Annotated in this window: 214 protein-coding genes, 8 tRNA genes and 1 pseudogene (1 of these 223 running past the window's edge); 124 read left to right on the top strand and 99 right to left on the bottom strand. The window is 57.1% G+C overall.

The window, feature by feature from the left end; all coding sequences use genetic code 11:
- Positions 1–182 precede the first annotated feature (182 nt).
- Positions 183–1,397 carry an MFS transporter gene (locus tag N7220_RS13990; RefSeq protein ID WP_283148144.1) on the top strand — a complete coding sequence of 405 codons (1,215 nt, stop codon included), beginning with the start codon at positions 183–185 and terminating at the stop codon, positions 1,395–1,397.
- A gap of 221 nt (positions 1,398–1,618) precedes the next feature.
- On the opposite strand, the gene N7220_RS13995 is transcribed toward N7220_RS13990, so the two are convergent.
- Together N7220_RS13995 and N7220_RS14000 are read right to left on the bottom strand one after the other, a co-directional pair.
- Positions 1,619–2,758 (bottom strand): D-alanyl-D-alanine carboxypeptidase family protein, encoded by a 1,140-nt coding sequence (locus N7220_RS13995; RefSeq protein ID WP_283148145.1) that lies wholly within the window; start codon positions 2,756–2,758, stop codon positions 1,619–1,621.
- Positions 2,759–2,953: 195 nt separating this feature from the next.
- Positions 2,954–3,814, bottom strand: coding sequence for a PhzF family phenazine biosynthesis protein (locus N7220_RS14000; protein WP_283148146.1), 861 nt, complete (start codon positions 3,812–3,814; stop codon positions 2,954–2,956).
- A gap of 376 nt (positions 3,815–4,190) precedes the next feature.
- On the opposite strand from N7220_RS14000, the gene pcnB reads away from it, so the two are divergent.
- The 5 genes from pcnB (at position 4,191) to panC (ending at position 8,448) form a co-directional block, all read left to right on the top strand.
- On the top strand, positions 4,191–5,555 hold the full coding sequence (pcnB, locus tag N7220_RS14005) for a polynucleotide adenylyltransferase PcnB (RefSeq protein ID WP_283151447.1): 1,365 nt from the start codon (positions 4,191–4,193) through the stop codon (positions 5,553–5,555).
- Positions 5,552–6,040, top strand: coding sequence for a 2-amino-4-hydroxy-6-hydroxymethyldihydropteridine diphosphokinase (gene folK / locus N7220_RS14010; RefSeq protein ID WP_283148147.1), 489 nt, complete (start codon positions 5,552–5,554; stop codon positions 6,038–6,040). The genes pcnB and folK overlap by 4 nt, the downstream gene beginning before the upstream one ends.
- Before the next feature lie 85 nt (positions 6,041–6,125).
- The gene (gene panB, locus N7220_RS14015) at positions 6,126–6,917 is read left to right on the top strand and encodes a 3-methyl-2-oxobutanoate hydroxymethyltransferase (protein WP_283148148.1); all 792 of its coding nucleotides are present in this window, start codon (positions 6,126–6,128) and stop codon (positions 6,915–6,917) included.
- Positions 6,917–7,525, top strand: coding sequence for an HD domain-containing protein (locus N7220_RS14020; protein ID WP_283148149.1), 609 nt, complete (start codon positions 6,917–6,919; stop codon positions 7,523–7,525). The genes panB and N7220_RS14020 overlap by 1 nt, the downstream gene beginning before the upstream one ends.
- Before the next feature lie 83 nt (positions 7,526–7,608).
- The gene (gene panC / locus N7220_RS14025; RefSeq protein WP_283148150.1) at positions 7,609–8,448 is read left to right on the top strand and encodes a pantoate--beta-alanine ligase; all 840 of its coding nucleotides are present in this window, start codon (positions 7,609–7,611) and stop codon (positions 8,446–8,448) included.
- Between the two features lie 66 nt (positions 8,449–8,514).
- Here panC and N7220_RS14030 read toward each other — a convergent pair whose 3' ends face one another.
- Both N7220_RS14030 and argA read right to left on the bottom strand, forming a co-directional pair.
- Positions 8,515–9,129 (bottom strand): LysE family translocator, encoded by a 615-nt coding sequence (locus N7220_RS14030; protein WP_283148151.1) that lies wholly within the window; start codon positions 9,127–9,129, stop codon positions 8,515–8,517.
- A 140-nt stretch (positions 9,130–9,269) separates the two neighbouring features.
- Entirely contained in the window at positions 9,270–10,583 is a 1,314-nt protein-coding gene (gene argA, locus N7220_RS14035) for an amino-acid N-acetyltransferase (RefSeq protein WP_283148152.1), read from the bottom strand.
- 297 nt (positions 10,584–10,880) lie between these two features.
- Between argA and N7220_RS14040 the strand changes: the two genes are divergently transcribed.
- The gene (locus tag N7220_RS14040) at positions 10,881–11,423 is read left to right on the top strand and encodes an acyloxyacyl hydrolase (RefSeq protein WP_283148153.1); all 543 of its coding nucleotides are present in this window, start codon (positions 10,881–10,883) and stop codon (positions 11,421–11,423) included.
- 76 nt (positions 11,424–11,499) lie between these two features.
- On the opposite strand, the gene nagA is transcribed toward N7220_RS14040, so the two are convergent.
- The 8 genes from nagA to N7220_RS14080 form a co-directional block, all read right to left on the bottom strand.
- Positions 11,500–12,606, bottom strand: coding sequence for an N-acetylglucosamine-6-phosphate deacetylase (nagA, locus tag N7220_RS14045; RefSeq protein ID WP_283148154.1), 1,107 nt, complete (start codon positions 12,604–12,606; stop codon positions 11,500–11,502).
- A gap of 133 nt (positions 12,607–12,739) precedes the next feature.
- Entirely contained in the window at positions 12,740–13,117 is a 378-nt protein-coding gene (locus N7220_RS14050; RefSeq protein ID WP_283148155.1) for a DUF2237 family protein, read from the bottom strand.
- Position 13,118: 1 nt separating this feature from the next.
- On the bottom strand, positions 13,119–13,898 hold the full coding sequence (locus N7220_RS14055; RefSeq protein WP_283148156.1) for an MBL fold metallo-hydrolase: 780 nt from the start codon (positions 13,896–13,898) through the stop codon (positions 13,119–13,121).
- Positions 13,895–14,671: a TatD family hydrolase gene (locus N7220_RS14060; RefSeq protein ID WP_283148157.1), complete on the bottom strand. Its 777-nt coding sequence runs from the start codon at positions 14,669–14,671 to the stop codon at positions 13,895–13,897. Before N7220_RS14060 ends, N7220_RS14055 begins: the two co-directional genes overlap by 4 nt.
- A 113-nt stretch (positions 14,672–14,784) precedes the next feature.
- The gene (locus N7220_RS14065; protein ID WP_283148158.1) at positions 14,785–15,150 is read right to left on the bottom strand and encodes a PilZ domain-containing protein; all 366 of its coding nucleotides are present in this window, start codon (positions 15,148–15,150) and stop codon (positions 14,785–14,787) included.
- A gap of 6 nt (positions 15,151–15,156) precedes the next feature.
- On the bottom strand, positions 15,157–16,173 hold the full coding sequence (holB, locus tag N7220_RS14070; protein ID WP_283148159.1) for a DNA polymerase III subunit delta': 1,017 nt from the start codon (positions 16,171–16,173) through the stop codon (positions 15,157–15,159).
- A complete protein-coding gene (gene tmk, locus N7220_RS14075) occupies positions 16,170–16,823 on the bottom strand; it encodes a dTMP kinase (protein ID WP_283148160.1) in 654 nt (217 codons plus the stop codon). Before tmk ends, holB begins: the two co-directional genes overlap by 4 nt.
- 125 nt (positions 16,824–16,948) lie before the next feature.
- Positions 16,949–17,386: a PilZ domain-containing protein gene (locus tag N7220_RS14080; protein WP_283148161.1), complete on the bottom strand. Its 438-nt coding sequence runs from the start codon at positions 17,384–17,386 to the stop codon at positions 16,949–16,951.
- Between the two features lie 209 nt (positions 17,387–17,595).
- On the opposite strand from N7220_RS14080, the gene N7220_RS14085 reads away from it, so the two are divergent.
- Positions 17,596–18,390 (top strand): DODA-type extradiol aromatic ring-opening family dioxygenase, encoded by a 795-nt coding sequence (locus N7220_RS14085; RefSeq protein ID WP_283148162.1) that lies wholly within the window; start codon positions 17,596–17,598, stop codon positions 18,388–18,390.
- An 80-nt stretch (positions 18,391–18,470) separates the two neighbouring features.
- On the opposite strand, the gene N7220_RS14090 is transcribed toward N7220_RS14085, so the two are convergent.
- From N7220_RS14090 to N7220_RS14105, 4 genes are all read right to left on the bottom strand, one after another.
- Positions 18,471–19,244, bottom strand: a complete 774-nt coding sequence (locus tag N7220_RS14090) for a MetQ/NlpA family ABC transporter substrate-binding protein (RefSeq protein WP_283148163.1) — start codon at positions 19,242–19,244, stop codon at positions 18,471–18,473.
- A 108-nt stretch (positions 19,245–19,352) separates the two neighbouring features.
- Positions 19,353–19,532, bottom strand: a complete 180-nt coding sequence (locus N7220_RS14095) for an HU family DNA-binding protein (protein ID WP_283148164.1) — start codon at positions 19,530–19,532, stop codon at positions 19,353–19,355.
- 61 nt (positions 19,533–19,593) lie between these two features.
- Positions 19,594–20,259 carry a methionine ABC transporter permease gene (locus N7220_RS14100; RefSeq protein ID WP_283148165.1) on the bottom strand — a complete coding sequence of 222 codons (666 nt, stop codon included), beginning with the start codon at positions 20,257–20,259 and terminating at the stop codon, positions 19,594–19,596.
- A complete protein-coding gene (locus N7220_RS14105; RefSeq protein ID WP_283148166.1) occupies positions 20,256–21,266 on the bottom strand; it encodes a methionine ABC transporter ATP-binding protein in 1,011 nt (336 codons plus the stop codon). Before N7220_RS14105 ends, N7220_RS14100 begins: the two co-directional genes overlap by 4 nt.
- 517 nt (positions 21,267–21,783) lie before the next feature.
- Here N7220_RS14105 and N7220_RS14110 point away from each other — a divergent pair.
- Positions 21,784–22,596 (top strand): DUF4397 domain-containing protein, encoded by an 813-nt coding sequence (locus tag N7220_RS14110; RefSeq protein WP_283148167.1) that lies wholly within the window; start codon positions 21,784–21,786, stop codon positions 22,594–22,596.
- 104 nt (positions 22,597–22,700) lie between these two features.
- Here the strand turns inward: N7220_RS14110 and N7220_RS14115 are convergent, their stop codons facing one another.
- From N7220_RS14115 to N7220_RS14130, 4 genes are all read right to left on the bottom strand, one after another.
- Positions 22,701–23,891, bottom strand: a complete 1,191-nt coding sequence (locus tag N7220_RS14115) for a DUF2252 family protein (protein WP_283148168.1) — start codon at positions 23,889–23,891, stop codon at positions 22,701–22,703.
- 71 nt (positions 23,892–23,962) lie between these two features.
- Entirely contained in the window at positions 23,963–24,208 is a 246-nt protein-coding gene (locus N7220_RS14120; protein WP_283148169.1) for a hypothetical protein, read from the bottom strand.
- A 10-nt stretch (positions 24,209–24,218) separates the two neighbouring features.
- The gene (locus N7220_RS14125) at positions 24,219–25,100 is read right to left on the bottom strand and encodes a DNA/RNA non-specific endonuclease (protein ID WP_283148170.1); all 882 of its coding nucleotides are present in this window, start codon (positions 25,098–25,100) and stop codon (positions 24,219–24,221) included.
- Positions 25,101–25,231: 131 nt separating this feature from the next.
- Positions 25,232–26,146 (bottom strand): aspartyl/asparaginyl beta-hydroxylase domain-containing protein, encoded by a 915-nt coding sequence (locus N7220_RS14130; protein WP_283148171.1) that lies wholly within the window; start codon positions 26,144–26,146, stop codon positions 25,232–25,234.
- A gap of 598 nt (positions 26,147–26,744) precedes the next feature.
- Between N7220_RS14130 and N7220_RS14135 the strand changes: the two genes are divergently transcribed.
- The gene (locus N7220_RS14135; protein WP_283148172.1) at positions 26,745–28,670 is read left to right on the top strand and encodes a carbohydrate-binding module family 20 domain-containing protein; all 1,926 of its coding nucleotides are present in this window, start codon (positions 26,745–26,747) and stop codon (positions 28,668–28,670) included.
- A gap of 366 nt (positions 28,671–29,036) precedes the next feature.
- Here N7220_RS14135 and nth read toward each other — a convergent pair whose 3' ends face one another.
- Positions 29,037–29,687 (bottom strand): endonuclease III, encoded by a 651-nt coding sequence (gene nth / locus N7220_RS14140; RefSeq protein WP_283148173.1) that lies wholly within the window; start codon positions 29,685–29,687, stop codon positions 29,037–29,039.
- Positions 29,688–29,694: 7 nt separating this feature from the next.
- Positions 29,695–30,513: a glutamate racemase gene (gene murI, locus N7220_RS14145; protein ID WP_283148174.1), complete on the bottom strand. Its 819-nt coding sequence runs from the start codon at positions 30,511–30,513 to the stop codon at positions 29,695–29,697.
- A 276-nt stretch (positions 30,514–30,789) separates the two neighbouring features.
- Between murI and gltB (N7220_RS14150) the strand changes: the two genes are divergently transcribed.
- Both gltB (N7220_RS14150) and N7220_RS14155 read left to right on the top strand, forming a co-directional pair.
- Positions 30,790–35,241: a glutamate synthase large subunit gene (gltB, locus tag N7220_RS14150; RefSeq protein ID WP_283148175.1), complete on the top strand. Its 4,452-nt coding sequence runs from the start codon at positions 30,790–30,792 to the stop codon at positions 35,239–35,241.
- A gap of 178 nt (positions 35,242–35,419) precedes the next feature.
- Complete coding sequence (locus tag N7220_RS14155) at positions 35,420–36,832, top strand: FAD-dependent oxidoreductase (protein WP_283148176.1); 1,413 nt, start codon at positions 35,420–35,422, stop codon at positions 36,830–36,832.
- A 68-nt stretch (positions 36,833–36,900) separates the two neighbouring features.
- On the opposite strand, the gene N7220_RS14160 is transcribed toward N7220_RS14155, so the two are convergent.
- The 4 genes from N7220_RS14160 to N7220_RS14175 all read right to left on the bottom strand — a co-directional run bounded on the left by N7220_RS14160 (position 36,901) and on the right by N7220_RS14175 (position 39,508).
- Entirely contained in the window at positions 36,901–37,299 is a 399-nt protein-coding gene (locus N7220_RS14160) for a VOC family protein (protein ID WP_283148177.1), read from the bottom strand.
- Between the two features lie 99 nt (positions 37,300–37,398).
- On the bottom strand, positions 37,399–37,950 hold the full coding sequence (locus N7220_RS14165; protein WP_283148178.1) for a chromate transporter: 552 nt from the start codon (positions 37,948–37,950) through the stop codon (positions 37,399–37,401).
- Positions 37,920–38,504, bottom strand: coding sequence for a chromate transporter (locus N7220_RS14170; protein WP_283148179.1), 585 nt, complete (start codon positions 38,502–38,504; stop codon positions 37,920–37,922). The genes N7220_RS14165 and N7220_RS14170 overlap by 31 nt, the downstream gene beginning before the upstream one ends.
- Before the next feature lie 143 nt (positions 38,505–38,647).
- Positions 38,648–39,508, bottom strand: a complete 861-nt coding sequence (locus N7220_RS14175) for an FTR1 family iron permease (protein ID WP_283148180.1) — start codon at positions 39,506–39,508, stop codon at positions 38,648–38,650.
- Positions 39,509–39,674: 166 nt separating this feature from the next.
- Here N7220_RS14175 and N7220_RS14180 point away from each other — a divergent pair, with 166 nt between their 5' ends.
- The 5 genes from N7220_RS14180 to corA all read left to right on the top strand — a co-directional run bounded on the left by N7220_RS14180 (position 39,675) and on the right by corA (position 44,645).
- Entirely contained in the window at positions 39,675–40,277 is a 603-nt protein-coding gene (locus N7220_RS14180) for a MarC family protein (protein ID WP_283148181.1), read from the top strand.
- A 119-nt stretch (positions 40,278–40,396) separates the two neighbouring features.
- Entirely contained in the window at positions 40,397–41,053 is a 657-nt protein-coding gene (gene rpiA / locus N7220_RS14185; RefSeq protein WP_283148182.1) for a ribose-5-phosphate isomerase RpiA, read from the top strand.
- Between the two features lie 144 nt (positions 41,054–41,197).
- Complete coding sequence (gene phoU / locus N7220_RS14190; protein ID WP_283148183.1) at positions 41,198–41,914, top strand: phosphate signaling complex protein PhoU; 717 nt, start codon at positions 41,198–41,200, stop codon at positions 41,912–41,914.
- 197 nt (positions 41,915–42,111) lie between these two features.
- On the top strand, positions 42,112–43,587 hold the full coding sequence (gene ppx / locus N7220_RS14195; RefSeq protein WP_283148184.1) for an exopolyphosphatase: 1,476 nt from the start codon (positions 42,112–42,114) through the stop codon (positions 43,585–43,587).
- Complete coding sequence (gene corA, locus N7220_RS14200; protein ID WP_283148185.1) at positions 43,539–44,645, top strand: magnesium/cobalt transporter CorA; 1,107 nt, start codon at positions 43,539–43,541, stop codon at positions 44,643–44,645. Before ppx ends, corA begins: the two co-directional genes overlap by 49 nt.
- Before the next feature lie 41 nt (positions 44,646–44,686).
- Here corA and N7220_RS14205 read toward each other — a convergent pair whose 3' ends face one another.
- Together N7220_RS14205 and lgt are read right to left on the bottom strand one after the other, a co-directional pair.
- Positions 44,687–45,196, bottom strand: coding sequence for a DUF456 domain-containing protein (locus N7220_RS14205; RefSeq protein ID WP_283148186.1), 510 nt, complete (start codon positions 45,194–45,196; stop codon positions 44,687–44,689).
- Positions 45,197–45,336: 140 nt separating this feature from the next.
- Positions 45,337–46,197: a prolipoprotein diacylglyceryl transferase gene (lgt, locus tag N7220_RS14210; protein ID WP_283148187.1), complete on the bottom strand. Its 861-nt coding sequence runs from the start codon at positions 46,195–46,197 to the stop codon at positions 45,337–45,339.
- 218 nt (positions 46,198–46,415) lie between these two features.
- Here lgt and ilvD point away from each other — a divergent pair, with 218 nt between their 5' ends.
- Both ilvD and N7220_RS14220 read left to right on the top strand, forming a co-directional pair.
- Positions 46,416–48,272: a dihydroxy-acid dehydratase gene (gene ilvD / locus N7220_RS14215; protein WP_283148188.1), complete on the top strand. Its 1,857-nt coding sequence runs from the start codon at positions 46,416–46,418 to the stop codon at positions 48,270–48,272.
- Positions 48,273–48,363: 91 nt separating this feature from the next.
- Entirely contained in the window at positions 48,364–48,738 is a 375-nt protein-coding gene (locus N7220_RS14220; RefSeq protein WP_283148189.1) for an MGMT family protein, read from the top strand.
- Between the two features lie 45 nt (positions 48,739–48,783).
- On the opposite strand, the gene N7220_RS14225 is transcribed toward N7220_RS14220, so the two are convergent.
- The 3 genes from N7220_RS14225 to N7220_RS14235 all read right to left on the bottom strand — a co-directional run bounded on the left by N7220_RS14225 (position 48,784) and on the right by N7220_RS14235 (position 51,474).
- Positions 48,784–50,781 (bottom strand): beta strand repeat-containing protein, encoded by a 1,998-nt coding sequence (locus N7220_RS14225; RefSeq protein WP_283148190.1) that lies wholly within the window; start codon positions 50,779–50,781, stop codon positions 48,784–48,786.
- Positions 50,782–51,109: 328 nt separating this feature from the next.
- Positions 51,110–51,185, bottom strand: a tRNA-Phe gene (locus N7220_RS14230).
- Between the two features lie 91 nt (positions 51,186–51,276).
- Positions 51,277–51,474, bottom strand: coding sequence for a hypothetical protein (locus N7220_RS14235; RefSeq protein ID WP_283148191.1), 198 nt, complete (start codon positions 51,472–51,474; stop codon positions 51,277–51,279).
- A gap of 17 nt (positions 51,475–51,491) precedes the next feature.
- Here N7220_RS14235 and N7220_RS14240 point away from each other — a divergent pair.
- From N7220_RS14240 to rplQ, 45 genes are all read left to right on the top strand, one after another.
- Positions 51,492–51,576 (top strand) — tRNA-Tyr (locus tag N7220_RS14240).
- Positions 51,577–51,668: 92 nt separating this feature from the next.
- A tRNA-Gly gene (locus tag N7220_RS14245) sits at positions 51,669–51,742 on the top strand.
- 6 nt (positions 51,743–51,748) lie between these two features.
- A tRNA-Thr gene (locus N7220_RS14250) sits at positions 51,749–51,823 on the top strand.
- A 45-nt stretch (positions 51,824–51,868) separates the two neighbouring features.
- A complete protein-coding gene (tuf, locus tag N7220_RS14255) occupies positions 51,869–53,059 on the top strand; it encodes an elongation factor Tu (RefSeq protein WP_283148192.1) in 1,191 nt (396 codons plus the stop codon).
- 51 nt (positions 53,060–53,110) lie between these two features.
- Positions 53,111–53,186: transfer RNA gene (locus N7220_RS14260), tRNA-Trp, on the top strand.
- A 59-nt stretch (positions 53,187–53,245) separates the two neighbouring features.
- Positions 53,246–53,611: a preprotein translocase subunit SecE gene (gene secE / locus N7220_RS14265; protein ID WP_283151448.1), complete on the top strand. Its 366-nt coding sequence runs from the start codon at positions 53,246–53,248 to the stop codon at positions 53,609–53,611.
- Between the two features lie 19 nt (positions 53,612–53,630).
- On the top strand, positions 53,631–54,164 hold the full coding sequence (nusG, locus tag N7220_RS14270) for a transcription termination/antitermination protein NusG (RefSeq protein ID WP_283148193.1): 534 nt from the start codon (positions 53,631–53,633) through the stop codon (positions 54,162–54,164).
- An 88-nt stretch (positions 54,165–54,252) separates the two neighbouring features.
- Entirely contained in the window at positions 54,253–54,684 is a 432-nt protein-coding gene (gene rplK / locus N7220_RS14275) for a 50S ribosomal protein L11 (protein WP_283148194.1), read from the top strand.
- Positions 54,685–55,380, top strand: coding sequence for a 50S ribosomal protein L1 (gene rplA, locus N7220_RS14280; protein WP_283148195.1), 696 nt, complete (start codon positions 54,685–54,687; stop codon positions 55,378–55,380).
- A 231-nt stretch (positions 55,381–55,611) separates the two neighbouring features.
- Entirely contained in the window at positions 55,612–56,142 is a 531-nt protein-coding gene (gene rplJ, locus N7220_RS14285; RefSeq protein ID WP_283148196.1) for a 50S ribosomal protein L10, read from the top strand.
- A gap of 42 nt (positions 56,143–56,184) precedes the next feature.
- Entirely contained in the window at positions 56,185–56,559 is a 375-nt protein-coding gene (rplL, locus tag N7220_RS14290; RefSeq protein ID WP_283148197.1) for a 50S ribosomal protein L7/L12, read from the top strand.
- A 204-nt stretch (positions 56,560–56,763) separates the two neighbouring features.
- On the top strand, positions 56,764–60,936 hold the full coding sequence (rpoB, locus tag N7220_RS14295) for a DNA-directed RNA polymerase subunit beta (protein WP_283148198.1): 4,173 nt from the start codon (positions 56,764–56,766) through the stop codon (positions 60,934–60,936).
- Between the two features lie 88 nt (positions 60,937–61,024).
- A complete protein-coding gene (rpoC, locus tag N7220_RS14300) occupies positions 61,025–65,230 on the top strand; it encodes a DNA-directed RNA polymerase subunit beta' (protein ID WP_283148199.1) in 4,206 nt (1,401 codons plus the stop codon).
- 179 nt (positions 65,231–65,409) lie between these two features.
- On the top strand, positions 65,410–65,784 hold the full coding sequence (gene rpsL / locus N7220_RS14305; RefSeq protein WP_053938749.1) for a 30S ribosomal protein S12: 375 nt from the start codon (positions 65,410–65,412) through the stop codon (positions 65,782–65,784).
- Between the two features lie 114 nt (positions 65,785–65,898).
- A complete protein-coding gene (rpsG, locus tag N7220_RS14310) occupies positions 65,899–66,369 on the top strand; it encodes a 30S ribosomal protein S7 (RefSeq protein ID WP_283148200.1) in 471 nt (156 codons plus the stop codon).
- 24 nt (positions 66,370–66,393) lie between these two features.
- Entirely contained in the window at positions 66,394–68,493 is a 2,100-nt protein-coding gene (gene fusA / locus N7220_RS14315; RefSeq protein WP_283148201.1) for an elongation factor G, read from the top strand.
- A 68-nt stretch (positions 68,494–68,561) separates the two neighbouring features.
- Entirely contained in the window at positions 68,562–69,752 is a 1,191-nt protein-coding gene (tuf, locus tag N7220_RS14320; RefSeq protein WP_283148192.1) for an elongation factor Tu, read from the top strand.
- A gap of 9 nt (positions 69,753–69,761) precedes the next feature.
- A complete protein-coding gene (gene rpsJ / locus N7220_RS14325; RefSeq protein WP_053939980.1) occupies positions 69,762–70,073 on the top strand; it encodes a 30S ribosomal protein S10 in 312 nt (103 codons plus the stop codon).
- Positions 70,074–70,295: 222 nt separating this feature from the next.
- Positions 70,296–70,940 carry a 50S ribosomal protein L3 gene (gene rplC / locus N7220_RS14330; protein ID WP_283148202.1) on the top strand — a complete coding sequence of 215 codons (645 nt, stop codon included), beginning with the start codon at positions 70,296–70,298 and terminating at the stop codon, positions 70,938–70,940.
- On the top strand, positions 70,940–71,560 hold the full coding sequence (rplD, locus tag N7220_RS14335) for a 50S ribosomal protein L4 (protein ID WP_283148203.1): 621 nt from the start codon (positions 70,940–70,942) through the stop codon (positions 71,558–71,560). Before rplC ends, rplD begins: the two co-directional genes overlap by 1 nt.
- On the top strand, positions 71,557–71,862 hold the full coding sequence (gene rplW / locus N7220_RS14340; protein ID WP_283148204.1) for a 50S ribosomal protein L23: 306 nt from the start codon (positions 71,557–71,559) through the stop codon (positions 71,860–71,862). Before rplD ends, rplW begins: the two co-directional genes overlap by 4 nt.
- 13 nt (positions 71,863–71,875) lie before the next feature.
- On the top strand, positions 71,876–72,709 hold the full coding sequence (gene rplB, locus N7220_RS14345) for a 50S ribosomal protein L2 (protein ID WP_283148205.1): 834 nt from the start codon (positions 71,876–71,878) through the stop codon (positions 72,707–72,709).
- A 6-nt stretch (positions 72,710–72,715) separates the two neighbouring features.
- The gene (gene rpsS, locus N7220_RS14350; protein ID WP_084088501.1) at positions 72,716–72,991 is read left to right on the top strand and encodes a 30S ribosomal protein S19; all 276 of its coding nucleotides are present in this window, start codon (positions 72,716–72,718) and stop codon (positions 72,989–72,991) included.
- 9 nt (positions 72,992–73,000) lie between these two features.
- Positions 73,001–73,330, top strand: coding sequence for a 50S ribosomal protein L22 (gene rplV / locus N7220_RS14355; protein WP_283148206.1), 330 nt, complete (start codon positions 73,001–73,003; stop codon positions 73,328–73,330).
- A 9-nt stretch (positions 73,331–73,339) separates the two neighbouring features.
- Positions 73,340–74,044, top strand: coding sequence for a 30S ribosomal protein S3 (rpsC, locus tag N7220_RS14360; RefSeq protein ID WP_283148207.1), 705 nt, complete (start codon positions 73,340–73,342; stop codon positions 74,042–74,044).
- Positions 74,028–74,444 carry a 50S ribosomal protein L16 gene (gene rplP, locus N7220_RS14365; RefSeq protein WP_184100438.1) on the top strand — a complete coding sequence of 139 codons (417 nt, stop codon included), beginning with the start codon at positions 74,028–74,030 and terminating at the stop codon, positions 74,442–74,444. Before rpsC ends, rplP begins: the two co-directional genes overlap by 17 nt.
- Positions 74,444–74,632, top strand: a complete 189-nt coding sequence (gene rpmC / locus N7220_RS14370; RefSeq protein ID WP_283151449.1) for a 50S ribosomal protein L29 — start codon at positions 74,444–74,446, stop codon at positions 74,630–74,632. Before rplP ends, rpmC begins: the two co-directional genes overlap by 1 nt.
- A gap of 1 nt (position 74,633) precedes the next feature.
- A complete protein-coding gene (rpsQ, locus tag N7220_RS14375) occupies positions 74,634–74,897 on the top strand; it encodes a 30S ribosomal protein S17 (protein ID WP_283148208.1) in 264 nt (87 codons plus the stop codon).
- A gap of 236 nt (positions 74,898–75,133) precedes the next feature.
- Positions 75,134–75,502, top strand: a complete 369-nt coding sequence (rplN, locus tag N7220_RS14380; RefSeq protein ID WP_283148209.1) for a 50S ribosomal protein L14 — start codon at positions 75,134–75,136, stop codon at positions 75,500–75,502.
- Between the two features lie 11 nt (positions 75,503–75,513).
- A complete protein-coding gene (gene rplX / locus N7220_RS14385; protein ID WP_283148210.1) occupies positions 75,514–75,834 on the top strand; it encodes a 50S ribosomal protein L24 in 321 nt (106 codons plus the stop codon).
- An 11-nt stretch (positions 75,835–75,845) separates the two neighbouring features.
- Positions 75,846–76,385, top strand: a complete 540-nt coding sequence (gene rplE / locus N7220_RS14390; RefSeq protein ID WP_283148211.1) for a 50S ribosomal protein L5 — start codon at positions 75,846–75,848, stop codon at positions 76,383–76,385.
- Between the two features lie 10 nt (positions 76,386–76,395).
- Entirely contained in the window at positions 76,396–76,701 is a 306-nt protein-coding gene (gene rpsN, locus N7220_RS14395) for a 30S ribosomal protein S14 (RefSeq protein WP_283148212.1), read from the top strand.
- Positions 76,702–76,720: 19 nt separating this feature from the next.
- A complete protein-coding gene (gene rpsH, locus N7220_RS14400) occupies positions 76,721–77,113 on the top strand; it encodes a 30S ribosomal protein S8 (RefSeq protein WP_283148213.1) in 393 nt (130 codons plus the stop codon).
- Between the two features lie 12 nt (positions 77,114–77,125).
- Positions 77,126–77,659, top strand: coding sequence for a 50S ribosomal protein L6 (rplF, locus tag N7220_RS14405; RefSeq protein ID WP_283148214.1), 534 nt, complete (start codon positions 77,126–77,128; stop codon positions 77,657–77,659).
- 13 nt (positions 77,660–77,672) lie between these two features.
- Complete coding sequence (gene rplR / locus N7220_RS14410) at positions 77,673–78,026, top strand: 50S ribosomal protein L18 (protein WP_283148215.1); 354 nt, start codon at positions 77,673–77,675, stop codon at positions 78,024–78,026.
- A 19-nt stretch (positions 78,027–78,045) separates the two neighbouring features.
- On the top strand, positions 78,046–78,561 hold the full coding sequence (gene rpsE / locus N7220_RS14415) for a 30S ribosomal protein S5 (RefSeq protein WP_283148216.1): 516 nt from the start codon (positions 78,046–78,048) through the stop codon (positions 78,559–78,561).
- Entirely contained in the window at positions 78,558–78,743 is a 186-nt protein-coding gene (rpmD, locus tag N7220_RS14420) for a 50S ribosomal protein L30 (protein WP_283148217.1), read from the top strand. The genes rpsE and rpmD overlap by 4 nt, the downstream gene beginning before the upstream one ends.
- Positions 78,744–79,178: a 50S ribosomal protein L15 gene (gene rplO / locus N7220_RS14425; RefSeq protein WP_283148218.1), complete on the top strand. Its 435-nt coding sequence runs from the start codon at positions 78,744–78,746 to the stop codon at positions 79,176–79,178.
- Between the two features lie 18 nt (positions 79,179–79,196).
- Positions 79,197–80,507 carry a preprotein translocase subunit SecY gene (secY, locus tag N7220_RS14430; protein ID WP_283148219.1) on the top strand — a complete coding sequence of 437 codons (1,311 nt, stop codon included), beginning with the start codon at positions 79,197–79,199 and terminating at the stop codon, positions 80,505–80,507.
- A gap of 269 nt (positions 80,508–80,776) precedes the next feature.
- Entirely contained in the window at positions 80,777–80,890 is a 114-nt protein-coding gene (rpmJ, locus tag N7220_RS14435; protein WP_018748524.1) for a 50S ribosomal protein L36, read from the top strand.
- Positions 80,891–80,948: 58 nt separating this feature from the next.
- Entirely contained in the window at positions 80,949–81,311 is a 363-nt protein-coding gene (rpsM, locus tag N7220_RS14440; RefSeq protein ID WP_283148220.1) for a 30S ribosomal protein S13, read from the top strand.
- 29 nt (positions 81,312–81,340) lie between these two features.
- On the top strand, positions 81,341–81,733 hold the full coding sequence (gene rpsK / locus N7220_RS14445; protein ID WP_053939957.1) for a 30S ribosomal protein S11: 393 nt from the start codon (positions 81,341–81,343) through the stop codon (positions 81,731–81,733).
- 14 nt (positions 81,734–81,747) lie between these two features.
- Positions 81,748–82,368, top strand: coding sequence for a 30S ribosomal protein S4 (gene rpsD, locus N7220_RS14450; protein WP_283148221.1), 621 nt, complete (start codon positions 81,748–81,750; stop codon positions 82,366–82,368).
- A 36-nt stretch (positions 82,369–82,404) separates the two neighbouring features.
- A complete protein-coding gene (locus N7220_RS14455) occupies positions 82,405–83,388 on the top strand; it encodes a DNA-directed RNA polymerase subunit alpha (protein ID WP_283148222.1) in 984 nt (327 codons plus the stop codon).
- 25 nt (positions 83,389–83,413) lie between these two features.
- Positions 83,414–83,803, top strand: coding sequence for a 50S ribosomal protein L17 (rplQ, locus tag N7220_RS14460; RefSeq protein WP_283148223.1), 390 nt, complete (start codon positions 83,414–83,416; stop codon positions 83,801–83,803).
- A 337-nt stretch (positions 83,804–84,140) separates the two neighbouring features.
- On the opposite strand, the gene N7220_RS14465 is transcribed toward rplQ, so the two are convergent.
- Positions 84,141–84,216, bottom strand: a tRNA-Asn gene (locus N7220_RS14465).
- 95 nt (positions 84,217–84,311) lie between these two features.
- On the opposite strand from N7220_RS14465, the gene N7220_RS14470 reads away from it, so the two are divergent.
- From N7220_RS14470 to N7220_RS14485, 4 genes are all read left to right on the top strand, one after another.
- The gene (locus N7220_RS14470; RefSeq protein ID WP_283148224.1) at positions 84,312–85,595 is read left to right on the top strand and encodes an AsmA family protein; all 1,284 of its coding nucleotides are present in this window, start codon (positions 84,312–84,314) and stop codon (positions 85,593–85,595) included.
- A gap of 81 nt (positions 85,596–85,676) precedes the next feature.
- Positions 85,677–86,690: a CAF17-like 4Fe-4S cluster assembly/insertion protein YgfZ gene (gene ygfZ, locus N7220_RS14475; RefSeq protein ID WP_283148225.1), complete on the top strand. Its 1,014-nt coding sequence runs from the start codon at positions 85,677–85,679 to the stop codon at positions 86,688–86,690.
- A 99-nt stretch (positions 86,691–86,789) separates the two neighbouring features.
- Positions 86,790–87,572, top strand: a complete 783-nt coding sequence (gene fabI / locus N7220_RS14480; protein WP_283148226.1) for an enoyl-ACP reductase FabI — start codon at positions 86,790–86,792, stop codon at positions 87,570–87,572.
- 213 nt (positions 87,573–87,785) lie between these two features.
- Positions 87,786–88,586, top strand: a complete 801-nt coding sequence (locus N7220_RS14485; protein WP_283148227.1) for a class II glutamine amidotransferase — start codon at positions 87,786–87,788, stop codon at positions 88,584–88,586.
- Between the two features lie 83 nt (positions 88,587–88,669).
- On the opposite strand, the gene prmB is transcribed toward N7220_RS14485, so the two are convergent.
- Positions 88,670–89,578 (bottom strand): 50S ribosomal protein L3 N(5)-glutamine methyltransferase, encoded by a 909-nt coding sequence (gene prmB / locus N7220_RS14490; RefSeq protein WP_283148228.1) that lies wholly within the window; start codon positions 89,576–89,578, stop codon positions 88,670–88,672.
- A gap of 153 nt (positions 89,579–89,731) precedes the next feature.
- Here prmB and N7220_RS14495 point away from each other — a divergent pair, with 153 nt between their 5' ends.
- A complete protein-coding gene (locus tag N7220_RS14495) occupies positions 89,732–90,514 on the top strand; it encodes an alpha/beta hydrolase (protein WP_283148229.1) in 783 nt (260 codons plus the stop codon).
- A gap of 55 nt (positions 90,515–90,569) precedes the next feature.
- On the opposite strand, the gene N7220_RS14500 is transcribed toward N7220_RS14495, so the two are convergent.
- The 4 genes from N7220_RS14500 to N7220_RS14515 all read right to left on the bottom strand — a co-directional run bounded on the left by N7220_RS14500 (position 90,570) and on the right by N7220_RS14515 (position 94,637).
- Entirely contained in the window at positions 90,570–91,307 is a 738-nt protein-coding gene (locus tag N7220_RS14500) for a proteasome-type protease (RefSeq protein ID WP_283148230.1), read from the bottom strand.
- Between the two features lie 130 nt (positions 91,308–91,437).
- Positions 91,438–92,238: a transglutaminase family protein gene (locus tag N7220_RS14505; RefSeq protein WP_283148231.1), complete on the bottom strand. Its 801-nt coding sequence runs from the start codon at positions 92,236–92,238 to the stop codon at positions 91,438–91,440.
- 11 nt (positions 92,239–92,249) lie between these two features.
- Positions 92,250–93,179, bottom strand: a complete 930-nt coding sequence (locus tag N7220_RS14510; protein WP_283148232.1) for an alpha-E domain-containing protein — start codon at positions 93,177–93,179, stop codon at positions 92,250–92,252.
- Positions 93,180–93,209: 30 nt separating this feature from the next.
- Complete coding sequence (locus N7220_RS14515) at positions 93,210–94,637, bottom strand: circularly permuted type 2 ATP-grasp protein (RefSeq protein ID WP_283148233.1); 1,428 nt, start codon at positions 94,635–94,637, stop codon at positions 93,210–93,212.
- Between the two features lie 414 nt (positions 94,638–95,051).
- On the opposite strand from N7220_RS14515, the gene N7220_RS14520 reads away from it, so the two are divergent.
- Positions 95,052–96,299 (top strand): 6-phosphofructokinase, encoded by a 1,248-nt coding sequence (locus tag N7220_RS14520; protein WP_283148234.1) that lies wholly within the window; start codon positions 95,052–95,054, stop codon positions 96,297–96,299.
- 261 nt (positions 96,300–96,560) lie between these two features.
- Here N7220_RS14520 and miaA read toward each other — a convergent pair whose 3' ends face one another.
- The 3 genes and pseudogenes from miaA to mutL form a co-directional block, all read right to left on the bottom strand.
- On the bottom strand, positions 96,561–97,520 hold the full coding sequence (miaA, locus tag N7220_RS14525) for a tRNA (adenosine(37)-N6)-dimethylallyltransferase MiaA (protein WP_283148235.1): 960 nt from the start codon (positions 97,518–97,520) through the stop codon (positions 96,561–96,563).
- 396 nt (positions 97,521–97,916) lie between these two features.
- A pseudogene (locus N7220_RS20780) lies at positions 97,917–98,246 on the bottom strand (endonuclease domain-containing protein); the annotation flags it as partial.
- A gap of 3 nt (positions 98,247–98,249) precedes the next feature.
- Entirely contained in the window at positions 98,250–100,145 is a 1,896-nt protein-coding gene (mutL, locus tag N7220_RS14530; RefSeq protein WP_283148236.1) for a DNA mismatch repair endonuclease MutL, read from the bottom strand.
- 197 nt (positions 100,146–100,342) lie between these two features.
- Between mutL and N7220_RS14535 the strand changes: the two genes are divergently transcribed.
- Positions 100,343–101,617, top strand: a complete 1,275-nt coding sequence (locus N7220_RS14535; protein ID WP_283148237.1) for an O-acetylhomoserine aminocarboxypropyltransferase/cysteine synthase family protein — start codon at positions 100,343–100,345, stop codon at positions 101,615–101,617.
- 126 nt (positions 101,618–101,743) lie between these two features.
- Here N7220_RS14535 and N7220_RS14540 read toward each other — a convergent pair whose 3' ends face one another.
- On the bottom strand, positions 101,744–103,528 hold the full coding sequence (locus tag N7220_RS14540) for a GGDEF domain-containing protein (RefSeq protein ID WP_283148238.1): 1,785 nt from the start codon (positions 103,526–103,528) through the stop codon (positions 101,744–101,746).
- Positions 103,529–103,767: 239 nt separating this feature from the next.
- Between N7220_RS14540 and N7220_RS14545 the strand changes: the two genes are divergently transcribed.
- On the top strand, positions 103,768–104,259 hold the full coding sequence (locus N7220_RS14545) for a MarR family winged helix-turn-helix transcriptional regulator (protein WP_283148239.1): 492 nt from the start codon (positions 103,768–103,770) through the stop codon (positions 104,257–104,259).
- Positions 104,256–105,794, top strand: a complete 1,539-nt coding sequence (locus N7220_RS14550) for an MFS transporter (RefSeq protein ID WP_283148240.1) — start codon at positions 104,256–104,258, stop codon at positions 105,792–105,794. The genes N7220_RS14545 and N7220_RS14550 overlap by 4 nt, the downstream gene beginning before the upstream one ends.
- A 672-nt stretch (positions 105,795–106,466) precedes the next feature.
- Here the strand turns inward: N7220_RS14550 and N7220_RS14555 are convergent.
- The 7 genes from N7220_RS14555 to N7220_RS14585 all read right to left on the bottom strand — a co-directional run bounded on the left by N7220_RS14555 (position 106,467) and on the right by N7220_RS14585 (position 113,793).
- A complete protein-coding gene (locus tag N7220_RS14555) occupies positions 106,467–107,117 on the bottom strand; it encodes a LysE family translocator (RefSeq protein WP_283148241.1) in 651 nt (216 codons plus the stop codon).
- An 86-nt stretch (positions 107,118–107,203) separates the two neighbouring features.
- Positions 107,204–107,734, bottom strand: coding sequence for an RBBP9/YdeN family alpha/beta hydrolase (locus N7220_RS14560; RefSeq protein ID WP_283148242.1), 531 nt, complete (start codon positions 107,732–107,734; stop codon positions 107,204–107,206).
- Positions 107,735–107,822: 88 nt separating this feature from the next.
- Positions 107,823–109,421, bottom strand: a complete 1,599-nt coding sequence (locus N7220_RS14565) for an NAD+ synthase (protein ID WP_283148243.1) — start codon at positions 109,419–109,421, stop codon at positions 107,823–107,825.
- A gap of 77 nt (positions 109,422–109,498) precedes the next feature.
- Positions 109,499–110,491, bottom strand: a complete 993-nt coding sequence (locus N7220_RS14570) for an EF-hand domain-containing protein (RefSeq protein ID WP_283148244.1) — start codon at positions 110,489–110,491, stop codon at positions 109,499–109,501.
- Between the two features lie 30 nt (positions 110,492–110,521).
- Complete coding sequence (locus tag N7220_RS14575; protein WP_283148245.1) at positions 110,522–111,091, bottom strand: LemA family protein; 570 nt, start codon at positions 111,089–111,091, stop codon at positions 110,522–110,524.
- 192 nt (positions 111,092–111,283) lie between these two features.
- Entirely contained in the window at positions 111,284–112,345 is a 1,062-nt protein-coding gene (gene hisC / locus N7220_RS14580; protein WP_283148246.1) for a histidinol-phosphate transaminase, read from the bottom strand.
- Between the two features lie 248 nt (positions 112,346–112,593).
- Entirely contained in the window at positions 112,594–113,793 is a 1,200-nt protein-coding gene (locus tag N7220_RS14585) for a hypothetical protein (protein ID WP_283148247.1), read from the bottom strand.
- Between the two features lie 342 nt (positions 113,794–114,135).
- Between N7220_RS14585 and dusB the strand changes: the two genes are divergently transcribed.
- The 5 genes from dusB (at position 114,136) to purD (ending at position 119,297) form a co-directional block, all read left to right on the top strand.
- Positions 114,136–115,173 carry a tRNA dihydrouridine synthase DusB gene (dusB, locus tag N7220_RS14590; RefSeq protein ID WP_283148248.1) on the top strand — a complete coding sequence of 346 codons (1,038 nt, stop codon included), beginning with the start codon at positions 114,136–114,138 and terminating at the stop codon, positions 115,171–115,173.
- Positions 115,174–115,316: 143 nt separating this feature from the next.
- A complete protein-coding gene (fis, locus tag N7220_RS14595) occupies positions 115,317–115,580 on the top strand; it encodes a DNA-binding transcriptional regulator Fis (protein WP_283148249.1) in 264 nt (87 codons plus the stop codon).
- A gap of 81 nt (positions 115,581–115,661) precedes the next feature.
- The gene (gene purH, locus N7220_RS14600) at positions 115,662–117,224 is read left to right on the top strand and encodes a bifunctional phosphoribosylaminoimidazolecarboxamide formyltransferase/IMP cyclohydrolase (protein WP_283148250.1); all 1,563 of its coding nucleotides are present in this window, start codon (positions 115,662–115,664) and stop codon (positions 117,222–117,224) included.
- A gap of 295 nt (positions 117,225–117,519) precedes the next feature.
- On the top strand, positions 117,520–118,008 hold the full coding sequence (locus N7220_RS14605; RefSeq protein WP_283148251.1) for a phospholipid:lipid A palmitoyltransferase: 489 nt from the start codon (positions 117,520–117,522) through the stop codon (positions 118,006–118,008).
- 14 nt (positions 118,009–118,022) lie between these two features.
- Positions 118,023–119,297 carry a phosphoribosylamine--glycine ligase gene (gene purD, locus N7220_RS14610; protein WP_283148252.1) on the top strand — a complete coding sequence of 425 codons (1,275 nt, stop codon included), beginning with the start codon at positions 118,023–118,025 and terminating at the stop codon, positions 119,295–119,297.
- 228 nt (positions 119,298–119,525) lie between these two features.
- On the opposite strand, the gene hemF is transcribed toward purD, so the two are convergent.
- From hemF to N7220_RS14650, 8 genes are all read right to left on the bottom strand, one after another.
- Positions 119,526–120,443 carry an oxygen-dependent coproporphyrinogen oxidase gene (hemF, locus tag N7220_RS14615; protein WP_283148253.1) on the bottom strand — a complete coding sequence of 306 codons (918 nt, stop codon included), beginning with the start codon at positions 120,441–120,443 and terminating at the stop codon, positions 119,526–119,528.
- 144 nt (positions 120,444–120,587) lie between these two features.
- On the bottom strand, positions 120,588–120,968 hold the full coding sequence (panD, locus tag N7220_RS14620) for an aspartate 1-decarboxylase (RefSeq protein ID WP_283148254.1): 381 nt from the start codon (positions 120,966–120,968) through the stop codon (positions 120,588–120,590).
- Positions 120,969–121,056: 88 nt separating this feature from the next.
- Positions 121,057–121,608, bottom strand: coding sequence for a hypothetical protein (locus N7220_RS14625; RefSeq protein WP_283148255.1), 552 nt, complete (start codon positions 121,606–121,608; stop codon positions 121,057–121,059).
- A 19-nt stretch (positions 121,609–121,627) separates the two neighbouring features.
- On the bottom strand, positions 121,628–123,487 hold the full coding sequence (locus tag N7220_RS14630; protein ID WP_283148256.1) for a ribonuclease catalytic domain-containing protein: 1,860 nt from the start codon (positions 123,485–123,487) through the stop codon (positions 121,628–121,630).
- A 157-nt stretch (positions 123,488–123,644) separates the two neighbouring features.
- Positions 123,645–124,721: a peptide chain release factor 1 gene (gene prfA / locus N7220_RS14635; protein WP_283148257.1), complete on the bottom strand. Its 1,077-nt coding sequence runs from the start codon at positions 124,719–124,721 to the stop codon at positions 123,645–123,647.
- Positions 124,718–125,179 (bottom strand): GNAT family N-acetyltransferase, encoded by a 462-nt coding sequence (locus N7220_RS14640; protein ID WP_283148258.1) that lies wholly within the window; start codon positions 125,177–125,179, stop codon positions 124,718–124,720. Before N7220_RS14640 ends, prfA begins: the two co-directional genes overlap by 4 nt.
- A 5-nt stretch (positions 125,180–125,184) precedes the next feature.
- Positions 125,185–126,438, bottom strand: a complete 1,254-nt coding sequence (gene hemA / locus N7220_RS14645) for a glutamyl-tRNA reductase (RefSeq protein WP_283148259.1) — start codon at positions 126,436–126,438, stop codon at positions 125,185–125,187.
- A gap of 199 nt (positions 126,439–126,637) precedes the next feature.
- On the bottom strand, positions 126,638–127,888 hold the full coding sequence (locus N7220_RS14650; protein WP_283148260.1) for an ABC transporter substrate-binding protein: 1,251 nt from the start codon (positions 127,886–127,888) through the stop codon (positions 126,638–126,640).
- 291 nt (positions 127,889–128,179) lie between these two features.
- Here N7220_RS14650 and gntR point away from each other — a divergent pair, with 291 nt between their 5' ends.
- Together gntR and N7220_RS14660 are read left to right on the top strand one after the other, a co-directional pair.
- Positions 128,180–129,205 carry an HTH-type transcriptional regulator GntR gene (gene gntR / locus N7220_RS14655; RefSeq protein WP_283148261.1) on the top strand — a complete coding sequence of 342 codons (1,026 nt, stop codon included), beginning with the start codon at positions 128,180–128,182 and terminating at the stop codon, positions 129,203–129,205.
- Between the two features lie 78 nt (positions 129,206–129,283).
- The gene (locus N7220_RS14660; protein ID WP_283148262.1) at positions 129,284–129,700 is read left to right on the top strand and encodes a hypothetical protein; all 417 of its coding nucleotides are present in this window, start codon (positions 129,284–129,286) and stop codon (positions 129,698–129,700) included.
- Between the two features lie 68 nt (positions 129,701–129,768).
- On the opposite strand, the gene feoB is transcribed toward N7220_RS14660, so the two are convergent.
- Both feoB and N7220_RS14670 read right to left on the bottom strand, forming a co-directional pair.
- Positions 129,769–131,541 (bottom strand): ferrous iron transport protein B, encoded by a 1,773-nt coding sequence (gene feoB / locus N7220_RS14665; RefSeq protein ID WP_283148263.1) that lies wholly within the window; start codon positions 131,539–131,541, stop codon positions 129,769–129,771.
- A 2-nt stretch (positions 131,542–131,543) separates the two neighbouring features.
- Positions 131,544–131,798 (bottom strand): FeoA family protein, encoded by a 255-nt coding sequence (locus tag N7220_RS14670; RefSeq protein ID WP_283148264.1) that lies wholly within the window; start codon positions 131,796–131,798, stop codon positions 131,544–131,546.
- A gap of 532 nt (positions 131,799–132,330) precedes the next feature.
- Between N7220_RS14670 and gltB (N7220_RS14675) the strand changes: the two genes are divergently transcribed.
- Both gltB (N7220_RS14675) and N7220_RS14680 read left to right on the top strand, forming a co-directional pair.
- Complete coding sequence (gene gltB, locus N7220_RS14675; RefSeq protein WP_283148265.1) at positions 132,331–136,962, top strand: glutamate synthase large subunit; 4,632 nt, start codon at positions 132,331–132,333, stop codon at positions 136,960–136,962.
- A complete protein-coding gene (locus N7220_RS14680; RefSeq protein WP_283148266.1) occupies positions 136,963–138,429 on the top strand; it encodes a glutamate synthase subunit beta in 1,467 nt (488 codons plus the stop codon). It abuts the gene before it with no gap.
- 78 nt (positions 138,430–138,507) lie between these two features.
- Here N7220_RS14680 and N7220_RS14685 read toward each other — a convergent pair whose 3' ends face one another.
- The 3 genes from N7220_RS14685 to N7220_RS14695 form a co-directional block, all read right to left on the bottom strand.
- Positions 138,508–139,998 carry a pectate lyase family protein gene (locus N7220_RS14685; protein WP_283148267.1) on the bottom strand — a complete coding sequence of 497 codons (1,491 nt, stop codon included), beginning with the start codon at positions 139,996–139,998 and terminating at the stop codon, positions 138,508–138,510.
- Positions 139,999–140,719: 721 nt separating this feature from the next.
- A complete protein-coding gene (locus N7220_RS14690; protein WP_283148268.1) occupies positions 140,720–141,139 on the bottom strand; it encodes a hypothetical protein in 420 nt (139 codons plus the stop codon).
- Between the two features lie 189 nt (positions 141,140–141,328).
- Positions 141,329–142,453 (bottom strand): ABC transporter substrate-binding protein, encoded by a 1,125-nt coding sequence (locus N7220_RS14695; protein WP_283148269.1) that lies wholly within the window; start codon positions 142,451–142,453, stop codon positions 141,329–141,331.
- A 116-nt stretch (positions 142,454–142,569) separates the two neighbouring features.
- On the opposite strand from N7220_RS14695, the gene coaD reads away from it, so the two are divergent.
- The 3 genes from coaD (at position 142,570) to N7220_RS14710 (ending at position 144,871) form a co-directional block, all read left to right on the top strand.
- Positions 142,570–143,070: a pantetheine-phosphate adenylyltransferase gene (gene coaD, locus N7220_RS14700; RefSeq protein WP_283148270.1), complete on the top strand. Its 501-nt coding sequence runs from the start codon at positions 142,570–142,572 to the stop codon at positions 143,068–143,070.
- Between the two features lie 144 nt (positions 143,071–143,214).
- Positions 143,215–144,153, top strand: coding sequence for a class I SAM-dependent methyltransferase (locus tag N7220_RS14705; protein WP_283148271.1), 939 nt, complete (start codon positions 143,215–143,217; stop codon positions 144,151–144,153).
- A gap of 100 nt (positions 144,154–144,253) precedes the next feature.
- Positions 144,254–144,871, top strand: coding sequence for a lytic transglycosylase domain-containing protein (locus tag N7220_RS14710; RefSeq protein WP_283148272.1), 618 nt, complete (start codon positions 144,254–144,256; stop codon positions 144,869–144,871).
- Between the two features lie 74 nt (positions 144,872–144,945).
- Here N7220_RS14710 and N7220_RS14715 read toward each other — a convergent pair whose 3' ends face one another.
- The 5 genes from N7220_RS14715 to N7220_RS14735 all read right to left on the bottom strand — a co-directional run bounded on the left by N7220_RS14715 (position 144,946) and on the right by N7220_RS14735 (position 148,524).
- On the bottom strand, positions 144,946–145,707 hold the full coding sequence (locus N7220_RS14715) for a Crp/Fnr family transcriptional regulator (RefSeq protein WP_283148273.1): 762 nt from the start codon (positions 145,705–145,707) through the stop codon (positions 144,946–144,948).
- A gap of 57 nt (positions 145,708–145,764) precedes the next feature.
- Positions 145,765–146,535 (bottom strand): exodeoxyribonuclease III, encoded by a 771-nt coding sequence (gene xth, locus N7220_RS14720; protein ID WP_283148274.1) that lies wholly within the window; start codon positions 146,533–146,535, stop codon positions 145,765–145,767.
- Between the two features lie 71 nt (positions 146,536–146,606).
- Positions 146,607–147,089: a glutaredoxin family protein gene (locus N7220_RS14725; RefSeq protein ID WP_283148275.1), complete on the bottom strand. Its 483-nt coding sequence runs from the start codon at positions 147,087–147,089 to the stop codon at positions 146,607–146,609.
- A gap of 53 nt (positions 147,090–147,142) precedes the next feature.
- A complete protein-coding gene (locus N7220_RS14730; RefSeq protein WP_283148276.1) occupies positions 147,143–147,583 on the bottom strand; it encodes a hypothetical protein in 441 nt (146 codons plus the stop codon).
- On the bottom strand, positions 147,574–148,524 hold the full coding sequence (locus N7220_RS14735; RefSeq protein ID WP_283148277.1) for a Nudix family hydrolase: 951 nt from the start codon (positions 148,522–148,524) through the stop codon (positions 147,574–147,576). Before N7220_RS14735 ends, N7220_RS14730 begins: the two co-directional genes overlap by 10 nt.
- Positions 148,525–148,634: 110 nt before the next feature.
- Here N7220_RS14735 and N7220_RS14740 point away from each other — a divergent pair, with 110 nt between their 5' ends.
- Positions 148,635–149,087 carry a hypothetical protein gene (locus N7220_RS14740; protein ID WP_283148278.1) on the top strand — a complete coding sequence of 151 codons (453 nt, stop codon included), beginning with the start codon at positions 148,635–148,637 and terminating at the stop codon, positions 149,085–149,087.
- A 22-nt stretch (positions 149,088–149,109) separates the two neighbouring features.
- Here N7220_RS14740 and N7220_RS14745 read toward each other — a convergent pair whose 3' ends face one another.
- Positions 149,110–149,976, bottom strand: coding sequence for an ATP-binding protein (locus tag N7220_RS14745; RefSeq protein ID WP_283148279.1), 867 nt, complete (start codon positions 149,974–149,976; stop codon positions 149,110–149,112).
- A gap of 523 nt (positions 149,977–150,499) precedes the next feature.
- On the opposite strand from N7220_RS14745, the gene dapA reads away from it, so the two are divergent.
- On the top strand, positions 150,500–151,429 hold the full coding sequence (gene dapA / locus N7220_RS14750) for a 4-hydroxy-tetrahydrodipicolinate synthase (protein ID WP_283148280.1): 930 nt from the start codon (positions 150,500–150,502) through the stop codon (positions 151,427–151,429).
- A 100-nt stretch (positions 151,430–151,529) separates the two neighbouring features.
- Here the strand turns inward: dapA and argJ are convergent, their stop codons facing one another.
- From argJ to N7220_RS14770, 4 genes are all read right to left on the bottom strand, one after another.
- Positions 151,530–152,759: a bifunctional glutamate N-acetyltransferase/amino-acid acetyltransferase ArgJ gene (gene argJ, locus N7220_RS14755; RefSeq protein ID WP_283148281.1), complete on the bottom strand. Its 1,230-nt coding sequence runs from the start codon at positions 152,757–152,759 to the stop codon at positions 151,530–151,532.
- Between the two features lie 181 nt (positions 152,760–152,940).
- Positions 152,941–153,597 (bottom strand): FAD-dependent oxidoreductase, encoded by a 657-nt coding sequence (locus tag N7220_RS14760; RefSeq protein ID WP_283148282.1) that lies wholly within the window; start codon positions 153,595–153,597, stop codon positions 152,941–152,943.
- A gap of 186 nt (positions 153,598–153,783) precedes the next feature.
- Entirely contained in the window at positions 153,784–154,821 is a 1,038-nt protein-coding gene (mutY, locus tag N7220_RS14765; protein ID WP_283148283.1) for an A/G-specific adenine glycosylase, read from the bottom strand.
- Positions 154,822–154,826: 5 nt separating this feature from the next.
- A complete protein-coding gene (locus N7220_RS14770) occupies positions 154,827–157,100 on the bottom strand; it encodes an AsmA family protein (RefSeq protein WP_283148284.1) in 2,274 nt (757 codons plus the stop codon).
- A 151-nt stretch (positions 157,101–157,251) separates the two neighbouring features.
- Here N7220_RS14770 and N7220_RS14775 point away from each other — a divergent pair, with 151 nt between their 5' ends.
- The 3 genes from N7220_RS14775 (at position 157,252) to rlmD (ending at position 159,591) form a co-directional block, all read left to right on the top strand.
- Positions 157,252–157,662, top strand: coding sequence for an acyl-CoA thioesterase (locus N7220_RS14775; protein WP_283148285.1), 411 nt, complete (start codon positions 157,252–157,254; stop codon positions 157,660–157,662).
- 2 nt (positions 157,663–157,664) lie between these two features.
- A complete protein-coding gene (locus tag N7220_RS14780) occupies positions 157,665–158,135 on the top strand; it encodes an LEA/WHy family protein (protein ID WP_283148286.1) in 471 nt (156 codons plus the stop codon).
- A 154-nt stretch (positions 158,136–158,289) separates the two neighbouring features.
- The gene (gene rlmD, locus N7220_RS14785) at positions 158,290–159,591 is read left to right on the top strand and encodes a 23S rRNA (uracil(1939)-C(5))-methyltransferase RlmD (RefSeq protein ID WP_283148287.1); all 1,302 of its coding nucleotides are present in this window, start codon (positions 158,290–158,292) and stop codon (positions 159,589–159,591) included.
- Positions 159,592–159,714: 123 nt separating this feature from the next.
- Here the strand turns inward: rlmD and N7220_RS14790 are convergent, their stop codons facing one another.
- Entirely contained in the window at positions 159,715–159,921 is a 207-nt protein-coding gene (locus N7220_RS14790) for a hypothetical protein (RefSeq protein ID WP_283148288.1), read from the bottom strand.
- A 230-nt stretch (positions 159,922–160,151) separates the two neighbouring features.
- On the opposite strand from N7220_RS14790, the gene pnuC reads away from it, so the two are divergent.
- Together pnuC and N7220_RS14800 are read left to right on the top strand one after the other, a co-directional pair.
- Entirely contained in the window at positions 160,152–160,724 is a 573-nt protein-coding gene (pnuC, locus tag N7220_RS14795; RefSeq protein WP_283148289.1) for a nicotinamide riboside transporter PnuC, read from the top strand.
- On the top strand, positions 160,721–161,230 hold the full coding sequence (locus N7220_RS14800; protein ID WP_283148290.1) for an AAA family ATPase: 510 nt from the start codon (positions 160,721–160,723) through the stop codon (positions 161,228–161,230). Before pnuC ends, N7220_RS14800 begins: the two co-directional genes overlap by 4 nt.
- A gap of 41 nt (positions 161,231–161,271) precedes the next feature.
- On the opposite strand, the gene N7220_RS14805 is transcribed toward N7220_RS14800, so the two are convergent.
- From N7220_RS14805 to xseA, 3 genes are all read right to left on the bottom strand, one after another.
- Positions 161,272–163,272, bottom strand: coding sequence for a UvrD-helicase domain-containing protein (locus tag N7220_RS14805; protein ID WP_283148291.1), 2,001 nt, complete (start codon positions 163,270–163,272; stop codon positions 161,272–161,274).
- A gap of 114 nt (positions 163,273–163,386) precedes the next feature.
- Positions 163,387–164,517 carry a PLP-dependent cysteine synthase family protein gene (locus N7220_RS14810; protein ID WP_283148292.1) on the bottom strand — a complete coding sequence of 377 codons (1,131 nt, stop codon included), beginning with the start codon at positions 164,515–164,517 and terminating at the stop codon, positions 163,387–163,389.
- A 104-nt stretch (positions 164,518–164,621) separates the two neighbouring features.
- On the bottom strand, positions 164,622–165,938 hold the full coding sequence (xseA, locus tag N7220_RS14815) for an exodeoxyribonuclease VII large subunit (protein WP_283148293.1): 1,317 nt from the start codon (positions 165,936–165,938) through the stop codon (positions 164,622–164,624).
- A 594-nt stretch (positions 165,939–166,532) separates the two neighbouring features.
- Between xseA and N7220_RS14820 the strand changes: the two genes are divergently transcribed.
- From N7220_RS14820 to adk, 6 genes are all read left to right on the top strand, one after another.
- Positions 166,533–167,159 carry a MotA/TolQ/ExbB proton channel family protein gene (locus tag N7220_RS14820; RefSeq protein ID WP_283148294.1) on the top strand — a complete coding sequence of 209 codons (627 nt, stop codon included), beginning with the start codon at positions 166,533–166,535 and terminating at the stop codon, positions 167,157–167,159.
- Positions 167,160–167,174: 15 nt separating this feature from the next.
- Positions 167,175–167,597: an ExbD/TolR family protein gene (locus tag N7220_RS14825; RefSeq protein WP_283148295.1), complete on the top strand. Its 423-nt coding sequence runs from the start codon at positions 167,175–167,177 to the stop codon at positions 167,595–167,597.
- Entirely contained in the window at positions 167,597–168,652 is a 1,056-nt protein-coding gene (gene lpxK / locus N7220_RS14830; RefSeq protein ID WP_283148296.1) for a tetraacyldisaccharide 4'-kinase, read from the top strand. The genes N7220_RS14825 and lpxK overlap by 1 nt, the downstream gene beginning before the upstream one ends.
- Complete coding sequence (locus tag N7220_RS14835; protein WP_283148297.1) at positions 168,633–168,818, top strand: Trm112 family protein; 186 nt, start codon at positions 168,633–168,635, stop codon at positions 168,816–168,818. The genes lpxK and N7220_RS14835 overlap by 20 nt, the downstream gene beginning before the upstream one ends.
- Positions 168,815–169,579, top strand: a complete 765-nt coding sequence (kdsB, locus tag N7220_RS14840) for a 3-deoxy-manno-octulosonate cytidylyltransferase (protein WP_283148298.1) — start codon at positions 168,815–168,817, stop codon at positions 169,577–169,579. The genes N7220_RS14835 and kdsB overlap by 4 nt, the downstream gene beginning before the upstream one ends.
- A gap of 73 nt (positions 169,580–169,652) precedes the next feature.
- Positions 169,653–170,309, top strand: coding sequence for an adenylate kinase (gene adk / locus N7220_RS14845; protein ID WP_283148299.1), 657 nt, complete (start codon positions 169,653–169,655; stop codon positions 170,307–170,309).
- A gap of 73 nt (positions 170,310–170,382) precedes the next feature.
- Here adk and N7220_RS14850 read toward each other — a convergent pair whose 3' ends face one another.
- The 5 genes from N7220_RS14850 to aceB form a co-directional block, all read right to left on the bottom strand.
- Positions 170,383–171,018, bottom strand: a complete 636-nt coding sequence (locus N7220_RS14850; RefSeq protein WP_283148300.1) for a histidine phosphatase family protein — start codon at positions 171,016–171,018, stop codon at positions 170,383–170,385.
- A 122-nt stretch (positions 171,019–171,140) separates the two neighbouring features.
- A complete protein-coding gene (locus tag N7220_RS14855; RefSeq protein WP_283148301.1) occupies positions 171,141–171,638 on the bottom strand; it encodes a glycine zipper 2TM domain-containing protein in 498 nt (165 codons plus the stop codon).
- Positions 171,639–171,791: 153 nt separating this feature from the next.
- A complete protein-coding gene (locus N7220_RS14860; protein ID WP_283148302.1) occupies positions 171,792–172,409 on the bottom strand; it encodes a glutathione S-transferase N-terminal domain-containing protein in 618 nt (205 codons plus the stop codon).
- 167 nt (positions 172,410–172,576) lie between these two features.
- Entirely contained in the window at positions 172,577–173,890 is a 1,314-nt protein-coding gene (locus tag N7220_RS14865) for a DUF3422 family protein (RefSeq protein ID WP_283148303.1), read from the bottom strand.
- A gap of 823 nt (positions 173,891–174,713) precedes the next feature.
- Positions 174,714–176,309, bottom strand: coding sequence for a malate synthase A (aceB, locus tag N7220_RS14870; RefSeq protein ID WP_283148304.1), 1,596 nt, complete (start codon positions 176,307–176,309; stop codon positions 174,714–174,716).
- Positions 176,310–176,524: 215 nt separating this feature from the next.
- Here aceB and N7220_RS14875 point away from each other — a divergent pair, with 215 nt between their 5' ends.
- From N7220_RS14875 to N7220_RS14885, 3 genes are all read left to right on the top strand, one after another.
- The gene (locus N7220_RS14875) at positions 176,525–177,421 is read left to right on the top strand and encodes a LysR family transcriptional regulator (protein WP_283148305.1); all 897 of its coding nucleotides are present in this window, start codon (positions 176,525–176,527) and stop codon (positions 177,419–177,421) included.
- 199 nt (positions 177,422–177,620) lie between these two features.
- Positions 177,621–178,076 (top strand): hypothetical protein, encoded by a 456-nt coding sequence (locus tag N7220_RS14880; RefSeq protein ID WP_283148306.1) that lies wholly within the window; start codon positions 177,621–177,623, stop codon positions 178,074–178,076.
- 304 nt (positions 178,077–178,380) lie between these two features.
- Positions 178,381–179,025 (top strand): glutathione S-transferase family protein, encoded by a 645-nt coding sequence (locus N7220_RS14885; protein WP_283148307.1) that lies wholly within the window; start codon positions 178,381–178,383, stop codon positions 179,023–179,025.
- Positions 179,026–179,666: 641 nt separating this feature from the next.
- Here the strand turns inward: N7220_RS14885 and aceA are convergent.
- Positions 179,667–180,947 (bottom strand): isocitrate lyase, encoded by a 1,281-nt coding sequence (gene aceA, locus N7220_RS14890; protein ID WP_283148308.1) that lies wholly within the window; start codon positions 180,945–180,947, stop codon positions 179,667–179,669.
- Between the two features lie 579 nt (positions 180,948–181,526).
- On the opposite strand from aceA, the gene grpE reads away from it, so the two are divergent.
- The 4 genes from grpE (at position 181,527) to N7220_RS14910 (ending at position 186,644) form a co-directional block, all read left to right on the top strand.
- The gene (grpE, locus tag N7220_RS14895; protein ID WP_283148309.1) at positions 181,527–182,069 is read left to right on the top strand and encodes a nucleotide exchange factor GrpE; all 543 of its coding nucleotides are present in this window, start codon (positions 181,527–181,529) and stop codon (positions 182,067–182,069) included.
- A gap of 171 nt (positions 182,070–182,240) precedes the next feature.
- Positions 182,241–184,175: a molecular chaperone DnaK gene (gene dnaK, locus N7220_RS14900; RefSeq protein WP_283148310.1), complete on the top strand. Its 1,935-nt coding sequence runs from the start codon at positions 182,241–182,243 to the stop codon at positions 184,173–184,175.
- Between the two features lie 81 nt (positions 184,176–184,256).
- Entirely contained in the window at positions 184,257–185,396 is a 1,140-nt protein-coding gene (gene dnaJ / locus N7220_RS14905) for a molecular chaperone DnaJ (protein WP_283148311.1), read from the top strand.
- A gap of 174 nt (positions 185,397–185,570) precedes the next feature.
- On the top strand, positions 185,571–186,644 hold the full coding sequence (locus N7220_RS14910; RefSeq protein ID WP_283148312.1) for a Gfo/Idh/MocA family oxidoreductase: 1,074 nt from the start codon (positions 185,571–185,573) through the stop codon (positions 186,642–186,644).
- Between the two features lie 84 nt (positions 186,645–186,728).
- Here the strand turns inward: N7220_RS14910 and N7220_RS14915 are convergent, their stop codons facing one another.
- Both N7220_RS14915 and N7220_RS14920 read right to left on the bottom strand, forming a co-directional pair.
- Positions 186,729–187,088 (bottom strand): 5-carboxymethyl-2-hydroxymuconate Delta-isomerase, encoded by a 360-nt coding sequence (locus N7220_RS14915; protein ID WP_283148313.1) that lies wholly within the window; start codon positions 187,086–187,088, stop codon positions 186,729–186,731.
- Between the two features lie 132 nt (positions 187,089–187,220).
- Positions 187,221–189,737 (bottom strand): family 20 glycosylhydrolase, encoded by a 2,517-nt coding sequence (locus N7220_RS14920; RefSeq protein WP_283148314.1) that lies wholly within the window; start codon positions 189,735–189,737, stop codon positions 187,221–187,223.
- A gap of 585 nt (positions 189,738–190,322) precedes the next feature.
- Here N7220_RS14920 and purL point away from each other — a divergent pair.
- Together purL and N7220_RS14930 are read left to right on the top strand one after the other, a co-directional pair.
- Positions 190,323–194,270 carry a phosphoribosylformylglycinamidine synthase gene (gene purL / locus N7220_RS14925; RefSeq protein ID WP_283148315.1) on the top strand — a complete coding sequence of 1,316 codons (3,948 nt, stop codon included), beginning with the start codon at positions 190,323–190,325 and terminating at the stop codon, positions 194,268–194,270.
- Between the two features lie 171 nt (positions 194,271–194,441).
- A complete protein-coding gene (locus N7220_RS14930; RefSeq protein ID WP_283148316.1) occupies positions 194,442–194,747 on the top strand; it encodes an Mpo1-like protein in 306 nt (101 codons plus the stop codon).
- A 33-nt stretch (positions 194,748–194,780) separates the two neighbouring features.
- Here the strand turns inward: N7220_RS14930 and N7220_RS14935 are convergent, their stop codons facing one another.
- Complete coding sequence (locus N7220_RS14935) at positions 194,781–195,710, bottom strand: ankyrin repeat domain-containing protein (protein WP_283148317.1); 930 nt, start codon at positions 195,708–195,710, stop codon at positions 194,781–194,783.
- Positions 195,711–195,870: 160 nt separating this feature from the next.
- Here N7220_RS14935 and N7220_RS14940 point away from each other — a divergent pair.
- Positions 195,871–195,955, top strand: a tRNA-Leu gene (locus N7220_RS14940).
- Between the two features lie 61 nt (positions 195,956–196,016).
- On the opposite strand, the gene N7220_RS14945 is transcribed toward N7220_RS14940, so the two are convergent.
- Entirely contained in the window at positions 196,017–196,730 is a 714-nt protein-coding gene (locus N7220_RS14945; protein ID WP_283148318.1) for an SAM-dependent methyltransferase, read from the bottom strand.
- Entirely contained in the window at positions 196,727–197,326 is a 600-nt protein-coding gene (locus N7220_RS14950) for a Maf family nucleotide pyrophosphatase (RefSeq protein ID WP_283148319.1), read from the bottom strand. The genes N7220_RS14945 and N7220_RS14950 overlap by 4 nt, the downstream gene beginning before the upstream one ends.
- A gap of 60 nt (positions 197,327–197,386) precedes the next feature.
- On the opposite strand from N7220_RS14950, the gene N7220_RS14955 reads away from it, so the two are divergent.
- From N7220_RS14955 to N7220_RS15005, 11 genes are all read left to right on the top strand, one after another.
- Entirely contained in the window at positions 197,387–197,911 is a 525-nt protein-coding gene (locus N7220_RS14955) for a YceD family protein (RefSeq protein WP_283148320.1), read from the top strand.
- Positions 197,912–197,995: 84 nt separating this feature from the next.
- Entirely contained in the window at positions 197,996–198,175 is a 180-nt protein-coding gene (gene rpmF / locus N7220_RS14960) for a 50S ribosomal protein L32 (RefSeq protein WP_283148321.1), read from the top strand.
- 107 nt (positions 198,176–198,282) lie between these two features.
- On the top strand, positions 198,283–199,347 hold the full coding sequence (gene plsX, locus N7220_RS14965) for a phosphate acyltransferase PlsX (RefSeq protein ID WP_283148322.1): 1,065 nt from the start codon (positions 198,283–198,285) through the stop codon (positions 199,345–199,347).
- 42 nt (positions 199,348–199,389) lie between these two features.
- Positions 199,390–200,346 (top strand): beta-ketoacyl-ACP synthase III, encoded by a 957-nt coding sequence (locus N7220_RS14970; RefSeq protein WP_483409569.1) that lies wholly within the window; start codon positions 199,390–199,392, stop codon positions 200,344–200,346.
- A gap of 100 nt (positions 200,347–200,446) precedes the next feature.
- Positions 200,447–201,373, top strand: a complete 927-nt coding sequence (gene fabD, locus N7220_RS14975; protein ID WP_283148324.1) for an ACP S-malonyltransferase — start codon at positions 200,447–200,449, stop codon at positions 201,371–201,373.
- A 43-nt stretch (positions 201,374–201,416) separates the two neighbouring features.
- Entirely contained in the window at positions 201,417–202,160 is a 744-nt protein-coding gene (fabG, locus tag N7220_RS14980; RefSeq protein ID WP_283148325.1) for a 3-oxoacyl-ACP reductase FabG, read from the top strand.
- A 170-nt stretch (positions 202,161–202,330) separates the two neighbouring features.
- The gene (gene acpP, locus N7220_RS14985; RefSeq protein WP_184099651.1) at positions 202,331–202,570 is read left to right on the top strand and encodes an acyl carrier protein; all 240 of its coding nucleotides are present in this window, start codon (positions 202,331–202,333) and stop codon (positions 202,568–202,570) included.
- Between the two features lie 201 nt (positions 202,571–202,771).
- A complete protein-coding gene (gene fabF / locus N7220_RS14990) occupies positions 202,772–204,013 on the top strand; it encodes a beta-ketoacyl-ACP synthase II (RefSeq protein ID WP_283148326.1) in 1,242 nt (413 codons plus the stop codon).
- A gap of 132 nt (positions 204,014–204,145) precedes the next feature.
- Entirely contained in the window at positions 204,146–205,447 is a 1,302-nt protein-coding gene (locus tag N7220_RS14995) for an aminodeoxychorismate synthase component I (protein ID WP_283148327.1), read from the top strand.
- Between the two features lie 69 nt (positions 205,448–205,516).
- Positions 205,517–206,344 (top strand): aminodeoxychorismate lyase, encoded by an 828-nt coding sequence (gene pabC, locus N7220_RS15000; protein WP_283148328.1) that lies wholly within the window; start codon positions 205,517–205,519, stop codon positions 206,342–206,344.
- A 228-nt stretch (positions 206,345–206,572) separates the two neighbouring features.
- Entirely contained in the window at positions 206,573–207,922 is a 1,350-nt protein-coding gene (locus N7220_RS15005) for a sigma 54-interacting transcriptional regulator (protein ID WP_283148329.1), read from the top strand.
- On the opposite strand, the gene N7220_RS15010 is transcribed toward N7220_RS15005, so the two are convergent.
- The 6 genes from N7220_RS15010 to N7220_RS15035 are packed head-to-tail and all read right to left on the bottom strand — an operon-like array spanning position 207,904 to position 215,123.
- Positions 207,904–208,695 (bottom strand): amidohydrolase family protein, encoded by a 792-nt coding sequence (locus N7220_RS15010; protein ID WP_283148330.1) that lies wholly within the window; start codon positions 208,693–208,695, stop codon positions 207,904–207,906. The two genes, N7220_RS15005 and N7220_RS15010, sit on opposite strands and share 19 nt — an antisense overlap.
- Positions 208,692–209,462, bottom strand: coding sequence for a GIY-YIG nuclease family protein (locus N7220_RS15015; RefSeq protein WP_283148331.1), 771 nt, complete (start codon positions 209,460–209,462; stop codon positions 208,692–208,694). Before N7220_RS15015 ends, N7220_RS15010 begins: the two co-directional genes overlap by 4 nt.
- The gene (locus tag N7220_RS15020; protein ID WP_283148332.1) at positions 209,455–210,585 is read right to left on the bottom strand and encodes an aminotransferase class I/II-fold pyridoxal phosphate-dependent enzyme; all 1,131 of its coding nucleotides are present in this window, start codon (positions 210,583–210,585) and stop codon (positions 209,455–209,457) included. Before N7220_RS15020 ends, N7220_RS15015 begins: the two co-directional genes overlap by 8 nt.
- 10 nt (positions 210,586–210,595) lie before the next feature.
- Entirely contained in the window at positions 210,596–212,650 is a 2,055-nt protein-coding gene (locus tag N7220_RS15025) for a hypothetical protein (protein ID WP_283148333.1), read from the bottom strand.
- A gap of 20 nt (positions 212,651–212,670) precedes the next feature.
- Positions 212,671–214,008, bottom strand: coding sequence for a hypothetical protein (locus N7220_RS15030; RefSeq protein ID WP_283148334.1), 1,338 nt, complete (start codon positions 214,006–214,008; stop codon positions 212,671–212,673).
- Between the two features lie 20 nt (positions 214,009–214,028).
- Complete coding sequence (locus tag N7220_RS15035; protein WP_283148335.1) at positions 214,029–215,123, bottom strand: hypothetical protein; 1,095 nt, start codon at positions 215,121–215,123, stop codon at positions 214,029–214,031.
- 359 nt (positions 215,124–215,482) lie between these two features.
- On the opposite strand from N7220_RS15035, the gene N7220_RS15040 reads away from it, so the two are divergent.
- Entirely contained in the window at positions 215,483–215,752 is a 270-nt protein-coding gene (locus N7220_RS15040; protein ID WP_283148336.1) for a hypothetical protein, read from the top strand.
- Positions 215,753–215,939: 187 nt separating this feature from the next.
- On the opposite strand, the gene N7220_RS15045 is transcribed toward N7220_RS15040, so the two are convergent.
- Positions 215,940–216,029: transfer RNA gene (locus N7220_RS15045), tRNA-Ser, on the bottom strand.
- A 109-nt stretch (positions 216,030–216,138) separates the two neighbouring features.
- Between N7220_RS15045 and mltF the strand changes: the two genes are divergently transcribed.
- From mltF to N7220_RS15065, 4 genes are all read left to right on the top strand, one after another.
- Positions 216,139–217,644, top strand: a complete 1,506-nt coding sequence (gene mltF / locus N7220_RS15050) for a membrane-bound lytic murein transglycosylase MltF (RefSeq protein ID WP_283148337.1) — start codon at positions 216,139–216,141, stop codon at positions 217,642–217,644.
- A 147-nt stretch (positions 217,645–217,791) separates the two neighbouring features.
- Positions 217,792–219,180 carry a glutamate--tRNA ligase gene (gltX, locus tag N7220_RS15055; RefSeq protein WP_283148338.1) on the top strand — a complete coding sequence of 463 codons (1,389 nt, stop codon included), beginning with the start codon at positions 217,792–217,794 and terminating at the stop codon, positions 219,178–219,180.
- A gap of 83 nt (positions 219,181–219,263) precedes the next feature.
- Entirely contained in the window at positions 219,264–220,799 is a 1,536-nt protein-coding gene (gene nagZ, locus N7220_RS15060; RefSeq protein WP_283148339.1) for a beta-N-acetylhexosaminidase, read from the top strand.
- A gap of 216 nt (positions 220,800–221,015) precedes the next feature.
- The gene (locus tag N7220_RS15065; RefSeq protein ID WP_283148340.1) at positions 221,016–221,483 is read left to right on the top strand and encodes a hypothetical protein; all 468 of its coding nucleotides are present in this window, start codon (positions 221,016–221,018) and stop codon (positions 221,481–221,483) included.
- An 88-nt stretch (positions 221,484–221,571) separates the two neighbouring features.
- Here N7220_RS15065 and N7220_RS15070 read toward each other — a convergent pair whose 3' ends face one another.
- From N7220_RS15070 to glgX, 6 genes are all read right to left on the bottom strand, one after another.
- On the bottom strand, positions 221,572–222,120 hold the full coding sequence (locus N7220_RS15070; protein WP_283148341.1) for an NUDIX domain-containing protein: 549 nt from the start codon (positions 222,118–222,120) through the stop codon (positions 221,572–221,574).
- Positions 222,121–222,282: 162 nt separating this feature from the next.
- Entirely contained in the window at positions 222,283–224,730 is a 2,448-nt protein-coding gene (gene glgP, locus N7220_RS15075; protein ID WP_283148342.1) for a glycogen/starch/alpha-glucan family phosphorylase, read from the bottom strand.
- A 21-nt stretch (positions 224,731–224,751) separates the two neighbouring features.
- On the bottom strand, positions 224,752–226,188 hold the full coding sequence (glgA, locus tag N7220_RS15080; protein ID WP_283148343.1) for a glycogen synthase GlgA: 1,437 nt from the start codon (positions 226,186–226,188) through the stop codon (positions 224,752–224,754).
- Positions 226,189–226,299: 111 nt separating this feature from the next.
- Entirely contained in the window at positions 226,300–227,574 is a 1,275-nt protein-coding gene (gene glgC, locus N7220_RS15085) for a glucose-1-phosphate adenylyltransferase (protein ID WP_283148344.1), read from the bottom strand.
- 162 nt (positions 227,575–227,736) lie between these two features.
- Entirely contained in the window at positions 227,737–229,368 is a 1,632-nt protein-coding gene (locus tag N7220_RS15090) for an alpha-D-glucose phosphate-specific phosphoglucomutase (RefSeq protein ID WP_283148345.1), read from the bottom strand.
- Between the two features lie 6 nt (positions 229,369–229,374).
- Positions 229,375–230,686, bottom strand: partial view of a glycogen debranching protein GlgX gene (glgX, locus tag N7220_RS15095; RefSeq protein WP_283148346.1) — the 3' portion only. The gene runs 779 nt beyond the window's last position; 1,312 of the gene's 2,091 nt are visible here — the last part of the coding sequence; the start codon falls outside the window, past its right edge — the gene reads right to left on this strand; its stop codon occupies positions 229,375–229,377.

Below are 230,686 nucleotides of genomic sequence, written 5' to 3' on the forward strand. Positions count from 1 at the left end.
TGGTGTTCGGGCCGGGTAGAATCAGGTTTTCGCAGAATGCGCAGGTTGTTTGTTTCCGGTTTGCTGCCTTAACGTTGGCACACGGGCAGGCAATTCTGTGTTTTTTTAATTCTGCTTTATTGAACGGGTGTTTTCGTCCTTTCGCGTAAGCAAACAGTTTAACACATCACCATTTCCCCCTAATGACCCAAGCTGCGTCGCTATTTCGTAATCGTAATTTTTTACTGGTCTGGTGCTCGAGCATTCTGGGCAACCTGGCGCTGGCCGTCGCCACTCTGTCCGAAACCTGGTTCGTAGTGAAAACCCTCGGCGCCAAGGAACAACTGGGGCTGGTGATGATCGCCGGTTCTGTGCCTCGCATTGTGCTGATGGCCTTTGGCGGGGTGCTGGCCGATCGCATGAAGCGCAGCCGCATCATCCAGATATCGCTCTCCACCCGCGTGCTGCTGATGCTGGCTCTGGTGGGGCTGCTGTTTATGAATGGCCTCAATATCTGGACCATGACCGGCTTCGCGTTTTTGTATGGCGCGCTGGACGCCTTCTTCTGGCCCGCCCGTGACGCGCTGTTGCCCAGCATCGTGCCCGACGCCGACTTGCCACGTGCCAACTCGATCATGCTGACCACCAACCAGATCGGCCTGGTGTTCGGCCCGGTGCTGGGCGGTGCCTTGCTGGCGCTGCTGAACTACGAATGGGTATTCACATTCACGGCGATCATGCTGGCGGCCGGGACTGCCTGTATCGCCCAGATCAAAGAACCGCCGCTGGTGCGGCACACCGAGCGCAGGCATGTATTGCATGAGCTAAAAGAAGGCATCCAGTATTCGCTGTCATCGCCGGTACTGCGTTCGTTGATGATCATCTACGCCATTGCCAACTTGCTGTTTATGGGACCGTTGGGGCTGGGCGTGCCGATTGTGGTGACCGATATCCTGCATGGCAATGCGGCGGTGCTGTCGTTCCTGCAAAGTGCATTTGCTGCCGGCATGGTCACTGGTGGCTTCCTGCTGACGATCTTCCCTCCCCGTAAAAAACGGCTGCTGATGATTGCCTTGGTGATCGCGGTCGAGGGCGTGTTGATCGGCTCGCTGCCGCATGTCTCCTGGTTGCCGCTGGCGCTCTGCATCCAGTTCTGCACCGGTATGGGCGTGGTCAGCAACAATGTGCCGATGATGTCGTTGATCCAGCAATATGCTGATCGCAGCAAGATCGGCCGGGTGATGAGCCTGAACACCATGGCGTCGATGGGACTGTCGCCGCTGTCTTATGCGATGGTGACTGGCTTGCTGTCTTTGCAGATTGGCGTGGGCTGGATCATGCCGGTGTTTGGCCTGACCATGAGCGTGCTGATGCTGGTGATGGTCTGGCAGATCAAAACAGTGCGGACCGTGGATTGAACTGGGGGAGTTGAGAGGTCCGCATTGTGCTGCCTGCATAATCCCCATTTGCTGACCTGAACCTTCCCCATACGTCGTTTCGTAGCCCGGATGAAGGCCGATTCTCGGCATAAACTCCGCGGGAATCCGGCGTGGCAATGCATCAATTCGCCCCAGGCCGTGAGTTTGACCAACAAAAAAGCCACCCGAAGGTGGCTTTTTTGCTGGATGTCAGTTCTAGCTTAGCGCTTGAACCACAGCTTGATCGTGTCGATCAGGCGAGTAAAGAAACCGCCTTCTTCAACATTTTCCAGCGCCACCAGCGGGTATTCGGCAACTGGCTTGCCCTGGCTCAGCACTTTCACCGTACCCAGTTGCTGTCCTTGCTTGATCGGGGCGATCAGTGGGGATTGCAGGTTTACCTGGGTGGTCAGTTTGCTGCCTTCACCCTTGGGGACAGACACAAACTGGTCGGCCAGGAAGCCGACATTGATTTTGTCGGTCGCGCCTTTGTAAACCTGCGAACTGGTCACAGTCTGGCGGGCGGTGAACACTTTAGGTGTATCAAAGAACTGCACGCCCCAATTCAACAGCTTGGCCGATTCATTGGCGCGCACTTCGTCGCCGGTTGTACCGACCACGACCGAGATCAGGCGGCGGCCGTCACGATGTGTGCTGGCTACCAGATTGAAACCGGCCGAGTTGGTATGGCCGGTTTTCATGCCGTCCACGTTCGGGTCGCGATACAACAACAGATTGCGGTTCGGCTGGCGAATCTTGTTGTACGTGAATTCTTTCATCGAATAGATCGGATAGAACTCGGGGTAATCGCGGATGATCGCGGCAGCAATCTTGGCCAGATCGCCCACGGTCATGTAGTGATTCGGGTCAGGCAGGCCGGTCGAATTCATGAAGTGCGTGCCAGTCATGCCCAGACGCTGCGCCTCATGGTTCATCAACTGGGCGAACACATCTTCGCTACCGGCAATGGCTTCAGCCAGGGTCACGCATGCGTCGTTACCCGACTGCACGATCATGCCCTTGATCAACTGGTCAACCGTGGCCGGCTGTTTCGGGTCCAGAAACATCCGCGAGCCTTCGGTTTTCCAGCCGCGCTGGGAAACTGTCAGTTGCTGGTCCAGTTTGATCTTGCCTTCCTTGACTGCTTTGAACACCACGTAGGCGGTCATCAGCTTGGTCAACGATGCAGGTTCAACCCGCATGTCCGGATCACGCGCGGCCAGTTGGGTGCCACTCTGGAAATCGGTCAGGTAATAAGCTTTGGCAGCAATTTCCGGAACCGGCGGGGTAAATGCCTGAGCCGTGGCGGCAAACAGAACAGAGCAGGCAATCAGGGTACGGGTAAAGCGAGAGGAGATCATGGCGGGCATTTCGATAGCTGAAAACTACGGGTGGCGAAGGGTAACACCGGGGTTACGGCGCTGGCTCGGTATTATGTCCGCGTTTCGACCGCTTGGGGGCTTTGCGGTTCACCTTGCCGACAAAAAGAAGGTGATCGGCGCGCAGAGAAGGTACGGGGCCAGCGTAAACGCCAACTACGCCAGCCCGCATCGCTCTCAAGCCAGTGCGCTGGCGCTGCGCTCAGGCCACGAAAACTCGCCGCGACCCACTTCGGCCACGCGGCCACCCACCTGAATTTGCTTGTCTTCGTCGATCTGCAGCGTCAGATGAGCCAACCGGTTGATGCCGTGACCCTGGATCATGGTGGTTTCAAAGGGCAAGGCCACGTTTTCTGCCAGAAACCAGCCGCCCAGATTGGCGCAAGCCGAGCCGGTGCCAAAATCTTCGCCGATGCTGCCGCCTTGAATCCAGAAAAAGCGCGCGACGATTGCTTCACCATCGTGCGCCCAGACTAGCGCGGAGGTGCGTCCCAACGCATTGGTGGCAACTTGCTTGAACAAATCCAGGGGCGGATTGCAGCCATGAACGCTGGCGGCATCCTTGAGGGGAATAACCAATTGCTCCGCGCCGGTATCCACGAAGCGTGCAGTGCCGGCGATGGCGGCGGTTTCCAGTCCGAGTGCGGCGGCGAGCAAGGGCGCCGGTACAGCGTCGCGATAGGTAGGCGCGTTGGCGTTAAGCCGCATGCGCGGGCCATCGGCGCTCACCGGGATAATCCCCGCGTTCGTCGCCAGCGTTACCTCGGTCTTGCCGGTCGTCTGTGCCAATACCCAGCCGGTACCCAGTGTCGGGTGACCAGCAAACGGCAACTCATATCCGGGCGTGAAGATACGCACACGGGCATCGGCTTGGTCTGACGGGAATACAAAGGTGGTTTCGGAGAGATTGAGCTGTTGCGCCAGCAATTGCATATCAGCGTCTTCCAGCCCGCGTGCATCTTCAAACACGGCCAGCGGGTTGCCTGACCAGGCAGTTTCGGCGAAAACGTTAACGATGCGGTAGGTATATCCAGCCATTACAGAGTCTCCACGTAGCGCGATTTTTGCGAATTTGAAAACCAGCATGCCGCAAAAACCGTGCGCCAGGCTAGCAACAGTCTGTCTGGCAGCGCGGGATCACAGTTCAATTGCCAGAGCGCTCGGCTGTTGCACTGCGCAAAAGTGCCCGATTTGTTCGCGACTCTTGCCGCAGTAGGGCTTTGCTGACTGTATAATAAGCGCCTTTGTTTTTAGGGCCGCTAACAAAACTGCTTTGGCTGGAGCGAACAACGCGTTTCTCTGCGCCGGAATGGTTTGGTTAGCGGCTTTTATGGCCTGCAACGGGCCGCTCGCTGGAATGAAAAATGGTGGCTTTAAGGCTAACCTGCATATGCCAGCTTCTTTTGGTCAAATGATGATTCGCAAACTGATCGGCAAGGTGCTACGGCGCCCGGGCAAACGTGTTTTGCACGCCAAACATTATGGAGTTCGCCGCGAGGATATTCACTCCGGCGCACTCAAGGTCTGTGATCGCCTGCAAGACGCTGGCTATGAAGCCTATGTGGTCGGCGGCGCGGTACGCGACCTGATGCTGGGCAAATCGCCCAAAGACTTTGACGTGGCTACCAGTGCCACGCCGGAGCAAGTTCGCCACGTGTTCAATCGCTCCCGCATTATCGGGCGGCGTTTTCGCATCGTGCATGTGCCGTTTTATGAACGCGGCGGCGAAGAAATTATCGAAGTCACCACCTTTCGCGGCGCGGGCGAAGCACCGACTGACGAAGCGGGCCGCATCCTGCGCGACAACGTTTACGGCTCACTGGAAGACGATGCACTGCGCCGCGACTTCACCGTTAATGCGCTGTATTACGACCCGAATCGCGAAGAAATCCTCGATTTCCATCACGGCGTGGATGACCTCGAAGCCAAACGTCTGGTGATGATTGGCGACCCTGGCATTCGTTACCGCGAAGACCCGGTGCGTATGCTGCGGGCGATCCGCCTGTCGGCCAAGCTGGGGCTGGAAATTGCACCACCGACCAGGAAGCCGATTGCCGAATGTGCCGGCTTGCTGCAGAACATTCCGTCGGCCCGTTTGTTCGATGAAATGATGAAGCTGCTGTTGTCAGGCCGCGCTTGGGATTGCCTGATGGCGCTCAAGGCCGACGGCCTGCACCGCTATCTGTTCCCGGTGCTGGATCAGCTGCTGCAAAAGCCGGAAACCCTGCAGTTCTTGCAAAAGGCTTTGGCCAACACCGATCAACGCCTGGCCGAAGACAAGCCCGTTTCGGCTGGTTTCCTGTTTGCCGCGTTGCTGTGGCATGAAGTCGAAGCCAACTGGCAAAAGCGCCAGGCCGCCGGTGAATACCCGGTGCCGGCGCTGGTGGCGGCCATGAACGAAGTGGAAGCCACTGTCGAAAAACGGCTGGCGATTCCGAACCGTTACGGCGCAGCCATGAAAGAAATCTGGTTGCTGCAACCGCGCTTTGAACAACGCGTCGGTAGCCGTCCGTTCCGCTTGCTGGAGCAACAGCGTTTTCGTGCCGCGTATGACTTCCTGGCGTTGCGCGGCGAGTGTGGCCTGATCGACAAAGAACTGGTCGAGTGGTGGACCCAGTTCCAGTACTGCGATGAAGAAACCCGTTCCGCCATGATCGCGCGCGTGACTGGCCCGCAAAAAGGCCCGGATCGCAAACGACGTCGGCGCAAACCGACCGGTAAAGGCGGTGCCAAGCCGGAAGGCTCCAAATCCGGTGGCGATAGCGGTAACGCGGCATGAGCGTGATGCACCGCGCCTTTGTCGCTTTGGGCGCCAATATGGATGATCCGGCAGCCCAGTTGCAGGCTGCCGTCAAACAGCTGGACGAGCTAGCCGGAACCCGGCTCGTGACATGCTCGCGCTTTTACGCGTCGGCTCCGGTGGGTTATGCCGACCAGCCGGATTTTATAAACGCCGTGGCCGAGTTGCAGACAGAGCTAGCGCCTGCCGCCTTGCTGCAGGCGCTGCTGGATATCGAAGCCGCGCAAGGCCGCGAGCGCACTTTTCGCAATGCCCCGCGCACGCTTGATCTGGACGTCCTGTTGTATGACGACCTCAGCCTGCAGCAAGAACACCTGACCATTCCGCACCCGCGCATGCATGAGCGCGCGTTTGTGCTGGTGCCTCTGACCGAGATCGCACCAGACGTCATCATTCCCGGACTTGGCCCTGCAACAGCCTTCCTGGGGAAAGTCGCCAGCCAGCAATTGCATCCCTTGGGCTAAACTGGCATTGCGCGCTGCACCATGATCTGGCGCAGCGCCTACCTTCTGTAATTCGCAACAGACCGTACTGACAGGATTTACCACCATGAAAGTCACCATCAACACGCTGAACAAAATGAAGCAGGATGGCCAGAAGATCGCCATGCTGACCTGTTACGACGCCAGTTTTGCCACGCTGCTGGATGAATCCGGCGTGGATATCCTGTTGATTGGTGATTCGCTGGGCAATGTGGTGCAAGGGCAGACTTCAACCTTGCCGGTGACGCTGGATCACATGATCTATCACACCGCCTGCGTTGCCAAAGGCACCAAAGATGCACTGGTGCTGGCCGACCTGCCGTTTGGCAGCTACCAGGGCAGCCCGCAGCAAGCGTTTGATAGCGCAGTGCGGTTGATGCAGGCCGGTGCCGAAATGGTCAAGCTCGAAGGCGGCATGGTGATGACCGAAACCGTAGATTTCCTGGTGAATCGTGGTATCCCGGTCTGTATGCACATTGGCCTGCAGCCACAGTCCGTCAATCTGTACGGCGGTTACAAGGTGCAGGGCAAAACCGAGTTTGAAGCCGAAACGCTCAAGCGCGACGCCTTGGCGCTGCAAGCCGCGGGTGCCAGTTTGATCCTGATGGAAATGGTACCCGCCGCCGTGGCCAAAGCCGTGACCGAGTCGCTCAGCATTCCCAATATCGGCATTGGTGCGGGCGTGGATTGCGATGGCCAGGTGCTGGTATTGCATGACATGCTCGGTGTGTATCCGGGCAAGAAAGCGCGCTTCGTGAAGAACTTCATGACCGGTGCTAGCAGCATTCAGGGCGCGGTCGAGAACTATGTGAAAGCGGTGAAGGGTTCGACCTTCCCGGCAGACGAGCATTCGTTCTGATGACCGCGCCGCTCAGTACCGATTTCGCTGCAGTTACCTCATTCATGCTGGAGCTGGAAAAGCTCAAAGGCGTGCTGCGCAAGAATCGTCCACTCGGGCAGACTCGTTACGAAAACACCGCTGAACACAGCTGGCAGATTTGCCTGCTGGCCATGTCGGTGGTGCCGTTTGCCGCCGAGGCTGTCGATATCTCCCGCGTTACCCAGTTGTTGCTGGTACACGATATTCCCGAGATCGATGCTGGCGACGTAAACGTGTATGACGCAGCCGGTCGGGCTGCAGCCGAAGCCAAAGAAATGGCCGGGGCCGAACGCATTTTTGGCTTGTTGCCTGCTGAAACTGGCGAATGGCTGTTTAGCCTGTGGCGCGAATTCACCACCGGTGATTCGCCCGAAGCGCGTTATGCCCGCGCGATTGATCGCATGATGCCCATGCTGCAAAACCTGAATAGTGGCGGCCAGAGCTGGCGCGAAAACGGCATCCGCATTGATCAGGTCGTGGGCATGAATCGACCCAAGGTATCTGGCGTGTTCCCGTCGATCTGGGTGCAGATCGAACAGCAGTTGCATGAGGCCGTGACTCGCGGCGATCTGGGCGCGGCGCAGTAAAGATTTATTGGTAGCAAGCATTACCAGAACGACTCTGCGCAATTCACATCAAACTATCAAATAATCAGACATTCAGGTCCGATATGAAAATCATCCATAGCATCGCTGAACTGCGCGCATGGCGCGCCAACGCTGGCAAGGTGGCTTTTGTCCCCACCATGGGCAACCTGCATCAGGGGCACATGGCACTGATTCGCGAAGCACAAAAACACGCCGATCATGTGGTGGTAAGCATTTTTGTGAACCGGCTGCAATTTGGTCAGGGCGAAGATTTCGACCGTTACCCACGCACCCTGCAGGCCGATGCTGATTTGATCGGCGCGGTGGCCAGCAATGCTGTGGTGTTCGCGCCGGATGAAAAAGAACTTTATCCGCACGTGGTGCAGCATTACAAAGTCGATCCCCCGGCGATCCAGGATGAACTCTGTGGCGCGTTCCGCCCCGGACATTTTGGCGGCGTGGCCACGGTGGTGACCAAGTTGTTCAATATCGTGCAGCCCACGGTGGCGTGCTTTGGCAAGAAAGACTACCAGCAACTGTTCATCATCCAGAGCATGGTTGAGGAGTTGAACCAGCCGGTGCAGATTATCCCGGTCGATACTGGCCGCGCAGCCAATGGTCTGGCGCTGTCATCGCGCAATGGTTATCTCACGCCGGAAGAACTGGCCGAAGCACCGCGTATTTTTCATCACCTGTCACGCATGAAAACCGCCATTGAGGCGGGTGAACGTGATTACGAAAAACTGGCCAACGAAACCATCGCCGACCTCACGGCGCGCGGTTGGGGGCAGATTGATTATGTTGAGGCGCGCAATGCGCTGACCCTCAAACCGGCCACGCATACCGACCACCATATCGTGCTGCTGATCGCCGCACGCATCGGCAAAACGCGTCTGATCGACAATATGGAAATCGATTTGTGAGGCGTGGGCTACGACCCTGGAACAAAAAAAGGAGCCAACTGGCTCCTTTTTTTGCGTGCAAGACGCTTAACGCCGGGCAAACGCCAGCAAACCACCGACCGCAAAGAATGCCCCGCCGCAGCCGCGATTGAACATCTTCACTCGCGAAGGGCTGGCCAACCATGCCGCCAGTTTGGCGCCGCCAGCGGCGTAGGCCACTTGCCAGCTGGATTCGATCACAAAGAAAGTGGCCAGCAGGACAATCCATTGCTGCTGTTGCGGAAGATGCGGGTCTACAAACTGCGGCAAGAAGGCACCGGCAAACAGGATGGCCTTGGGGTTGGATAACGCAACAGTCAGCCCCAGCCGGTAACGTGAGCTCGCCGTATCGCTATTGGCTTTGGGCAAGGCCAGTTCCGAACCGGCCTTCCAGCTTTGCCAACCCAGATAAACCAGATACGCCGCGCCGACCAGTTTCAGGACGAAAAACAAAGTGGCCGATGCCGCCAGAATCGCCGCCAGTCCAAACGCCGATGCAGTGAACAGAATGCCAAGCCCGGTAAAGGCGCCTGCCATCGTAGAGGTGGTGGCCTTCCAGCCGTAACGCGTGCCGTGAGACAGCATTAGCAACATGTTCGGGCCAGGCGTGGCGGAAATAAGCAGGGTGGTGGCGATAAATGCCAGCCAGAGATCAAAGCGCATGATGAATCCTTTACTGCCCAAAGCTTTACAACAAAGCGGCCGTTCAATATACCGCTTGCATAGGCTTTGCAGGAGGTACAACACCGGCGCAACCTGGCCGATACAGTGATTGCGCGGGGTGGTCGATGAACTTCGGGACCTTAACGCAGCTGTTTGATAAACACTTTGGAGCGGCGCTGATAGTTGTACAGGCTCTTTTTCTCCATCGGCAATTCGTCGACAGTGGCTTGGGCGAAGCCGCGCTCGACAAACCAATGTGAAGTCCGCGTGGTCAGCGCAAACAGTGCGGTCATGCCCTGGCTGCGCGCTTGCTGTTCCACATGACGCAACAACACGGCGCCACGGTCTTCATCACGGTAATCGGGGTGAACAACCAGGCAGGCCATTTCGGCCATCTGGCTATCAGCAAACGGGTGCACTGCCACGCAGCCGATGATCTTGCCATCGTGTTCCAGCACCGAATACCGGTTGATTTCGCGCTCCAGCAATTCGCGGCCGCGTTTAACCAGCACGCCTTGATCTTCCAGTGGTTCAATCAGCTGCAACATACCGCCAACATCATCAATGACTGCGTGGCGCATGGTCTCCAGCGTTTCGCGTGAGACCATGGTGCCGACGCCTTCGTGGCTGAACAACTCCATCAGCATGGCGCCGTCGACGTTGTGGCTAACCAGATGCGCCCGCGCCACGCCACGGCGCACCGCTTTGATCGCGCAGGGCAGATACAGCCGTACGTCTTCGTTGACGTTGGGGTTGGCCGCCAGAAACTGCTCGGCTTCCAGTGCAGTCATTTCGGTTTGCAGTTCACCGCTGGCATCGACCACGCCTTCCTGACCAAACAGGAACAGCAGTTTGTGAGCGCGCAGGGCAATCGCGGCGCTGGTGGCGACGTCTTCCAGTGTCAGGTTGAAAATCTCGCCGGTCGGCGAATAGCCCAAGGTGGACAACAGCACCATTTCGCCGTCATCCAGCCGGTAATTCACGGCGGTGGTATCCACTTTGCGCACTTCGCCGGTGTACATCAGATCCAGCCCGTCGCGCACGCCCATCGGTTGCGCGGTAACGAAATTACCTGCGGAAACGCGGATATGTGCGTTGGCCATGGGCGAATTGGCCAGACCCATCGACAGCAGCGATTCGATTTCCACCCGCACCTGACCGACTGCCTGAATCACGCATTCGAGCGTTTCGGCGTCGGTTACGCGCACACCCTTGTGGTAATGCACGCTCAGCCCGCGTTCGGTCAGCCGGGTTTCAATTTGTGGGCGGGCACCATGCACCACCACCAGTCGCACCCCCAGACTCGTCAGTAGGTTGATATCGTGGGTCAGCGTAAAAAAGCGGCCATCGCGCACCACTTCGCCACCCAAAGCGATCACAAAAGTGCGACCACGAAAGGCGTGAATATAAGGGGCGGCTTGGCGAAACCATTGCACGAAATCACTGGACTGCATACGGGCTCCATATTTGCCGCTCTTGTGAAGCGGCAGGGGGCAAAAAACGGCGCGGGCCGGGATGCTTGATTGTAAGGCAAACGCCGCCAGATATTGCTCTCTTCCAGGTACAACTTTTCTGGTCCAGGCGCGTTATACCTTCGCATCAATATAAAACCATATCGCGAACGGGATCAGTAGATCACCTACAGGCGGGCGGCATAGCGCGGTGATAATGTATGCGGCGCAGATTGTCTGGAGTGCTGGAAGCTGTTTTTCAAGTAGCCACAATTACAACGAGAGTAACATTACCGCGCCATGAAAAAGATACTACTCACCCTTGCACTGGCTTCGGCCGTATGTGGTGCCCAGGCGGCACCGATTGATTCATTCTCGGCTGCGCTCGGAGAATCCACTCGCCCCCACGGAGAAAACACGCCCGACGTCTTGCGTTTATCCGTGACCAAAGACTGGGACACCCGCTGGTTTGAAACGTCCACCGGTTACCTTACCGGGTACTGGGAGTTCGCCATGGGCGCATTCAAGCCGCAAGACACCACCGCATTCGATGTCGATGTGGTGCCGATGTTTCGCTACCAGTTCAACGTGGGCGCCAACTGGTGCAAACCGTTTGTTGAGCTCGGCGTCGGTGTTGCGTACCTGAGCGAGCACAAAGTAACGGATGACCATGACCTGACTTCGCATGCCCAATTCAGTGATCGTATTGGCGCTGGTTGCGGTTTCGATGCCGGTCGCCAGGAAGTGGGGATTAACTTCCATCACTTCTCCAACGGTGGTCTGGACAGGCCCAATCCGGGTATCGACTTTTTGCTGATGCGCTACGCGTATCATTTCGAATGACCGGCAGTGTTGCTGTCACCGCAAAAAAGCCCACGCTGACGTGGGCTTTTTTTGTGTCAGCGAGATGCTGATGGCCTCAACCAACCGCGTGTACCTGTTCGCCTTCGACATAAACCGCAGTGACATTCAAGTCCCGATCCAGTACTACCCAGTCGGCCCATGCGCCCACGCCAATGCGACCGCGATCTGCCAGCCCCAGATAATCCGCCGGATTGCGCGAGAGGCGGCTGGATGCGTCTTCCAGCGTCAGGCCAAGAGAGACCAGGTTGCGCAAGGCTTGATCCATGGTCAGCACACTGCCAGCCAGCGTGCCATCGGGCAGACGCACACCGCCCATGCACTTGGTGATGGTGCGGCCTTCGTCCTTGGTGTATTCGCCGTCGGGCAAGCCGGTGGCGACCGACGCATCCGTCACGCAATAGAGCTTGGGAATGGCGCGCAGGGCGACATTCATGGCACCCGGATGCACGTGGATCAGATCCGGAATCAGTTCGCTATATTCGGCATGTGCCAGCGCTGCGCCGACCATGCCGGGTGCGCGGTGGCCGAGCGGCGACATGGCGTTGTAAAGATGGGTAAAGCCACTGGCACCATGTTCCAGCGCGGCCACGCCTTCTTCGTACGTGCCTAGCGAGTGGCCGATCTGCACGCGCACGCCACGCGCCGCCAGAATCTGGATGATCTCGCCGTGCCCGGCAATCTCCGGCGAGAGGGTAATGATCTTGACCGGCACCGTGGCCAGATATTGTTCCAGCTCGGCCATGACGGCGGTGCGGGCGTGGTCAGGCAGCCCACCCAGGCGGCCAGGATTCACGTACGGGCCTTCCAGATGTACGCCCAGAAACCGCGCGCCGCCAGCAGGACGATGGGCGATGGGGTCTGCCAGCGCTTGCAGCAGCGCAAACAAACGCTCGTGCGGTGCATTTACCGTCGTGGCCAGCAGGGCGGTGGTGCCGTGGCTGGCGTGCATGCGCGAAATAACGGCAGCGGCTTCGGCGCCATCCATGATGTTGGCGCCATTGGCACCATGTACATGCAAGTCGATAAAGCCGGGCAGGACGTAACCGTCGGTGTTGTTGGCCGGATCAGCCGAGATGGCGTCAATGGCGCTGACGCGGCCTGCCGCGCTATGAACGGTGCCGCGGCGCCAGCCAGCTAAAGTCAGAATGTTGCCCGATACCATGAATGCCCCTGAGTCCGTCTCAATTTGTCTGGGCATTCATTATGCGAGTGCAACGCCTCGCGTGGTAAGGCCTGAATTGGCCAGGTTTGCTTGATATCGGCAATTATTGTTTGCCAGGGCGTGCCAACCAGATTCAGTGGCGCGAGTAATCCAGCGAGAAATTGACCAATGTTTCCAGCGAAACATGTTCGAGGATAGATTCATGCGTGGCGGCCATGATGACCTTGGGTGCCTTGCCTGCGGTGAGTGCCTCTGTCCAGCGGGCCTCGCACAGGCACCAGCGGTCGCCGGGTTTGAGGCCATCAAAACCCCATTCCGGCCGTGGCGTGGAAAGGTCGTTACCCTGTGCTTTGGAAAACGCCAGAAACTCGGCCGTCATTTGCACGCAGACCGTGTGCTTGCCGGCGTCGTCTTCATGCTCGCCACAACACCCATTGCGGGTGAAGCCGGTGAGCGGATCAAGGCTGCAAGCCACCAGCGGTAAACCAAGGACGTTCAGGTCTTGTGTCATGTCAGCGCTCCGCAATCACGTGCAATCCATCGTAACCCACTTCAATGCCGTCAGGCAGGCGAGCGGACAATGCATGAAATTCCAGTTCGTGGGTCATGTGGATCAGTACCGTGCGGCGCGCTTTGATGCGTTGCGCCGCTTCCAGTGCCTGATCTACACCGAAATGAGTCGGATGTGGAATAGGGCGCAGACAATCCAGGAACAGCACGTCCAGATTTGCCAGTCGCTCGTAACTCTCTTCGGGAATAAGCGATACATCGGTCAGATACGCCACGTTGCCGATGCGATAGCCCAGAATCGGCCACTTGCCATGCATTAGCGGGATCGGCGTAATGGTGACGTCCTTGATCTTGAACGGCTGGTCGTCAATTTCGGTCAGCGTCAGTACCGGTTTGTCCCAGTACTCGCCCGGTGCCAGCAACGTATAGCTGAAGCGGCTTTTGATGTGCTCGGCCATCAAGGTATTGCCATAGACCGGAATTGCCGCACGATTGAGCCAGCAAAAGGCACGCAAGTCATCAATGCCATGCAGGTGGTCGGCATGCGGGTGCGTATAGAGCACGGCGTCGATATGCAGCAGGCCTTCGCGCAGGACTTGCTGGCGTAAATCCGGACCGGTATCAATCAAAAACGTCAGGCCACCGGCCTTGATTATGGCGCTGGCGCGGGTGCGGCGATTTTTGGGGTCGGTTGAAGTGCAGGTGGCGCATTGGCAGCCGAGCGCCGGTGAGCCGCCACTGGAGCCAACGCCCAGCAAGGTCGCTTCAACCACCGCGCTCATTGCACTGCCCTCGCCTGGGCAAACAGTTTGAAGAAGTTGGCGGTGGTGGCGTTGGCGATGGTGGCCAGCGTTTCGCCACGCAATTCGGCGATATGTTCCGCCACGTGACGCACCCAGCCCGGCTGATTCATCTTGCCGCGAAACGGTACTGGCGCCAGATAGGGCGAGTCGGTCTCGATCAGCATGCGATCCAGCGGCACCAGCTTGGCCACTTCTTTCAGTTCCTCGGCCTTTTTGAAGGTGACGATGCCGGAGAACGAGATATAAAAATTGAGGTCAATCGCCGCTTTGGCCACATCCCAGGATTCGGTAAAGCAATGCATCACGCCGCCGAACTCATCGGCGCCCTCTTCTTTCATGATGCGAATGGTGTCTTCTGCCGCCGAGCGGGTATGGATGATCAGCGGCAAACCCGTTGCCCGTGATGCGCGGATGTGGGTGCGAAAGCGCTCGCGTTGCCATTCCAGATCACCTTCCAGCCGAAAGTAATCCAGCCCGGTTTCTCCGATAGCGACCACTTTGGGCTGCCGTGCCAGTTCCACCAGTTGTTCAACTGTCGGCTCAATGGTGTCTTCGTAATCCGGATGCACGCCTACCGAAGCAAACAGGTTGGGTTGCGACTGCGCCAGACTCAGCACGCTGGGCAGATCGGGCAAGTTCACGGCCACGACCAGTGCGTGCGTGACTTTGTTGTCCGCCATGGTGGCCAGATGCTGATCCAGGTTGCTGACCAGGTCGGGGAAATTGAGATGGCAATGCGAGTCGACAAACATACAGGGCTAATCCGGAAAGCAGAAATCGGGAAAACAAACAGGCCGCGTAGTGGCGGCCTGTTCATTGTAAATCAACAGCTTGCTGTCAGGGGCACGGTGTGCCGCTGAGGTGCTTACATCGTGTGCGTGGTGCGGGCCGATTGCAGATAGCCGCCCAGCAACGCCTCGATCTTGTTACGTGCTTGCGTGCCGGCTTCGTTACCGGAAAAACGCACGCCTATGCCTTGCTGGTGATTGTTGTGCGCGCCGGTCGGGGTCAGCCAGATTACGTGGCCAGACACGGCAATCTTGGCCGGATCGTCCAGCAACGACAACAACATAAACACTTCGTCACCCAGCCGGTAAGGCTTGTTGGTGGGAATGAAAATGCCGCCACCTTTCACAAAAGGCATATACGACGCATACAGTGCCGCTTTTTCCTTGATGTTCAGCGAGAGCACACCAGGGCGGGTTGTCCCGGTGCGGACGGGTTCATTCATGTCGGTTTATCCTGTCAGCTTGCCGCGTAATGCAGCCAGATAATCGAACAACAGCGATTCAAATACCAATCGGGCGTTCAGTGGGTGATGCGCCAGCCGTTGAGCCTGCTGCAACCGGTCCACGTATTTGAGCATACGCGGCGCGCGCGGTGCTAACTTTGTAAGCGCAGGCTCTCGATCTGGATAATAGCGAATCCGCCCGGACATGCCTAAAGCAATCAGATCGTGGGTCCATTTCTGCAGCCATTCGATCACTTTCGCCGGCTCAACCTTGGCTTTTTCGATCTCGGCGGCCAGCCCCAGCACATTAAGCGACCCCGGCGCGCTGATCTGGTTAAGCACGCTGGTGCACAAAGGCTGCCATTCGGCGTCAGCTTCTTCCAGCGCGGCCAGCGGTGAACCGCCAGTGTGGGCCAGATGCAACTCGGCATCGGCCACGCCTTGTTCATTCAGCCAGACTGTTGCTGAGGCGCGATCCGGCGTGGTGAGCGGCAACACACGACAACGACTGCGGATGGTGGGCAACAAGCGCCGGGCCTGATGTGCCACCAGAATGAACTGGGCGCCTGCGGGAGGCTCTTCCAGCGTTTTTAGAAAGGCGTTGGCCGCGGCGGTATTCATGGCTTCTGCCGGATAAACCAGCGTAACCCGCGCGCCATTGCGGTGGGCCGAGAGATTGACGAAGTCGGCCAGCTCGCGGATTTCATCCACGCCAATAATCGGCTGCTTGCGCTTGGCTTTGGTGTCTTCCAGTTCTTCATCCACCGGATCAGCCGGAGCCAGAATGCGAAAGTCCGGGTGATTGCCCGCGGCTTGCCAGCGACAACCCTCGCACACACCACAAGGCGCCAGCGCACGATCTTTGTTCTCGCACAGATACCAGGCGGCAAGGCGTTCGGCAAAGCGGCGTTTGCCGATACCTGGTTCGCCAGTCAACAACAATGCATGCGGCAGTCGTGCCGGATCATGCATGAACTGCTGCCATTGGGCCGTCTGCCAAGGGTAAAGCTCGTATTGCGTCATGCCAGGTGCTCGTGCGACCAGCCGCTCAGAAACTTCTGCAAATCGGCCTGAATGGTTTCGATCGGGCGGGCAGCGTTAATCACCTTGAAGCGTTGCGGTGCCGCCTTGGCGCGTTCCAGATAGGCCGCGCGGACACGCTCATGAAACTGGGCTGCCTCGCGCTCAAAGCGATCGAGTTCACGGCTTTGGGCGATACGCGCCTGGCTGACTTCGGGCGGAACATCAAACAGCAGGGTCAGATCTGGCTGCAACATCTGTGCCGGGCCACCTTGCACCCACTGTTCCAGCGCTTCGAATTTGTCCCGTGCCAGGCCGCGACCGCCACCTTGATAAGCGTAAGTGGCATCGCTGAAACGGTCACACAACACCCATTCGCCTCGCGCCAGTGCCGGTTCAATAACCCCGGCGATATGTTCGCGGCGAGAGGCAAACATCAGCAGCGCCTCGGTTTCCAGGTGCATGGGTTCGTTTAGCAACAACGCCCGCAATTTTTCACCCAGCGGCGTGCCGCCAGGTTCACGGGTCACCACGTGGGCGATGCGCTCGCTGGTGAGCCAGCGGTCGATCCAGTTCAGTTGAGTGCTTTTTCCCGCGCCATCCACGCCTTCTACGGTGATGAAACGACCTCGGGTTGCCAGCTGGTTATGCATGGTGGGAATCGCCAGAAAATATCCCGGCGATTGTCGCATAGATGTGAGTTGAACGGGCCGCCGCCCGGACTGGCAAGCGTGCGGTACGGCGTTTGCGGGTCAAATGGCTACCGCTTAACAACAGCTCAGTCGGGGCGCACCGCAAAGGGCGCGGGCACACGTGCCGCCAGGGTTTGCCTCAGAAGGGCTTTGCCGTCGCGCTTGAATTCAACAAATTGCACGCCGGTGCGAAACACGTTGAATTCACCGGAAAGCACGGTGTACACCACGCGGCTTTTGACTTCGACGATTTTGGGGCGTTGGCCTGCGTTGGTGGCGGGAATGCTGATCAATACCGTGACGCGATCCGACGTCGGCAGGCTGAAATCTGAATGCAGGCTCAGGCCGTTGGACGAAATATCAAAAGCGCGTCCGCGAAATGACAGCCGCTCTTCACTATCCGGATACACAATGGCCACCCGCCAGTTCACCAGATAACGTGTGTCTTTACGCGAGTCCTGGATGGTGTTTCCCGGAAAATGTTCCTGGAAATAATCATCTTCGGCGTGAGGTGCATCCTGCATGGTATGGGAGTAAATGTCGTAATGAGTCGATCTGCATTATAAGAACAGCGCGCACCTCACGGCCATTTGTTTCCGGCCCGGTGGCATCGGGTGTGGCGAGATTGTCCCTACTGCAGCAATAAATCATCCTTGCTGGCGATCTTTATGTCGGCGGGCTCAAGTTGCAAACTGACGGTCAGTGATTACCCATACCTATTCAGGAGTACACCATGACCCGTTTGCCAACTCTGTTTGTCTCGCACGGCTCGCCCATGCTGGCGCTGGATGCCGGAAAAACGGGTGAGGCCTGGGCACGAGTGGCGGCCAGCCTGCCGCGGCCTCGTGCCATTTTGATGGTTTCAGCCCATTGGCATCACGAAAACAGCGGCGTTACCACTGCCGCAGAACTGGATACCATCCATGACTTTTACGGTTTTCCGGCGCCGCTGTATGACCAGCAATATCCGGTGCCTGGCGTACCTGAACTGGCCAAAGAAATTGCCGATGAATTTGGCGCGCTGGGTCTGCAGGTTATGCTGGACCCGCAACGCGGGCTGGATCATGGCGCGTGGGTGCCGCTGAAATCGATGTACCCGCAAGGCGATATTCCGGTGGTGCAGATGGCGCTGGATTTACGCCGCGACACCGACTGGCATTACGCCGTGGGCCGCGCGTTGAACAAGCTGCGTGACGAGGGCATTCTGATTATTGGCTCCGGCAGCATCACCCATAATCTGCGCGACATCATTCCCGGCGTGAGCGAAGGCCCGCAGATTCCGGCTTATGTGCCCGCATTTATGGACTGGATGCATCAACATATCGTCGCCAAAGATGTCACGGCACTGCTCGACTATCGCCAGCAATCTCCGGGTGGCGTGCGCGCACATCCGTCGCAAGATCACATCTTGCCGTTGTACGTGGCGATGGGCGCGGCTGATGGCGAAACTGCGGTGCGTGAATACACGGCGGTGACTGAAGGTGTATTGGGGATGGATATCTACCGCTTTGGTGAGATTCCCGCGTAATAGTGAGCGGACCGCGCTGCCAACAAAAAACCCGACCATTCTGGCCGGGTTTTTTCATCAGGTACTTTCAAACAGGCAAATCAGAACGCCGGAACAACCGCGCCTTGATACTTGTCCTGGATGAATTTCTTCGTTTCCGGGCTGGTCAGAGCGGCGGCCAGTTTTTTCATGGCGTCGCTGTCTTTGTTGTCGGGGCGAGCAACCAGTACGTTCACGTATGGCGATTGCGCGCCTTCGATGGCCAGTGCATCTTTGGTCGGGTTCAGCTTGGCTTGCAGCGCGTAGTTGGTGTTGATCAGGGCCAGATCAACCTGGTTCAGCACGCGTGGCAGCGTAGCAGCTTCCAGTTCCTTGAACTTCAGGTGCTTCGGATTCTGTGCGATGTCTTTCGGGGTGGCCAGAATGTTGTTGGCATCTTTCAGCTTGATCACGCCTTCTTTATCCAGCAGCAACAAGGCGCGACCGCCGTTGGTGGCGTCGTTCGGAATCGCGATGGTGGCACCGTCTTTCAGATCAGCCAGTTTCTTGATTTTGCTGGAATACGCACCAAACGGCTCAACGTGTACGCCGACCACGGGGACCAGGTTGGTGCCTTTGCCTTTGTTGAACTCGGCCAGATACGGCTTGTGCTGGAAGAAGTTGGCATCCAGGCGTTTTTCGGCCACTTGCACGTTGGGTTGCACGTAGTCGCTGAATACTTTGATATCCAGATCCACGCCTTCTTTGGCCAGGATCGGCTTCACGAACTCGAGGATTTCAGCGTGTGGCACGGCAGTGGCGGCAACCGAAATCTTTTCGGCGGCGTGGGCATTGAAGGCCAGCGCGGCAGCCAGCAGAGTCAGCAGTTTTTTCATTGTTGCGGTTTCCTTGTTAGAAACAGTGATTCGATGCCCCGCGACGATCGCCGCGGCGCATCAGTAAGTGAAACAGTCAGGTCTGACTCAACAGGTAGTCATGCGTGCTCAAGGCGTCCTGGTGTAGCCAAACAGGCCAAACAGCCGGTCGGTGACCTTGCCGATGGTGGGCGACGCAGATAACTCGTCGTCCAGTATTTTTTCAAATGCTTCCAGCACCTTTTCGCAATCGGCGGCGTTAATGCCCGATCTGGCGCTGACGGCGAGAATGACTTCGGCTTTGTTCATGGTGCTTTCCCCTGGGTTGCGGTCAATGAAAAACTGCGGGGAAAGCGTAAAGCCCACGGGTTTACTTGCGCGAAAAATGCACCACCAGTTTGTCGCCGATCATTTGCAGAATTTGCACCAGCACGATCAGGATCAGCACGGTGACGACCATCACGTCAGTCTGAAAGCGCTGGTAGCCGTAACGAATGGCTAGATCGCCCAAGCCGCCGCCGCCAATGACGCCAGCCATGGCGGTGTAAGACACCAGAGTAATGGCGGTGACGGTAGCTCCCGCCAGAATGCCGGGGCGAGCTTCCGGCAACAGTGCGCCGGTAATGATCTGGCGAGTGGTGGCGCCCATGGCCTGAGTGGCTTCGATAATGCCGCGATCCACTTCGCGCAACGCGGTTTCCACCAGTCGGGCAAAGAACGGTGTAGCGCCGACGACCAGCGGCGGAATCGCCCCGGCCACACCCAGCGACGTGCCGGTGAGCAATACCGTGAACGGGATCATCACGATCAGCAGAATCACAAATGGCACCGAGCGCAGCACGTTCACCACGAATGACAACACGCCATACACCGCAGGTTGTTCCAGTAATTGCTTGCGGCCGGTCAGAAACAGCAGCACGCCCAAGGGCAGGCCCAGCACCAGCGTGAACAGCGACGAACCCGCCAGCATCAACAAAGTATCTTGCGTGGCTTGCCAGATATCGGACCAGTCCACGTTCGCAAAAAGATCGTTCATCCGCGCAAAATCTCCACGGTCAGGCCAGCGTCGCTAAAGCGCTGCAGGGCAATTTCTGGTTGGCCACCGGTAATCGACAGAATCAGCTGGCCATAAGGCGTGTCTTTGATACGGTCGATCCGGCCAGACAAAATACTGAAGTCCACGCCAGTCTCGCGCGCCACCTGGCCCAGCACCGGTTCATAAGTCTGCTCGCCGCGAAAAGTCAGCCGCACAATGCGGCCCGGCACGTGAGCGTAGGCATCGGTTTCTTCGGCTTCGTCGACGTTTTCCGCTTCTTGTACAAAACGCTGGGTGGTGACGTGTTGCGGATGCAAAAACACGTCGGCCACGTTACCCACTTCCACCACGCGCCCGGCGTCCAGCACGGCCACGCGGTCACCAATGCGGCGGATCACATCCATTTCATGCGTGATGACCACGATGGTCAGATTGAATTCGCGGTTGATCTCGGCCAGCAATTGCAGCACCGATTGCGTGGTCTGCGGGTCCAGCGCGCTGGTGGCTTCATCACACAGCAGCACTTTGGGGTTGGTCGCCAAAGCGCGGGCGATGCCGACGCGTTGTTTCTGGCCGCCGGACAACTGCGCCGGATATTTGTTGGCGTGGTCGGCCAGACCCACGCGGGCCAGCAACTGCGCGACGCGATCCTTGATCTGTACCGATGAATACGTGCCTGCCAGCTTGAGCGGAAAAGCCACGTTGTCGGCCACGGTCTTGCTGGATAACAGATTGAAATGCTGAAAGATCATGCCAATGCCGCGGCGCTGCTCGCGCAACTGCGCTGAATCGGAGGCGGTGATTTCCACGCCATCAATCAGTACGCGCCCGGAAGTGGGTTTTTCCAGCAGGTTGATCAAGCGCACCAGCGTGGATTTACCCGCGCCGGAGTGACCAATAATGCCGAAAATCTCGCCAGCCTCAATTTTCAGATCGATGCCGTTGAGCGCCGGTATGGCCCGGCCGTCCACATTGAAAGACTTGTGGACATCAATAAATTCAATCACGAAGCAACCTTGTGGGTTACGCAAAATTATGGAAATTATCGGGTGAGATGACCCAAGGCGCCATGTTAATGAGTTGCTTTATAACTGCAAAATCTTTGTGGTGATATGAATATCACAAAATCGCATTATGAAGCATTGGCGGGGCTTGTAGCCGGATCGCGTCTGACCCGTGATGAAGGGGCAAGATTATATATGCTGATGTGCTGATCAGCCCTGCCGATGGTCCGGTGATAGTGCACAAGAGGTCGCCCTATAAGCCAAAACCCGGCAATTGCGCGCTACGGTTTTGCTGTGCGGTTAATCTGCGCTGATCAATCACAGTCGCGCTTTTTCTGTCCTGAGATTGAATCCGTCTTATGTGTAATCCAGATTTAGTCTGTCAGTGGTTGTAGGTCTATTCCTGGCAAATACTACGCGCTCGTCCGGTATTTTCTCCAAAAAATACGGCCTATCTTTCGTTTCAGGTTTGGCATCTGCAATGCAAATTACCTCGCCAATAAACGAAGGAGATTTAACAATGAAGCGCGCAAATCAGGATAACAAACACACCTTTATTCGCTGGGCCAAAGCCATTGCCTTGATTGCCGGATTAGGCTCGGTATTGCTGCTCAGTGCTTGCGGCGGCGATGATGGCCCGGATGATCGACTGGGCCTTAGCAAGCCGGCATTGCGGGTGATTCATGCTTTCCCTAACGGCCCGCAAATTGATGCGCTGACCAATGGCAACGTCTCCGCTAGCGGCCTGAGCTATCTGGCAACCAAAGCGTATTTTGATATCGATGACACCCAGACGACCGTCAGCGCCAATCTGGCCGGGACATCTACCCAGGTTTCCACTGCTTCTTTCAAGGCGGCAACCGGGCATAAATACACCTATGCCTTCGTCGCTGGCACCAGCGCCACCAACGACGCGGTGCTGATTGATGATCCGTATGAAAAGGGTTTGCTGTCAGACAAGGCGCGCGTACGCACGCTGAATGCGGCGTTCAATACCGGGAACGTGGATATCTACGTGCTTAAATCGACCGATACCCTGGCTGGCGCCACGCCGATGGCTAGTGCGATTGGCTTCAAGACTGCTTACCCGGCTTCTGGTGCAGATTCAATTGATCTGGACGGCGGTCAGGTGACGGTGGTGGTGACTGACGCCGGCTCCAAAACGCCAATTTTCACGTCGACGCAGACCTCGCTGGATAACAACGCCGATTGGCTGATTACCGTGGTGCCACAACAAGGCGTTGCCGCTGTCACCCCGGATCAGATCAAAGTGCTGGTGGTAAAAACCAATGATCCAAACAATGCAGGTTTTGAATTGACTCCAGCTTCCTGATTGCCCGCCAAATCGTTTATCTCGCGTACCAGCAATAAAGGCCGCCATTCCGGGGCCTTTATTGTTGCTCATTCATGGAAGTGGCATTGGGCAGGCCAACACTATTAACTGCTCATTTGCAGTGCATATTTGCGGCAATGTTCCAGATATCCTTGCTCATGACTCCCCACCAATTGCACTACGCTATTCCATAACCAGGAGGGCGCATCCAGCGTTTTGCTGCGATTGCGCCGCAATTCGGCCTTCCAGCTGCGGCGGGTATCGGCGTCCATTTGCCGGGCATGGGCAACACCCACAACCTGAGCCAGGTAGTACGCCACATGCATGGCCTCGTCGGTATCGAGGGTTTCGATTTCCAGCTTCAAATCTTGTGGCAATAACTCACGCACGAATACGGCGTGATCCATAAAGCGGGTGGCGACCAGACGTTCGCCCAGCGCGGGAGACAGATGCTTTGCGCCTTCCCGAACGCGCTGACCGTTATCGCGAGGCATGTGAGCATGCGCATGGCGCGGAGCTGCCGCGCGGATCGCCTCTTTCACATCCATCAAACAATAATCGCGGTCCTCACCTTCACCTATTCCCAGCAACAATGCATAACGCAGTAAACCCAGTGAGCTACAGCCTTTGACCCAATAGGCCGCATCCAGCAGTTCGACTGGCGAATCATCAGCGCGGGACTTCAAACGGGTGGCCAGATGCTGCAGGTCGGGCTGGCGGAACAAGTCTTTAAGCGCGGATTTTTCGTCCCTGGAGAGCGGCCAGAAATGCTTGCCACGCGGAATGGTCGGCTTGGGGTCGTCAATCCGCTCCCGTGCGAGTTCTTTCCAGGAGCGCGTCACCGCCTCGCGCACCACCAGTTGCACTGCATCTGGCCGGTTTTTGGGTGGGCGCGGTTTGCCGGAGAATGATTGTTCGTAGCCCAGCATCATGTGCTCCAGCATGCGGGCGGTGACCACGCCGGGCAAGCGGCTGCCGCGGGCTGCAGTCGCGAGCGACAAAGCCAGGCGCACCAGATCATGCGCTGGGTTGCCGATGACGGTCTGGTCCAGATCGCGGATCTGCACGTCGATATCACCGTCGACATAACCCAGCGGGCCGAGGTTGCCGATATGGCAATCGCCGCAAATCCATACTGCCGGGCCATGCGGTAAGGCGTGACCATGCTGGCTGTGCAGCCATTCATAAAACTGGACGGTATTGCCCCGCACATAAGCGTGAGGCGAGCGTGCCATTTTTTCGTTGCGCCGCGCCAGCAATAGCGGGCGGCGTTCATCCGGCGATGGCAGCTTCATGGAACTCCAGACTCAAACAAGGGAAGATTTCATGCTAGCTGCCAATGTGGGATGGCGCTGTCAGCGAATGGCTAAAAAGGATTGGCGCCTTCGCTGATAGGCGCGACGCTGATGTGTTCGGGCAAGGCATCAGTTTGCAAGGTGTGTACAACCGCATTGAGCGCCGCTTGCAATGCCAGCGCCGCCGCCAGCCCAGCTTGATCTTTGGTGATATCCAGCGAGCCAAATACGGCAATGCGATCCAGCCGGTTTTCCAGTGTCAATTCGCCAATTTGCAAGGTGTCTGCTTCGTTGGCATAAGGGCTGAAATGATCCATGCGGTGTTCCTTAGAGTGACCGAACCAGTTGTTTGAGCATGCGATAGAACTCGTGTTCCAGCCAGCGCCAGATGGCGTTGTCACTGCTTGATTCACGGGTGGCGCGGCTATGTGTGGCGCGAGGCCCACTGCTGGCCGGTTTGGGCGGTGGCAGGCGCATGGCTTGCTGTCTGGCGGCTTCGGGCAAGGTCGGAAAGGGGTTGATGCCGATTCTTTTTTCCAGCTCGGCAATCGACACCACCTGGTAATCGTCGCCCGGCGCGTTGGGTGTGACGTACGCCGCCGCTTGTTGCTTGCTCGGGTTATAGACCGCTTTGTATAGATACGTCGGCACCAACACCCGGTTGTTGAGGCGCTTGATGGCGCTGCCTTCAAACAGCGGGCCGGTGACCACGTATACCTCGCCATCGCGCACAGCCATGTCTCGCACGGACGCCTCAAGCCCCGCCCACAGGCCGCGATTGTTTTCCGGTGACTGGGGGATCATGTTGGCCAGACTGAAGCTCTGAAACTGGGCATCTTTATCTGGCATATCGCCATTCGGGCTCATGTGGCCACGATCAAAGCCGCTGCGGGCGTAATCGGCCAGTTCCGGGTGCGGCATGTTCTGTAGCTGCGGTTCTTCGTGAAAGGTGTCGGTACGCACCATTTCGCGCGCTTGTTGCACGCGCTGGCGGGTGATGTGCTCGGCCGACCACAAAGGGGTGAGTGATACGCCGGAATACAACACGGCAAAGGCATCAAAACACAATGGTTTGGTATCGCGTGCCAGCTTGGGGTTGTGTACATCCGGCGCGCGACCGGAGAAAAACTGGGCAGGGCAGTTGCTGGCGCTGGCCAGTGCCAGCGGCGCCGCAGCGAGCAGGATTGCCGCGAACAAAAGACTTTTCATTGTTGTTATGGAAGAGGGCGATGGAACGGAGGCAGAGCGTACAAAGTGTGGGGCTGCCTGTCCATGCCGTTCTGCGGCGAATAGTGGCTGCCGCGTGCTTTAGCTCACAAATGGCACTGTCGCAGCCGAAGTCAGATAAGCAAAAACAAGGCAATGACCGAGCCAATCAGCCCGACGCGAGTAAGACGGTAAACGCGCGGATTCCAGCGTTTGAAGCGCTTGCGGTGTTCCCCGACCCAACCGGCGTAACGAAACAGGCGACTGAGTGCCCCGCAATGATCACCATCGCGATTGGGTGAACTGGCGGCGGCGACAATATTTTGGCCCACCCAATTATTCAAAGTGCTTGCCCACGAGTAGCGCATCGGTCGTTCGATATCGCAAAACAGGATTAACCGACCCTGACCACTGTGGTTCTCGGCGCGGTGGATAAACGTCTCGTCAAACACCACGCCTTCGCCATCGCGCCAGCTATAGCGCTGGCCATCCACTTCGATATAGCAACGGTCGTCATTGGGCGTGATCAAGCCCAGGTGATAACGCAGTGAACCGGCGTACGGGTCTCGATGCGGATTCAGTTTGCCGCCATCGGGCAACCAGGCAAACATCGCCGCTTTGACGCTGGGCAACGTACGCAGCAACGCCGTGGTGCGGGGGCACAGGACCTCGGCAGAGGGGTGCGCTTCGCCGTACCACTTCAGATAAAACCGCTTCCAGCCATATTTGAAAAACGAATTGAAACCGGCGTCGTCATTGTGTTGTGCCGCGCGGATATGCTGGGCGTCGAGCAAGCGCTGGCCTTCCTCGCGGATTTCCAGCCAGTGAGATTGCAGGATTTTCAGATCAGGAAAAGCGCTGACGCAAACAAACGGCGTATCCGGCACGGATGAGCAGGCATACATCAGGACATTGACCGGCGCGGCTACGGATGAATGATCAAAGACTTGATGGCGCCATGAATGACGCACGCGGCCGCGTAAATGCACCCGCAAAATGGCGGCACCAATCAGTAATACCAGGGCGACCTTTAGTAGCAAGCCTGCCATGAAAGTCTCCTTCCCGGATTGGCACCGGTGACTGCGGCGCATAACCCGGTATTGCGTGCGGTTGTTTTTATGGTTTTTTCGATGGGTGCGAGCACCAGCATCGGATTGGCGGATGTATTCATCTCGCCGATATGACAAGAGACTGCCCGAGCGCGACAGGGTCGCAACGCAGCAATGTTCTGCTTTAGTTGTAGTCACTACGCAAAATTACGTGTAGTCAAAATCATGACGATGCGCTGGGTTGCCAAGGAAAATATCAGTTTTTAACTGCTTCACACCGGTTTTAATTCATAAAATCGATGCAAAACCGGTCAAATTGGCTGCCGCTTGTCGGAGAAAAGCGGGCGTGTTTTTTATGTGCGCGATGTTGCAAACCCAGCTTTTGGCTATGCAGATGGCGTAAATGCTGTGACCTGCAGTGCAACCAGGTGGTTGTGTAGTGAGTTTCAATTGAAATGCGTAGTTGAATACGAAAAACCCTGTGGCTTAGGCTTCCCTCTGAATTCAAACCGGTTTGACTGGAGGTATGAGTTCAGGCGGCAAATTGAGGAGTCTTTGCCTGGAAAGAGCGGTAAGAAGATCAAAAAAGGACCGAAAAATGAGATTTACACTCACAGTAACGACGGCTGCATTGTGTTCAGTATTGATTGCCTGCGGCGGTGGCGGCGGCGCCTCCGCAGCAGATGGCAGTAGCAATTCCACCTCGACCAAGGCCAGTGGCGTAGTCTCGGCCAGTTACAACCCTTCTTATACATCGGTGCAGTTGTTCCACTGGAAGTGGAGCGATGTCGCCAAGGAATGTACGGATTTTCTCGGCCCGCAAGGTTACGGCGCAGTGCAGATATCGCCGCCGCAAGCGTCCAAGGTGACCGGCAACTGGTGGGATATGTACCAGCCGGTGAATTTCGGCAGCCTCACCAGCCGCATGGGTAACGAATCTGATCTGCAAAACATGATCAACACATGCCATGCCGCGCATGTGCGGGTGTACGCCGACGTCGTGGTGAACCAGATGGCTGCAGACTCCAGCAGCAGCTACAGCGCCACCGATGGCTCAACCTGGAACGCCAGCACGCTGACGTATCCGCAGTTTTCCAGTAATGATTTCCACTCCAATTGCACCATTCAATCCAGCGATTACGGCTCCCCCGGCAATCGCAGCAACGTGATGTTGTGTCGCCTGGACGGCATGCCGGATCTGGCGACCGAAAGCAGTTATGTGCAGGGCGTGATCTCCTCTTACCTGAAGAAGCTGCTCTCGCTTGGGGTGGATGGTTTCCGGCTGGATGCAGCCAAACACCAGCAACCGACGGCATTGAACAGCATCCTCAACACGGTGAAAGCCACCTATCCGACCACGCTGGCGGGCGAGAACATCTGGGTGACGCAAGAGGTGATCCCCGACGGCAACGTGGTGCGTTCGGATTACTTCCAGAACGGCACCATCAACGAGTTCCAGTTCACCTATGCCATTCGCGATGCCTTCCGCAACAACAACGGCAACAATCTGGCCAGCCTGCCGACCATGATGGGCACGCCGGGTAACTGGGGCGGCAGTTGGGGCTTTGTACAGCCGCAATATGCCACCGTGTTTGTGAATAACTGGGACACCGAACGCAGTGGGACGGATTCGCTCAATGCCAGCAACTACGCCGGTGCAACCAACGATTCCCAAGGCACCAAGCGCTACGATCTGGCCAATATCTTCATGCTGGCCTGGCCGTATGGCGAGGCCCAGGTGCAGTCCGGGTTCCGTTTCAGCAACGTGGATCAGGATGCGCCCACCGCCAGCCCGTACGACGCCAGCGGCAACGCCCAGATCAATGTGAACTGGGACTTCATCCATCGCTGGTCGGACATCTCCAACATGGTGGCGTTCCGTACCGCCACCAACGGCCAGGGCGTGAGCAACTGGACCACCGGTACGGGCAACCAGATTGCCTTTAGCCGTGGCGCTGTGGGCTTTGTGGCCATCAATAACGACACTAGCGCCTGGAGCAAAACCTTCCAGACTGGCTTGCCTGCGGGCACCTATTGCAACGTGGTACATGGCTTGGTTAGCGGCACGAGTTGCGCCAGCGATAGTGTTACGGTGGATGCCAGCGGTAATGCCACCATTACCCTGCCTGCCAATGGCGGAAGTACGGTGCCAGCGGTGGCGATCTACACCGGGCAGAAGCTGGGTGGATCAGGCTCGGGTGGCGCCACTACTTGCCCGGTGACATTTACCATCGCCAATGCCAACACCAGCTTTGGGCAGAATCTGTACGTGGTCGGCAACCAGACCGTCCTTGGTAACTGGACTCCGGCCAGCGGGTTTGCTCTGACCATCGTCGGCAACGGCGCAAACGCTACGTGGTCTGGCACCATTTCGCTCCCGGCGAGTACCGCCATCCAGTACAAATATGTGAAATGGGACGGCACCACCGCGACGTGGGAGAGCAATCAATCCACCAGCAGTGCTAATCGCGAAGCGACGACTTGCTCAAGCGGCGCGCAGGCGCTTAATGATGGAAGTTTTTGATTGATTGGTGAAACAAAAGGGCCGCGAATGCGGCCCTTTTTCTTGTGAGGTACTAACCCGGATTGCCATTAACGACTGACCCAAATCATCCTGCAGCATCGTTTGCTTTTGGTTTGATTTTAGATACTGGCAAACAATGATCGCCAATCACGCCGACCGACCGAGGGAACGCAGGATGCGTGCAAGCAATCTTGGCAAACAGATGGTTTGCTTCGGCTTTTGACTTCGGGCCCCCTTGCGGTAGCGGGGTCGCCTTTCTTTTGGTTTCTTTTCTTTGGCGACCCAAAGAAAAGAAACGTGCTCCCGGTCACCACCGGGTATCTAACGTTTTTCACGCTCGTGCCAAAGGCACTAACAACCCGGTTATTAGCGCCCCTTCGGCGGCACCAATTCCTTCGGTTTGAAATCACACAAATCATTCACCACACACCGCCAGCACTCCGGCCTGCGTGCCTTGCACACATAACGCCCATGCAAAATCAGCCAGTGATGGGCGTTGAGCTGAAACTCAGCCGGCGTCACCTTCATCAACTTGTCTTCCACCGCGCGTACATCTTTACCTTTGGCGAGCCCGGTGCGGTTGGAGACCCGAAAGATATGCGTATCCACGGCGATGGTCGGATGGCCGAATGCGGTATTCATCACCACGTTGGCGGTCTTGCGGCCCACACCCGGCAGCGCTTCCAGTGCCTCACGATCTTGTGGGACTTCACCACCGTGCTTTTCCAGCAAGATGCGACAGGTTTCCAGCAAGTGTTTGGCCTTGCTGCGATACAAGCCAATGGTCGCGATATAGCCTTCCAGCCCTTCTTGCCCCAGCGCGAGGATGGCCGCGGGCGTGTTGGCGACCGGAAACATCCGTCGCGTGGCTTTGTTTACGCCGACATCGGTAGCTTGTGCAGACAACAACACCGCTGCCAGCAACTCAAATGGCGTGGTGTATTCCAGCTCGGTAGTGGGCGCCGGGTCCAGTTCGGCCAGGCGTTTGTAGAATTCGTAGCGGGTTTCTTTGTTCATCGGGCCATCACAACCGGTCGATATTGACTTGTTCAATCGCGCCCAGATTGCGCCCGAGGAAGCGTTCACCCACGCTGCGGAACTTCAACGGCACGTCGGTGACGAAATAACGATAGTCCGGCATGCCGCGTTGCGGATTGGCCAGACCCTGTTCTTGCAGCAATGCGGCGGTTTCATCAGCAATGGCAATGGCTGAATCGACCAACTTGAGGCGGCTGCCGGCCACTTCAGACAACAATGGCTTGAGCAGCGGGTAATGGGTGCAACCAAGCACCAGTGTGTCGATCTGCTCCACAAACACCGGCTTGAGATATTCCTGCGCGGTCATGCGCGTGACCGGATGCTCCAGCCAGCCTTCTTCAACCAGCGGCACAAACAGCGGGCACGCCTGGGAGTAAACGCGGTAGTTGGGGTCCAACTGATGAATCGCGCGGGCATAGGCGTTGGAGTTGATGGTGGTCGGCGTGCCGATCACCCCAATGCCGCCACTTTGCGTGGTTTCCACAGCGCAGCGTGCGCCAGCGGCAATTACATCCAGCACGGGCAGCGGTGAAATCTCCCGCACTTTTTCGGCGGCGACGGCGGCCATGGTATTACAGGCAATGATCAGCATTTTGACTTGCTGTTTTTGCAGGAAGTCGACGATCTGCATGGTGAAGTGTTCGATGGTCGAAACGGACTTCACGCCGTAAGGCACACGGGCGGTGTCGCCAAAGTACACAATGTTTTCAAACGGCAGCCGATCCATCAACGCACGGACTACGGTTAACCCGCCCACACCGGAATCGAATACGCCGATTGGGTGGGATGCTTGTGGTTGTGACATGGCGGCTCCCCAAAAGCCGCAATTCTAGCCGTCTGGGCGAGGCTTTTGGCGATTTTTAGCGGCGCGAATTACGCACATGCAGCAATGGCTTTTCAGCTTTGCTATCTCTAATAGGTCAGGCAGCAAATCGAGTCAGGCGCGCGCATGCCGATTTGACTGGTCAGGGCAGGGCGCATTCCCGACACCTCAGGGCATCCGCATTGTGGAAAACCCTGATACGTTGGTAAAATTAACGCCTTTTCGCTTGCAATATGCTGCTTCTTCAAGGGTAGTGCCATGGACAGACAAAGCGGGTTGCAGAACACCCTTTACCGGCCTGAGTTCGAACAGGACAGTTGCGGTTTTGGCTTGATCGCGCAAATGGACGACCAACCCAGCCACTGGCTGGTGAAGACCGCCATTTCGTCGCTGGCCGCTTTGACCCACCGTGGCGCGGTGGCCGCCGATGGCAAATCGGGCGACGGCTGTGGTTTGCTGTTCCGTAAACCCGATGCCTTCTTGCGTGCCGTGGCCGCCGAAGCCGGTTTTACACTCACTGACTTGTACGCCGCCGGTCTGGTATTCCGCTCGACGGACGCGACCCAGGGTGCAACCTCGCTGACCAATCTGCAAAACGCCATTGAAGCGCAAGGGTTGACGCTGGCCGGTGTGCGCGCCGTGCCGATCAATACCGAAGCTTGTGGCGAGTACGCCATGCGCACATTGCCCGCCATCGGCCAGGCTTTTGTGAATGCCCCGGCGGGTATGGAACAAGCGGAGTTTGAACGTCGCCTGTATCAAGCGCGCCGCGTGGCGGAAAAATCCAACAAAGCCAGCGACCCCGGGTTTTATATCCCGACACTGAATTCGCAAACGCTGTCCTACAAAGGTCTGGTCACGCCGGAAAACCTGCCGGTGTTTTATCTGGACCTGAACGACGAGCGCTTTGCCTCGTCGCTGGCCGTGTATCACCAGCGCTTCTCCACCAATACCTGGCCGCAGTGGAAACTGGCGCAGCCGTTTCGCTTCCTGGCGCATAACGGTGAGATCAACACGCTGTCAGGCAACCGGCTGTGGGCCAAGGCGCGTGAAGCGATCATGGATTCGCCGCTGCTGGACATGAACACCGTGCGCCCGATCGTGCAAACCGACGGGTCGGATTCGATGAGCCTGGACAACATGCTCGAAGGCCTGATGATGGGCGGCATGGATGTGTTCCGGGCGTTTCGCATGCTGGTGCCACCGGCTTGGCAGAACGTGGATAGTAACGATCGCGATCTGCGCGCTTTCTATGAATACAACTCCATGCATATGGAAGCGTGGGACGGCCCGGCTGGCATCGTCTGGACCACCGGTCGCTACGCCGGTTGCATGCTGGACCGCAACGGCCTGCGTCCGGCGCGTTATGTGATTACCAAAGACCGCCATCTGACCATCGCCTCGGAAATCGGCGTGTGGAACTACAAGCCAGAAGACGTGGTGAAAAAAGGCCGCGTCAAGCCAGGGCAGATCGTGGCTGTCGATCTGGAAACCGGTGATTTTCTCGATACCGAAACCATCGATAACCGGCTGAAAGCGACACATCCGTATCGCAAGTGGATCAAGAACAACGCCATTCAGCTGGAGTTGAGTGAAGACAACAGCCCGCTGCCGGAGATGTCCCGCCCCGAGTTGTTGATCTTCCAGAAGCAATTTGCGCTGACCTATGAAGAGCGCGACCAGATCCTGCGCGTGCTGGCGGCAGACGGCCAGGAAGCCGTAGGCTCAATGGGTGACGACACGCCGATGGCGGTGTTGTCGGAAAAAGTGCGCTCGCCGTTTGATTATCTGCGCCAGCAGTTTGCCCAGGTCACCAACCCGCCGATCGACCCGATTCGCGAAGCTATCGTGATGTCGTTGAATACCTGTTTCGGCCCGGAACGTAATGTGTTCTCAGTGACCGAAGACAACGCCAAGCGGCTGGAAGTGCGCTCGCCGGTGTTGTCCAGCGACAAGTTCGATGCGCTCACATCCTTGCCGGGTGACGATTACAAGCCGGCGTTTTTTGATGCCACTTACGATCCGGCCAAAGTCTCGCTCAAAGAGGCGATCGAGCAACTGCAAGCGCAGGTGCTGGCCAGCGTGCGCAATGAACACACGGTAGTGGTGGTACTGAGCGACAAACAGATCGCCCAGGGCCGTTTGCCGATCCACATGTTGTTTGCCACGGGTGCCGTGCACCACGCGCTGGTCGATGCCGGTTTGCGCTGCAAGATCAACCTGGTGGTCGAGACGGCCACCGCACGCGATCCGCACCACTTTGCTTGTCTGATTGCCTTCGGCGCCACCGCCGTGTTCCCGTATCTGGCCTACCAGACGATTCTGGAACTGGTTGGTAGCGGGCAGATCAGCTTGCCGCTGTTGGCCGCCACCAACAACTTCCGCAAGGCCATCAACAAAGGCTTGCTGAAGATCATGTCCAAAATGGGCATCTCCACCGTGGCGTCTTATCGCGGCTCACAGCTGTTTGAAGGCGTGGGTATTGGCGAAGAAGTCATCAAACTGTGCATGGAAGGCACGGTGTCGCGCATTGGCGGCGCCAACTTTGCCGACTTTGAAGCCGACACGCTCAAGCTGAACCGTCTGGCGTTCAACAGCATGCGGCCGATTGCCCAGGGTGGCTTGCTCAAGTACGTGTTTGGCGAGGAATACCACGCCTACAACCCGGACGTGGTCATGCAACTGCAAAAGGCGGTGCAGGGCGGCGAGTACAAGGATTACCTCAAATACGCTGATCTGGTAAATCAACGCCCGGTAGCCATGCTGCGTGACTTGATGGCGCTGCAAATTGATCCGGCCAAAGCCATCCCGCTGGAAGAAGTGGAATCGGTCGAAGCGATTCTGGCGCGGTTTGATTCCGCCGGGATGTCGCTGGGCGCGCTCAGCCCGGAAGCGCATGAAGCGCTGGCCGAAGGCATGAACCGCTTGGGTGGTCGTTCCAATTCCGGCGAAGGCGGTGAAGACCCAGCGCGCTACGGCACCATGAAGATGTCCAAGATCAAGCAAGTCGCCTCGGGCCGCTTTGGTGTGACGCCGCATTATCTAGTCAACGCCGAGGTGCTGCAGATCAAGGTGGCGCAGGGTGCCAAACCCGGTGAAGGTGGCCAGTTGCCGGGTGACAAAGTCAGCCCGTTGATTGCGCGGTTGCGTTGCTCCAAGCCTGGCATCAGCCTGATCAGTCCGCCGCCGCATCACGATATCTACTCGATTGAAGATTTGGCCCAGCTGATTTTCGACTTGAAACAAGTGAACCCGAGGGCGCTGGTGTCGGTGAAGCTGGTGGCTGAACCTGGCGTGGGCACCATTGCTGCGGGTGTGGCCAAGGCTTATGCCGATCTGATTACGATATCCGGCTACGACGGTGGCACCGGTGCCTCGCCGCTCACCAGCGTGAAATACGCCGGTACGCCGTTTGAACTGGGCCTGACCGAAGCACAACAAGTATTGCGCGCCAACGGCCTGCGTGGCCGCGTGCGGGTGCAAACCGACGGTGGTCTGAAGACCGGGCTGGATGTGGTCAAGGCCGCGATCATGGGCGCGGAAAGCTTCGGTTTCGGCACTGGCCCGATGGTGGCGCTGGGCTGCAAATATCTGCGCATTTGCCATCTGAATAACTGCGCCACCGGTGTGGCGACGCAAGAAATCAAACTGCGCAGCAAGTACTTCACCGGCTTGCCGGACATGGTGGTCAATTACTTTACCTTTATCGCCCGCGAAACCCGTGAATGGATGGCCAAGCTGGGTGTGCGCTCGATGGAAGAACTGATCGGCCGTTCCGAACTGCTGGGCTTGATTGAAGGCGCGACCGAACGGCAAAAACGCTTGCGGCTGGATGTGTTGCTTAGCCAAGGCACGATTCCGGATAGCGAACCGCGTTTCTGCGTGGCAGATCGCAACCCGTCTTTCGACAAGGGTGAACTGGCCGAGCAAATGGTGGCTGACGCGTTGGCCGGCATCAAGGCCAAAACGCCGCAGCGCTTTGAATACAAAGTGCGCAACGTGAATCGGTCGATTGGTGCGCGTTTGTCCGGCGAAATCGCCATGGCCCACGGTGCCGACGGCCTGCCGGCAGATTGTTTGCATATCAAGCTCAACGGCTCGGCCGGGCAATCGTTTGGCGTGTGGAACGCCAAGGGGCTAACGCTGGAGCTGGAAGGCGATGCCAACGATTACGTGGGCAAGGGCATGTCTGGTGGCCGAGTGGTGATTTATCCGCCCAAGGTCAGCGAATTCCGCGCGGACGATGCGGTGATTGTTGGTAACACCTGCCTGTATGGTGCAACTGGCGGCGAGCTGTATGCCGCTGGCCGCGCGGGCGAACGCTTCGCAGTGCGTAACTCCGGCGCGCTGGCCATTGTGGAAGGCGTGGGCGATCACGGTTGTGAATACATGACTGGCGGCACGGTGATTGTGCTGGGCGAAACCGGCTACAACTTCGGCGCGGGTATGACCGGCGGTTTTGCGCTGGTGTATGACACTCAGCAACGCTTCGCCTATCGCTACAACAACGAACTCGTGGATATCAACCTGATCAATGGTGAGTCCTACGGTGCAGTTCGGGCCTTCCTCAAGGAAAAGCTCAAGGACTACCTGAAGCAGACCGGTTCGGTGCGCGCCCAAGAGTTGCTGCACGACTTTGACGAAGCCGTGGATTACTTCTGGCTGGTCAAACCCAAGGCCGCCAAGCTGGATGATCTGTTGAAGGATTGATCGACGGTTGGAACGGTGCGCATGAATGCGCACCCTACAGCCCCTCAACCCGTAGGGTGCGCATTTATGCGCACCATTGCGGATTACAAATTTGATTGGGGTGGGTCAGCGGGTTTTATCCCTCAAGCCTTTTATCCCGCGTTATCGGGACACCCCTGACTCCTCACCGGAGCAGCCAATGGATGTATTTCAGTTCATGAACGTAGCGCGTAACCCGGGCGAGAAAGTCCCGGCGAACGAGCGTATCTATCTGTTCAAGGAAATTTATCAGCCGCTGGTCGCGGGCGAAGCGGCCGAGCAAGCTGGTCGGTGTCTATCTTGCGGCAATCCGTATTGCGAATGGGAATGCCCCGTTCACAACTACATTCCCAACTGGCTGGAACTGGTGCAGCAAGGCAAGTTGTTCGAGGCCGCTGAACTGAGCCACAAGACCAACAGCCTGCCGGAAATTTGTGGCCGGGTATGCCCGCAAGACCGTCTGTGCGAAGGCGCCTGTACGCTCAATCAAGGCGGCTTTGGCGCGGTGTCGATTGGCTCGGTAGAGAAATACATTACCGATACTGCCTACGAGCAAGGCTGGCGGCCGGATATGTCCAAGGTGGTGTGGACAGACAAAAAAGTCGCCATCATCGGCGCGGGCCCGGCTGGCTTGGGCTGCGCGGATGTGCTGGTGCGCAACGGCATCAAACCGGTGGTGTTTGATCGCTATGAAGAAATTGGTGGTCTGCTGACCTTCGGTATCCCCGAATTCAAGCTGGAAAAAGAAATCGTCGCCCGCCGCCGCGAAATCATGGAAGGCATGGGCGTTGAGTTTCGTCTGAATACCGAGATCGGTACCGATATCACCATTGATCAGTTGTTGAGCGACTACGACGCGGTGTTTATGGGCATGGGCGCGTACAAGTACATGAAGGGCGGCTTTGAGGGCGAGGATTTGCCCGGTGTGATGGAAGCGTTGCCATTCCTGATCAACAACGTGCGCCAGAAAATGCAGACCTTGCCCGCTGGCGAAGCGCCGCAATCGATGCAAGGCAAGCGCGTGGTGGTGCTGGGCGGTGGTGACACGGCCATGGACTGCAACCGCACCTCAATTCGCCAGGGCGCCAAGAGCGTCATCTGCGCCTATCGTCGCGATGAAGCCAATATGCCTGGCTCCAAACGCGAAGTGGCCAATGCCAAAGAAGAAGGCGTGCAGTTCTGGTGGAACCGTCAGCCCATCAACATTAAACAGAACGCCGATGGCAGCCTGGCACTGACGCTGGTGACTACTCGCTTGGGCGAACCCGATGAAAAAGGCCGTCGCCGCGCTGAAAACGTGCCGGGCTCGGAAGAAATCATTGAATGCGATCACGTGATTATCGCGTTCGGCTTCCAGGTGGAAGCGGCCAGCTGGTTTGATGCGCAAGGCATCAATAGTGATGAATGGGGCCGCACTGTGGCGCCGTTTAAACAAACCTTCAAGCATCAAACTTCCAACCCGAAAATCTTCGCCGGTGGCGATCAAGTGCGCGGTGCGGATCTGGTGGTGCGTGCGGTTTATGAAGGTCGCCAGGCTGCAGAAGGGATTCTGGAATACGTTGGCGTTTGGTAAGTGCGGATTGTTTGCAAACTAAAAAACGGGACATTGAGTCCCGTTTTTTATTTGAGTACCGAAACAGCCTACGCCTTGGATTCATCCCAAAACATCGCTTCAATCTTGTTGCCATCCAGATCGCGCACAAACGCGCCGTAATATTGCGCGCCGTAATCCTCACGCGGGCCGGGCGCGCCGTCGTCTTTGCCGCCATGAGCCAGCGCGGCGGCATGGAAAGCGTCAACCTGCGCCTTGCTGATTGCGGTAAAGCCGACATGAGTGCCATTGCCCACTGAGGCCGGTTTGCCATCATGCGGATGCTGGACCCAGAACTCCGGATATTCGGCGCCGTAGCCAATGGCACCCGGGTAATCGAGGATGCGTTTGCAGCCTAACGTGGCCATAACCGCGTCGTAGAAAACCGCCACTTTATCAAACTGGTTGGTGCCAACCGAAGCGTGGGACAACAAAGGTGCTTGAGACATTGCAGACATCCTTGGGCAGAAACAGACGATCAGTCCGGGGGCTTTCAGGATGGTTGGCGATGGGCAATCTTTCAAGGTTCCGGCGCAAGAAAGTCCGGGTTAAATCCAGCCGAGCGCGCCCAGCAATGCCCCAAGCCCAATCAGCCACAGCGGATTGTATTTGGTGCGCAACGTCACCCAGACTGCCACTACCGCGAGCAGCACGGGGCCAGCTGAGAAGCCGACACCCTGCATCACGATTAACGCGGTGGCCATGACCAGTCCGACCGTAATGGGCGCCAGCGCACGGCGGAACATATAGTGCCAGCGATGTTCCGGGTAGCGCGAAGCGTAGTGTTCGAACAGCAAGGCCAGAATCGCCGCCGGTATGCACATGGCAAACAGCGTGCAGATCGCTCCGGGCAACCCGGCAACTTGCCAGCCAAACAGCGCCACAAACAAGACATTGGGGCCGGGGGCGGCTTGCGAGATGGCGTAGAGCGAGGAGAACGTTTGATCGTCGATCCAGTGGTGTTGTACGACCAGAAAACGATGCATCTCGGGCAAGGTGGCGCTGGCACCACCAAAAGCCAGGAAAGAGATCAGCAGGAACTGCAGCGAGAGTTGAATCAGCACGCCCATTAGCCAGTCACCTTGCGCGATGCCAGCCATTCCAGCGCCAAGGCCAGCGGAATCAACACACTCAGCACCCACAGCAACGGCCAGTGCAGCAGGCCCACGGCAACCAGCGAAGCTAAGCCCAGCGCAGCCACTCGCCACGTGCGTGGCTGCGTTTGTGCCATTTTGATCCCTGTGGCGATCACCAGCCCGACCGCAACCGAACTCATGCCCCGCACGGCTCCCGCAACTGCCGGATGCGCTTGCACATGTTCATAGAACACACCAATCGCCAATACCACCAGCGCTGATGGCCCCAACAGGCCAAGCAACGCCGCCGCCGCGCCACGTAAACCACACCAGCGATAACCCAGAATGCTGGCCAGATTGCAGATGTTGGGGCCAGGCAGAATTTGCGACAGGCTGAACAGTTCGGTGAATTCGCGGTTATCCACCCAGCCGCGTTGTTCCACCAGTATCCGCCGCGCCCACGGCATTACGCCGCCGAAGCCTTGCAGGCCCATTGCAGCGAAGGTGAGAAATAGCGACCAGGGAGTGATCGGCGGGGAAACAACGGCAGGCAGAATAGGGGCAGATTGATCAGCCACGGCGCGCACTTTCAAGAGGGTTGAAAGAGTCTAACGGCTGCGTTGGCGCGCGGGCATACAAGCGGTGGGATTTTTGTTGGTCCGGATTCATGTTCCTGCTGGGCATGAATCCGGACTCTTGGTCGCGAGCCGGAGGTTAAGACTTAACGGCCCGACTGGGCTACCGCATCGGTTACGGCGGCAGCGGGTTTGGCCGGAGCCAGCTTGGGTTTGACCCGTTTGAGTGCGTAAATAACCGCCACCCAGAATGCTACGTAAACCAGGACCATGGTCAGTGCCGGTTGGGCGCGATAGCCCGTCAGTGCCCCAACCACGCCACCAAAGCGGGTGCTGTCATCCAGTAGTGCGGAAGTGTTCCAGAGCGGATCAACCAGGCCTGGAATCCAGTCCAGCCCGATCATGCGTTCCACGCCGTTAATCAGCATGGACGCGGCCAGCAGCAACAGCATGATTTCGGTAACCCGAAAGAACAGCTTCCACGAGAAAATCTTGCCGCCTTGCTGCAACAACCAGAAGGTGAGGAAAGCCAGCGCCAGCCCCAGTCCTGCAGCCAGTGCGGTCTGACCCGCGTTGCCCGTGCCCAGACCCAGACCGTACAAGAACACCACGGCTTCTGAGCCTTCACGGGCGACGGCCAGCATGACCACCACCAACAAGCCCCACCAGTTGGCTTTTTCCGCCGCTTCAGACATCTCGCCTTCCAGCTCTTTTTTGAGCGTGCGGCCATGCATGCGCATCCAGAACACCATCTGTACGATCAGCCCGCTGGCGATCAACACCATGGCCAACTGGAAGTACTCAATCGAGCCCTCCGGCAACACGCTTTCCAGTGCCATCATGGCGCCAGCCAGGGCTGCGGCCAATGCCAGACCCGCCGCCACGCCGCCCCACAGATACTTCATGCCCTCATGCAGGCCGGAGGTGCGCAACCAGGCATAAAGAATGCCGATGACCAGCAAGGCCTCGACACTTTCACGCCAGACGACAAACAGAATATTGGCCATTATTTTCCTTTGTCACGCCCGTTTCAGCGGGCATGGTCTTTGCATATTTGATATTAATGCGATCTATTCTCATTATTATTCTGGATTGTAACGTGCAGGGCAAGCACAAGTGTTGGGGCGAGTTATGTCAAACGAGAACGCCTGCCCCTGTGCGAGAATCGTGGTTATGACACATACATTTCTTTCGGCCCTTGTGCTGTTGTTGCTGGTAACCGATCCACTGGGTGGTTTGCCGCTATTCGTCTCGCTGCTCAAGACCGTGCCGCGTGAGCGTCGCGTCAAAGTGATCGTGCGGGAGACGCTGATCGCGTTCCTGATCCTGCTGGCATTCATGGTGTTCGGGCAGGCGTTTTTGCGGGTCATGCATTTGTCCGAAACCTCGCTGGGTATTGCCGGAGGCATCATTCTGTTTCTGATCGCGCTGCGCATGGTTTTCCCCAAGCCGGAAGGGGTTTTCGGCGATAACGATCTGAACGGCGAGCCCTTTATCGTGCCGCTGGCGGTGCCGTTGCTGGCTGGCCCATCGGCCTTGGCCACCGTGCTGCTGCTGGTTTCACACGACCCGGACCGTATCTGGGAATGGGCAGGCGCGCTGGCGCTGACCATGCTGGTGTGCGGGCTGACCTTGTTGTTTTCCGAGCGCATCAGCTACTGGCTGGGCGAGCGCCTGACGCAGGCGTTTGAACGGTTGATGGGGCTGATCCTCACCGCCATTGCGGTCGAAATGCTGCTGGCCGGCATTCGCACCTGGTTATCCACCCTGCACTGACCCGGCGTCGCATGCGGGCGGCCTGCTACAATTACGGCTTGGGCGTGCTCACCGCGCCCGCATCCTGTTTCTGATCTCATATTCCAGATATTCGATTTTGATACACAGAGGAACACACCATGACGCAAAACGAACTGAAAGAAGCCGTAGGGCGCGCCGCGCTGCAATACATTCCGGACGATTGCATTGTGGGTGTGGGTACCGGCTCGACAGCCAATTACTTTATTGACGCACTGGGCAGCATCAAGGGCCGTATCAAGGGCGCGGTGTCTTCGTCCGAAGCCAGCGTGCAACGGCTCAAGGGCTTGGGCATTGAAGTGTTTGATCTGAACAGCATCGACAAACTGCCGGTGTATGTAGATGGCGCAGACGAGATCAACCATCAACTGCAGATGATCAAAGGCGGTGGTGCAGCGCTAACCCGCGAGAAGATTGTTTCGGCGGTGGCGGAGAAATTCATCTGTATCGCCGACGAAAGCAAATATGTCACCGTTTTGGGCAAGTTCCCGCTGCCGGTGGAGGTGATCCCGATGGCGCGTTCTTACGTGGCACGAGAGATCGTCAAGCTGGGCGGGCATCCGTCTTATCGCGAAGGCGTGGTCACCGACAATGGCAACATCATTCTGGATGTACATGGCTGGCAGATTGGCGAGCCAACCAAACTGGAAACCCAGCTGAACCAGATCGTCGGCGTGGTCACCAACGGCCTGTTTGCAGTACGTCGTGCCGATGTACTGTTGCTGGGCACGGCTACGGGTGTGCAGACCTATAAATAACCGTGCGAGCGATGGCGGCCTGCGGCGCTTACTGGCACTCGCAACCGCCATTGTTTCTTGTGCGGGTGACTTGCAACATATTGGTAACAAAGGCGTGTTATGTTACCGGGCTTAATAAACCGCACGCTGTCGGAGATGGGCTAAATGGCCGAACACATTTCAAAGCAATTCGATACTGAACTGGAAGCAATCCGCTCCAACGTACTGGGCATGGCTGGCCTGGTGGAAGAGCAGGTTCGTCTTGCAATGGAAGCACTGGCCACGGGTGATCTGGTCATCGTAAACAAGGTGCTCGAGCAAGAAGAGCGCGTTAACGCCATGCACGTGCAACTGGACGACATGTGTATCCACATGATCGCCCGTCGCCAACCGGCTGCCGGTGACCTGCGCATGGTCATGACCGTGATCAAGTCGGTAGAAGATCTGGAGCGCATTGGCGACAAAGCCTCACGCATTTGCCAGCGCGCCAAAAACATCTACGACAGTGGTCGTCTGCAAGTACCACGTTTCAACGAACTGAACCACATTGCTGAAGACGCGCTGGATATGTTGTCCAAGGCGCTGGATGCCTTCGCTCGCCTGGACGCCATCCAAGCCACGCAGGTCATTCGCGATGACAACCGCCTGGATGAAGAATACCGCGGCCTGCAACGTCAGCTGATTACGCTGATGATGGAAGACCCGCGCACCATTTCGCTGACCCTGGATATCCTGTGGATTGCCAAGGCGATTGAGCGCATTGGCGATCTGGCGGTGAACGTGGCCGAGCAAGTGGTGTTCCTGGTCAAAGGCCAGGATATCCGCCACAAATCGCAAGAAGAAGTCGAGCGTCTGGTATTGGCACCTCGCGACGGCGAATAATCTCTGGCCGGCCCTTCGGGTTGGTGAGACAGAAAAAGCGGCTTTCGGGCCGCTTTTTTCTTGCCTGCCAGATATCCCTGACTATCCATTGTGCATTTCGGCGATTGCCAGCGCCCGGCGGGTTCGCTATGTTGCTTACGCATCTGGCCGATACCCCACTATTCTGAGTACGCAGCCTTTCCGGAGTTGGAAAACACATGTTTGACGATGATCTGATCGCCGCAGTTGATCTGGGCTCCAACAGTTTTCGCTTGCAGGTGGCGCGCTCGCTGGAAAACACGGTAGTGCCGCTGGATACCTTCAAGGAAACCGTGCGCCTTGGCGCCGGGCTGGATGCGCGCAATTACCTGACGCCCCAAGCCCAGCAACAAGCGCTGGCGGCGTTGGCGCGGTTTGGTGAGCGTCTGCGTGGCATGCGCCCGGAACAAGTGCGGGCGGTGGCGACCAATACTTTCCGGGTTGCCAAGAACGGCCAGGAGTTTTTGCCGCTGGCCGAAGCAGCGCTGGGTTTTCCCATCGAAATCATCGGGGGCCGCGAAGAAGCACGGTTGATTTATCTGGGTGCATCACACAGCCTGCCGTCCTCGCGAGAAAAACGCCTGGTGGTGGATATCGGCGGTGGCTCCACCGAGTTCATCGTTGGCCGCCAGCATGCGCCGCTGATTACCGAAAGTACGCTGATGGGCTGTGTGTCCTGGAGCTTGCGGTTTTTTCCGGATGGCGTCATCACGCCAGACCGCCTTGCTGCCGCCGAGATTGCGGCGGGTGAGGTCATCCAGCCACTGGAGCAAGAGTTCCACTCGCGCCACTGGGATATGGCGATCGGTACCTCTGGCACTGCGCGTTCGCTGGCCGACGTGATGGAACTGAACGATATCGCCAGCGGTGGCATTACCCGTGGCGGGCTGAGCAAAATTCGCCACATTCTGCTTGAGGCCGGGCACGTAGATAAGGTCAAACTGAATGGCTTGCGCGATGATCGCCGTCCGGTGCTGGCAGGCGGTTTTGCCATCATGGCTGCGGTATTCGATTTGCTGGCCATTGAGCGCATGCAGATTACCCAAGGCGCGCTGCGCGATGGCGTGCTGTATGACCTGCTGGGTCGCCACGGCCAGCATGACGTGCGTTCGCAAACAGTGACCGGATTTTTACGACGTTATCACACCGATGCAGCGCAGGCGCAGCGAGTGGCCGCATTGGCGCAAAGTCTGGCCGCAGATTTGCCGCAGGTGAACGAAGCGCTGGCACTGGATGTATATTACGCAGCCATGTTGCACGAAGTGGGCCGGGCGATTTCGCATACCAGTTATCACAAGCATTCCGCCTACATCCTGCAGCATTCCGATATGCCAGGATTCTCGCGGCGTGAACAAGCGCAACTGGCGTCGCTGGCGCTGGCCCAGCGCGGCAAACTGGAAAAAGCCGGCAAGCCATCGGGCGAAGCGCTCTGGCAAGCCGTGCTGGCGCTGCGGCTGGCGTGTATCGTGCACCGCGCCCGCAACGATGATGTGGGCCCGGATTGCCGCTTAAGCACCAATGGCAAGCGCTATACCCTGAGTTTTGAGTCGGGCTGGCTGGCCGCACGGCCGCTCACCCGGCACGCATTGATCGAGGAAACACACGCATGGCAAACCGTAGGGCACGAGCTGGCAATCGTCGAACACAACGTATAAGACAACATCCCCGCGCCGATAAAGCTGGTTTGCAGCCAGGTACGCTGCTGTACGTGGGCAAGGAACTGACTCAGCCGACGCTGGCGACGCTGACCGAGTTCGGCCCGGAGCCGGACGATCTGCACGAATCCGCGCTTGTTGACGTGCAATGCCATCTGCCCGCGCCGCGTGAAGGCCACACCATCTGGATCAACGTGCATGGTCTGGCCAATACTGAGTTCGTCAAAACAATTGGTCGCCATTTCGGCTTGCACCCGCTGGTGCAGGAAGACATCCTGAACACCGAGCAGCGTGCCAAGGTCGAGGTTTACCAGGGTTATTTGTTCATCACTGCTCGGCTGGTGCATGCCGATGAAACGGCCAATATCGAGAGCGAGCAAATCTCGATCGTCTTGGGCCCGCATTACGTGCTGACTTTCCAGGAGAGGCCAACCGGCTCGTTCAAAGGCATACGGGAAGCACTGCAGAACGAGCAATCGCAACTGCGACGGTTGGGCGCAGATTATCTGGTGTACTCGTTGCTGGACAAACTGGTTGACCGGTATTTCACCGTGCTCGAAGCAGTGGGTGAGCGCATCGAAGCTGTTGAAGACAGTTTTGAAGATGGTCCCGGACCAGATCATCTTGGGGAAATCCAGAGCCTGCGGCGGTCTTTGCTGGCGGTAAAACGTGGACTGTGGCCATTGCGGGAGATGATCAACACGCTGCAGCGCGACGAGCCGGATTTTTTCCGCAATGAAACCCAGCTCTATCTGCGTGATGTGTACGACCACACCGTGCAATTGATCGAAAGCGTTGAAGCGCTGCGCGATCTGGTCGGCAGCTTGCAAGATACCTATCTGTCTTTGCAGTCGCATCGCATGAATCTGCAAATGCGGGTGCTGACGGTGATCACCACCATCTTCATGCCGTTGTCTTTGCTGGCCGGGATCTACGGCATGAATTTCGAGAATATGCCGGAACTGCATACGCACAATGGCTACTTTGTGCTGATTGGCGTGATGCTCGCCATTGCGCTGGCGCTGACTGGATTCTTTAAATATCGGCGCTGGTTCTAACCGGTATTGCGGGCTCGGCCCGGCGCCAGCTGCGCGCCGGGTTAGCGGTTAAACAACCAGACCGAAGCGAAGATGCCGATCATCATCAGCGCAATGCCCACCTTGGCAATTGCTCCCAGCAATAATCCCAGCCAGGTAGCAACACCGGCTTTGCCCGCCTGTACCAGATCACGCCGCGCATAGAGTTCACCTAACGCCGCACCAATAAACGGGCCAAGAATCAATCCCGGAATGCCGGCGAACATCCCCGCCAGCGAGCCCAATATGGCGCCCGATACCGCCAGTTTGCTTGCTCCGGCTTTTTTCGCTCCCAAAGCCCCGGCCATCCAGTCCAGCGCCGCCGAAAGCAATACCAGCGCAAACAGTATTCCCAGCGTGATATAGCCGACGCGAGTAAATGCGGTGATCCATGCGGCAATCAGCATGCCGAAAAACAGGAACGGTGTGCCCGGCAAGAGCGGGAACACCGTGCCAATCAGGCCGGTAATCATCAAACCAAAGGCGAGCAACCACCACCAGATATTGCCGTCTGCGATCATTGTTTCGGTCATTGTTGGTCTCGCCTGTGGATCAATCGGTTAGCACTGACGTTAGCACAGCACCCGAAAATGCGAAGTGTTAGGGGTAATAAAAAAACGGCACTGAATGGAGTCAGTGCCGTTTTTTTTCTGTTAGCGATGTTTGCCAAAACTTAGTGCTGCTTGCTTTGCCCGCGGGAGGACCACCAGAACAGATGCAGGCCAAGCAAGATCATCGGAATAGACAACCACTGGCCCATCGACAAGTGCATGGCCAGCAAGCCGAGGAAGTCATCTGGCTCGCGCGTATATTCGACACAGAAGCGGCACAGACCATAACCAAACATGAACAGCCCGGAAATCTGTCCTACCTTGCGTGGTTTTGACGAGTAGCCATACAGCACCACAAACAGCAGCAGACCTTCGGTCAGCATTTCATACAGTTGGGACGGATGACGCGGCAACATACCGTATTGGACCAGCCATTGCTGCAGCTGGGGATCGCGCAACGCAGCGGCGTTATCGGCGCTGGCGGCACTGGGAAAACCCATCGCCCAAGGCAGCGTTGGTGCGGTAACGCGGCCCCACAGCTCGCCATTGATAAAGTTACCCATCCGGCCGAAGAACAAACCGAGCGGGACCAGCGGCGCAATAAAGTCGGTCACGGCAAAGAAACGTCGTCCGGTTTTGTGCGCAAAGAACCAGACTGCCACCAGAACACCGATAAAGCCGCCATGAAAGGACATGCCGCCTTCCCAGACTTTGACGATATCGAACGGATGGCTGAAATAAAAATCCGGCTTGTAGAACAATACGTACCCGAGACGCCCGCCCAGAATCACCCCGAGTACGCCATAGAACAGCAGGTCGTCCAGTTCGCTCAATTGCCAGCCGGCGGGGCGTCCCAGCTTGATACGGCGGCGCCCGAGCAACAAAAACAGCAAGAAGCCGAGCAGGTACATCAACCCGTACCAGTGGATCGCAATCGGTCCTGCTTGCAGGGCGATCGGGTTGAAATGCGGGTGAATTAGCATGTGGGGCAGGCTTTTGGATAAAATCGGGCATTATACAGCAACGCCTTTTTGCCCAAATGCGCCACGAGCCTGTTTGAGCATGTTTAATTTATCGAGCTGCAGCTACCTGACCGGGGTCCCGTTGTTGCTCGTCGCATTGATCGATCACTCGTTTAAACTACGGCTTCAGCTGCATATTTGATGCAGTCGATGCCAATCCGGTTTCAAGGACCCGTCTTATGCCAGCCTATCGTTCCCGCACTTCCACCCACGGTCGCAACATGGCCGGAGCCCGCGCGCTGTGGCGCGCCACCGGTATGAAGGACGACGATTTCGGCAAGCCGATCATCGCCATCGCCAACTCGTTCACCCAGTTTGTTCCAGGCCACGTGCATTTGCATAACCTCGGCCAACTGGTTGCCCGCGAGATTGAAAAAGCCGGTGGGATTGCCAAAGAATTCAACACCATCGCCGTGGATGACGGTATCGCCATGGGCCACGGCGGCATGCTGTACAGCCTGCCCAGCCGCGATCTGATCGCCGACTCGGTGGAATATATGGTGAACGCCCACTGCGCCGACGCGCTGGTGTGCATCTCCAACTGCGACAAAATCACCCCGGGTATGTTGATGGCCGCATTGCGGCTCAATATTCCGGTGGTCTTCATCTCCGGCGGCCCGATGGAAGCCGGCAAGGTAGATTGGCGCGGTGAAGAGCGCCATGTGGATTTGATCGACGCCATGATCGAAGCTGCCAACCCGAATGTGACGGATGCAGAAGTTGCCGCAATGGAGCGCTCTGCCTGCCCAACCTGTGGCTCTTGCTCCGGCATGTTCACCGCCAACTCCATGAACTGCCTGACTGAAGCGCTGGGTTTGTCGCTGCCGGGCAATGGCTCGCTGCTGGCTACCCACGCGGACCGTAAGCAACTGTTCTTGCAGGCTGGCCGTACCGTGGTTGAACTGGCTCGTCGCTACTACGAGCAAGATGATGAGTCTGTGCTGCCGCGCAATATCGCCACCGTGGCTGCCTTTGAAAATGCCATGAGCCTGGATGTCGCCATGGGCGGCTCCACCAATACCGTGCTGCATTTGCTGGCTGCGGCCAACGAAGCCGGCATTGATTTCAAAATGGCACAAATCGACCAGATCAGCCGCCGTGTACCGTGCCTGGCCAAGGTGGCTCCGGCCTCGCAGAAGTACCACATGGAAGACGTGCATCGTGCTGGCGGCGTGATGGCCATTCTGGCCGAGCTTGATCGCGCGGGCCTGATCAACCGCGACATCCCGACCGTGCACTCGGCTACGATGGCCGAAGCCATGGCCAAGTGGGACATCGTCGGTGCTGCTGCGGATAGCGTGGCACATCATTTCTACCGTGCGGCACCGGGTGGCATCCCGACGACCATCGCGTTCTCGCAATCCATGCGCTACCCAAGCCTGGATGATGACCGCGCCGGTGGCTGTATCCGCAGCAAAGAAAACGCCTACAGCCAGGATGGCGGCCTTGCTGTGTTGTACGGCAATATCGCCGAGCGTGGTTGCATCGTTAAAACCGCGGGTGTGGATGACTCCATCCTCAAGTTCTCAGGGCGTGCGCGCGTGTTCCTGAGCCAGGACGAAGCGGTTGAAGCCATCCTCGCAGATCAGGTTGTGGCGGGCGACGTGGTTGTCATCACCTACGAAGGCCCCAAGGGCGGCCCGGGCATGCAGGAAATGCTCTACCCAACCTCGTATCTCAAATCCAAGGGTCTGGGCAAAGCCTGCGCCTTGCTGACTGACGGCCGCTTCTCTGGCGGTACCTCGGGCCTGTCAATCGGTCACTGCTCACCAGAAGCGGCAGAAGGCGGCGCGATTGGTCTGGTACTGGAAGGCGATACCATCGACATCGATATCCCCAACCGTACCATCCAGCTGCGTGTCAGCGACGAAGAACTGGCCCATCGCCGCGCCAAAATGGAAGCGAAGGGCAAGGATGCGTGGAAGCCAGTCGGACGAGAACGTTTTGTCAGCGCGGCACTGCGAGCCTATGCGGCGATGACCACCAGTGCCGATACCGGCGCGGTGCGCGATGTATCGCAGGTTGAACGCAAGTAAGCGGATTAGGACCTGAAGGCAGGGTTCAGCCTGAAATAGAAGACGGGATCGGGCAACCATCCCGTTTTCTTTTGCCTTAACTTAGTCTTTGATGGGGCTTATTGAATTGAGTGCGCCAACCAAACGTGGTCCCAAAAAGCCAGTTTCAGCTGCGCCCGACTCAATTATGCAGGCCGTACTGGCAGTTGTTGCCCAGATTCCATATGGACGAGTCGCCACGTACGGGCAGATTGCGAAACTTGCTGGCTATCCGCGTCATTCCCGCATGGTCGGTCGCGCGCTTTCGCAGACCATTCTGGAAGTGCCGTGGCATCGTGTGTTAAACCACAAAGGCGAAATCAGCTCCCGCGGGCTGGACGGGCATGATGACCTGCAGCGAGTGCTGCTGGAGGAAGAGGGGGTGGTTTTCAATCTACCAGGAAGGGTGGATTTGCGAAAATTTGGATGGTGGGCTGGCCGGGAATAAAAAATGCCGCATTTCTGCGGCATTTTTTATTCACTAATTATGCTTTTACTGAAAAGTAATATAAGAGTTGTACGGGGATGCCGGCAGCACGCAAGTCGTGACATCTGTATTCAGTACCGGCAGGCGGAACGTGGACTGAGCCGTGGTTTGCGAGCCTTGTACTGTGGTGCTGGCGCGCAGCCGTGAAACAATCCAAATTGCATTGGACTTCAGGTATGTGTACGTGAAGGATGCACGACCATTCGCGTCGGTGGTTACAGTTGCCGGGATGGTGCCTGCTGCCGAGTTTGGTGGAATTAATGTTGAGCGTGCAGGTGTAAACACCGTCGAAGTCACGCTGGTCGGCGTCGAGCCACTGGCAAACTTGGTCAGCAAGCCTTCTTGCGAAAAGGTTGTATCATTCAGGCGAAGCAGATTGCCGATTTCACCTGCGTCGGCTACGAGATTTTCGTTGGCATCTTCGTTTGCGAATGTGGCCTCAAGCGTGCAAGGCTCACCAATCGAATATGCGACTGGCCAGACAGACAACGAAACTACAGTATTCGCCATCGGATTGCCGTTCGAATCGGCAACAATGACCGACATCGGCAGTTGATACGCAGTGTTGTCAGTTGTTGATGCGATAACACTCGACTGACCAATTGCTACAGATGCCGAGGTCCCCCCGATTACAATATTCGCTGGCGTAATAGAAGCAATGGTGGACCCATTTGGCAGGAGTGCCGTTGCCGTGACGTGAATTGGCGAACCTTGGGTTGTTGGTAATGTACCAGAGGTGAACGTAGCAGTTGCGACACCCATTGGGGAGGAGCCAGTCACAACAACTTGCGGCGACACGGCTTCACCGCCGCCGGGCATGCCGGTCATGGAGAATGAAACCGGGACGCCTGCAACGCCATTACCACCGCTGTCAGTTACTTTTACTGTCAAAGTCGAAGTATTAACAGTACCGCCAACAGTGGATGGAGCAAGTACAGCCGGCAGCGCTTGTATGGAAATCGCGGTGGCTGAGTTTGCAGCAGAACTAACGGCAATGGTGATGTTGCTGCTAGTTGTCGGATTGGCAGTGTCGTAGGCTGAAATGCTGGCGATGCCTGCGGTGCTAGATTGGAATGTAGTTGTTGCTACCCCTCCGCTGACCGCGACAAGGAGGTGGTTCTGACCGCTGGATCCCAATGTGCCGTTGGACGATACAAATTGGACCTGTGACGCTGACGGTGCGCTCACGGTCAGCGTCACAGAGGCATTGGTCTGAGTCGCACTGGGGTTGGTCGAGGGGCTGGTAAATTGAAAGCCGGAACCTGAATTCAATGTTAGCGAGGCTGTGCTGCCTAGTGCGACTGCATTAAAGGTCACACCACCAGCAGATTTCGAAGAAACATTCACGGATGCAATACCGTTTGTGTTTGTGGTTGCGCTGGGGGCAGAGAAGGCCAGAGAGCCGGAGCCGGATGATGAAAACGTGACCACGGTATTGGGTACTACAGCCCCTGTTCCGTCGGTAACCAAGACATCAACTTCTTGTGGAGTGGCGGAAATCGAGGTGTTGGACGTGGTGGCAGTAAGTTTGGTGCCAACAACCTGGACTGCAGAGGACGAACTGACTGTACCCGAAGTGAAAGAGATAACCTGGGTGCGATTTGTGCGGTCCTGCCCAGGCGAGAAACTGATAGTGGCCGTGCCGTTGGAGCCAGTGGTTACCGTACTGGAACTCAACACGCCGGATTTTGTACTCACGCTGATTGGAATCCCTGCCATCGCTCCATTGTTGGCATCAAGCGCGGTCAGTGTCAGAGTGGCTTGATCTGTAGAGCCGCTCTTCAGGGTCGTCTTGTCCGACGAAATAACGAGGCTACTAGCGGTTGCGCTGGCAACTGGAGTGGGAGTGGGAGTGGGTGTTGGCGTCACGGTACCAACAACGTCATTCAGACTGGTGCCATCCGCCGCACCATTACAACCGCTCAAAGCCAGGACTGCCGCAAGTAGCGGTATCCCGATCATCATCAGTGCCGGCTTGGCCAGCACGTTACGTAATTTACTCACTTTAAATCCCCTTGGTTATTCTCGAGCGGCCTTGGCTGGCTGGTAAGTACCAAAAAATGCGTAATGCAAATTACTGGCGAATCGAGTAAGGGAATTAGACTTTAATGATAGTAAATTGGCAATTTGAAATAGAGAGTTGTAGCTTCTGGTATACGCATTGTATGAATACGCATCCGCTTATCGCGGAGGGGCGGCGGGCCTGAATCTCGAGTGGAAAAACGTAACGGAAAAGTGTAGGTATCTGAGGGCCGGGTGAGATGGGGGGATTGGACGTGATTGAATGGCGAAAATGAAAAAAGCCGACGCATAAGCATCGGCTTTTTAAATCTGGTGGCCAGTCGCGGAATCGAACCACGGACACGCGGATTTTCAATCCGCTGCTCTACCAACTGAGCTAACTGGCCTTCGAGAGGACCGAATTAAACACTACCCGGTTTTAGGTGTCAACACTTTTGCTAAAAAAATTAATCGGGCTGTTTTGGTCTGGTTTTTATTTTAGTTTTGGTATGAATAACGCGCGCGAAGCCGGGCTGTTTTGCTCGACAGTTCGGCGATGCTGCCGCCGAACGCAGTGAGGGGCTGCCGTTCGGCGATGTGTTGGTAATGAAAAAATCTCATGTTTTTCAATGGGGTGTCGTCTTTGTTGGATTTGTTGGGGGGAAAGTGTTTGACATGGTTCGGTGCGTTAGCCATAATGCGCTCCTCATTCAGGAGGGGTTCCCGAGCGGTCAAAGGGATCAGACTGTAAATCTGACGGCTCTGCCTTCGAAGGTTCGAATCCTTCCCCCTCCACCAAATTACGCGGCGTGAAGTGTTTACCCGCTCTCCCGAATGTTGGGACTATTTAAATATATACGTATTTACTTGGTTTTAAATTCGGTTAAAGCGCGGGTGTAGCTCAATGGTAGAGCAGAAGCCTTCCAAGCTTACGACGAGGGTTCGATTCCCTTCACCCGCTCCAGGATGCGCTGATGTAGCTCAGGGGTAGAGCACTCCCTTGGTAAGGGAGAGGTCGTGAGTTCAATTCTCACCATCAGCTCCATATTTTATTCGCTGGTATATTTCAGGTTCTCGAGAAGGAAATATCATGGCTAAAGAAAAGTTTGCGCGGACAAAACCGCACGTAAACGTTGGCACGATTGGTCACGTTGACCATGGCAAGACCACGCTGACGGCTGCTATCACCACGATCCTGTCCCGCAAGTTCGGTGGCGAAGCCAAGGGCTACGCCCAGATCGACAGCGCGCCGGAAGAAAAGGCTCGCGGTATCACGATCAACACCGCACACGTTGAATACGAAACCGAAAAGCGTCACTACGCACACGTTGACTGCCCGGGCCACGCTGACTATGTGAAGAACATGATCACCGGTGCTGCGCAGATGGACGGCGCGATCCTGGTGTGTTCCGCTGCTGACGGCCCTATGCCGCAAACACGTGAACACATCCTGCTGGCCCGTCAGGTGGGTGTGCCTTACATTCTGGTGTTCCTGAACAAGTGCGACATGGTTGATGATGCCGAACTGCTGGAACTGGTTGAAATGGAAGTGCGCGACCTGCTGTCGAAGTATGACTTCCCGGGCGACGACACACCGATCATCCACGGTTCCGCCATGCTGGCACTGAACGGCGACCAGTCTGAAATCGGCGAACCGGCGATCTTCCGTCTGGCTGATGCACTGGACAGCTACATCCCTGAGCCAGAGCGTGCTGTTGACGGTACGTTCCTGATGCCGGTGGAAGATGTGTTCTCGATCTCCGGTCGCGGTACTGTGGTGACTGGTCGTGTTGAGCGCGGCATCATCAAGGTTGGCGAAGAACTGGAAATCGTCGGTATCGTTCCGACTGTCAAGACCACCTGCACCGGCGTGGAAATGTTCCGCAAGCTGCTGGATCAAGGTCAGGCTGGCGACAACATCGGCGCGCTGCTGCGCGGTACCAAGCGTGAAGACGTCCAGCGTGGTCAGGTTCTGGCCAAGCCGGGTTCGATCACACCGCACACCAAGTTCACTGCAGAAATCTACGTGTTGTCGAAAGACGAAGGTGGTCGTCACACCCCGTTCTTCAGCAACTACCGTCCGCAGTTCTACTTCCGTACTACCGACGTGACTGGCGCGATCAGCCTGCCGGAAGGTACTGAAATGGTGATGCCAGGTGACAACGTGACCATCACTGTTGCCCTGATTGCACCGATCGCAATGGAACAAGGCCTGCGCTTCGCGATCCGCGAAGGTGGCCGTACCGTTGGCGCCGGTGTGGTTGCCAAGGTTCTTGAGTAAGAGGCTTCACAATTAAGGGTGGAGTGGTTTATAATTCCGCCCTTTCCCCGTAGGCGAGTAGCTCAATTGGTAGAGCACCGGTCTCCAAAACCGGGGGTTGGGGGTTCGAAACCCTCCTCGCCTGCCACGGTTTAGTTTTGGGGCCGTTTCCAGTGGGGAACGGCTCTATTTTATTTTGTAGTCCAGATAAGCAGGCTCATGGAAAGCGTCGATAAAATAAAAGTGACGGCTGCTGTAGTGTTGGTGGCTATCGGTGTGGCCGGGTTTTACCTCGTGCCTGCCAATCAGGGCGCATTACGTGTTTTGGCCGTAATTGCGGGGCTCTTGCTTGCTGCTGCCACTGTCTGGTTTTCGCAGCCTGGTCGGGATTTCGTGGACTATGCCCGCGACTCGGTCAAGGAAGCGCAAAAAGTGGTTTGGCCCACGCGAAAAGAAACCTGGCAAGTGACCGGGATTGTCTTTTTGTTCGTGGGCGTGCTCGCATTGTTTATGTGGGCTGTGGATTCAGGTCTCGCGTGGATGTTCTACGACGTGATTCTTGGGCGTAAGTAACCGCTGGCGAGGTGTTTGAATGGCTATGCGTTGGTATGTGGTACACGCCTATTCCGGCTTTGAAAAAAGTGTTCAAAAAGCGCTGAAAGAGCGCATTGAGCGCGCTGGTGTCCAGCATATGTTCGGCCAGATTCTGGTTCCGGTCGAAGAGGTGATGGAAATCAAGGATGGGCGCAAGGCGCTCACCGAGCGTAAATTCTTCCCTGGCTACGTGCTGGTGGAAATGGATATGACCGATGAAACTTGGCACTTGGTGAAATCTACTCCCAAGGTAACCGGTTTTGTGGGTGGTTCCGGCAATCGTCCGGCGCCGATCACGCAGCGTGAAGTGGATGCCATCCTGCATCAGATGCAGGAAGGTGTAGAAAAGCCCAAACCCAAGGTTCTGTTTGAGGTGGGTGAAATCCTTCGCGTTACGGATGGCCCGTTTGCAGATTTCAATGCAACCGTTGAAGACATCGATTACGACAAGAGTCGTCTGAAAGTGTCGGTGTTGATCTTTGGTCGCGCTACACCGGTTGATGTGGATTTTGGGCAGGTCGAAAAGGTTTAATCGCCGTTTCGGTTTGCAGTAGTGGTGCCCGCAAGGGCGCCTTCGGGGAGCGAAGCAATTCGCGTTATACCCATTTTGGAGAAGTATCATGGCAAAGAAAATTGTCGGCTACATCAAGCTGCAAGTGCCCGCTGGTAAAGCCAATCCGTCGCCTCCTATTGGCCCGGCTCTTGGTCAGCGTGGTCTGAACATTATGGAATTCTGCAAGGCGTTCAACGCACAGACTCAAGGTATTGAGCCTGGCCTGCCGATTCCAGTTGTAATTACTGCTTTTGCAGACAAGTCCTTCACCTTCGTGATGAAGAGCCCGCCCGCAACTATTCTGCTGAAGAAAGCTGCTGGCATCACCAAGGGTTCGCCGAAGCCACATACCGACAAGGTTGGTAAAGTGACTCGCGCTCAACTTGAAGAAATCGTCAAGACCAAACAAGCTGATTTGACAGCTGGTAGCCTGGATGCAGCCGTGCGTATTCTCGCCGGTTCCGCTCGCTCCATGGGTCTTGAAGTGGAGGGCGTGTAAATGGCTAAGATTTCCAAGCGTCTGGCGGCTCTGAAGGCCAGTGTTGATCGTAACAAGCTGTACGCAATTGATGAGGCTATCGGTCTCGTGAAGGGCGCTGCAACTGCCAAGTTCAACGAATCCATCGACGTGTCCGTAAATCTGGGCATCGATGCACGTAAGTCGGACCAGGTTGTTCGTGGTTCGGTTGTTCTGCCTAAGGGCACCGGCAAGTCGGTGCGCGTTGCTGTGTTTACGCAAGGTGCAAACGCTGAAGCCGCCAAGGCAGCTGGTGCAGAGATCGTTGGTTTCGAAGATCTGGCTGAATCGATCAAGGCCGGCAACATGGACTTCGACGTCGTTATTGCTTCCCCGGATGCAATGCGTATCGTTGGTCAACTGGGTCAGATCCTCGGTCCGCGTGGCCTGATGCCTAACCCGAAAGTGGGCACTGTGACACCTAACGTTGCTGAGGCTGTGAAGAACGCCAAGGCTGGTCAGGTTCAATATCGTACTGACAAGGCTGGTATCGTTCACGCTACTATCGGTCGCGCTTCGTTTGAAGCTGCTGATCTGCGTGCGAATCTGGCTGCACTGGTTGACGCTCTGCAAAAGGCCAAGCCTGCTGCATCCAAGGGTGTTTACCTGAAGAAGATCGCTGTATCGAGCACGATGGGTGTTGGCGTTCGCGTCGATACCGCTTCGCTCGTCGCTTAAAGAACTTTGGGCCTGACCGGCTTGTCCGGTCGGGAATGTCAAAGACCGCAGGTGCGACGCAAGTTGCTTAATGAAAGGCTGGCTGTAACAGGTCTTTATCCTGCGCAGACGGTGGTCCCAATAAATCATGGTTTTTCCATCCGTTCGCGGATGGGCTCCTGATGGACTGGTCGCCGTTTGATTGGAGGTGCGGGGTTTTCCGTGCCTGTACATAGCAAATGGAGGTAGACCTTGAGTCTCAATCTCGAAGACAAGAAGGCCGTTGTAGCTGAGATTTCGGCAGAAGTTGCCAAAGCTCAAACGCTCATCGTTGCCGAGTATCGCGGGATCGAGGTTGCCAGCATGACTCGCCTGCGCAAGCAGGCTCGTGAGTCTGGCGTGTATCTGCGTGTTCTGAAGAACACACTGGCACGCCGCGCGGTTGAAGGTACACCGTTTGCCGGTCTGGCTGACCATATGGTCGGCCCGCTGGTTTACGGTATTTCCGAAGACCCGGTTGCTGCAGCCAAGGTGTTGAACGACTTCGCCAAGAAAGATGACAAGATCGTTGTCAAGGCGGGTTCTTATGACGGTCAGGTACTGGATGCTGCTGGCGTTGCCGCCCTCGCATCGATCCCGAGCCGCGAAGAACTCCTGTCGAAGCTGCTGTATGTCATGAAAGCACCGGTTGCTGGCTTCGCCCGCGCCCTGGCTGCTCTGGCAGAAAAGCAAGGCGGTTCCGCGCCTGCTGCAGAAGCTCCGGCCGAAGCAGAAGCTGTTTAACCCGATTTCGATTCAATTCAAGAATTTCAGGAGTATTACCAAATGGCATTGTCCAAAGAAGATATCCTCGAAGCCGTTGCTGGCTTGACCGTTATGGAACTGAACGACCTGGTTAAGGCGTTCGAAGAAAAGTTTGGCGTTTCCGCTGCTGCTGTTGCAGTTGCTGGTCCTGCTGGCGCCGGCGCTGCTGCTGCCGTTGAAGAAAAGACCGAATTTGACGTTATCCTGACTGGCGCTGGTGCTCAGAAGGTTGCTGTTATTAAGGTTGTGCGTGAAGTAACTGGTCTGGGCCTGAAAGAAGCTAAAGACCTGGTTGACGGCGCACCGAAGCCAGTTAAGGAAGGCGTTGCCAAGGCTGACGCTGAAGCCATCCAGAAGAAACTGGTTGAGGCTGGCGCTACTGCCGAGGTGAAGTAATCGTCCTCTGGACGTTTGTAAAGGCAGGCGGAGTAATCCGCCTGCCCTTTTGCGTTTGTTGAAATCGAGTTTTTGGCTGTTGATAACTGCCCATTCCGGGCGGTGCAACGCAGTTGATAAACCGGAAACCGTTTTACCCGGCTAGTGGCGGGCTGCGATTTGCGGTTTGTCTTCTGCGCCTTACTCCATGGAGAGCTTGTGAGTATGAATTACTCGTTCACTGAGAAGAAACGCATTCGTAAGAGCTTTGCAAAGCGCGCGAACGTTCTCGACGTTCCGTTCTTGCTGGCTACCCAGATTGACTCGTATAACGAGTTCATTCAGTTGGGCACTGCGATTGCCGACCGTACCGTTGTCGGCCTTCAGGCTGCGTTCACATCCATTTTTCCGATTGTGTCGCACAACGAGAATGCGCGTCTTGAGTTCGTCCATTATGTATTGGGCGAGCCACCGTTTGACGTGATCGAATGTCAGCAGCGTGGTATCACGTTTGCTGCGCCTTTGCGTGCGCGTGTTCGCCTTGTGATCATGGATCGCGAAGCAGCCAAGCCGACCGTCAAGGAAGTTAAAGAACAAGACGTGTACTTCGGCGAAATCCCGCTGATGACACGTAACGGTTCGTTTGTGATCAACGGCACCGAGCGTGTCATTGTGTCGCAGCTGCACCGCTCGCCGGGCGTGTTCTTTGAGCACGACAAGGGCAAGACTCACAGCTCGGGCAAGCTACTGTTCTCGGCACGGATTATTCCGTACCGCGGCTCGTGGCTGGACTTCGAGTTCGACCCGAAGGACTTGCTGTTCTTCCGGATCGACCGTCGTCGCAAGATGCCGGTTTCCATCCTGCTCAAGGCGCTGGGTTACACGCCAGAACGCATGCTGGAAGAGTTCTATGACACCGACACCTTCCGTATGGGCAAAGACGGCCTGTTCATGGAGCTGGTGCCGGAACGCCTGAAGGGCGACGTTGCAAAGTTTGATATCGTTGCTGAAGACGGCAAGGTGCTGGTCCAGAAAGACAAGCGCATTACCGCCAAGAGTATTCGCGATATCCAGACTGCTGGTCTGAAGCAACTGGCCGTGCCGGTAGACTTCCTGATCGGTCGCGTTGCTGCGCACAACGTGGTTCACCCGGAAACCGGTGAAATCATCCTGCGTGGTAATGACGAGATCACTGAAGAAACCGTCATCAAGTTTGATCAAGCAGGCGTGCCAGAAGTGCGCGTGCTGTACATCAACGACCTGGATCAAGGCGCGTACATTGCTGCCAGCTTGCGCAATGACGACGTCGCTGACCAGTACGCTGCCAAGGTTGCCATCTATCGCATGATGCGTCCTGGTGAGCCGCCGACCGAAGATGCAGTGGAAGCACTGTTCCGCGGTTTGTTCTTCACTGAAGATCGCTACGATCTGTCGGCTGTGGGCCGCATGAAGTTCAACCGTCGCGCTTATCCGGATCGTCTGGAAGAAAAAGCACCGGGCTGGCAACGCAAGTTCTACGAACGCGTTGGTCCGCAAGGTCTGGAAGGCCACGGCATTCTGTCGGTTGACGACATCATCGCTGTGATCGGCATCCTGATCGAACTGCGTAACGGCCGTGGCGAAGTGGACGACATCGATCACTTGGGTAACCGTCGTGTGCGTTCAGTTGGCGAATTGGCCGAGAACCAGTTCCGTGCCGGTCTGGTGCGGGTTGAGCGCGCGGTCAAAGAACGTCTGTCGCAAGCCGAATCCGACAACCTGATGCCGCATGACCTGATCAATGCCAAGCCGGTTTCGGCCGCAATCAAAGAGTTCTTCGGTTCGTCGCAACTGTCGCAGTTTATGGATCAGACCAACCCGCTCTCGGAAATCACGCACAAGCGTCGTGTTTCTGCTCTGGGCCCAGGTGGTTTGACTCGTGAACGTGCTGGCTTTGAAGTGCGTGACGTGCATCCGACTCACTACGGTCGTGTTTGCCCGATTGAAACACCGGAAGGCCCGAACATTGGTCTGATTAACTCGTTGTCTTGCTACGCTCGCACCAACGAATACGGTTTCCTTGAGACTCCGTATCGCAAAGTGATCGACAGCAAGGTTACCGACCAGATCGAATACCTGTCCGCGATTGAAGAAGGCAAGTATGTCATTGCTCAGGCTAACGCCGAGCTGGACGCTGCCGGTACTTTGATTGATGACATGGTCACTTGCCGTGAACATGGCGAAACCATTATCGCCACGCCGGATCGCGTGCAGTACATGGACGTGGCACCAAGCCAGATCGTGTCGGTTGCTGCTTCGCTGATTCCGTTCCTGGAACACGATGATGCGAACCGTGCGTTGATGGGTTCGAACATGCAACGTCAGGCTGTACCTTGCCTGCGCGCTGAAAAGCCAATGGTTGGTACCGGTATCGAACGCACTTGTGCGGTTGACTCGGGTACGGCTGTAGCGGCACTGCGCGGCGGCGTGGTCGACTTTGTCGATGCAACGCGTATCGTTATTCGTGTGAACGATGATGAAACGCCAGCAGGTGAAACCGGTGTAGATATCTACAATCTGACCAAATTCACCCGTTCCAACCAGAACACCAACATCAACCAGCGTCCAGTTGTTGAGCGTGGCGACCGCATTGCCAAGGGCGATGTGATTGCCGACGGCGCTTCGACCGATCTGGGTGAAATGGCGCTGGGTCAGAACATGACCATCGCGTTCATGCCGTGGAATGGTTACAACTTCGAAGATTCGATCTTGATCTCCGAGAAGGTGGTTGCAGAAGATCGCTACACCTCGATCCACATCGAAGAACTTTCGGTGATGGCGCGTGATACCAAGCTCGGGCCTGAAGAAATTACCCGTGATATCTCCAATCTGTCCGAGCGCATGCTGGGCCGTCTGGATGAGTCCGGTGTGGTTTACATCGGGGCTGAAGTTGAAGCCGGCGACGTGCTGGTCGGCAAGGTAACACCTAAGGGTGAAACCCAGCTGACACCAGAAGAAAAGCTGCTGCGCGCCATCTTCGGTGAAAAAGCGTCTGACGTTAAAGACACTTCGCTGCGCGTGCCTTCAGGCATGACCGGTACCGTGATCGACGTGCAGGTGTTTACTCGTGAAGGCGTGGAGCGCGACAAGCGTGCCCAGGCCATTATCGATGAGCAACTGCGTCGCTATCGCACTGACTTGAACGATCAACTGCGTATCGTTGAAAACGACTTGTTCGAGCGTATTGAGCGCATGATCGTTGGTAAGGTTGTGAACGGTGGTCCGAAGCGTCTTGCCAAGGGTGCTGAAATCACCAAGGAATACCTGGCCGATCTGACCCCGCGTCAAGACTGGTTCGATATTCGTCTGGCTGATGAAGATGCTGCCCGCCAACTGGAATCGATGAAAGATCTGGTTGCGCAAATGAAGGCCGACTTTGATCTGCGCTTTGAAGACAAGAAGCGCAAGCTCACCCAGGGCGATGAACTGCCGCCAGGCGTGATCAAGATGGTCAAGGTGTACGTGGCTGTGAAGCGTCGCCTGCAACCGGGCGACAAGATGGCCGGTCGTCACGGTAACAAGGGTGTGGTTTCGAAGATTCTGCCGGTTGAAGATCTGCCGTACATGGCTGATGGTACAACAGTGGACATCGTGCTGAACCCGCTGGGCGTGCCGTCGCGGATGAACATTGGCCAGATTCTGGAAGTCCACCTCGGTTGGGCGGCCAAGGGTATCGGTCAACGTATCGACAACATGCTGCGTGAACAACGCGCTGTGGCCGAAGTGCGCGAATACCTGGACAAGATCTACAACTCGACCGGCAAGCAAGAAGACATTGCTGGTCTGGCTGATAACGAAGTCCTGCGTCTGGCCGGTGGTCTGCGTAAGGGGATGGCGTTTGCCAGCCCGGTGTTTGATGGCGCGAAGGAAAGCGAAATCCACACTATGCTGGAACTGGCTTACCCGGATGAAGACCCACGCACGCAACTGCTGGACTTCAATTCGAGCAAGACCCAGATGCAGCTGTTTGATGGCCGCACAGGTGAGCCGTTTGAACGTAAGGTATCCGTCGGTGTCATGCACTATCTGAAACTGCATCACCTGGTTGATGACAAGATGCATGCCCGTTCCACTGGTCCGTACTCGCTGGTAACGCAACAGCCGCTGGGTGGTAAAGCCCAGTTCGGTGGTCAGCGCTTCGGGGAAATGGAAGTTTGGGCACTGGAAGCATACGGCGCGGCGTACACCCTGCAGGAAATGCTGACTGTGAAGTCTGATGATGTGAACGGCCGGACCAAGGTCTACGAGAACATCGTCAAGGGCGACCACCGTATCGACGCCGGCATGCCGGAATCCTTCAATGTGTTGGTGAAGGAAATCCGCTCGCTTGGTATTGATATCGATCTGGAAACGAACTGAACCATGTGAGGTGTGAGGGGTGCCCGCCGCGGATTGCGAGCAGGTACCTCACACCTGACTTCCTCACCCTCACAGGAGAAAGATAGAGATGAAAGGCTTACTCGAACTCTTCAAGCAAGTCACTCAGGACGAAGAATTTGACGCGATCAAGATTGGTCTGGCGTCGCCGGAGAAAATCCGTTCGTGGTCCTATGGTGAAGTGAAGAAGCCGGAAACCATCAACTATCGTACGTTCAAGCCTGAACGCGATGGTCTGTTTTGCGCTCGTATTTTCGGGCCAATCAAAGATTACGAATGCTTGTGCGGTAAGTACAAGCGTCTGAAGCACCGTGGTGTGATCTGCGAAAAGTGCGGCGTTGAAGTCACGCTGTCCAAAGTTCGCCGTGAACGCATGGGCCACATTGAACTGGCTAGCCCAGTCGCGCACATCTGGTTCCTGAAGAGCCTGCCGTCGCGTCTGGGTATGGTGCTGGATATCGCCCTGCGCGATATCGAACGTGTTCTGTATTTCGAAGCATTCATCGTGACTGAGCCGGGTATGACCCCGCTGCAGCGCGGTCAACTGCTGACCGAAGAAGACTACTTCGACAAGGTTGAAGAGTACGGCGACGAATTCGTGGCGTTGATGGGAGCGGAAGGTATCCGTGAACTGCTGCGCAATCTGGATGCCGACAACGAAATCGCCACCCTGCGTGCCGAACTCGAATCGACCTCGTCCGAAACCAAGATCAAGAAGATCGCCAAGCGTCTGAAAGTGCTCGAGGCATTCCACAAGTCGGGCATCAAGCCGGACTGGATGGTGCTGGAAGTACTGCCAGTGCTGCCGCCAGAACTGCGTCCGCTGGTGCCGCTGGATGGTGGCCGTTTCGCGACCTCTGATCTGAATGATCTGTATCGTCGCGTGATCAACCGGAACAACCGTCTGAAGCGTCTGCTGGAATTGCGCGCGCCGGATATTATCGTGCGCAACGAAAAGCGCATGTTGCAAGAGTCCGTTGATTCGCTGCTGGATAACGGTCGTCGCGGTAAGGCTATGACTGGCGCCAACAAGCGTCCGCTGAAGTCGCTGGCTGACATGATCAAGGGTAAGGGCGGTCGTTTCCGTCAGAACTTGCTGGGTAAGCGCGTTGACTACTCGGGTCGTTCGGTTATTACCGTTGGTCCATACCTGCGTCTGCATCAGTGCGGCCTGCCGAAACTGATGGCACTGGAACTGTTCAAGCCGTTCATCTTCCATCGTCTGGAAGTCATGGGTCTGGCTACCACCATCAAAGCGGCCAAGAAAATGGTCGAATCGCAAGAAGCGGTGGTGTGGGACATTCTGGAAGAAGTGATTCGCGAACATCCGATTCTGCTGAACCGTGCGCCTACGCTGCACCGTTTGGGCATTCAGGCGTTCGAGCCGGTTCTGATCGAAGGCAAGGCTATCCAACTGCACCCACTCGTCTGCGCGGCCTTCAACGCCGACTTTGACGGTGACCAGATGGCTGTCCACGTTCCGTTGTCGCTGGAAGCGCAAATGGAAGCCCGCACGCTGATGCTGGCCTCCAACAACGTGCTGTCGCCAGCCAACGGCGAGCCGATCATTGTGCCGTCGCAGGATATCGTGCTGGGTCTGTACTACATGACTCGCGAAGCGGTGAATGCTGCAGGTGAAGGCATGTCGTTTATCGACGTGAAAGAAGCCCAGCGCGCTTACGAGAACAAGGTTGTAACCCTGCAGTCGCGCGTTTCCGTGCGCCTGAAAGAATGGTTCAAGGACGAGGGCGGTGAGTGGCAGAGCAAGATGGTGCGTCGCGAGACCACCGTCGGCCGTGCCATCCTGTCGGAAATCTTGCCTAAGGGCCTGGACTTCAGCTACATCAACAAGTCGCTGAAAAAGAAAGAAATTGGTCGTTTGATCAATGCATCGTTCCGTCGTTGCGGTCTGAAAGACACTGTCGTGTTTGCTGACCAATTGATGTACACCGGTTTCGCGTACTCCACGCGTGGTGGTGTGTCGATTTGCGTCGATGACATGCTGATCCCGGCCAAGAAAATTGAACTGCTGGCTGCAGCACACTCCGAAGTGAAGGAAATCGAACAACAGTACAGCTCCGGTCTGGTTACCCAGGGCGAGCGTTACAACAAGGTTGTTGATATCTGGGGTCGTGCCGGTGACCAGATCGCCAAGGCGATGATGGAGCAGTTGGGTAAAGAGAAAGTCATTAACGGCGAAGGCAAGGAAGTCGATCAAGAGTCCTTCAACTCGCTGTACATGATGGCTGACTCCGGCGCCCGGGGTTCCGCAGCGCAGATTCGTCAGTTGGCAGGGATGCGGGGTTTGATGGCCAAGCCGGATGGCTCGATTATCGAGACACCGATTACCACCAACTTCCGCGAAGGCTTGACCGTTCTGCAGTACTTCAACTCGACGCACGGTGCTCGTAAAGGTTTGGCCGATACCGCATTGAAAACTGCGAACTCGGGTTACCTGACACGTCGTCTGGTTGATGTGACGCAAGACTTGGTTGTGACCGAAGAAGATTGCGGTACCAAGAACGGCGTGACCATGAAGGCGGTGGTGCAGGGCGGTGACGTGATTGAGGCACTGCGTGACCGTATTCTGGGTCGCGTAGCCGCGGTTGACGTGGTTGACCCGTCCAGCCAGGAAACGGCAATTGAAGCCGGTACCATCCTGGGTGAAGACGAAGTTGACCAGATCGATGCCATGGGCGTTGACGAAGTGCGTGTACGCACTCCGCTGACTTGCGAAACCCGTTACGGTCTGTGCGCATCTTGCTACGGTCGCGATCTGGGTCGTGGTTACCGCGTGAACACGGGTGAAGCTGTCGGCGTTATCGCTGCTCAGTCGATCGGTGAGCCGGGTACCCAGCTGACCATGCGTACGTTCCACATCGGTGGTGCGGCATCGCGGGCGGCAGCAGCTAGCCAGGTTGAAACCAAGTCCAACGGTAAGATCGCGTACAGCGCCAACATGCGTTACGTGACCAACACCAAGGGCGAGCAACTGATCATGGCGCGTTCGGCCGAAGTTCTGGTGCTGGATGATGCCGGTCGTGAACGCGAACGCCACAAGGTGCCGTACGGTGCCACCCTGCTGGTCAAGGACGGTGCTCCGGTCAAGGCGGGTAGCGTTCTGGGTACGTGGGATCCACACACCCGTCCGGTTATTACCGAGTACGCAGGTCAGATCCGCTTCGACAACGTCGAAGAAGGCGCGACCGTGGTCAAGCAGGTTGATGATGTAACCGGCCTGTCGACTCTGGTGGTTATCGATCCGAAGCGTAAGGCTGGCAACACCAAGGGCGTGCGCCCAATGGTGCGGCTGATGGACGAGCAAGGTCGCGATGTGAAGCTGACCGGCACCGAAACACCGGTGACGATTACCTTCCAGGTCGGCTCGATCATTACCGTGAAGGACGGTCAGGTTGTGGGTGTGGGTGAAGTGATTGCGCGTATTCCGCAAGAAACTGCCAAGACTCGCGATATTACCGGTGGTCTGCCGCGTGTTGCCGAGCTGTTCGAAGCACGTTCGCCGAAAGATGCCGGTATGCTGGCTGAAGTGACCGGTACCGTTTCGTTCGGTAAGGACACCAAGGGCAAGCAACGTCTGGTCATTACCGATCTGGAAGGTCTGGCGCACGAATACCTGATCCCGAAAGACAAACACGTCATGGTGCATGATGGTCAGGTTGTGAACCGCGGTGAAACCATCGTTGACGGCTCGATCGATCCGCATGACATCTTGCGTCTGCAAGGTATCGAAGCGCTGGCTCGCTACATCGTCCAGGAAGTGCAGGAAGTGTACCGTCTGCAAGGTGTGAAGATTAACGACAAGCACATCGAGGTGATCGTTCGCCAGATGCTGCGTCGTGTTGTGGTCTCCGCCGCAGGTGATACCGGCCTGATTCTGGGTGAGCAGATTGAACGTGCTGAAGTGCTGACCATCAACGACCGCATGGTCGCTGAAGGCAAGCAACCCGCTTCGTATGACAACATCTTGCTGGGTATTACCAAGGCATCGTTGTCGACCGACTCGTTCATTTCGGCCGCTTCGTTCCAGGAAACAACGCGTGTTCTGACCGAAGCTGCGATCATGGGCAAGATCGATGATCTGCGCGGTTTGAAGGAAAACGTGATTGTGGGTCGTCTGATTCCGGCTGGTACCGGTCTGGCTTATCACCGTTCGCGCAAGCGTGCGGCGGCAGCCCCGGTGGCCGGAGAACCTTCAGCAGAGCTGGCTGCAGCTGAGGCAGCCTTCGCAACTGCAGGGTCTGGCGACACGCTGTAACCGTTCATCGTCAGAGTAACACTTGACGACAAAGACTTGATTTTTCTACAATCTTGGTCTTTTCTGGCGACGCTCAGTATTTCTGGGCGTCGCTAGCTTCATTTGGCGGCTCGATTTTTATGGTCGGGCGGCCAGAAAAAGGCCCCGCAAGGGGATGTAAACTCAAGGAAGTTTTTACAATGCCAACTATCAATCAGCTGGTCCGCAAGGGCCGCGAGAAGGAAGTGGTCAAGAGCAAAGTTCCTGCGCTCGAAGCCTGCCCTCAAAAGCGTGGCGTATGCACCCGTGTGTACACCACAACACCTAAGAAGCCGAACTCCGCGCTGCGTAAAGTTTGCAAAGTGCGTCTGACCAACGGCTTCGAAGTGATTTCGTACATCGGTGGTGAAGGCCACAACCTGCAAGAACACAGTGTTGTGCTGATCCGCGGCGGTCGTGTGAAGGATTTGCCAGGTGTGCGTTACCACACTGTGCGCGGTTCTCTCGATACCGCAGGTGTTAAAGATCGTAAGCAGTCCCGTTCCAAGTACGGTGCCAAGCGCCCTAAGGCGTAAGGTTTGTGTGGTCGGCGGCGCACAAGATAAAAGCCGTCGAGTAAGTGGTCGCTCCCATGGGCGGCTGTGGGGATTGAGTTCCCCGACTGAATGTCACATTAAGGAAGTAATATCATGCCTAGACGCAGAGAAGTTCCGAAACGCGAAGTGTTGCCGGATCCTAAGTTCGGTTCGCAGGAACTGACCAAATTCATGAACGTTGTAATGATCGACGGCAAGAAAGCCGTTGCTGAAGGCATCATCTACGGTGCCCTGGCCCAGATCGAGAAGAAAACCGGCAAGTCTGCGCTGGAAGTGTTCTCGGCTGCGATCAACAACGCAAAACCGATCGTCGAGGTTAAGAGCCGTCGCGTCGGTGGTGCCAACTACCAGGTGCCAGTCGAAGTCCGTCCTAGCCGTCGTTTGGCATTGGCGATGCGCTGGGTGCGTGACGCGGCTCGCAAACGTGGTGAAAAGTCCATGGATCTGCGTCTGGCCGGTGAACTGCTCGATGCGGCTGAAGGCCGCGGCGGCGCGATGAAGAAGCGTGACGAAGTGCACCGCATGGCAGAAGCGAACAAGGCGTTCGCTCACTACCGCTTCTAACGCAAAAAGCTTAAGGAAAACATCGTGGCTCGTAATACCCCCATTGAGCGTTACCGTAACATTGGTATTTCCGCTCACATCGATGCAGGCAAGACCACCACGACTGAGCGCATTCTGTTCTATACCGGCGTGAACCACAAAATTGGTGAAGTTCACGACGGCGCTGCCACAATGGACTGGATGGAGCAAGAGCAAGAGCGCGGCATTACCATTACCTCGGCTGCTACCACTACCTTCTGGAAAGGTATGGGTATGCAGTTCCAGGAACACCGCTTCAACATCATTGACACCCCGGGTCACGTTGACTTCACGATTGAAGTTGAGCGTTCCATGCGTGTTCTTGATGGCGCGTGTATGGTTTATTGCGCGGTCGGTGGCGTTCAGCCGCAATCTGAAACTGTTTGGCGTCAAGCTAACAAGTACAAGGTTCCGCGTCTGGCGTTCGTGAACAAGATGGACCGTCAAGGTGCCAACTTCTTCCGCGTTGTTGAGCAGATGAAGACTCGTCTGAAAGCTAATCCTGTACCGGTTGTTATTCCTATCGGTGCAGAAGACAAGTTTGAAGGCGTGGTTGATCTGGTCAAGATGCAAGCCATTTACTGGGATGAAGCTTCGCAAGGTATGAAGTTTGAATACCGCGACATCCCGGCCGATCTGCAGTCCCTCGCTGAAGAATGGCGTGAAAAGCTGGTCGAGTCCGCTGCTGAAGCCAACGAAGAACTGATGAACAAGTACCTTGAAGAAGGTACTCTGACCGAAGAAGAAATCGTTCAGGCCATCCGTGCTCGTACGCTGGCTTGCGAAATCCAGCCAATGCTTTGCGGTACCGCGTTCAAGAACAAGGGCGTGCAACGCATGCTCGACGCCGTGATCGAATTCCTGCCGTCGCCGGTTGATATTCCTGCCGTTGCCGGTACGGATGATCGTGAACAACCGACTTCGCGTGAGCCTTCGGATACTGCACCGTTCTCGGCGCTGGCATTCAAGCTGATGAATGACCCGTACGTTGGTCAATTGACCTTCTTCCGTGTCTATTCCGGCGTGGTCAAGCAAGGTGATTCCGTTCTGAACTCGGTGAAAGACCGTAAAGAGCGTATCGGTCGTATCGTGCAGATGCACGCTAACGATCGTAAGGAAATCGAAGAAGTCCATGCTGGCGATATCGCTGCTGCGATTGGCCTGAAGGACGTGACCACAGGTGAAACCCTGTGTGCACTCGATGCTCCGATCATTCTTGAGCGCATGATTTTCCCTGAGCCGGTTATTCACGTTGCTGTGGAGCCGAAGACCAAGGCTGACCAGGAAAAGATGGGCGTTGCCCTGAACCGCCTGGCCAAGGAAGATCCTTCGTTCCGCGTGCGTACTGATGAAGAATCGGGCCAAACCATCATTTCCGGTATGGGTGAGCTTCACCTGGAAATTCTGGTTGACCGCATGAAGCGTGAGTTCGGCGTTGAAGCCAACGTTGGCGCTCCGCAAGTTGCTTACCGCGAAACCATCACCCAAGTGGCGAAGGATATCGAAGGCAAGCACGCCAAGCAGTCCGGTGGTAAGGGTCAGTACGGCCATTGCGTGATCACTGTCGAACCTTCGGGCGAAGGCAAGGGTTACCAGTTCTTCGACGAAATCAAGGGTGGTACGATTCCTCGCGAATTCATCCCGTCGGTGGACAAGGGTATCCAGAACACGCTCAAGGCTGGTGTTTTGGCTGGCTTCCCGGTGGTCGACGTTTCCGTGCGCCTGACCTTTGGTTCGTACCATGATGTTGACTCGTCGCAAATCGCGTTTGAACTGGCCGGCTCGCTGGCGTTCAAAGAAGCAATGCGTCGTGCCGGTGCCGTTATCCTCGAGCCGATGATGGCCGTGGAAATCGAAACACCGGAAGAATACATGGGCGACATCATGGGCGATCTGTCCTCCCGTCGCGGTATCATCCAGGGTATGGATGACAACCCGGCCGGTGGCAAGATGGTCAAGGTTGAAGTGCCACTGTCGGAAATGTTCGGTTATTCGACTACGCTGCGTTCGATGTCGCAGGGTCGTGCTACGTACTCCATGGAGTTCAAGCACTACTCGCAAGCACCGAAGCACGTTGCCGACGCGATCATGGCTAACAAAAAGTAATTGTGCGTAGCCCGGCGCATATTGCCGGGCTATAACTACTGAATTCAGAAAATCAAGGAATTAGTAAAATGGCAAAGGAAAAGTTTGCGCGGACAAAACCGCACGTAAACGTTGGCACGATTGGTCACGTTGACCATGGCAAGACCACGCTGACAGCTGCTATCACCACGATCCTGTCCCGCAAGTTCGGTGGCGAAGCCAAGGGCTACGCCCAGATCGACAGCGCGCCGGAAGAAAAGGCTCGCGGTATCACGATCAACACCGCACACGTTGAATACGAAACCGAAAAGCGTCACTACGCACACGTTGACTGCCCGGGCCACGCTGACTATGTGAAGAACATGATCACCGGTGCTGCGCAGATGGACGGCGCGATCCTGGTGTGTTCCGCTGCTGACGGCCCTATGCCGCAAACACGTGAACACATCCTGCTGGCCCGTCAGGTGGGTGTGCCTTACATTCTGGTGTTCCTGAACAAGTGCGACATGGTTGATGATGCCGAACTGCTGGAACTGGTTGAAATGGAAGTGCGCGACCTGCTGTCGAAGTATGACTTCCCGGGCGACGACACACCGATCATCCACGGTTCCGCCATGCTGGCACTGAACGGCGACCAGTCTGAAATCGGCGAACCGGCGATCTTCCGTCTGGCTGATGCACTGGACAGCTACATCCCTGAGCCAGAGCGTGCTGTTGACGGTACGTTCCTGATGCCAGTGGAAGATGTGTTCTCGATCTCCGGTCGCGGTACTGTGGTGACTGGTCGTGTTGAGCGCGGCATCATCAAGGTTGGCGAAGAACTGGAAATCGTCGGTATCGTTCCGACTGTCAAGACCACCTGCACCGGCGTGGAAATGTTCCGCAAGCTGCTGGATCAAGGTCAGGCTGGCGACAACATCGGCGCGCTGCTGCGCGGTACCAAGCGTGAAGACGTCCAGCGTGGTCAGGTTCTGGCCAAGCCGGGTTCGATCACACCGCACACCAAGTTCACTGCAGAAATCTACGTGTTGTCGAAAGACGAAGGTGGTCGTCACACCCCGTTCTTCAGCAACTACCGTCCGCAGTTCTACTTCCGTACTACCGACGTGACTGGCGCGATCAGCCTGCCGGAAGGTACTGAAATGGTGATGCCAGGTGACAACGTGACCATCACTGTTGCCCTGATTGCACCGATCGCAATGGAACAAGGCCTGCGCTTCGCGATCCGCGAAGGTGGCCGTACCGTTGGCGCCGGTGTGGTTGCCAAGGTTCTGGAATAAGGCACTGACATGCAAAACCAAAAAATTCGTATCCGCCTGAAAGCATTCGACTACGCCCTGATCGACCGTTCCGCGCAGGAAATCGTTGATACAGCCAAGCGTACCGGTGCTGTTGTGAAGGGTCCGGTTCCGTTGCCGACGAAAATCGAACGTTTCGACGTTCTGCGTTCGCCGCACGTGAACAAGACTTCGCGCGACCAGTTCGAAATCCGTACCCATCTGCGCCTGATGGATATTGTCGATCCTACCGACAAGACTGTTGACGCACTGATGAAACTGGATCTTCCAGCTGGTGTGGACGTCGAGATCAAGCTGCAATAATGCGGCGCGGGCAGGGCGGAATAACCGCTTTGCCCGCAGCAGGGTCTCACGACCAAATAGAATGAGAGCATGGATTTTGGTTTGAGCGAGCTAAGTGCTTGCAAAGACAGGAAATTTAGTGCTAATATCGCGGGCTTACCGGTTTTTTAACGGTAAGCTCGTTTTTTTTAATTAACGGTTATTTGCCGGTCAATCGAAATCGGCCCTGAAAAGGAAATAACTATGAGCTTAGGTCTCGTCGGACGTAAAGTCGGCATGACCCGTGTCTTTGCTGAGGATGGCGCGTCCATTCCAGTAACGGTGCTGGACATGACTGCTAATCGCGTCACGCAAGTCAAGTCGCCGGAAACTGATGGCTATGCAGCCGTTCAGGTTACTTTCGGTGCAAAGAAGGCCAATCGTGTGAACAAGGCGGAAGCCGGTCACTTTGCCAAAGCAGGCGTTGAAGCTGGTCTGGATCTCGTTGAGTTCCGTGTGCCAGTTGAAAAACTGTCTGATCTGAAGGCGGGTGATGCGCTGTCCGTTGAACTGTTCACTGTTGGTCAATTGGTAGATGTCTCCGGTACTAGCCAGGGTAAGGGCTTCTCCGGTGTTATCAAGCGCCACAACTTCAGTTCCAATCGTGCTACTCACGGTAACTCGCGCTCGCACAATACGCCGGGTTCCATTGGTATGGCGCAAGATCCGGGTCGTGTTTTCCCGGGTAAGCGCATGGCTGGTCAGCTTGGTAACGTCAAGCGTACCGTGCAAAACCTGGAAGTCGTCCGTATCGACGTTGAGCGTCAATTGCTGTTGGTTCGCGGCGCAGTGCCGGGCTCCAAGGGTAATGACGTTGTCGTTCGCCCGAGTGTGAAGGCAGGTGCGTAATGGAACTTAAAGTCATTAATGCAAGTGGCGAGGCGCAAGCTGCCGTCGCCGGCTCTGATGCCCTGTTTGCGCGTGAATTCAACGAAGCGCTGGTTCACCAGGTTGTGACCGCTTACTTCGCGAACGCTCGCAGCGGTAATCGTGCACAGAAAGACCGTGAACAGGTCAATCACTCCACCAAGAAGCCATTCAAGCAAAAGGGCACCGGTCGTGCTCGCGCTGGTATGACTTCCTCGCCTCTGTGGCGTGGTGGTGGTCGTATTTTCCCGAATAGCCCGGACGAAAATTTCAGCCACAAAGTTAACCGCAAGATGTACCGCGCCGGTATCGCGACCATTCTGTCGCAACTGGTTCGTGAAGATCGTCTGGTTATCGTTGACGACATCAAGCTGGACGCACCGAAGACCAAGTCTTTCGTGCAAAAGCTGGAGTCGCTGAAGCTGGAATCCGCGCTGATCATCACGAAGGAACTGGACGAAAACCTGTACCTCGCTTCCCGCAATCTGGCCAATGTGCTGGTGCTGGAGCCGTCGCAGGCCGATCCGGTCAGCCTCGTGCGTTTCAAGAAGGTTGTGCTGACCCGCGATGCGCTGGCTGCCTTCGAGGAGATGTTCGCATGACGCAATTTACTGAAAACCGTCTGCTGCAGGTTCTGCGCGCTCCGGTCGTCTCTGAAAAGTCGACCATGATCGCTGACAAGAATGAGCAGATCGTGTTCCGCGTGTCGGTTGACGCGACCAAGGCTGAGATCAAGGCTGCAGTTGAACTGCTGTTCAAGGTCAAAGTTGAGGCTGTGCAAGTTCTGAACGTGCATGGCAAGGTCAAGCGTCATGGTCGTTTCACTGGTCGTCGTGCCAGCTGGAAGAAGGCTTATATCAGCCTTGCTGCCGGCCAGGAAATCGACCTTGCGGCTGCGCAATAAGGGAGACTGAAAAATGGCATTGGTAAAAGTAAAACCGACGTCTGCCGGTCGCCGCGCAGTAGTGAAGGTTGTTAATCCCGACCTGCACAAAGGTGCGCCATACGCGCCCCTGCTCGAGCCGCAATCCAAGACCGCCGGTCGTAACAACCGTGGTGTTATCACAACCCGTCATAAGGGTGGTGGTCACAAGCAACACTATCGGATCATCGACTTCAAGCGTAACAAGGACGGTATCGTCGCCAAGGTTGAACGCCTTGAATACGATCCGAACCGTACCGCCAATATCGCGCTGCTGTGCTACGCTGATGGCGAACGTCGCTACATCATCGCGCCTAAGGGCGTGAAAGCTGGTGCGACTGTCGTTTCCGGTGCAGATGCTCCGATCAAGGCTGGTAACGCGCTGCCGATCCGCAATATTCCGGTGGGTTCCACCATCCATTGCGTTGAACTGCAGCCTGGTAAGGGTGCTCAGCTGGCTCGTTCGGCTGGTGTTAGTGTTCAATTGCTGGCTCGCGAAGGTGCTTACGCTCAATTGCGTTTGCGCTCTGGCGAAATCCGCAAGGTACACATCGACTGCCGCGCCACCCTGGGTGAAGTTGGTAACGAAGAGCATAGCCTGCGTTCTTACGGTAAAGCTGGTGCCAAACGCTGGTTGGGTATTCGCCCGACCGTTCGTGGTACTGCAATGAACCCGATCGATCACCCACACGGTGGTGGTGAGGGTCGTACTGGTGAAGGTCGTGTGCCGGTTAGCCCATGGGGCCAGCCGACCAAGGGCTACCGTACCCGTAACAACAAACGTACCGATGGCATGCGCGTTCGTCGCCGTCCTGCGAATAAGAGGTAATTGAACATGGCACGTTCTATCAAGAAGGGCCCGTTCGTTGACCTGCACCTGATCAAGAAGATCGAGGCTGCGCGTGGTTCGAACGACAAGCGCCCAATCAAGACCTGGTCGCGTCGTTCTACCGTTCTGCCAGACTTCGTCGGTCTGACGATCGCTGTGCATAACGGCAAGCAACACGTGCCGGTATATGTGAACGAAAACATGGTTGGCCACAAGTTGGGCGAGTTCGCACTCACCCGTACTTTCAAAGGCCATGCCGCCGACAAGAAAGCCAAGCGCTAAGGTGATGACATGCAAGTATCCGCTGTACTGAGCAGTGCTCGTCTCTCCGCCCAAAAGGCACGCCTTGTTGCTGATCTCGTTCGTGGCAAGCCGGTTGAGCAAGCACTTAATATCCTGGCCTTTAGCCCTAAAAAGGGCGCAGTGCTGATCAAGAAAGTACTGGAATCCGCTATCGCCAACGCCGAGCACAATGAAGGCGCCGATATCGATTCACTCAAGGTCGCCACCATTTATGTGGATAAGGGTCCATCCCTCAAGCGTTTTTCCGCTCGTGCCAAAGGCCGCGGCAATCGCATTGAGAAGCAAACCTGCCACATCACGCTGACTGTTGGCGACTAAGGAGCGATTATGGGTCAGAAAATTCATCCGACGGGTTTCCGTCTGGCTGTAACAAAAAACTGGGCTTCGCGCTGGTACGCAAACAGCAAAAACTTCAGCAAGATGCTGACGGAAGATGTTGAAGTCCGCGCATTCCTGAAGAAGAAGCTGGCAAATGCTTCGGTTAGCCGCGTGGTTATCGAGCGTCCGGCCAAGAATGCCAAGATCACTATCCACACTGCACGTCCGGGTGTTGTGATCGGCAAGAAGGGCGAAGACATCGAAGTCCTGAAGGGTCAGCTGCAAGGCATCCTGAAGGTGCCGGTCCATGTGAACATCGAAGAAGTTCGCAAGCCGGAAATCGACGCGCAAATCATCGCTGACAGCATCGCTTCGCAACTTGAAAAGCGTGTGATGTTCCGTCGTGCCATGAAGCGTGCGATGCAGAACGCCATGCGTCTGGGTGCCCAAGGCATCAAGATCATGTCGTCCGGTCGTCTGAATGGTATCGAAATTGCGCGTACCGAATGGTATCGCGAAGGCCGCGTGCCTTTGCATACCCTGCGTGCCGACATTGACTACGCGACTTCGGAAGCGCAGACCACTTACGGCATCATCGGTATCAAAGTTTGGGTCTACAAAGGCGAAGTGAAGCCAGGCGAAAAGGCTGCACAAGAACCGGTAGAAACACGCAAGCGTGAACGTAAGGGGCCTCGCAATGCTGCAGCCAACTAGACTTAAATACCGTAAGGTTCAAAAGGGCCGTAACACTGGTATCGCTACTCGCGGTAACAGCGTTGCGTTCGGCACCTTCGGCCTGAAGGCAATGGGTCGTGGCCGTCTGACCGCGCGTCAGATCGAGTCTGCCCGTCGTGCTATTACCCGTTACATCAAGCGTGGCGGTCGTGTGTGGATCCGTGTATTCCCGGACAAACCAATCTCGACCAAGCCTGCCGAAGTGCGGATGGGTAACGGTAAGGGTAGCCCGGAATACTGGGTTGCTGAAATTCAACCAGGCAAAGTGCTCTACGAACTGGATGGTGTGGCAGAAGAAATCGCTCGCGAAGCCTTCCGTCTGGCCTCGGCCAAGCTGCCGTTCGCAGTGTCCTTCGTCTCTCGTCAAGTGGGGCAATGATGAAAGCTGCTGAACTTCGTCAAAAATCCGAAGGCGAGCTGAAGAGCGAACTGACTGCGTTGCTGAAAGCGCAGTTCAGTCTGCGTATGCAGCACGCCACCGGCCAGCTGGCAAAAAACACCGAAATCAACCGGGTGCGCAAGGATATTGCGCGCGTTCGTACCATCCTGGCGCAAAAGGCGGCTTAATATGTCTGAAGCTAAACTGAAGCGTACGCTGACTGGCCGTGTAGTCAGCGACAAGATGGACAAGACCGTGACCGTGCTGGTTGAGCATCTGGTGAAACACCCGCTCTATGGCAAGGTTGTGCGTCGGTCCAAGAAATACCACGCGCATGACGAAACCAATCAGTACCACGAAGGCGATCTGGTCACTATCGTTGAGGGCCGTCCCCTCTCGAAGACCAAGGCTTGGGTGGTGACTGAGGTTCTCGAAAAAGCACGTATCGTCTAATGCATGGGGTTCTGGCTTCGCCAGAACTCTAATTTGCATCAGATGGTTGCACGGGCATTGTACTTCGCGTACAATGCCCGTTTTCTCATGTTGTAATGGGTTTGGTGTTTCACCTGATTCGTTGCATCGTTTTCCCCTTACGGGGTCCAAAACTGGCCGCGATTTGCTCGGCTTCGGTCGAGCGCAGTGCTTCGACTTGTCGAGGTTTCGCGGGTTAAGTTGGAGGTTTTTTTCCAATGATTCAAATGCAATCCATGCTGGAGGTTGCAGACAACACTGGTGCGCGCTCGGTTATGTGCATCAAGGTGTTGGGCGGCTCCAAGCGTCGTTACGCGTCTGTTGGCGATATCATCAAGGTCACCATCAAAGATGCGGCCCCGCGTGGTCGTGTCAAGAAGGGTGATGTGTACAACGCCGTGGTAGTTCGTACTGCCAAGGGTGTTCGTCGCGCTGATGGTTCCCTCATCAAGTTTGATGGCAATGCTGCTGTCCTTTTGAACGGCAAGCTTGAGCCGATCGGTACCCGCATCTTCGGGCCAGTTACGCGTGAATTGCGTACTGAGCGCTTCATGAAGATCGTGTCGCTCGCGCCCGAAGTGCTGTAAGGAGAAGCCGCATGAACAAGATTCGCAAGGGTGACGAAGTCATCGTCATCACAGGTAAAGACAAGGGCAAGCGCGGTACCGTGCTGCGCGTGATTCCGGACGAAGATCGTGTTGTCGTTGAAGGCGTGAACGTGGTGAAAAAACACCAAAAGCCTAATCCGATGCGTGGTCAGCAGGGCGGGATTGTCGAAAAGACCATGTCGATTCACGTTTCCAACATCGCTATTTTCAATGCGACGACCGGCAAGGCTGATCGCGTTGGCTTCAAGGCACTCGAAGACGGCAAGAAAGTCCGCTTCTTCAAGTCCAATGGCGAAGTTGTTGGCGCTTAAGGAGAGACACAATGGTCCGTCTGCAAGAGTTTTATAAAGAAACAGTTGTGCCGCAACTGGTAGAACAGTTCGGTTACAAGTCGGTCATGGAAGTGCCGCGCATCGAAAAAATCACCGTGAACATGGGTGTGGGTGAGGCGGTTGCTGACAAGAAAGTGATGGAACACGCCGTAGGCGACATGCAAGCGATCACCGGCCAAAAAGCCGTTGTGACCAAAGCAAAGAAATCCATCGCTGGCTTCAAGATCCGTGACGGCTATCCGGTCGGCTGCAAGGTAACCCTGCGCCGCGAACGTATGTACGAATTCCTGGATCGTCTGGTGTCGGTTGCGCTTCCGCGTGTACGTGACTTCCGTGGCGTGAATGGCAAGTCCTTTGATGGCCGTGGTAACTACAACATGGGCGTTAAAGAGCAGATCATTTTCCCGGAAATCGAGTACGACAAGATCGACGCGTTGCGTGGTATGAACATTACCATCACGACAACCGCGAAGACTGACGATGAAGCGCGCGCGCTGCTGGCCGCCTTCAAGTTCCCGTTCAAGAATTGAGGCGAACAACATGGCAAAACTCTCATTGATTAATCGTGAGGAAAAGCGCCGCGCTACCGTCGAGAAGTTCGCAGCCAAGCGTGCTCAGCTGCTGTCGATCATCAACGACCAAAACGCGACCGAAGAAGACCGCTTTGCAGCGCGTCTGAAGTTCCAGCAACTGCCCCGCAACGCCAGCCCTGCTCGCGTTCGCAATCGTTGCTCCTTGACCGGTCGTCCGCGCGGTACTTTCCGCAAGTTCGGTCTGGCTCGTAACAAACTGCGTGAATTGGCCATGAAGGGTGAAATCCCCGGCATGACCAAGGCAAGCTGGTAATCGGGACAGGAGAAGAAATATGGCAATGCATGATCCTATCGCCGATATGCTGACCCGCATCCGTAACGCTCAGCGTGCGGCCAAGGTTTCGGTAACAATGCCGTCTTCCAAGTTGAAGGCTGCAATCGCTCAAGTGCTGAAAGACGAAGGCTATGTCGAGTCTTTCGCAGTTGCTGGCGATATCAAGCGTGAACTGACTATCGAACTCAAGTACTACGCCGGTCGTCCGGTTATCGAGCGCATCGAACGCGTCTCGAAGCCAGGCCTGCGTGTGTACAAGGGCTCGGATAACATTCCGCAAGTAATGAATGGTCTTGGCGTGGCGATTGTTTCCACGTCCAAGGGTGTGATGACCGATCGCAAAGCGCGTGCCAACGGTGTTGGTGGCGAGCTTCTGTGCTTCGTTGCTTAATGAGGTGATGCAATGTCTCGTGTAGCAAAAAATCCGGTCGCTATCCCGTCGGGCGTTGAAGTCAAACTCAGTGCCTCCGAGATCGTGGTCAAGGGTCCGAATGGTTCCCTGGTTCAGGCTTTGACTGGCGACGTCAGTGTAAAGATTGAAGACAATGCAGTCGTGTTTGCCGCGCAAGGCGATGGCAAGAATGCACGTGCAATGTCCGGTACCGTCCGTGCACTGGTGAACAACATGGTGACCGGCGTTTCCAAGGGTTTCGAGCGCAAGCTGAACCTGGTGGGCGTTGGTTATCGTGCTCAGGCTCAAGGCGATTTGCTGAACCTGACTCTGGGTTTCTCTCACCCTGTCGCGCACAAGATGCCGGCTGGTGTGAAGGTGGAAACCCCGACTCAGACCGAAATCGTCCTCAAGGGCGCCGACAAGCAAGTTCTTGGTCAGGTTGCTGCTGAAATCCGCGCTTACCGCGCTCCGGAACCCTATAAGGGCAAGGGCGTGCGTTACTCGGATGAAGTGGTAACGCTTAAAGAAACCAAGAAGAAGTAATCGAGGCTGAATCATGGACAAGAAAGAAACTCGAGTTCGCCGCGCACGTAAAACCCGTGCAAAGATTGCGGAGCTCAAGGTCGTGCGCCTGTCGGTGCATCGCACCAATAGCCACATTTACGCCCAGATCATTGATGAAACGGGCAGCAAAGTGCTTGTTTCTGCGTCTTCTTTGGAAAAAGATGCGCGCGGTGAAATCAAGAACGGCGCCAGCGTTGACGCTGCCGTCGCGATTGGCAAGCGTATTGCAGAAAAGGCCAAGGCTGTCGGTATCCTTAACGTGGCATTTGACCGTTCCGGTTTCAAATACCACGGCCGCGTGAAAGCGCTGGCGGATGCGGCACGCGAAGGCGGTCTGGTCTTCTAATTGAGTTTGGAGTTATCAAATGGCTAGAAACGAATCAGAAGATCGCTCGGACGGCCTTCGTGAAAAGATGGTTGCGGTTAATCGCGTAACCAAGGTCGTGAAGGGTGGTCGTATTCTGGGTTTCGCAGCACTGACAGTAGTCGGTGATGGCGATGGTGGCGTCGGCATGGGCAAGGGTAAGTCCAAAGAAGTGCCGGTCGCTGTACAAAAGGGTCTGGACGAAGCACGTCGCAAGATGTTCAAGGCGCCGCTGAAGAACGGTACCGTACCGCATGCCGTTATCGGCAAGCACGGTGCAACTACCGTCTTCATGCAACCGGCTCGTGAAGGTACCGGCATTATCGCTGGTGGCCCAATGCGCGCTGTGTTCGAAGTAATGGGCGTTCACAACATTACTGCCAAGTGTCATGGTTCCACGAATCCGTACAACCTGGTTCGCGCAACGCTGGACGGTTTGTCCAAGCTGCACACCGCTTCGGATATCGCTGCCAAGCGCGGCCTGTCCGTAGAAGAAATTCTTGGGGTGGCGGAATGACTGACGGCAAGAAAGTAAAAGTAACGCTGGTCAAGAGCTTGATCGGTCGCCTGGAAAGCCACAAGGCATGCGCCCGTGGTCTGGGTCTGCGCAAGCTCAACAGCAGCTCCGAAGTGATTGATACGCCGGAAAATCGCGGCATGATCAACAAGATCAGCTATCTGCTGAAAGTGGAGGGTTAAATGGAACTGAATAACCTGAAACCCGCAGCTGGCGCGAAACACGCCAAGCGTCGCGTTGGTCGCGGTATTGGCTCCGGTCTGGGTAAAACTGCTGGTCGCGGTCACAAGGGTCAAAAGTCCCGAGCTGGCGGCTTCCACAAGGTGGGTTTTGAAGGCGGTCAAATGCCTTTGCAACGTCGCCTGCCCAAGCGTGGCTTCGTATCGTTGTCCCGCGGTCGCACTGGCGAAGTAAACCTGTCCGCGCTGCAAGCGCTGCCGGTTGCTGAAGTCGATCTGTTGGTTCTCAAGCAAGCTGGTCTGGTTTCTCAGCTTTGCCTGGGTGCCAAGGTCGTGCTGTCGGGCAAGATCGAAAAAGCAGTGACGCTGAAAGGTATCGCTGCAACCAAGGGTGCCCGTGCTGCGATTGAAGCAGCTGGTGGCAGCATCGCTGAGTAATTGCTGAGAGGCTAAAACGTGGCGAATCCCGCTCTGGCTGGTTCTGCAAACAAGTTTGCAGATCTGAAGAAACGGATCTGGTTCATGTTGGGCGCGTTGATTGTGTACCGTATCGGTGCGCATATTCCCGTCCCAGGGATCAATCCGGTCGAGCTGGCTCGGTTGTTCGAGTCCTCGCAAACGGGCCTGTTGAACATGTTTAACATGTTCTCGGGTGGCGCTTTGTCGCGCTTCACCGTGTTTGCCATCGGGATCATGCCTTACATTTCCGCGTCCATCATTTTGCAGTTGGCCGCGGAAGTGTTGCCCCAGTTGAAGCAGCTGAAGAAAGAAGGTGAGGCAGGTCGTCGCAAGATTACGCAGTACACGCGTTATGCGACGGTTCTGCTGGCTACCTTCCAAAGCTTCGGTATTGCTTCTTTGCTGTTGAAGCAACCGAATCTGGTTGTTCTGCCTTATGTGCAATTTGTGCCGTTGACCATCATTACGCTGGTGACCGGTACGATGTTCCTCATGTGGCTGGGCGAGCAGATTACGGAACGGGGTATAGGCAACGGTATTTCGATTTTGATCTGTGCGGGCATTGCTTCTGGCGTGCCAGCTGCGATCGGTAAGACGCTGACCTTGGCTAACCAGGGTTCGTTGCCGATTTTTCTGGTGCTCGGTTTGTTTGTTGGTGTTGTGTTGTTGACGGCAGCAGTGGTTTTTGTAGAGCGCGGGCAACGTAAAGTGCCGGTGAACTACGCCAAGCGCCAGGTCGGCAACCGCATCATGCAAGCGCAAAGCACGCATTTGCCGCTCAAGATCAATATGGCTGGCGTCATCCCGCCGATTTTTGCTTCGTCGATCATTCTGTTTCCAGCCACTGTATTGTCGTGGAGTGGTAACAGTGACCGGTTCTCGTGGCTCAAATCGATTGGTGACATGCTCCATCCGGGGCAACCGCTGTATGTGATTCTGTATGCTGCAGCTATCATTTTCTTCTGCTACTTCTACACGGCGCTGGTTTTCAATCCAAAGGAAACCGCGGATAACCTGAAGAAGAGTGGGGCTATGATTCCGGGTTACCGTCCGGGCGAGCATACTGCGCGGTACATCGAAAAACTGATTTTGAAATTGACGTTGATTGGTGCGCTTTACATCACCGTGATCTGTCTGATTCCGGAGTTCCTTATTCTGAAGTGGAACGTACCGTTCTACTTTGGTGGTACTTCGCTGCTGATTCTGGTTGTGGTGACAATGGATTTCATGGCTCAAATGCAGTCCTACGTCATGTCGCATCAATATGAAAGCTTGCTCAAGAAGGCTAACTTCAAGGGCGGCGCGTAACTGAAGACCGGGATCGGGGTGGTGTGAATAGCATCATCCCGGCCTTGGACGAGATGCCAGACACGACCGCTTGCCGGTTTTGAAAAGCAAACTCGAAAGGACATGCAGGGTTGGATTGATGTCCTTGGTGTCGGTTGGCTGTATTTACGGTCGGTTTTTCACCAAAAGGGCAGAACGGTAGCTATAATGCCGTTCGCTTTGATTAAGGCCTGCATCGTATTCCGGATCAAACAAGGTCCGGAATTTCATTTTGAAGAAAAGGACAGACCATGAGAGTTCAAGCATCGGTCAAGAAAATTTGCCGCAATTGCAAAATCATCCGTCGCAACCGTGTTGTGCGCGTGATTTGCACCGACCCGCGGCATAAGCAACGCCAAGGCTGATTGAGGCAATCGGCTTTTCGCGTTATAATCGAAAACTTTTTAACCTGGGGTAAGAAGTATGGCCCGTATTGCTGGGGTTAACGTACCCAATCATCAGCATACTGTGATCGGCCTTCAAGCTATCTACGGCATCGGCCGCACCCGCGCATACTTGTTGTGCACGGCTGCCGCGATCGAGCCGACGAAGAAGGTCAAGGATCTCAGCGATGCTGAACTTGATAAACTGCGCGACGAAGTTGGTAAGTACACCGTCGAAGGCGATTTGCGCCGTGAAGTAACGATGAGCATCAAGCGTCTTATGGACCTTGGTTGCTATCGTGGTTTCCGTCACCGCAAAGGTCTGCCGACTCGTGGCCAACGCACGCGTACTAATGCTCGTACTCGCAAGGGTCCGCGCAAAGCTATTGCCGGTAAGAAATAAGGCAGGCTTGGTAACTAAAGGATTTTGTAATGGCTAAAGCAAACACAGTGCGTGTACGGAAGAAAGTCAAAAAGAGCGTGTCTGAAGGCATTGCGCATGTACATGCGTCCTTCAATAACACGATCGTGACCATCACTGATCGCCAAGGGAATGCTCTGTCCTGGGCTACCTCGGGCGGTGCTGGTTTCAAGGGCTCTCGGAAAAGTACACCCTTTGCGGCACAGGTTGCTGCGGAGCACGCTGGTAAAGTTGCCCAGGAATATGGTGTAAAGAACCTTGAAGTTCGTATCAAGGGTCCGGGTCCGGGTCGTGAGTCCGCTGTTCGCGCGCTTAACGCTCTCGGTTTCAAGATAACCAGCATCTCGGATGTGACTCCAGTGCCGCACAACGGCTGCCGTCCACCCAAGAAGCGTCGTATCTAATCCCGGAGTAAGTCATGGCTCGTTATATTGGACCCAAGTGCAAACTTGCACGCCGTGAAGGTACGGATCTTTTCCTGAAGAGCGCTCGCCGCTCTCTCGACAGCAAGTGCAAGCTGGAACAAGCCCCAGGCCAGCACGGCGCTAAGACACCTCGTCTGTCGGACTACGGTGTTCACCTGCGTGAAAAGCAAAAGATCCGTCGTATCTACGGCGTTCTGGAACGTCAGTTCCGTCGTTATTTTGAACAAGCCAGCCGTCGCAAGGGCTCGACAGGTGAAAACCTGCTGCAGATCCTTGAAACGCGTCTGGACAACGTGGTTTACCGCATGGGTTATGCCTCGACTCGTGCAGAAGCCCGTCAGTTGGTTTCCCACAAGGCGATTGTGGTAAACGGTGGCGTAGTCAATATCCCGTCTTACCAGGTGAAAGCCGGCGACGCTGTTAGCGTTCGCGAAAAAGCCAAGAAGCAAGCGCGTGTGCAAGAAGCACTGTCGCTGGCCGAAGGCATCGGTTTCCCGGGTTGGGTGCAGGTTGACTCGAAGAAGATGGAAGGTGTCTTCAAGAGTGCACCGGAGCGTTCCGATCTGTCCAGCGATCTTAACGAATCGTTGGTCGTGGAATTCTACTCCAAGTGATAACCAGCACCGGAAAAGGCTAAGGGATACTGATATATGCAAAACCTCGCTAATGAGTTGCTCAAGCCGCGCATCATCGACGTGCAGGCCCAATCCAGCGCGCAAGCGCGCGTGGTCATGGAGCCGTTCGAGCGCGGTTATGGCCATACGCTCGGTAACGCCCTGCGCCGCATCCTGCTGTCTTCGATGCCGGGTTACGCCCCGACCGAAGTCAAGATCGAAGGTGTTGTTCACGAATACTCCGCGCTCGATGGCGTGCAGGAAGACGTGGTCGACATCCTTCTTAATCTGAAGGGCGTGGTGTTGAAGCTGCACGGTCGTGAGGCCGTGACGCTGACGCTGTCCAAAGACGGCGAAGGTCTGGTTACTGCTGCCGATATCCAGGTGCCGCATGACGTGGAAGTGGTTAATCCCGGTCACGTGATTGCGCATCTCTCGGCTGGTGGCAAGCTGAACATGGAAATCAAGGTTGAAAAGGGTCGTGGCTATCAGCCGGCTCCAGCTCGTCTGGGTCGCGATGATAACCGTACTATCGGCACTATCCAGCTTGATGCCTCGTTCAGTCCGATTCGTCGGGTGAGTTACGCGGTCGAGAGTGCTCGTGTAGAGCAGCGTACCGACCTTGATCGTCTGATTCTCGATATCGAGACCAATGGCGTGTTGACGCCAGAAGATGCTGTCCGCCAAGCGGCGCGTATTCTGGTTGACCAGTTGTCCGTATTTGCGGATCTGGAAGGCACTCCGGTTGAAGAAGAGAAGCCAGCGGCACCGCAGATCGATCCGATCCTGCTGCGCCCTGTGGATGATCTGGAACTCACCGTGCGTTCGGCTAACTGCCTGAAGGCTGAGAATATTTATTACATCGGGGACCTGATCCAGCGCACTGAGACAGAATTGTTGAAGGCGCCGAATCTTGGTCGCAAGTCCTTGAATGAAATCAAGGAAGTGCTGGCGTCCAAGGGCTTGAGCCTGGGCATGCGCCTCGAAAACTGGCCGCCAGTTGGCTTGGAAAAGCCCTGAGCGGTCAACGGAAAGGAATTGACAAATGCGTCACCGTCTTGCCAATCGCAAATTGAATCGTACGTCCAGTCACCGTCAGGCGCTTCTGCGTAACCTGGCGAATGCGCTGCTGCGTCACGAAGTTATCAAGACCACCCTGCCTAAGGCTAAAGAGCTGCGCCGTGTTGCGGAGCCGCTGATTACCTTGGGTAAGGCTCCGAGCCTGGCTAATCGCCGTCTGGCTTTCAACCGTACTCGCGACCGCGATATCGTTGTAAAGCTGTTCGACGTGCTGGGCCCACGCTATTCCGCCCGCAACGGCGGTTACCTGCGTATTCTGAAGTGCGGTTTCCGTCTGGGCGACAACGCTCCGATGGCACTGGTTGAACTGGTGGATCGTCCGGAAGATGCGGAAGTGGTTGAAGCTGGCGAGTAATACTGTTACTTCGCTATGAAAAAGGCTGGCATTCGTGCCAGCCTTTTCTTTTGCCTGTCGTTTGCGTGTGATTGCGCCCGCAATGGTGGTGGCCCTTGGGTTTGCTGCGTTTGCGATGAGGTAGGGTGCCAGTTGGCGGGGCGCTCGGGCCGCCTGGCCTTGCCGGCTCTGTAATGATCTATCGTGAGCGGGGCCGCTGAGGTATGCTGCGCGCATTCACTGGAACCGGCAGCAAGGAAAGGTAAGGATGTGCGAAATAACAGGCTGTAGCGATATGGATTTTGCATCCATAACGAAAAACGCCATGACTCTTTGCAAAGTCATGGCGTTCGATTCTTGGCTCCTCGACCTGGGCTCGAACCAGGGACACACGGATTAACAGTCCGTTGCTCTACCAACTGAGCTATCGAGGAATCGGTGAGGTGCGTATATTAGTATCTGGACTTTAGGCTGTCAACAGCTATATGAATAAAAATGTGAGGAACGCATGCATAAAATAAGAATATTATTGATTTCATTGGTTATTTTTATTGGGGTGATCGCCGCTTTGCCTGTTCTGGTGCCCCTGAATCTATTTCTTTCCGACACCGCATTGAAGCTGCAACAGGTTCTGCATGGTCCGGTGCAGCTGCGATTGCTGCGATTTGAGTACTCACCACGGCCCGCACTGGTATTGCAGGATGTCACGCTAGAGGGCGATCCCAATGTCGGGCATATCGAATTTATCCGGATTCCGCTTTCCTTTTACAACCTGACGCATTGGGGAAGTGCCTTGCGGGAAGTAACCGTTGAGGGCGCCAAGTTTAGCCCGGCGTTTGCGACCCAGTTGCCGCAACGGCTGCGTCCTCGTAGCGGCGACAAGCCGATGCACATCGACGATCTGCAGCTCAAGCGCGCCAGCATCGTGCTGGATGCCAGCGAACTCGGTCCGGTGGATGGCGTACTGCGTTTTGATAGCGGCGGCAACCTGGCTGGCTTGACCGTGGCGGATGCAGGCGGGCAGGCCACCCTGGAAATTCAGCCGCAAGGGCAGAAAGACTTTGCTGCGACCTTTGTCGCCAGCCACTGGACTGTGCCGATGGGCTATCCGGTGCAGTTTGACGGGCTGCAATTGAAAGGCTTGATCAGCGATACCGGTATTCAGGTCAGCGAGATTCGCGGGGAGCTGTATAGCGGGGTGGTGACCGGTACTGCCCAGATTGATTGGGTGGGGGGCTGGAAGCTCGCAGGATCCCTGCACGGCAGCAGTCTGCAGGCAGAGCCCCTGTCCATCGTCTTCAGTCCAGTGACGCACGTTGCAGGGCGACTGGAGGGGGACGTGACATTTGGCTACCAGGCGGATAGCTGGACCCATTTGTTCGACAAGCCTGAGGTCACCGCAGATTTGCACCTGCGAGACGGCTATCTGCATAACTTTGATCTGGTCGCGCCGCTCAAGTCCAGCGCGCCGGTGGTCTATGCCCGCGGTGGCCGCACTGCTTTTGACAATCTCACTGCCAAGGTTGCGGTTCATCCAGCACAAGTCGATATCACCGATGTCAAACTCGATAGCGGCAAGTTCTCGGCAACCGGTCAGCTGCACGTGCTTCAGGGTGGTAAGTTGCAGGGTGAAGCAGCTTCACGCCTGGCCAGTGGCGGCATTTTGGCCAGCAGTGTGATCCGCGTCGGTGGTAACCTGGATGCACCGGTATTCAGTTCCGCTGGTGCCCATCGTCCAGGACGTGAAGATCCGCTGGAGTCGGCAGCACAGGTCCAGCAAAGCGATCAGAAGGCCGCCTCAGCGGCCCAATAAGCCAAGATGCGGGTGCGCGGATTGTTTTTCGTCGGCGCGCCCCCATCTGCAGCTTCTGGATGACACACGAGAATCAAGAACATGAGCTGGATTGATACCCTGCCGCATGCCACGGTCGCAGATGGCATTGTTCAATACTTTGCACCCGTTGCCGATGAGCTTGCCGCTCTGGAACAGGATGGCGTGGTTTCGCCGTTGACGCAGTTTGGTCTGATCCGGTTTCGCGGCGAAGAAACTGCGACGTTTCTGCAAGGGCAGCTTTCCAGCGATATCCGTCAGCTTGACACCGGCGTGGCACAGTACTCCAGCTACTCCACGCCCAAGGGCCGCATGTTGGCCAGCTTTCTGATTTACAAGCTAGGCGACGACTACTTGCTGCAGTTGCCGGTGGAGTTGCAGGCCAGCATTCAGAAGCGGCTGTCCATGTACGTGATGCGCAGTAAAACCAAGGCCGATGATGCGACGCTAGATGTCGCCTTGATCGGTGTGGCGGGCCCGAAGGCGGCGACGCTGGTGCAGGCGGTAACCGGCGCGTTGCCGGTTGGCGACTTCTCCGTGCAAAACTGGGAGGGCGGGGCAACCGTAGCGTTGTCGGGTGGACGTTACCAGGTCGTTGTGCCGGCGGATCAGGCCGCGCAGATTTGGCAGCAATTGTTGCAAGCGGGTGCCAAGCCGGTAGGTGAGCCCGTGTGGCGTCTCACCGAGGTTCGCTCGGGTACGCCATGGGTTACCGCCGCAACGCAGGAAGAATTTGTCGCGCAAATGGCCAATATGGAATTGATTGGCGCGGTGAGCTTCAGCAAAGGTTGTTACCCTGGCCAGGAAATTGTGGCGCGTACCCAGTATCTGGGGAAACTCAAGCGCCGCATGTATCGGGTTCGGGTAGACGGCGCGGCGCAGGCAGGGCAGGACGTGTTCAGCCCGGAGATGAATGGTCAGGCATCAGGCAAAGTGATGCTGGCAGCGCCAGCGGCGCAAGGCGCGTCCGAAGCCTTGGTGGTAGTGCAGATGAGCTCGCTGGAACACGGTTTGCACCTGGGTGATTTGAACGGCCCCGCTGTGGAAGTGCTGGATTTACCCTACGTTGTGGCCTGATTGCGACCGCTTGACCAGTTGTCATGGCGATCTGGAAAGCACCTGATGGGCAGTTTCCTCTATAATCGCGCGACTGAATGAAAAGACAAGGGTAGATGAATGGGCTTTCTGGCCGGCAAAAAAATTCTGATCAGCGGGCTGCTGTCTGATCGTTCGATTGCTTATGGCATCGCGCAGGCGGCGAAGCGTGAAGGTGCGGAACTGGCGTTCACTTACGTCAGCGAAGATCTGAAACAACGCGTGGTTGGCCTGGCTGCTGACTTTGGTACTGATCTCGTTCTGCCCTGTGATGTGGCGAGCGACGAGCAGATTGAAGCGCTGTTTGTTGAATTGGGCAAACACTGGGACAAGCTTGATGGCTTGGTGCATTCGATTGGTTTTGCCCCGCGCGAAGCGCTCAAAGGCAATTACCTGGATGCGGTGACTCGCGAGAACTTCAGAATCGCGCACGACATCAGTTCGTACAGCTTTGCCGCAATGGCCAAAGCGGCCCGTCCGCTGTTGTCTGACAACGCCGCGTTGATCACCTTGAGCTACCTCGGTGCCGAGCGTGCCATCCCCAATTACAACGTAATGGGTTTGGCCAAAGCCTCGCTGGAAGCCAATGTGCGTTATCTGGCGGCAGCATTGGGTGAGCGTGGTATCCGTGTAAACGGTATCTCTGCAGGTCCGATCAAGACCTTGGCGGCATCGGGTATCAAGGATTTCGGCACGCTGCTCAAGCGCGCTGCTGATGCCACACCACTCAAGCGCAACGTTACGCCGCTGGAAGTCGGCAACGTGGCGGCATTCCTGCTGTCTGATCTGTCGTCCGGTGTGACTGGCGAGATCACCTACGTGGATGCAGGCTTCAGCATTGGGGCAGGCGCACTGGGCGAATAATTCGCACAGTTCGCAGTCCCAGAAAAGCCCGGCTTTCAACCGGGCTTTTTCATTTTGTGCGCGGGCGAACTGCAAGGATCCGGTCCACATTAGCCACGGCATATAGTGATTATGTTCGGGCCAATTACATTCCGACACCGTTAAGGGTTCCCCTGTGCCCTTACCGAACGCATAATGGAACCTTGAGTATTCGTTGTTCAGAGAAGTGATGCCATGTGCCAGTTACTGGGCATGAACTGCAATGTGCCGACCGATATCGTTTTTTCCTTCGAAGGCTTTCGCCAGCGCGGGGGTCTGACGGACCATCATTCTGATGGTTGGGGGATCGCGTTTTTCGAAGACGACGGTTGCCGGATGTTTCTGGATCACCAACCGTCCGCACTTTCGCCGCTGGCCGAACTGGTGCACCGTTATCCAATCAAGAGCACCAACGTCGTTGCGCACATCCGCAAAGCCACGCAGGGTGTGGTGTCGCTGGCGAACACCCATCCGTTCAAGCGAGAGCTGTGGGGGCGTTACTGGCTGTTTGCCCATAACGGCAACCTGGCCGACCTGCCACCGCTGGGGAGTTCACGTTTCCGGCCTGTGGGCACCACGGACAGCGAATATGCGTTCTGCTGGATCATGAACGAGTTGGCGCTGCGCTTTGTCGACAAACCGGCGTTGCCCGACTTGCATGAAGCGCTGGCCGGATTGGCGGATCGACTGGCAAGCCACGGTACGTTTAATTTCTTGCTGTCGGATGGCACGGCGTTGTTTGCCCGTTGCGCAACCGACCTTCACTACATCGCACGGCGCGCGCCGTTTGCCATGGCTCATCTTGCCGATACCGATGTCTCTGTGGATTTCGCTCGTTATACCGCACCGGAAGACTTGGTGACGGTAGTGGCGACCCAGCCGCTGACCGATAATGAGAACTGGATTCGCATGGAAAAAGACCAGTTGTTGATGTTTATCGATGGACAGCCACATGCGCTGCAGGGCGAGCCAAAGTCGGAGACAATGGAGTTTTAACAGCTGCTGGTGAAGGGGTATGCCAACAAAAAAGCGACTGATAGACAGTCGCTTTTTTGTTTCAGGAAGTTTCGTCGCCGGAATCAGAGGCCTGCTTCAACCAGCATTTCCTTGGTCAACAAGAACACAAAGCCGTCGCCACTGCTGGTTTCCATCCATACAAACGGCAGGTTCGGATAAGCCGCTTCCAGCACCTCGCGGTTATGGCCGATCTCGACAACCAGCACGCCCAGATCATTGAGGAAGGTGGTGGCCGAGCCAATGATGCGGCGGGTGATATCCAGACCGTCCTCGCCGCTGCCCAGCGCCATTTGCGGCTCGTGCCGGTATTCGTCAGGCAGCTCATCCATGGACGGCGCATCCACATATGGCGGGTTGGAGACGATCAGATCATAAGTTTCGCCTTCCACCTCCGCGAACAGATCCGAATCGATCAGGTGAATGCGCTCGCCCATGTTGTAATCGACCACATTCAGTTCGGCGACATCCAGCGCATCGGCTGACAAGTCGATGGCGTCGACTTCGGCATCGGGGAAAGCATCGGCCAGCAAGATCGCCAGGCAGCCCGAACCGGTACACAAATCCAGCGCGCGGTGGACCAGTTCCGGGTGTTCAATCCACGGCTCCAGCGCTTCATCACGCAGCAATTCGGCAATGAACGAGCGCGGCACAATCACGCGTTCATCCACATAGAACTTGTATTCGCCCAAGTACGCTTCTTTGGTCAGATAAGCTGCTGGCACGTGTTCTTCGGCGCGACGGCGGATCACGTCCACGACTTTGTCCAGTTCTTGCGGCAACAACTTTGCGTCCAGGAACGGTTCCAGCCGGTCAACCGGCAAACCGAGCGATGCCAGAATCAGCCAGGCCGCTTCGTCGTATGCATTATCAGTGCCATGACCATAAAACAGGTTGGCATCTTTGAAGCGGGACACCGCAAAACGCAGGCAGTCGCGCACGGTAGAAAACTGGGAGCGGGCGAGATCGTACATGGGGGAACCTTGGGCACAGAATTCCTCTAGTGTAGCAGGCCCGTCAAGCCCGGCGATTGCACAACCATGGCAAACCCGAAATAGCAGGCGATGGGTTATGTTGAGTCTGAGCCAGACAGGCTATCGGTCAGGCACTTCAGCGGAGTGAACAGAGTGGCAGAAATCAGTCTGACGGTGGATTACCAAGGTATCAAACTCGCAGGATCAGGTCATTTGCCGGAAACCACACCTGCACGTGACGCAGTGTTATTGCTGCATGGTTTTACCGGGTCACGGATCGAATTTGCCTATTTGTTTGTAGATATCGCCCGGCGCTTGGCTGCACGCGGGATCACGGTGTTCCGGTTCGACTTTGCCGGTTGCGGTGAGAGTGAAGGGCGGTTTGTTGATTTGTCGATTGCAGACCAAGCCAGTCAGACTGGCGTGTTGCTGGATGAACTGGCGGCGCGGTATCCCGGTCTGCGCTGGCACGTGGTTGGCTATAGCATGGGCGCTCTGGCCGCGGCGGCTACGGGTGTGAATCGTCCGGATTTGGCCAGCGTAATCCTCGTGGCACCGGCAGGTAATCTGGACGAGATCGTTAGTCGTAGCCTTGAGCAGGGCACTGCGCTGGCTAACGGGAACATTGATTTTATTGGGCTTGAGCTCAACCCGCAGTTGCAAGTTGAAGCCAGCGCCTTTGATCTGGACGCGTATATGGAACTGCTGGAAGCACCCACGCTGATATTGCATGGCGGACGGGATGTGGTGGTGCCCGCAGCCATTGGGGAGCGTGCGGCGGCATTGGCGCAGCGAGGGACGTTTATTGCACTGGCCGAGGCGGATCACGGGTTCTGGCTGGGTGCGCATCGGCAGCAGCTGGCGGAGCTTGTTGGGGAGTGGGTTGAGTGCGGCGGTCGTTTATCCGATGCTGCAGTATTTGCAGGTCGGGAATGACGAATCAAGGGTTGCACTGGAATCAGGCGTACCTACGATCCGCATCCCGCGCCCCTCACAACTGATCAAACCAGTCCGCTTCCGGGATTTGCCCGAATACTTTACGCAAACCGGTACTCCACGCTTTGCGGGTGCGGTTGAACCAGGCGTTGTTTTCTTCCACGCGATAGGGGCGGACTTTACTGAAGGTGTTGTTGCGGTAACGCAGTACGTCGATAGGCAGACCAACGGACAGATTGCTGCGGATGGTCGAGTCAAACGAGATCAGCATGCATTTGAGCGCGTGCTCCAGCGTGGTATCAAACTGGATAACGCGGTCCAGAATCGGCTTGCCGTATTTGGATTCGCCAATCTGGAAGTACGGCGTGTCTTCTGAGGCCTCGATGAAATTGGCTTGCGGGTAAACGTTGAACAGTCGCGGTGCTTCGCCGCGAATCTGCCCGCCGACAATGAATGAGCCGCCAAAATCCACGCCTTGGGTCATGACGCCTTCATGGCTGTCGCGGGCGACGACTTCGCGCAGGGTTTCGCCGACCAGCAAGGCGGCGTCATACATCGACGGCACATTCAGCAGGTTGTGCAACTCTTGCTGCGTGCGCGCCTGCAGCAGGCTCACCACGCTTTGCGTGGTAGCCAGATTGCCCGCAGTCAGGATCACGATCAAACGCTCACCTGGCACTTCAAAGATGTGCATTTTGCGAAAGGTGGCAATGTGATCCACCCCGGCATTGGTGCGAGAGTCAGAGGCGAAGATCAGCCCGTCTTTCAGGCGCATGGCGACGCAGTAAGTCATGTGCCAACTCGTAGGTCTGGATGTAATTGTTTATTGTAATGCCGGAGCGGGGCATTTTTGCGCCCAGCCAGCGTGACGCAGGCGGCCATGTTGCGCCTGGGTCACGCCGTGCTGCGAAACTGGCCGCCCGTTATTGCTGCTCATGCGCTGTAGAACGGCGTACCCGCGCGCGGCTGACCATGGTTTCCATGCCGCCACCCCGGCGCAATCCGCGCACCGGGCAGGCGTCCAGGTAATCCAGCCCGATCGCCAGGCGCACGTAACGCTCGTCCGGCTTGCAGGCATTGCTCACGTCAAACCCGTACCAGAGTTCATCGCACAAAGCTTCGACCCAGGCATGACTGGCCACGTGATGATCATTCTCGGTGTAGAGATAGCCGCTCACATAACGGGCCGGAATGCCCAGATAACGACAAATGGCGATGAACACGTGGGCATGATCCTGGCAGACGCCCAAGCCTTGGGCGAAAGCCTGCTGCGCCGAAGTGCCCGCATCGGTTTGCCCTGGCGTGTAGGGCATGTGATCAAGCAGATCGGCCATCAAGTCCATCAGACCCTGGCGGCCGTGTTTTTCAATCAACCGCCGGTATTTCTCGGCAAAATTCTTGATGGTGTCATCCGCCGTAGTCAGCGCGGTTTGCTGGCGAAATACCAGCGGCGGCACGGTGTCACGAGCCGGTGCGCTATTGCGGGTCTCCACCACGCCTTGCGCCACGATGCGGATTTCGCTGACCGGTTGGTCCAGCGTCAGTACGTGTTGCTCGTTGCCAAAGGCGTCCACGGCCAGATCGGTGGGGCCGGGGATATCCAGGTGCCAGTACAAGGTGTTCTGACTGGCGTCCCGACGCGGCGTCAAACGGAGCAATTGCACGCTGTGTTTGAGCGGCACGTCGTAGCAGTAAACGGTTTCGTGATGAATTTCGAGGTGCATGCCGGTTCCGTTCAGGCGACGCGCAAATAGGCTTCGTCGATGGTGTTGCCCAGCGCGTTGATTTCCGCCAGACATTGGCTCAGATAATCGTGCAATCCGTGCTCGAGAATTTCGTCGACCTGTGTAAAACGCAGATCATTCAGCAACAAGTGAGCCTCGCGCTGGGCCAGTCGGCCATTGTCTCCTTCGATTTGCGACAGAATCTTGCAGATGGCATCCACGCACGCGCAGAGCGAGCGTGGCAGCCGTGGTGACAGCACCAGCAGTTCGGTAACCGAGCGCATTTGCACGCCTTCGCGGTACATCTCCACATAGGCTTCATACGCCGACAGCGCGCGCAGAAGTGAACTCCAGGCGTAGTAATCCTGAGCGTTTTCCTCGGCGCCTTCAGCGATCAGGCTGGCTTTTACGTCGAGCAACCGCGCGGTGTTGTCGGCGCGTTCAATGAAGGTGCCAAGACGGATAAAGCTATAGGCATCGCCGCGCAAAATGGTGCCGTAGGCAATGCCGCGAAACACGTGCGAACGGGCCTTCACCCAGTCAAAAAAGTCACCGACATTGGCGATGCCGTTGGCCTCAAACTCTTTGACCTCCAGCCAGGTGGCGTTGATGTTCTCCCACATTTCCACGGTGATCTTGCCGCGCACGGCGTGGGCGTTTTCCCGGGCGTGGCGAATGCAGCTCAAGATGCTGGCGGGGTTTTCCCGATCCAGCGCCATAAACTGCAGCAAGGCTTCGGCGGTGAGTTTTGGGTAACGCGCGGAGAAGCGATCCAGTTGTTCAGTAATCACCAGCGGCGCGCGCATTTCGGCGCGGGCGCCTTGCGATTGCGGCAATAGCGACAAACTGAAGCTCACATCCAGCAGCCGCGCCAGGTTTTCCGCCCGTTCCAGATAACGGGACATCCAGTACAGATGATCAGCAGTGCGGCTTAACATCATGGTCGGGTTTTCCTTGTTTTCATCAGGCGCTCAGGCCTCCAGAATCCAGGCATCTTTAGTGCCGCCGCCTTGCGACGAATTCACCACCAGCGAGCCCTTTTGCAGCGCAACTCGCGCCAGGCCGCCCGGCACAATGCGCACGGTATTGCCGGACAACACAAACGGACGCAGATCGATATGACGCGGCGCGATGCCTTCTTCGACAAAGGTAGGGCAGGTGGAGAGCGACAACGTGGGTTGAGCGATGTAATTGGCCGGGTTGGCCTTGAGCAAGCCACGGAAGTGTTCGATCTCCGCTTTAGTCGCCTTGGGGCCAATCAACATGCCGTAACCACCCGCACCATGAACCTCTTTGACTACCAGTTCTTCCAGGTTGGTCAGCACGTGGCTCAGCTCTGAAGGATTGCGGCACTGCCAGGTAGGTACGTTCAGCAGCAGCGGTTCTTCATCCAGATAGAACCGAATCATGTCCGGAACATAGGGGTAGATTGATTTGTCGTCCGCTACACCGGTGCCGATGGCGTTGGACAACACCACATTGCCGGCCCGATAAGCCGCGATCAGTCCCGGTACGCCAAGGCTTGAATCGGCGCGGAACACCAGTGGGTCGAGGAATACATCGTCCAGTCGGCGGTAGATCACATCCACCTGTTTGGGACCGGCGGTGGTGCGCATATACACATGCAGGTCTTTCACAAACAGATCGCGCCCTTCGACCAGTTCCACGCCCATTTGCTGCGCGAGGAAGGCATGTTCGAAATACGCGCTGTTGTAGTGGCCCGGAGTCATCACTACCACGGTCGGGTTATCTACCAGGCAAGACTGGCGCAGCGTGGATAACAACAACGACGGGTAATGCTCGACCGGCGCGATGGCGTGTTTCTCGAATAACTCCGGGAACAGCCGCATCATCATCTTGCGGTTTTCCAGCATGTACGACACGCCAGACGGCACGCGCAAGTTGTCTTCCAGCACGTAATACTGGCCGTCGCCATGGCGGATCACGTCGATCCCGGCGATATGCGCGTACAAGTTGTGCGGCAAATCCAGCCCGCACATCGCCGCCTGATACTGGCTGTTCACCAGCACTTGTTCGGCGGGGACTTTGCCCGCTTTGAGAATGTGCTGACTGTGATAGATATCGTGCAAAAAGGCATTCAGCGCGGCGGCGCGCTGCTTGAGGCCTGCCTCCAGGTGAGTCCATTCGTGGGCGGGAATGATGCGGGGAATGGTATCGAACGGAATCAGCCGCTCATTGCCGCTTTCATCGCCGTGGACCGAAAAAGTGATCCCCACGCGATGAAACAGCAGTTCGGCTTCTTTGCGGCGCTGGGCCAGGGTGGCGGGAGTCTGGACGTTCAACCAGTCAAAAAATGCGTTGTAGTGGGGCCGGATCGAGCGATCACGATCCAGCATCTCGTCATAACCGGTTTCGGCTGGCAAATCGATCTGGTGCATGGCGCGCACTTCCCTGGTGGGTATTGCAACCGACACGATGCGCGGCAACCGGGCCGCGCCTGGTTCAGGACAGGTCTATCCGTAGCTTATCTCCTGCAATCCCTGTGCCAGCTTGAAATGGCGTATTTACTGGGGTTTGCTTATAGCTCGGGTGTGTTTGTGCACCACATTGGGGCTGGCGTTCCCGGCCCGCACTGCTATGGGCGAGGCCACGTAATCTGGCCGCGCTTATGTACGGTGCCTGTTCAATAGTAGGTCAGGCACGGCACTCGTTCCGGAAAACAGTTGTATCAGGGTTGTCCCTTGTGGCGGAAAGTCCCGATGCTTTTGATGGTGCATCGCGCAAGAATGAGTCCGGATAAACCTGATCATCTGATCCTTTGGCAAACCGGAGGATCGCAAAGGAGACTCGTTGTGCCAAGGAATGCGTTATATGCCCAGTCGGGTGGCGTAACCCCAGTGATCAATGCTTCGGCCTGGGGCGTGATTTCAGCCGCCCGCCGACACCCCGCACAAATCGGCACCATCTACGTGGCCAAAGACGGCATTCTGGGCGCCTTGACCGAGTCGCTGACCGATATCCGCGAGATTGCCGAATCCCAACTGGCTGCCTTGCGCCACACTCCGGGCGGCGCCTTTGGTTCTTGTCGCCACAAGCTCAAGCACGGCAGTGAACTGAAGCGGCTGTTCGAGTTGTTTGCGGCTTATGACATTGGCTACTTCTTCTACAACGGCGGTGGCGATTCGGCCGATACCTGCTTGAAAGTAGCCGAATACGCGCAGTATCAAGGCATTGATCTGACCGCAATTCATGTCCCCAAGACCATCGATAACGACCTGCCGCACACTGACACCTCTCCCGGTTTTGGCTCGGTAGCCAAATACATCGCCACCACCACGCGCGAATGCGGGCTGGATCTGGCCTCGATGTCTTCTTCATCCACCAAGGTGTTTATCCTGGAAGTGATGGGGCGGCACACTGGCTGGCTGGCAGCGGCATCAGGCTTGGCTAGTCGTACTCCGGCTGAACCGCCACATCTGATCTTGCTGCCAGAGGTCCCTTTCGATCCTTCCCGGTTTTTGCGTGCCGTGCGCGATACCGTGCAGCAGCATGGCTATTGCGTAGTGGTCGCCGCCGAAGGTATTCGCGATACGGGTGGCACTCGTCTGGCAGAGACCGGTAATGCCGACGCCTTTGGTCATGCGCAACTGGGTGGCGTGGCGCCGATGCTGGCCAATCTGGTCAAGGCAGAACTGGGGCACAAATGCCACTGGGCCGTGGCCGATTACATGCAACGCGCTGCCCGCCATCTGGCTTCTGCCAACGATCTGGAGCAAGCCATTGCCGTCGGTGAGGCCGCGGTTGATTTTGCCATTGCCGGCCAGCGCAGCGTCATGCCTGCCATCGTGCGTGAGGCCGATCAGCCTTATCGCTGGCACATTGAAGCGGTCTCGCTCAAAGAAGTCGCCAACAAAGAAAAGGCCATGCCAGAAAGCTATCTGCGCGACGACGGCATGCATTTGTCGGTGATGGGCAAAGCGTACTTTGCGCCGCTGATTCTGGGTGAAGCACCGCCACCGTTTGACCACGGCTTGCCGGATTATCCGGTTTGGCATTTCCCGCTGGTGGAACGCAAATTGCCGCCTTATGAGGTGCTGTGAGGCTGCTCAGCTAGAGCCTGTGGCCCGGATAAAGGCCGATTCTCGACATAAACGTTAGCGGGAATCCGGGATTTGCAGTGCGTTAACATCCCGTCGCATTGGCATTTCCCGACTCCAAATCCCGGATTCCCACCCTGCGGGCTCCATCCGGGCTACCAGGCTAATTCCACTCCGTAACTGGATTCCCGCCTGCGCGGAAAGACGAAATGCTTTTATCAAGCTGCGAGGACGGTGGGTTGCCTTCTGTCCCGCCGCCGCGAATCAGGCGCCGTGTGACGTATCCAGAAACGCCTGCACCCGCTGCAACACCTGTTCTGGCAAATCGCTGCCCAGACAGTCCAGGCTCTCGACATCATCCATCCCGCGTAGCCAGGTAAGCTGGCGCTTGGCCAATTGCCGGGTTGCGGCCAGGCCTTTGTCGCGCAGGCCTCGCATGTCGATCTGGCCATCCAGATATTCCCACGCCTGGCGATAACCCACGCAGCGCATGGATGGCAAATCCAGCGAAAGTTGATAGCGACGGCGCAGGCTTTCCACTTCATCCAGCAAACCGCCCGCCAGCATGGCATCAAAGCGCAAGGCAATGCGGGCGTGCAAAGCGGCGCGGTCAGATGGCAACAGGGCCAATTTCAGCAAGCGATAGGGCAACGCATCTTGCGCAGGTTCGGCCAGCAGTTCTGACATCGGTTTGCCTGCCAGCGTGCAGATTTCCAGTGCACGTTCGACGCGCTGCGAATCACCCGGTTCCAGCCGCGCGGCGGTGGCTGGGTCCAACACTGCCAGTTTGGCATGCATGGCGGGCCAGCCGATCAGCGCGGCTTCGGCATGCAGTTGTTCGCGCAGTGCAGGGTCGGCCTGCGGTAGATCGTGAATGCCATGCTGCAGCGTGTTGAAGTACAACATGGTGCCGCCGACCAGCACCGGCAGCTTGCCGCGGGCGATGATGTCATCCATCAATTTGCGGGCATCGTCACGAAACTGCGCGGTGGAATAAGCCTCTTCGGGCGAAATGATGTCGATCAGATGATGCGGCGCGCGGGCCAGCTCGGCGGCCGTTGGCTTGGCCGTGCCGATATCCATATCCTTGAAGACCAGGGCGGAATCAACCGAGATCAATTCAACGGGCAAACCAGATTCAAGTAGATGGATCGCACTGGCGGTTTTGCCGCTGGCGGTGGGGCCCATCAGGAACAGGGCGGGGGGTAAGGTTGTGAGCGGCATGGGGTGGCGGGCGAATGTTTTGATACTTTGTGAGGTTGTCGGTGGTATGCCAAGGTCGGTGGCGGCAATCTCCCCCTGCCCCTCTTTGGGAAAGAGGGGAGTTGTTGCAGTGGTTTGCTGGCGAGTTTGGCTTAGGCGAGCAGTGGCCACCATTGAATGGGCCGATGTATTTTGGTTAAGTAACTCTGAGCCAGCCCCAGCCCCAGCCCCAGAACCAGAGTCAGCCCCAGAACCAGAGTCAGCACCAGAACCAGAGTCAGCACCAGAACCAGAGTCAGCCTCCACAAAGGATTTTTCTCCCCTCTTTTTCAAAGAGGGGTTGGGGGAGATTGACCCGCGATGCTTCAAACCCTCACTCCCCTGAAACAAAGTAACCCGACTTTGAACTGTGGACCAGATCGCCTCCACCACCGCATTGGTTTCAAGCAGCACCTGCCGATCATCAAATCGCAATATTTCCAGCCCTCGAGCACGCATGAAAGCATCCCGGCGGGCATCGTACTCTAACCCTTGTGGGGTAAAGTGCTGCGCACCATCGACCTCGACAACCAATTGAGCTGCATGGCAGTAGAAGTCTGCAAAATAGTGCCCGAGCGGTTTCTGTCGATTAAACCGTACGCCTAATTGATCACCATTGAGTCTGAGCCACAATTTCTGCTCCGCGTCGGTAGCCATGATGCGCAACGATTGCGCTCTGCGGCGCCGCTCGATGGGGGATGCATTCATGCCTTACTGGCCCCGCATGAACAGCTTGTCCAGATCATTCATGCTCAGGCGGAACCAGGTGGGGCGGCCATGATTGCATTGACCAGAGCGCTCGGTGGCTTCCATCTCACGCAACAAGGCATTCATCTCGGGGATGGTCAGACTGCGATTGGCGCGCACCGAGCCATGGCAAGCCATGGTGGACAGCAGTTCGTTGCGGCGGCCGGTCAGCATCTGGCTGGCGCCGACTTCGCGGATGTCCTTGATGACCGAGCGCGCCAGTTCTACGGCATCCGCGTCTTTCAGCAACATGGGAATGCCGCGAATGGCGATCTGCGTCGGCGATTGCACGGAGAGATCAAACCCCAAATGCGCCAGTGCTTCGCGGTTGTCTTCGACGGTGGCGACCTCAAAGCGGTCTGCGCTGAACAAATGGGGGATGAGCATCGGCTGGCTGGGCATGTTGTCCAGATCCAGCGCGTTCTTGAGTTTTTCATACACCACGCGTTCGTGCGCCGCGTGCATGTCGACCACAATCAAACCTTCCGCCGCCTGCGCCAGGATATACACCCCATGCAATTGCGCCATGGCAAAGCCCAGCGGCGGGATACCGTCTTCATCGGTCGCGGGCATAAAGGCGCGAGTGCCAACGGGTAATGGGCGTGGATTGCCGCCAGATAAAACGGTGGCGCCAAATTCGGCGGGAGCATAACTCGGGGTGACGGCAGCCTGGCCTGGCTCACGCTTCAGGTCGCTGAACATGCGGTCGTACATTGCCAGCGGCTCTTGCACCACCGGGATCGCCATATGTTGCTGGCGCCACGGTTGTTGCTGATAGCCGGAGGTTTGCGGCGTGCCAGCAGCATAAGTCGGGGCGGCGGGCGCGATGATTTCGCCGGTTTCCGGATCAACGCCTGCCGGCACCTGGCCCGCTTTGGTGCTTGCCAGTGCCTTGGTCAGGCTGCGCAACATAAAGCCGTAAATGGCCTGCGATTCGCGAAAGCGCACCTCAATTTTGGTGGGATGCACGTTCACATCCACGCCTTCCGGGTCCAGTTCCAGGAACAGGCAATACGCCGCGTGGCGATCATGATGCAGCACGTCGCGATAGGCCTCACGCAAGGCGTGGGCGATGACTTTGTCGCGCACAAAACGGCCATTCACAAAGAAGTATTGTGCATCGCGGCTGGATTTGGATAACGTTGGGCTGCCCGCCAAGCCCCACAGTCGCAGCGGCCCGGCAGATTCTTCCACCTGCACGGCGGTCTGCGCGAATTCATCGCTCAGCAAGGCGGCACAGCGTTTGATCACATCGCCGCGCATCACCCGCAAATTGGCGCGGCCGTTATGCACCAGCGTAAATTGCTTGTCCGGATTGGCCAGCGCCAGGCGCTTGACCATGTCCTCGCAATGCGCGAACTCGGTGCCGTCGGACTTCAGAAATTTGCGGCGAGCGGGCGTCTGGTAATACAGGTCATGCACTTCAATGGTAGTGCCCACTGCCAGCGCCGCTGGTTCCGCTTCGTGCAAACGGCCGTGATCGGATTCAATCCGCCAGGCATGCGCTGCGCCATTGAAGCGGCTGGTGAGCGTGAGTCGGGAAACGGACGCAATTGACGCCAGACCTTCACCACGAAAGCCGAGCGTGGCGACTTTTTGCAGGTCATCAAAATCGCGAATCTTGCTGGTGGCGTGACGATGCAACGCCAGCGCCAGGTCTTCGTGTTCGATGCCAATGCCGTCATCAATCACTTTGATCAGTTTGGTGCCACCGGCAACCAGTTCCACGCCTACGTTGTCGGCACCAGCATCCAGACTGTTTTCCAGCAATTCCTTGAGCGCAGAGGCCGGGCGCTCGACTACTTCGCCAGCGGCGATCTGGTTGACCAGTTGGTCGGACAAAAGCTGGATGCGAGACATGGCGTGAGGCACAGGCGGGGTAAAGCGGCATTATACCAGCGGGCCGCCATCACCCGGTTTTGTCGCGGCCATTCTGATATTTAAATATTGTTATATCTAAATCAATTTTAAGTATTGGATGGAATATTGCGGTGAGCGAAAGGACAGGGCATGCTGCGCAGTACCCGATCCCGGCGTACTGACAAGGACATGCAGCGATGAAGTTCGATACCCAAGCCATCCACGCCGGTTTCGACGGCGACCCAACCACCCGCGCCGTGGCGGTGCCGATCTACCAGACCACCAGCTATTCGTTTGACGACACCCAGCATGGCGCCGATCTGTTCGACCTGAAAGTAGCGGGCAATATCTACACCCGCATCATGAACCCGACAACCGACGTGCTGGAAAAACGCATTGCGGCGCTGGAAGGCGGCGTGGGCGCGCTGGCGCTGGCTTCTGGCGCAGCGGCCATTACGTATTCGATCCTGACCATCGCCGAAGCGGGCGACAACATTATTGCCACCGGCACGCTCTACGGCGGTACCTATAACCTGTTTGCCCACACGCTGCCGCAGTACGGGATTGAAGTACGCTTTGTCGACGCCAAAGACCCGCAATCTGCCGCGCAATATATCGACGCCAAAACCAAAGCGGTATTTGTTGAATCTATCGGTAATCCACTCGGCAATGTGGTGGACTTTGCGGCCTTTGCCAAAGTGGCGCATGAAGGTGGCGTGCCGCTGATTGTCGATAACACCGTCCCCACACCTTATATCACCCGCCCGTTTGAACACGGTGCCGATATCGTGGTGCACTCGTTGACCAAATACATCGGCGGCCACGGCACCAGCATTGGCGGCATCATCGTGGATTCCGGCAAGTTTCCGTGGGCCGAACACAAAGCCCGGTTTCGTCGCCTGAATGAGCCGGAAGTGAGTTATCACGGAGTGGTCTACACCGAGGCGCTGGGCCCGGCGGCCTATATTGGCCGCGCGCGCACTGTGCCGTTGCGCAATATGGGCGCGGCGATCTCGCCGTTTAACTCGTTCCTGATTCTGCAAGGACTAGAAACGCTGGGTTTGCGTATCGAACGCCACACCGAAAACGCACTCAAGGTGGCGCAATTTTTGAAACAGCAGCGTGCGGTGGAGTGGGTGAATTACGCCGGTTTGCCGGATCACCCGTCGCATGAACTGGTACAGAAATATTTTGGTGGCAAAGCATCAGGGCTGCTGACGTTTGGCCTGAAAGGCGGGCGCGAAGCCGGGGCTAAATTCCAGGATGCGTTGCAGTTGTTTACTCGGCTGGTGAACATTGGCGACGCCAAGAGTCTGGCATGCCATCCGGCCAGCACCACGCATCGGCAGTTGTCGCCGGAAGAACTCAAGAAAGCCGGGGTGACAGAAGATACGGTGCGCTTGTCGATCGGCATTGAGCATATCGACGACATTCTGGCGGATTTGACGCAGGCATTGGCTGCGGCGACTTGATGCCAATTTGAGAGAAAGAGCAGGGTGAATTTAGCGTGGCTAATTCACCCTGCATGGCGCACCGCAGCGCTGCGATCCCGGATTCCCGCTGGCGCTTCATCCGGGCTACATGTTTGCCTGACTGTTTCACGCCGCAATTGGCGTCGGCAGCGGTTCCGGCGGTTTGCGACCACGGTCGATATACAAGGTCGAACCCGGCGTTTGCTTGGCCATGCTTTTCGCATGAGTGGCCGCAGCCGCCACCTGGTGGTGGCTTTCAAACTGGCTCGGCTCTACTTCAACCACACCTACCGATAGTGTCACCAGCGGGTGGCGTTGGGGCAGACCACGCCGGTCCGGGGCTTCGTAGTCACCGTCTTCCAGATGCGACGACCAGAAAAATTCCGGCACACGCAGCGAGAACTCTTCGAGTAGTCCTTCACAACGTTCATGCCAGTCGGCCGAGCGAAAGATCACCACAAAATCATCGCCGCCGATGTGACCGACGAAATCCACTTGTGAATCTGCGGCGCGCACCAGCAGTTCGCTGGTCAGGCGAATCATGTCGTCGCCCCGTACATAGCCGTAAACATCGTTGTACGGTTTAAAGTAATCCAGATCAAAGTACGCCATGGTGAATGGGCGGCCCTCATCCAGCAGGGTTTCCAGCTTTTCCTGAATCGGCACATTGCCGGGCAGCAAGGTCAGCGGATTGGCGTAGCGTGCGGCGCGCACTTGCAGTTCAGTGATGGCGCGCATCAGATCATGACCGGTGCCCATGCCCAGGTAATGGCCATGCTGGGTGATGATAAAACCATCAGCCAGATAGCGGCGCTCAGCCGTGGTTACCAGTTGCGACAGTTCTTGCAGGCTCATCGATTGTTCGACAATGAGGGGCGCGCGGTCCATCAGATTGCTGCAAGGCCGCCCGCCATGCAGTTCATGTGAGAACGGGCGAGAGAAAAACTCGGTGACTTCATGGCGCTTCAACAGCCCGAGCGGGCGCTGGTTTTCCACCACCGGCAGGGCGTGCAATTGCGGAGACTGGCTAAAGCGTTGAAACACCGATTCGCAGCTTTCTGAGGGCGGCACGGTTTCTACCGAAACCAGCAAGCCGCCCGCATTGCGATGCCCGTGGCCTGGCAGGGCCGGGGTGGGTGTTTCAGAGAGGTCCAGCGCGATATGGCGCGGCGGATGCGGCAGGGGCTTGCCGATGTGATAGCCCTGGGCAAAAGCAATGCCAATGCGCTGGATCACCTGCAGTTCTTGCGGGGTTTCAATCCCCTCGGCGACCACCCGGGTGCCAATGTTCAGGGCGATATGCTGGATCGAGCGCACAAACTGGCGCTTTTGCGCATCGGCCGCCAGACCTTGCACAAAGTATTTGTCGATCTTGACGAAGTCCGGCTTGAGTTCTGACCACAAGCGCAGTGATGAAAACCCTTCGCCCAAGTCATCCAGCGCGATGCGAAAACCCATTTCGCGGTAATGCAACAGGGCTTCTTTAAGTAGTTCGTAGTCGTGCGTCGGCTGGGTTTCGGTCAGCTCAATCACCACGCGCTGCGGTGCCATGCCAGCTTCACGCAGAATCTCCAGCGTGGCGCCAGGGTGAAAGTCCGGGTGTGAAAGACACGCCGGGCTGACATTCAGAAACAGGCGGCCAGGCAGGTTTTGCGCCACAAAGGCTTCAATGATGGCGCGGCGGCAGGCGAAATCGAGCGATGGCAGCAGGCCAACCTGTTCGGCACTGCGAAACAGGTTGATGGGCGAATGCAGAAAACTGGTAGACGGCCCGCGGATCAGCCCTTCGTAGCCAAAGGCTTCGCCGTCGTGCAGCGATGCAATCGGCTGGAACAGAGCGGAAAGGCGCTTTTCCTGGATGATTTCTTCAAGATCGCGCCGCAGGTTGTCCAGGTTCAAGGGGTGCGACATGGTAGCTACTCGGGTATTCATGCCCGGTAGGCTGCCACAGCCCGATTACGGCGCCATGACAGTAGTAAGGTTAGGTCGGGCGGGTGAGTGCCACGTCACGGCATGACACTTTAGCAACACCTCATCAGAACATTACATGCTGTTTTAGTGACTTCACTAAACTTGAACTTTACAAGCATTGTTGCACATATTACATTGGTAAATATTACATTAGAAATTAAAGTAAGGGGGAGAATGAAATGAGTTACCAAGCACGCATTACCCGCTTCTGCCAAGTATTTGAAGCCGCGCCACAAAAGGAAATCCTGTTGTCTCGCACCTTGTTCCGGGCCGCAGCATTGCTGGAACAACGTATCAACGAAGCCCTCGTCCCGTGCAATATGAGCATGCCCCAATATCTGGCCATGGCCATGCTATTGGTTGATGAAGGCAATCAACCAACCAACCCGTCGGAAGTGAGTAAATTGCTCGATATGACTCGCACCCAGGTTACGCGGCTGATGGATAGCCTGGAAACCGAGGGCTGGGTTACCCGCACGCTGGATAAAGAAGATCGCCGCCGCATGATGCTCACGCTGACGGACGAAGGCAAAGCCAAACTGAAAATGGCGGCGCCCGTGGTGCATGCGGTTTATCAGCGCGCCTGGTCAGTATTTGACGATGCCGGGCAGGATCACGTTGCTAACGAACTGGCTCACTTGTATGAGGGATTGGAGAAAGAAGTCGCGTGAAACGTCTTGCCGCGTACTGCGCGCCCAATGACAAACGCTGGGTCATGGCGTTACTTGGGTTAACTACCGCAGTCGAGTTTTTTGAAAACAGTCTGTTTGTTTTTTCCAGCAGTCATATCCAGGGCGGGATAGACGCGAGCCCGCAAGAGTTTGTGCTGGCAGTGGCCGCTTATGCCTGCGCCAGCATGCTTGTGATCATGAAACAAGCATGGCTGGCGCATCAGTTGGGGTATCGCAATTTTCTGGGCGGGGCGCTGGCATTGTTTGCGCTGGGGGCGTTGCTCAGCGGACTCAGCCATACCCCGGATCAATTGATCCTCTGCCGCGCTATTCAAGGGCTGGGCGGCGGCGCGCTTTTTACCAGTAGCCGCATCCTGATCAATTTGATGTTTGCGCCCAAAGAGCGTGCCAAGGCGGTGCGCTATTTCATGATTGCCATCTTCTCGGTGTCGGCGCTGGCGCCGGCGTTGGCGGGGATGTGGATCGAGAACTACAGCTGGCGCTGGGTCTTCTGGAGCGTAGTTCCGCTGGCCAGCCTGGCGTCGATTGGTTGCTGGCTGTGGCTGCCGGTGGTGGTGCCCAAGCAACAGCATGGTGGCGAGTTCACACCCTTGCCGCTGGTGATGTTCGGAGTGGGAGTCATCTGCCTGCAACTGGCTTTGTCCGAAGCCCGCTTCGACTTCTTCGGGCATCCGCTGCATCTGGTGGTTACTACGCTGGTGGGACTAGGTTTGCTGGGCTGGTTTTCCTGGCACCAGTATCGCCATCCTTCGCCGGTGTTTGTGCTGCGCGGCCTGAACAACCAGGTGTATCTGACCGGCCTTGGCTTGTATTTTCTGCATTACTTTCTGGCCAACTTCAGCAATTACCTGTTCCCCATTTACGCCGAACGCGCCCAAGGTGTACCGCTGGAAACCACCGGCTGGCTCAATACCTTTTCATCGACCATCAGCTTTGTGGTGATCTTGGGATATTTGCGTTGGTCCGCCAAACTCAAACAGAAAAAACCGCTGATGCTGACCGGGGTGATTGCGCTGGCGCTGTGCTGCGCGTTCTTCTCGTTTATGCCACCTGGTATGCCGCTATCGGCGTTCTTCTTGCCCTTGGTGGCCAAGGGCATGTTTGGCGTATTGCTGGTGATCCCAGTGGCCGGGCTGACTTTCCGCGAATTGAAGGCCGAACAATTTGCCCACGGTTATCGCAACAAGAATCTGCTGCGGCAATGGGCTGGTTCACTGGCGCAGGCCGTTGCGGCCATCATGATGCAAAACCGCCAGGCAGCGCTGCATGACTACTACTCTGGCTTTGCCAACAGTTTTAATCCCGCATTCAACGAGATGATGGCGTCCTTGCAGGGCGTTTTTGTTCGCCAGGGCATGTCACCCGAAAGCGCCAACCTGGCTGCATTGGCGCAGATTGCGGGGGTGGTTGATCGGCAGGTTTTGTTGCTGGCGTGTAATGATCTTTACCGGGTGCTGGCAGCGCTGGCTGTGGTGGCTGCGATGGTGATTGTGGCGCAGCGGAAGTTGCAGTGATGAGGGTGGGGCGGAGTGGGTTGGTATTCCGCCATTGCTAGCGTTGTGATTGTAGGGCGGATGCAACCCGCCTTTGGTGCGTTGGTTTTGAAAGTTTGTTTGGTTAGGGCCTTCGGCACGGGTTTTTAAGGGCGGTTGATACCCCGGGGGTGCCCGGGAGCACGTTACTTTCTTTTGGGTCGCCAAAAGAAAGTAACCAAAGAAAAGGCGACCCGGGACGCGAGCGTCCGACGGGGCCCAAGGTCAAAAACCGCAACGAATCGTCTGTCTACCAAGTTGGTCTGCGCGCATCTTGCGTTCCCTCGGTCGGCCGGGACCTAAGGTCTCCGGCTCTCGGTCGGCGTGGTTTGTAGTGGAGGTTTGCCGATGGTGGCAGCAAAGCAAATACCCCATTGGATACCACTTACGTCGTGATTCCCGCGAAGGCGGGAATCCAGTTGGGTCGCCGAGGCTGCCATGGCGAACGTTGCTGCTGGATCCCCGCATTCGCGGGGATGACGGAGAAATAGCCAGTAGCCCGGATGAAGGCCGATTCTCGGCATAAACGTTAGCGGGAATCCGGGGGGCAATGTGTCAACAAGCCAATGGTATTTGCGTTTAGCTGCCTCTTCCCGGATTGCTGCCCGAATCCGGGCTACGTCTTTCACCGGAGGCTGTCGCAACCTCTTCAGCTCATCGTTGCTGCGCCAAAGCCAGCTTCACCCCCAGATAAACAAATAACCCGCCAATGGTGCGATTCATCCACGTTGCAAAGCCGCCCGCACGGCGCAAACGCTTGGCAGCGCGTGTCGCGGTGAGGGCCAGGAAGTGGCACCACAACATGCCGTTAAAATTGAATATCAACCCCAGCACGATAAACGCGAGTGGTTTATTCGGTGCATCGGGCGAGATGAATTGCGGCACGAACGCCAGAAAGAACAGCGCCACTTTGGGGTTGAGTATGTTAGTCCAGAAGCCTTGCCGAAAGATGGTCCACAGCGGTGCGGCGGGAATAGGCGGGATCACATGTGTGGCATCCCCATTCGTTTGCGCCTTGCGACGGCTGCGCAGCATGCCAATGCCCACATACAGCAAGTACGTCGCGCCGATCAATTTAACGATGGTGAATGCCGCGGCCGACGTCGCCAGAATGGCCGACAAGCCAAATGCTGCAGCCAGGATATGCACCATGGTGCCAGCGCCGATACCCAAAGCTGCGGCTGATCCGGCGCGAAAGCCTTGCGTGGCGCTGCGGGTGGCAATGTAGAGGGAGTCAGGGCCGGGGGTGATATTGAGTAACAGGCCGGAGATCACAAACAGGGTAAGGCTGTGGATGCCGAACATGGGTTTCTTTCCTGCGAAAGAGACAGGAGTATATCAGCGCCGTTGCGTTTGTCATCTCCGGCAGGCACAGCCAGTGCCCTGGCGAATCAGTCGGTCAGATGCTTCAACAAGGCCAGACCCTGCGCCCATTCACCCAAACCACTGTTGCCGTTGATATGGCCGTATGCGCCAATCTCCACCAGATCGCTGCCCCAGTTGCTGGCAAATTGGCGGGCGCGTTCAATGGTGACGTATTCGTCGTTACTACTGGCGACCACGATTGAGGGGAAGGGGAGTTTCGCGGTGCTCATAGGCTGAAAACCGGTGGGTTCAACCGGATAGCTCGCAGCTTCAGTATCGCTGGGCGCAACCAGTAACGCCCCTTTGACCGGGCGCTGATGTTGTTCAGCCCATTTGCCGATCAGCGTGCACGCGGCGCTGTGCCCAACCAGGACCGGTGGCTCGGCGCACGCAGCAATAGCCTGGTCCAGATTGGCAATCCAGTCTGCGCATTCGGGCGCTTCCCATTCACTTTGTTGTACTCGCTTGAAGTTGGGAAAACGTCGCTCCCACAGCGTTTGCCAGTGTTGCGGGCCAGAGTTGGAAATGCCAGGCAGGATCAGAACTGGTGTGGTCATAACAGGCTCTAGTGCTCAAAGGGATGAATGGAATTGGGGTGCCAAAAAGAAGGGGCCGAAATATCGTCCCCTCTTTGCTGGTGTGCGGTTACAGCGTAAAGCGATGCGTGATCGGCATGCGCCAGTCTTTGCCGAAGGCGCGATTTGTCACACGTGGACCAACCGGTGCCTGGCGGCGTTTGTATTCGTTGATTTTCAACAGATGTACCACGCGTTCGACATCGGCCGTGGCATAGCCGCGCGCCACGATATCGGCTTTGCTCAGATTTTCTTCGACATACATTTGCAGAATGGCATCGAGCACTTCATACGGCGGCAGGCTGTCTTCGTCTTTCTGGTCCGGGCGCAGCTCGGCTGAAGGCGGGCGCGTGATGATGCGTTCCGGGATGACCTCACTCACCGTATTGCGCCATGTGGCCAAGCGATAAACCAGCGTTTTGGCCACGTCTTTCAGTACCGCAAAGCCACCCGCCATATCGCCGTACAAGGTGGCATAACCGGTGGTCATCTCGGATTTATTGCCCGTGGTGAGCACCAGCTTGCCGCCCTTGTTCGACAGCGCCATCAGCAAAGTGCCACGAATCCGGCTTTGCAGGTTTTCTTCGGTGGTGTCTTCTTTCAGGCCGGTAAATTCGTCAGCCAACCCAGCCATAAATGCTTCGTACATCGGCCAGATTTCAATCTCGGAATACTTGCAGCCCAGACGCTGGATCATTTCGCGCGAGTCATTTACGGAGATATCGGCGGTGTAGCGCGACGGCATCATTACCGCGTGGACTTTATCCGCGCCGAGCGCGTCACAAGCAATCGCCAGCACCACGGCGGAGTCGATCCCGCCCGACAAACCCAGCAAAATGCCAGGGAAGCGATTCTTGCCAATATAGTCCCGCACGCCGGTGACCAATGCCTGCCAGACGCTGGCCTCGACACTCAGTTCTGTCGTGATGCTGGCCGGTTGCAGATCGCCATTTTTGAATTCGACGACTTGCAGGGCTGATTCAAACGGTGGCAGTTGGGCCACCAGCTTGCCTTCACGATTCAGCGCGAACGAATGGCCATCAAACACCAGTTCATCCTGGCCGCCTACCAGATTCACGTAAACCACCGGCATGCCGGTTTCTTCTACACGCTGGGCTAGTACTGCGTGGCGAGTGGCTTGCTTATTCAGGTGAAATGGCGACGCATTGAGCACCAGCAACAGGTCGGCGCCTTCTTCGCGGGCGGCGCTGGCCGGGTCGATATCCCACACGTCTTCGCAAATGGCCACGCCAACGTTGACGCCATTTTGCTCGAACACCAAAGCTTGTGCGCCGGGCGTGAAGTAGCGAACTTCGTCGAACACTTCATCGTTGGGCAGCAGCATCTTTTCGTAGCGGCCCAGCAAATGGCCGTCGCGGATGACGGTGGCGCAGTTAAAGCGCTCATCGCCGCTGGCGAAAGGGTGGCCGATGACCAGCGTGATGCCATCGACTTCATCAATCAAGCGGCCAATGGCTTTGCGGCATTCCGCCAGAAACGCTGGGCGCAACAACAAGTCTTCTGGTGGATAACCGGTAAGCGCGAGTTCTGGCGTGAGCAGAATATCCGCGCCTTGTTTACGCGCTTCAGTCGCAGCGGCGAGGATCAGATCGAGATTGCCAGCCAGATCGCCGACGACGGAATTGATTTGGGCAAGAGCGATGCGCATGCGATGGGATCGTTAGCGGGTGGGGATAAAGCGCGATTGTACGCGTGTGTGGCTATGTGGCGAAGGGCCGGGCAAACTCAGGGATTGTCGTCATCTGCTGCCGGAGCGTAAAGGGTAACCGGGCCGACCTGGTAGACACTGGGGATCAAGTGCGGATGCCGCGGCAGGTAGAGCATGAAATGCAGCCCCAGCACGACCAGCGCCAGATGCACCCACGACCAGATCCGGTGTCGCCGCGCACCGGTGGCGGGGTCTTCGGTGGCAACCAGAAACGGGCGGCCGTCCTGGCAGGCGCGCATCACATTGGTGGGCGTGGTGTTTTGCAGTTCGGCAATTTCCTGGCTGACTTCTGCTTCGGCTGCACTACGCGCCTTATCCCACTCTTGCGGGTCGATCTGGCCATTGCGATCAGTATCAAACCGGCGCAGCAGATCGTGTTGATCACGTTTCCAGTCGGCCAGTTTGAGCGATACCGCCAACCGGAAGTCCGCTGGCTGGTCGCGTACCGAGACAAACTCGCCCAAGGCATATATGGCGTCGCCGGCACGGATAGTCCACGCGGTATAGCGCTGCTTGCCATCGTGGGTCACGGTTTTTTCGGTAGTGATTTCTGCCGCATCCGGATCAATCAGGCAGCGGCCACTGCCGTCGCTGATCAGAAAGCCGTGATCGCTTTCCAGCGTCTGCTGGTGCACGTAACTGTCACGGTTATTGGCGCCGCTTTGCAGTTCAGCGATGTCAACGCGATACCACACGCACTGCATGCCGGTGCCTGGGCAAATCAGTGAACCGTCGTCCAGCGCCTGCGCGTGCCCGGCGATTTCCACATAACCCTGAGGCGCAGAGGCGATGCGCGCTACCGGCGTGTCGGACAGCAAGCGATAACGGCGGCGATGATGCACCCACGCAATCAGCGATGAGACGGCGATCAAGCCCAGGGCCAGCGTAAAATTGCGGGGTTTATGGGTGAGGAAAGCCACCCACAGCGCCATCAGTTCGATCGCCAGCAAGCCTGCGCCAAAACTCAAACGGCGCAGGTTGGGCAGTTGCAGATTGAACAAATCAATCATGAGAGAACAACTTGTGAGTAGAGCGGGCGATCAGCGCTGAAACAACGCGCCAACCGAGACATCCTGCTTTTCGTGGGAATCAAATTCCAGCAATTGGGCTGGCTGAAAGTGGAACGCATTGGCGACGATGACATCGGGGAATTGTTCAATGCGCACGTTGTTGATGTTGACCGAGTCGTTGTAATACTCGCGCCGGTCAGCAATATCGTTTTCAAGTTGGGTAATACGCCCGGCCAGATTCTGAAACTGCATATTGGCGCGCAATTCCGGATAGGCCTCAACGGTGGCGTACAAAGAACCAAGACCGGTGCGCAATTGTTGCTCAGCAATGCCCAGCGCGGGGATATCGTGTTTCTCACGGGCTTGCGCTACACCGTTGCGCGCCAGCATGATTTTTTCCAGCGTTTCGCTTTCAAATTGCATGTAGTGCTTGCAGGTTTCCACCAGCTTGGGCAGTTCGTCATGCCGTTGCTTCAACAGCACGTCGATGTTGGACCAGGCCCGGCTAATGTTGTGTTTGAGTGCGACGAGGTTGTTGTAAAGCATCACAAAGTACACCAGTACAACTGCGATCAGTGCGAAGAAGATAATGAGCGGCATTCGGGTTTTTCCGTATGATCGTTTTTTGCGAACCTTAGCCTTCGCCGCCGGATGCCGCAAGCGCGGCGCTTGGGGTGTCGCCAAATTGGGACTAGGCTTGAAACGGAACGCGCAAACGTGCCATGCGGCGCATTAAAAAAACCGATCCCGCTGTAAGTCGGGATCGGTTTTGGCGTAATTTGCAAAGCTGGTTTATTGGGCGATGATCTGCTGCAAGGCGTCTACCAGCGCTTCGCATTCGGCATCGGTACCAATGCTGATCCGCAAATACTGGTTAATCCGCTCTTGCTTGAAGTGACGCACCAGAATTGCCTTGGCCCGCAGGTTGGCGGCCAGCGTTGCTGCATCGTGTTGCGGATGCCGGGCAAAGATGAAATTGGCGGCTGAAGGCAGTACGTCAAAACCAAGCAGATTCAATCCGGCGACCAGCTTTTCCCGCGTATCAATTACGCCCTGACAAGTGCGGCGGAAGTAGCTCTCGTCCTCAATTGCCGCAACCGAACCGGCAATCGCCAGTCGGTCCAGCGGATAGCTGTTAAAGCTGTTCTTGACCCGGTCCAGCGCCTCGATCAGCTCTGGATGACCCACCGCAAAACCCACGCGCAGCCCAGCCAGCGAGCGCGACTTGGACAAGGTGTGAATCACCAGCAAGTTTGGATAGCGCTTGATCAGCGGGATCACCGTTTCGCCGCCGAAGTCCACATAGGCCTCATCCACCACCACCACGACATCTGGATGCGCTTGCAACAGCAATTCGATTTCGGCGGTACTCAACAAAATGCCGGTGGGCGCATTGGGATTGGCAATGATGATTGCACCGCATTCCTGGTCGTAATCGGCCAGGCGAATGCGCATGTTTTCATCCAGCGGCACGACGCGGTGCTTCACGCCATACAGGCTGCAATAGGTCGGATAAAACGAATAGGTGATATCCGCGAACAGCAGTGGTTTCTCATGATTGAGCAGTGCCATGAACACATGAGCCAGCACCTCGTCCGAGCCATTGCCGACGAACACCTCATTGGCCGCAATGCCGTGATACGCCGCAATGGTCTGCTTGAGGCGATCAGCATTCGGGTCCGGATACAGGCGCAACGTATCGGCGGTTTCGGCCTTGATGGCTTCCAGCACACGGGGCGACGGTCCGAACGGGTTTTCGTTGGTGTTGAGCTTGATCAGGTTGGTGATCTTGGGTTGCTCACCCGGCACATACGGGGTGAGCGTTTGGACGATGGGACTCCAGAAGCGGCTCATGGTGTGTCAACAAGGGGGAGGTTGTTTGAGGGGTAATCGTATCATGAGGAGGTGGTTTTTTTGGTGCGAGGGGATTCCTGGATACGCGGGCAACCAGCATGGTTAAGCGGACTAAACAGAAAAACTGTACTTAATTAGCGCCTTTGGCACGGATGTGAAAGGCGTTTGATACCCGGGGGGGCCGGGGTATCAAACGCTTTTAAACCCCGTGCCGAAGGCACTCAAGCTTTTACAGGCCACAGCCACACTCACTTCCGCGCCTTCAAAACTCCGCGCAACCCAGCCAACGCACCACCTCGCAACATCCCGTAATTATAGAAACCAACATGCTCAATCCCTTGCCCACGCAAGCCGTCCAGTGCAGCCCCGGTTTGGGCACCATCGCCCAGATCTGGAACCCCTGGCCGCAGAATGCCGCGTACGCGGCTGGCGTCACCCACGCGGCGCACGGTGTCGACGGCGTCGGCAACAACGCGACCAGCATCAGGCTCGTAGAACGGTACTTCGATACCATCGGCAGCAAAGGCCAGCGCTTTCAGGTCGCTGCCTTCCAGCCAGGTTTGCGCGGTGGGGCGTTGCACGGTGGGGATGACGTATAGCGCCACTTCTGCGGGGATTTCGCTGCGGATGCGGGCGACCAGTTGCGTCACGTAGTTCTGGCGCATGCGAATAAACGCCGCCAGTTCCTGGTCTTCCAGCAGATCGGCGGTGAGCCACGCGCCGGCTTGATCTGCAGCGGCATCGGCGGGGCTGGCGAGGTAACCATCTACCCGTGTGCGAATACGGCTGGCCAGTCCGGCGGCATCAATGCCTTGCTGGCGCGCATTGCTCTGGCAGGCATCGCAAAAACACAGGCCGAGCATGGTATCCAGCCACAAATTGCTGCGAACCTGCGCAAATTCGTGATGGTAGCCGTGGGCGAAGGGCGTCCAGCCAGGCGACTCCAGCGTCAAACTTTGCCATGGCAGCGTGCGGGCCAGGTCGTTGCTCAGGTCGACGGCGTAATCAGCCAGCGCCGGTTGCATCGGGCAGGGCGCGTACACATAGCCATCGCCCCACGCGTTTTTCACCGTCAACTCCGGGTGAGCTTCACCCAGGCGGGTGTTGTGGAACAGCACAGTCCACGCCGACAAAGGTAAACGGCCATCGCTGGCCAGGTCATAGGCCACCTGGCGCATGGCGGCGCTGGAGTGCGGCTTGGGCTGGATCGCCCGGTAGCGGCTGGGCTGCGGGTTGAAGTAAACGGTGCCGTCTTCCGGGAAATACACCTTGCCCGGCCCGCTAACACGTGGGCGCAGGAATTTGCCGGCGTGATAACTGGTCGCCAGGCTCAGGCCATCTACGCCCAGATCGAGAATTTCATCCACAGTGCTGCGGGTGTCGCGTCCGGCCAGGTCCCAGGCGTAGGCGTACAGAGAGTGGCGGGCGGCGGGGCGGCGTTGGCTCATGGCAGGTTGTACTCAATTCGGCAGGTGGGCGGGCATGACTTGATTGCACGTGAGTCATGTTTCGTGGCGATTTTGAACCGCAATTTCGGCCGTTGCGTAAATAAACGTTACAAATGATTTTATGCGAGGCGTAAGGCAGGGCTGTGAGCTGCTGGCTGGCGCACGAAAAGTGTTTCCTGCCAAACGGTTGAGACATCCTGGTAGAGGGGGTCTGGGCAGACTGCATTCAGGCTGGATATATGCCGTATATGCGACTGTACTGCTATGCCGTTGACGCACTTTCGGTTGCCCAAAATTTAAGCAGGCGGTAGAATTCCGGCCTTTTCTGCGACCGCGGTTCCTATGCAGATCGGCCCTTTTTCCTTACAAAACAATCTGTTCGTTGCGCCCATGGCGGGGGTGACGGATCGGCCATTTCGCCAGTTATGTCGCCATTTCGGGGCCGGTTATGCCGTGTCCGAGATGATTACGGCCAATAACGCGCTGTGGAGTAACGAAAAAACCCGCCGCCGGATGGATCATGCGGGCGAACCTGGTCCTATTGCCGTGCAGATTGCAGGTTCTGATCCGGCCATGATGGCGCAGGCGGCCAAATTAAACGTAGAACTGGGCGCGCAGATTATCGATATCAACATGGGCTGCCCGGCCAAGAAGGTATGCAACAAACTGGCGGGTTCGGCTCTGTTGAAAGACGAAGCGCTGGTGGGCGAGATTCTGGACGCGGTGGTTGCTGCGGTAGATGTGCCGGTGACGCTGAAAACCCGGTTGGGTTTTTGCAACGGTGAAGAGAATGTTTTACGCGTGGCCGAGCGGGCGCAATCGGCTGGTATTGCGGCCTTGGCGTTGCATGGCCGCACGCGGGAAGACATGTACAACGGCGCAGCCCGCTATGAGCTGATCCGTGAAGTGAAGCACATGCTGCGCATACCGGTGATTGCCAATGGCGACATCGATACGCCACAAAAGGCGAAAGCCGTACTTGAGGCCACCGGGGCCGATGCCATCATGATCGGCCGGGCCGCGCAGGGGCGGCCGTGGATGTTCCGCGAAATTGCACATTATCTGGCGACCGGCGACATGTTGCCGCCGCCGCAGGTTGTTGAAATTCGTAGTGTTTTATTACAACACCTTGACGAGCTTTACACGTTTTATGGTGAGTATTCCGGTTGCCGCATTGCCCGCAAGCATATCGCCTGGTATACCAAGGGTTTGCACGACGGCAACGCGTTTCGGCAAGCCATGTACCAACTGGATTCGACCAGCGCACAGCATGCTGCCGTACAGCACTATTTTGATGGTTTGGCTTCACTGGGCGAGCGCCTGATTTATGAGGTGGCCGTATCAGATCAGGATGGCAAGGACGATTTGCAGGCAGCATGAGTCGATAGCAAGGCAAGCAGACAAGGGTGGTCGGCGATAAGGCGCCGACCCAACGCCGCACTATCAAATCGGCAGTCCGCACAAACAACACACAATCAAGCCCCGAGCGACAAGACTTAGGGGTAGTTTCAGGGAAAGCAATAATGAACCAGCCAGCAACTTGCGTAATTACGCAGGATGAAGATCCCATCGCCGAGTCGATCAGGGCCTCGCTTGCACAATATTTTGAGGATCTGGACGGTGAGGCGCCGTGCGCGTTGTACGACATGGTGCTCGCCCGCGTGGAAAAACCCTTGCTGGAGCTGGTGCTGACCCACGTTGCCGGAAACCAGACTCGTGCCGCCGAGGTGCTGGGGATCAATCGCAATACGCTGCGCAAAAAATTACAGACGTACGACATGCTTTAACAGTCGTATCGCTAGTACGGTTCCACTGTGTTTTGTTTTTAGTGATTTACACCCCCTCTTGGGCATCAGGAAAAAACAGCAATGACCACCATCAAGCGCGCGCTGATCAGCGTCTCCGACAAAACCGGTGTTCTGGAATTTGCACAAGCCCTGGCGGGCTTTGGCGTTCAGATCCTTTCTACCGGCGGCACAGCCAAACTGCTGGCAGACAACAATGTGCCAGTGACAGAAGTCGCCGATTACACCGGTTTTCCCGAAATGCTGGATGGTCGCGTCAAGACGCTGCATCCCAAGATTCACGGCGGCATTCTGGGTCGTCGTGATCTGCCCGCTCATGTGGCCAAAATGGCTGAACACGACATCGGCAATATCGATCTGGTGTGCGTGAACCTGTACCCGTTCGAAGCGACCATCGCCCGTCCGGATTGCACCTTTGAAGATGCCATCGAAAACATCGACATCGGTGGTCCGGCCATGGTCCGTTCCGCTGCCAAGAACCACGCACACGTGGCGATTGTGACCGACGCCGAAGATTACGCCCCGCTGGTTGCCGAACTGAAAGCCGGTAACGGTAGCTTGAGCCTGGCCACCCGCATCAATCTGGCCAAGAAAGCGTTCAGCCATACCGCGGCCTACGATGGTGCAATCTCCAATTACCTGACCGCGCTGGCCGCCAATGGCGAAAAGAAAGTGTGGCCAGATCGGCTGAACCTGCAATTCGCCAAAGTGCAAGACATGCGTTACGGCGAGAACCCGCACCAAGCGGCTGCCTTCTACCGCGATCTGGACCCGGCTGCCGGTAGCCTGGCGAGTTATCACCAGTTCCAGGGCAAAGAACTTTCGTACAACAACATTGCGGATTCCGATGCAGCGTGGGAAGCCGTCAAGCAGTTTGAAGAGCCGGCATGTGTCATCGTCAAGCACGCCAACCCGTGCGGCGTGGCAGTTGGCGCAGATACTTTCTCGGCCTATCGCCTGGCTTTTGCCACCGACACGACTTCGGCTTTCGGCGGGATCATCGCCTTCAACCGTGAAGTGGACGGCGACACCGTACAAGCTGTTGCAGCTCAGTTCCTGGAAGTATTGATCGCGCCAGCCTATACCGCTGAAGCGCTGGCGTTGTTGGCCAAGAAGCCGAATGTGCGTGTTTTGTCGGTGCCAATCGAAAACGGTGCCAACCGATTTGACGTCAAGCGCGTTGGTGGTGGGTTGCTGGTGCAAACACCGGATGTCCATGCCCTGACCCTGGCTGATCTGAAAGTCGTGACCAAAAAGGCCCCGACTGATGCGCAACTGAAAGACATGCTGTTTGCATGGCGTGTTGCCAAGTTTGTGAAATCCAACGCGATTGTGTTCTGCGGCAAGGGCCAGACACTGGGTATTGGCGCAGGTCAGATGAGCCGTGTGGATTCGACCAAAATCGCTGCCATCAAGGCACGCAGCGCCGGTCTGGAACTGCGTGGTTCGGTGGCCGCGTCTGATGCGTTCTTCCCGTTCCGTGATGGCGTTGATGTCATTGCCGAAAACGGCGTGGCCGCGATCATCCAGCCGGGCGGTTCGGTGCGTGACGAAGAAGTCATCGCCGCCGCAGATGAGCATGGCATTGCAATGGTGCTCACCGGCATCCGTCATTTCCGCCATTAATCTGGCGCGTTGTATTGCGCAGTACCTTTGAAAGGTCTGAGCCGACAACCGCCGCAATGCGCGTTGTCCGGCTCAGACAGAGCAGGTGGTCCGCCATGAACTGCGGCTTGCTTGCTCGTGCGGTAATTGTCTGGCCACTTTTTTGGGGTCGTGGCTCGCGGTAGCATCTTTGCCACGGGCTTATGTCGCGCCGCACCATTTAATAACCAACAAACTATTTCTCATGAAAAAAACGCTTGCTGCCTTGACCTTTAGTCTGATCGCGCCTTTTGCGTCAGCCATAGATTGCACTGGAATGGGGAGTTGGTTAAATCAAGCCTGTGCGCACGTTTCCGATGTAGCCCAGAATGGCAAATCGGACATTTATGTTTCGGGTTACACCTGGCATGATCCAAGCAAATACACCGAAGAAAAGCTTAACGCACTGAACCAGTGGGGCTGGGGCGGCGGTTACGGCAAGCACGTGGTGGACGAAAACGGCAACGAAGATCTGGTGCTGGGTATGATCTTCTCGGATTCGCACAAGAACCCGGAACTGATGGTTGGCTACGCCGGCCTGTGGTTTACCGATCCGGTGCTGGGTGGTTTGTCGCTGGGTGGCGGGTATACGGTGGGGCTGACCTCACGTCGCGATATTTTTGGCGGCATCCCGTTCCCGATCGTGCTGCCGGTGGCGGTAATCCGCTATCGCCAGGTATCGGTTATGGGTACGTTTATTCCCAGCATGGGTGGCGTTAACAATGGCAACGTGGCGTTCTTTTTTAGTCGCTACGAATTCGAATAATCGGGAAATACAGAATGAATGTTCTTGTAATTGGCAATGGTGGTCGTGAGCACGCGCTGGCCTGGAAGCTGTCGCAATCGTCGCGCGTGGGCAAGGTTTTTGTCGCACCGGGCAATGCTGGCACTGCGCTGGAACACAACCTGACTAACGTGCCAATCACCGACATTGAGGTGTTGCTGGCCTTTGCCAAGCGCGAGCAAGTGCAACTGACCGTAGTCGGCCCGGAAGCGCCGCTGTCCAAAGGTGTTGTCGATGCCTTTCGCAAAGGCGGCATGAAGATTTTCGGGCCAAGCAAAGCGGCGGCCCAACTGGAAAGCTCCAAGGATTTCGCCAAGGCGTTCATGAAGCGCCACGGCATCCCGACTGCCGAATACGAAACCTTTGCCGATGCCACCAAGGCTCATGCTTATATTGATGCCAAAGGCGCGCCGATCGTGATCAAGGCTGATGGCTTGGCTGCAGGCAAGGGTGTAGTGGTTGCCATGACGCTGGCCGAAGCGCATGAAGCCGTCGACGCCATGTTGTCGGACAACAAGCTGGGTGACGCCGGTGCCCGCGTGGTCATCGAAGAGTTTTTGACTGGCGAAGAAGCCAGTTTCATCGTCATGGTGGATGGCAAGAATGTGCTGGCGCTGGCTTCCAGCCAGGATCACAAACGCCTGAAAGACGGCGACGAAGGCCCCAATACCGGTGGCATGGGCGCATACAGCCCGGCGCCCGTGGTGACACCAGAAATCCATGCCCGCGCCATGCGCGAGGTGATTCTGCCCACCGTGCAAGGTATGGCGCGCGATGGCATTGTCTATACCGGTTTTCTGTATGCCGGTTTGATGATCAGCCCCGATGGCTCCATCAAAACCCTGGAATTCAACTGCCGCATGGGCGATCCAGAAACCCAGCCGATCATGCTGCGCTTGAAGAGCGATCTGGTTGATCTGGTCGAGCACGCGGTTGAAGGCACGCTGGACCAAGCCGAGGTGGAATGGGATCGTCGCGTGGCGCTGGGCGTGGTGATGGCCTCGGCCAATTATCCGGATGCCCCGCGCACCGGCGACGTGATCTCTGGCTTGCCAGCTGAAACTGACGATGGCCACGTATTCCACGCCGGCACCACGTTAAACGCCGAAGGCCAGCCAATGACCAGCGGTGGCCGCGTGCTGTGTGTGACCGCGTTTGGTGAGACCTTCAAAGCCGCGCAAAAACGTGCCTACGAATTGATGTCGGGTATTCAGTTTGATGGTGCGCAGCACCGCACTGATATTGGCTGGCGCGCTATCAGCCGCAAGTAGTCGGGTTTTGATCGGAATTGGCGAGTTTGCGCCACCAATAAAAACAGGCCGTTTAGACGGCCTTTTTTTTATGCCACGTCATGCAGATGTATGTAGCCCGGATGAAGCGCAAGGGGGAATCCGGGGGCGATGTTAACCAAACCAGGGCTGGGTGGCTTGTTGAGGCATCGCAACCCCGGATTCCCGCTACGCTCCATCCGGGCTACGGGGTTTGCGTTTGATGCCGGCCTACGCTGCGGTTGGTCCCAACCCCAGCCAATCCCGTGCAGTGAGGAAGTCCGTTTGCAAGCGCGCTTCTGGCGAATCTACCGGCGGTTGCCAGTCATAACGCCATTTCACAATCGGCGGCATCGACATCAAGATTGATTCGGTACGCCCGCCCGACTGCAGGCCAAACAGCGTGCCACGATCCCACACCAGGTTGAACTCGACATAACGGCCGCGGCGGTAGGCTTGCCAGTCGCGTTCCCGTTCGCCGTATTGATACTCGCGGCGGCGTTCCACAATCGGCACGTAAGCCTCAAGGAACGCGTCACCTACCGCGCGGATAAAGGCAGAACCGCCCTCAAAACCCAGTTCGGACAAATCATCAAAGAACAACCCACCAATGCCACGCGGTTCGTTGCGATGTTTGAGGAAGAAATACTTGTCGCACCAGGCTTTGTATTTGGGGTAGTAGTCCGGCCCGAATGCCGCAACGGCGTCGTGGCAGGTTTGATGGAAGTGGTGGGCGTCTTCCTCAAAGCCGTAGTAAGGCGTCAGATCCATGCCGCCACCAAACCAGAACACATCTTCCTGGCCCTCGGCGTAGGCCCGGAACAGCCGCACATTCATGTGGACCGTGGGCACATAAGGGTTGCGCGGGTGAATAACCAGCGATACGCCCATGGCTTCCCAGGCGCGACCAACCAGGTCCGGGCGATGCGCGGTGGCGGAGGGCGGCAGTGTCTTGCCCAATACGTGCGAGAAATTGACGCCACCGCGTTCAATCAAACCGCCATCTTCCACCAGCCGTGAAATACCGCCACCGCCTTCTTCGCGATCCCATTGATCATGGCGGAAGGTGTGGCCATCCAGGTTTTCCAGCGTGGCGACAATGTTTTGTTGTAGCGACAAGAGATAGTCGCGAACCTGGCTAGCGGACATGGTCAGTTCCAGAATGTTGAGAGGGGCATATTACGACAAGCCTGATCGGTAATCGACCCAAGCGGTTTGAGGTCAGGCCAAAAGCAAAAGCCCCGCTGCGGGAACGGGGCTTCAGATGATGCTTGAACCAGCGATCAAGGTCGCTCAGTTTTCTTGCGTGGGCGTGCCGTGCTTGATGCTGGCGATCTTGTTCTGCGCATCCACAAACACCAGTGACGGGTTGTGGTTGGCCAGTTCGGCTTCGTCATACTGGGCAAAGGTGGCGATGATCAGCAGATCGCCCACTTGCGCCTGGCGAGCCGCAGAACCATTCAGCGAAATGATGCCGGAACCGCGCGCACCCTTGATGGCGTAGGTAGAGAAGCGCGCACCGTTGTTGATGTTCCAGATGGTGACTTCTTCAAACTCGCGCACATTGGCCGCGTCCAGCAAGTCTTCATCGATGGCACACGATCCTTCGTAATGCAGTTCGGAATGCGTGGCGGTAACGCGATGAATCTTGGACTTGAGCATGCTGCGGTACATGAAATAACTCCGACATCACTTGTGAGGCTGCGATTATAAGTCGCAAATATTGCGCTGCGCATTGGCAGTTTCAGACATTTCGGGCGAATCAGCCGCGATACACCAGGCATTCATCCAGCAAAAACTCGCCAGGGCCGGGCCGGGCGTTCAGCGCGATCCGGTCAAATGCCAATTGCCGGCCATCCACCTTCACCCACGCCGGAATCACTTTGCCCTGATAGCTGCCAACGCTTTCATCGGCGCGAATGACTTCGCGCGGAGTCGGTGCTGCCGGAGCCGGGATGGTGTCGGTGGTTTCGGTTTTGGCTTCGTTGGCGCGTGCCTGTTCGGCTTCGCGCTCGCGCGCCTGCACCGGCAAATTGCGCAGGAACCAGCTGAACAGAAATTCCGGCATCACCACACGCGTGACACGTTTGTGATTGTCGATGCGACAAGCAACGCCAAAGGTTTCACCACACTTGGGACATTGTGCCTTGGCGGCGATGGCCAGACTGTCGTCCAGCAAACGCGCCACGCCCATCATGTCTTTGGCATTGAGCATGTGTCCGCAACGCACGCAGGGCTTGGAAAACTGCCGGATCTGCTCGCCATTGGCAAAGCGGATCGGCAGGTAGCGGTTGAGCGGTCTTTTCTGTTGCATGTTGGTTCGGTTCCCGGTCTTACATCGTGGCCAGACGGCAATCCAGATTCAATTCCAGCCAGTCTGTCTTGAGGCGTTGTAGTACGACTGTGGAACCTGCCGGTAATTCCGGCAGACCTGGCACGCGCAGTACCAACGGCATGCCGTCGACGCGAACCAGGTTCTCTTTGATGATGGAACCGGAGAATTCCTTGATGTTTTCCTGCTCCATATAGCGCAGGCACCAGTAACGCTCCATCTTGTCCTGGAAGTCCGCATAGGCCGCATAGGCGGTATCGAACGAACCAATGGCCGCAAACAGCTCGGCATCGTTTTTCTGAAAGCGCGGCTTGGTACCGTTGATCATCGCGATCAGTTGCTGCTGGTTCACAAAGTCCACCGCCCGGCGCAGCGGCGAAGAAGACCATGCGTAATATTCAACACCCAGACCGATATGCGGGCCTGGTTGTGTAGTCATGCGTACACGACCGTTGTTCTGTACCCGATAGATTGCGGCAATCTCGGCTTCTTTCAAATCCTTGCCCCACTGGCTGTTCACCAGGATCATCATCTCGGCCACCAGTTTGTCCATTGGTGAGCCGCGTTTGCGGGGCAGAATGCGCACGCGTTTTTCGCCGTTTTCCAGCGTATCCACGTAGAAGCTGTAATCAATGCGCACCGGCGCATTCGGGTCATCGGCGCGACCACGACGGCCTTCCATTTCACCAGCCAGACGCCACATGAAGGTCAGCTCGGCCTTCCACGGGAAGTCCGGGCCGTCTTGCTTGCCGGCAGTCAATTCATTGAAATGTGCTTCGATCTGATCGTGACGCAGGTTGGCGGCAATCGGCACCAGTTCCACGACAGAGCGGTGCGAAAGAATGTCGAACCCGGGCGAAACTTCCAGATACATCGACACGGCAGGACGAGGGGCGGCACCTTCTTGCAGCGTAAACACTTGCACGGCGGCATCGGGCAGCATGGTGATCTTGTCGCCGGGAAAATACACGGTCGACAGACGATCAAACACTTGCTTGTCCAGTTCGCTGTCTGGCGCAATGCCCAAAACTGGCGCAGCGATGTGGATCCCCACTTGCCAGTTGCCATTGGGCAGCTTGACCAGGCTGAGCGCATCGTCGATTTCAGTGGTGGTGACGTCATCAATCGAGAACGCCTGCACCTTGGCCAGCGGCAGATCGGTCGGCGTCACCACCGGTTCGGTCATCACCGCATCGCGGCCCTTGGGGAAGGTTTCCAGCAAGAAGCCTTGCAGGAAGTAATCCGCCACATCGGGGATAGCGCCGACGTTTTGCAGCAAACGCGTGGCATTGGTGTGCAGCGCATCGGCAGCCTGAGCCAATGCCTTGTATTCGATGGTGTTTTTGTCCGGGCGATGCAGCAGCTTGGGCAGAACCGGCAAAAACGCTTCTGGCAATTTGCCGGCAGCCAGTTCGGCTTGCCAGGCGGCCATTTGCTCGGCTTCGCGCTGCTTGCGTACCAGCCCGGCCAGTGCAGCTTTCAGGTTGTCTTCCGGCGCGGCTTTGTAGCGGCCTTTGCCTTTCTTGTAGAAGTACATCGGCGAAGCGGCAATGCGCAGTACCACGGCGATCTGCGCGGCAGCGGAAGGGTTGGCGCCGAAGTATTCTGCGGCCAGTTCTTCAAAGCCAAACTCGTGCTCACCGCATGTTTCCCACAAGAGATCGATATCGATCTCGGTACTCAATTGCTCGGCTTGTACCAGGATTTCATCCAGGCCGGGGCGCTCGAACTTGAGCAGCACATTGCCGCCCTTGACCTTGCTGCGCTTGCCGCGCACGTCTTCTACCATCAGGCTCGCTGGCTGCGATTCCTTGACCGTGGCGACCTTGAAGCCACCGTCTTCTTCATAAAAAACGTGCATGAACTACCCTTCCTGGAAAGCACGCGATTATATACTAAATCGCCATGTTGCCCTGACCGGATTCGTTTTAAAAATCAACGATCAGCAGCGTAAAAAGACTAAACGGCACACCCGCGAGCGCGCCGTTTTTTGTATGAGATGCCGCTCGGCAGCGAGGTTATTCCGCCAGTTGGGCCAGCAGTTCGGCCTGTTGCTCGTTGGACAGCGCCTGGGTCAGTTCTTCAAGATCGCCGTCCATGATCGAATCCAGCTTGTAGAGCGTGAGATTGATGCGGTGGTCGGTCATGCGGCCCTGCGGAAAGTTATATGTGCGGATGCGCTCGGAGCGGTCGCCGCTGCCGACCAGACTTTTACGCGTGGCGGCTTCTTTGGCGTGGCGTTCGCGGTCTTGCGCGTCTTTGATGCGTGCCGCCAGCACGGCCAGCGCACGGGCTTTGTTCTTGTGCTGACTACGGTCGTCCTGGCATTCCACCACAATTCCGGTGGGCAAGTGGGTGACGCGCACGGCCGAGTCGGTTTTGTTGATGTGCTGCCCGCCCGCGCCCGAAGCGCGGAAGGTGTCGATACGCAGATCAGCAGGGTTGATGTTGACCTCTTCGGCCTCATCCGCCTCTGGCATTACCGCCACGGTACACGCGGAAGTATGAATCCGGCCTTGGGTTTCGGTTACCGGTACGCGCTGCACGCGGTGGCCGCCACTCTCGAATTTCAGCCGTGAATACGCGCCAAAGCCGACGATGCGGGCGATGATTTCCTTGTAGCCACCCAGGTCGGATTCGCTGGCGGACATGATCTCCACCTGCCAACGGTTGCGCTCGGCAAAGCGGCTGTACATGCGGAACAGATCGGCCGAGAACAGTGCCGATTCATCGCCACCGGTACCGGCGCGGATTTCCAGAAAAATATTGCGCTCGTCGTTCGGGTCTTTGGGCAGCAAGGCTTTTTGCAGGTCCAGCTCCAGCGTTTCCAGCTTTTGCTTGCCGTCTTTGATCTCTTCCTCGGCCATTTCTTTCATGTCCGGGTCGGTCAGCATGTCTTGCGCCGCGGCGATATCGGCTTCGATCTGGTTGAATTGGTGATACAGCGCCACCACCGGCTCCAGCTCGGCGTGCTCACGGGTGAGCTTGCGATACTGGTTCATATCGCGCGTGGCTTCTTCCGAAGCCAGCAGCGCGCCGACTTCTTCCAGCCGGTCAGCCAGTTGTGCCAGTTTGGCGAGAATCGAAGGTTTCATTGTTTGTACGGGTCCGTATTTAACCGTTCCAGATAACGCTCGGGACGGGCCGCTGGTTTCCAGCCAAATTGTTCATAAAGGCCGTGCGCGTCGGCGGTAAACAGCATCCAGCGGCGCAAGCCTTGCAAGTCCGGATGAGTGTGTATGCATTGCAGCAGCCATTTGGACAAACCCTGGCCACGATGTTCGGTATCGATAAACACGTCGCCCAGATAGCCAATGGTGGCGCCGTCGGTAATCACGCGGGCAAAACCCACCAAGCGCTCGCCCTCGTAAATGCCAAAGCACAAGGCACCTTGCACCGAGCGATGGAATGTCTCGAATGGCATACCTTTGGCCCAATAGGACTGGCGGCCAATAAAGTCATAAGCGGTTTCAAGGTTGAGATTCAGGCGCGCAGGGTCGGTGTCGACCTCAAACGCGCCCTGTTGCCAACGGGCGGTCTGAAAGTGGGACATCACAGCTATTCCTCGTCGTGCAGGCGAAAAAGGCGGCGGGCGGCCACGACCAGCGCGGCTTGCTCCTCACCAGAGGCGGCATTCAGTGAAGCGAGTGGGGCGTGCAGAAATTTGGCGGATAGCTGTGCGGTGAGTTTTTCCAGCACTTCTTCCGGATTGTCGCCTGCGGCCAGGCGTTTCTTGGCGCGGGCCAGTTCGTTACGGGCGGCGCGGTCGGCGTTGTCGCGCAAATCGCGAATGGTGGGCACCAGTTCGCGGCTGGCCAGCCAGTGATTGAACTCGCTCACGTGGTCAGAGATCAACGCTTCGGCGGCGACCACTTCGCCCTGGCGCGCATGCACGCCTTGGCGGACCACTTCGGATAGATCGTCCACTGTGTAGAGGTAGACATCGGCCAGCTCGGCGGCTTCAGGCTCCACATCACGTGGCACGGCCAGATCAACGATGAAAATGGGGCGATGTTTGCGCAGTTTGATGGCGCGCTCGATCATGCCTTTACCTATCACCGGCAGCGGCGAGGCAGTGGAGCTGACCACGATATCGAACTCATGCAGGCGCTCGGCCAGATCAGTCAGCAACATGGCGTCGCCGCCATGTTCTTGTGCCAGCCGTTCGCCGCGTTCGAGGGTGCGATTGGCCACAGCGATTCGGGCAGGCTTTTGCGCGGCAAAATAAGTGGCGCACAGTTCGATCATCTCGCCCGCGCCCACAAATAACACTTTGCATTCGCCCACTGACGGAAAAATGCGTTCGGCCAATTTGACCGCCGCTGCAGCCATTGAAACAGATGCCGAACCAATACGCGTTTGTGTGCGCACATCTTTGGCGACCTGAAACGCGCGCTGGAACAAGCCATTGAGCAGCACACCCATGCTGCCCGATTCACGCGCCTGGCGTTCCGCGTCTTTCAGTTGCCCCAGAATCTGGGTTTCGCCCAGCACCATTGAATCGAGCCCGGCTGCCACGCGAAAAGCATGTTTGGCGGCATCCTGGCCGGAATGCAGATAAAGATAGCTGCCCAACTCATCCGGATTGCGGCCGCGATTGGCGGCGTACCAGTCCAGCAACGCCTTGCCATCATGGGCGTTGCAATAGAGTTCGGTGCGATTACAGGTGGAGATGATGGCCGCTTCCATGACGCCAGGTTGCGCCACGAGGCCTGGCAGCGCGGTCTGCAATTCGGTCGGCGAGAAGGCAAGCCGCTCCCGCACCGATAGCGGAGCGGTTTCGTGATTGACGCCGAGTACGAGCAGATTCATCGCTGCAGAAGAAATTCAAAACAGCCGATTATACCGTGATTGGGGGTGTTTGCTTACGACGATTGCCGAATGGCTGGCAGATCAAGAGCTTGGCTTGGCCGCCGGTATGGCGCCATGCGGCGCAAATGAATGGTTACGGACAGGAGGCCCGGCCACTTGGAGTAGTAGCCAGGCCAATTTCCCTCAAGTCGGTCAGTGCTTATTTGGTCTGCGCCGCAGCGGCAATTTTCTCAGCGGCCATTTGCGCAGTCATGCTGTCGTCGTTCCAGAATTGGGCGGCCACATCATAGATGGCACCTTCCACTGCGGGCGAGATTGCCATGTCATGAGCCCATGACGGTACCAGCGTGCCCTTGGCTGCTGCGGCTTTGAAGTCGGCTGCGGATTTTTTTCCGCACTCGTCAAACTTGCTCAAGTCCATACCCTGACGCGCCGGGATCGACCCCTTGTATAGATTGAAGACTTCCTGGAATTTCGGGCTCATCAGCAACTGGGCCAGGTCTTTCTGACCCTTTTGCGCATCCTTGTCTTTGAGCTTGAAGAAGGCAAACGAATCTACGTTAAAGGTATACGAGCCCGCACTGCCCGGCGCCGCCACGCACAGGTAATCCTTGCCCGCTTGTTTACCCGCTACCGTGAACTCGCCTTTGGCCCAGTCCCCCATAAACTGCATGCCGGCCTTGCCGTTGATAACCATGGCGGTGGCCAGGTTCCAGTCACGACCATTGGCGGCCTTGTCGGTGTACGGCTTGATGCGTTTGTAGGTTTCCAGCACTTTGATCATGGTGACGCTCTTGAGCGAGGCTTGATCCAGCTTCACAAACGCCTTTTTGTAAAAGTCCGCGCCACCCACACCCAAGGCGACGCTTTCCAGCAATTCGGCCTCTTGCCAGGATTGCCCACCAATGGCTACGGCGGTGACGCCGGACTTTTGCAAGGCATCGGCCGTCTTGAAGAATTCGTCCCAGGTGGTCGGGACTTTGGCGTTGGCTTTCTTGAGTACATCGGCGTTGATCCACAGCCAGTTCACACGGTGCACGTTGACTGGGGCCGCCACATATTGACCCTTGTACTTCATGACATTCGCCACCACCGGCGGCAGGACTTTGTCCCAGTTGTCGGCCTTGGCCACATCATCAATCGACACCAGTACGCCCTGATCGCCCCATTCCTGAATGGCCGGGCCTTTCAACTGTGCTGCCGCAGGCGGGTTGCCAGAGACCACGCGGGTTTTCAGCGCAGTCATGGCGTTTTCACCCGCACCACCGGCTACGGCAAAGTCTTTCCATTTGTCGCCCTTGGCTTCGAGCATGGTTTTTAGTTCGCCCGCTGCTTTGGCTTCGCCGCCGGATGTCCAGTAATGCAGCACTTCCACTTCGGCCGCTTGCGCCGCCAACGCGCTCACGCCAAAGACAGCGGCAGCACACAAGGTCAGTCTCAGGTTCAACATGATCGATCTCCAGAATGAAGTGTATGGACCGCGATTGTTTTCGCAGCCCGACAGTGGCGCCAGCGCAGGTCGTGGGATGGCTTTGGTTGTTGGTGCGGGGCAAATGTTGTCAGATTTTCATGACTACATTGCGAGTAATGTTAACGTTAACAGAGGAGGGTGTCACAATAAATGAATACCCCGATAGAGCGAGCCTCTGCGGGGTGACGCCGGAAAAATCCGGTATCCTGAAAGGATTCAAACATGGACATCCGGACAACCAGCCCCGGATGTTGAGTAGCAAAAAGCACCATGCCGCGTAAACCCAGTCAAAAAACCGCTCGCGCCGCGACCTTGCATGATGTGGCCGCCAAAGTGGGCGTAAGTGCGATTACCGTGTCGCGTGCGCTGAACGCGCCCGATCTGGTCTCGGAAAAAGTGCGCACGCAAATCCTCGCCACCGTGGATGAACTTGGCTACGTGCCCAATCGCTCGGCCCGCACGCTGGTGTCCTCGCGCTCGCATACGGTGGCGGTGCTGATTCCGTCGTTATCCAACACCGTATTTATCGACACGTTGGCGGGTATCAATGAAGTGCTTGATCCGCGTGGTTATCAGATATTGATTGGCAACACTGCCTATGACGACGAGAAAGAAGAGCGCCTGCTGCGCACTTATCTATCGCACAAGCCGGACGGGGTGCTGCTGACCGGCACGCGGCAACAGGCGCAAATGCGCGCGCAGCTGGCGCGCCTCGGCATTCCGGCGGTGCATATGATGGAGCTGGACCCCAGTAATGAGCGCTTGTGTGTGGGGTTCTCGCAAGAAGAAGCAGGGCGGCAGATCACCGAACATTTGCTGGCACGGGGTTATCGGCATATCGCCTTCTTTGGCGCACGGCTTGATCCACGTGTGATGCAGCGGCTGGATGGTTATCGCAAAGCGCTGCAAGCGGCGGGTTGTTATACGCAGGAACTGGAATATCTGAATCCGCGCCCATCCCGCATTGGCCTTGGCGTGGAAATGCTGGATGTGTTGCGCCGTGAGCACCCGGAGTGCGATGCCGTGTTTTGCTGCAATGATGACTTGGCGCTAGGTGTGCTTACAGGGTGCCAACGCACCGGCATCGCCGTGCCGTCGCAACTGGCCGTGACCGGGTTCAATGATCTGGAAGGGGCTGCTTGGGCGACGCCCACACTGACCAGTGTACGAACACCGCGATATCGGGTTGGTCTGGAGGCCGCCAAGTTGTTGCTGCAACTCATGGATGGCAACGCTCCGCCAGCACAACGGCAACTGGACTTGGGTTTTGAACTGCAATTACGTGGCAGTAGCTGACGTGTGATTCACATGCAGTGACTGTGCCAGCGAGCAAACGCAGACTGGTTCTCGAATGTTTTATTTTCCTGGCAAGACATGGATCGCCTGAACGAACTCCCGATCAATACGGATATCCCGCCCTATGGTGCGGATGATCAAACCGAGCAAAGCTGGCGCTGGTTGCAGGCTGTGGGGCAACTGGTGGCCGCCGAACTGGTACAACAACCGCGCGGTACGCTGGCGCTGGTAGAAGAAACTGACTGCGTTTACTGGGTGTTGGCGCTGGGAGAACAAGTTTATCTGGCAACCGCGCCGATCCACGACGGCGAAATCATGTTGCAACATGGCGCGTTGTTGCAGGGTTTGATTGGTGTCAGCGTGGAAGAACTGGTTTATCGGCGGATGGCGCTTGAGAACTGGTTGCTGGCTCAGCCAACCATGCGCATCGGCGAGCCCAAGCGCTTGCAACTGTGGAGCGAAGTGCCCAAACAGGGCGAGTGGGATAGCAATTGAAGATGTCGATAAGGTGGATTGGCTATGCCGAATCCACCTTGCGAATTTTCTCGCCTGACAAGCAAGCGTTACAACCAGCCAGTCACCAAGCGCGTGCCTTGGTAAAACACAAAGCACAGCACCCATGCCAGTCCTAGCGACCAGACCACCGACCCCGCCGTGAACCAGGCGCTTTTCGATTCTTTATGCATGGTGGCAACCGTTGCCACGCAGGGCACGTAGATCAGGGTGAACAGCATGAACGAGATCGCCGAAACCGGGTCCATACTGCCTGCCAGATGATGCGCCAGTGCATCGCCCTGCACCCCGGTAATGACCGACAGCGCGCCCAGAACGACCTCCTTGGCGACAAAACCAAAAATCAACGCAATCGACATTTCGGAATGAATGCCAATCGGCGTCAGGACTGGCTCTAGCACGTTGGCAATCATCCCCGCATAGCTGGCGTGTTCCGATGGGTAATGGGTAAGGAACCACACCAGCAATACCCCAACCACAATCATGGTCGAAGCCATGCGCAGGAAAGAACGGGTTTCGCCCCAGCCGCGAGCGCGAATCTGCCTTAGCAACGGCATGCGGAACGGTGGCAATTCCAGTGCAAAAGGCTCGCTGGAGGCAAAGCGTTTGCGGAAGACCCAGGCCGAACCGAGCGCGATGACGATGCTCGCTAGATACAACCCTAGCAACACCCACGGCGCCTGCGTTGGCGTGAACAGCGCCGAAGATAGAAACAGAAAAATCTGCAACCGCGCTGAACACAACGAGAACGGAATAGTGAGCATGGTCAGCTTGCGCGCGTTGGGATCGCGGATCACCCGCGTGCCCATCAACGCGGGCACGTTGCAGCCAAAGCCCATCAGCAGCATGACAAAACCACGGCCATCCAGCCCCAGGCGGCTCATCAGGCCATCCATCATGAAGGCGGCGCGGGCAAAATAGCCGGAGTCTTCAATGATCGCCATCAGCGAGAAAAACAGGAAGATCAGCGGGGCAAAGGTCAGCACCGTGCCCGCGCCGTCGAACAGCCCGTCGAGCAAGGCGCCGCGTACAAATTCGGGCGCACCGGCGAGTGCGGGTTCCAGCCAGGTGTGTTTGATCCAGTCCATGCCGCTGCCCAATGCATCCTGGAGCGGAGAACCAATGGCAAAGGTGAGCTGAAACAAGATGAACATCATCAAGATAAATAGTGGCAAACCAAGCGCCGGGTGCAGAATCCAGCGGTCCAGTTTCTCGGTCATGCTCGCCGGCATGGTCGGCGGACGGGAGACAAAGGCATGATGCAGCCGGGTTTCTTCGGCATGGAATGCCGTAGCCGCTTGCAGGCTGGAGAAATCAAGCTGGATATCGCCGTTCAGCGCAATGTGCTGGCTGATGGCGGTTTTCAGTTCTGGCACGCCCTGGCCCAGTTTGGCCGAGATCGGCAATACCGGGCAGCCCAGTTGGGCCGATAGCCTGGCGTAGTCGATGACGATGCCCGCGCGTTTGGCTTCGTCCGTCATATTGAGCGCGACAATCATCGGCGCGCCCAGGGCTTTCAATTGCAAAGCCAGTGCGAGTTGGCGATCCAGTTGGGTGGCGTTCAGCAGCACCACAATGGCGCTCAGTTCGGTATTGGCCAGAAACGCCTGCGCTACGCGTTCGTCTTCAGCGCCGCCTGATAAATCATAAATACCCGGTAGATCGACCAGTTGCACCATGCTGCCGCCCAGCAAAATACGATGCGTGGCCAGTTCAACCGTGAGCCCCGGCCAGTTGGCGACGCGGGCATTGCCACCGGTGATACGGTTGAATAGTGTGGATTTGCCGGTGTTTGGCATGCCAACGAGCGCGATCCGTTTCATGATCAGGCCTCGTTACGCTGGATGGGCAGGGCGGAGATTTCGACTTCAATGGCGCGGGCGTGTTCCCGGCGCAACATCAGTTCAGTGTTGCCAATTCGCACTTGCAACGGCCCGCCAAGCCAGCCGCGCCTGAGTACTGTAAGCTCGCGCTCCGGGCGTAATCCCATGGCAAAAAGACGTTGGGTAAGTTCGGCCGGAGTATGTAGTTTTAATACACGAGCGGGCGTTTGCAGCGGCAGATCGAAAAGCGGACACATGGGTGATTTCCGGTTTCAAGAATCATTCTCAATTATTGAATCATGATTACCCGGAAGAAGCTGTGCATTGATACCTATCAAGCCTGTGCCTTGGCAGGTAAAAATCACAGTGGCATATGGTGTGTAGTTTGCTGATGCGTGGCTGACTCGCTGCATACATAAAACGATGTAGTCGAAGGCCGTGCACTAACAAAATCGCGTTTCCCGACAAACGTCAGGGTGTTTGCACTAATTTCTGTCATTTTTTAGAAAAAATGCCTCTGATCGGGGCGCAATTTCTGGCAATATAATTGCCATTTTGTGCAATGCGTTATACCAACGCGCAAGGCACCGTGCGCTGGCTACCCCGCCAGCCAAGTCGACGCTAGCTCCGTGCGATCCGGACCAGCCGCTCGACCCCTGTCATGATTCGAAAATTGGACCGAGGCTGACGCAATGTCGGCCTTTTTTGACCTGCGCGCCCGAGGTACTAGAGGTTCTAGTTAAACCAGGCTGCGCTTAGCCAGAAGGAAAGAGCGTGATGGATCACGTGATGCCCCAGCAACAGGGGATGTACGATCCCGCTAACGAACACGATGCCTGTGGTGTCGGTTTCGTCGCCCATATGAAGGGCCAGAAGAGCCATTCGATCGTCGAGCAAGGGTTGTTGATCCTGAAGAATCTGGATCACCGCGGTGCCGTAGGTGCCGATCCGTTGCAAGGTGACGGCGCTGGTATTCTGATTCAAATCCCCGATGCTTTGTATCGCGAAGAAATGGCGAAACAAGGCGTCACGCTGCCCGCCTTTGGCGAGTACGGCGTGGGCATGATTTTCCTGCCGCAAGAAGCCGCCTCGCGCGCTGCCTGTCAGGAAGAAATCGAGCGTGCTGTGCGCGTGGAAGGGCAAGTGCTGCTGGGCTGGCGCGATGTGCCGGTCAACCGTGACATGCCAATGTCCCCGACCGTGCGCGCCAAAGAGCCGGTGATTCGCCAGATTTTCGTCGGCCGCGGCCCGGACGTGCTGGTGACCGATGCGCTGGAGCGCAAGCTGTATATCATCCGCAAATCGGCCAGCCACGCGATTCGCCGCCTCAAGCTCACGCATGGCCACGAGTTCTATGTGCCGTCGTTCTCCGCCCGCACCGTAAACTACAAAGGTCTGCTGCTGGCTGACCAGGTGGGCGTGTATTACAACGATCTGGCCGATGCGCGTTGCGTATCCGCGCTGGCGCTGGTGCACCAACGCTTCTCGACCAATACCTTCCCGACATGGGACCTGGCGCATCCGTTCCGCATGATTGCCCACAACGGTGAAATCAACACCGTGCGCGGCAACGTGAACTGGATTACCGCCCGTGAAAAAGCCATCAGCTCGCCGGTATTGGGCAAGAGCCTGGAAAAAGTCTGGCCGCTGATTTATCTTGGCCAGTCTGACTCAGCCTCGTTCGACAACGCGCTCGAACTGTTGGTGATGGGCGGTTATTCGCTGGCGCAAGCCGTGATGATGATGATTCCGGAAGCGTGGGAAAAACACACGCTGATGGACGAAAACCGTCGCGCCTTCTATGAATACCACGCCGCGATGATGGAACCATGGGATGGTCCTGCCGCCGTGGCGTTTACTGATGGCCGCCAGATTGGTGCCACGCTGGACCGTAACGGTCTGCGTCCGGCGCGTTATCTGGTCACCAACGATGACTTGGTGGTGATGGCTTCCGAATCTGGCGTACTGCCGATCGCCGATAGCCGCATCAACAAAAAATGGCGTCTGCAGCCAGGCAAGATGTTCCTGATCGATCTGGAACAAGGCCGCATCATCGACGACCAGGAAATCAAGAACACGCTGTCCAACTCCAAGCCGTACAAAGAGTGGATCGGCAAGATTCGTATCAAGCTGGACGAAGTTCAAAGCGCCACGGAAATCCCGAAGGCGCCCTGTTCGACTGTGCTCGATTGCCAACAAGCTTTTGGTTACACCCAGGAAGACATCAAGTTCATCCTGGAGCCGATGGCCAAGAACGGCGAAGAAGGCACTGGTTCGATGGGTAACGACTCGGCGCTGCCAGTATTGTCGAACAAGTCCAAGACGCTGTATTCCTACTTCAAGCAGCTGTTTGCGCAGGTGACCAACCCGCCAATCGACCCGATCCGTGAAGATCTGGTGATGTCGCTGGTGTCGTTTATTGGTCCAAAGCCCAACCTGCTTGACCCGGCTGACATCAACCCGCCAATCCGCCTGGAAGTGTCGCAACCGGTGCTGTCGGCCGACGATATCGAAAAAATTCGTTATATCGGCAAGTACACCGGCGGCAAATTCCGCTCGCACGAACTGAATATCTGTTACCCGGCTAGCTGGGGCGCGGCAGGTATTGAAGCCCGTATGGCCTCGCTGGTGGCAGAAGCTGAAGACGCGGTAAAGAGCGGTGCCAACATCCTGATCGTGTCGGACCGCAAGATGGATCGCAACAACGTAGCGATCCCGGCCTTGCTGGCAACTTCCGGTATTCACCTGCATCTGGTGAACGAAGGCCTGCGTACCAGCACCGGTCTGGTGGTGGAAACCGGTTCGGCACGCGAAACGCATCACTTTGCCCTGCTGGGCGGGTTCGGCGCTGAAGCCGTTCACCCGTACCTGGTTATGGCAACACTGGCCGATATGGCCGGTGGCGATGCTGAAACCGCAGCCAAGTATCAAAAGAACTTCATCAAGGCCGTGGGTAAGGGCTTGATGAAGGTGATGTCCAAGATGGGCATCTCGACTTACATGTCTTATACCGGCGCGCAGATTTTTGAAGCCGTGGGCCTGAAGAAGTCACTCGTCGCCAAGTACTTCACCGGCACGCCTTCGAACATCGAAGGTCTGGGCTTGTTTGAAGTGGCCGACGAAACCTTCAAGTTGCACAACGCTGCGTTCTCGACTGACCCGGTACTGGCCGACGCGCTGGATGCGGGTGGTGAATACGCCTTCCGTATCCGTGGTGAAGACCACATGTGGACGCCGGATTCGATCGCCAAGTTGCAGCACGCCACGCGTACCGGCAAGACTGAGACATACAAGGAATACGCCAAGCTGATCAACGATCAGACCAAGCGTCACCTGACTTTGCGTGGCCTGTTTGAACTGAAACCAGCCGGTGCCCCGGTGCCGCTGGAAGAAGTCGAATCGGCTAAAGACATCGTCAAACGCTTTGCTACTGGCGCAATGTCGCTGGGCTCGATCTCGACCGAAGCTCACACCACGCTGGCCATTGCAATGAACCGGATCGGCGGCAAGTCGAACACCGGCGAAGGCGGCGAAGATGCACGTCGTTTCATTCCGCTCAAGGCGGGTGAAACCTTGTCGGAAGTGATCGGCAAAGGCCGCATCGAGCGCGACTACACCTTCAAAGAGGGTGACAGCCTGCGTTCGGCGATCAAGCAAGTTGCGTCGGGTCGTTTTGGTGTCACCACCGAATACCTGGTCAACGCGGATCAAATCCAGATCAAGATGGCGCAGGGCGCCAAGCCGGGCGAGGGCGGTCAACTGCCAGGGCACAAGGTTTCCGAATACATCGGTTTCCTGCGTCACTCCGTACCGGGCGTGGGTCTGATTTCGCCACCGCCGCACCATGACATCTATTCGATTGAAGATCTGGCCCAGCTGATTCACGATCTGAAAAACGTGAATCGTCAGGCGTCGATCTCGGTCAAGCTGGTGTCGGAAGTCGGTATCGGGACCGTCGCTGCTGGTGTCACCAAGGCCAAGGCGGACCACATTGTGGTCGCGGGCCATGACGGCGGCACCGGCGCTTCGCCGCTGTCTTCGATCAAGCATGCCGGTACTTCATGGGAACTCGGCCTGGCTGAAACTCAGCAAACGCTGGTGCTCAATCAGTTGCGTGGCCGCGTGCGCGTGCAGGTTGACGGTCAAATGAAGACTGGTCGTGACGTGGTGATTGGTGCGCTGCTGGGCGCCGATGAATTCGGCTTTGCCACCGCGCCGCTGGTCGTCGAAGGTTGCATCATGATGCGCAAGTGTCACCTGAACACCTGCCCGGTCGGTGTGGCGACACAAGATCCGGTACTGCGTCAGCGCTTCTCTGGTCAGCCAGAGCACGTGGTGAACTACTTCTTTTTCGTTGCTGAAGAAGTACGTGAACTGATGGCACAACTGGGCGTACGCAAGTTTGACGAGCTGGTTGGCCGTGCCGACCTGCTGGACAAGCGCGCCGGTATCGAACACTGGAAGGCGCAAGGTCTGGACTTCGGTCGTGTGTTCCATCAGCCGGATGTTCCGGCAGAGGTGCCGCGCCTGCATGTCGATACACAAGACCACGCGCTGGAAAAGGCCCTGGACAACCAACTGGTTGCCGCCGCCATGCCCGCACTGGAAAAAGGCGAGAAGGTTAATCTCACCTTCCCGATCAAGAACATCAACCGTACTGCGGGTGCGATGCTCTCCGGTGAAGTAGCCCGCCGTTACGGCAACAAGGGTCTGCCGGATGGCACCATCCATATCACGCTCAATGGCACTGCTGGTCAAAGCTTCGCGGCTTTCCTGGCCCGTGGCATTACGCTGAATCTGGTTGGCGAAGGTAACGACTACGTGGGCAAGGGTTTGTCCGGTGGCCGCATCGTGATCCGTCCGCATGCCGAGTTTGCTGGTCACACCGCAGAGAACATCATCTCTGGCAACACCGTGCTGTACGGCGCCACCGAAGGTGAAGCCTTCCTGGCTGGCGTGGGTGGCGAGCGCTTCTGCGTACGTAACTCTGGCGCTACCGCCGTGGTGGAAGGCGTGGGCGACCACGGTTGCGAATACATGACTGGCGGTACGGTTGCCGTGCTGGGTAAAACCGGCCGTAACTTTGCCGCAGGGATGTCGGGCGGCGTGGCTTATGTGTATGACGTGGATGGCGACTTTGCTGACCACTGCAACATGGCCCAAGTCGCGCTGGAAGCGGTTGTTCCGGCTGGCGAACAAGCTGCCGACGAACCGAAACACCGTGGCATGGCCGACGAAACCCAGCTCAAGGCGCTGATTGAACAGCATCTGGCGTTGACTGGTAGCTCGCGTGCCAAAGAACTGCTGGCAGATTGGCCAGCGGCACGTGCCCGCTTCGTCAAGGTGTTCCCGAACGAATACCGTCGTGCACTGAAGGATATGGCTGCAAGCAAGAGCACGCAGCACAAGGAGATCGCATAAATGGGCAAGTCTACGGGTTTCATGGAATTTGAGCGCGTATCCGAGTCTTACGCGCCCGTGGCCGAGCGTGTTACCAATTACCGCGAGTTTGTGCTGCGTCTCACCGACGATGCCGCCAAGGTACAAGGCGCGCGTTGCATGGATTGCGGAATTCCGTTCTGCAATAACGGCTGCCCGGTGAACAACATCATTCCAGACTGGAATGATCTGGTTTACCGCGGCAACTGGCAAGAAGCGCTGACCGTGCTGCATTCGACCAATAACTTCCCGGAGTTCACTGGTCGTATCTGCCCGGCACCATGCGAAGCGGCCTGTACCCTCGGCATTAACGCTGATCCGGTCGGCATCAAGTCGATCGAGCGTTATATCGTCGACAAGGGTTGGGAAAACGGCTGGATCGCGCCGCAGATCGCTCCGGTGAAAACCGGCAAGACCGTTGCGATTGTCGGTTCCGGCCCGGCCGGTATGGCCGCCGCGCAGCAACTGGCGCGAGCAGGCCACGCAGTGACTGTGTTCGAAAAGAGCAGTCGCGTGGGCGGTTTGCTGCGTTATGGCATCCCCGACTTCAAGCTGGAAAAATCCATCATTGATCGCCGCATGGTACAAATGGAAGCCGAAGGCGTGGCCTTCCGCACCAAGACTATCGTGGCTGTCGATGGCAAGTTGCCAGCCGGTATCGTGAACGATGCCGTCACCGTGGTGACACCAGACCAGCTCAAGGCAGAGTTCGACGCCGTGATCTTGGCCGGTGGTTCCGAAGTGCCGCGCGATCTGCCGGTACCAGGCCGTGAATTGACTGGTGTGCATTACGCGCTGGAATTCTTGATTCCACAAAACAAGTCGGTTGCTGGCGATGGCCCGAACCCGATTTCCGCCGAAGGCAAGCATGTGGTGGTGATTGGTGGTGGCGATACCGGTTCCGATTGCGTGGGTACCTCCAACCGTCACGGTGCAGTCGCCGTAACGCAACTGGAAGTGATGCCAATGCCGCCGGAACAAGAAAACAAGTCGGTGACCTGGCCGTACTGGCCGCTCAAGCTGCGCACTTCGTCCAGTCACGAAGAAGGCGTAGACCGCGACTTCGCCGTGATGACCAAAGAATTCATCGGCGAAAACGGCAAGCTGACCGCCATCAAGTGTGTGCGTCTGGAATGGCAAGGCGGCAAGCCGGTCGAAGTTGCTGGTAGCGAGTTCGAAATCAAGGCCGATCTGGTCTTCCTGGCCATGGGCTTTACCAATCCGGTTGCCAGCATTCTGGAAGGCTTCGGCGTGGAACGTGACGCTCGCGGCAATGCCAATGCCACTACCGATGGTGAAGGTTGTTACGCCACCAACGTAGCCAAGGTCTTCGCTGCCGGTGACGTACGCCGTGGCCAGTCGCTGGTGGTGTGGGCCATCCGCGAAGGCCGTCAGGCTGCGCGGGAAGTCGATGCTTTCCTGATGGGCTCATCGTTGCTACCGCGCTGATTTATCAAGCGCAAGCGTAATAAGAAAAACGGCATCTGGCGATGCCGTTTTTTTATTTCCAGGATTTTCAGAAAAAAATCAGTTTGTGGGGCTGAGCCACTGCGCACTGGTCATTGCAATCCGGCCGGCACCCACCTTGCTGTTGGGTCCACTGAGCAGATCCTTCAACTGACTGACTTCATGCATGTGCGCGGTATAGGCCGGAGTACCGTTGTGCCACACAAACGGGATTTCCGGTGCCTGAAGTGGCCCAAGTGTCGAGCCAGCGCCATGACTATTACCTTCCCAAGTCGCCCAGACATTGCCGAGCGTGTCTGTATACGTTGACTGTTGGGATGCGAATGGCATTTGTGAAGCCAGCAAGTCATGCCTGACGTCGAATGCCCGGATCGCGCCGGTATAGGCTGGATTGGATGGGTCTGACTGGTTGTTGCGCAAGGGGGTTAGCACCCCAAGATACGCACTCTTTGCAATTTCCATGGAGCCACCCTCAGTGGAAATGGAACCGTTGGAGATGATTTCGAAGTGGTACTTCTGGGTGCCGCCCTTGCCATCAAGGTCTTTGGATAACTGCGGGTCCAGGCTGACGATGTTGTCCCGCCATTGCTTTGTCAACAGGTTATCCGAACTGTCCGCATACAAATTGTAGATATGAACATCGCCGCTGCGCAGTCGGGGCATGCGATCCTGGAGGTTTTTGAAGTAGTCGTGATGGAGCGTAACGGTGTAAACGCTGGACTCTTTCAGGTCCAGCGCACCAACCAGCGAGTTCTTCTTCTGGGGCGTAGCGACGCGGATGATGTCAGCTTCACTGAAGCCTGCCTTGCGCAGGTAGTCGTACATCGGATTATTGGCGCGATCAGCTTCGATGGCATCGAACTCGTGCCGCATGAACGCCGGGTCTTCCGGCACGATCTCACTCCACGAAATGGTCACCCCCGTACTGCCGCCGGTTGCACTTGAAGCACCCTTGATGTCGGTGATGCCATCATAGGCTTTGGTAAACGTGCAATGGTCGATCCACACGCCGTTCACTACACCGCCACCGTCGCCAGTGGTGATGAAGTCCCAGTCGTTCTTGTCGTAGTTGCCTTTGGTGCCCTCATCCCATTCCCACATCTCGGCGAACTTCAGATTGCGCAGGATGATGTTGCTGCCGTTCTTGATATTGAACTCGGCGTGACGGATGGTCGCGCCATTCTTCGAAAAGATCGTCAGACCGCTGAATGACTGAATGTTGATCAGGGAAGTACCAGCCGCCCGCATGGTCGTAAGCGTTGTTGCTGGCAGGGTGGATGGATTATTCGAACTCATGTTGCCAGTCTGATTTGCGGTACCGATCTCGTTCCAGCCAAGGTTCAGGTCAGCCGTGATTTCGATAACTTTGCAGGGGGTCTTTGCCGTTGTCTTGATGTTGTTGATAGCCGCAGTGAACTGGTTAGCATTCCCTACTTTGCAGTAATTGGCGCTGGTTTCGGCAATCACCCCGCCGCCGGTGACATTTGCGGTTTGCGCGTAACCTTCCAGGTTGAACAGCGCCAGACTGCTGGATGCCACTGGATTGGCCATTGCTACCGAGCTTTGAGTGAATTCGTTGGGAGAGGGTGTCGGGTTGGACGTCGGGGTTGGTGTAGGTGTTGGCTGAGATGTTGGCTGAGATGTTGGCTGAGATGTTGGTGTGGGAGTCGGTGCGGAGTCTGGATTGATGGTTGGAGTCGGAGTGGGTTGAGATTCAGGGTTTGGAGTTGGGCTGGGGGCTTCAGTCGGGATTGGCGTTGGAGTTACCAAGCCATCTTCGTAACTGTTGCCACCACCGCAGGCGCTGAGTGCAAGGGCTAATGCTGCCGATAATAAGGCGAAGCGCCTGGTGTGGCTTTCTGGATATTGTTTTGCGGTTGACATTTAATCTTCCTCCTGTTTGACCTTTGATATATCAGACTGGCTGATCTGGTCATGCTACAAGCGGCGGAAGGAGGCTACTTTCTGATCCTGTTGTTCAATGATGTAAGTCAATGGTCAACTTGTATAATTTTCATCTGACATATTTGTAATGAATAAAAAGGCACCTGCTCGAAAATAAATAGCCATCTCTCCATCAGCTAGCCGTGTTTTGGCAAAGCGCAGTGCGCCCGATATTAACGGTATGAAGGGATATTGAGCTGGAGAAGTACTCTGAGTTCGGGTGGGGGATGGCAGATTCCGGCCCGAACTATTGAACGACGGTGTGTTGTGTATTTCAAAATTGAAAGCCCCCGGCTTGCGAGGGCTTTGTATTTGGCTTTGCTCTAACTTAAAACACAATATGCGTGTCCCCGCCACCGCGGCTTGCGACCTGGACGGTGCGGCTTTGCACCTTGTCATCCAGCGTGGCGTTGATCTTGTATTTGCCTGCGGGGAGTTTGGCGTAGAGGTAAGGGCCGGTGGTGGTCGTATCCAGCACTATCTGGCCCTTGGCGCCGATCACCTGAACTTTGACACCGGATTCAAATTCGCCACCTTTGCCGGTAAACAGTACATGCAGGTTGTAGTCAGCGCGGGACGATTTGAGTTGGGTTATTTCTTCATCGCCAACACCGCCACTGATATAGCTACCGCCGTTTTCAGTCTGCTGGGGCTGCAGAGGCTGGGCCATATCGTCGGCCATGACCTGGTGAGCCAGCAGGGCTAGTGGAAGGGCACAGGTTGCAATCGCACTTTTGATTGAAATCATCGTGTTTTCTCCTTGTCACGTTTGATGTCACGGTTGGGATAAGAGGCGTGTCGCCATATCTGGTTCGACGAAATGATCTGTGGAAGGTTTCAATGAAATTGCCGCATTCGAACGTAGGCTATGGCTGACAAAGATAAAAAAACCGGCCAGGTGGCCGGTTTTTTCTTCAAAGACATGCATTATCAAACGTTAGCGAGTGAGCGTGCCGGTAGGCGAGATCATCGTCAGTTCAACAAAGTTTGAGCCCAAACGTTTCTTGTCGCTGAAGTCAACGACGAAGCCGCCCAGGTCGAACCGCTTCATGTTGTTGAGAGCGGCATAGACGCTGGCACGAGTCGGGGTTTTACCAGCGCGTTTGATGGCTTCAGTCACCAGGCGGGCCGAGATATAGCCTTCCAGCAAGGCGTAGCTTGGATAATCGCCGGTCTTCAGAAACGGTTCGGCGTCTTTCTGGAAGTCTCGCACCAGCTTCAGTTGAGCGTTGGTAGGTGCCGGAAAGACTTGCGACAAGCCAATGCCATGCGCGTTGCCGATACCTACCAGCTTGGTCACTTCGTCATATTGAATGGGCGACAAGCCGTACAGTTGCGAAGTGCCACCCAGCGCCTTGTATTGCTTGGCAAAGGTGCCGGCAGGTTTGGAAATCGCGACCATGATGATGGCTTCCGGGTTGACCTTGGCCAGTTCTTGCGCGGCTGCGTTAGTGTCTCCGCTGTTTTTGTCGTACCAGCCTTCGCCGGCCAACGTCAGTTTGCGCTTGGCCAACTCTTCCTTCACCGCGGCATAGCCGGCTTCACCGAAGCCATCTTTTTGCGCCAGCACGGCAATGCGCGTTACGCCCAGATGGTCGTTCAACAAGGACACGATCTTTTCGACTTCCTGGGTGTAGCCAGCACGCGTCTGGAAGAAATATGCGCTGGCGCCAGTGCGTACGCTGTCAGCGCCGGTATAGGCGCCCACCAGCGATATCCCGGAGGTATCCAGAATCTTTGATTTGATCAGTTCCTGCAGCGGGGTGGTGCCGTAGTAACCAATCAGAGCGACGGCGTTTTCTTTATCGATCAGATCGCGGGTATTGGCCAGCGTGCGCGCCGCATCGTAGCCGTCATCACGCGTGATCAGATTGATATGCTCACCGTTGATGCCACCTTGGGCATTCACACGGCCAAAGTAGATTGAGGCACCCAAAGCCAATGCCTTGCCAGTATCACCAGCCAGACCAGAGGTGGGAACCGATTCGCCGATATTGATATCGGCATATGCGAGGGTTGCTACAGAGAAGGCAAGTGCAAGCAGAGTTCGAACCACGGTCATTCCCCCAACTTCTTATGTGAATTTATAGTTAATACATACCCAGGATTTATTGAAGTCATCTTTGTTTAACATTCGAGGATGTTATAGTGGCGGCTCGCGTCTGGAAAGGAAATGACATGCGGCGTGGCGTTTATGCCGGTAGCTTCGATCCGGTGACCAATGGCCATTTATGGATGATCGAACACGGTGTGCGTTTATTCGACGAAATGATCGTAGCGATCGGTGAGAATCCCGATAAACGCTACACGTTCAGTGTCGAAGAACGCCTGGCGATGTTGCGTGAATCAACCCAGCATTTGCCCAATTTGCGGGTAGAGCGGTTTGAGAACCGCTTCCTGGTTGATTACGCGCGTGACCTGAATGCGGATTACATCATTCGCGGGATTCGTGAGGCGGCCGATTACGAGTTCGAGCGCAAAATGCGCTATGTGAATGCGGATCTGGCGCCCCATATCGACACCATCTTTTTGATGCCACCGCGCGAGATTGCGGAGGTCAGCTCTACCATGGTTAAAGGCTTGGTCGGGCCGGAAGGGTGGGAGGGCGTTGTTGGGCAATATGTGCCGGAGCCCGTATTCAAGCGACTGCTGGCGTTGTCTAGCCGTAACCCGATCTGACCGGCAACTGGCTATCTGACCAGTTGCCCTGTGTAACCTGTTCTGGCGAGTGCGACGGCAAAACTGCCGTACCTCGCCTATTGTTTTTTGCATTGATCGCCACGCGTTGCGTCTGAGCTGCGCGGGCATACCGGATACGAATTCATGCCTGATATCGCCAGTTACAGTAACCGGCTCGCCAAGAACTTCAAACGCCTGAGCAAATGGGCGCGCAAGGAAGACATCAGTTGTTTTCGCTTGTACGACCGCGACGTGCCTGAGTTTCCGGTGATTGTGGATTGGTACGACGGCCATGTGCAGTTGCAGGAATACGATACCGGCTGGGTAATGACCGAAGAGGCGCACGAAGAGTGGCTGTCGGATATCTGGTACGCCACTGCCGATGCGCTGGGGATCGATGAAGACCTGGTCGCTATCAAAACCCGCGCCCGCCAGCGTGGCGTGAGCCAGTATGAGAAGAATGAAGTCGAGAGCGAGCAGTTCGTGGTCGAAGAGCGCGGGCTCAAATTCCTGGTGAACCTGGATGCTTATCTGGATACCGGCTTGTTCCTGGATCACCGCAACACCCGCCAGCGCGTACGTCAGGAAGCCGCCGGCAAGCGCGTACTGAACCTGTTCTGTTATACCGGCGCGTTTTCGGTGTACGCGGCGGCGGGTGGTGCTAAAGCGACGACTTCGGTTGATCTGTCCAACACATATCTGGACTGGACCGCGCGCAATATGGCGCTCAATGGTTTCGACAACCCGGCCCATCGCCGCGTGCGCACCGACGTCTTGCAGTACCTGGAAGAAACGCTGGATGGTGGCTGGTTGTTTGACTTGATCATTCTGGACCCGCCGTCGTTCTCCAACTCCAAGAAGATGCAAGGCGTGCTGGACGTGCAGCGTGACCACCGCTGGATGGTGGAAAGCTGTCTGGATTTGTTACACCCGGGCGGAGTGTTGTATTTTTCCAATAACTTGCGCACCTTCAAAATGGACGAAGCGTTGATTCCTTTATGTGAGGACATCACCGAGCAATCCATCCCGGAAGACTTCCGCAACAAGCGTATCCACCAGTGTTACCGCTTCCAGAAGCCATAACACTGCTGGCTTGAGCGGGTAAGCGTGACGCATTGCCAGCTATAAGGCATTGACCAGCTTGCCCGGCGGGCTTACATTCGCGCCATTGTGCTGTCTTGATGTGTTTCCAGTGAAAAAAGCCTTATTTATCTGTTTGTTAGCCTGTTCCTGTTTCGCCTTCGCGGGTGCCCAGAAAGAAGAGGCGTTGTCCACGTCCGTACAGTCGGCCATGGCCCGTTCGGTGGGCGATGGTATTCAGCCGCGGCTGGTATTTGATAACAAGGCCGAAGGTGATGCCTGGCTGGCCGAAATGTCGCAGCGCCTCACCAAAAAGATCCCCGATGAATTCATGCGCCGCAAGCTGCTGGTGGCCGTGCAATACGAAGCCACCCGCGCCGGGCTCGACCCGCAAATGGTGCTCGGTCTGATCAATGTCGAAAGCGGCTTTAATCGCTACGCGATCTCCAGCGTGGGTGCACGTGGCTTGATGCAGGTGATGCCGTTCTGGGTGCGCCAGATTGGTACCACTGACCAGAACCTGCTGGATATCAACACCAACCTGCGTTACGGCTGCACCATCCTGCGTTATTACCTGGATGTGGAGAACGGCGACTTGTTCCGTGCGCTGGGCCGCTACAACGGCAGCCTGGGCAAGCCCGATTATCCCAATCTGGTTTATGGCTCATGGAAGGCGCTGTTTTCGTGGCACGATATCGGCGGCAATATCGCCCAGCGTTAACCGTGCGACTGTCTGCAACGCGAGCAACAAAAAACCCGGTCATTGGCCGGGTTTTTTGTTGCTACGAAGGAGGCTCAGTGCGGCAATTCATCCGGCTTGAGCAGGCGTAAATAGCCACCCGACAGATCGACCAGGCCGTCATCCACCCACACATTCAACTGCTTGTTGACTGATTCACGGCTGGCACCGACCAGATTGGCAATTTCCTGCTGGGTCAGTTTCAGATCGATCAACACACCGCGATCGGTTTGATCGCCATGCTGCTCGCCCAACTGGCGCAACATCTTGCCCAAGCGTTGCGGCAAATTCAGGAACAACGTGTCCTGCAACAGGTCATCGGCCGAACGCAGGCGCTGGCACAACGCAGCGATCAACTGGCGCATGACCTTGGGATGGGTTTCCAGAAAGGCCATCACCGATTCGCGACGCAAGACCAGCAGCTCACAGGGTTCCAGTGTCTCAACGCCAGCCGAACGCATGCCACCATCGAGCATCGCGAGTTCACCGAAGACTTCCCCGGCTTCAAGCAGGCTTAACGTGGCTTCGCGGCCGTCTTCAGTGCTGCGCACAACCTTGAGCCGACCATGCAGCACGGCATACATTTCATCACCGGGCGTACCCTGGGAGATGACACTTTGCTTGGCCCGCACGGTGCGTAATTCGGCATGCTGGGCCAGACCTTCCAGTTCATCCGGGGTCAGCTCGCAAAACAGGCTGCTACCGGACAGGAGTTTTGCTTTATCCATATGAATACAGGCGAGTTTTGTTTGAACGCGCTCATTCTGCACCAACGCCGGGTTGCTGTCGCTGGTCGTGAACGATCTTGACGATGTCATTAATACGCAGCGGCCAGCACCAGCGCGTTATAACTGCTAGCCAGACGCGAGAGGGACTTAGTCGGCCAGCGTGACGATCACGGGCGTATGGTCTGACGGCCGTTCGTGGCGGCGCGGCTCTTTGTCGATGCTGCAGGCAATGATGCGGTCTTTGAGCGCGGCGGACACCAGCAAGTGGTCAATCCGCAGGCCAGCGTTACGCTTGAAGCCATACATGCGGTAATCCCACCAGCTGAAGGATTTTTCGGCCTGATCAAACAAGCGGAATGAGTCTGTCAGCCCCAATGCCACCAACTGGCGAAATGCCGAGCGCTCTGGCCCGGACACCAGTACCTGGCCTTCCCACTTGGCAGGATCATGCACGTCGCGATCTTCCGGGGCGATATTGTAATCGCCACCCAGAATCAGTTGCGGATGGCTCACCAGTTCAGCTTGTAACCAATCCGTGAACGCCTTGAGCCAGTTGAGCTTGTAGCCATATTTATCTGAGTCCAGGCTCTGACCATTCGGGATGTACGCACAAACAAAGCGGATGCCGTTGACGGTGGCGGCGATTACGCGTTTTTGTTCATCGCCAAAACCAGGAATGTTGACGACGACTTCTTCCAGCGGGGCGCGCGCAATAATGGCGACACCGTTGTAGGTTTTTTGCCCGGCGAACACCACGTGAAATCCGGCGGCTTCAATTTCCGCCTGCGGGAAGGCATGGTCTTCCAGCTTGGTTTCCTGCAATCCCAGCGCGGTGATTTGTGGATTGGCTGCCAGCCATTCCAGTACCTGCGGCAGGCGGATTTTCAGGCTGTTGACATTCCAGGTGGCAAATTGCATCGGGGCATCCATAAGACAACGCGCCGGCCATGGCCGACGCGGTGAGTGTTCAGGTCACGCTTTACGTGTGTTCAGGGCTTTTCAGGCGGTACTTCAGCGGAATAACCGGCTTTGGTCAAGACGGCCTGCCATAAAGTCAGATCCCAGCCTTTATATATGTCTTTGCCGACCGCCAGCACAGGCAAGGGGCTGGTGGTTTCCCCAGTTAATTTATAGAACGCCAACACCTCTTGCTGCGAACCGGTGATTGAATGCAGTTCGTACGGCACCTTGTTGGTGTTGAGCAGATCGCGCGCAGCCGTGCACGGCGGGCAGTTTTCAATCACATACAGTTTGATGCCCGAAGCCGCTGCAGCGGCGGCACTGGCATTACTGCGGCCATCCATTACGTTTGGCTTGATGGTACGCGTTTGTGCCTGGACATGATTGGGCGGGGTGTCGCTGAAAAACAAATTGCCGTGGTCATCGCGCCATTGATAGACCGAGGCAGCAAGCACCTGCGTGGCAACGAGGGCGACCGTGAGCAATAAAAGAAAGCGGGACCGGGTTTTCATATCCACAATTATGCCGTAACAGCCTTACAACAGTAATGCGCAATGGGTCACACTCAGCGGGACTGAGTGGTCAAGATGACGTTGTTACCATCCAGATTCAGGGTAAGTTGCCAGTCATGCCGCGCCTGGGTACAGAATGGCAATGCAGTCTGGGTTTGCCATTGATTGCTCCCCGTCGCGGCAAAATGAAAGCGGTTCGGCCCCATCTCCATCCCCACCATTTGCCAGCTTGCGCTTGCCTGTTTGAGCGGTTCGCCTTGCAAAATCAATGTGAAGGGATGTGCCGGGTTGATCGGGCGATCGCTTTTTACCGCGAATGATTTCCCGTTCAATACAAACTGGCAGCCCTGGGTCAGATCGGCGCAGGCGGCTTCAACCTGCGCCACCGGCGCACTGCTTCCAGGATGAATCCAGCCCAGACTCCAGACCAGGAAAAACACGCCAACGGCAATGGCTGCGCTAGCGCTGGCGATGCTGCGCAAATTCACACCCATGCCCCAGACAACCATGCGATACCGTGAGCGCCGTTTTGCTGGGCGATGCTGACATCGCTCGCTTGCAAACCACCGATGGCGTAGAGCGGAAACGGCCAGCCCTGGGCGGCGAGTTCTGCAAAGCCCGTCCAACCCATCGGAGCTTGATCGGGATGACTGGTCGTGGCCTGCACGTGTCCAGCCATGGCGAAATCGACCCCGATGCGCTGCGCCTGCGCCAGCTCTGCCGGGTTGTGCGCCGAAGCGCCTACCCAATCCAGCCCACGTGGCCGCTGACTGAACTGGGCCGCAATGCGGGCCGGTAAATGGACACCGTCTGCGCGTAGATCGCGAGCTAGCTCGGCGTGGGTATGCAGCAGTACTTTGGCGTCATGGCGGCGAGCAAGGGCAATGACCTGTTGCGCCAGATCGCCATAGGCGTTGGCCGATAACTGCGGTTCGCGCAGTATCAGCCATTGCATACCGTTTTCCAGCGCACTTTGCCAGCGGGCAAGCCATGGCTCGACGCCCAGCCCAGCCGCGTTTGACAGTGCCAGTGTGGCGGGCAATTGCAGGCCGCGCATGATTGGGCCATTGGCGGGCAGGATCGGCGACACGCACAGAGTCCGGTTGGCTTGCCACGCAAACGATTGACCTTCGCGGGCTTGCAATTCACCTTCCCAGCCGGTGACCCGGAAGAAGTGCAGCCGCACGGTAGCGTGAGGATAGGTAAAACTCTGTGTCAGCCAGGGTGTCGCCTTAGTGACGGTTATGCCCATTTCTTCATGCAATTCGCGCTTGAGCGCGTCCAGAGCGGTTTCGTCGGCCTCCAGCTTGCCGCCGGGAAACTCCCAGAAGCCCGCAAACGGTTTGCCCTCTGGTCTGCTGCCGAGCAGGAAACGACCGTCAGGCTGAATCAGAATGCCCACGGCGACATCAACGATACGTTCATTGCCGCTCATGTCATCGCTCCATGGCTCATGTGAATGTATGCAATCGTGTTTAAAACTACTAAGATCATCTTGGCTTTTAACTTTTGTAAGTAATGATTTTCTTAACCCGGTTGCCCATCGTGTCACAGCAAATTACTGAAATCCAGCCTGTTACTGTCGAACAAAGCTGGCGGCTGCTTGCTGCGCTCGCCCGTTCACCCTGGACCGTTTGCAGCATTGTGGCCGCATCGCCGGTACGGGTGGAAAATGGCCAGGCGTGGGGTTTGCTGGTGCAGGTCCTGATCGTGCAGGAGGATGGCTGGTATCTGGTGCGCGACGCCTTGCCCAATAGCTTGCAGGAACTGGTCGAAGGATTGCGGGGTAGTGGTCGGCCAGCATTTTTTGCCGCTGGCAAAGTGCGACCATTAAGCGCTGACTCAATGGAAGATGCTGCCCGGCATCTGATCGGCGTGCCGCCAAAAGTCATGTCTGAAGGTACCCTGCAACAGTTCTACAACCTGTTTACGCCTTCCCTGGGCGAAACGGTGCGCTTTGTCGAGCCCATGCCGCAACCAGCGGCATTAAGCCGATAAGCGCTCCCCGTTGGCCGGTGGCTCAGTGGCTGCCAGCCCAGTCCCGCGCGAATTGCCAGGCGATACGGCCACTGCGAGCCCCGCGCCCCAAGGCCCAGTTCAAAGCTTCACGCTCCACTTCGTCGTTCCATTCCGGTTGCCCAAAGTGACTCAGCCAGTGGCGCACGGCGTTCAGATATTCCGGCTGGCTGAAACCGTAGAACGACAGCCACAGACCAAAGCGCTCGGATAACGCGATCTTCTCTTCAATGGCTTCGGCAAAGTGGATTTCATCGCCCACGTGTTTGGTTTGTTCGTTTTCGCTGAAATATTCCGGCACCAGATGGCGGCGGTTGGATGTCGCATAAATAAGCACATTGGCGCTGGGCGCGGCAATGGAGCCGTCCAGTGCAGTCTTGAGTGCCTGATAACCGTAATCGCCTTCTTCAAACGAAAGATCATCACAAAACACCAGATAGTTTTCGGCACGATCGGCCACTAGCGCCACGATATCGGGTAGATCGGTCAAATGCGCTTTATCGACTTCAATCAAACGCAGGCCGGAAGGTTGAAATTCGTTCCAGGCTGCTTTGACCAGCGACGACTTGCCGCAGCCACGCGAGCCGGTCAGCAGCACGTTGTTGGCCAATTTGCCCGCAACAAACTGGCGGGTGTTTTCAACCAGCCGATGCTTTTGCGGTTCGATGTTCTGCAAATCATCCAGGCCAATTTTGTGGACGTGTTTGATCGCCTGCAGGTAGCGATGACCATTATTGACGCGCCAACGATAAGCGCTGGCAGACCAATCAGTTACGGGCGGCGCCGGTGGCAGCGCAGATTCCAGGCGCGAGATCAGGCTTTGCAGTTGCGCGGTGAGTTTCTCGAAATGGGGGTCCAGTGGATGCGCCATGTTGGATGCTCGTAACGGAAGAAATGAAGAAAATGGACTCAAGCGTACACTTTCAGGCGAGCAGTCTCGACCCCATCGCGATGATTTAATCTCGATAAATCATCTATCTATATGTTTTATCATGATAATTTTGCTCGTTAGTAGATGGCCGGGACTGGTTCTGACCGCTTTGCCTGGCGCGCATGCGTTGCCCGATTCCGGTTATCCCACTCATAGCAGGCTTTACACGGCACCTTCGGCGCAGCTACAGTTGCTGCTGTCACCGACCCAATACCGATCACCATCGTGAACCAGACCCTGCCCGTTTCCGCTGCTGTGTGTTCCCTTTATGGGGCTGCTGGCGTGCGCGTGTCTGCCGGTAAAAAATCGAAAAAACAGATGCTCCGCTGACGGGCTCTGTGTCCCGTTTGCGCGAGCGCCAACGGGACTGCCAGATCACCTTGCCTTAGACGACCTTTGCAGAATCCCCGGCGCCACCGCAATGGGCTGCTGACAACGCAAATTTCGTTTATCCAGAGAGGCAATGATGACTGTCCCCAGTACCACAAACCCTGTTTCACCCTCAACGACCACCACGCCTGTCACTGCCTTTAGCGGCATCTGGGTGCCTTTGGTTACGCCATTTCATCACGGCAAGCTTGATCTGCCTGCTATGCAAAAACTGACGCTGGATTTGCTGGCACGCGGCGTGGATGGTCTGGTGGTCTGTGGTACAACCGGCGAAGCGGCCACCCAAACCGAGGCCGAGCAATTTGAACAACTGGCAGTGGTCAAAGCGGCGGCCGGAAAAACACCGGTGCTGATGGGCATCAGTGGCAGCAATACCGCCGAAATGACTGGCTTGGTTGAGCGAGCGGAACGGCATGGTGCTGACGGTTTGTTGATTAGCGCGCCAGCCTACGTGCGACCGTCCCAGGCCGGGATTCGCCTGCATTTTGAAATGCTGGTTGCGGCTACCAGGTTGCCCATCGTGCTCTACAACATTCCGTATCGCACCGGCGTCAATATTGAAATCGACACAGTCAAAGCGCTGTCCGCCAATCCCCAGTTTGTGGCGATCAAGGAAAGTGGTGGCGGCAATCTGGCGCAACTGACTGCCTTGATCGAACAAACGCCGCTAAAAGTATTGAGTGGCGAGGATCATCTGATCTTCATCACGGCCTGTCTGGGTGGGCATGGTGGTATTTCGGCCGCGGCACATATCCGCCCCGATCTTTATCGCAAAATGCTGGCGCACGTCGGCGCTGGCGAATTGCCGCAAGCGCGGGCGATTGCGCAGGCGCTGGCACCGCTGATCAAGCTGCTGTTCAGCGAGCCCAATCCCGCCCCGGTCAAAGCAGCGCTGGCAATGCTGGGGTTGATCCGCAATGAATTGCGTTTGCCCATGACGCCGGCTTCCAGCGCATTACGGCAGCAACTAGAGCAGATACTGCCGACGGTGATGGCGTTGTAGTTGGCCACAAAAACAACGGCCCTGATTTGCCATATGGGCAAGTCAGGGCCGTTGATAAACATACTGCTATCTATCCAGACTGGCGCCGGGGTATGGGTTGTTAGCTGCGATAGTCCGCGTTGATCTTTACGTAGTCGTATGAGAAGTCGCAGGTCCAGATGGTGGCATTTTCAGCGCCGCGATTGAGTTTCACCGTAATGGTGATCTCCGCCTCCTGCATCACGCGCTTGCCTTGTTCTTCGGTGTAGCTGGTCGCACGGCCGCCGTCTTTGGCGACCAGCACGTCGCCCAGCCACACTTCCAGCTTGTCGACATCCAGATCGGGCACCGCCGAATAACCAATAGCGCACAAAATGCGGCCCAGATTGGGATCGCTGGCGAAGAACGCGGTTTTGATCAGCGGCGAGCGGCCAATGGCATAACCCACGGCTTTGCACTCTTCGCGCGAAGTGCCGCCTTCCACGTTGATGGTCATGAACTTGGTCGCGCCTTCACCATCACGAATGATGGCTTGGGCGAGAGTTTGTGCCACATCCAGCACCGCGTCGCGCAGCACGGCAAATTCGGCGCTGGTTTCACTGGTGATTTCAGCCGCGCCGGACTGGCCGGTGGCGATCAGGATGTAACTGTCGTTGGTGGAGGTATCGCCATCCACCGTAATGCTGTTGAACGAGCGATCCGCAGTCCACGCCACCAGCTTTTGCAGCAGTTCTTGCGAAACAGCGGCGTCGGTCGCTACATAACCCAGCATGGTCGCCATATTGGGATGGATCATGCCCGCGCCTTTGGAAATACCGGTGACGGTGACGGTTTTGCCATCAATCTGTACCTGGCGGCTGGCCGCCTTGGGCGCCACGTCGGTGGTCATGATGGCTTGGGCTGCTTGCGCCCAGTGGGCTGGTTGCAGGTCTGTCAGCGCGGCGGGCAGGGCCGCGATGATCTTTTCATGCGGCAGCGGTTCCAGAATCACGCCAGTAGAAAACGGCAGCACTTGCTCCGGTGCAATCTGCATTTGCCCGGCCAAAGCCGTACAAATGGCTTGAGCGCGAGCCAGACCATCGACACCGGTGCCGGCATTGGCATTGCCGGTGTTAACGACCAGCGCGCGGATATCGCCACGTGCGGCCAGATGCTCGCGGCACAGGCGTACCGGTGCGGCGCAGAATTTGTTCAGGGTAAACACACCGGCAGCACGGCTACCGGCGGCCAATCGGATGACCAGCACGTCTTTGCGGCCAGCAGTTTTGACACCGGCGGAGGCAATGCCCAATTCAACCCCGGCAACCGGGTGAAGACTGGACGGATCGAGTGCAGGCAGATTGACCGGCATGGTGCTTATCCTTGAGAGCGGCTGAAAACCAACAAGGATACCGGAATCACGTTACATCTGGCAGCGCTGAAGGCGGCATTTTTTAGGGGATAAACAGCGAGGGAAAGCCAGGCACCTGGCAGGTTGGGCGTAGCGGATACAGGCCGCAGCAATCCGGCGGCATGTTGTTCAGGAAGGATGGTCAGTGCTGGGTGGTAGCAATGCCCGGTGCCGCATGCATGGCGTTGGCCAGTGCTCGGGTGCGTTCCAGATCGAATGATGCCGGATTACTTATTGCCACGGTTTCTTCCGTGTTCTGCCATTCATGCGGTAGCCACTGCGAGCACGCATCCGCGGTCACCACTACGCGGTCAGCACGCATGGTGCCATTCAGGGTGTAAACGCAGCCTTTTTCCACCGCGAGAATGGTGCGGCCGGGAAAATAATCGATGTGCTGGCTTAGCCAGTGCTTGAGGGTGCGCAGCGCCAGTTGCAAATCACCGTGGGCCAATTCTTCGAACGACCAACCCGGCGCCGGATTGGCGTGCCGGACTGCGCCGGTGAGGCATTCACGCAGGACTTTGGCTTCCAGCTCGTCGCGTTGCAACAGCGACAAACCGGCGGATTGTGCCCGGGCGGTGGGGATGCGGTGCCAGCGCTCGCGGCTGGGGCGGGTGAGCGGCAGTAGCTGCGGTGGCAGCCCGTTTTGCAGAATCAATCCGGCTTCGGCCGGCGCGTGACCGTCAACGCCACTTTCCAGCAGCGCTACGCTTAAACCTCGTTGCAGTGCGACCCAGGCTCGCGAAAGCCCGGCAATGCCACTACCAACGATCACAACGTCCCACACATCCTCACGCATATCCCCTCCTTGGGGGATGACTACATCATTGATGCAATTCGTCTTTTTTAGCTGCATGCCAAATCAGGTTCGTTTGATACGACTGATTGGTCTGGCGCAGCATAGCCCTTGTTGGGCGGCAGGGCACTGCGCTCTGTCAGCTTTTCTTGTAAGTTTATCGGGTTTATTTAGAAAATTGGAAATTGCTTATATAGACGGTAGCAACAGCAGTTTGCGCAGGGCCGTAGGAATGCCTGCAGCGAGGGCTTCTTCGCGGGTAAACCAGCGGGTATTGCTGGCTTGCACGCCAGTTGTCGCCAAAACCCGGGCCGGTTGCGGCGTGATGGTCAGCCGGAAATGAGTGAAGACGTGAACCAGCTCGGGCAGGCTGGGCTCCAGCTCAATCTGCAAACCAAAGCGTGACTGAAAATCCTGTTCTGCTGCCAGCGTCGTGCTGGTTTCCGGCAGGCACCACAATCCGCCCCAGATGCCGGTAGGCGGGCGTTGTTCCAGCAGCAAACGACCGTGATCTGACACCAGCAACATCACGGTTTGCCGCTCCGGGATTTTCTTTTTGGGCTTGGGAGCCGGCAGTTCAAGTTGACGACCCTCGCGCCGGGCTACGCAATCTTCGTTGAGCGGGCAGGTCAGGCAAGCGGGCTTTTTGGGCGTACAGAGCGTGGCACCGAGATCCATGATGCCTTGGGTGTACGCCGGCATATCTGCCGCTGCTGGCAACAAGAATTCTGCCAGCGCCCACATGCGGGTCTCGATGGCTTTGCTGGCGACGTTGCCGTCAATTCCGGCCCAACGTGCCAGCACGCGTTTGACGTTGCCATCAAGTATTGCTGCCCGAGTCTGGTAGCTGAACGCGGCAATGGCGGCGGCGGTGGAGCGGCCCACGCCCGGCAGGCTGCAGATATCTTCTGGTGTGCGTGGAAAAACGCCGCCGAAATCCGTCATTACTTTTTTTGCGGCCGCGTGCAGATTGCGCGCGCGGGCGTAGTAGCCCAGGCCAGCCCACAGTGCCATAACGTCGTCGTGCGATGCGGCGGCGAGATCGGCCACGGTTGGGCAGCGCTCCAGAAAACGCTGGTAGTAGCCGATGACGGTGGTGACCTGCGTCTGCTGCAGCATGATCTCTGATAACCACACGCGGTACGGGTCGCTCACTTGCCAAGGCAAGTCATGGCGACCATGCGTGGCGTGCCAGGCCAGCAAACGTTCGGCAAATGTTGCTGGCATGAGGTTCAGGGTTTCTTCTTGGGGGGAACAGCGGTGGGTGGTGCGGATTTGCCTGCTTTGGCCGGCTTGACAGCGGCTTTGGCGGCTGCCGCGCGGGCCTTTTCAGCTTTTTCGGCAGCGGCTTTCTGGCGTTTGATGAATTGCTCTTTCACGTCACCGTAGTCGACGTGATAGTCCGGCGAAGCCAGCGGGCCAGACAAAGTAATGGGCAGCGTCAACCCGGCCAGGCTGGCCAGTTCCGGCACACGTGAGTTGGCGGTGGCCTGCATCTGGTAATCGATATAACCCTGACCAAGGTCGATAGCGCCATTGCCGGTGAGCTTGATAACGCCGGTAGCAACGGCCAGATCGCTATTGCGTGCCACGCCGTCCTTGATTTGCAAACTGGCCTGCAGTTGGGTGAAGCGGGTACGCGCATCCAGATCGGCGGGCTGGGTAATATCGCCGCCCAGTAACGCCAGCTGCTTGCTGGTATTGCGTAGCAGCGCTTCAACGTCGATACCGCGAATCGCCCCTTCTTTGAGCTGAAGATGAGCGCTGCCGTTAGTGGTGCGGCGCAAGTCTTCCAGCGAGGTGCCACGGCCGGAGATATCCAGATCAACCTGGCCCCGCCCTTCAAAGCGGCTGGTATCAAGCACGTCAACCAGCAGCGTGTTGATATTGGTGTCCGTCAGGCGCTGGCGGGCGTGAAATGCCGGTTGGTCGCCCGAGGTGTCGATTTCCATGCTGCCGGTCAGTTGCCCTTCGTACAGGGTCGCCTGCAGCGGATCGAGTGTGAGCTTGCGATCCTTGGCGTTGAAGCTCATTGCGATGTCGTCAACGTGCAGGTTCTTCACGACCAGCTCGCCGATCCGCACCTGACCTTGGGCGCGGGCGTGCTGCAGCCAGGTAAAGTCGAGGTCTTTGCTGGGGTCGACCTGTTTGGCGCCTTCACTGACCACCGGCAGATACGGCGTGAGGTCCAGCTTGCTGATATTGAAGTCAAACTGGTATTCGGGCGAGACAAAATCATTCACGCCCAGGCTCATCGAAACCGGTTCGTGGTCCAACTGCCCGCGGCTGGCCAGATGCAAAAATTCCGAGCGCAAATCCAGCGTGCTGTTGCCAGCCAGTTGCAGGCCGATTTCGCCCCGCGGCAAAGCGGCGTTACTGTAACTGCCGGTCAGGTTGTATGCGGGCAATGAGAAGCGGGTACCGCCTTGCATTTCCAGCGGGCTGACAAATTTGGCAGTCAGTTTCTGCCCTGGGCTATTGAGTGCCACGTTGATGCTGGCGGCATCGGCGCGTAGCACACCGCCCTGGTTGCCAGACAGTTTGGGCACCATCATTTGCGCCGAAAGCCGATTGCCCGGGCTCTGCATATCCACCTGCAACTTGAGGCGGTTAAGCGAAATCACGTTATGCACTACGCCGATTTCCGGCAGATCCAGCTCGCCAGTCCAGCTTTGCCCGGCGCGTTTGCCTGATGCACTCAGACGCAGATCGCCACCGGTCAGTCGCAGCGGTTGCCAGCCATAAACCAGATTGCCAATGGCGGTGATTTGCGAATCGGCCACCTTCAAGGAGGGCGAACTATCGCCTTGTTGGGTGATGTCCAGGCGCAAATCGGCCACCAGCAGGCGCCGTTCCTGCGCGTGATAGCGCATGGCCGCGGTGCCTTTGATCTTGCCATGCCATTGCAGCGCTTGCGGGGGGCCGACCTGCAACTCGCCATCCAGCGCGAGTTCACCGTTTTTCGGATCGCCCAGCTTGTCCATGTTCCATTGCAGATTGGTCAGGCGGAAGTTTTCATTCAAACCGTTGTCGCGGTAGGCCAGATCGCCATCGCTGAATGCCACACGGTCGATATCAAAATTGATACCGCTGCCCACATCGCGTTTTCGTAGCAGATCATCAAAGTTGTAGGTGCCATCAGGCTGGCGTTCGATATGCACCTGCGGATGATCTACGTCCAGCCGGTGTACCACCACCGAGCGCGAGCGTAACAGTGGCCATACCGAAAACTCCACGCGCACATGTTCGGCCTGCGCAAACACTTGCGTACTGTGCGGCTCGGTCAGTGTTACCTTGTCCAGCAGCAGCGATGGACGCGGTAACAAGACAAGCCGGGTTCGCCCCTGCACATTGAGCGTGCGCTGGGTATCGTGTTCCATTTGGGCGACCAATGCGTTCTGGGCAAAGTCCGCTTGCAGGAACCAGGGCGCGATTCCGACGACGGCGATTAACGCCGTAATCAGCAAAAGCGTGATCCGGAAAGGTTTGGAGTGGCGCAGGTCCATCTGGAGCGATGCTGCTTTTTATGTAAGTATGGTTGTCGGTGGTCTCGGGATTATCCCTAACACCCGCGGATTTATCAAAGAGCATGTTCGTTTTGGTTTGGTTCCCGCAGTGCTCCTGTACTGCAGTTCACAGAAATCAGATGGAGTTGCAATGCCGTATCGTACCGAGATCAAGGTTCGCGGGTATCACCTCGACCTTTATGGCCACGTGAATAACGCTCGATATCTTGAGTTCCTGGAAGAAGCCCGCTGGAACATGATGGAACTGCATGGCGACCTCGAATGGTTCATGCAACGACGCTATGCCCTGGTGGTGAGCCGCATCGACATCCGCTACAAACGGCCCGCCACCATGGGCGATTTGCTGGTGGTGGAAACCCGCTCGGGTGAAATGGGCGAACGGCATGTCATTGTGGAACAGAAAATCGTGCGGGCCGATAACGGCAAAGTGGTGGCAGAGGCCGAAGTGACGGTGGCAGTCGTGCATCCGGAAACCCCCGGCGCCTTGCCCATGCAAGGCGAGATCGCCGAGCGTTTTGCGCAACTGGTCGGGGAGCACTGAACATGCGGCGTTTGCTGGTACTGATGCTGGCGCTGTTACTGGCCAGCTGTGGTGGTTTGCCCATGAACTGGGAAAAACCGCGCATTTCTCTGGCTGGCATTACCCTGAAACAGGCCAATTTCTTGCAGCAGCGCTTTACTCTGGCGCTGACGATCCAGAACCCCAACAATATTTCGGTGCCAGTGACCGGGCTGGAAGCGCGGCTCACGGTGAATGGCCAGGAAATGGCGCAGGGTGTTTCCAACGAAGCGCTGACCATTCCGGCGTTGGGTGAGGCGACGGTGCATATTGATGTGATCAGTAATATCTCGCAGCTGATCAAGCAGTTACGTGTACTCAAGCCCGACGAAGTGCCTACCTACAAGCTGGCGGGCAAGATCTACTTGCCAATGAAACCCGATGGCATCGCCTTCAGCAAAACCGGTGATATGCCGCCTCGTGATGAATGGCTGCCCAAGGATTTGCGCTTCTGAAATCCGGCCGTATCGCAGTGTGTAAAAACGGAGCCAAGGCTCCGTTTTTTTGTTGCCCGGCGTCAGCCCAGGCCCGCGTTGGGCGATCTGCAAGCACCATCGTCATGTGCGCAGGTATAATTGTCTGTTTTGTCAGTCCATTAGACTAATCACCATGCCGCAAGCCCGGATTGAATCGCTGGACCACGAAGGTCACGGCGTTGCCCATGTTGAGGGCAAGACCATCTTTATCGACGGCGCACTGCCGTTTGAAACGGTCACCTATAACAGCTATCGCAAAAAGCCTGCTTTCGAGAACGCGCAGGCGCTGCAAATCCATAACGAAAGCTTTATGCGCACCAAGCCGCAATGCCCGCACTTTGGCGTATGCGGTGGCTGCTCTTTGCAGCATATGGAGTTCACGGCCCAGGTCGCTGCCAAGCAACGCGTGCTGGAAGACAATCTGCAGCGCATTGGTAGTGTGAAGCCGGAAACCTTGCTGCCAGCCATTTACGGCCCGCAATGGGGCTATCGCCATCGCGCACGTTTGTCGGTACGGTACGTTGCCAAAAAGGGCGGCGTTTTGGTGGGTTTCCACGAAAAGCGCTCGTCGTTCATTGCCGACATGACTGAATGCCATGTGCTGCCCAAGTCGATGTCCGACCAATTGGTGCCGCTGCGTGAACTGGTAGGCAAGTTGTCGATTGCCGATCGCATGCCACAAATTGAACTGGCCATTGGCGAGAACATCACCGTGCTGGTGTTCCGCAATATGGAAGCCATCAACGAACAAGACGAAGCTCACTTCAAGGCCTATGCCGACCAGTGGGGCGTGCAAATCTGGCTGCAACCCAAAGGCCCGGACACCGCTTACCCGTTGTACCCGCTGGACGCCCCGGCGCTCACCTACCAGATGCCCGAGTTCGGCATCACCATGCCGTTCAAGCCAACCGAATTCACCCAAGTGAACCACGCGGTGAATCGCGTCATGGTGGAACGGGCCATTCGCTTGCTTGATCCGCAACCGGGCGAAGTCATTGCCGACATGTTCTGCGGCTTGGGCAATTTCACCCTGCCGATCGCCCGCCGCGGCGCCAAGGTGCTGGGTATGGAAGGTCTGCAGCAATTGGTCGACCGCGCTTTTGAAGGTGCCCGCCACAACCAGCTGGAACACCTGACTGATTTCAAGGTCGCCAACCTGTTCGAAATGACTGAAGAATGGCTCGATAAACTCGGTCACTTCGACAAAATGCTGATCGACCCGCCACGCGATGGCGCCATGGAGCTGGTCAAGTCGATCAGTGCCGACCATGGCCCCAAGCGCATTGTTTATGTGTCCTGTAGCCCATCCACGCTGGCACGCGATGCCAACATCCTGGTCAATGACAAGGGCTATACGCTCAAGTCGTCAGGCATCGTAAACATGTTCCCGCACACCGGGCATGTGGAATCGATGGCGTTGTTTGAGAAGGATTGATGGTTGCATGTCTGCCCGATTGGGCAATGCGCGACTAAAACAAAACCCCGGGTCAGACGAGCCGGGGTTTTGTTTTGGAATGAGATTTGATAAAGCCGGATCGAATCCGGTTAGCGGCTATAGTCAGGCAAATGTATCAATCGTGCGGCCCATGCTGACCAGGCCCGAGCCAATAGCGCTCACGCCACTACCCACGGCACTGACGGCTGTGCCGACCACGGTGGCCGCAGTGCCAACCGTCTTCGCCACGGCCTGCACCGGCAACCCGGCAGCACCCGTTATCAGGCTGGGAGCAGCGGCGGCCAGCAATCCTGATGCAATTGAGTTCATGGGCGCTCTCCGGCTGGGTGGCGATAAACGGGAAGTCTGGCCAGGCTTGTCGCCAAAGCCGCTGTAGCCAAGTTGTACCAAGGTTGTAGCATTTGTAGTGGCGCCAAAAAAATGCCACTGCAATATTTTTGCACGATTTGCCCTAAGCGGCCACGCCAAACGGCGTGACTATCTGTGCGTGCTACCATCCCACTCCATTTTGAAACGCCATTGCAAAGGTCAGTTCAGGCATGAGCAATCTTGAAATTATTGGTTTTGTGACCACGCTGCTGGGCATCTGGCTGGCTACACGCGGGCATGTGCTCACCTGGCCTTTGCAACTGGTTGCCAGTTTGCTGTACGTCTATCTGTTTCTGGATGCGCATCTGTTTGGCGAGAGTGTGTTGCAGTTTGTCTACGCCGCGCTGGCGGTGTATGGCTGGTGGAGTTGGCAGCGCAAACCGGTCAGCGATACCGGCAGTACGCGCAGCTTGCCGATAAGTCATATGTCACGCCGAGAATGGGTCTGGATCAATCTGCTGGGTGTGGCATGTACCGCAGGCGTGGCAACCATGCAGGTGCATTTCCTGCCGACGGATGTGCCGGTGCTGGATTCGGGCATTTTTGTGTTCGGTTTGCTGGCGCAATGGATGCAGGCGCGCAAGAAGATCGAAAACTGGCCGTACTGGATTGTGCTCGACACGGTCGCGGCCGGGGTTTACTGGCACAAATCGCTGCAACTGACTGCCGTGCTTTATATCATCCTGGCCGTTCTGGCGGCGTGGGGCTGGTGGCAATGGCGACGTGAGGTTCGCGGGCAATGACGCGCAAAATCGCTATCGTCGGGCCGGAGTCCAGCGGTAAAACCACGCTGGCGCGTGATCTGGCCGCCGCCTTGGGCTGCGATTGGGTGCCGGAATATGTCCGCGAGTATTTTGCGGCCAAGGGCAACAGCGATTATGTGCTGGACGATATCGTCGCCATTGCTCATGGCCAGCGGGCGGTAGAGCAGGGCGCGTTACCGGATCAAGACTGGCTGGTGTGTGATACCAACGGTCTGGTCTGCAAAATCTGGGCAGAAGTACGGTTTGGCCATTGTCCGCAGGAAATCACGGCTCAATGGCCCGCGCATGACTATGCGTTGCACGTATTGGTCGCACCGGATATCCCGTGGGAGCCCGACCCTTTGCGCGAAAATCCGACTGATCGGGATTGGCTGTTTGGTTTATATGAAGCGGCGTTGATTGAGGCAGGTGTGAAATACGTGGTGGTGCGCGGTGGGCGAGAGCAGCGGGTGGCCGCTGTGCTGGCGGCTCTGGCAACAGTTTGAACCGTTGCCGGGATATCGGGATTCTCGCAGCGAACCCCTGGTTACATCCCGCCCAATTTATCCATCAACCCGGCCAGGGTGGCGCGGCCTTCGGTTTTGGTGACCTGATTCTGGCCTTTATCTGGCGCCAATCGTCCGGTAACGCGGATATCCTCGGGTGGCAATTCACGCAGAAAGCGCGACGGCTCGACAATTTGCCACTCGCCAGCACGGCGGCGCTTGCCGCAATAGCTGATGGTCAAGGTGCGCTGGGCGCGGGTAATGCCGACGTACATCAGCCGCCGTTCTTCTTCCACCATGCCCGATTCAATTGAGTTGGCATGCGGCAGGATGTCTTCCTCACAGCCAATCAGAAACACGTGCGGATATTCCAGGCCTTTGGAGGCATGCAGGGTGGACATGCGCACGGCGTCGACTTCTTCTTCATCGCGGCCTTCCAGCATGGTGATCAGCGCGATGGTTTGCATCACCTCAATCAGATTTTTGCCTTTGTCTTCGCTGTGTTTCTTCACCCAGCCGCAGAACTCCTGCACATTTTTCCACTTGGCTTCGGCCGGCTTGGGATCATCGCTGTCGTATAGCCAGGTTTCGTAGTCAATCGCCCCGAGCATTTCTTCCAGCAAGGGGCCCGCTGCCTCACGCTGGGCGCGCGGTTGCATGCGATTGATGAATTCGCAGAAATTGTGCAAAGGCTCGTACTGCTGCGGCTGCACCTGATGAATAAAGCCTTCTTCGTAAGCCGCCGCAAATAGCGAGATCTGGCGATTTGAGGCATAAGCGCCCAGTTTTTCCAGCGTCACGTTACCCACGCCGCGCTTGGGCGTGGTCACTGCGCGGATAAATGCTGGATCATCATCTTCATTGGCAATGAGGCGCAGATAGCCCAGAACGTCCTTGATTTCGGCCCGATCAAAAAATGATTGCCCGCCGGCCATCACGTAGGGAATGCGATGTTCGCGCAACTGCGTTTCGATAATGCGGGATTGGTGATTGCCGCGATACAGCACCGCGTAATCAGAGAACTTGGTGTTGTGCAGAAACTTGTGGTTGAGCATGTTCATCGCCACCATTTCGGCTTCAGCTTCCTCGCTCTTGGCCTCGATCACCTGGATTGGATCGCCAATGCCCAAGTCAGACCACAGGGTCTTTTCAAACAACTTGGGGTTGTTGGAGATCACCGCGTTAGCGCATTTCAGAATGCGCGCCACCGAGCGGTAGTTTTGCTCCAGCTTGATTACCTGCAATGACGGGAAGTCAGTCTTGAGCAGCGCCAGGTTTTCTACATTGGCGCCGCGCCAGGCGTAAATGGACTGGTCATCATCGCCCACGGCGGTGAACTTGCCGTTGCTGCCGGTGAGAAACTTGAGCAGGTCGTACTGGGTGTTGTTGGTGTCTTGATACTCGTCGATCAGCAGGTAGCGCAGCCGTTGTTGCCACTTCAAGCGCACCGCTTCTTCCTGGGCGAACAGGTCAACCGGCAGCCGGATCAGATCATCAAAGTCCACCGCCTGATAAGCCTGCAGCGTGTCCTGATAAGCTCGGTAGAGCTTGGCCAGATGCAGTTCGCCCTCGGAATCTGCGTTCAGCAAGGCACGATCTGGCGACACCCGGTCGGTTTTCAGCATGGAGATGCGCGAGACGGTGGTGCGGATCAGTTGCTTGTCGGTGGTGGTGAGGATATCGGAGATGATCTTCCACTGATCGCCGCTATCCAGAATCGAAAATTGTGGCTTGTAGCCCAGATGTTTCGCTTCTTCACGCAAGATGCGCATGCCCAGCGAGTGAAACGTGCTGACCGTCAGCCCGCGCAAACGGTCGGCGGGTAGCAAGGTGGCTACCCGCTCGTTCATTTCGCGCGCGGCTTTGTTGGTAAAGGTAATCGCCGCGATATTGCGGGCATCCATTTGCGCCACCTGGATCAGGTAGGCAATCTTTTGCGTAATCACCCGCGTCTTGCCCGAGCCCGCACCAGCCAGCACCAGGCAAGGGCCGTCCAGATATTTAACGGCGGCGCGCTGCGGTTCGTTCAGGTGATCCAGCATGAAAATCCGGGGAAGTGGCAGAAGGTAGGTCGGGCGCCATTTTACCGGTTGTGGTCATGCTGTTGCAGTTAATGCAGGTGCGGCGCGATAAATGGGTCGACCTGGCGGATTGCTTCAATGATCGTGGCGTGCAATCTGCGTCGTCATCGGCGCGGCGGTTTGCGCGCAGGCGGTAATTTGCTGATGGCCTTCGCTCAGATCAAAGCCATTGGCCGCCAGCCACGCGTCGTTGTAATACGAGTGGATGTAACGGTCACCGCTATCGCAAATCAGCGTGATGATGGAGCCGCACTCGCCGCGTTCCCGCATCTCGCAGGCCAGTTGTAAAACGGCGACAAACTGGCAACCGGTAGAGCCGCCCACTTTGCGCCCGAGTTGATTGGCCAGCCAGCGGGTAGCAGCAATCGACAACATATCTGGCACCTGAAACATGGTGTCGATCACGCCGGGCATAAACGATGGCTCCACGCGCGGGCGGCCAATGCCCTCGATCTTTGAACCACAACCCAGCGTATGGTGGCGTTGGCCAGAGACAAACGCCTCGAAGAACACCGAATTATCCGGATCAGCGCAGGCAATGCGTGTTTTGTGGCGGCGATAACGCACATAACGCCCCAACGTGGCCGAGGTACCACCGGTGCCACAACTGGCGACGATCCAGGTGGGCTCTGGGTAGCGTTCCAGCTTCATCTGCCCAAAAATCGACTCGGCGATATTGTTGTTGGCGCGCCAGTCGGTGGCACGCTCGGCAAAGGTGAACTGGTCCATGAAATGGCCGCCGGTTTCTGCGGCCAGCCGCTGCGATTCAATCGTGATTTGCGTGGCATCGGCCACCAGATGGCAGCGTCCGCCGTGAAACTGGATCGCCGCAATTTTTTCCGGGCTGGTGGTGGCGGGCATTACGGCAATAAACGGCAAGCCGAGCAGGTTGGCAAAGTAGGCCTCAGAGACTGCGGTCGAGCCACTAGAAGCCTCGATCACCGTGCTACTTTTATGCAGCCAGCCATTGGCCAGCGCATACAAAAATAACGAGCGCGCCAGCCGATGCTTGAGGCTGCCGGTCGGATGGCTGGATTCATCTTTCAGATAGAAATCGATATCCGGAAAGCCAGCCAGCTTGAGCGGAATGAGATGCGTATCGGCCGAGCGATTAAAGTCGGCCTCGATAATGCGGATGGCTTCAGCGGTCCAGAGTCTTGAGGCGTGCATGGCAGGCAGGCTGGGAAATGGGCGATGGTGCAGCATGGCATCGGATGCCCGCTGCGCCAAGGTTCAGCTTGTGAGTGGAGACAAGGGCACAGTTGGGCGATTTACCAAGCTCGCGGCATGAGGCCGCCAAATCGCGAAACTCAAAATAATTCCTGTTGCTCCACTGGCTTGCCAGCCACCGCCGCATCGACCGCATCATCCGCAAACCGCACCTTGATGCGATCACCTGCATGCAACTGGTCAGCACGCTGTACCACCTTGCCGTTGGCGGTTTCGACCAGCGCATAGCCGCGCGACAAAACTGCGGTCGGGTTCAATGCCTGCAAGCGCGCCGCCAGATTGCCCAACCTTGCCGCACGTTGTTCCAGACTGCGCACGCGGGCGGCTTCCAGTCGCTGACCGGCGCGTTCCAGTCTTGCGCGGGCTGGCGCGGTATCCGGGCCAGCATGAATCAACCGTAAGCGCATTTGCGCAAGGCTATTGTGTTTGCGTTCCAGCTGTCGGGCTGGCGCCGCTTGTAGACGCAAGGTCAAGGCTTGCAAGCGTTCGCGCTGGCGTTCCAGTAATTCACCCGGATGGCGCAAACGGCGGCCAAGGGCATCCAGCTTTTGCATGCGTTGTTGCAACTGCCGTTCAAAGGCGCGTTGCAGATGGCGGCGCTGCTCGTTCAGCCGCCCGAGCCATTCCGCCCGGTTCGGGCTGGCCAGTTCAGCGGCAGCGGTGGGCGTGGCGGCGCGGATGTCAGCGACAAAATCGGCGATGGTGAAGTCGGTTTCGTGCCCAACACCGCTAATCAACGGAATAGGGCAGTCGGCAATGGCGCGGGCCACGACTTCTTCGTTGAAAGACCACAAGTCCTCCAGGCTGCCACCGCCACGGCACACAATCAGCGTGTCGACTTCATTGCGCTCGGTGGCTTTGCGGATGGCGTTGGCGATCTCTGCGGCAGCACTGGCGCCTTGCACCGCGCAAGGGTAGAGGATGACGGGCAGGCCCGGCATGCGACGGCCCAGCGTGGTCAGCACGTCGCGTAATGCGGCGGCTTTGGGCGAGGTAACGATGCCGACCGCTTTGGGAAAGGTCGGGATGCCTTGTTTGCGCTCGGCGGCAAACAAGCCTTCAGCCGCGAGTTTGGCCTTGAGTTTTTCGAAGGCCTCAAACAACGCGCCCAGACCGGCCGGGCGCATCGCTTCGACGGTCAGTTGATAATCTCCGCGTGCTTCGTACAGCGTGACCACGGCGCGGATTTCTACATGCATGCCTTCGCGCGGCTGAAAATCCAGCAAGCCAGCGCGGTTGCGAAACATTACGCAGCGGACCTGGGCGGTTTTATCTTTCAGGCTGAAGTAACAATGCCCCGAGTCGTAGCGCTTGAAGTTGGAAATTTCGCCGCTCACCCACAAAACCGGCAGGCTGCCTTCCAGTAATTCGCGCACGGTCCGGTTTAAATCGGACACGGTCAAAACGGCGTTTGAAAGACTTGACAAGTTGGAGAACATGCTTCGAAAAACCCGAAATAATCCACAAAAGCCACGCTGCTCAAGGCATAGCGACGTTTTCGCGGGTTGTAGTTGATGTAGTTGTTGTAACTTATTGATTTATAACGAACATGGCAAAATGCACAATTTCCGGGCAACTTGTCTGGACCCCTTTGCCAACAGGCATTTAGGGCCTGTTCAATCAGGTTGTTCACAAAGTTATCCACAGCTTGTGTGGGTAAATGGAAAAAACCAAGGCAGGACGGGCAGTTACCCACTTTCCTTCATTTGGAGTCAGGTAGTACGGGCTCCAAATGCATGTCAAAACGCGTAGCAGTAATGTGCCAGCCGGATAATTGACCCGCTTGATATTGCGCGTTACAAAATTCGCGCGCCCGAACTGGCGTACAAGCGGTATCCTCCGTCGGTGTTTCGCAATTGCCCGCGCGGCAGGCTGGCCCTTCACGACAAGAGGCAATCCGGCTAAAGTTACGCGATTCGTGAAGGCATGCCTATCCCGCTAGCATACCAACGCGCTGTCGCAGACCCATAAAACGCACCACAGGAATTTCTATGCTGGAGATTATTCAAGCCGCTGGCTGGCCGATCTGGTTGATTATTGCGGCCTCGGTCGCTGCGCTGACCATCATCATTGAACGGCTGCTGACGTTGCGCAAAGGCCTGGTTTTACCAGAGGGCCTGCTGGCCCGAGTGGTGCAGGAATACCGCAGTAACGGCGTGAGCGCCGAAATGGTGTCCAAGCTGGCCGTCTCTTCGCCGCTGGGTAAAGTACTGGCCGCTGGCCTGAAGAATGTAAAAAGCTCACGCGAGATCATGAAAGAGTCGATCGAAGAAGTGGGCGGTGTGGTGTCGCATGATCTGGAGCGCTATCTGTCGGCGCTCGGTACCATCGCCGCCATCACGCCACTGCTGGGCCTGTTCGGCACTGTAGTCGGCATGATCGAAATTTTCGGTGCGCAATCACCTGCTACCGGCGCGAACCCGGCTGCGCTGGCACACGGTATTTCGGTGGCGCTGTACAACACCGCCTTCGGTATCATCGTGGCGGTGCCTAGCCTGCTGTTCTACCGCGTGTTCCGCACCAAGGTAGATGGTTACCTGGTCGAGATGGAACAACAGGCGGTGAAGCTGGTGGAAGTGGTCCACGGCGAGCGCCAACTGAACAGCACCAACAAGTAAACGGCGGATTCCGACATGAATTTTCGACGCGGCCGCAAGCGGGAAGAACCGGAAATCAACTTCGTCCCGCTGATCGACGTGCTGTTGGTGATTCTCATCTTCGTGATGGCGACCACCACGTACTCCAAGTTTGCTGAACTCAAGATCAACTTGCCGACAGCCAGTGCCGACAAAACGCCGGATAACCAGCCGCAAGCAGTCAATGTGGCGGTTTCGGCCAACGGTCAGTACAGCATCAATAACCAGCTGGTCAGCTTCAGTTCGCCAGATGATTTTGCGCTGCAACTGCGCAAGGCGGCAGGCGGCTCGACAGATCCGATGATCGTGATCGACGCTGACGCGCAGTCCACTCACCAAAGCGTGGTGAACGTGATGGAAGCGGCGCGCATTGCCGGTTATGGCAAGCTGACCTTCGCGACGCAGAACCAGAGCAAGTAATGTCGCAAGCAAATACGCGCTCCACCGGCTTTGCCCAGTGGCTAGTGCAAGCGTGGTACAAACCCGGTCCTGGTGGCCGGGTTTTGCTTTTTCTGCCGCTGGCGTGGCTGTATGGCGCCATTACGGGTTTGCGGGTCTGGCTGTATCGTCGCGGCTTCAAGCGTAGCGAGCATCTGCCGGTGCCGACCATTGTGGTGGGCAATATCACGGCCGGTGGTAGCGGCAAAACCCCGCTGACCATCTATCTGGCACAACAACTGGCAATGGCGGGCTTCACGCCCGGCATTATCAGTCGCGGCTACGGTGGCTCGGCGGAAGTGGCAACTGAAGTCACGGCCAGCGCTGATCCTGCCCTGGTCGGCGATGAGCCGGTGCTGATGGCTCAAGCCACCGGTGTGCCAGTGGTGGTGGGGCGCGATCGTATCGCGGCTGGCCAGGCTTTGCTGGCTGCTCACCCCGGCGTGAACGTGATCCTGTGTGACGACGGTTTGCAGCATTACCGGCTGCAGCGCGACATTGAGTTGTGTGTCATTGATGGCGAGCGTGGCTTGGGCAATGGCTTGATGTTGCCAGCGGGCCCGTTGCGGGAAGCAGTCTCGCGGCTGGCTACGGTCGATGCCGTGATCGTGAATGGTGGAACGCCCCGCTCTTGGCACGAGCGCACCTTCGGTATGCAATTACTACCTGGTGCGATCTACAGCCTGGGCCAACCGACCCAAACCACGCCGGTGGCGGCGCTGGCCAATCAGACGCTGCATGCTGTGGCGGGTATCGGTAATCCAGCGCGTTTTTTTGCCACACTCGCGCAACTGGGCCTGAGCACGCAAAACCACGCATTTGCCGACCATCAGGCCTATACCGCAGCTGATCTGCCCGCCGATGGCATCATCATCACCACCGAAAAAGATGCAGTGAAGCTGGCAACGTTGTCCGGGATTGTCGCTTCGGATGATAGAATCCGGGTTTTGCCGGTACGCGCACAACTGGATGTCGGGTTGGTGACGTGGCTGGCGGCACGGATCAATGAGGTTAGCAATGGACGCCAAACTGCTTGAAATTCTGGTCTGCCCGCTCTGCAAAGGGCCGCTGGTTTTCGACAAAACCCGCCAGGAACTGATCTGCAAGGCTGATCGGCTGGGCTTTCCGATTCGCGACGGCATTCCCACCATGCTGGAAACCGAAGCACGCGAATTGCCAGCCGACGAGGAAGTAAAGGCGTGAGCTACGTAGCGCTGATCCCGGCCCGGATGAAATCCACCCGCTTGCCGGATAAACCCCTGGCGGATATCGGCGGCAAACCGATGATTGTGCGCGTGGCTGAACGCGTGGGTTTGTCTGCGGCAATTCGCGCAGTGGTCGCCACTGACGATCTGCGTATTCGCGACGCGGTGGAAGCGGCCGGCTTTGAAGCCGTGCTGACGCGGGAAGATCACCCTTCCGGCACGGATCGTCTGGCCGAAGCAGCTGATCTGCTGCAACTGGCCGACAGCGATATCGTGATCAATGTGCAAGGTGACGAGCCGTTGATTGACCCGGCGTTGCTGGATCACGTGGCCGCATTGTTGCAGGCTGATCCGGATTTACCCATGGCCACCGCCGCCCACCGTATCCACGATGCGGCAGACTTCTTTAATCCGAATGTGGTGAAAGTGGTGCTGGATGGGCGCTCGCGAGCGCTGTACTTCAGCCGCGCGCCGATTGCCTGGGCACGCGACGCCTTTGCTGCCGACAAAACAACCTTACCAGATGGTTTTGACGGGCTGCGCCACATTGGCATTTATGGTTATCGTGCCGGTTTCCTGCGTACATACAGCAGGTTGCAAGCTTCGCCGCTAGAGGGCTGGGAGGCGCTGGAACAATTGCGGGTGCTATGGCATGGTTACGCTATTGGTGTGCATGTGGCCGAACACGCACCGGCGCCCGGCGTAGACACCCCCGAAGATTTAGCACGCGTGCGCGTGTTTTTTGCCGCGAACGCCTGACCCGATTTCGCTTTACTTGTTATTTATCCAATAGTCATTAATCCAATAAACGAAACCACAGGGACTGCACACAATGAGGTTGATTCTGCTTGGCGCACCAGGGGCCGGTAAGGGCACCCAGGCCACCTATATCAAAGAAAAATTCAACATCCCGCAAATTTCTACCGGCGACATGCTGCGCGCTGCCGTCAAGGCGGGCACTCCGCTGGGCCTGGAAGCCAAGTCCATCATGGATGCGGGCGGCCTGGTGCGTGATGACATCATCATCGGTCTGGTGAAAGAACGCATTGCGCAGCCGGACTGTGTAAACGGCTTTCTGTTTGACGGTTTTCCGCGCACCATTCCGCAAGCTGAAGCCATGAAAGATGCTGGCGTCGTCATCGACTACGTGGTTGAAATCGACGTACCCGATAGCGCCATCATTGAGCGTATGGCTGGCCGCCGCGTACATGTGGCGTCGGGCCGCACCTATCACGTCAAGTTCAACCCGCCTAAAGTGGCTGGCAAAGACGACGAAACCGGTGAAGAGCTGATCCAGCGCGAAGACGACAAAGAAGAAACCGTGCAAAAGCGTCTGGCCGTGTATCACGAACAGACCGAAGTGCTGGTTGGCTATTACGGCAAGCTGGCCGCAACCGGTGATGCCACCGCGCCCAAGTATGTAAAGGTCAATGGCGTGGGCGATGTAACGGCCGTGCGTGATGAAATCTTCAAGGATCTGGGCGTCTGATTCATCAGCCCCGGATTTAAAACAAAACCCCGCTTTGGCGGGGTTTTGTTTTTGCTGGCTGCCGCGGGCAGGGTTATTCCAGAATGCCCGGGTCCAGGTGCGATACGTCGCCCCAATCGATCATGCTGAATTTCTCGCCATCAAACGCAATGCGGTTGATGCTGGCATTCAACAGCAAGTGATCACGCGGCACTTCATAGCTCTGGCCCATCGCCAGGCGATAAGCAATATCCAGCACGCCACCGTGGGCCACCACCACCAAATTGCCATCCGGGTACTGGCCGGCAATGCGCCGCAGCACTGTATCCACGCGGTGGGCAAACTGGTTGATGCTTTCACCCTCCGGAATCTGGAAATCCACATCCCGTGCCTTGATGGCGGCCGAAGCATCAGGATGTTCCACCGCGATCTCGGCGCGCGTCAGCCCTTCCAGAACGCCATAGTTGCGCTCACGTAGTTCCGGGTCCAGATGCATGGGCTGGCCAAGTGCGCCGCTGGCGGGTTGCGCAGTTTGCTGCGCGCGACCCAGATCGCTGACCCAAAACGCGGTAAACGGCTGACGCTCGTTTTCGGCAATCAAGCGCTGGCCCAGCAGGGCGGCTTGTTCCAGCCCGGTTTCGTTCAGCGGAATATCGGTGTGGCCTTGCATGCGCCCAGCGGCGTTCCAGGAGGTTTCGCCGTGACGAATGAGCCAGAGAGTTGTTGCCATGCGCTGCGTCCTTGTGAAATGACTTGAGCGTCGGAAGAGGGGAAAAGCAAAAGGCCGCATTCGCGGCCCTGTACTTTTACTTTCAAGCGGACTGACAGCTTACCAAATATCCACCGCGCTCGTTATCGCGGAGTGACATTAACCTCAACCGGAATACGGTCACCCGGCTGTTGCGGCATGTTGGCAGTGAACTGGCGGCCCTTGTAGTCATAAGTCACGCGATAGCCAGTAACCTGATCTTGCCAGCCATCAACCTGGCGGCAACGCTGCACTTGCTGGTTTTGCACTTGCGGCTGGCCGCTGCCGACCGAATTACCGATCAGCGCACCGCCGATAGTACCGGCAACCGTGGCGGCATCTTTCCCTCGCCCGCCACCCACCTGGTGACCAAGCACCCCACCGGCCACACCACCGATAATGGTGCCCAGTACGCCACCCGACTGATTCTGGGTTTGTACCTGCTGGTTTTCAGTCCAGCATTCTTGATGCGGGGTGTTTACACGTTGCACGATGGCAGTGGAATTCACCACACGTGCGTAATCTGGATAAGCCTCGGCCATTGCGCAACCGGTGACCAAAGCAAGCAAGACGGCAATTTGTGTTTTGATATGATTCTTCATGGTTTTCTCCTCGTGATACTTCCGTATGACATGGAGATTAAAACGCATAAAGCGTCAATTGGCTTACGACAAATTCACACTCTGACGCTTCGTTACACGCGGACACACAGCGCTGGTGAGATCGTTCACAGGCCGGAGCGGCAAAAACACCAATCAAGCGGCCGGGGGCGGTGGGGCGGTTTCGATAAACGAAGGACGCTCAGCCAGTTTCAACTGCAATTTCAGCAAGTTCGGCCAGGCTGTTTGCCATTCCAGCGCGGGAAAGCGCATGTTCAGATAGGTCAGCAGGCAACCAACCGCCACATCGGCCACGGTGAAGGTCTCGCCCGTGCACCATTTGCGCTCGCCCAGGTCAGTCGACAACTGTGCCAGTCCCCGATCAATGCGCGCCTGCTCATGGCTGATTACCGCTGCCGATTGCTGTTTGGCTGGCCGCCGATGTTCTTTGACGATAACGATGGCCGCATCCAGCATGCCATCGGCCAATGCTTCCCAACGCTTCACCCCGATCGCCTGGCGCTGGTCGGCCGGAATCAGTTTGCCTACCGGCGAGACGTGATCCAGGTAGTCGACAATGACGCTGGAGTCATACAGGGCCCGATGGTCGTCCAGGATCAGCGTTGGCACTTTGCCCAGCGGATTGAGGTCATTCACCGGGCTGTCAGCTACCCCGGTTGCGACCTCGATCAATTGCAGGTCAATGCGCTTCTCCAGGCACACAATGCGTACCTTGCGGCCGAACGGACTAGTCAGAGAGGTATAAAGCTTCATGGATGGCGGTTTTGCGTGGGCTCTTGATCGATTCTAGTTGCCATCATGGACGACAGCTAGCTCCGTTGCAGCAAAGCCACATTACGAGAATCATGGACGGGCCATGATCCTCGCATAGATAGCGGCGAAATAGCGCAGATGTTTGCTGCCGCCCGTCGGCATAGCGCTTAGCGATGGATTTCTGCTGCCAGCCTGCGCCGCAGTTTGCGCCCCGTCAGATAGATACCCAGCGCGACCAAAGGAATGGACCCGGCCATGACCATCTCGGGATTCAGCGACAAGCCGGCTGCCTTCAGCCCCTTAGCCACGTAGCCAATCAAGGCAACGCCGTAATAGGTGATCGCGGCAATCGACAGGCCTTCCACCGTTTCTTGCAGGCGCAATTGCAAATGTGCGCGCCGATCCATCGAGCTCAACAGTTCCTGGTTTTGCCGTTCCCGCGAAATATCGACGCGGGTACGCAGCAGCGCCGAGGCGCGATTCACTCGCTCGGCCAGCACTCGCTGACGCCCGGCGACGGATTCGCACGTGTCCATGGCCGGTCGCAAGCGCCGTTCCATAAATTCATGAAATGGCTGGATGCCCTGAATGCGCACCTCACGCAATTCCTCGATCCGCCGCCGCACGATGTCGTAATACGCATGCGAAGCCGAAAAGCGAAAATCAGTCATCGACAGGGCACGCTCAATACGCGCCGCCAGTTGCGTCAGACGGTCCAGCACCAGCGGCTCATCGGCCATTCGGGCCTCGGTCATGGCGTTGGTCAGCTCAGACAGTTCGCGATCAGCCTGGGTCAGTTCCGGCGAAATACTCTTGGCCAGCGGCAGCGCCAGAAACGCCATCATGCGATAGGTGTCGATCTCGAACAGCCGTTGCAGCATACGGCCAGCTTGCCGCTGCCCCATACTGCGATCAACCAGTAAATAACGCGAGAAACCGTCCGGGTGGATATGAAAATCCGTCAGTACCTTGCCCACACCGCCACCAATTTCCGAGCCGATCAGATCGTTTCCGGCAAAGAACTGGTTGGCAATGGTTTCCATGCCGTGCGGCAAGTCGCGCTCGCTCATCATGCCGGCGTGCGCGGCCACCAGCACTTGACCAGGCAATTGTTGCAGCCAGTCCGAAGGCACAGTGCTCAGCGCCGGCTGGGCAAAGGGGTCGGGCACCCAGCCATGACGAGTGAAGGTGTACGAAGAAAACTCAGAATGCCGCGCCCACTTGATACGCATGGCACCCACATCCACCGAGTAATGAATCTGCGCCGGATCAGGCGGCGTGGCATCAAATTGTGTGCAGAGCTGGCTCAGTAACCAGTGCTCTTGTTCGTGGGTGAAATTGCGATTCAGAAAGGCGATATAGCTGATCTGACTGGGCGCGCTCACCGGATCAAAGGGCCGGGCATGCGCTTCATCGGCCAGATCGTGGCGTAGTGGGTGATCAACCAGCCGTAACGAAGAAGGGGTGTCGAGGACGAGCATCGGTGTCTCCTGGTTCGTTCAATGACACAGGCATGATACTTGTTTTTGGCAAATTTTGTGCGATGCAGCATGGGCTGTGGGTTGTAGTGGAAATAGTGCAACTTCGGTTTTCTTTGGGGTGGGGCGGGTGTAGCCAGCCGTTGCCTGGTTTCAATGCCAGCATAAAAGCCAAAGCTTGAGTGCCTTCGGCACGGGTGTGAAAGGCGCTTGATACCCCGGGGTGCCGGGGAGCACGTTTGTTTTCTTTGCGTCGCCAAAGTAAAGAAACCAAAAGAAAGGCGACCCGGGACGCGAGCGTCCGACGGGGCCCAAGGTCAAAGGCCGAAACGAACCGTCTGAGTGCCAAGAGTCTTCGCGCGCCTCCGGCGTTCCCTCGGTCGGCCGGAGCCTGAGGTCTCCGGCTCTCGGTCAGCGTGATCAGCCGTATTGTCTACCAGGTAAAAGCAAAAGCATTCCCCCGTAGGGTGGATTCGGAGCGAAGCGACAATCCACCATTTGCAACCTGACAGCAACAGCAACAATCTTTGGCATACCCACAACATCGTCATTCCCGACCTGGCGGGAATCCAGATTCGTAGCCCGGATAAAGCCTGCCCCTCGGGGGCCACTACAAAGGACCTGGATTCCACATATGCCAGTTGCAGGGGGCGGCGGGAATCCGGGGCCGCAACATATCAACCTGGCGCCAGCATTGGCGATTGCCAATGTCACTCCCCGGATTGCTGTGCGAATCCCGGCTACGGTTTCATCTCAATGAATCACGCTTCCAATGGTCATAAAAAACGGCACCAACTGGTGCCGTTTTCATTAGCTACAACTTCAATCAAATTTCTTCATACAGCGGCAAAGTCAAAAACTCTGCAAAGCCCGCGTTGGTACTCATGTCTTCGAAAATCGCCGCTGCGCGGGTATACGGGATGCGCTGGAAGGTGTCGTCGCCATGTTCCGTGCGGATCGCTTGCAGAATCTGCGGGATCATCTCGCGCACCATGCTGGCGGTGACTTTACGGCCATCGTCCAGCACGCCCTTGTCAGAGCGAATCCACTGCCACACCTGGCTGCGGCTGATTTCGGCGGTGGCGGCGTCTTCCATCAGGCTGTGGATCGGCACGCAGCCGTTACCCGCCAGCCATGAGCCCAGATACTGGATGCCCACGTCGATATTGGCACGCAAACCGGCTTCGGTGATCGGTGCTTCGGGCTGGAAGTTGAGCAGGTCGGCGGCCGTGGTGTTGACATCCGGGCGTTGTTTGTCGATCTGGTTGGCGCGCTCACCCAGCACTTTTACCCATTCTTCCATGGCAATTCCGACCAAGCCCGGGTGGGCTACCCAGCCGCCGTCAAAGCCATCGCCCGCATCGCGGGTTTTGTCGGCGCGTACGGCGGCCAGCGCTTTTTCGTTGGCGACCGGGTCGTTCTTGATCGGGATCAGCGCGCTCATGCCGCCAATAGCCGGGGCGTTGCGCTTGTGGCAGGTCTTGACCAGATTGAGCGCGTAGGCGCGCATGAACGGCACGGTCATGGTGATCTGGGCGCGGTTGGCCAGGCAGAAGTCTTTGTCGGTCTTGAACTTCTTGATGCAGCTGAAGATGTAATCCCAGCGGCCCGCGTTCAGGCCCGACGAATGTTCGCGCAATTCGTACAGGATTTCGTCCATCTCGAAAGCGGCGAGAATGGTTTCGACCAGTACCGTGGCTTTGATCGTGCCTTGCGGAATGCCGACTTCTTGCTGTGCCAGAGCGAAGATTTCGTTCCACAGCCGCGCTTCCAGGTGCGATTCCATCTTGGGCAGATAAAAATACGGGCCACTGCCACGGGCGATCAGTTCTTTGGCGTTGTGGAACAAGAACAGTGCCAGATCAAAAATCCCGCCGGAAACCCGCTGGCCATCCACAGTGACGTGTTTTTCATCCAGATGCCAGCCGCGCGGGCGCACGATGAGCGTGGCGACTTTATCGTTGAGTTTGTATTCCTTGCCCGCTTCATTGCGAAAACCCAGCGTGCGGCGAATGGCTTGCTTGAGGTTGATCTGGCCTTGAATCTGGTTGTCCCAGTTGGGCGTATTGGAATCCTCAAAGTCCGTCATGTAACTGTCCGCGCCAGAGTTCAGCGCGTTGATGATCATCTTCTTTTCAACCGGGCCGGTAATCTCGACGCGGCGGCAGGCCAGATCGGCCGGTAGCGGCGCAATGGTCCAGTTGCCTTCGCGTATGTGTTTGGTCTCGGCCAGAAAATCCGGACGCTTTCCGGCATCCAGTTCTTGTTGGCGAATCACCCGCTTGCCCAGCAACTCCTGGCGGCGGCCTTCAAAAGTACGGTGCAGTTTGGCTACCAGAGCCAGCGCTTCGGGCGTCAGAATTTCGGCAAATTCAGGCGTAACGGTGGCGTGAATGGCAACGCCTTGGGGCAACTGGCTCATGAAAGCATCCTCAAGTTGAAAGGTAGTAGGCTGATTTGTGACTACAGCCAGTTTAGTTAGCAAATCATGAGATAAAAAGACCTGTCAGCGCACATGATCTTTTACTTTTTGGTACATAATTGCCAGGGCCAAGCGGACGCAATTGCGCTCGTGCGCGGTAGCGTGACTGTCCTGGACTTCCCGACCCATTACTTATCCCGCAGCGGTAAACAGATATGAGCTCTCTTAAACAACTCCAGACGTTCATCGAGGTCGTTAACCTGGGCTCGCTCAGCGCCGCTGCGCGGGCTGAGGGCGTAGTTCCTGCCGTGATCGGCCGACGGCTGGATGCGCTGGAAGAGCGCCTTGGCGCCAGGCTGCTGGTACGCACCACGCGCCGCATTACGCTGACGCAAGAAGGCATCGCCTTTTTTGAAGATGGCCAACGCATCCTGGCTGAACTGGAAGAGGCCGAAGCGGCGGTAGCTTCTGGCAGCAGCCGGGTGCGGGGGCATTTGCGGGTGACGGCCCCGGCGGGATTTGGTCGCCGCCATGTAGCGCCACATCTGGCAACGTTCCAGCGCGCTCACCCGGATTTACGTGTCACGCTGGATTTGTCCGACCGGCTGGTTGATCTGGCGGGTGAACGCGTGGATTGCGCCATTCGCATCAGTGAACTGGCCGACTCCAGTCTGGTGGCGGTGCGGCTGGCCGAGAACCGCCGCGTGGTGGTGGCTGCCCCGGCTTATCTGGCGCAACACGGCATTCCCAAATCGCTGGGCGATCTGGCGCGGTTTGAATGTCTTTCGCTGGGGGCCAGCCAGTCGCGCGGCTGGACCTTCCGGGTCGATGACCAACTGGTGAATCACAAGGTCAGTGGGGTACTAGAGTGCAACGATGGCGCAGTGCTGCATGAGTGGGCGCTTAAAGGTTATGGCCTGGCATGGCGTTCGCTATGGGAAGTGAAAGATGACCTCACCGACGGGCGCCTGGTGACGGTGCTGGACGCGTTTTCTTCGCCTGACTACCCGGTTTATGCGGTGATGCCGCAGCGTAAATTCCTGCCGCAACGCGTGCGCCACTTTATCGACCATCTCAAACAGATCTATGCCCAGCGCGATTACTGGGATTAACGCACCCGCATAGTGCGTAAACGGGCGCAGATCGCCGCGAAAAGCGCGTAAATACACCGTAAGTCGGCTTACGTTGTGCCAGGGTTGTCAGACAGCGAAGCGGTCATATTCATTACATGACACCGGAATATAATATTTCTCACGATCAAACCATCGGGTTACAGATGGCCTGGGAGTATGTGTTTTTGGGGTGAATATCATGAGTAAGGTCGCTTCGCCGTTGTATGCGAGCGCGATGTATATGGCGGAACTTTCCGCCGTGGCTGTACCGGGGTTGCTGTTGTCTTGTGTCGTTTCAGTGTTGATGAAGCTGGAATTAATGAACTTGGGAATGAGCCGTGGGCACGCTGCAACATCTGCAGATGTGCTGGGTTTTGGATTGCTGGCAGCAGTATGTGCCTTGTGGTTCCTGCGTGATGCAGTGCGGTTGACTGACTGGGACTGGAACGTTTTATTCCGGCCCTGGTTTGTCGGTATGGTCTTCAATTTTTACCTCGGGCTGGCTATTTGCAGCCGTCGGGTTTTTGATGATCTGCTGGGTTTGCAACCTTCGCTGTCGATCGCGCTGGCTTTCTGTGCTTGTGTCTTGATCTCCAGTGCGTGGTGCTGGTTCTTGTTACAGGTGCGCTTTGCCCAAGTCCTTGATGTGACCTGACTGCGGTCAGGGGTAGTGCGCCAGATCTGCTGACAGAAGCGCGATCTGGTCAAGCGCCAGCTTGATCCGGGCTGGCAAGGGGGCGCGTTGTGGTCGGTATCGCTACAGCTGATACATCTGACCCAACCACCCGCGTGTACTCATGTCGCATGCTGACCAACTAGCTGCATATCGGTATGTTCTACGTCGCGATCAAAATGAAAAACCGCCAGCGATGGCGGTTTTTCTTTGTCTGGCATCGGTCTATCCTGTTGATTCACGTCGCCGTTAGTCTTGGCGCCACCGCTCATGAATGGAGAAAAGCATGCTTAAAGTCTGGGGTAGACGCAATTCGCTGAACGTGCAGAAAGTAATGTGGGCTATCGGCGAACTGGGTCTGGCGCACGAACACATCAACGCGGGCGGCGCTTTTGGCGGGCTGGATACGCCGGAATTTCTGGCGCGTAATCCGCATGGCCGCATTCCGCTGATTGAACATGATGGCGTGAACGTGTGGGAGTCCCACGCCATTTTGCGTTACCTCGGGGCCGTGGCGGGTGAGGGCTCGCTCTGGTCAGCTGATCCGGCACAACGCGCAGTGGCCGATGGCTGGCTGGATTGGGCGCAGACCTCCTTGCAACCGGCATTCATCGATCTCTTCTTTGGCTTTTACCGCACGCCGGAAGCTCAGCGCGACCCGGTGCGCATTGCCAAAGCGACGCAACGCTGCGCGGAGCTATACACCTTGCTGGATCGGCAACTGGCACAGCGCCCGTATCTGGGCGGCAATACGCTGACGTTGGCAGACTTTGGCGCGGGAACGACGTTGTATCGTTACTTCGAGATGGATGTGCAAAGGCCAGATATTCCCCATGTACAGGCCTGGTATGCGCGGCTGGCGGAGCATGCGGCGTATCGCGAGCATGTGATGCTGCCGTTTGAGGATATGTATGGGAATTTGCCCGCTTAGATGCATGGGTTTTCGAGTGCTGGTTGGGTAAGGTGGGTACAAGCACCGCCGTGCACGGTAGCGTTTGAAGTCAAAAGCGTGAGTGCCTGCGGCACGGTGTTAAAAGCATTTGATACCCGGTGGTGACCGGGACCACGTTTCTTTCTTTTGCGTCGCCAAAAGAAAGAAACCAAAGAAAAGGCGACCCCGCTGCCGCAAGGGGCCCCGAGGTCAAAAGCTGGACCCCTCGGGGGCACCCCCACAACGATGCAGAATGGTTCGGATGCAGGTCGCAGGGGGAACAACCGTCTGTTGGCACGTGTTCTCTGCGCGGCTCCGCCGTTCCCTCGGTCTGGGTGCTCAGGATTTGTAGCCCGGATGAAGCGTGCCCCTCGGGGGTATCCCTGCAAAGTCCCCGCATGCCACATATAACCGTTGCAAGGGGTTGCGAGAATCCGGGGTTGCGGTGCGTCAACAGGGCACTGGTTTTGTTTTGGTCAACATGGCTTCCCGGATTCTCACTTCGTTCCATCCGGGCTACGATCCTGTTTCCTGTTTCCTGTTTCCTGTTTCCCGCCCCAAAAAAAAGCCGCCCCAGACAGGGCGGCTTGTTAATGCGTGAAGACAAGAACTGCAGTACTACTACATCAACACATCGAACCTCAGTGAAATTGTTCTTCCTCTGTCGAGCCCTTGAGCGCGGTGGTGGAAGACTGGCCTTGCTGGATGGTTTGTGTCACGGCGTCAAAGTAGCCGGTACCCACTTCGCGCTGATGCTTCACGGCGGTGAAGCCACGATCGGCGGCGGCGAATTCGGCTTGTTGCAGTTCTACAAACGCGCTCATGCCGGTGCGGGCATAACCGTGGGCCAGGTTGAACATGCCGTAGTTCAGCGAATGGAAGCCAGCCAGGGTAATAAACTGGAACTTGTAGCCCATTTTGCCCAGCTCTTGCTGGAACGTCGCGATGGTGGCGTCGTCCAGGTTTTTCTTCCAGTTGAAAGACGGTGAGCAGTTATACGACAACAGTTTGCCCGGGAACTTGGCGTGGATAGCCTGAGCAAATTTGCGGGCGTATTCCAGATCCGGCTTGCCGGTTTCGCACCAGATCAGATCGCAGTACGGCGCGTAGGCCAGACCACGGCTGATAGCTTGTTCCAGACCGGGTTTGGTCCGGTAAAAGCCTTCTGGAGTGCGTTCGCCAGTGCAGAACGGTTGATCGTTGGGGTCCACATCGCTGGTCAGCAAGTCAGCGGCTTCAGCGTCGGTACGCGCAACCAGAATGGTCGGCACGCCCATGACATCTGCAGCCAGACGTGCAGCCACCAGTTTTTCAACGGCTTCACGCGTTGGCACCAGCACCTTGCCGCCCATGTGGCCGCATTTCTTGACCGAGGCCAGTTGGTCTTCAAAGTGCACACCGGCAGCGCCGGCTTCGATCATGCCCTTCATTAGTTCGTGGGCGTTCAGCACGCCGCCAAAACCGGCTTCGGCATCGGCCACAATCGGGGCAAACCAGTCCAGGCTATCGTCGCCTTCGGAATGCGAAATCTGATCAGCGCGTTGCAGGGTATTGTTGATGCGACGCACGACTTGCGGGACCGAGTTCGCAGGGTAAAGCGACTGATCCGGATACATTTCGCTACCCAGATTGGCGTCGGCGGCGACTTGCCAACCTGAGAGATAGATGGCTTTCAGGCCTGCTTTGACTTGCTGCATGGCCTGGTTGCCGGTCAGCGCGCCCAGCGCGTTGACGTATGGTGTTTCGTGGAGCAGTTTCCACAATTTGTTGGCGCCGGTACGGGCCAGCGTGTGCTCGACTTGTAGTGAGCCACGCAGTCTTTCAACATCAGCAGCCGTGTAGGGCCGCGTAACGCCTTTCCAGCGCGGGTTTTCTCGCCAATCTTGTTCCAGTTGAGCAATACGTTGTTCACGAGTGGTCATGGCGTTCTCCCGCTGTAATATTGGCTTTGCAGCCAGGTTGAAATATTTTGCAGAGGTGCTTTACGCAGAAATATTGCGTTGCAGCATCAAATGTAGTCCGATTTTTATTACTACATATTGGGGATTGCCCCAGGGGCGGAATTTGAAATGCAAAGCGTCCTGAATAAACAGTCGGCTGCTACGTTTTAGCTGATATTGCCCGCCCGTCGTGTCGTTGCGGCGCAACATAAAAAAACCACATTTTCGGGCTGAAACAGGGGCGCAATCAGGCTGGGCGTACCGTCTGGCGAGCGAAATGGCGCATATGGATTGTCTACGCGCACCAGCCTGGTTAATCTCTGCCCGCCCCGGATTGCTGGCTCATACCAATCTGAATGTTTTCGAATGTTTTTTTCCGGGCGGCAAACTGGACGAAACCACGACAAGGCCGCTGCGATATGGCGTTCTTGCGAGGCTTTCGTCCGGTTTGAGAAAATTCTGGCCAGGTTAATTGCTCAGGAAAACCGGCCGCCCGGATGAATACCCTTGAAATGGGTGGGGTCATCCCCATTTCTCGCTGCATCGTTATGGAGGTTTGCAATGTCAGGTGAAAATCAAAATCAACCGAATCCGGAAAATCTGCAGGAAGTAGAAGCAGGCGCCGCCACCGAAGCTGCACAAGATGGCGCGCAACTGGACACCAATCTGGCCGAGTTGCTGGCCGAGCTGGATAAAGCCCGTCAGGACGTGCTGTACGTGCGTGCCGAAGCCGAGAACATCCGTCGTCGTGCCGCCGAAGAAAACGAAAAAACCCGCAAGTTTGCGATTGAGCGTTTCGCCCGCGAACTGTTGGCGGTGAAAGATTCGCTGGAAATGGCGATGGCCGATCAGTCTGGCTCGTTTGAAGGCTTGAAGGTCGGCGTTGATCTGACCAACAAGCAACTGATTGCGGCGTTTGAAAAGGTTGATCTGCAAGAGATCAACCCGCTGGGCGAAAAGCTCGACCCGAACAAGCATCAGGCCATTTCGGTGGCACCGTCGGACGTTGAGGCGAACACCGTGGTGCAAGTCATGCAAAAGGGCTATGAGTTGTCTGGCCGCGTGATCCGCCCGGCCATGGTCGTGGTGTCCGCTCCGAAATAAACAATGATCAGGTGGTAATGCGGGGCGCATGGATTGCCGGGAGCAAAAATGGTTCCCTGGTGTTTCTCTTGAAAACGCCGTGTACATCCCCACATCTGCATCAAGGTTATTTATATTGGCTGCCATCGCCCGGTGCGGTGGCACTACAAAAGCATTGAAAGGATTACGAATATGGCAAAAATCATTGGTATTGACCTGGGTACGACGAACTCGTGTGTGGCTGTGATCGAAAACGGTCAGCCTAAAGTGATCGAAAACGCAGAAGGCGCACGCACTACGCCTTCGATCATCGCTTATCAAGAAGATGGCGAGACCCTGGTTGGCGCACCGGCCAAACGTCAGGCCGTAACCAACCCGCGCAATACGCTGTACGCAGTGAAGCGTCTGATTGGCCGCAAGTTCGGCGAGAAAGAAGTTCAGAAAGACATCGACCTGATGCCTTATTCCATCGTCAAGGCCGACAATGGCGACGCATGGGTTGAAGTACGTGGCAACAAAATGGCACCGCCGCAAATCTCGGCCGACGTGCTGCGCAAGATGAAGAAAACCGCTGAAGACTATCTGGGCGAAGAAGTGACCGAAGCCGTGATTACCGTACCGGCCTACTTCAACGACAGCCAGCGCCAAGCCACCAAAGATGCGGGCCGCATCGCTGGTCTGGATGTAAAGCGCATTATCAACGAGCCGACCGCTGCTGCTTTGGCCTTTGGTCTGGACAAGAACGAAAAGGGCGATCGCAAGATTGCCGTATATGACTTGGGCGGCGGTACTTTCGATATCTCGATCATCGAAATTGCAGATGTCGATGGCGACAAGCAGTTTGAAGTGCTGGCTACCAACGGTGACACGTTCCTGGGCGGTGAAGACTTCGACCAACGCATCATTGATTACATCATTGGTGAGTTCCAGAAAGACACCGGCATCAATCTGAAGCAAGACGTGATGGCGCTGCAACGCCTGAAAGAAGCGGCAGAAAAAGCCAAGATCGAACTCTCGTCCACTGCGCAGACTGAAATCAACCTGCCGTACGTGACCATGGATGCAACTGGTCCGAAGCACTTGACGCTGAAAATCACCCGCGCCAAGTTCGAAAGCCTGGTTGATGATCTGATCGAGCGTTCGATTGAGCCTTGCCGCGTGGCACTGAAAGATGCCGGTCTGAAAATCACCGACATCGACGACGTGATCCTGGTCGGCGGTCAGACCCGTATGCCCAAGGTGCTGGACAAGGTTAAAGAGTTCTTCGGCAAAGACCCGCGTCGTGACGTGAACCCGGACGAAGCCGTTGCTGTTGGCGCTGCGATTCAGGGCGCCGTGTTGTCGGGCGATCGTAAAGACGTGCTGCTGCTGGATGTGTCGCCGCTGTCGCTGGGCATTGAAACCCTGGGTAGCGTGATGACCAAGCTGATCCAGAAGAACACCACGATTCCGACCAAGGCATCGCAAGTGTTCTCGACTGCAGACGACAACCAGAGCGCCGTGACCATTCATGTGCTGCAAGGCGAGCGCGAAATGGCGTCGGCCAACAAGAGCCTGGGCCAGTTCAACCTGGAAGGTATCCCGTCGGCACCGCGTGGCACGCCACAAATTGAAGTGATTTTTGATATCGACGCCAACGGCATCTTGCATGTGTCCGCCAAGGACAAGGCCACCGGCAAAGAAAACAAGATCACCATCAAGGCGAACTCGGGTCTGTCGGAAGACGAAATCCAGCAAATGGTGAAAGATGCTGAAGCCCACGCTGAAGAAGACAAGAAGGTGCGTGAACTGGTTGATGCCAAGAACAGCGCCGACGGCCTGATTCACCAGGTGAAGAAATCGCTGACCGACTTTGGTGACAAGGTTTCGGCTGAAGAAAAGACCGCAATCGAAGCTGCGATCAAGGATCTGGAAGAAGTCATCAAGGGCGACGACAAAGAAGCCATTGATGCCAAGTCCAACACCTTGATGCAAGCCAGCCACAAACTGGCCGAGCAAATGTACGCGGCACAAGGTGGTGACGCCGGTGCAGCGGGCGCGGCTGGTGCAGGCGCGCAAGCCGATGCCGGTAAAGACGACGGCAACGTGGTCGATGCTGAATACACCGAAGTGAAAGACAACAAGTAAGTCGCGGCTGAGATAAACCGCATCGGGGCACGGCGTCGTTGAATCGGCGTCCGTGCCTTTCTTGTTTAGCGAGAGAAAGCAATGTCAAAAAAAGATTTTTACGAATCATTGGGTGTCAATCGCGATGCTTCGGACGATGACATCAAAAAGGCTTATCGCAAACTCGCGATGAAATACCATCCGGACCGTAATCCGGACAGCAAAGAATCCGAAGAAAAGTTCAAGGAAATCAAAGAGGCGTACGAAATCCTCTCTGACGGGCAGAAGCGCGCAGCGTATGACCAATACGGTCACGCCGGTGTAGATCCGCAAGCCGGTATGGGCGGCGGGGGCGGCTTTGGCGGGGGCGGTTTTGCTGATGCGTTCTCGGATATCTTTGGCGATATCTTCGGTGGTGGCCAAGGCGGCGGCGGGCGTGGTGGTCGCAGCAATGTGTATCGCGGTTCTGACCTGCGCTACAACATGGAAATCACGCTGGAAGAAGCGGCACGCGGTGTTGAGCGGCAGATCAAGATTCCGGCACACGACGAATGCGATGTCTGTCGCGGTTCCGGCGCCAAGCCAGGTACTGAAGCCAAGACCTGCCACACGTGTAATGGCCAGGGCCAGGTGCGCGTATCGCAAGGCTTCTTCTCGATCCAGCAAACCTGCCCGACATGCCACGGCAGCGGCAAGTACATTCCTGACCCATGCCGCAACTGTCATGGTACTGGTCGCGTGCAGACCACCAAGACGCTAGCGGTGAAGATTCCGTCCGGCGTGGATGAGGGTGATCGCATCCGTTTGACTGGCGAAGGCGAGCCGGGCGTTAACGGCGGCCCGCATGGCGATTTGTATGTGGTGATCCACATCAAGGCACACAGCGTATTCGAGCGTGAAGGCAACGATCTGCATTGCGAAATGCCGATCAGCATCTCTGCGGCAGCCTTGGGTGGCGAGATCGAGATTCCGACACTGGATGGCAAGGCGCGGATTTCGATCCCGGCCGGTACGCAATCCGGTCAGGTATTCCGTTTGCGCGGCAAGGGCATCAAGGGCGTGCGTAGCTCGGTGCAGGGCGATTTGATGTGCCACGTCATGCTGGAAACCCCGGTGAATTTGACGCCACGCCAGAAAGAACTGATGCGTGAGTTCGAGCAGATCAGCCAGGGCGAACCGGCCAAGCATAATCCGCGTGCCAAGTCGTTTATGGACAAGGTGAAGGATTTCTTCGGCGGTTGATTGCGCCCGAAGTGAGATATTCAGCACGATGAAAACCCGCCCATGTGGCGGGTTTTTTTATGCGATGGCGATGCCTCTAAATATTGCCTGGCCATTTTTTCGGACGGCCAGCGGTGGGCTGCGCGCAGGCATGATAGAAAGAAGAATCTTCACCTGAGATTGGCGGGAGTTCACATGCAGATCGGCTTGATTGGTTTGGGGGCAGTGGTCGAAACGGCGTACTTGCCAGCGCTGCAGCGCTCCGGCATGCCTGACTTGCAGTGTTATGGTTTTGATATTGAGCCGTTACGCCAGCCGGGTGGCGTGAAGCGCTGTGCCAGCCTGGCGGACTTGCTGGCAAAACCGCTGGATATGGTGTTCGTCACCACTTCATCTACCCAGCATCTGGCGGCGCTGGAGCAAGCCCTCGCTTCGCCGGTTCAGCGCATTGTGGTTGAAAAACCGGTGGTGGCCAGCCTCGCGCAAATGGCACATCTCAAAACATTGCTGGCGCAAACCAACACCGCCCCCCGCGTGCTGGCGCTGGATCACTGGATGGCGCGCAGCAGTGCTTTGCCGGCAACCGGTACTGACTCATCCGGCTGGATATCAGCAGACATTTCATCGTCAATCAAACCACAGCTGCGGCTGGCTGACGTGACGCACATCGAAGGCTTTTTGCAAGAGCCCAGCGGGTTCAATGACCAAGGTGAATCCATCGCGCTGAACTTCGCCACCGGCGCGCCCGACACTCGCCAGTTATGCCACCCGGATGGCGTGATTCTGGATACGGGCACGCATGTGCTGGCGCTGTTGCGCGAGATCGTGAGTCAGCTCGGTGGTGATGACAGTCTGGAGTTACGGCTGGTTGCCGCTCAGGATCGCCTTGGCCAGCCAATCGAGCGTGGCGATACCCAGACTGCCGAAGGCTCCGCTCATTTGCAGGGGCAAATCAGCGGCATACCGCTCGATATCTGGCTGGATAAGTACGCTGGCCCGCAGGGTGGGCAAAAAGGGTGGCGTATTCATTTACGCGATGGCCGCATCGTCAGTCTGGATCGACGCGGTAATGCGGATGTGGTGGAATTGCAGGATGGCGGGCTAGTGACCAGTTGGCAGCGGCCTGGTCCGATTTATGACCACTGCCTGCGCGCCTTGCTCACGGACGATGGCAAGTTGTTCGCTCAAGCCGCGGTGATGACGCGCCGCCGGATGGCGGAGGTTGAGGCGTTGTTGCAGTTGCAGCAAGGCTTGCGCGGGCCGCATTGAGCCTGCCCGATCATCTAGCTCGCTTTCAGTTGGTGCTCACCCGATTGCGAGGCTTGCTGGTGCATGGCCGCAATCGGGTGAGCATCAACCGGCAAAATAAAACGCCGGATCAATCGGCACGATCTCGACCCGCAGCTGGCAAGCTTCGGCATCAAATTTGTCGCGGAAAGTCTTTTTGAGCTCTTCCAGTAACGCTTGTCCCAATTCTTTCTTCAGTGCTTCGCTGCGTGTCGTCATGGTGGCGACGATGACGTGTACGAAGGACTTGTCCGGCGCCTCGTTCAAACCCACCTGAAACTGATCCAGCCGGATCACGCGCCCCTTCACGTCATTCATGGCGAACTGGCCGGTCGCGGCAAATGCGCCATGCAGGCGGCCCAGTAATTCGGTGGGGACAAACTGGTTCGTCAGATTGGCGGTGTATTGCAGGGTGAGATTAGGCATGAGAGTGACTTGGCAGGAGATCAATATGGGCATCGTAGCTTGAAGGTGTAGCTCGCGCCAAGACGCGATACCGGAAAAGAAAAACCCCGCATTGCGCGGGGTTTCTGTTGCAGCTGCAAACCTCAGGGCCGGTTATACATCCACGCTTACTGTACGGCTCTTGCGGTTGGTGTGGCTGAAGCTGGCGAGCTTGACCGTGCCCTTGGCCGCGATGGCGCCGCTGTAAACCGCCGAGCTTGCATCTGGCTCGCTGCCGTCGGTGGTGTAGCGGACGGTGAGGCCCGGCGCGCTGGTGTTGGCCAGCACCTTGCCGCCTTCCACAATCGCGCCCGGCAACGGGATGCGATAACCGTAGCCGCCGAGGAAGCCATCCAGCCGTGGCAGCTCGCGCTGACCCAGGCGGTTGGCGAACTCATTCCAGTCGGTAGCCATTTTGGCGTTGCGCTGGTCGGCATCGGCGATAAAGGTCCAGCCCGGATCTTGTGCCCAGGCACGTTCCGCCAAGGCGATGATGCGTGGGCAAGTCAGATATTCCACACGACCCGGATTGCGGGCGTTTTCACCCCAGACCTGACCTTGAATACCCAGCACGTTCTGCACGCCGGTTTCGGTCAGGCGCGCCATTTTATCCAGCGCGGCGCGGTCCAGCGGGTGGCCAAACAGGTTCACCGTAGCGGTGGTGTAGATATCCAGCGGGCAAAACCAGAATGGCTTGCGCGTCTCGATAAAACCGCCCCAGTAATAGCCAGGCTCTGCCGGGTCTTTGGCGTAGGCCAGGTCAAAGTACAAGTCGGTGACGTTGGAGAGCACGACCTTGTAACCGGCATTGGCCAGTTGATAGGCGATATCTTCCTGGCCCCAGCCCCAGACGTTGTTCCAGATGTATGGGCGGAAGTTGGCGTCTTTGAACTTGGGATTCGGTGCCAGTTTGTGGCTGCCGTCCGGTTGGTGTTCTTTGATCAGCGCGATTTCTTCCCAGCCTGCAACCGCCAGGTTGTGGCGCGTGAGGATGTCGCGGAAGCGGCTCAGGAAGTAATCCTGCAGTTCCTGGATGGTCTTCATGCCCTTGTCGGCCATGAATGCCTGGCAAATCGGCGAGCCTTCCCAAGCGCCGTGCGGAATCTCGTCGCCACCGGTATGCAGCGCTTTGAATGGCGCGCCCGCTTCGATAAACATGGCTTCGATATCCGACACCACGGTTTCGATAAAGCGGTAGCACGATTCTTTGGCAATGCAGATGACGTTGTCGTTCCACAACTGGACGGATTCGTATTTGGACTGATCGTCAAAATCAGTCAGCAAATATTCTTCGGCCTCGTTGACGCGACCTTCAGCCAGCAGGCGCGTGTAACGCACATTCATGGCCTTGATGGCGGCCCGGGCGTGGCCAGGCACGTCGAACTCAGGGATGACTTCGATATGGCGTTCAGTGGCAAAGCGCAGAATTTCGATAAAGTCAGCGCGAGTGTAATAGCCGGTGCCGTGCGAACCTTCGACTTCGGCGCCAGAGCCGAAACATGGCACCAGATTGTCGGTTTCATCCAGCGTGAAACCGCGTTTGGAGCCAATCTCGGTCAGTTCCGGCAGCGTCGGGATTTCCACGCGCCAGCCTTCATCGTCGGTGACGTGAAAGTGGAACTTGTTGAGCTTGTACAGCGCCATCACTTCCAGCAAACGCAGCACGGTGGTTTTGCTGGAGAAGTTGCGGCCCACATCCAGATGCATGCCGCGATAGGCAAAGCGTGGGGCGTCGGTGACTTTCACCGCAGCGACGGCTAGCGTTGGCTGCTCGTTCAGCCACGCAGCTACGGGCAGCAACTGGCGCAGACTCTGAATGCCGTTGAACACGCCATGTGCGGTCACGCCGGTAATGCTGATGCCAGCAGCGGTAACTTCCAGTTCGTAGGCTTCGTCGCTATTGCCGGTGGCATGCGGGAGAGTCACTTTGCCCAGTTGCAGCACAATGCCTTTGCCTTGCGCTGCGCGGGCCGGGGTGACTCCCAGATCGGCCAGGCTTTGCTGCAGGAATGCGGCTTCTGACGTCAGTTCAGCAGAGTGCACGATCAATGTTTGTGCATCGATCACAAACTGGCCGTGGCCGCTGACTTGCGCCTGTGGAGTAGGAGTGATCTGGCCAACTTGCGCAGCAGGCAGCAGGCTCAAGTCTTTGTTGTCGGCGTAGCGGGTGGCGGCGGTAACGGGTTCTACCTTGTCGCTCAGGCTACGGTTGCGCTGTTCCGGGCTGGTGAACGGAACGATTTCCGGATCGCCAATCGCCTGGGCGGTTGCGGCCGGAGTGCCATCGTCATAAACCACGTAAAAGCCCAGCGGCGCGTCGGTTTCCTGGATCACCCAGAACATGCCTTTGTAGCCAATCTTGCGCGATTCGCCTGCGGCCAGGGCACCAAACTCAGCGGTCGGCACCAGCTTCCACAGGTCACCGTTGATCTGGCTGATGGCGACGCCACCACCTACAGAATCCGGATGAATCTTGCGGCAGGTATTGAAGTACAGCGCCCAGTCGCTCCCGGAGAGCGGCGTGGCGGAATGGTTGGTGAGGGTAAGCTCAGCTAGAAAGTTGTCGCCCTCATGATGGTTGGTAATGCATTCCCATTTGAGTTTGAGCTGTGCGCCTGTGGGTCGGGTCATGTTTCGTCTCCTCGACGGTTCCATTGAGGGGGTGTTTGGTTTTTGCTTTTATGGTTTGCGCAGCATAGGCGTTTTGCCCGATCGGTTGTGCAGCACCGGGCAATACCGGCAAAGAACTGTAAGCCAGTTGCTGTCTACGTAGTATGCCTTACAGCTGAAAAACCGGCATTTCACGGGTTTTTGGGGCTGACAGAGATACCACATGCGGGTTTTGTGACAGTGAATACGCGGTCTGGCGGACTGTCGGGGCGGCGGGAAGGGTAATTTTTGGGTATCATTACGCCTTTGTTTACTCTGGCAAATCAGAGTAGGGCCGGTTAACGCTTATTACGCGACTGCGCTGGGTCAGAAAAAGGCCAGGCACAAGACGTACGAGGCAGGCAATAACCGGTTATTGCCAAGAAGTACAACACAGTGATGGCCTTTTTCTGGCCCAGCCCTTCGGGTTTGGGGTATTTCGGGCGGATCGCCGTGCCGCGAAATGCTTGTGGTGTGCACACCACAGCACATTTCGCGGCCCAACGCGCCATCCCGAACTGCCCCAAACGCAGTTGTGTAATAAGTGTTAACAGGCCCTAAACCCACATGGCAGATGTCCTCAAGCTGCGCGGCGGTGCTGCGCTCTCCACGTTCCGTGTCGAAAAACTCCAGGCTGCGTTGGTCGAGCAAGGTATAACGGCGGACATTTACGCCGAATACTGGCACTTCGCCGAAGTAAGTTCAGCGCTGAACGATACTGAGAAATCCACGCTGGAACGGGTGCTGCATTATGGCGATCCGGCCACGCCAGCCAAGGCGGTCGGCGCACTGCTGCTGGTGTTGCCGCGTCTGGGCACCATCTCGCCATGGTCCTCCAAAGCATCGGATATCCTGCACCATACTGGGCTGGAAAAAATCTCCCGCATCGAGCGCGGGATTGCGGTGTACGCCAGTAAAAACGGCCAGCCGTTGTCCACTGGCGAAAAGAACCTGCTGCTGCCACTGATTCATGACCGCATGACCGAACAAGTGTTCGAGACGCTGGATGCCGGCAACGAATTGTTCCGCCATTTCGAACCCAAGCCGTTTATGAGTGTGGATATCCTCGGCGGTGGGCGCGAAGCGCTGGACAAAGCCAATATCGAATTCGGCTTTGCCATGTCGGCCGATGAAATCGATTACCTGGTCGAGAGCTACCAGAAACTCAAGCGCAATCCGACCGATGCCGAACTGACCATGTTCGCGCAGGCCAACTCGGAACACTGCCGCCACAAAATTTTCAATGCCGAGTTCATCATCGATGGCGAGAAGCAATCGCACTCGCTATTCGGCATGATCCGCGAAACCCACAAAGCGCACCCGGAAGGCACCGTTGTTGCCTACAACGACAACTCTTCGGTAATCGAAGGCGCTGAAATTGGTCGCTTCTTCCCGCGGCCGGGTAGTGCCGAATACAGTTACGACCAGCAGTCCACCCATATTCTGATGAAGGTGGAAACCCACAATCACCCCACCGCAATCTCGCCTTTCCCCGGCGCAGCAACCGGCTCGGGCGGTGAAATTCGTGACGAAGGCGCTACTGGTCGCGGCTCCAAGCCCAAGGCCGGTTTGTCGGGCTTTACCGTTTCCAACCTGAATATCCCCGGCGCCATCCAGCCGTGGGAAGGTGAGCAATACGGCAAGCCGGAGCGCATTGCCTCGCCGCTGCAAATCATGATCGAAGGCCCGATTGGTGCCGCTGCGTTCAACAATGAATTCGGTCGTCCCAACCTGGCGGGTTACTTCCGTACGTTTGAAGAAAACTGGCAAGGCGAGCGCCGCGGTTACCACAAGCCGATCATGCTGGCGGGCGGCTTGGGCAATATCTCGGCCATCCACATTGGTAAGAACGACATCCCGGACGGCAGCTTGCTGATCCAGTTGGGTGGCCCTGGCATGTTGATCGGCATGGGCGGCGGTGCAGCCAGCTCGATGGCGACGGGTGCCAACGCGGCTGATCTGGACTTTGACTCGGTACAACGTGGCAATCCGGAAATCCAGCGTCGTGCGCAAGAAGTGATCGACCGTTGCTGGCAACTCGGTGAAAACAACCCGGTGTTGTCGATCCATGACGTGGGCGCTGGTGGTATCTCTAACGCCTTCCCGGAACTGGTTGATGGCTCGGACCGTGGCGCGGTGTTTGATCTGCGCAAAGTGCCAGTAGAAGAAAGCGGCATGGCCCCGCGGGAAATCTGGTCGAACGAATCGCAAGAACGTTACGTGCTGGCCATTGCTCCGGAAAGCCTGTTGGCCTTTGAAGCCATGTGTGAACGCGAGCGTTGCCCGTTTGCCGTGGTTGGCCGCGCGACTGCCGAGAAAAAACTGGTGGTGGCCGATGCGCACTTTGGCAACGACCCGGTCGATATGCCGATGGACGTGCTGCTGGGCAAGCCGCCCAAGATGACACGTGACGTGAAGCGCGTCGCAGTGCAAGGCCAACTGTTCGACTCTTCCATCCTGGAGCTCAAAGAAGCCACTTACCGCGTGCTGCGTTTGCCAACCGTGGCCAACAAGTCGTTCCTGATCACCATTGGTGACCGTTCCGTCGGCGGCATGACCGCGCGTGACCAGATGGTCGGCCCGTGGCAAACCCCGGTGGCCGATGTCGCCGTCACCGCCATGGGTTACAACACTGTGCTGGGCGAAGCCATGAGCATGGGTGAACGCACGCCGCTGGCGCTGCTGTCTGGCCCGGCTTCTGGCCGTATGGCCGTGGGCGAGGCACTGACCAACCTGGCTGCTGCACCAATCGCCAAGCTGGGCGACGTGAAGCTCTCCGCCAACTGGATGGCCGCTGCCGGGCACACTGGTGAAGACGCCAATCTGTACGATACCGTGAAAGCGGTTGGTATGGACCTGTGCCGCGATCTGGGTATCAGCATTCCGGTGGGTAAAGATTCGTTGTCGATGAAGACGGTGTGGCAAGACGATGGGGCGAAGAAAGAAGTGATCTCGCCGCTGTCGCTGATCATCTCCGCCTTTGCGCCGGTCACTGACGTGCGCAAGACGCTTACTCCGCAACTGAAGACCGAACTCGAAAGCGACCTGATCCTGGTCGATCTGGGCGATGGCAAGTGTCGCCTGGGTGGTTCGGCGCTGGCACAGGTGTACAACCAGGTTGGCCAGTGGGCGCCGGATGTGGTCAGCACCGAACGCCTCAAGGCATTCTTCGAGACCGTGCAAAAGCTGAACGACGAAGGTCGCATTCTGGCTTATCACGATCGTTCCGATGGCGGCCTGATCACCACGGTGGCGGAAATGATGTTTGCCAGCCACGTTGGCGTGACGCTGGAAATCGACGAAGCTTGTATCGAACGTCGTCGCCGTGCGCGTGAAGAAGACGAACAAACACCGGAAAGCATCGCTCGCGAAGAAAATGGTCGGGTGATGGGCGTGTTGTTCAACGAAGAGCTGGGCGCCGTGCTGCAAGTGAAGCGCAGCGACACCGCCGCCGTGATCGCCGCTTTCAGCAATGTCGGCATTCGTAGTGAACTGCACGTGGTCGGCACGCTCAATAATGACGATCGCTTGAAGATCAAAAAACGCAATCGTCTCGTGCTGGATGAATCGCGCGTTGAATTGCAAAAAGCCTGGTCCGAAACCAGCTACCAGATTCAGCGTCTGCGCGATAACCCGGTGGGTGCCGATTCGGAATTCGCCCGCATCGGCGACAAGCAAGACAAGGGGCTGTTCGCCAAGTTGAGCTTTGAACCGGCACAAGACATTGCCGCGCCGTTTATCTCCACTGGCGTGCGCCCGGCGATTGCCGTGCTGCGTGAACAGGGCGTGAATGGCCAGGTGGAAATGGCTGCAGCGTTTGACCGCGCTGGCTTCAAGTCAGTTGACGTGCATATGAGCGACGTCATCTCTGGCCGTATCTCGCTGGCAGACTTCCAGGGTATCGCCGCTTGCGGTGGCTTCTCTTACGGCGACGTACTGGGCGCCGGTGAGGGTTGGGCCAAGAGCATTCTGTTCAACGCTCGGGCGCGCGAAGAGTTTGAAGCGTTCTTCAATCGCGCTGATACCTTCGGCCTGGGCGTGTGTAACGGCTGCCAGATGATGGCCAATCTGTCCGGCATCATTCCGGGTGCCGAAGCGTGGCCGAAGTTCACGCGTAATCGTTCCGAGCAATTTGAAGCACGACTGGTGATGGCTGAGCTGACTGACTCACCGTCGCTGTTCTTCGGTGGCATGGCCGGTTCGCAAATTCCGGTGGTGGTCTCGCACGGCGAAGGCTTCGCGAACTACAGCCAGCAAGGCGATATCGGCAAGTCGATTGTGGCGATGCGTTATGTCGATAGCCACGGCAAGCCGACCGAGGTTTATCCGCTCAACCCGAACGGCAGCCCGCAAGGTATTGCAGGGGTAACCACCGCCAATGGGCGCTTCAGTATCATGATGCCGCACCCGGAACGCGTATACCGCACGCTGCAGATGTCGTGGCATCCGGCCGGTTGGGGTGAAGATAGCCCGTGGATGCGCATGTTCCGCAACGCGCGCCAGTGGCTGGGCTAAGCGCTCAGGATTGAGGTTTGCTGATGAGAGAAGAGGCGCACTGCGGTGTGCCTCTTTTTATTTCGGGTGGTGATCACAACGCTCACCTTGGCTGTCATGCTGCGGTGCGTATTGAACCCGAGCGCCGGGCGCGGTATCAATCGGCTATGTCGTTTGCCGCCGGAGCCATTGATGTCTTCCCGCTATCCCGATTTTGCTTCGTTCTACCCGTTTTATCTGAGTGAACATCGCAACACGGTATGCCGCCGTCTGCATTTTGCCGGATCGCTGGGCGTGTTGTTTTGTCTGGCCATGTTGCTAAGCGGGCATGGCTGGGGTTGGCTGCTGGCGGGATTGGCGAGCGGCTACGGTTGCGCATGGATCGGTCATTTCTTCTTCGAACATAACCGGCCCGCTACTTTCAGTTATCCGCTCTACAGTTTTATGGGTGACTGGGCGATGTTCCGGGATATCTGCCGGGGACGGATCCGGCTGTAGCGCCGCCGGGCCGCCGCTTGCTTTGTCGTCAACTTAGCCGCGCTGACGTTGTCGCTGCCTGGCTTGCAGACTGGCGCCCAGGTTGAGCAAACCCGCGAGCGCTTTGTTGCCGCTATTCAAGGCCAATGAAAGCGGCGTGGTGCCATCCATATGGCGGGCGGTGGCGTCGGCGCCCAGATCCAGTAACGCAACGCTGGTTTGCAGATGGCCATTTGCCACCGCCTTGTGTAGCGCCGTCCAGCCTTCTTTGGTGGAGGTATTGATAATCGCGCCTGCGCCGATCAATTGCCTGACCACGCGTTCGTGCCCACAACTGGCCGCCTGGATCAGCGGGGTAAATCCTTGATTGCTCTCGCTGTTGACGTTGACGCTGCGATCGAGCAGTAACTGGATAACTTCTTCATGCCCGTTGAGCGATGCCCAATGCAAGGGGCTGTAGCCGTCACGGTCTCTTACATGAATGTCTGCGCCATGCTTGATCAGCACGAGCGCCATTTCGCTGTTGCCTTCAAAGCAGGCGCGGATCAGCGGCGTCCAGCCAACGTCGTCAATACCGTTAACCTCAACGCCTGCGCCGATAAACAGCAACACGGCGGCTGTATTGCCCTGCGTAATGGCGCGCTGGAAATCCCGTGGCGTTGCCTGAAAGCCAAGTTCTCGCAGTTGGCTCTCGACTTCTTCGCGCACGTGCTCCCAGATGTCGTGGGTGGCGGTTTCTTGTTGATTCATGATCTGGTCATGAGCAAACGCCACAGACATCAGTTCCGCCCCGATATCGGGTGGAAAGCCCTGACGATCATGCCGGTCCATGATCAAGAGATCGTCAAAATAAGCCTGCATGCCCGGTGTGCCCCACAACTCGACGATCCGGTTGAGGATGCGTGGAAACTGTTCGGCCAGTTTCTCCGGGTAGCGATTTTCAAAATTCCAGGCGGCGAGTTTCTCGCGTAGCGGGTCGGTCATGCTCGGGTCTAGGGTTGCGCAATTGCTGGATTGGATAAGTTAACATTTTTGACCATGGCCGTGATTTTTGCTTGGTACGCGCCGCGTGTGCCCGGTTGCTGGACAAGTGCATGGCTTATCGCTAGAATGCCGCCTCTTGCTTCCCGCTGGGATGCACAGAGCCGACATGGTGGAATTGGTAGACACGCTATCTTGAGGGGGTAGTGACTGCGGTCGTGAGAGTTCGAGTCTCTCTGTCGGCACCAGAATATGGAACAAAAAGCCCGTAGCGTTTGCTGCGGGCTTTTTGTTTTTCAGCGCGACCGATTATCCGGCATACAACACAAACACGGTGGGGCGCTTATGCAGGTCAGGCGCGTCCTCTCGCTTCCACTGCGCAATTTCGCGGGTGGCGGTCAGCTCGTCGGCGGTGGTCAGATCACGCGCTACAGTGAGCAGGGTTTGCGGGCGGCAGGCGGCCAGCAGGCTGTCGAATAGCGCGCCGTTGCGATAAGGCGTTTCGATGAAGATTTCGGCTTGCTTGAGCTTGAGCGAATCCTGTTCCAGCTTGCGGATCGCCTCCTTGCGGGCGGTGGCATCGGCGGGCAGATAACCGTTGAAGCGAAACTTCTGGCCATTGGCCCCGCTGGCCATCAAGGCCAGCAAAATGGACGACGGGCCCACCAGCGGCGCGACCTTGATGCCGCGAGTATGAGCAAGCCGGACCAGATTGGCGCCGGGGTCTGCCACACCAGGGCAGCCAGCTTCAGACATCAGGCCCACGTCATGACCGGCCAGCAACGGTTCCAGTAGCGTAGAGAGTTCTTTCTCCTGCGTGTGCTCGTTGAGTTCGGCCATCCACATACTGCGCAGTTCATGTGGCGTACCAAACCATTTGAGCATCGCCCGCGCGGTTTTAGGTGCTTCCACGATAAAATGCGTCAGCTGCTGCGCCGTGGATTGCACGTCCGGCGGAATGACCGACGTGAGGGAGTCTTCACCCAGTGGTACCGGGATCAAATAGAGCGTTCCGGAATTCATACAACCTCTACACCGGCCTCTTGCAGCAAGCTGCATAAGGCAATCAATGGCAGGCCGATCAGCGCGGTGGGGTCGGTGGACTCAACTGCGGCGATCATCGCGATTCCCAGGCTTTCGACTTTGGCGCTACCAGCGCAGTCGTAGGGTTGATCGCGGCGCAGATAGTGTTCAATCTGCGCGTCGTTGTAATTTCGCAATGTGACGCGGGTAATGTCGGTAGCAGTGCGGGTCTGGCCAGTGCGGGTGTCGTGTAGCGCCAGGGCCGTGTGAAACTCTACAGTGCGACCGCGCATCAGGCTTAACTGGGCAACCGCACGCTCGTGATTGCCGGGTTTGCCCAGTTGCTCACCGTCCAGTAGCGCGACCTGGTCAGAGCCAATCAGCAATGCATCGGCAAATTGGGTGCCGAGTGCTTGCGCTTTGGCAATCGCCAGTCGCAAGCTGGTTTGCGCGGCTGTTTCGGCTCGTAATGGCGTTTCATCGACATGGGGTGCGGCCGTTTCAAACGGTACTCCCAAGCGTGCCAGCAGTTCGCGGCGATAAACGGATGTGGAAGCCAGTACCAATTGTCTGGCTGGAAGGGCTTGTTTTTGCATAGGAAATTCTTGTGGTCTGGCTTAAAAAGCCTTTGACAGAAAGGTGTGGCAGATTATATCATGCGCGGTTTCTTAGCTCCGACGGCCTTGGCCATGAAAGTGATCGATAGCGCAGAATTCGCGCTTGAGCAGCGGGAACTCTCCGGCGCCATAGCATTATCAAGCATGGCGCGATTGCACGATCAGCTCGCAGACCAGACTGGTGTTGTGGACTGGGAACTGCAAGGTGGGGTCGACAAGCTCGAGCGTCCCTGGTTGAGTCTGGTGGTAAAAGGCAATTTGCGACTGGTTTGCCAGCGCTGCCTCAAGCCAATGGATTGGCCATTTGCCTCTGAGACCTTGCTGACGCAGTTCACTGACGAAGCAAAGCTCGACGAAGCTGAAGAGCAAGATGAAGAGCTGGAAGGAATTCTGGTCGATCCGGCGCTGGATGTAGAAGCGCTGGTCGAAGAAGAAGTCCTGCTTGCGGTGCCGTTTTCGCCTATGCATGAAACATGCGGCGGTGTGGATGGTGTAACCGAGGCAGGCAAGAAAGTGAATCCGTTTGCTGTCCTGGCTGGTTTGAAAACCAGGAAAGCGGAATAACGGACGAGACCGCAAGCCGGATGTGCTTTCAGAGTCGTCCGTTGAATTGTTAAATACATAACTGGTTTTCAAGGAGTACCCAACATGGCTGTTCAACAGAATAAAAAATCCCCGTCCAAGCGCGGCATGCATCGCGCACACGACTTCCTGACTGCACCTGCTCTGGCTGTTGAAGCCACGACTGGTGAAGTTCACCTGCGCCACCACATCAGCCCGAACGGTTTCTACAAGGGCCGTCGTGTGATCAAGGCTAAGGGCGAATAATTCGCTTCGGGTGAAAACCCTTTATAACCATATGGTTATGACAACGGCGCAAGCGGGGATTCCTGCTTGCGCCGTTCGCCATTCTGGATAAGCGACTCGCAAAGCTGATGGATATTACTGTTGCTGTCGACGCTATGGGCGGTGACCATGGCACGCACGTCACTGTGCCCGCGGTGCTCCGGTTCCTGGACGATCACCCGGATGTGAACGTGGTGCTGGTTGGTGTTGCCGATGCCATTGAGGCCGAACTGAAAGTTCGCCGCCGTACGGTGGGCCCGCGCTTGCGCATCCAGGCCGCCACGGAAGTGGTCACCATGGACGAATCTCCGCAATCGGCATTGAAGAACAAGAAAGATTCTTCCATGCGGGTAGCGATTAATCTGGTGAAATCCGGTGGTGCCAATGCCTGTGTTTCGGCAGGCAATACTGGCGCGCTGATGGCTACCGCACGCTTTGTGCTCAAGACGATCAAAGGTATTGATCGCCCGGCCATTGCCAAAATGCTGCCTACGCGCAAAAACACCTACACCTGTGTGCTGGATTTGGGGGCGAACGTTGATTGCACCCCGCAGCACCTGGTTCAGTTCGCCATTATGGGCGCGATGCTGGTTGAAGCCACGCGCCAGAAAGGGCGCCCGTTGGTTGGGTTGCTCAATATTGGTGAAGAAGAAATCAAAGGCAACGAGGTGGTCAAAGAGGCCGCCGAGCTGTTACGCCGTTCCAACCTGAATTTTCACGGTAATGTGGAAGGCAACGATATTTACACTGGTGCGGTCGACGTTATTGTCTGCGACGGCTTCACCGGTAATGTGGCACTGAAAACATCGGAAGGTCTGGCCAAGATGATCGCCGAGCAGCTGCGCGAAGAATTCTTGCGTAACTGGTGGTCTCGTTTGCTGGCCGGACTGGCATGGCCGGTCTTGTCCCGCTTCAAAAAACGCGTTGATCCACGTCGTTATAACGGCGCATCGCTGCTGGGTTTAAATGGCATTGTGGTAAAAAGCCATGGCGGCGCTGATCGTATGGCGTTCTACTGGGCGCTATCTCAGGCCGTGGAAGAAGCCCGTGCCGGTGTGACGCAACGCATTGCTGAACAAGTACAGCAAGAGCTTGAATTGCTGGCTGCGCGGCCCGACGTGTCGGAAGTGATTCCAGATGCGCCCGCTGCCTGATCGACGCTAGCAGCCAATATGCACTTGCCAGGAGAAAAACTCATGTATTCGCGCATTGCCGGCACAGGCTCATACCTGCCGGCCAAAACGCTGACCAATCACGAACTGGCGCAAAAAGTTGAGACCAGCGATGAATGGATTGTTTCGCGCACCGGTATTCGCGAACGTCGCATTGCTGCAGAAGGCGAGACTACCTCTGACTTGGCACTCAAAGCGGTAGAACGCGCGCTTGAAGCGGCTGGTGTGACGCGGGAAGAAGTCGATCTGCTGATCGTCGCTACCACCACGCCAGACAGCGTGTTTCCGTCGACTGCATGTATTTTGCAAGACAAGCTGGGCGTGCACGGCTTTCCCGCATTTGATGTTCAGGCGGTTTGTTCCGGCTTCATTTACGCGCTGGCCACTGCCGACAAGTTTGTGCAGACGGGCGCTGCCAAGTGCGCCGTAGTTGTTGGCGCAGAAACGCTCTCGAATATCGTTGACTGGAATGATCGCGGCACCTGCATCCTGTTTGGCGATGGCGCCGGTGCGGTTGTGCTCCAGGCCAGCGAAGAACCCGGTATTTTGCAGACCAAACTCAAGGCGGACGGTCGTTATCGTTCGATCCTGAAAACCGACGCGCGGATGCAGCAGGGACAGATCGCTGGTAATCCATATATTTATATGGAAGGCAATGCGGTGTTCAAATTTGCTGTGCGTGCACTGGCTGATATCGCTCATGAAACGCTCGAAGCCGCTGGCATGCAGGCCACAGATATAGATTGGCTGGTGCCGCATCAAGCCAACCTGCGCATTATCGAATCCACCGCCAAGCATCTGCACCTGTCGATGGATCAGGTCATTGTGACGGTAGAACGCCATGGCAACACCTCGGCGGCATCGATTCCGCTGGCGCTGGATGAAGGTATCCGCTCCGGATCGATCAAGCGAGGACAGACGCTGATGCTCGAAGGCATCGGCGGCGGTTTTGCCTGGGGCTCCGCGCTGATCAAGTACTAAGCAAAACGGCGCAAAATGCGCCGTTTGTTTTTTCAAACGCTCATTTGAATTAGTCAGGCCAAGCCGCCGCAATCCGGGGCCTGAAGCAAGGAGAACTCGTATGAAGCTGGCATTTGTATTCCCTGGCCAGGGCTCGCAAGCCGTGGGCATGATGAACGCCTGGGCCGATGTTCCGGTCGTGAAAGCCACTTTTGATGAAGCGTCTGGCATATTGGGCCAGGATCTCTGGCAAATGGTTGTTGATGGCCCGGCTGAAACGCTGAATGCCACCATTAATACCCAGCCGGTCATGCTGACCGCTGGCGTGGCCGTGTGGCGCGCGTGGCTGGCATCAGGTGGCCGCGTGCCGGACGTGCTGGCTGGCCATAGCTTGGGTGAATACTCGGCGCTGGTTGCTGCTGAAGCAATTTCGTTTGGCGATGCCCTGCAACTGGTGCGTTTGCGCGCCGAAGCCATGCAGGCCGCTGTGCCAGCAGGTGAGGGCGCCATGGCTGCCGTACTGGGGCTGGATGATGCCGCGATCATTGAAGCTTGCGCCGAAGCAGCGCAAGGTGACGTGGTGCAGGCCGTCAACTTCAATTCCCCAGGCCAGGTAGTAATCGCCGGTTCGAAGGCTGCGGTTGAACGCGCATGTGAGGTCTGCAAGGCCAAGGGCGCCAAACGCGCCATGTTGCTGCCGGTTTCGGTGCCTTCGCATTGCGATCTGATGCAACCTGCAGCAGAACAACTCAAAGCCAGGCTCAATACGCTGGCTTTGGCAACACCAAAAATTCCAGTCATCCACAATGCTGATGTAACGTCATACTCCGATATTGCGCAGATCAAAGATGCGTTGGTTCGGCAGTTGTACAAACCGGTGCGTTGGGTTGAGACTGTCCAGTCCATGTCGGCAGATGGCGTCACGGTGTTTGCCGAATGTGGTCCAGGCAAGGTGCTGGCAGGTCTTGGCAAGCGGATTGCCAGCGATGGTCAGCAATTTGCGCTGACCGATCCGGCTGCGTTCGACGCACTGCGCACTGCGCTATAAATTACAAAGAATTCAAAGAAAACGAATCAGGAAGGGCCCAATCATGAGTCTGGAAGGCAAAATTGCACTGGTAACCGGCGCTTCGCGCGGGATCGGCAAGGCGATTGCACTGGAACTGGCACAGCAAGGTGCTACGGTGCTGGGTACTGCAACATCAGATAGCGGCGCAGAAGCGATTACCGCATATCTGAAAGAAGCCGGTGCCAAAGGTCAGGGCTTGCGTTTGCAGGTGACAGAAGACGGCGCGTGCGAGGCATTGGTATCGCAAATCGAAAAAGAATTTGGCGCAATTACAATCCTGGTCAACAATGCGGGCATTACTCGCGATAACCTGTTGATGCGCATGAAGGATGACGAGTGGGATGCCATCATGGCAACCAACTTGAAGCCGGTATATCAGCTTTCAAAAGCCGTTATTCGTGGCATGATGAAGGCGCGCTGGGGTCGTATTGTAAATATCGCTTCGGTAGTCGGTGCCACGGGTAACCCGGGGCAGACCAACTACTCGGCGGCCAAAGCGGCGTTGTTTGGCTTTACCAAATCGCTGGCGCGCGAGATCGGCAGCCGCGGTGTAACCGTCAATGCGGTGGCGCCGGGGTTTATCGATACAGACATGACCAAGGTTTTGCCGGAAGAACAAAAGGCAAAACTGGTAGAAAGCATTGCTCTGGGTCGCTTGGGTGATCCCCAGGATATCGCAGATGCTGTAGCATTCCTTGCCAGCGACAAAGCTGGCTACGTCACGGGCAATACACTGCACGTGAACGGCGGGATGTACATGAATTGATTCTTGCCGGAGCGCATCGGTTTGACGTGCGATCCGGAGAATATAAGTAGTTTTCAACCGTATAGCGTGTGCATTTTCATCAAATACCTCCGGATGCGCTTGGCGTAGCCCGTTTTTTTGGTAGAATGCGGACGCTTTTTTCCGAATCTTAGAAAGGCTTGGCTAAACCCATGGAAAACATCGAACAGCGCGTGAAGAAAATCGTTGCTGAGCAACTTGGCGTACCGGAAACCGACGTCAAAATCGAATCGTCCTTCGTGAACGATCTCGGCGCCGACTCCCTCGACACCGTTGAGCTGGTGATGGCACTCGAAGAAGAATTCGAATGCGAGATCCCGGACGAAGAAGCTGAGAAGATCACCACTGTTCAGCAAGCGATTGACTACGTCAGCGCCCACCTGAGCAAGTAATCGTTCCGATTCGTCTCCGCAGCCGCTTTGGTGGTTGTGGTTAGAGCGGTGCGCAAGACCAACGCCTGCGTCAATGCTTTTCGACCTGTCTTTAAAGGTTCAGCCTGTGCGGACCATTAGAAACAAACGAAATGTATCGATCGCGGGCGCTGCGCCATTGCCGCCGCTCTTGTTACATCCGGTTCACTCTCGGAGATTACCGTGTCCAAACGTAGAGTAGTCGTTACCGGTCTCGGTCATGTGTCGCCTGTGGGCAACGACGTGGCAACGGGCTGGGCGAATCTTCTCGCCGGCAAGTCCGGCATCGGCAAGATCACCCGTTTTGATGCAAGCGAGTACGCTTGCCAGATCGCCGGTGAAGTCAAAGAATTCGATATCGGCCAGTATATTTCGGCTAAAGATGCCCGCCGGATGGATTTGTTCATCCACTTTGGTATCGCAGCCGCTTTCCAGGCCATTGCCGACTCCGGCATTGAAGACTTGGCTGGTCTGGATAAAACCCGCGTCGGCGTGAACATCGGCTCCGGTATTGGCGGTTTGCCGCTGATTGAAGAAACCGGTGCAACCTTGCTGGCCGGTGGCCCCCGCAAGATTGGCCCGTTCTTCATTCCCGGTTCGCTGGTTAACCTGATTGCCGGTCATGTCTCGATCTACAAAGGCTTTCAAGGCCCGACCTACGGTATCGTTTCGGCATGTACCACTGGCGCGCATTGTATTGGCGACGCTGCCCGCATGATCCAGTACGGCGATGCCGACGTCATGGTGGCTGGCGGTGCTGAAGGCGCGGTAACCGGTCTGGGTATTGGTGGCTTTGCTGCGATGAAAGCGTTGTCGACCCGCAATGACGATCCGGCTACCTCGTCTCGTCCGTGGGACAAGGGCCGTGATGGCTTTGTCATGGGTGAGGGCGCTGGTGTACTGGTGCTGGAAGAGTACGATCACGCGGTCAAACGCGGCGCGAAGATCTACGCCGAGCTGGTTGGTTTCGGCATGAGTTCCGATGCGCACCACATCACCGCACCGAGCGCAGAAGGCCCGGCGCGTGGCGTGACCAATGCGTTGCGTGATGCCAGGATCAATCTGGATGAAGTCGATTATGTGAATGCACATGGCACGTCGACTCCGCTGGGTGATGCCAACGAAACCCAGGCGCTCAAGATGGCGTTTGGCGATCACGCTGCCAAACTGGCTGTTAACTCGACTAAATCCATGACCGGCCACTTGTTGGGCGGCGCGGGTGGTGTTGAGGCTGTGTATTCGGTCCTGGCACTGCATCACCAGATTTCGCCACCGACCATCAACCTGTTCGATCAGGATTTTGAAGCCGGTTGCGATCTGGATTACGTGGCCAACACCGCACGCGAAATGAATATCCGCGTGGCTATTTCCAACTCGTTTGGTTTTGGTGGCACCAATGGCACGCTGGTATTCAAGCGCGTGTAATTGAGTGATCACTCCGAAGAAGGGCTGCGTTGATGCAGCCCTTTTTTCTTTTCAGCGACATCTCTGTGTAGCCCCGCGATGCCGTGGCGGGGTATTCCGTTGGGATGGCGTTCTGCCTGATAAAATGCCGTCATGACTTCTCCCGTATTCCATATCCGCCCTTTGTTGCAGCCGGTTGATCTGGCTCAGTGGCATGCCGCCGCGCCAGCCAGCTTTCCTATGTTGCTGCAATCAAGCGGCGCAACGGGTTGGGATGTCTTGCTGGCGTTACCGCAGACATCGCGTATGTACCGGCAGGCGGATGCTGCCCAGTTTCTGGATGATCTGGCGGCATTGCCATGCAATCTGCCGGACGTTGCCGCGCTGCCTTTTATCGGCGGCTGGGGCGTGTATGCGGCGTACGAATTGCTGCATCAGTTCGAACCAACCGTGCCCACGCGTGATACCGCCGATGTGCCCGTGGCTGCACTGTGGCGTTGTCCCGCCGCCGTCTTGCATCACCGCGACGAGCAACGATGGCTGTTGGTGGCCGAGTCGGTCGAACTGATCGATGAACTGGAACGGCAGATTGCCACTTTACCTGGCTACGCTACGAAGCCGGTTGCCGTGGCAAGCGTAGCCGAAGATGATCCGCAAGCGTTTCTGGATGGCGTGCTGGCCAGCAAGCGTTACGTATACGAAGGCGACGTGTTTCAGGTCAACTTGTCCCGCGCCTGGGATATCACGCTGGCCAGTGGCTCGGCCAGCGATGTCTACGCCCAATTGCGTCGCGCCAACCCGGCACCGTTTTCAGCGATTTGCCATCTGGGTGATTACGACATCATCAGTTCGTCGCCGGAACGGCTGGTCAAAGTACGCGAGCAGATTGTAGAAACCCGGCCCATTGCCGGTACCCATCCACGCTCAACCGATCCGCAAGAAGATGCGCGTCTGAAAGAACAACTGCTGGCGACTGTCAAAGAGCGGGCCGAACACATCATGCTGGTGGACCTGGAGCGCAACGATCTGGGGCGCATTGCCAAGCCAGGCACGGTGCAGGTCGATGAATTGATGGCTGTCGCCAGTTATGCCTACGTGCATCACATTGAATCCAACGTGCGTGGGGAATTACAAGATGGCGTGAATCCCGCGCAAGTGCTGCGGGCGTTGTTTCCCGGCGGCACCATCACCGGCTGCCCCAAAGTGCGCTGTATGCAGATTATTCGTGAGCTTGAACAGCGGCCACGTCACGCTTATACCGGTAGCCTCGGCTATATCAGCAATGATGGCAGCATGGATTTGAATATCCTGATCCGGACCTTTTTAATGCATGACGACAATCTGTATTTTCGGGCTGGCGCGGGTATCGTGGCGGATTCAGAGCCCGAGCGTGAGCTGCAGGAAACCCGCCATAAAGCGCGCGGCTTGTTGCGGGCGCTGGGGCTCGATCAATAACCCGCACTATTTCGGTAGTGGCACGTTTGCCACCCGAGCAATCAGCCAGCGAAACAACCGGGAGCCAGCATGACGATGAGACTGATTAACGGTGTCCCCGCCGAGCGGCTGAATGTGGCGGATCGGGCTTTTCAGTTTGGCGACGGCGTATTCAGAACGCTGTTTCTGAAAGATGGCGTAATTCCCTTTCTGGGGCGCCATCTGACAAAGCTGCGCGCCGATGCCCATGCGCTGGATATCCCCGCCCCGGATGACGAACTCTGGTTAGCGGATATTCGTGCCTGCGACGTGACTGAGGCGACTTTCAAGCTGATCCTCACTCGTGGCGAAACGCCGCGTGGTTATGCCTACCCCGCTGATTTGGCTCCCAATCGCCTGGTGCAATGTACTCCCCCACCAGTGCCAAGGCGCTTTGGTGAGTCTGGCGCCACGGTCCGGCTTTGCGAAACACCTGCAGGCTGGCAACCGCGCCTTGCCGGTATCAAGCATTTGAATCGGCTGGAGAATGTTCTTGCACGAGCCGAGTGGCAAGACCCGGACATTTTTGAGGGCTTGTTGCTGGATCGGGATGGTTGCGTGCTGGAAGGCACCATGACCAATCTGCTGATGCTCGAAGCAGGGCGACTGGTGACCCCATTGCTGGAGAGCGGTGGTGTGGCGGGGGTGATGCGTCAGGTCGCACTGGAGGCCGCGCAAGCGCTGGGCTGGTCCTCGGCGCAGGAACGGATTGCGCTGCCACGCTTGCTGGCGGCTGAGCGGGTCTGGCTGTGCAACAGTCTGATTGGTGTGGTGCCGGTGGGCACGCTGGAGCAAGCTAGATGGGAGGCGCACCCGGCGGATGAAGTCCTCACTCAGGCCATTGCGCAGATGGCCAGTCAGGAAAGTATCCCGCTGTGAAGGCCGGGCAACGCACCTTGGTCCGTTGCCTTTCTCTCTGCCCGCGTCATGGCCTGAAAGGGCTGTGATTGGGTATTCAAACGCGATATCCGTCTATCTTATTCAGCCCTGACCGACCGTAGCCTGCTCTATGAAAGAAGTCGGTGATCCGGGCTGCCGCGGCGTTTTCTGATTTCAAGCTAAATAATACTCGACCCGGAAAGTTGTCGATTTGTGCGAGGTTGAGGGATGCGCGTCGTTCTCGATCAGGAGGACGCGCGGCGGCTTGGACAGTCGCTGCGCCAGCATGGCTTGCCGGAGAGTCTGGATTTGTCCGGCGACGGAGATGGCTTGCTGGCAGTAGTGATCCTGGCCGAAGAAAAACGCGTCAGCGCAGCGGCTGAACGCTGGTTACGCCATCAACCCCTTCCCGATGCTTTTATTATTGGCTGCACTCGCGGCACCCGCTGTTATTGCCAGCCGCAAGACTGGTGGCCCGTCGCCATCTGTGATCTGGTCTCTGCTGACGACCAGGACACACTACTCACCGAACTGGCTTTACGCCTGGCGCGCCTGGCAGAAATGGAAGCCGTTCTGGCCTCGGACTGGCTGCACGAACGCGCCGTGGGCTGTTCTGCCATCTGGCGGCAAACGCTGCGCATGGTGGCAGAAGTGGGCCGCTTTGGTCACGGTGCCTGTCTGCTGCTGGGCGAAAGTGGCTGCGGCAAAGAACTGCTGGCACGGCTGGTGCACGATCTGGACCCGAAACGGCGGCGCGGACCGTTTGTAGTGGTGGATTGTACAACGCTCAGTCCGGAGCTATCGGGCAGCGAACTGTTTGGCCATGCCAAGGGCGCATTTACGCATGCGCTCACCGCGCGTGATGGTGCGGTGGCGTTGGCCGACGGGGGCACCTTGTTTCTGGATGAAGTCGGCGAGCTGGAGTTACCGCTGCAAGCGCGCTTGTTGCGGGTGATTCAGGAACACACCTACAAGCGGGTAGGTGAGGACAACTGGCGTCAATCCGATTTTCGGCTGACCTGCGCCACCAACCGCGATCTTGAGGCTGAAGTCGTCGCCGGACGATTTCGAGCCGATTTGTATTTCCGCATCACGCAATGGACTGTGCGCGCTCCCTGTCTGGCGGAACGTCGCGAAGACATCCCGCTATTGGTCCGGCACTTTCTGGCCGAAAGCGGTCAGGCCATCCCGCAGGTCATGCCCGAGGTCATGCAGCAACTGGTCCGCGCCGATTACCCTGGCAACGTGCGCGAATTGCGCAATGTGGTGCTGCGCATGGCGGATCGGCAGCAAGGTTTTCATGTATTGAGTACCGGCGGATTGCAGGGAATAGGCCTGGTTGCGGACATGGTGTTTGCTGGCACCAACGGCAGTTGGGAGCAGGCGCTGGCTGAGGCGGTGGAAGGGGCACTGGACGCAGGCTTGGGCTTGAAAGGCATTGGGCAACTGGCCGAGTCCGTAGCGGTTCAGGTGGCGGTACGCCGCGCCGGTTCAACCACCCGCGCTGCAGAATTGCTTGGGGTCACGCCACGTGCGCTGCAATTGCGACGACAAGGGCGTCAACCGGATAGCGGGTGATGAGAACGTAAGCGCCGCGCATCCGGAACGCCCGTAGTGGAGCGACCTGCGCGCCGTAACAAGCGCAGGGCATTGCCGCTGGTCATGCTGGCAAAGGCGGCGGAGGAAGGGCGCAAGGCACGAATCTTGGCTAGCTCCAGTCCTGGATGCAGCCACGGCCCATCTGATCCAAACAACAATTTGCCTGGCCCGGCACGGACAAAAGCTTCTTCCAGCAGGTCAAACCGGCGCACGCCAGCCGTGTCGGCAAACAAGTTCGGATGCCGCACGATCAGATCAATCACCCGGCGTTGCGCGGCCCAGTCATCGGCAAAGCTGCCTAAATGTGCAAAGACAAAGGCCACATCAGGATGGGTTTGTGCCAGCAAATCCAGCGGGCCAGTATCGCCACCCGGGTCATACAGCACCGGTAATTGCCAGCGGCGGGCGGCGTCGCAAATCTGCCGGTTGATGCGTGCGTCGTGCCGATGCACCTTGATGCCGCGCAAGCCCAGTTGGAGCACCGCTTCTTCGATCATGCGGTGCACACGTTCCCGGTCGCGCTGGCCGTGGATCATGGCAAAGCCAATCCAGCGCTGCGGTTCGGCGCGGACCAGCGCGGCAACGTCACGGTTGCCTTGCGCGTAGTCAGACTGGAATACCGGCAGCAGCACGGTGCGGCCTATGCCAGCTTCAGTCGCACGGCGGGCGTAATCGGCTAGCGGGGCGGTGGTATCCCACGGGCCGGTCATGCCATCGCCCTGGCCCGCATGGCAGTGAAAATCGATAATCATGCTGCTAACTCGAATTCGGCGCCCGGTAGCAAGAGGAGCTGGTTGCCTGGTGCTCTGGCCGAAGTCAACCCGCCCGGGAGCAAGTTACGAATCGTCAAACCGCCAGGACCAACTCTCAGTGTGCCTTGCAAACGATCATTCGACACCCGTGGGCCGAGTGCGCGTACCAGCGCGTGTTCAACTGCCGCCAAGTCTTGCGGGCGCTCGACGCTGGCCGACCAGGCACTTAATCCGCCATCGCGATGGCGTACAGCGCACCACAAATGCTGACGTAGCCGTTGCGGCAGGTTTTGCGACATGCCGACGTAAACGGGTAAGGAGCCCCGCATTAGCATGTAGATACCCGCGCCGCGCGAGCCATTCATGGCATCGGTCAGGCTGTTCCAGTATTGCCAGCGCAAAACGAGATTGGCCGATTTGGGGCTGGATTCAAACTCCAGTTCCAGTTGGCGGCTTTCATTCAACAAGCCTCTCATTACCTGCGGCACGATACTCAAACCAACCAATTCCAGCACGCCGCTGCTTTTCTGTTGTCGGGCCAGCAAACAAGCCCGGCAGCACGCGCCGGTGCTTTGATACTTGGCGGTGCCGACGCGCGGCTGGCTGCTGACGCGGCGCGCGCGGCTGATGATGAGCCGCAAATCCTGGATCAGCATTTGTGGCGGGGTTCCGGCGGGGTAGCTGCGCGCGTCGGCAATCAGCCGCAGCAAGCGCCGCATGCGCCACGGTGCAAGTTCCAGCGTTTCTCCATCGGCAGTTTTAAACATGCTGGCGGTCCTCCGTGAGGCGGGTTCTGGCCGGTTCTGCCGCGGGTTTGGGCAACTGCGGGGCCAGTGTAGCCATCGCCAATAACAAGGCATCGATATCGGCTTGGCGATGATTGGCGCGCAAGATCACCGCCAGCGCGTAACGTCCCTCGCGCTGCCGCAATAAGGCCGTGCGAAAACCACTGGCGCGCAAACCGGTATGCAAGGCTTGCGTACGTTCTGCGGTCGCCAGACACAAATGCTGCAAGGGGTGATTGCGGCGGGACGTTTGCAGATCAGGTAGCTTGCCACGGGCCAGCCGACGCAATCCGAGATGCAGATGTTGCAACAATTGCAATAGTTGCAGCCGCCGTCGCGCGCCGTCGCGCTGGTTGAGTGTCAGCGCGTTCAACCCGGCCCGCAATGCGGTTTCGCTGGCGCTGCTGCAATGGGTCTGGGTGGGGCCGTCACGTGCTACATCGCGGACCAGATTCAGCGGCCCGCACAAGGTGGCCAGGGGCGCACCAAATGCCTTGGCCCACGATGCCAGCAACAACACCGGTTGTGTCCGGCCAAGTGCGGCGTAGCGCAAGGCGCCGCCGCCGCCCTGGCCCCACGGCTGCGGTGCGGACGGGTGTTCGCCCATCAATCCAAGCATCTGGCTATGATCAACCACAATCAAACCTCCATACCGTTGCACCAGTTTCAGGTAACGCGCCAGCGGTACCGGTGCGCCTTCGCGTCGCGTTGCATCGGTGATCACGGCAGGCGGGCGTCCACCCCAACGTTGCTTGATCTGCAGTGTCAGATCGGCCAGATCACCATGGCGGAACCACGTCACCTGCACGCCCATGCCCATTACGCGCTCCAGCCCCCAACGCATGACCGGATACAGTGCCTCGTCGGCGATCAGCGCATGCGTGCGACCCAGACGATCAAACACATCAATGGCCAGATGCAGGGTGGAAGGCGCCACCATGCCGGCTTCGCATCCCTGCAACTCGGCGGCCTGCGCCGCCAGCAGGGTGGCCAGTGGCGCAGTCGCCAGCGAAGCCGGGGCACCGGTGGTTAGCGCCGGGTAAAACCCCAACTGCGTTGCTGGATGTTGCAGCCCCAGATACAGCGCCGTGGCAAAGTCGATCATGGCGCCCCCGTTATGCGACCTTCATTCCTTTGCGTTCACGCAAGCGGCGCAACAAGTGCATGCCAGGCACCTGTACGTCGACCGGTTCCGCGCTCACATCCACGCCGGTGACCGCACGATAGGAGTGGATGTAGGTCTGGATTTCCGGGCGGAAGAAAGTCGCCCAGTTGGCGGCGTTAACCGGGTCGTTGATGGAATTCCAGTCGCCCCAGCGGATCGACGACACAATCTGTTCACCCATGGTGGCCAGTTGCCAGAACTGGTAGGTATTGGTATCGCCCCAGCCTTGTAGTTTGCGCATGCTTTCCACCGAGTGCATCCACGGTTCCGGATAGGCCACCATCGCCCGTCGTGGCAGGAATTCGCGAAACTCTGGTCGTGCCAGCAACCACTGCTGCATCATCATCTCAACGCGTGAGGTGGTGGGCAGATCACGGAACTGGTTGTGCGCGCCTTCGGACAAGATCAGATGTACCTCGCGCAAGGCGTTCAGCAGCGGGAAGCCATCGGGCACAACCGTGGTGTCATCGGCTTGGCGGAAGAACGGCACGCACAGGTTCAGTAACGTGTGAAAAGCTTCGAGGAACTTGCTGCGGTTGTCCGCAGCTTGGGCTGGCGGCACTGCTTTGCCATACAATTTCAGGCCGTATTCATGGCAATACTCAGCGGCACGGCGTTCAATCGGCAAGCGATGTTGCTCGTCTTGCACCCAGCCCCAGATCAGATTATTCAGTGGCCGCAACGGGTCCAGTTCGAGTTGCGCCAACGGGTCGCGTGGACCGCCCGAAACATTCTGGAAGCGCCTTGAGACTGCGTTCATGGTCTGCACCAGCTGCAGCTCTTCCATCCAGTAGCTCCAGATCAGTTCAATAAGCGGCGGATGGGTGAGCTTGGCGGAGATGTTGTCATTCCAGTGACTCAACCACAGGCAACCCTCACCGCAAAAGCCTGGCTCGGTCATTCCAGTGGTTTTAAGCTGGATCTGCGTGGTGGCGACCGCTTGTGTGGTTGCTTCCAGCGCATCCTCAATGACCGCTGCGGCGTCCGAGCCCTGCAAGGCCATGGCCACGCGTTGCAGATATGGCAACGTGGGCGACATGCCTTTGCCAAAGTACTGCTGAGCCAAAGCGTTGGCACCGCCAGGAGTAGAGATATTCAAACCCAGGCGCTCATTGGCTAGAGCCACTGCGGCCGGATCGTCGGCCAGCAAGGTGGCAATGGTTTTGGCATCGGCGCCGCGCGGTGCAACGCCGCCCCACGTGATGACAAACGCTTCAGTTGCCACTTTCAGGGCGCGATAGGCATCGGTATCGGTAAATGGGAGAAAGCGGCGACGGCTCAATTGAGCGGCTTTGTGATAAAGCGGCGCTTTACGACTGCCGATGGCGTCTGGCGTAGTGCTGTCCGGCCCGTCCGGGAAGAACAGCAAGTCCAGTTGCCGGGCGTAGTTATCCCAGCTGAGCATGTCGGCATTGAGTTTGATCAACAGCCACAGTGCAACATCGCCGGTCAGCGGGCGGCTGGTCCGTTGCAGGCTGACCATGGACGGCGGCGTGTAATCGGTGATGTCAGCAGGCCCGGAACTGGCGGCCAGCGGATCAAGCGGGCTCAGAAAACTGCTCGGCCTTAGCGGTGCCCCGGAAGTGCCGCCAGTAGAGCCTGGACCGGTCACTGGCAATGCTCTGGCCGCCGCGATATCAGTAGTGGCCGCAGGCAGGGCCACGTTGCCGGTGAGCGTGACCTCATTCCCGGAAAACAAGGCATTGACCGCCGTGATCAGTTGAGGGGTGATTTCGGTTACGCCAATCAGCTTGCCCAGCTCAAAAGCGGTTTCCAGAATCTGCGTCGGATCACTGGTGATGTTCTTTTGCAGAATCTTCAGTGTGATTGACGCGCTGACCGTTTGCGCACCAGCCGGGTCCAGCAACACCGTCTGGTCTTTGGTATAGCTGGAGTACGCCAGAATGGTGCCGGTCAGACTGGATATCGGTACCGCCACTGTATAACTGTTGATGTCAATCTGATGGCTGTCCAGCAGCAGACCTGTAAGGGTTATGGTACTCATTGCCTTTCTCCTTCAGAGAATCATGCATAAGCGGCGAGAGGCGTCCGGATCGGGCGACGCTGGTTCAACACCACACTCAGTTGTGCGCTGCCTGCGGTCCACGGCAGGTATCCCGCCAGAGCCCAGCGCTGCAGCAACGCGGCGATCACTTGCAACTCCTGGTCTGCTGGCAACAAACCGCTGTAGCGCGCCTGGCCCAATACGGCGAAAGCCAGCGTCGGGGTATCGGCCAGAAATTGTTGCGGCCGGGATTTGACGCTTTGCCAGATGTGCAGCAGGTGTTGCGGATGCCGGTCAGGCAAGCGCAGTGCCGAGCCCAGACTGCGGCCCGCCAGCGCTGGCGGATGCAATGCCAGCAAGACCGCCACAAATTGCGGGATCGACTGGTCCAGCTGTTCAAATGCCTGGCGTTGGCTGGCGTTCATTTGCCAGCGCGGATACTGCAGCTCCCATACTTTTTCCAGTGCCGCCCATTGCGGATGCGGATACAGCGCCTTACCCATGGCCAGCGACAATTTCACGCGGATCCACGGTGCCGGATGCGGGTCGTCCAGGGTGATACGCAAGACAAAAGCCCGCGGCAGGCTGACCACACTCATCAAACCGCAGGTGGCGGCAATGCCCACTCGCGACACCGCCCACAAATCGGCCAGAATCTCGCCAATCCAGCGATCCCACGCTTGCCAGGCGACAGGCATCGCCTGCGCATGACCAAACCGCGCCGGGAGTGCCCGCTTGAAGGTATTGGCCAGCTCCAGCAAGGCCGAAGCCTGATGCCCTACTTCATGGAACAACGAAGCAGCAATGCCCGTTCCGACCATCCGTTCACGTGGCATCCGGATAACCGCCACCGGATTGTTGCCACCCCCCGGTAAGCGCGTGCGCGCTCGCCGGATTGCCCCACCATGCCCGCGCTCGACATAACAAATCACCGGCGGCGCCTTGATGGCCGCGCCCGGTTGGCGCAAGCCATCCTGGGCGGCCACGTCCAGACCGGACAACCAGATGCCCGTGCCATGCTGACTGCGTTGGGTAAGCACTTCGGCAAAGATTTCGAAGTGCGTTAACGCGGCCTGAAAATACAGCTTGAGCAAGGCATAACGGCGTTGTGCGGCGGCGACGTTCTGTGGTGTGGCGCTTAACTGGCGCAATTGCCGCAAGAAGCGGGCGATCCGCAAGCGCAACTGCCGTCTTGCCGCCTGCATATGCTGTTCAATGGCCGCCATGGCTTCGTCACTGACATTGGCCGCTGGCACCATTGGCATTTGCAAGGCGTAGGGCAGTTGCGCATCCAGACGTGCCCGAATGCCGAGCACTTCCTGTTCAAGCAACCGCAAGGCTTGGGTGCATGGATTCATCGCGAAGGGCCTTGCGTTGGTCAGTACACCGGTCGCTGCGGCGCCAGAATCAGGATGATCGCCCGCCCGTTGCGTGAGCGGCGCCAGACGCCGGATTGGGGAATGCCCGCCCCGCGTGGCAACGCGCTACCGCAAGAAGGGCAGCCCGCACTGGCTGGCGCCGGATAACCCCCGCTCACTGCCGGCGCGGCATAGCCCGATCCGGAATACCCAGGGCTGGAGTAGCTCTGGCCGGTATAACCCGGCCCGGCATAGCCTGGCCCGGCATAGCCTGGCCCGGCGTAACCTGGGCTTCCTGCGCCAGCGGATTGGGCGTAACGACGTTGCCCGCCACCGTAATAACGGGGATAACCCGGGCGTGTAGCCGCATTGGCAATAGCGGCCCCGAAGATCGGCAATCCAGCCTGCCGCGCTGCGGCAACACCTTGGCGAGCAATCACCCGCATGGCAGGTAACAAACCTGGTGCGACTTGGCGCGCTGCGCGCAAAAAGGCAACGCGTGCAGCTTTAGCCGGGGGCACATGCGGCGGAATGGTGGTCAGATGCCGTGCTGCGTGCTGGCCAATCTTCACCAGTCGCCGGGCCACTTCAAACTCACGGTCTTCGTTGCTCAGGCCCTCCAGTTCAAGCCCCAGCGCACCGCCCGCCATGCTGGCCAGCTTGCCGCCTATCATGCCGCCTGCGCCCGGGATAATCATGTTGCCCAACGCGCTGCCCACGATCGGCAGGGCAGATTTGGCGGCAGATTTCAAAATTCCGCCCAGCGCTTTACCGGCGCCTGATTTGGCAAAATTGCTGGCTGCCCGACCCACCGACTTGATCAAACTGCCCAGGAATTGTTCCATTTCCTGTTCGCTGTTAACGGAGAGCAATTCTGCGGCCAGTTCCATCTCCTGCATTTCGCCTGAGACTTCGCTTTCGAATTCGTTCTCGAATTCGTTTTCACCTTCGCCCTCGTTCTCAAACTCACCCTCGAACTCGCCCTCAAATTCATTGGCAAACTCGCCTTCCAGTTCCTGACCGAATTCGCCGGACAGTTCGGGGGAAAGCTCCTGTTCAAACTCGTTGTAACCAGGGCCCCAACCGCCAGGCCTGGAGGTTCCGATATCGTGCATTTGCCGCTCCTTTCATGCTGAGGTTGGCGAGAACCAGGGTCTCGCATGCCTCTAGCAACGCAGGATTCGTGCCAATACCAAAAAAATCATAAGACTTTGAAAAACAAAAGAATTTTTTGTTTTGGTAATTTAAATCTTGCGAACATGGCTTCGCCTGACATAAAACTGTCTAAGGCTTGTGCGAAGTTTTCTTCGCATTGAAAGTGCCCCAGCAGATTCTTGCAAGTGGATGTATTCTCAGGGATGGGCATGGAGGCAACCGGATGAATATCATCAGGTTTTGCTTCTGCATCGGTATATGAGGGAGGCGCGCTGTGATTTCAGACCGCCATCCCGATCTGGTAACGAGGAGCGTGAAAATGATCGAATCGAGGAAAGGACATTGGCACCAGGCGGGCATCGCAATGGCTGCTGCCGGGTTGCTGGTGCTATCTGGCGCAAGCTTTGCCACGGAGCAATCACAGCAGCGCCAGGAAGGCAGAAACGCCAACCAGTCTGCCAAACACGATGCGCGCTCAAACAAGGTGGACTGCCGGCAAGCAAACGAGAAGAGCAACTCTGCTTGCCGCCAGGACAAACGCGACACCAAGCAGACTGGCCGCCAGGACAAACGCGATATCAAGTATTAACGCGGTGTGTCTGATGGATGTGGCGTGCCTGGGTAAAGGAACGCGCAGCGGCGGTTTTGCGTACGGGTAAGCGCAGTTACCCGGTGTGATAAAGCTGAAAGCAAGGCCGGATGGCTTGGCAGTTCACGCGCATAAACCGCGAAAACAAAAAAGCCCTGAATAGTTTCAGGGCCTTTTGTTGGTTCTTTGGCGGAGAGGGAGGGATTCGAACCCTCGGTAGGCTCGCACCTACGCCTGATTTCGAGTCAGGTACATTCGACCACTCTGCCACCTCTCCGCAAAGAAGGGCGGATTCTAGCCCGTTTTCTCTGGTCTGCCAAGTCTTCACGTTTGCGCTGAGGCAATAAAGTTGGCAGACTGCCGGTTCCTTAACGCTTAGGAGTCGCATGAAACGCTGGTTGATCTCATTGGCCGCAGTGGCACTCGTGGGTTGTGGAGGCATGAATGACAAAGCTTCCGATCAACATCTTGTGTCATGGAAAGATTCGAAAGAGCTGGTAGTTCTGGTCCAGAATGGCCCGACTTCCCTCTACATCGATGCCGAAGGCAACTACGCCGGTTTGGAATACGACCTGCTAACGAAATTTGCCCAATCCAATGGCCTGAAAATTCGCTTTGTAGTGGACAGCAGTTACGCGCGTCTACTGCAACGGCTCCAACACAACGAGGCGCATATCGCCGTTGGCTTGCATGCCGACGACTCGCACCCCGGTCTGGTGTTTGGACCCTCCTATCAATCGGTTTCACCCGTGCTGGTTTATCCGGCAGCCATGACCGAAGCAGCGGCCTGGCAAAAGCTGTACAACGGGGAAGCCACCATCAAGACCCTGCCGCAATATGTCCCGGCGCTGGACAAACTCAAAATCCAGCACCCATCTCTGACATGGCAGGTCGTTCAAGACCAGGACAACGAAAGCCTGATTCAAAGTGTGTCCGGCGGCGAGCTTGATTTCGCGCTGGTGGATTCGCACGCGGCTGATGTGGCGCAGAATTATTTTCCGCAGGTGGGCATGACTGACACCATCGGTACGCCGCAGCAACTGGCCTGGGCTTTGGGCAGCAATGACAAAGATTTGCAGGGCATGGTCCAGCATTTCTTTGGCCAGGTGCAGGCCGACGGTACTTTGCGTCAGCTGATGGATCGCTACTATGGTCACGTCAATCGTGTCGATCAGATGGATGCGCAGGCCTTCCTGGATAAACGCCAGGATGTTTTGCCGACCTTCAGCAAGTGGTTCCACGAAGCCGAGAAGAAAACCGGTCTGGACTGGCGCTTGGTTGCCGCCTTGTCTTATCAGGAATCGCATTGGGACCCATCTGCCGTTTCGCCATCTGGCGTGCGCGGCATCATGATGCTGACCACCGATACGGCACAGCGGCTGGGCGTGGATCGTCTTAATCCGTATCAGAGCATTCTGGGCGGTGCGCGTTATATCGCCACGCTGCGTGATGGCCTGGATCAAGGTGTCCCGGAACCGGATCGCACGTTCATGGCGCTGGCCGCGTACAACGTGGGCTTGGGCCATTTGCTTGATGCGCGTGAGCTGGCGCGCAAGATGAACAAGAACGCCGATAGCTGGGCGGATGTAAAAAGTATCCTGCCATTGCTGCGCCTGCCCAAGTACTTCAGCCAGACCAAGTACGGATTTGCCCGCGGCGGCGAGCCGGTGGTGTTTGTCGAGTCCCTGCGGACGTACTACGACGTGCTGGCGCGATTCGAGCCGCCCATGAGCGCCTCGCAGCCGGTGTTGTCCAGCGAGATTGAAGTGCGCAACCCGCACAACTTGCCGCTGGCCATCAACAGTGCGCTGCGCCCCGCGCCAGCCGCACCGGTTTCCGCGTCTGCCGTGGCAGCCAAAGCGCAGCCCTTGCACCTGGCAATGCTTCACTAGTGATTCCGGGCGCAGTTCGCGCCTGTTCACGTTGTTCCTCATGTTCTCGCCACCGGCCTGCCAGCGTGCAGCGCCGGGATTTTGGCGAGGCAGCCTCACAGCCGGTACAATGGCGCTCTTATTGCACACCGCAACAGAGAGCCTATCGTGACCGTTCGTACCCGTTTCGCCCCTAGCCCCACCGGTTTGCTGCATATCGGCGGCGTGCGCACCGCGCTGTTTTCCTGGGCGTTTGCCCGCAAGAACGCTGGCACCTTCGTGCTGCGTATTGAAGATACCGATCTGGAACGCTCCACTCCCGAATCGGTACAGGCGATCATGGACGGCATGCATTGGGTCGGTCTGGACTACGACGAAGGTCCGTTCTACCAGATGCAACGTATGGACCGGTACAAGGAAGTGATTCAGCAAATGCTGGCCGCCGGTACCGCGTACTACTGCTATTGCAGCAAAGAAGAACTCGAAGCCATGCGCGCCGAGCAAGAAGCGCGTGGCGAAAAGCCGCGGTATGACCGCCGGTGGCGTCCGGTACCTGGCAAAACCTTGCCGCCAGCCCCGGCTGATATTAAACCGGTGGTGCGCTTTCTGAACCCGATTGACGGCGTAGTGGCTTGGGACGACCAGGTGAAAGGCCGCATCGAGATCAGCAATACCGAAATGGATGACCTGATCATCGCCCGCCCGGATGGCACGCCCACCTACAATTTCTGCGTGGTGGTGGATGACTGGGACATGAAGATCACCCACGTGATTCGCGGGGATGACCACGTCAACAACACGCCACGGCAGATCAATATTTTCAAGGCTCTGGGTGCAACGCTGCCGTTGTTTGGCCATTTGCCGATGATCCATAACGATCAAGGCCAGAAGCTCTCCAAACGCCGTGACGCGGTGAGCGTGGTGGATTACGACAAAGCCGGTTTCCTGCCCGAAGCGCTGTTGAACTATCTGGCCCGCCTGGGCTGGGGCCACGGTGATGACGAGTTCTTCACCATGGAGCAATTTGTTGAATGGTTCGACCTGAAAGACGTCAGCCCTAGCCCGAGCCGTTTCGACCGGGAAAAGCTGCTGTGGCTGAACGCGCAGCATATCAAGGTGGCGGAACCCGCACGTCTGGCTGCGCGTGTGGCCGATTTCCTTAGCGACAAAGGCATTGATGCCAGCACTGGCCCGGCGCTGACTGACGTGTGCATGTTGCTGAAAGACCGCTCACAAACGTTGGTGGAAATGGCCGACCAGGCGGAGTACTTCTATCGCGCGCTGACCCCAACGACCGACATCGTTGAAAAACATCTGACACCGGATGACGAAGCGCGGCTGGGCTTCTTCGCTGAAAGCGCTGCCAAGCTGGAAACCTGGGATCAACCGACTCTGGGCCAGTTCATCAAAGACTTTGTCAAAGCCCAAGGCGTGAAGATGCCAATGGTGGGCATGCCTTTACGGGCCAAGGTGCTGGGCACCACGCATACGCCGTCGGTCGATGCCGTACTGGCACTGCTGGGGCGTGAAGAAGTACTCAAGCGGCTGGCGTCCTGATCGCCATGCGCTAACAAGCCCGGGGTAGCCGCAACTGGTTCATCCGGGCTTTTTCATTTCATGTGGTTTGCCCAAGATATCCAATGATGACTCTTGACCAACTTTCACTCGAACAGAAAATCGGCCAGTTGTTGATGGTGGGTTTTGATGGCCTGACACCCAATGCCCACATCGAACATCTGTTGCGCCAGCGCCAGGTGGGCGGCGTGATTCTGTTCCGGCGCAATGTCGATCAACCGCCGCAGATTGCCGCGTTAAACCGCGCTTTGCAGCAGATCAACGCTGAACGCAGTGATATCCCGCTGTTGATCGGTATTGATCAAGAAGGCGGCATGGTGGCGCGGATTGAAAATGGCGTGACGCCGTTGCCGTCGGCACTGGCTTTCCAGGCGGCTGGTTCGGTGGACGATTGCGAAACACTCACTCGTTACGCGAACGAAGAATTGCGGCAACTGGGCTTCACGGTCAACTTCGTCCCGGATGTCGATGTGAACAACAACCCGCGCAATCCGGTGATCGGCGTGCGCGCGTTTGGTGAAACGGTCGAGCAGGTCATCACGTACAGTCTGGCCGCCCTGCGTGGGGTGCAGGCGGCGGGGCTGGCGGCAACGGCCAAGCATTTCCCGGGACATGGCGATACCGATGTTGATTCGCATCTGGGCTTGCCACGCGTGCCGCATGACAGGGCGCGGCTGGACGCAGTGGAACTGGCACCGTTCAGGGCAGCTATCGCCGCCGGTGTGGATACGGTGATGACTTCGCACGTGGTGTTCCCGGCCTTTGAACCGGACCCCAATACGCCGGCAACGATGTCTCACGCGGTGCTGACGGGCCTGCTGCGTGAGGAACTGGGTTTTGAGGGCGTGGTATTTACCGATTGCCTGGAAATGGATGCCATTGCCAAAGGCCCAGGCACGGTGGCAGGGGCGGTGGCCGCATTCAAAGCCGGAGCCGATATCTTGCTGATCTCGCACACGCAAGCGCGGCAAGAGGGCTTTCTGGACGCATTGCTGGCCGCCGTTCAACAAGGCGAAATCAGCGAGAGCCGGATCGATCAGTCCGTTGCGCGCATCCTGGCGCTGAAGGCCGCGCGCGCGACGAACTGGCAGCAATTGCCGGTTGACCCGACTGCGCAACTCGCGCAACCGCAGGCACTGGCGCTGTCCCAGGACGTACATCGCCGGGCGGTGACTACAGTCGGCCAGTGCGCTGTGCTGAATCCGGCCCAGCCGGTATTGCTGATTACGCTGGAAGTGCACGAGCGCACGGAAATGGATGAAGTGGAGCCGCGCACTGATACTTTAGCTGCGCCACTGCTGGCAGCTGGGCTTACTGTACAGGAGGTTCGTCTGCCACTGGCGCCAGGTGCGGCGGATATCGCCAGCGTGGCGCAACTGGCGGCGCAGGCCGCACAGGTGGTCATGGTGAGCTACAACGCCATCTTGCAACCGGCCCAGCAGCAACTGCTGGCGCAATTTCCCGCGCACAAGCTGTGGCTGGTGGCCGGGCGCTTGCCGTATGACCTGGGGCTGCTGGACAACGCGCGCGGCAGGTTGACTGTCTTTGCCAATCGTCCGGCAGCACTGGCAGCGATTGCCGAGCGTCTGCTGAAGCCATAACGCGGCAGCGTGTAGAGGCAAGTCGTGGGCTGGCCTGGATGGCATTGGGTTGGTCATGACAAACGGGTATGTGGACAAACGCACTTCGGTTGCCTGAAGGTGGCAGCTATACTGCAACTTTTTTGCGGTTTGCGCGTTAGCTAGAAGGCAGGCGTTTTACCCATTTTTGCATCGGGCATTGGTCCGGTGTTCGCACAACGTTTTTTGGGAATCAGTATGAAACGAATTCTGGCGCTGTGTTTAAGCGCACTACTGGTCACGGCCACAGCCTTTGCTGAAGATGCACCGCTGCCGTTTGATGATCCGAACTCTGCCCCACCAGCGGGTCAAGTGCATCAGGCTGCCAAACCCGGCCACGCCACCAAGTCGACCGGTGCCAAGCAATCGGGCAAGCAGCAGGGCAAGTCGCACCATACGGGCAAGGCTAAATCCGGTAAGTCCACGGCCAAGAAGCCCGCTGGCAAACCAGCCAATAAAGCCACAGGCAAGTCGTCTGGCAAGGCGGGCACGACCCACACGTCCAAATCGCAGGGCAAGCACGCTGCCAAGCCGACCAAAGGCACTGCCGCAAAAAAACCGGCCACGTCCAGCAAGTCGACGTCCAGCAAGTCCAAATCGACCAAGCCTGCGGCATCGACCAAAACTGCGAAGCCAGCCAAGGCTCAGCACAAACAACACCAATAAGCTCGCCGCAAACTTTCGCGGGGCGAATCAACAAAAAGGCCGGAACATATCCGGCCTTTTTGTTTTGCTGCGGTGATCTGCGCGGGCGTCAGGCCTTGAACAGTTGTTCCAGCCAGAACACGCCAGCAACGGTTTTGCCATCGGTGATGCTGCCATCCAGAATCCCGCTGACCAGTTCTTCCCGCCGTTTGGTGACCAGTTCCAGAAACTCGCCTTCATCCAGTTGCGCATCTCCGGCGACCAGACCTTCGGCCAGGAAGATATGAATTTCTTCAGATGTATAACTGATGATCGGGTGGATCACGCCCAGCTTTTTCCAGTGCTTGGCGGTATAGCCGGTTTCTTCCAGTAATTCGCGCTTGCCGCAAGCTAACGGATCTTCGCCAGCATCCAGTTTGCCTGCCGGGAACTCCAGAAAAACGCGATTAAACGGATAACGGAACTGCCTTTCCATCAGCAAAGAGCCATCGTCCAGTACCGGAATCACCATCACCGCGCCGGGGTGTTTGATGAACTCGCGCGTGGCTTCGCTGCCATCGGGTAACCGCACGGTGTCGCGGGTGATATGCAGCAGCGCGCCGTCAAAGACGTTTTCGCTGGCAATACCGGTTTCGATCAGATGAGCATCGTCTTTCATTGGGGGTTTCCAGAAAGTGGCCGAAATTGCGCGCTAGCCTGTGAGTGTGACACCAGCGCGCATCCAACAAGTTTGAGTCGGCATTATGCCTGACTGACGCTGGAATGAATTCGGAGGCAGCCTGGGCTGCCTCCGACGGGGACCGCGTTGCGCCGGTGCGGGTTAGAGTTTGACTGGCTGCACGTTCCAGATTTCTTCGGCGTATTCGCGAATGGTGCGATCCGACGAAAACGGCCCCATGCCCGCGATATTCATCACCGCGCTGTGGGTCCAGGCGGCCTTGTTGCGATAGAGCGCGTCCACCTTGTCTTGCGCATCCACGTACGAGCGGTAATCGGCCAGCAACTGGTAGTGATCACCCCAGTTCACCAGTACATCAAAAATGGCGCGATAGCGTTCCGGGTCATCCGGGCTGAAGTGACCGGATGCCAGCAGGTTGAGCACCTCATGCAATTCGGCATCTTCATCGTAAAATTTGCGCGGGTTGTAGTGCTCTTTGCGCAAGGTTTCGACCTGGTCGGTGGTGTTGCCGAAGATAAAGATGTTCTCATCGCCGACATGCTCTTTGATCTCGACATTGGCGCCGTCCAGCGTGCCAATGGTGAGCGCGCCATTGAGGGCAAACTTCATATTGCCGGTGCCTGAAGCTTCGGTGCCTGCCAGGGAAATCTGCTCTGACAAATCCGCCGCCGGAATAATCAACTCCGCCAGACTCACCCCGTAGTTCGGGATAAACACCACTTTGAGTTTGTCGCCAATGACCGGGTCGTTATTGATTTTGCGGCCCACGTCGTTGATCAGTTTGATGATCAGCTTCGCCATCTTGTAGGCCGAAGCGGCTTTGCCGGCGAAGATCACCACACGCGGCACCCAGTCTTTTTCTGGATGCTTGATGATGCGGTTGTAACGGGTGATCACGTGCAGCACGTTAAGCAACTGGCGTTTGTATTCGTGGATGCGTTTGACCTGCACGTCAAACAAGGCGTGCGGATCAATCACCCCGCCCATCTTGCGGGCAATGTACTGGGTCAGCCGCTGTTTGTTGGCGAACTTGGCTTCGGCCACGGCGTCGATAAACGCCGGGAAGTCGATATGCTGTTTCAGTTCGGCTAGTTCATCCAGATTGCCGCGCCAGGTTTTGCCGATGTAATAATCAATAACGCCGGAAAGCGCCGGATTGGCCTGCGCCAGCCAGCGGCGCGGAGTAATGCCGTTGGTTTTATTGCAGAAGCGATCCGGGAACAGCGCCGCAAAATCGGCGAAGATCGATTGCACCATCAAGTCTGAGTGCAGCTGCGACACGCCGTTGATCTTGTGACTGGCGACCACAGCCAGCCAGGCCATGCGCACCCTGCGCTCGCCGGATTCATCAATCAGCGAGATGCGGCGGATCAGGTCGATATCATCTTTGTGGTGATCGCGCGTATCGTCCAGGAAGCGCTCATTGATCTCGAAAATGATCTTCATGTGTCGCGGCAGCACGCGATTCAGAATCTCGACCGGCCAGGTTTCCAGCGCTTCGGACATTAGCGTGTGGTTGGTGTAGCTGAACACTTTCTGGGTGATGGCCCAAGCCTCATCCCACTTGATGTCAAAGTCATCGATCAGCAGCCGCATCAGTTCTGGAATAGCCAGCACCGGATGCGTGTCGTTCAGATGGATCGAAGTTTTCTCGGCAAACTTGGCGAAGTTTTCATGCGTCTGCCGGTAGCGCCGAATGATGTCCTGCAAACTGGCCGAAGTGAAGAAATACTCCTGGCGCAGGCGCAGTTCCTTGCCGCTATAAGTCGAATCGTCCGGGTACAACACACGCGAGACGTTTTCAGAAAGATTCTTTTCTTCAACGGCGGCAAAGTAATCGCCCTCGTTGAACTTGGACAAGTTGATCTCGTTGGAGGAGCGTGCCGACCACAGCCGCAGCGTGTTGGTGGCGATGGTGTCGTAACCGGGAATGATCTGGTCATGGGCGACGGCAAACACGTCCTGCGTCTGCATCCAGCGCGTGCGTGAGCCTTCCATTTGCAAGTGGCCACCGAAGCGCACCAGATACTGCACTTCAAAACGCTCGAATTCCCATGGATAACCGTTGGCCAGCCAGTAGTCCGGCGATTCCACCTGGTTGCCGTCGATGATGCGCTGTTTGAACATACCGTAGTCGTAGCGGATGCCATAGCCATAGCCGGGCAAGCCCAGGGTGGCCATGGAATCCAGAAAACATGCCGCCAGCCGTCCCAGACCGCCATTGCCCAAGGCGGCATCGGGTTCGAGTTCAACCAGTTCGTTGTAATCCATGCCCAGTTCATCCAGCGCGCCGCGCACTTCGTCATACAGCCCGAGTGCCAGCAGGGCGTTGGTGAGCGCACGGCCGATCAGGAATTCCATGGAGAGGTAATACACGCGCTTCACGTCTTGCGAATACTGGGCGCGGGTGGTGCGCATCCAGCGTTCAATTAACCGGTCGCGCACCGCCAGAAATGAAGCGTTAAGCCAGTCTCTAGATTGCGCCGAAATCGGATCTTTACCGATGGCGAACACCAGTTTGTTGGCAATGGAGCGTTTGAGCGACGCTACGTCGGTGTTGGGGGAGTCGTGGACGAACGAAACCGTCATCGTGAATCTCCAGTCAGGCCGTCAGGCCAGTAGCTGTTCATAAAGATTGAAGTACGAGCGGGCCGAGTTTTCCCAGCCAAAATCTTGTGTCATGGCTACTTTGCGCACGGCTTTCCAGTCTTTGGGACGAGCCCAGAGTGCCAATGCGCGCCGCATGGCCTGACGCAAGCCATCTGCACTGAATTCTTCAAACACAAAGCCGGTGGATTTTTCATCCGCCATATCTTCCAGCGTAGTGTCCACAACCGTATCCGCCAGCCCGCCGACGCGACGTACCAACGGCAATGCACCATATTTGAGTCCATACAACTGGGTGAGCCCGCAAGGTTCAAAACGGCTTGGCACCAAAACCACATCTGCCGCCGCCATCAAACGGTGCGATTGCGCCTCGTCATACCCGATCTGCACCGTAACCTGCCCAGGCTCATGCAGCGCTGCCGTGTTAAAGGCGTGTTCCAGATGCTGGTCACCGCTTCCCAGCAAGGCAAACTGCGCCCCGGCGGCTACCAGTTCCGGAAGCAATTCCAGTACCAGGTGCAGGCCTTTTTGCTCGGTGAGGCGACTGACCACCACAAACAAAGGCGCGTCGGCATCGGATTGCAAAGAGGTTTGCTCTTGCAGCGCCAGTTTGTTGCGGGTTTTTTGTTGCGGTTTGTCCGCTGAATAGGTTGCCGGGATTAAGGCATCGGTCAGCGGGTCCCACACCGCGCTATCCACACCATTGAGAATGCCGGTTAACGCATCGCGCCGGTCGCGCAACAGGCCATCCAGCCCGCAGCCTTGTTCAGCTGTGGTGATCTCACGTGCATAAGTGGGGCTGACCGTGGTGATGTGGTCGGCGAAGTACAAGCCCGCTTTGAGAAATGAAATCTGCCCGTGAAACTCCAGCCCGTTCATATTGAAAAAACTGCCAGGCAAACGCAAACCATCAAACACCCACGCCGGGAAGACGCCCTGATAAGCCAGGTTGTGTACCGTGAACACCGATTTGGCCGGACGCCCACGTGCTGCCAGATAAGCGGGCAGCAAACCGGTGTGCCAGTCATGGCCATGCACCACCTGTGGGCGCCAGAACGGGTCCAGCCCGCTTGCCAGTTCGGCCCCAATCCAGGCCAGCAGGGCAAAGCGCAGGTGGTTGTCGTTATACGGTTCGAGATGCGGGTCCAGATAAGGGTTGCCGCTGCGGTCGTACAGACCTGGCGCGTCAATGACGTAGATTTCCAGATCGCTCTCGGCCACGCGCCCAAACAACACGCGTACCCGTCCGGCAAAGGTATCCAGCGTGCCGACTTCACCTTCTTCCACGAAGCCTGCGCGTATTGCCGGAAAGCCCGGCAACAACACACGGGTATCTACGCCCAGTTCTTTCAGCGCGGGTGGCAGTGCGCCAGTCACATCGGCCAGGCCGCCGGTTTTAAGCAACGGAAACAGTTCAGAACAAACGTGCAGCACTTGCATGTCAAATCTCTCCCTGCGTTACCTCAATGAGTAACGTATTGGGCGCTGTTCAGGTTGCAGGCTGATAACAGCGGGTGCCAAAACACGGCTGGCGTGTTGTGCTCAGATAGATCACAACTTGGCGAGCATGTCCCGGGTGATCAGCACCACGCCTTCTTCGCTGCGATGAAAGCGGCGGGTGTCTTCTTCGGCGTTCTCTCCGACCACCAGTCCGTCCGGAATCACGCAAGCGCGATCAATCACGCAGCGCCGCAGACGGCTGGAGCGACCGATAACCACGTCGGGCAGGATGACCGCCGAGTCGATTGTGCAGAACGAATGCACGCGCACGCTGGAAAACAACACCGAGTTGATCACCAGCGAACCGGACACAATGCAGCCGCCGGATACCAGCGAGTTCAAAGTCATGCCGTGGCTGCCATTGCGATCCTGCACAAACTTGGCTGGTGGCAGTTGTTCCTGGTGGCTCCAGATTGGCCAGGTACGGTCGTAGACGTCCAGTTCCGGCGTAACCGAGGCGAGGTCCAGGTTGGCTTTCCAGTACGCATCCACGGTACCGACGTCGCGCCAGTAAGGTTGGGATTCGGGGTCGGATGACACGCAAGACAATTCAAACGGATGGGCAAACGCTTTGCCTTCGCTCACCGCTTTGGGGATCAGGTCTTTGCCAAAGTCATGGCTGGATTTGTCATCGGCGATGTCTTCATCCAGCATTTTGTAGAGGTAATCGGCGTTGAAGATATACACGCCCATTGAGGCTAGTGAAGATTCTGGCTTGCCCGGAATCGGCGGCGGGTCTGCGGGTTTTTCGACAAAATCGATAATGCGGCGGTATTCATCCATGTGGATTACGCCAAAGGCCGAGGCGTCCACCCGTGGTACTTCAATACACGCCACCGTGCACTCGCCACCTTGCTCGACGTGATCGAGCAACATGCGTGAGTAATCCATTTTGTAGATGTGATCCCCGGCCAGGATCACCACGTATTCCGGGCGATAGCCGCGGATGATATCCATGTTCTGATACACCGCATCGGCCGTGCCGCGATACCAGTGTTCTTCGTCGATCCGCTGCTGCGCGGGCAGCAGATCAACAAACTCATTCATCTCGTTACGCAAAAACGACCAGCCGCGTTGCAGATGGCGCAGCAGACTGTGCGATTTGTATTGGGTGATGACGCCAATGCGTCGGATGCCCGAGTTCAGGCAATTGGATAGGGCAAAGTCGATGATGCGGAACTTGCCACCAAAATGGACGGCCGGTTTTGCTCGCTTATCCGTCAATGCCTTCAGCCGCGACCCGCGCCCACCTGCCAGAACCAGCGCTACCGATTTATTCGGTAGTTGTCGGGCCAGCGTGATTTTGTCCATGATCGGATACTGCATGGTTGTCTCCACGGTTTTCTGGTGAGCGCCCATTTGTCTGCCCTCTTTATATGGGTTAGAACCGTTCACAAATCTGTTTGGGCAGGCACCTGGCGGCTGACGTGTTGCAAAGTCAGGCCAGGTGTTGCCACCCTGACGGCTTTGGCGCGGGTACTAGTGGTTTCAGGTCACGACCGTGGGTTCCTTACGGCCAGTTAGTTCGGCAATGCGCGCCAGTTCACGAGATGCGGTGATGAGGTCGGCCAATGCCTCTTGCGGCGGCGTGGCGTGACGGGTGACGTCAGCCTCGTAGCTTTCAAGATAGACCCGTAGCGTGGCACCTTCCGTACCGGTGCCAGACAGGCGGTAAATGATGCGGCTGCCATCAGCAAAAATGATGCGCACGCCTTGTTTCTGGGACAGCGAACCGTCGACCGGATCGAGGTAGGCGAAGTCGTCCGCCAGTTGCACGGTGCGGTTGGCCAGTTGCGTACCGACCAGAGTGGTCAGCTTGCCGCGCAGATCACTCATCAGCGTATTGGCGGCGTCAGTGTCGATGCCTTCAAAGTCGTGGCGCGAGTAGAAGTGACGGCCATACTTGGCCCAGTGTTCTTCCACAATCTCGGCCACGCCCTTACCGGTGGCGGCCAGAATGTTCAGCCAGAACAACACGGCCCAGACGCCATCTTTTTCGCGGATATGGTTGGAACCGGTGCCGTAACTTTCTTCGCCGCACACAGTCGCTTTGCCCGCATCGAGCAAGTTGCCGAAAAACTTCCATCCGGTTGGGGTTTCATAAGCCGGAATCCCCAGCGCCTTGGCGACAACATCGGCCGCTTGCGAGGTCGGCATAGAGCGCGCAATGCCAGCCAGCCCGCTCTTGTAACCTGGCGCTACAGTGGCATGGGCGGCGATGATCGCCAAGCTGTCTGACGGCGTGACCACCAGCTTGCGCCCGACAATCATGTTGCGGTCAGCATCGCCATCCGAAGCAGCGCCGATATCGGGAGCGTCGGCTGCATCCAGATGTTCGATCAGATCGGTGGCGTAAACCGGGTTGGGGTCCGGGTGATGGCCGCCGAAGTCTTCCAGCGGAATACCGTTAACCACTGAGCCCTTGGGCGCACCCAACAAGCCTTCCAGAATCTCTATCGCGTAAGGACCGCCCACGGCAGACAAGGCGTCGTAACGGATACGATGGCCATTGGCCAGCCAGGTTTTGATAGCATTGAAATCAAACAATTGCTGCATCAGTTCAGCGTAATCGGCCACCGGGTCGATCACTTCAACGGTCATGCCATCCAGCGTGCCGCTGGCGATGGTATCGATGTCGTAATCCAGCGCATCGGAAATCAGATAGCGGGTGATGGTCTCGGTTTTGGCGAAAATGGCGTCGGTGACTTTCTCGGGTGCCGGGCCGCCGTTATCAATGTTGTACTTGATGCCAAAGTCGCCATCTGGCCCGCCGGGGTTATGCGAGGCCGACAAAATAATGCCGCCAGACAATTTGTGTTTGCGGATCACGCAACTGGTGCCGGGCGTAGATAGAATCCCGTCTTTACCGACCATGACTTTGGCCACGCCGTTGGCGGCGGCCATTTTCAGAATGGTCTGCACGGCGACTCGGTTGTGATAGCGGCCATCGCCGCCGAGCGCCAGGGTTTTGCCTTTGACATCACCCAGCGCGTCAAAGATGGCCTGGACAAAGTTTTCCAGGTAATGCCGTTGCTGGAACACGCCGACTTTCTTGCGTAGACCCGAGGTGCCCGGTTTCTGGCCGGTAAAAGGCTGGGTCTGGATAGTTTGGGTACTCATGATTTTTCAGTCCGTTGATGTTGGCGTATTTTTGTTTTGGGTCTGGATAGACAGGGCAGGGGCGTCGATAGGGCATTCGTCCGACAGCATGACCGTCACACTGCGCGGTGATGCGCGGTATTCATCCTGATGCAGACCTGATTCTCTGGCCTGCGCACTTGCAAGCTTTACTCGCCAGCAACCGGCTGGCAAGCGAAATTCCAGTTGGTGAGCCGAGCCGTTGATCAACACCAGGATGCCGCCGTTCAAGGCCAGCATCATGGCGCGGGCGGCGCTGTCATCCCAGTCATGCGATTTCAACAGCCCGCCCGACGGGTTGAGCCATTGCACATCGTATTCATCGGCTTCGGTGGACGGCGTCTCGCGCCACCATTGGCCATTAACCAGCGCCGGGCAGTTTTTGCGCAGGGCAATCAGCTCGGCCACAAAGTCGGTGAGGCCGGGGTCGGCACTGGACCAGTTCAACCAACTGGTGGCGTTGTCCTGGCAAAACGCATTGTTGTTGCCGCCCTGGGTTTGACCTAGTTCATCGCCAGCCAGCAGCATGGGCGTGCCTTGCGCCAGGAACAGCGTGGCAAGCAGCGCCCGGCGTGAGCGGTCGCGCAGCAGTTGCACGTCTTCGTCGTCAGTCGGGCCTTCTTCGCCGCAATTCCATGACAGATTATCGCTGTGACCATCGCGATTGTTCTCGCCATTGGCCTTGTTGTGCTTCTGGTTGTAACTGGTCAGATCGGCCAGCGTGAAGCCATCATGCGCGGTGATCAGGTTGATCGATGCCCACGGCTTGCGGCCCGGAATATGAAACAGATCGCTGGAGGCCGCCAGGCGTTGTGCCAACTGACCGCGATTGACCCCATCGTGTAGCCAGAAGCGGCGCAGCGTATCGCGATACTGGTCGTTCCATTCCGCCCAACCCGGTGGAAAGTGGCCAAGTTGATAGCCGCCTGAGCCCACGTCCCACGGTTCGGCAATCAATTTGACGCGGCTGAGAATCGGATCTTGCGCGATGGCGGCAAACGGCCCGGCTTGCGTGGTAAAGCTGCCACTGGCGCCACGGCCGATGATCGGGGCCAGATCAAACCGAAAGCCATCGATATGGCATTCGGTAACCCAATAACGCAGGCTGTCCATCATCAGTTGCAACATGCGCGGGTGGCTGAGCTTGAGAGTGTTGCCGCAACCGGTCCAGTTCTCGTAATTGCCATCGCCAGTCAGGTGGTAATAACTGGCGTTATCAATGCCGCGTTGCGACAGCGTGGGTCCAGCCGCATCCAGTTCAGCGGTGTGGTTGAACACCACATCCATGATCACTTCAAAA

Origin of the sequence: Silvimonas soli, from assembly GCF_030035605.1 — a bacterium.
In the GTDB taxonomy this organism is placed as follows: domain Bacteria; phylum Pseudomonadota; class Gammaproteobacteria; order Burkholderiales; family Chitinibacteraceae; genus Silvimonas; species Silvimonas soli.

Coding starts and splice junctions, on each gene's coding strand:
- N7220_RS13990 (WP_283148144.1), top strand. CDS start 183: ATGACCCAAGCTGCGTCGCTATTTCGTAATCGTAATTTTTTACTGGTC.
- N7220_RS13995 (WP_283148145.1), bottom strand. CDS start 2,758: ATGATCTCCTCTCGCTTTACCCGTACCCTGATTGCCTGCTCTGTTCTG.
- N7220_RS14000 (WP_283148146.1), bottom strand. CDS start 3,814: ATGGCTGGATATACCTACCGCATCGTTAACGTTTTCGCCGAAACTGCC.
- pcnB (WP_283151447.1), top strand. CDS start 4,191: ATGATTCGCAAACTGATCGGCAAGGTGCTACGGCGCCCGGGCAAACGT.
- folK (WP_283148147.1), top strand. CDS start 5,552: ATGAGCGTGATGCACCGCGCCTTTGTCGCTTTGGGCGCCAATATGGAT.
- panB (WP_283148148.1), top strand. CDS start 6,126: ATGAAAGTCACCATCAACACGCTGAACAAAATGAAGCAGGATGGCCAG.
- N7220_RS14020 (WP_283148149.1), top strand. CDS start 6,917: ATGACCGCGCCGCTCAGTACCGATTTCGCTGCAGTTACCTCATTCATG.
- panC (WP_283148150.1), top strand. CDS start 7,609: ATGAAAATCATCCATAGCATCGCTGAACTGCGCGCATGGCGCGCCAAC.
- N7220_RS14030 (WP_283148151.1), bottom strand. CDS start 9,129: ATGCGCTTTGATCTCTGGCTGGCATTTATCGCCACCACCCTGCTTATT.
- argA (WP_283148152.1), bottom strand. CDS start 10,583: ATGCAGTCCAGTGATTTCGTGCAATGGTTTCGCCAAGCCGCCCCTTAT.
- N7220_RS14040 (WP_283148153.1), top strand. CDS start 10,881: ATGAAAAAGATACTACTCACCCTTGCACTGGCTTCGGCCGTATGTGGT.
- nagA (WP_283148154.1), bottom strand. CDS start 12,606: ATGGTATCGGGCAACATTCTGACTTTAGCTGGCTGGCGCCGCGGCACC.
- N7220_RS14050 (WP_283148155.1), bottom strand. CDS start 13,117: ATGACACAAGACCTGAACGTCCTTGGTTTACCGCTGGTGGCTTGCAGC.
- N7220_RS14055 (WP_283148156.1), bottom strand. CDS start 13,898: ATGAGCGCGGTGGTTGAAGCGACCTTGCTGGGCGTTGGCTCCAGTGGC.
- N7220_RS14060 (WP_283148157.1), bottom strand. CDS start 14,671: ATGTTTGTCGACTCGCATTGCCATCTCAATTTCCCCGACCTGGTCAGC.
- N7220_RS14065 (WP_283148158.1), bottom strand. CDS start 15,150: ATGAATGAACCCGTCCGCACCGGGACAACCCGCCCTGGTGTGCTCTCG.
- holB (WP_283148159.1), bottom strand. CDS start 16,173: ATGACGCAATACGAGCTTTACCCTTGGCAGACGGCCCAATGGCAGCAG.
- tmk (WP_283148160.1), bottom strand. CDS start 16,823: ATGCATAACCAGCTGGCAACCCGAGGTCGTTTCATCACCGTAGAAGGC.
- N7220_RS14080 (WP_283148161.1), bottom strand. CDS start 17,386: ATGCAGGATGCACCTCACGCCGAAGATGATTATTTCCAGGAACATTTT.
- N7220_RS14085 (WP_283148162.1), top strand. CDS start 17,596: ATGACCCGTTTGCCAACTCTGTTTGTCTCGCACGGCTCGCCCATGCTG.
- N7220_RS14090 (WP_283148163.1), bottom strand. CDS start 19,244: ATGAAAAAACTGCTGACTCTGCTGGCTGCCGCGCTGGCCTTCAATGCC.
- N7220_RS14095 (WP_283148164.1), bottom strand. CDS start 19,532: ATGAACAAAGCCGAAGTCATTCTCGCCGTCAGCGCCAGATCGGGCATT.
- N7220_RS14100 (WP_283148165.1), bottom strand. CDS start 20,259: ATGAACGATCTTTTTGCGAACGTGGACTGGTCCGATATCTGGCAAGCC.
- N7220_RS14110 (WP_283148167.1), top strand. CDS start 21,784: ATGAAGCGCGCAAATCAGGATAACAAACACACCTTTATTCGCTGGGCC.
- N7220_RS14115 (WP_283148168.1), bottom strand. CDS start 23,891: ATGAAGCTGCCATCGCCGGATGAACGCCGCCCGCTATTGCTGGCGCGG.
- N7220_RS14120 (WP_283148169.1), bottom strand. CDS start 24,208: ATGGATCATTTCAGCCCTTATGCCAACGAAGCAGACACCTTGCAAATT.
- N7220_RS14125 (WP_283148170.1), bottom strand. CDS start 25,100: ATGAAAAGTCTTTTGTTCGCGGCAATCCTGCTCGCTGCGGCGCCGCTG.
- N7220_RS14130 (WP_283148171.1), bottom strand. CDS start 26,146: ATGGCAGGCTTGCTACTAAAGGTCGCCCTGGTATTACTGATTGGTGCC.
- N7220_RS14135 (WP_283148172.1), top strand. CDS start 26,745: ATGAGATTTACACTCACAGTAACGACGGCTGCATTGTGTTCAGTATTG.
- nth (WP_283148173.1), bottom strand. CDS start 29,687: ATGAACAAAGAAACCCGCTACGAATTCTACAAACGCCTGGCCGAACTG.
- murI (WP_283148174.1), bottom strand. CDS start 30,513: ATGTCACAACCACAAGCATCCCACCCAATCGGCGTATTCGATTCCGGT.
- gltB (WP_283148175.1), top strand. CDS start 30,790: ATGGACAGACAAAGCGGGTTGCAGAACACCCTTTACCGGCCTGAGTTC.
- N7220_RS14155 (WP_283148176.1), top strand. CDS start 35,420: ATGGATGTATTTCAGTTCATGAACGTAGCGCGTAACCCGGGCGAGAAA.
- N7220_RS14160 (WP_283148177.1), bottom strand. CDS start 37,299: ATGTCTCAAGCACCTTTGTTGTCCCACGCTTCGGTTGGCACCAACCAG.
- N7220_RS14165 (WP_283148178.1), bottom strand. CDS start 37,950: ATGGCTGGCATCGCGCAAGGTGACTGGCTAATGGGCGTGCTGATTCAA.
- N7220_RS14175 (WP_283148180.1), bottom strand. CDS start 39,508: ATGGCCAATATTCTGTTTGTCGTCTGGCGTGAAAGTGTCGAGGCCTTG.
- N7220_RS14180 (WP_283148181.1), top strand. CDS start 39,675: ATGACACATACATTTCTTTCGGCCCTTGTGCTGTTGTTGCTGGTAACC.
- rpiA (WP_283148182.1), top strand. CDS start 40,397: ATGACGCAAAACGAACTGAAAGAAGCCGTAGGGCGCGCCGCGCTGCAA.
- phoU (WP_283148183.1), top strand. CDS start 41,198: ATGGCCGAACACATTTCAAAGCAATTCGATACTGAACTGGAAGCAATC.
- ppx (WP_283148184.1), top strand. CDS start 42,112: ATGTTTGACGATGATCTGATCGCCGCAGTTGATCTGGGCTCCAACAGT.
- corA (WP_283148185.1), top strand. CDS start 43,539: ATGGCAAACCGTAGGGCACGAGCTGGCAATCGTCGAACACAACGTATA.
- N7220_RS14205 (WP_283148186.1), bottom strand. CDS start 45,196: ATGACCGAAACAATGATCGCAGACGGCAATATCTGGTGGTGGTTGCTC.
- lgt (WP_283148187.1), bottom strand. CDS start 46,197: ATGCTAATTCACCCGCATTTCAACCCGATCGCCCTGCAAGCAGGACCG.
- ilvD (WP_283148188.1), top strand. CDS start 46,416: ATGCCAGCCTATCGTTCCCGCACTTCCACCCACGGTCGCAACATGGCC.
- N7220_RS14220 (WP_283148189.1), top strand. CDS start 48,364: ATGGGGCTTATTGAATTGAGTGCGCCAACCAAACGTGGTCCCAAAAAG.
- N7220_RS14235 (WP_283148191.1), bottom strand. CDS start 51,474: ATGGCTAACGCACCGAACCATGTCAAACACTTTCCCCCCAACAAATCC.
- tuf (WP_283148192.1), top strand. CDS start 51,869: ATGGCTAAAGAAAAGTTTGCGCGGACAAAACCGCACGTAAACGTTGGC.
- nusG (WP_283148193.1), top strand. CDS start 53,631: ATGGCTATGCGTTGGTATGTGGTACACGCCTATTCCGGCTTTGAAAAA.
- rplK (WP_283148194.1), top strand. CDS start 54,253: ATGGCAAAGAAAATTGTCGGCTACATCAAGCTGCAAGTGCCCGCTGGT.
- rplA (WP_283148195.1), top strand. CDS start 54,685: ATGGCTAAGATTTCCAAGCGTCTGGCGGCTCTGAAGGCCAGTGTTGAT.
- rplL (WP_283148197.1), top strand. CDS start 56,185: ATGGCATTGTCCAAAGAAGATATCCTCGAAGCCGTTGCTGGCTTGACC.
- rpoB (WP_283148198.1), top strand. CDS start 56,764: ATGAATTACTCGTTCACTGAGAAGAAACGCATTCGTAAGAGCTTTGCA.
- rpoC (WP_283148199.1), top strand. CDS start 61,025: ATGAAAGGCTTACTCGAACTCTTCAAGCAAGTCACTCAGGACGAAGAA.
- rpsL (WP_053938749.1), top strand. CDS start 65,410: ATGCCAACTATCAATCAGCTGGTCCGCAAGGGCCGCGAGAAGGAAGTG.
- rpsG (WP_283148200.1), top strand. CDS start 65,899: ATGCCTAGACGCAGAGAAGTTCCGAAACGCGAAGTGTTGCCGGATCCT.
- tuf (WP_283148192.1), top strand. CDS start 68,562: ATGGCAAAGGAAAAGTTTGCGCGGACAAAACCGCACGTAAACGTTGGC.
- rpsJ (WP_053939980.1), top strand. CDS start 69,762: ATGCAAAACCAAAAAATTCGTATCCGCCTGAAAGCATTCGACTACGCC.
- rplC (WP_283148202.1), top strand. CDS start 70,296: ATGAGCTTAGGTCTCGTCGGACGTAAAGTCGGCATGACCCGTGTCTTT.
- rplD (WP_283148203.1), top strand. CDS start 70,940: ATGGAACTTAAAGTCATTAATGCAAGTGGCGAGGCGCAAGCTGCCGTC.
- rplW (WP_283148204.1), top strand. CDS start 71,557: ATGACGCAATTTACTGAAAACCGTCTGCTGCAGGTTCTGCGCGCTCCG.
- rplB (WP_283148205.1), top strand. CDS start 71,876: ATGGCATTGGTAAAAGTAAAACCGACGTCTGCCGGTCGCCGCGCAGTA.
- rpsS (WP_084088501.1), top strand. CDS start 72,716: ATGGCACGTTCTATCAAGAAGGGCCCGTTCGTTGACCTGCACCTGATC.
- rplV (WP_283148206.1), top strand. CDS start 73,001: ATGCAAGTATCCGCTGTACTGAGCAGTGCTCGTCTCTCCGCCCAAAAG.
- rpsC (WP_283148207.1), top strand. CDS start 73,340: ATGGGTCAGAAAATTCATCCGACGGGTTTCCGTCTGGCTGTAACAAAA.
- rplP (WP_184100438.1), top strand. CDS start 74,028: ATGCTGCAGCCAACTAGACTTAAATACCGTAAGGTTCAAAAGGGCCGT.
- rpmC (WP_283151449.1), top strand. CDS start 74,444: ATGAAAGCTGCTGAACTTCGTCAAAAATCCGAAGGCGAGCTGAAGAGC.
- rpsQ (WP_283148208.1), top strand. CDS start 74,634: ATGTCTGAAGCTAAACTGAAGCGTACGCTGACTGGCCGTGTAGTCAGC.
- rplN (WP_283148209.1), top strand. CDS start 75,134: ATGATTCAAATGCAATCCATGCTGGAGGTTGCAGACAACACTGGTGCG.
- rplX (WP_283148210.1), top strand. CDS start 75,514: ATGAACAAGATTCGCAAGGGTGACGAAGTCATCGTCATCACAGGTAAA.
- rplE (WP_283148211.1), top strand. CDS start 75,846: ATGGTCCGTCTGCAAGAGTTTTATAAAGAAACAGTTGTGCCGCAACTG.
- rpsN (WP_283148212.1), top strand. CDS start 76,396: ATGGCAAAACTCTCATTGATTAATCGTGAGGAAAAGCGCCGCGCTACC.
- rpsH (WP_283148213.1), top strand. CDS start 76,721: ATGGCAATGCATGATCCTATCGCCGATATGCTGACCCGCATCCGTAAC.
- rplF (WP_283148214.1), top strand. CDS start 77,126: ATGTCTCGTGTAGCAAAAAATCCGGTCGCTATCCCGTCGGGCGTTGAA.
- rplR (WP_283148215.1), top strand. CDS start 77,673: ATGGACAAGAAAGAAACTCGAGTTCGCCGCGCACGTAAAACCCGTGCA.
- rpsE (WP_283148216.1), top strand. CDS start 78,046: ATGGCTAGAAACGAATCAGAAGATCGCTCGGACGGCCTTCGTGAAAAG.
- rpmD (WP_283148217.1), top strand. CDS start 78,558: ATGACTGACGGCAAGAAAGTAAAAGTAACGCTGGTCAAGAGCTTGATC.
- rplO (WP_283148218.1), top strand. CDS start 78,744: ATGGAACTGAATAACCTGAAACCCGCAGCTGGCGCGAAACACGCCAAG.
- rpmJ (WP_018748524.1), top strand. CDS start 80,777: ATGAGAGTTCAAGCATCGGTCAAGAAAATTTGCCGCAATTGCAAAATC.
- rpsM (WP_283148220.1), top strand. CDS start 80,949: ATGGCCCGTATTGCTGGGGTTAACGTACCCAATCATCAGCATACTGTG.
- rpsK (WP_053939957.1), top strand. CDS start 81,341: ATGGCTAAAGCAAACACAGTGCGTGTACGGAAGAAAGTCAAAAAGAGC.
- rpsD (WP_283148221.1), top strand. CDS start 81,748: ATGGCTCGTTATATTGGACCCAAGTGCAAACTTGCACGCCGTGAAGGT.
- N7220_RS14455 (WP_283148222.1), top strand. CDS start 82,405: ATGCAAAACCTCGCTAATGAGTTGCTCAAGCCGCGCATCATCGACGTG.
- rplQ (WP_283148223.1), top strand. CDS start 83,414: ATGCGTCACCGTCTTGCCAATCGCAAATTGAATCGTACGTCCAGTCAC.
- ygfZ (WP_283148225.1), top strand. CDS start 85,677: ATGAGCTGGATTGATACCCTGCCGCATGCCACGGTCGCAGATGGCATT.
- fabI (WP_283148226.1), top strand. CDS start 86,790: ATGGGCTTTCTGGCCGGCAAAAAAATTCTGATCAGCGGGCTGCTGTCT.
- N7220_RS14485 (WP_283148227.1), top strand. CDS start 87,786: ATGTGCCAGTTACTGGGCATGAACTGCAATGTGCCGACCGATATCGTT.
- prmB (WP_283148228.1), bottom strand. CDS start 89,578: ATGTACGATCTCGCCCGCTCCCAGTTTTCTACCGTGCGCGACTGCCTG.
- N7220_RS14500 (WP_283148230.1), bottom strand. CDS start 91,307: ATGACTTACTGCGTCGCCATGCGCCTGAAAGACGGGCTGATCTTCGCC.
- N7220_RS14505 (WP_283148231.1), bottom strand. CDS start 92,238: ATGCACCTCGAAATTCATCACGAAACCGTTTACTGCTACGACGTGCCG.
- N7220_RS14510 (WP_283148232.1), bottom strand. CDS start 93,179: ATGATGTTAAGCCGCACTGCTGATCATCTGTACTGGATGTCCCGTTAT.
- N7220_RS14515 (WP_283148233.1), bottom strand. CDS start 94,637: ATGCACCAGATCGATTTGCCAGCCGAAACCGGTTATGACGAGATGCTG.
- miaA (WP_283148235.1), bottom strand. CDS start 97,520: ATGCCGCTCACAACCTTACCCCCCGCCCTGTTCCTGATGGGCCCCACC.
- mutL (WP_283148236.1), bottom strand. CDS start 100,145: ATGTCTCGCATCCAGCTTTTGTCCGACCAACTGGTCAACCAGATCGCC.
- N7220_RS14535 (WP_283148237.1), top strand. CDS start 100,343: ATGAAGTTCGATACCCAAGCCATCCACGCCGGTTTCGACGGCGACCCA.
- N7220_RS14540 (WP_283148238.1), bottom strand. CDS start 103,528: ATGTCGCACCCCTTGAACCTGGACAACCTGCGGCGCGATCTTGAAGAA.
- N7220_RS14545 (WP_283148239.1), top strand. CDS start 103,768: ATGAGTTACCAAGCACGCATTACCCGCTTCTGCCAAGTATTTGAAGCC.
- N7220_RS14555 (WP_283148241.1), bottom strand. CDS start 107,117: ATGTTCGGCATCCACAGCCTTACCCTGTTTGTGATCTCCGGCCTGTTA.
- N7220_RS14560 (WP_283148242.1), bottom strand. CDS start 107,734: ATGACCACACCAGTTCTGATCCTGCCTGGCATTTCCAACTCTGGCCCG.
- N7220_RS14565 (WP_283148243.1), bottom strand. CDS start 109,421: ATGCGCATCGCTCTTGCCCAAATCAATTCCGTCGTCGGCGATCTGGCT.
- N7220_RS14570 (WP_283148244.1), bottom strand. CDS start 110,491: ATGATTGATTTGTTCAATCTGCAACTGCCCAACCTGCGCCGTTTGAGT.
- N7220_RS14575 (WP_283148245.1), bottom strand. CDS start 111,091: ATGCCGCTCATTATCTTCTTCGCACTGATCGCAGTTGTACTGGTGTAC.
- hisC (WP_283148246.1), bottom strand. CDS start 112,345: ATGAGCCGCTTCTGGAGTCCCATCGTCCAAACGCTCACCCCGTATGTG.
- N7220_RS14585 (WP_283148247.1), bottom strand. CDS start 113,793: ATGAGCCAACGCCGCCCCGCCGCCCGCCACTCTCTGTACGCCTACGCC.
- dusB (WP_283148248.1), top strand. CDS start 114,136: ATGCAGATCGGCCCTTTTTCCTTACAAAACAATCTGTTCGTTGCGCCC.
- fis (WP_283148249.1), top strand. CDS start 115,317: ATGAACCAGCCAGCAACTTGCGTAATTACGCAGGATGAAGATCCCATC.
- purH (WP_283148250.1), top strand. CDS start 115,662: ATGACCACCATCAAGCGCGCGCTGATCAGCGTCTCCGACAAAACCGGT.
- N7220_RS14605 (WP_283148251.1), top strand. CDS start 117,520: ATGGGGAGTTGGTTAAATCAAGCCTGTGCGCACGTTTCCGATGTAGCC.
- purD (WP_283148252.1), top strand. CDS start 118,023: ATGAATGTTCTTGTAATTGGCAATGGTGGTCGTGAGCACGCGCTGGCC.
- hemF (WP_283148253.1), bottom strand. CDS start 120,443: ATGTCCGCTAGCCAGGTTCGCGACTATCTCTTGTCGCTACAACAAAAC.
- panD (WP_283148254.1), bottom strand. CDS start 120,968: ATGTACCGCAGCATGCTCAAGTCCAAGATTCATCGCGTTACCGCCACG.
- N7220_RS14625 (WP_283148255.1), bottom strand. CDS start 121,608: ATGCAACAGAAAAGACCGCTCAACCGCTACCTGCCGATCCGCTTTGCC.
- N7220_RS14630 (WP_283148256.1), bottom strand. CDS start 123,487: ATGCACGTTTTTTATGAAGAAGACGGTGGCTTCAAGGTCGCCACGGTC.
- prfA (WP_283148257.1), bottom strand. CDS start 124,721: ATGAAACCTTCGATTCTCGCCAAACTGGCACAACTGGCTGACCGGCTG.
- N7220_RS14640 (WP_283148258.1), bottom strand. CDS start 125,179: ATGTCCCACTTTCAGACCGCCCGTTGGCAACAGGGCGCGTTTGAGGTC.
- hemA (WP_283148259.1), bottom strand. CDS start 126,438: ATGAATCTGCTCGTACTCGGCGTCAATCACGAAACCGCTCCGCTATCG.
- N7220_RS14650 (WP_283148260.1), bottom strand. CDS start 127,888: ATGTTGAACCTGAGACTGACCTTGTGTGCTGCCGCTGTCTTTGGCGTG.
- gntR (WP_283148261.1), top strand. CDS start 128,180: ATGCCGCGTAAACCCAGTCAAAAAACCGCTCGCGCCGCGACCTTGCAT.
- N7220_RS14660 (WP_283148262.1), top strand. CDS start 129,284: ATGGATCGCCTGAACGAACTCCCGATCAATACGGATATCCCGCCCTAT.
- feoB (WP_283148263.1), bottom strand. CDS start 131,541: ATGAAACGGATCGCGCTCGTTGGCATGCCAAACACCGGCAAATCCACA.
- N7220_RS14670 (WP_283148264.1), bottom strand. CDS start 131,798: ATGTGTCCGCTTTTCGATCTGCCGCTGCAAACGCCCGCTCGTGTATTA.
- gltB (WP_283148265.1), top strand. CDS start 132,331: ATGCCCCAGCAACAGGGGATGTACGATCCCGCTAACGAACACGATGCC.
- N7220_RS14680 (WP_283148266.1), top strand. CDS start 136,963: ATGGGCAAGTCTACGGGTTTCATGGAATTTGAGCGCGTATCCGAGTCT.
- N7220_RS14685 (WP_283148267.1), bottom strand. CDS start 139,998: ATGGCCAATCCAGTGGCATCCAGCAGTCTGGCGCTGTTCAACCTGGAA.
- N7220_RS14690 (WP_283148268.1), bottom strand. CDS start 141,139: ATGATTTCAATCAAAAGTGCGATTGCAACCTGTGCCCTTCCACTAGCC.
- N7220_RS14695 (WP_283148269.1), bottom strand. CDS start 142,453: ATGACCGTGGTTCGAACTCTGCTTGCACTTGCCTTCTCTGTAGCAACC.
- coaD (WP_283148270.1), top strand. CDS start 142,570: ATGCGGCGTGGCGTTTATGCCGGTAGCTTCGATCCGGTGACCAATGGC.
- N7220_RS14705 (WP_283148271.1), top strand. CDS start 143,215: ATGCCTGATATCGCCAGTTACAGTAACCGGCTCGCCAAGAACTTCAAA.
- N7220_RS14715 (WP_283148273.1), bottom strand. CDS start 145,707: ATGACATCGTCAAGATCGTTCACGACCAGCGACAGCAACCCGGCGTTG.
- xth (WP_283148274.1), bottom strand. CDS start 146,535: ATGCAATTTGCCACCTGGAATGTCAACAGCCTGAAAATCCGCCTGCCG.
- N7220_RS14725 (WP_283148275.1), bottom strand. CDS start 147,089: ATGAAAACCCGGTCCCGCTTTCTTTTATTGCTCACGGTCGCCCTCGTT.
- N7220_RS14730 (WP_283148276.1), bottom strand. CDS start 147,583: ATGGGTGTGAATTTGCGCAGCATCGCCAGCGCTAGCGCAGCCATTGCC.
- N7220_RS14735 (WP_283148277.1), bottom strand. CDS start 148,524: ATGAGCGGCAATGAACGTATCGTTGATGTCGCCGTGGGCATTCTGATT.
- N7220_RS14745 (WP_283148279.1), bottom strand. CDS start 149,976: ATGGCGCATCCACTGGACCCCCATTTCGAGAAACTCACCGCGCAACTG.
- dapA (WP_283148280.1), top strand. CDS start 150,500: ATGATGACTGTCCCCAGTACCACAAACCCTGTTTCACCCTCAACGACC.
- argJ (WP_283148281.1), bottom strand. CDS start 152,759: ATGCCGGTCAATCTGCCTGCACTCGATCCGTCCAGTCTTCACCCGGTT.
- N7220_RS14760 (WP_283148282.1), bottom strand. CDS start 153,597: ATGCGTGAGGATGTGTGGGACGTTGTGATCGTTGGTAGTGGCATTGCC.
- mutY (WP_283148283.1), bottom strand. CDS start 154,821: ATGCCAGCAACATTTGCCGAACGTTTGCTGGCCTGGCACGCCACGCAT.
- N7220_RS14770 (WP_283148284.1), bottom strand. CDS start 157,100: ATGGACCTGCGCCACTCCAAACCTTTCCGGATCACGCTTTTGCTGATT.
- N7220_RS14775 (WP_283148285.1), top strand. CDS start 157,252: ATGCCGTATCGTACCGAGATCAAGGTTCGCGGGTATCACCTCGACCTT.
- N7220_RS14780 (WP_283148286.1), top strand. CDS start 157,665: ATGCGGCGTTTGCTGGTACTGATGCTGGCGCTGTTACTGGCCAGCTGT.
- rlmD (WP_283148287.1), top strand. CDS start 158,290: ATGCCGCAAGCCCGGATTGAATCGCTGGACCACGAAGGTCACGGCGTT.
- N7220_RS14790 (WP_283148288.1), bottom strand. CDS start 159,921: ATGAACTCAATTGCATCAGGATTGCTGGCCGCCGCTGCTCCCAGCCTG.
- pnuC (WP_283148289.1), top strand. CDS start 160,152: ATGAGCAATCTTGAAATTATTGGTTTTGTGACCACGCTGCTGGGCATC.
- N7220_RS14800 (WP_283148290.1), top strand. CDS start 160,721: ATGACGCGCAAAATCGCTATCGTCGGGCCGGAGTCCAGCGGTAAAACC.
- N7220_RS14805 (WP_283148291.1), bottom strand. CDS start 163,272: ATGCTGGATCACCTGAACGAACCGCAGCGCGCCGCCGTTAAATATCTG.
- N7220_RS14810 (WP_283148292.1), bottom strand. CDS start 164,517: ATGCTGCACCATCGCCCATTTCCCAGCCTGCCTGCCATGCACGCCTCA.
- N7220_RS14820 (WP_283148294.1), top strand. CDS start 166,533: ATGCTGGAGATTATTCAAGCCGCTGGCTGGCCGATCTGGTTGATTATT.
- N7220_RS14825 (WP_283148295.1), top strand. CDS start 167,175: ATGAATTTTCGACGCGGCCGCAAGCGGGAAGAACCGGAAATCAACTTC.
- lpxK (WP_283148296.1), top strand. CDS start 167,597: ATGTCGCAAGCAAATACGCGCTCCACCGGCTTTGCCCAGTGGCTAGTG.
- N7220_RS14835 (WP_283148297.1), top strand. CDS start 168,633: ATGGACGCCAAACTGCTTGAAATTCTGGTCTGCCCGCTCTGCAAAGGG.
- adk (WP_283148299.1), top strand. CDS start 169,653: ATGAGGTTGATTCTGCTTGGCGCACCAGGGGCCGGTAAGGGCACCCAG.
- N7220_RS14850 (WP_283148300.1), bottom strand. CDS start 171,018: ATGGCAACAACTCTCTGGCTCATTCGTCACGGCGAAACCTCCTGGAAC.
- N7220_RS14855 (WP_283148301.1), bottom strand. CDS start 171,638: ATGAAGAATCATATCAAAACACAAATTGCCGTCTTGCTTGCTTTGGTC.
- N7220_RS14860 (WP_283148302.1), bottom strand. CDS start 172,409: ATGAAGCTTTATACCTCTCTGACTAGTCCGTTCGGCCGCAAGGTACGC.
- N7220_RS14865 (WP_283148303.1), bottom strand. CDS start 173,890: ATGCTCGTCCTCGACACCCCTTCTTCGTTACGGCTGGTTGATCACCCA.
- aceB (WP_283148304.1), bottom strand. CDS start 176,309: ATGAGCCAGTTGCCCCAAGGCGTTGCCATTCACGCCACCGTTACGCCT.
- N7220_RS14875 (WP_283148305.1), top strand. CDS start 176,525: ATGAGCTCTCTTAAACAACTCCAGACGTTCATCGAGGTCGTTAACCTG.
- N7220_RS14880 (WP_283148306.1), top strand. CDS start 177,621: ATGAGTAAGGTCGCTTCGCCGTTGTATGCGAGCGCGATGTATATGGCG.
- N7220_RS14885 (WP_283148307.1), top strand. CDS start 178,381: ATGCTTAAAGTCTGGGGTAGACGCAATTCGCTGAACGTGCAGAAAGTA.
- aceA (WP_283148308.1), bottom strand. CDS start 180,947: ATGACCACTCGTGAACAACGTATTGCTCAACTGGAACAAGATTGGCGA.
- grpE (WP_283148309.1), top strand. CDS start 181,527: ATGTCAGGTGAAAATCAAAATCAACCGAATCCGGAAAATCTGCAGGAA.
- dnaK (WP_283148310.1), top strand. CDS start 182,241: ATGGCAAAAATCATTGGTATTGACCTGGGTACGACGAACTCGTGTGTG.
- dnaJ (WP_283148311.1), top strand. CDS start 184,257: ATGTCAAAAAAAGATTTTTACGAATCATTGGGTGTCAATCGCGATGCT.
- N7220_RS14910 (WP_283148312.1), top strand. CDS start 185,571: ATGCAGATCGGCTTGATTGGTTTGGGGGCAGTGGTCGAAACGGCGTAC.
- N7220_RS14915 (WP_283148313.1), bottom strand. CDS start 187,088: ATGCCTAATCTCACCCTGCAATACACCGCCAATCTGACGAACCAGTTT.
- N7220_RS14920 (WP_283148314.1), bottom strand. CDS start 189,737: ATGACCCGACCCACAGGCGCACAGCTCAAACTCAAATGGGAATGCATT.
- purL (WP_283148315.1), top strand. CDS start 190,323: ATGGCAGATGTCCTCAAGCTGCGCGGCGGTGCTGCGCTCTCCACGTTC.
- N7220_RS14930 (WP_283148316.1), top strand. CDS start 194,442: ATGTCTTCCCGCTATCCCGATTTTGCTTCGTTCTACCCGTTTTATCTG.
- N7220_RS14935 (WP_283148317.1), bottom strand. CDS start 195,710: ATGACCGACCCGCTACGCGAGAAACTCGCCGCCTGGAATTTTGAAAAT.
- N7220_RS14945 (WP_283148318.1), bottom strand. CDS start 196,730: ATGAATTCCGGAACGCTCTATTTGATCCCGGTACCACTGGGTGAAGAC.
- N7220_RS14950 (WP_283148319.1), bottom strand. CDS start 197,326: ATGCAAAAACAAGCCCTTCCAGCCAGACAATTGGTACTGGCTTCCACA.
- N7220_RS14955 (WP_283148320.1), top strand. CDS start 197,387: ATGCGCGGTTTCTTAGCTCCGACGGCCTTGGCCATGAAAGTGATCGAT.
- rpmF (WP_283148321.1), top strand. CDS start 197,996: ATGGCTGTTCAACAGAATAAAAAATCCCCGTCCAAGCGCGGCATGCAT.
- plsX (WP_283148322.1), top strand. CDS start 198,283: ATGGATATTACTGTTGCTGTCGACGCTATGGGCGGTGACCATGGCACG.
- N7220_RS14970 (WP_483409569.1), top strand. CDS start 199,390: ATGTATTCGCGCATTGCCGGCACAGGCTCATACCTGCCGGCCAAAACG.
- fabD (WP_283148324.1), top strand. CDS start 200,447: ATGAAGCTGGCATTTGTATTCCCTGGCCAGGGCTCGCAAGCCGTGGGC.
- fabG (WP_283148325.1), top strand. CDS start 201,417: ATGAGTCTGGAAGGCAAAATTGCACTGGTAACCGGCGCTTCGCGCGGG.
- acpP (WP_184099651.1), top strand. CDS start 202,331: ATGGAAAACATCGAACAGCGCGTGAAGAAAATCGTTGCTGAGCAACTT.
- N7220_RS14995 (WP_283148327.1), top strand. CDS start 204,146: ATGACTTCTCCCGTATTCCATATCCGCCCTTTGTTGCAGCCGGTTGAT.
- pabC (WP_283148328.1), top strand. CDS start 205,517: ATGACGATGAGACTGATTAACGGTGTCCCCGCCGAGCGGCTGAATGTG.
- N7220_RS15005 (WP_283148329.1), top strand. CDS start 206,573: ATGCGCGTCGTTCTCGATCAGGAGGACGCGCGGCGGCTTGGACAGTCG.
- N7220_RS15010 (WP_283148330.1), bottom strand. CDS start 208,695: ATGATTATCGATTTTCACTGCCATGCGGGCCAGGGCGATGGCATGACC.
- N7220_RS15015 (WP_283148331.1), bottom strand. CDS start 209,462: ATGTTTAAAACTGCCGATGGAGAAACGCTGGAACTTGCACCGTGGCGC.
- N7220_RS15020 (WP_283148332.1), bottom strand. CDS start 210,585: ATGATCGACTTTGCCACGGCGCTGTATCTGGGGCTGCAACATCCAGCA.
- N7220_RS15025 (WP_283148333.1), bottom strand. CDS start 212,650: ATGAGTACCATAACCCTTACAGGTCTGCTGCTGGACAGCCATCAGATT.
- N7220_RS15030 (WP_283148334.1), bottom strand. CDS start 214,008: ATGAATCCATGCACCCAAGCCTTGCGGTTGCTTGAACAGGAAGTGCTC.
- N7220_RS15035 (WP_283148335.1), bottom strand. CDS start 215,123: ATGCACGATATCGGAACCTCCAGGCCTGGCGGTTGGGGCCCTGGTTAC.
- N7220_RS15040 (WP_283148336.1), top strand. CDS start 215,483: ATGATCGAATCGAGGAAAGGACATTGGCACCAGGCGGGCATCGCAATG.
- mltF (WP_283148337.1), top strand. CDS start 216,139: ATGAAACGCTGGTTGATCTCATTGGCCGCAGTGGCACTCGTGGGTTGT.
- nagZ (WP_283148339.1), top strand. CDS start 219,264: ATGATGACTCTTGACCAACTTTCACTCGAACAGAAAATCGGCCAGTTG.
- N7220_RS15065 (WP_283148340.1), top strand. CDS start 221,016: ATGAAACGAATTCTGGCGCTGTGTTTAAGCGCACTACTGGTCACGGCC.
- N7220_RS15070 (WP_283148341.1), bottom strand. CDS start 222,120: ATGAAAGACGATGCTCATCTGATCGAAACCGGTATTGCCAGCGAAAAC.
- glgP (WP_283148342.1), bottom strand. CDS start 224,730: ATGACGGTTTCGTTCGTCCACGACTCCCCCAACACCGACGTAGCGTCG.
- glgA (WP_283148343.1), bottom strand. CDS start 226,188: ATGCAAGTGCTGCACGTTTGTTCTGAACTGTTTCCGTTGCTTAAAACC.
- glgC (WP_283148344.1), bottom strand. CDS start 227,574: ATGCAGTATCCGATCATGGACAAAATCACGCTGGCCCGACAACTACCG.
- N7220_RS15090 (WP_283148345.1), bottom strand. CDS start 229,368: ATGAGTACCCAAACTATCCAGACCCAGCCTTTTACCGGCCAGAAACCG.